The organism is Ammoniphilus oxalaticus (genome assembly GCF_003609605.1).
Lineage (GTDB): Bacteria > Bacillota > Bacilli > Aneurinibacillales > RAOX-1 > Ammoniphilus > Ammoniphilus oxalaticus.
In genome coordinates, this window is the sequence record NZ_MCHY01000007.1 from 1 (window position 1) to 230,686 (window position 230,686).

Consider the following 230,686-nt stretch of genomic DNA (forward strand, 5'->3'; position numbering starts at 1 on the left):
GGCTATTCCGATCTGTTTAAAAATCGTTTTTTTGCAATCATTAAGCGTGAAGCCAAGGTGGTTAGGAAGCAATGAAAGTCAGTCGTTGATAGGATTCGACGATAAAATAAAATAGAAGGCATATTGACCTTCGAGTTATTATTTATTTTCGAAGTTGAGGGGGGCTTTATGAAAGTTAAACCGCAATACATCATAGATTCGAAACAACGCTGTAAGGCCTTTGGACTTAATCCCGATACACCGCCTCAATTCACAACGTTTCTGTCTGATGAGGAACTAGAGATGAAGAAGCGACAATACGAGGAAATATTGACCGTAATTAAGGGGTTTATTCATAAATTGCTTGGTTTTGTTGAGGGATTTCCTTTGCTAATTCTGATTACAGATGAGAAAGGGTATATCCTAGAAATGGCTGGGGACGAGGCCATAAAGACGATTGTGAATCAGTCGGGCATCAAAGTGAGTTTGGGCTTCGTTGAACACGAAGCAGGTACGAATAGCATTAATCTGGCGCTTGATTTACTGCAGCCAATTGGAATTATCGGGAAGGAACACTATTACAATTTTCTTGATAAGAGCGCCTGCTATACGGTCCCATTTCAATACTTGGACGACGGTCAAGTGCTTGGTACGATCACGATTATGACGTCAGTTGAACAGCATAATCCGTTTTTGTTGCCGCTGCTTTCAACGGTCGTTGATTCGATTGAACGGGAATTGTTATTGAAAAAGAAGAATCACAAGTTACATGTGCTCAATCAAGTGGTGATCGATACAACGAGAAACGGCATCATCATCACGGACAAAAATGGGATTGTCACGGAATTTAATAATTATGCTGAACAAATGACGGGTGATTTAAAACAAGATGTACTTCATACGCTGTATTCTCAATTTAAATATAGAGAGATCATCAAGCAAGTCATTTCTTCGGAAAAGGAATTTTCAGATCTTGAGTTTATTTTCGAACGACCGAATGGTGAAGCTGTCATTTGTTCTGCAGAGGCGTTTCCAATTCGCGACGAGGATCAATTGTTACTTGGTGGATTTATCCAGTTTAGGGATATTACCGAGCGTACGAAGGCAGAGAAAAAAATTAATTACCTGGCATTTCATGACGAGCTTACCGCATTGCCAAATCGCCGTTTTTTTCAACAATATTTGGAGGAAACGTTAATTTGTTCAGCGAGTAGTCGATCGAAGTTTGCTGTCATGTTTCTAGATCTGGATCGATTTAAAGTCATAAATGATAATCTTGGGCATCGCCGTGGTGATATTGTCTTGACGAAAGTGGCGCGCCGAATTAAAAGGGTTGTTTCTAAGGATGATATGGTCGCGCGCTTAGGCGGCGATGAGTTTACGATTTTGATACAAAAAATGAACGGAATGTCGGAGGCGAATGAAATTGCCGAACAGTTGTTAAAGGTGTTTGAGAGCCCTTTTCAATTGGACGGATATGACCTATTTGTCACGGCTAGCATCGGCATTGCTATTTATCCTGATCATGGGATAAATGCGGAAACACTGATGCGGCATGCCGATATTGCGATGTATCGAGCGAAAGAACAAGGCAAAAACAACTATGTCGTGTACAAGTCGATTAAAAGTGAAGGCTTGAATCAACTGACGTTGGAAAATTCGTTGCGTAAAGCGCTGCAAAATAATGAGTTCGAACTTCACTATCAACCGCAGATGAACATAAAGACAGGACAGATTTTCGGGGCGGAAGCTTTACTGCGTTGGAATCATCCGAAAATCGGTTACATTCCTCCTAATGTTTTTATCCCTGTGGCCGAAGAATTAGGATTGATTGTATCGATCGGGGAATGGGTAGTGGAAGAAGCTTGTCGGGAACTCGCAAAGTGGAGGCAATCGCTTCCAGAATTACGCGTAGCAGTTAATCTTTCAGCCCGTCAATTTTTGAAACAAAACTTGGTAGCTAGGATTTATGAAATTATGCAAAAAACGAATACGCCAGCCCATTGTTTGGAGCTGGAGATTACAGAGTCGATGACGATGGATGTGGAACATGCTAGTGAAATTATCGGTCAGCTCAAATCGCTTGGCGTAAAAGTGAGCATTGATGATTTTGGGACAGGTTATTCGAACCTATATTATTTGAAGAAATTTAGTGTCGACAGTTTAAAAATCGATCAATCTTTTATTCGCGATATCGTCGTTGATGATAATGACGCGGATATTGTCGCCACGATTATCGCGATGGCTGACAGGTTGGGGATCGGCGTCATTGCCGAAGGGGTAGAAACGGAAGAGCAATTAAACTTTTTAATTCAACATGGCTGTGACTCCGCGCAAGGTTATTTCTTTTATCGTCCGTTACCCGCCGAAGAGTTTAGGGCGGTATTAAGGTAGACAGACAAATCGAAGGGGATAAAATGATGAAAAAAAGAGTGTATACAATTCTTGTTGAACATTTCAAACAATGGGGAATTACGCACGTGTTTGGTATACCAGGGAAGTCCATCTCGCCAGTCATGCTGGAACTCGAGTCATTTGAAATAGAATACGTACTGGGACGCCATGAATCGGGTTGCGGGTTTGAAGCCGCTGGTTACGCGTTAGGAAAAAATACGCTTGGCGTTGTACTTGGAACGTCGGGTCCGGGTGGAACGAACCTGCTAACAGCGGCCGCGCAAGCAATGGAATTTAATCTTCCAGTGTTATTTATCACGGGGCACCCTTCGGCTGTTGATACTGGCAAAGCGATGAGTCAAGAATCGAGCCCGTTTGGCGCCGATCTGGTTAAGATGTTCGAACCCGTTACACGGTTTAGTGGGCGAGTCGAGCGGGCAGAGTCGTTTCGCTTGTTTCTGCAACATGCAATTGAACAGGCTTGGACAGGCGAGCGGGGGCCCGTGCATCTATGCATCCCGTTCGATGTTTTAATGGAAGAGGTTGAACCATTCCATCTTTCAATGCCGCAAGTTTCCCCACTTGTTTGTTCAGACTATGGTCAGGCTATTTCGTTACTTGATCAGGCAACAAATCCGATCCTGTTCATCGGTAAAGGTGGTGTTATTGCGGAAGCCTTTGATGAAATCCAACTTATGGCGGAACACTGGAAAATCCCTGTTGTCACCACACCCGGTGGTAAAGGGGCGTTTCCAACGCAGCATCCGTTATATCTTGGCGGGTTCGGATTGGGCGGAAGTAAAATAGCTATTGATTATATGCGTTCAGGCGTTGATTTAATGATTGTGATCGGCAGCAAATTGTGTGATATGCAACTTTCCGGGTTTGGGGCCGACATGGTGCCTCAGCAAGTGTTGCAGTTTGAACATGAGATCACATTTACAGGAAAATCGATCTTAACTCCGACAGAAATTATTCTTGGTGATCTAAAAGCAAACCTTCGTGGATTACTAAAAAAAGCGAACGCTTCCTTAGGGGATTACGAGCGATTGACTGCTCCCCCATTTCATCTTAATGATTCTGAATCAGATAACACAAAGCTATCTGCAAAGCGGGTGATGAAATTGTTGCGATCGATGTTGCCAACGGATGCCATCCTTTTTGGCGATGCGGGCAGCCATTCTTTTTATGCTGTTGAACATTTTGACATTCTTGAGCCTGGAACTTTCTATTTGGATGAAGTGTTCATTGCGATGGGAGCAGCGATCGGTTATTCAATTGGAGCTAAGCTTGCCTTGCCTGATCGTGATGTCGTTTGTATTACGGGCGATGGCTGCCTAATGCTGCAAGGGACAGAAATTTCAACGGCGGTTAATCATGAGATTGCAACGGTATTTTTTGTTTTGAACAATGGACGGTTGGATATGGTTGAAAAAGGGATGTCCTACAATACAGGCCGATCCGTCGGAGCGGTGTACAAGAGTCCATTGCATGTGACCCAATTCGCGGAATCAATGGGGGCTGAGGCGTATCGTTGCGAAACGGAAGCTGAGTTGGCAGCGGCGCTTCATCGGTCGATTGGGCGAACCGAAGGCGGTCCAATTGTGATTGAGGTGATCGTGGATCCCGAGGAAATTCCGCCAATTTTAACAAGATTGTTAAGTTTAGACTAGGTTGGTTGATGGGACTGCTTGTAAAAGAGGGGGGGCGGGACAGATTGGAAAAGCGGAAGGCGGATTGGGTGATCAAAAGTCAGGCGATTTTCACGGGCGATGGTTCGGAACCGATCAGCGGTTGCATCGCAATTCGGGGCGATCGTATTTTAGCGGTTGGCGATGAGCGGCAAATGGAAGGTTATCTCGGTCCAAACACGAAACAGATCGATGCGGGCGATCGGCTTGTTTTACCCGGGTTTCACGATTTTCATCTTCATCTATGGATAGGTAGCCTGGCTCACCATTACGCCGATTTGTCCACGTGTTATTCGGAGGAGGCCACCGTTCAAAAAATAGCCGAATTTGCGGAAGAGCGTCCCGATGATCCTTGGGTGCTTGGCTTTGGCTGGCATCATATTAATTGGCCCGATCAGCAGCTGCCCACACGTCACTCCCTCGATCAACAAATTTCGGATCGCCCCGTTTTTTTGTTGAATGAAGAATTACATAGCGCTTGGTTGAATACAAAAGCATTGGAAATGGTCGGCATTGACCGAGCGACTAAGGACCCTTCTTTTGGACGCATTGAACGGGATGAAAAGGGGGAGCCAACGGGATTTTTGTATGAAACGGCGGTCGTTTTGGCGTTGGAGGCGTTAGATGTTCCGATTGAGAAAAAAGATGAACTCATGTGCGGTTTTCTGCAACAGGCGGCTTCGCTTGGGATTACATCAGTCAGTGATATGTTGCCATTGCCCGGTTTTGAAGCGGGGGATCCTGCTTGGTATGCGCAGTATGAAGCGCGAGGCGAGTTGACGGCGCGTATTCATTTTTTGATTGCGCTCGATGGCGACTGGGGGCGGGCCGAGCGGATGAGGGAGCAATACCAGTCGGATAAACTGCAATTTTCAGGGTTGAAACAATTTGTCGATGGCGTCCCGCTCACTTATACGGGTTACTTGTTGGAGCCGTATACGGATTCGCCTGGTGAGGTGGGGGCCACGTTATTTGAACGGGAAACGTATGAAAAATGGATAGTGGAGGCGGATCGAAGAGGTTTTCGGGCGCGGTTGCATGCGTGTGGAGATGGGGCTGTGCGACTTGCTTTAGATTGTTTTGAAAAAGCGCGCAAGGTGAATGGACCGCGGGATGCGCGTCATTGCATTGAGCATATCGAAGTGATTGATCCTGCAGATCTTGGGCGATTTGCAGATCTGGGCGTGATCGCTTCGATGCAGCCTGAGCATATGACAGCGGGCTCAGTGGATACTCATGCGTATGTTGATCGGCTGGGTCCAGAACGCATTCGCTACACGTGGCCAATCGGGAGTTTGCAAAAAAGCGGCGCTCAGTTAATCTTTAGCAGCGATTACCCAGTTGTGGAATTGAACCCTTTGGTCGGAATTTATCGCGCCGTTACCCGTCGGCAATATGATGGAAGACCCGTGGACGGTTGGCATCCGCAAGAGCGGATCACCCTTGCGGATGCGCTCACCTATTATACAAAGGCGCCTGCCTATGGTGTATTTCGTGAGCATGAGTTAGGCACGCTGGAACCCGGCAAAAAAGCGGACATCATCATCTTGGACCGCAATTTGTTCAGCGCTGAAATGGATGAGCTGCTAGAAACGAAAGTGGAGTTGACGATGATGGACGGTAAGGTCGTGTATAGGCGCGAGGGGTTGTGATTGGCTGTGGAGTCGGGGGTGGCGGTCGCATTGAAATAGCAGGAGAAACTCCGCTTAAATCTGGCTCGCCTCGCGAATCTCCCGGATCTTCTCCGTTTTTGGGAGTGTCTCATTGAAATAGCAGGCGAAACTCCGCTTAATTTTCGCAAGGCCTCCCGCTCATATGTCCGCCGATGATTACAGCTGCTTCAAAAATGGACTGCGAAATCTTTCGGTTAGTTGGTAGGAGTGGATTCTGCGAGCGTTGCGGGATGTAGGAGAAAGTAGCCCTTTTTCAACGAGGTCTTTGAGGATTTTTCGGACGGGTTTGTCGGATAGGCCAAGCCTTGCTTGAACTTCTTTGTTCGTTATTGATTTACCTTTACTCAAAGCTAAGCGGACGACTTCTTTTTCATGAATGGAAAGGGGGGTGTTGTCGATTGCTTGTCCCAACAAACGTCCGATCACTAACTGGGACGTTTGTTGACATTGTCGAGGTTCGTTTTGAACTTGATCCACTGAAAAACGGATGATGTGCCAACCGTCGATTACGAGGTGGTTTTGACGTGTCAATTGATCGGAAAATTGCCAGCGGCTAATGTCTTTTGCGTGGGGACCGTACCCATCGATTTCAAAACAAATTTTAAAGTTGGGTCGAATATAAGCAAAGTCTATGTATCGTTTGCCATCCTTAAAATCATACACTTCATATTCTGGATGTAGATGTTGAAACTGTTGAAATAATGGCCACCATACATTCATTAAAAATAGTTTCTCAGCATAGCCGAGACCATCTTCCAACCGTTGCCTGCATTCCCCTTTTCTCAATCGGATATGTTTCTTTAAAAATAGGCTATACGCTTCATCAAAAAGCATGAAATTCACCTCCTTTCTCTTTATCATACCAACAATTCCTCATGGGGCCTACCATTAAATGAACTTGTTTTATATAATCGATTCACAGTTTGATTGCCGACCAATCACGTCTTTCCGTCAAACGTAAAAGGAGTCGATCTCCCAGAAAATTGGAATTGACACGCTCGCACGAATGATCAACCAGCCCAAGCCGCTGCCGATGTCAGCAATTTTTCGCCGGATTGTAATTGCAATTTGCTTAACACGTGATCGATCTTTTTTAACTGCGCTTGGTGGAGCGTGTCGCTCGGATGTTTAAAATAGGCGCAAGAGTAGCTCATGCTTTCATCTAACCATAGCGAATAAAAATCGTTGCCCAAATCGTAATGATGCTGCGCATCTTTTTTGTTTTTTGTGATGGAAGAAACCTTGGAAACCGCAATGCCGTTTTTGCCCAAATCGTTGAAGCGTATGCAGAAGCAATCGCAATCTCCTCGATTGTTCCATCGATTTGAATGAGTCAATTCGTATAAGTCTCTCAAAAAATGAGCGAAGTTTTCTTTATAAACTTGGTTATTGGAAATCTTTCTTTAAATTTTATTGACAGTTGAGGCTCTCCTTCGCCAATTTTTTGCGATGTTCCATCCCAATATTTCACAGGAAAAGGTCGTTCTGGTTGCAAACCCTGAAAAAAATTTTGCAGCAAATATTTTTGTGTAATACTTACCTCTCATCGATCATCTGAATGTTGCTGTCCATGCAGATCCAAACGGTTGCCTTTGTTGCTGAGAAAACAGGGATACAATTTTATCCAACAACTCAGTTTGTAGTCAAATTTATTGCTCACCGATTGCACTACATTGAATTTTTGAATCACCCCTTAATAGGGGACTAATCGATTGTTATCGAAGTTTTTCGCGTGTTTTGGAGGCCGACTAATCACGTGATAAAATTATAAAATAGCTTATGTATCACAAACTATTGGTATGGCGTAATCGGTTGGGGAGTATGTGTCAAAGCGAGTTGTGTCTACTCATTTTGAATGATTATAGTATGATAGTTGTTAATTGATAGTTTCCGTATAAAGGGAGATGAAAAGATGCTAGAAAAAGTGATCGAACAAATAAATGAACGGAATGCCGAGGCGATGCGTCAAGCGGAGCAGCATTTGGACCAGTTAACGAAACCGCCTGGTAGTTTAGGAAAGCTAGAGTTGCTGACGATTCAGTTAGCGGGGATTACGGGAGATAATCAGACTACTTTTTCAGATAAACGGATCGTGTTGATGGCGGCCGATCATGGGGTTGCAAAAGAAGGGGTTTCCGCGTTTCCGCAAGAAGTGACCGAACAGATGGTTTATAACTTTTTGCGGGGTGGAGCCGCGATTAACGTGATCGCAAAACAGACAGGCGCTCAGGTTGTCTGCGTCGATATTGGCGTGGCGGCCGATTTCGGGGATACGGCTGGATTGGTTCATAAAAAAGTGGCGTACGGTTCGAACAATATGCGGCGTGAGCCCGCTCTTAGCCGTGAACAGGCGCGGCAAGCGTTGCTCGTTGGAATAGAGCTTGCTTTCGAGCTGATTGCGGACGGGGCCGATTTATTGGCGACAGGTGAAATGGGAATCGCTAACACAACGACGAGTTCCGCGGTGCTCGTGGCCTTAACGGGAGCGCCAGTTATGGAGACGGTCGGACAGGGGACAGGCGTGACGACTGAAGGGATTGCTCATAAGGCGCGTGTTATTGAGGAAAGTATCGCTTTACATCAACCGAACCCGCAAGATGTTTACGATACGTTACATAAAGTAGGCGGGCTCGAGTTGTGTGGATTGGCTGGCCTAATTCTTGGGGCAGCGTCCAAATCGGTTCCGATTGTGATCGACGGTTTCATCTCCACAGTGGCGGCCTTGTGCGCTGCTCGGATTTGTCCAAACACTAAACAGTACATGATTGCCTCGCATCGTTCGGCGGAACCAGGTCATGATTTAGCTTTGTCAGAACTCGGATTGAGCCCAATTATCGACGGACAGATGAGATTGGGTGAAGGGACGGGGGCCGCCTTGTTGTTTCCGATGATCGATTCCATCCAGGCGATTATGCGTGAAATGGCGACGTTCGCGAGCGCCGGCGTGTCGGGTAAGGAAGCAACCAGCGATGGATAAAGGGCGTGGTTAGTTGTTTAAGCGAAAACGGATCTATCAGCTATATATGAAAGAAGTGAACTTTATTGTGAAAGGGATGAGGCGATAAAAATGGGGGATGTGCTAGAACAATTCGGTCATGGCGGTGATTTGGTGACGGCCGCGGAAAAGTCGGGGTTGGATCCGACGCAAATTCTCGATTTTAGCGCCAACATCAATCCGCAAGGTCCACCGCCGTCTGTGATGGAAGTGATTGAGCTTCGTTCGATCGTTCATTATCCTGATCCGGACCAGCGTAACTTTCGATCGGCTTTGGCGGCCCAACTCGGTATCGGAATGGACAAACTGTTGATCGGAAACGGAGCGGCCGAATGTATGGCGTTGGCGATGCTAGCCTTTGCGCCGCAACGGGTCGGGGTCGTCTATCCTTGTTTTTCCGAATATACGCAACTAGCCGAACAGTTTGAGGCGACGGAAATTCGCGGCGTGTATGGGCGTGAAGAACTCGGTTTTCAACCGGACTTGAAGGAGCTAGGACAATTGATTCATTGGGCGGACCTCGTGTTTATCGGGCATCCGAACAACCCGACGGGGACGGTGTACTGTCTCGCGGAGTTGAAGGCGTTGGCCGAGCAAGCGGCGCAAGACGAGACCTATTTGATCATTGATGAAGCTTTTCTCGATTTTTTGCCCGAGAGTGAGCAGGAGACGTTGCTGGATCAGTTGGATCGTTATCCGACGACCGTGATCATTCGTTCGCTCACAAAAATGTACGCGATTCCCGGATTGCGCTTAGGTTATGCGGTGGCCGCTTCGGAACTGATTGTTAGGATGAAAGGAAAACAGGTCACGTGGAGTGTAAACACGCTCGCTTTAGCCGCGGGGAAACATTGTTTGGCGGAGCAGACGTATGTGGCGCGAACGAGAAGTTTGGTCGGTGAACAGCGAGAACGATTGAAAACAGAGATCAAACAGCGATTGGGCTGGCAAATTTGGTCGGGGCGGGCCAACTTTTTGCTCGTTCGGCTGCCTGCCCCCCTAACGGCGCTTGAATTACAAACGTGGTTGCTCGAACGGGGGATTTTGATTCGCAATTGCGCGATGTATCCCGGGCTTGGCGCGGGTGATTTTCGGATTGCGGTGTTAGATCAAGATAAAAACGAACGGTTGTTAGCGGCGCTTAGTGATTTTCAGGCGCAAAGGGGGGAGAAAGAATGAGCTTAATTTTGGTCACAGGCGGAGTGCGGTCAGGTAAAAGTGAATTTGCGGAAGAGTTGGCGCGTCAACAGGGCGGTCAGGTGCTCTATCAGGCGACGGGGCTTGCCTCTGATCAAGAGATGGAAAGTCGGATCGCATTACACCGCGATCGACGTCCCGCGGGCTGGGGATTGCTGGAAAGTCCATTGGAATTGCCGCTCGCCGCTTATGCGGGTTACGACACCGTACTGATCGACTGTTTGTCCGCGTGGATTAGCAATCATCTCTTTTTCGCGGAGGATGAAAACTATGGAGAGGTGGAATCGGCTGTGCTTGACCGCTTGCGGGAGTGGATCGACCGTGTCATCGCGGGAACGCAGACAGTGATAGTGGTATCCTCGGAAGTCGGGATGGGCGGGGTGGCGATGTCGCCGTTGGGTCGCTCTTTTCAAGATGTGTTGGGTATCGCTAATCAGATGATCGCGTTGCAAGCGGACGAAGTGCACGCGGTTTTGTCGGGCATACCATTGAGGTTGAAGTAGCCGTGGTCGGTCCCTTTTTGCAGGCGTTGGCCTTTTTAACGCGGTTGCCCGTTCCGCATCGTTCCCTCTCTGAACGTGATTGGCAACGCAGTCCTGCTTACTATCCGCTTGTCGGTGTCGTGATCGGCTTATTGTTGTGGGCGGCGGGCGCAGGCTTCCTGTTACTATTTTCGGATTGGCTGGCGGCTGTGTTGGTACTCGTGTTTTGGGTGTTTCTGACAGGCGGTTTGCATTTGGATGGGTGGATGGATGTCGCTGACGGATTGGGCAGCCATCGATCACCCGAACAAATGCGCGAAATCATGAAAGATAGTCGGGTCGGAGCGATGGGCGTGTTAGCGGCTGTCCTGTTGTTTCTTGTAAAGTGGGTCAGTATCCGTGAACTGATTGGTGCTCATGCTCCTGTTTGGTTGCTGTTTTCCCCGTGGATTGCGCGCTTGGTGTTGTTGGCCGCGCTCCGTTTTTGGCCTTATACGTCTGTGGGTGGATTGGGTGAAGGACTTGTTAAAGGGAATCATCTTGGCAAAGCTTTCGTGGCGCATCTCCTTTTTGTAGGCGTGTTTGTGTCGTTGTGGGCAAAAAGCGGGGGCTTGCTGGTAGCGCTCGGTTTGGCTGTCGTGGCGGGCATCGGATGGGTTAGCTGGATTTGTCGAAAGTTAGAGGGGATGACAGGTGACAGTTATGGAGCAACGGTCGAATGGACGGAAACGGCCGTTCTTTTGCTTATTTTAGCAATGGAGAGATGGATATGAAATGGATTTGGGTTCGGCATGGGGAAACAGAGATGAATCGACAAGGGCGCTATTTGGGCCATTTGGACCCGCCTTTGAATGAACATGGACGCCAACAGGCGCGTAATTTGCGCGCGATCGTTCAACAATGGCAACCGACAAAAGTATACAGTAGCGATCTGCTGCGTTGCGTTCAAACTGCCGAGATTGTCGGGAGCCCGCTTCGGGTTGAAACTTCAACGGCTTTGCGGGAACTCAATTTTGGGACATGGGACGGGCGTCGATATGACGAGCTGATGCAAACGGATGGCCCCACGCTGACCGCCTGGATTGATGACCCGTTTACGTTGGCTCCACCTGGCGGTGAAACCTTGCTCAAGTTGGGGAAGCGTGTTGACGACTGGGTTGCTGGGATGTTGGCCGCATCGCGTTCGGATGATGTTGCGCTCGTTGTCACTCATGGGGGGCCGCTTCGTTGGCTGCTCAGTCATTGGTTGTACGGTGATGCGCGGCGCTTTTGGGAGGCGCCGGGTGTTGCGCATGGGGGAGGGGTGATCATTCGATGGGATGGCCAACGGTGGGGACAGCCGCAAATGCTGGAGGAGGGTTAACATTTGCGCTTGGCGGACTAATTGCCGCCTTTGTGATCGATTGGTATGTTGGCGATCCGCGCCGCTTGCCGCACCCTGTCGTCGGAATCGGGAAAATGATCGTAGCGGTGGAAAAAGGGTTACGGGCGTTGGTGACAAGTCCGAGGATGCTGAAATGGGCGGGCGTTGGGTTGGTCGTTGTCATTGTCGGCGGTTCTTACGCGCTCGTGTGGGGCTTGCTGTGGGCTGCGGCGTATTTTGGACATCAGTTGTTCGCCTGGCTCGTTGCCGTTTGGCTGATCTCCACGACGATGGCGACGAAGGGATTGTCGGATGGGGGAATGGACATTTATCGGAAATTAGCGGCGGGGGATTTAGTGTCTTCCCGCGCGGCGTTGGCGATGGTCGTGGGTCGGGATACCGATCGCTTAGATGAAGCGGAGATCTCGCGCGGGGCGGTGGAAACGGTCGCGGAAAATATTGTCGACGCGATCATATCACCGTTGTTTTACGCGGCCCTTGGCGGGGCTCCGTTGGCCATGGCTTACCGGGCGGTCAACACACTCGATTCGATGGTCGGTTACAAAAATGAGCGCTACGAGCATTTTGGTTGGGCTGCGGCCCGCTTTGATGATCTAGCCAATTATGTCCCTGCGCGTTTAACGGGGATGTTGTTGGTGGCCGTTTGTTATGCGTTTGGCTGGAACGGACAGGCTTGTTTGCGCGTGATGCGTCGGGATGCGGGGTTACATCCAAGTCCAAATAGCGGGATTACCGAAGCGGGCGTGGCGGGGGCGTTGGGAATCGCGCTCGGGGGAACGAATTTTTATCAAGGGATTCCTTCGCAACGAGCCAAAATGGGAGATCCCTTGCGCCCGATCAAGGCGGAGGACATCCTAAAGACGGTTCGGATTATGAAGCTTGTGGCGCTTGCGGGGCTCGTGATGTGTGTGTTGCTCGCTTTGATCGTTCATCTAGTTGTTTGATGATTCGGTATGGTAGGGCTCCTAAGGATGTAACGAGAGGAGGAGACTTAAAAAGATGGGACAACCTTTTATTAGCGGTAAGCGGGAGCAATTATATCAATCTGCCTCCCTTAGAGAAGTCCGCCTGATGTTAAAAGAGGATCATATTTTAATTGAATGGGACCGCGCGATGACAGCGGTTAGCAGTGGGTTGTGGGGCGGTGGCTGGCATGATGGGGTTCGTCGCATCGTCAATTGGCGTGTGCCGCTTGACTTCGCTTGCGCGGATCCGATCGCCCTGATGGAGCAACAGTTGCGGGCCTGGGGCTATGGGAGCGAGCAAGTCATTGGCCTGCAAACTGCGGCGGATCTACATGCTGCGTCTGTAATCGAGGAAACGGGCGATTGTTTTAGGTTGCTCTGCTGCACCACGGCGGGAATCGGAAATGCCGCCCGAGCAGGTCGGCCGCGTCAAACGTATTCCGCCTATTCTTGCGGAACGATCAATACGGCGCTGATGGTCAAGGGACGGTTGACCCCGGCGGCGATGATCAATGCGTTGTTGACCGCAACAGAGGCAAAAGCGGTCGCTCTGCAGGACCTTGGCATCCGTGATGAAAACGGGGAAATCGCCTCGGGAACAACGACCGACTCCATTGCGCTGGTGGTCAGCCAACAAGGCTACGAGGAAACGCACCAGTTTGCGGGCACGGCGACTTCGATTGGCCACGCAATCGCTCGCTCCGTTTATCAGTCAGTTGTGGAAGCGATTGGGGAGTAGTGAGGGTGGAGCGAGCGCGCGATTTTGGGTGAGGGGAGCGCGTCACGACGTGCTTTCGCGTTTCACCGCCCGCTCTGGGTCTTCATCGCCGCTATGATGACGCGCTTTCGCGTTTCACGGCCTGCTCTGGGTCTTCATCGTCGTTATGATGACGCGCTTTCGCGTTTCACCGCCCGCTCTGGGTCTTCATCGTCGTTATGATGACGCGTTTTCGCGTTCCTTCGCCTGCTTCCTGTCTTCATCAGCGCTATGACGACGCGCTTTATCATTTCACCGCCTGCTCTGGGTTTTCATCGTCGTTATGATGACGCGTTTTCGCGTTCCTTCGTCTGCTTCCTGTCTTCATCAGCGCTATGACGACGCGCTTTATCGTTTCACCGCCTGCTCTGGGTCTTCATCGCCGCTATGATGACGCGCTTTCGCGTTTCACGGCCTGCTCTGGGTCTTCATCGTCGCTATGATGACGCGTTTTCGCGTTCCTTCGTCTGCTTCCTGTCTTCATCAGCGCGTCACGACGTGCTTTCGCGTTTCACCGCCCGCTCTGGGTCTTCATCGCCGCTATGATGACGCGCTTTCGCGTTTCACGGCCTGCTCTGGGTCTTCATCGTCGTTATGACGACGTGCCTTGGCGTTCCCTCGCCCACTCTAGGTCTTCATCGTCGTTATGATGACGCGCTTTCGCGTTTCACCGCCCGCTCTGGGTCTTCATCGTCGTTATGATGACGCGTTTTCGCGTTCCTTCGCCTGCTTCCTGTCTTCATCAGCGCTATGACGACGCGCTTTATCATTTCACCGCCTGCTCTGGGTCTTCATCGTCGTTATGATGACGTGCCTTGGTGTTCCCTCGCCCACTCTGGGTCTTCATCGTCGTATTCTTTTATCGAGCGTCACACCATCTCGGACTCAATCGCCTTCGCCCCTTTTGCCCAACATTTAATTTATTCATAGTAGGTCCACTGTCGGACGCCGACTTTCATAAAATTTTGCGACAGAACGCGCCGAATGGTTCGTTTCGACTCGATCACTTTACACCAATCATGAATGCGGTTCGTTGAAATTTTTTGCTCAGGAAAAAGTAGCTGGAATTCTTTCACGCAGCGTAGGATGGCGGCATCAATGGGCTCAATGTGTCCACACCGCAGACAAATGGCGTCGTTTCGATCCATCACAACACCGAGTGTCAAGCATTGCGGACAAGAAATACCTTTGTTCAGTTGATCAAATTCATAAGTGGGTAGTCGCTGGTAAGGGGATTCTGTCAGATGCAGTTGCGCTAATCGGCTCGCTAGTTGACGATGGCTATCGGTGAGTTTCGAAGGTAGACGGTCCAGTCTCCTAAAAAAAGAATTTAGCTGAGTGGGAAGAATAAACGGTTTGTTGCGAGGCGCTTGGTACAGGGTGAATTCGGGGTTAATGAATACGACAAGAGTTGTGAGCGGAATCCGACAACCTAAATCCTTCAATAAACGTCGCAACAGGGACTCGCTTCGCCCGAGCTGGAGGAGGGGGTCGGCGAGTTCGGAATGGGGTGTTCTGTACCATTTCTCGTGTTCATAATAAAAATCCCCTGAAAAGTTTTTTACCTCAATTAAATAGAGCGCATCGGACAAGAGAATCAAAGAGTCAATTTGGAAGACGGAGTTGTTGTAGGGGAGCAGTAAATCATTTAAAATGAAGCATTCGTTCTGCAGCAGGGCGGCTCGGGCGTCAAATAGACATTCTCCTTCGTACCCTTTTGCCATGTTTGCGAGGTGTTGCTTGTCCTGTTCGGATAAATTCATGCGGGTGTCGAGCGCTTTCAGGAGCGATAGTTCGGATGGTTTTGTTCGAGGTTTATACAGCATCATTGCTTTCCTCCTTATCGTTTAATCATTCGCTATACATAACAGTGTGACGCTTTTATTGTAGCGCGTCCCCTGGCCGAAAGGGGATAACCGCTAAAGATTACCCCCTCTTTTTTATAACAAATCTCGCAACGCTTGTTCAACCGTCTTATATTGAAACGAAAATCCGTGTTCTAATGCTTTTTGAGGCGTAACCTTTTGTCCCTTTAAGATTAAATCCGACATCTCTCCGAGCAACCCTTTACAGGCAAAAGAAGGCAAGGGGAGCCAATGGGGGCGGCGGGTTACTGCCGCAATCGCGCTTCCTAATTCATTCATCGTACATGAGGTAGGCGACGTGAAATTAACAGGTCCAGAGAGCTGTTCTTCTCTCAAGCAAAAATTTAACAAGTCGATCGCATCTTGCAAATGGATCCAAGAGACCCACTGTTCGCCGTTGCCGATCGGACCGCCTGCAAATAACCGATATGGCAAAGCCATCCGCGATAATGCGCCGCCGTCGCGACCGAGTACAACACCAAAGCGGGTTTTCACTAATCGAGTTGTTCCCGCAGCCAATACTTTTTCGGCCTCAGCTTCCCAAGCAGCCGTTACATTTCCAAGAAAATCATTGTGCTTCATGACCGACGGATCGCGCTCTGTGAATGTCTTCTCTAATGAGTGTCCATAAAATCCGATCGCAGAGCCATTGATCAACGTTGGCGTTTGCAATTGACCATTCAAAATCTGCTGAACAATTTGCCGTGTCGTGTTGACGCGGCTTTCGAGTATGCTCGCTTTTGCTTTCGCCGTCCAGCGTTGGTTGATCGTTTCACCCGCCAAATTGATGACGCCATCGACCTTTAGTTCTTCTTGCAAGGGCCATGCCTGAACGGCAACCGACTCACTGAGTTCTTGAAAGTCAACCTTTGCGGGTTGTCGCGTAAATAAAACGACCTTGCCCCCGTTTTGGACCCACTGTTCGATCCAGGCCGAACCGATAAAGCCTGTCCCGCCAAAAATAGCAATTTTCATGGACGTTATCCTCCTATTGACTCATCATCCAAATTGTACCACATCCTTCTTTCCTTGCGGTAAATAGTCCATATGTCGGACTTGCGCGATATGCTATAATTGAACTATTCTATTAAAAAGTATGATCTAAAAGTTTACATAGTGGGGACTGTAAGAGTCTATTAGCCGTGATTTGGACTCGTGGAACCTTTTCTTAACTGAGGATAGGTGTGTTGAAAGGGATTGTGATGGCTGAGGCCTTATTCCCGTAGCATCTGAAATTTTAATTTTTTATCGTAAATGAGGGAAGCAAAGATGAGTGAATTACCGCCGCTACAACCAGAACATGAGAAACTGAATAGTAAACGCGCAATTGAAATGACTTTAACAACATTAAAGTACTCCCTCTTGCTTTTGCTTACGGGACTAATGTTAGGCGCTGGGGCAGCAATCGGTTTTGTTGCCTCCCTTGTTAAGGAGCAGCCTGCGCTTTCTTATCGGGAAATTCAGGACAAGATTTTCTCGCAAGCCCAAACAAGTTTTGCTTACTTTAATGAAGGACAGCAAATTGGCCAGTTAAGGACGGAGGAAGATCGTAGATTGGTAAGTGTATTCGACGTTTCTCCCCGTCTTATTCAAGCGATTGTCGCTACAGAAGACCGCCTTTTCTATGAGCATTACGGGGTAAACATCAATGGCTTGTTCCGCGCGGGTTACGAATCAATAGGAGGTAGTTCCGTTCAAACAGGCGGAAGCTCACTGACCCAACAACTCGTAAAGCAGACGATTTTGACCCCGGAAGTAAACTTAGAGCGAAAAGCAAGAGAGATTTTTTTGGCGCTTCGTTTGGAAAGAATGTTTTCAAAAGACCAAATAATTGAAGCTTATATGAATAAAATGTACTTTGGAAAGAACGCGAACGGATCTAATATTTACGGTGTACAAGCGGCGGCGAAAGGGATTTTTGGGGTCGATGTGAAGGACTTGAATCTGCCTCAATCCGCTTATATCGCCGGGATGCTGCAGGCCCCATCCCGCTTCGTGCCATTTAATCCTGATGGATTGCAAAGGGGCAAGGATCGCCAACGAATTGTATTGGATCGAATGTTGGAGGTGGGTTATATTACGCCAGCTGAATATCGGGAGGCATTGGCCTATGATATTAAAGCGCATTTGCGAGAGGCTGATGAAGTGCGCGCTTACAGTAAGTACCCGCATTTGATGATGACAATTGAGTATCAGGCGGCCAAAGTATTGCTCGACCAAGATATTCGGGATAATCCAGAGCTGAGCGAAAGAAAGATTTCCGAGGAAGAATATAGGGAACTGGTCGAATTCAAACGGAAAGAAGTGCTGAGTAAAGGGTACCATGTCTACACGACAATCGATAAACAAACATATGAAATGATGAACGCGATTGCGGACAACGATAACAATTTTGCTAGGCCGCGCTCGTATACGTTACCAAATGGCAAAAGAGTGGAGAACGCGATTGAACAAGTTGGAGCGACTTTGCTAGATAATAAAACAGGAGCGGTGCTTGGATTTATTGGTGGTCGCGATTTTCAAAATTCGCAATACAATCACACCGCGATTCCGAGACAACCGGGTTCAACGATGAAGCCGATTGCCGCTTACGCGCCCGCATTTGAACTCGGGTTGTTGCAACCCGGCTTCGTGATCGATGATTCGCCATTGGCTTTAGACAATGGTCCTGGGAATCCGCCTTTTTATCCATCAAACTACGATAATCGTTTCCGTGGACCGGTTACAACACGGATTGCTTTACAACATTCGTACAACATTCCCGCGATAAAGGCGTATTTAGAAGTGGGAACAGAGCGGGCGCTCGATTATGTGCAAAAGATGGGGATTACAACGATCGTTACTCCAAAAGAAAATCCACGTCGAAATGATTACCAATCCAAAACGTTGCCGATCGGCGGACTAACAGAAGGGGTAACCGTTGAAGAATTGACTAACGCTTTTTCGGTATTTGCGAACGACGGCGTTTTGCAAAAGAGTTTTATGATTTCCAAAATTACAGATTCTACTGGCAGTCCGATTTTTGAACATCGAGTCATGCCGCGGCGCGTGTACTCAGAACAAACAGCCTACTTGATGACTGATATGATGCGCAGTGTCGTGCAAAGTGGTACAGCGACGTCGCTTAAATCATACATTGGCGGGCGTCCCGTTGCTGGGAAAACGGGGACGACGAATCGTGATGTTGACTCCTGGTTTGTTGGCTATACGCCTGATGTGTCGCTTGGGGTCTGGATTGGTTATGATGAACGTTATCCGCTACCTAATTCACGTCCACCTCGTTCGATCCAAATTTGGGGCAAGATTATGCGTGATCTTGGCAATCTTTATCCTGATCGCTATCCGCGTAACGCGAATTTTAGCGCTCCAAGCGGGATTGTGCGCAAAGAGATTTGCGCAAAATCGGGTAAATTAGCTTCAGAAGTGTGTAGACAGGAAGGGTCAGCGCTCACGGAGATCTTTAACGCCTCCTATGCGCCAACGGAAGTCGATCGCACCCCGCCCGTCATTCGAGAAGATGTTAATGATGATGATGAGCGGCTAGAAGAAGAGCGCGAACGCGAGGAAGATCGTGAGCAAGAAGAAGGTCGCGAACAAACAGAAGAGCGCGAACGTGAGGCAGAAAAAGAAAAACGAGATAGAGAAAAGGAAGAACGAAAACAGCAAAAAGAAGAAGAGAAGCAGGAAAGAGAACGGGCTGAATCCAACCCGCCGATCGAGAGGGACGGTGAATAACAACGAACAAAGAAAAAAGGCATCAGTTAAATGAAGAGCAACTTGAATTGATCGCGGCTTTATTAGAGGACAAAGCAGCAAGGATAAACAGGAATCCAAATTTTGGATTGAGATTGATCCGGAAAAGTCTCACGGGCAGCATTTGTCCAAATTGACGAAAGACGAATTAAATGTGATTCGAAAAGAACTAAATATAAAAGGCATAAGCCAACTTCCTAAACAACAACTGATTGAGGAACTTGTTCGTCAAGCGCCAGACCATTTTCAAACAACAATTCAGTTATTTGACCAGCCTCGATATGCATTGCTTCAACGCCTAGCAAGAGAGGGGTATACATCCGATTTTGATTATGAATTTGAACAAATTGTTTATCTAAGAAAATTTGGCTTGGTGTTTACTGGACGATATCAGGGACAAAATGTGTTTGTTATGCCTAATGAAATAAGGGAGGCTTTTAATCGGATAGACGAGCCTCCGTTACAGGCTACCGTGAAGAAAAATACGGAACTCACTCGCTTGACGCATGGTCTACTTTTTTACTATGGGATATTGTCGATGGAGGAATTGATGAATCTGGCGCAACAATATGTAGCTGAAAAAATCGATATAGAACACTATATTGAGTTGCTTCACGATCTTTCCCTCTTTTATGAAGAATATGATATCGGAAACCGATTTCAGGTAATGCACTATCGCGTGATGGACCCCATGTGGATTCAAGACGAACTGGATTTAAGAGAAACGCTCGATTTTTACCCTTTTACAAAAGAACAACTGTTGCGGGCGGGCGAACTCGATTATAAGGACCGCACACCTCAATACCGAAAATTTAAAGACTTTTTAATGAAAAAGTGTAGGCTCCCTGTGGTAGAAGCAGAAATGTTGATTGATGATCTCTATGATGGCATTCAAAATGGGGATGATTGGATGAACCAAGTCGGTTATCTTCAAAATGAATTAGGACTGGATCGTATGGAGCAAATTCAAGAAGTGGGAGATCTGTTAGTTGCCTATAGTAATCATACAAGGCAGTGGGTACTCAAGGGATATAGCCCGGCAGAACTAGCGCGCAAAGAACAAAAGTCATTGCGTACTACGTCCCGAAATTCAGAAGGAACCGTGATCGATTTTACCACGAAGAAAAAAGTAGGTAGAAATGATCCTTGTGCTTGCGGTAGCGCCGAGAAATTTAAAAGATGTTGCGGTAAATAACGATGAACGAAAACCCTAAGCTTTGAAATCAGGCAAAGCTTAGGGTTTTTTTGTTGTTCTATTTTTAAAAGGGGCCTATAAACCCAAAGACAAACGGGCAATGAATGAATCGGACGGGAGTCACACAGGTAGGTGTTTGCGCGTATATTGTGCTAAGTCAATGTAAGGCGGGAGGAATGGAAGATGAAAGATGCGTGTGTTCATTGCGGGGAGGATTTATCGGTGATCGAGAAAAGTCGCAGCGAATGTTTTGAATGTCGGGATAAAATATCGCTAACCGCTTCGGAAGAGGATCGAGGCGCATCTTGAGCGAAGGAAAAACAAAAAAGGTTGTCAGAAGCTAAAATTCTGAACAACCTCCATTTTTGTTTTACTGTAAAAAACTACTGATCCTTCGCGTAGCGCTCATCTGGGACTTTGCTTAAGACAGCAAACAGACTTGCAGGTTCGTCACCTGTATTTGTAAAGGCAAAAGCTTCATGCCCCTCCGTAAAAACGACATCATCTTTCTTAAGTGTATGCTCGACTTCATCCACTGTCAGCGTGCCCGCTCCTTGTAAAACGGTTACATAAAGATCGGAACCCGGATGTGTATGCGTCGGCACCCCTTGTCCCGGCATAAAGTTAAGCACAAAAGCCGTGCTGTCGTCTGTTTTATGGATAACCCGCTTCGTAAAACGCTCCTCATTAAAATCTTGGAAAGAAGTCAGATTTTCTTTTTTCATGGTAAAACCTCCCTTAAAGTTGTTCGATATTAGCATGTTTCTAACGCCTGCAATCTATCCCTATCATATATGGAATAATGACCGAAGACAGTGGGATTTATCACAAAATTTAACAAAGGTAGTGAAGTAGGGCTTTAAGATACGCAAAACTGTTGTTAAGGTACGTAATGGAAACTTTCCTATTCAACTAGTGAATGAGATTCCATTACGTGTATAATTGGAAAGTGATGGATTGTAATTTGGTTAAGCAAGACGTGAGGTTGATGAGTGAACGTAATTTTCCATGGACATCAATCTAGACAGTAAAAAACAAAGGGGAAAGGTACCATGAGTTTTATCGCGCATATTCGAGCAAGTGACGGTCAGAAGCAGACAGTAGAAGAACATCTATTGGAAGTAAAGCGTTTGGCGGAAATCTCTGGAGAAAAATTTGGAGCCAAACACCTAGCAGGTTTGGCGGGATTGTTGCATGATTTTGGGAAATGCACGCATCAATTTAAGGAATATATTTTAGAGGCGTTTAACAATCCTGAGGCGCCGCCCAAGCGAGGTAGTGTAGACCATTCAACCGCTGGTGGTAAACTGTTGTACGAGCTTTATCATAATCGAACGGACAACCCTTACTTGATTATCCTTGCTGAAATCGTGGGGAACGTGATTATTTCTCATCACTCCTATTTGCAAGATTTTTTGGCGCCTACTTTAGAGTCACCTTATTTAAGGCGTGTTCGCGATAAGGAGTTGGATGATTTTCATCGCGCTCAGCAATACTTTTTTGAGTATGTAATGAATCGAAATGATTTTGATGTCTATGTCTCTGAAGCGGCAATGGAATTAGAGAATTTTTTGCAAGAAACGCCGCCTGAAAATCATGCTGAGCAACTTATGTTTTTAACGAAGTTTATCTTTAGCGCATTGATAGATGCGGATCGAACGGATGCTCGATTGTTTGAGGAGAATACACTGTATAATTCAAAAAACAATGGTTTATTGTTCAAAACCTATTATGAAAGATTAATGGGTAAGCTAAATTCCTTTAAAAATGAATCTCTCGCGAGTCATCCCATTAATATCCTTCGCTCCGAGATGTCAGAACAGTGTGAACGATTTGCAATAAAACCATCAGGAATCTACACGTTATCGATCCCGACAGGTGGAGGTAAAACGCTTGCTAGTTTAAGGTATGCTCTTAAACATTCACTAGAATATAGTAAGGACAGAATTGTGTTTGTTGTTCCTTTTACGACAATCATTGAACAAAATGCCGCGGAAGCTCGTAAAGTGTTACAAGATGAAATGAATATTTTGGAGCATCACTCAAACGTGATTGACGATGGAGTTGATGACGAAGCACAAGATGGCATCGTTAACATGCGACAAAAGTGGAAATTAGCGAAGGACACTTGGGACGCCCCGATTATCTTTACGACGATGGTCCAATTTTTAAACGCATTTTACGCTAAAGGAAGTCGCAATATTCGCCGCCTACATAATCTTAGCAATTCAGTGATTATTTTTGATGAAGTTCAAAAAGTTCCTGTCAAATGCGTATCTTTGTTTAATCAGGCTTTAAATTATTTAAAATATTCCACAGATTCGAGCATTGTTCTTTGCACGGCGACCCAACCGGCTTTGGATTTTGTCGAGCATAAGCTGAAAATCGGATCCGACGCAGAAATGATCGATCAACTAAACGAAGTGATTGAGGCTTTTAAAAGGGTTGAAATCATTGATAAAGCAACGAATGGACCGATCAACAATGAGCAACTTGTCGATTTTATCGGGCAATTAATGGGAGGAATACAAAGTATTCTCGTCATTTTAAATACCAAATCGGTAGTAAAGGATTTATACCAGAAGCTAATTGCGCAAGGAACGGACTATGAAATATTCCATCTAAGTACTTCGATGTGCGCCGCGCATCGAAATGACATTTTTAAAAAAATAAGAGATTGTCTTGGCAACAATCAAAAAATCATATGCATCAGTACGCAACTTATAGAGGCTGGGGTAGATGTCAGCTTTGATAGTGTTATTCGTTCCCTTGCTGGATTGGATTCAATTGCCCAGGCCGCTGGTCGATGCAATAGGCATGGAGAAAAAGAGATCGGAACCGTCTATGTGATTGACCATGAACAAGAAAGACTGGATCGGTTAGAAGAGATAAAAAAGGGGAAGGAAGTTGCCAAAAAAATCCTTGTTGATCTTAAGCGTCATCCTAGCGTATATGGGGGTCACCTGTTATCTAGGGAGGCAATGGAAAGATATTTTCAGGAATATTACACGGATATGGAAACAAATTTAAATTACTTTATCCCTAAGCTAGAAAAGGAAATGATTGAGTTGCTCACCTCTCATCGGCGCGGGAACAGCAGCCTCGCTAAGGCTTATCAAAGTAAACATGGTAGCCTTCCGCCATTGTATTTAATCAATAGTTACTACTCAGCAGCGGAACATTTTGAAGTCATTGATGATATGACTACAGCTGTGTTAGTTCCCTACAAAGAAGGTGAGGAGCTTATTGCTGCGTTAAATAGTTATGCCGGCTCATTTGAAGATGTAACAAAGTTCTTAAGAAAAGCCCAGCAGTATTCAATCAATTTATATAAACATGAGTTTGAATACTTAGCTCAAGATGGTGGGCTTGTTTCTTTTTTGGATGGCCAAATCTTCGCTTTGACAGAAGGGGCGTATCATGGGGAATTTGGGTTCAATCTCGAAAACGACAGTGAATTTGGCTTTCAATATTTTTAGAAAGGCAAAAAACCAGGGATTCTTTTCATCCTTGGTTTTTTTAATTCTTTTTAAAAAATCATATACTATATTTTTCAACCCGCACTTTTATAAGCGACATGTCATTATAGCATATAGTGTAGGATTATGGTGTAATTCATATATTATATTATTTATATTGCCAAAGAACCAGGAGTAATGTACCATTTAATCTAGAGATGTAATAATATTCAAAAAAAGGAGGTGTTCTCATGAGGAATTCGATTCAATTTGAAGTATATGGGAGTTACGCTTTATTTACAGATCCATTAACAAAGCTTGGTGGGGAAAAGATGTCCTACCAAATACCTACATACGAGGCTTTGAAAGGAATTACAGAATCGATTTACTGGAAGCCAACGCTTTTAATTATCGTTGATAAAGTTCGCGTGATGAACCCGATTCGTATGGAGTCAAAAGGTATGCGTCCAATTGAGTATGGTGGTCGGGGCGGAAACACGTTGGCTCATTACACGTATTTAAGAGATGTTAAATATCAAGTTCAGGCCCATTTTATTTTTAATCCGCATCGTCCAGATCTCGCTTTTGATCGTAATGAGCATAAGCACCATAATATTATGAAACGTTCGTTAAAGGTCGGCGGTCGCAGAGATATTTTCCTAGGGGCTAGAGAGTGTCAGGCTTATGTCGAACCTTGCTTGTTCGGCTCAGGTGAGGGGTATTATGATGATTACGATGGTGAAATCCATTTTGGAACGATGATGCACGGCATTAATTATCCAGACGAAACGGGCAGAAATGAAATGGAAGCCCGTCTATGGCAGCCAAGCATGAAGAATGGTGTAATCGAGTTTGTTCGACCTGATCAATGTGCTCACGTTCGCAAAATTACCGACATGGAGCCGAGACATTTTGATGAGACGAATATGACCTCTGCAGAACAATTATGGCGGGAGCTTGAAGAGGAGTGGGATCGATGAGTTGGCTACTCCACCTATATGAAACTTATGAATCCAATCAGGATCAAGTAGGCGTCATTGAAAAAAAGAGAAACGGACAAGAATATACGCTTTTGCCCATTTCCCACACAACTCAAAACGCCCATATCGATGTGAACATTACAGAGGATGGGCAATTTCACTCTGCAACAGTCATCGCTAAGAGTGATGCCAGCACGTTGATTCCGTGCACGGAAGATGCCGCGAATCGAGCCGGTTCGAAGGTCGCTCCCTACCCATTACATGATAAATTGAGTTACGTAGCGGGGGATTATATCGCGTATGGCGGAAACGTGAAAAATAAAGAACATTTCGCGGAGTACCTGAAACAGTTGGAGAAATGGACAAATTCACCGTATGCAATGGATGTAGTGAAGAGCATTTACCGCTATGTAAGTAAAAGATCTTTGATACAAGACTTGGTTAATGAAAAAATACTTGTTGTTGATGATGACGGACAGCTACTAAGTAAATGGAACAAAGATTATGAGGATCGTTATGGAGAACGACCTGCTATTTTTTCGGCGCTAACTGGGGATCAAGAAGGCGCTTTTGTACGTTTTAACGTCCGATCGCCCGACAAGATTTTAACGGATATATGGAAATGCGCAGAAATGTATCAATCTTTTATTCGCTACTATCAGGCAAAGCTAGGGAATGAGAATGAGGATGTCTGTTACGTAACAGGGAAGAGATTGCCGAGCACCGATAAGCATACGAATAAGATCAGGCATGCCGCAGATAAGGCCAAGTTAATTTCCGCGAATGATTCCAGTGGTTTTACATACCGAGGTCGGTTCTCGGAGAGTAATGAGGTCGCTAATGTCAGCTATGAAGTTTCGCAGAAAGCTCACAATGCTTTAAAATGGCTGATTAACCGTCAAGCAAAGATCGTTGATGGTCGCGTATTTCTCGTTTGGGGAAATGAACAACTCGATCTTCCCGATCTCGTTGAAGATAGCTTCGACTTATTTGGAAGCGTGTCAACTGAATCAAAGACTGAGCGCTCGCCAAACACGTTAAAGGAGTTTGCCCGAGAGATCGAAAAGTCGATCGACGGGTTGCGAGGGGATTTATCAACGACGCATTCCAGTGTATATATTTTGATCCTTGATTCAGCGACAACTGGTCGAATGGCTGTTCTGTACTATCGGTATATGGATAAAGATCTTTACTTGGACCGATTAAAGGCGTGGCATACAACATGTGTGTGGCGTCATCGCCATCGAAAAAATAGTGAGGGTAAGATGGTGTCCTATATCGGTTCACCGTCCACAAAGGATGTTGCTTTCGCTGCTTATGGACCTCTTGCAAGCGACAAGATCGTGAAAGGGCTCATGGAACGTTTAGTTCCTTGCATTGTAGATGGGCGGTCGTTGCCGTTGGATATAGTGAGAAGCGCTGTTCAGCGGGCTTCGAATCCCGTGTCGATGGACCGATGGGAATGGGAGAAAACATTAAGTGTTACCTGCGCCCTTATAAACAAAATCTTAAGCGACCAAAAGGGGGAGTATGATATGGCCTTAGATACAGAGAACAATGATCGCGATTATTTATTTGGACGACTGCTAGCCGTTGCCGATGTGTTAGAAAGACGCGCTTTGGGCCCAAGTGAAACCCGTTCTACGAATGCGATTCGTTATATGAATTCTTTTTCACGACATCCGGAGAGAACATGGAAGACGATTCAGGAAGGTTTGCAGCCATACCAAGCACGTCTAGGAACGAAAGCTCGTTATTTATCCGGATTAATCGATGAAATCGCGTCTCGAATAGAGATTACGGATTTTAATAACCAACCTTTGTCAGGAAAATACTTGTTAGGATTTTATAGTCAACGACATGAACTGTATCAAAAAAGAGAAACAGATCGGGGCGTAAAAGAAAACGAAGCGCGAGGGGGAAATTAAAATGTCTACATTAGACCAAAAAATCGATTTTGCAGTCGTCTTATCGGTTACAAAAGCAAACCCGAATGGGGATCCACTTAATGGAAATCGTCCGCGTCAAAATTATGACGGTCATGGCGAAATATCAGATGTTGCGATTAAAAGAAAAATTCGAAACCGTTTGCTAGATATGGGGGAATCTATTTTTGTGCAGTCCGATGATAGAAAAGTAGACGAGTTTGATAGTTTGCGATCTCGTGCGGATGCACACCCGGAACTGGCTAAGGCCAGTAAAGGAAAGAATAAATCAAGCGATGAATATGCTCGCCTGGCTTGTCAAGAGTGGATCGATGTGCGCAGTTTCGGCCAAGTATTCGCGTTTCGGGGAGCGGGTAGTGGTGGTGGGGTATCCGTCGGGGTCAGAGGGCCCGTGTCAATCCATACGGCGGTAAGCGTGGATCCGATCCAGATTACGAGCATGCAAATCACGAAAAGCGTCAATTCCGAACCAAACGAAAAAAGGGGATCGGACACGATGGGGATGAAACACCGTGTTGATTTTGGAGTTTATATTTTTTATGGCAGCATCAATACACAATTAGCGGAAAAAACAGGATTCACAAAGGAAGATGCATTAAAAATCAAAGAATCTCTCATTTCTTTATTTGAAAACGATGCTTCTTCTGCCAGACCTGAAGGCAGCATGGAAGTACATAAGGTCTACTGGTGGGAACATGCGTCAAAACTAGGACAATATTCGTCCGCCAAAGTTCATCGGCTATTAGATATCAAAAAACGGACAGAGGAACCAAAGTCGCTTAATGATTATGCGATAGAGCTATATGAACTGGAAGGATTAACCACCGAGGTTTTGGATGGGCGCTAATAATGAAGAAAACTATCTGATGTTGTCAGGCATCCAACATTATCAGTTTTGTAAACGTCAATGGGCGTTAATTCATATTGAACAGCAGTGGGCGGAAAATGTGAAAACATTGGAAGGACAATTTTTACACCAAAAAGCGGATCAGCCCTTTATAAAAGAAAAGAGGGGAAACAAGTTAATTGTACGAGCGATGCCAATTCAGTCTAACGAGCTCCGAATATCTGGTGTTTGCGATGTGGTTGAATTCATTAAAGATGATCAAGGCGTTGAGCTACATGGTCATGAAGGGAGGTATGTCGCGCATCCTGTTGAATATAAGCGCGGCAAACCGAAAACAAACGATGCCGATTTGTTACAATTGACCGCTCAAGCCATGTGTTTAGAAGAGATGTTGCTATGCGATGTAACACACGGCTTCATGTATTATCATGAAATAAAACGTCGACTCGAGGTGGCGATTACGGACTCGTATAGAAATAAGGTTCAATCCATAGTTTCGGAAATGCATGACTATTATGCGCGTAATCATACTCCAAAAGTAAAAATAGGATCATTCTGTCGTAACTGCTCCCTTCAACATATTTGTTTACCTAAATTAATGAATAAGGAATCCGTTGAAAGTTTTATTGGAAGGAAAATCAGGGAGTGAAAAAACTTTTAAATACACTATACGTCACCCAGCCTGATGTTTATTTAGCTCTGGATGGAGGAAATGTTGTTCTTTTGAAGGATGAAGAAAGACTTGGTCGACTGCCTTTGCATAATTTAGAATCGATTATAAGCTTTGGATATACGGGAGCAAGTCCGGCATTAATGGGGTATTGCGCGGATCACAACATCTCCATTGTGTTCTTGACGATGAATGGGAGATTCTTAGCTAGAGTTGTTGGAGAAAGTCGGGGCAATGTAGTGCTGAGAAAGAAGCAATATCGGTTGTCAGACAATGAAAATTCGTCTGCAAAAGTGGCTCGAAATTTCATAATGGGTAAAGTGTATAATCAGAAGTGGATGATCGAGAGAATGACCAGAGAACATCCACTTCGAATCGATGTGGAGCAATTTAAAAAGATCTCCCAACATTTATCTGCTTTGATGGTCGACATTCACGCTTGTGAAGATTTAGAACGGTTACGAGGGCTAGAAGGACAAGCTGCGATTAGCTACAACCGTTTATTTAATCAAATGATCTTGCAGCAAAAAGAAGATTTCTATTTTCATCATCGCTCCCGTAGACCGCCGATGGACAACGTAAACACGATGCTGTCGTTTGCGTATACGTTGTTGGCGAATGATACGGCTGCTGCGTTAGAAACAGTTGGACTGGATGCTTATGTCGGCTTTCTACATCGGGACCGTCCAGGAAGAGCGTCATTGGCTTTAGATGTCATGGAAGAGCTACGCGGAATTTTTGCAGACAGGTTTGTATTAAGTCTCATTAATCGGAGAGTGATCGGTCCATTAGATTTTTATAAAAAGGAAAACGGAGCCGTCCTGATGACAGATGAGGCAAGGAAAAAGTTCTTAGAAGCCTGGCAAAATAGAAAACAAGAAAAAATAACACACCCCTTTCTAGGAGAAAGGATGTCGTGGGGCCTTGCGCCACATGCGCAGGCATTATTATTAGCCCGCTATTTACGAGGCGACCTTGACCAATACCCGCCATTCCTATGGAAGTAGGTGAAAGTAATTGCTAATCTTGATCACGTATGACGTTTCAACAGTGGATAAAGCAGGGAGAAGAAGACTTCGTCACGTGGCAAAGGCTTGCCAAAAATATGGACAGCGGGTGCAAAACTCTGTTTTTGAGTGTATAGTAGATGCAACGCAATTCACAAAATTAAAGATGGAGCTTGTTAATTTGATTGATATGGAGGTAGACAGTCTTAGGTTTTATAGACTGGGTAACAATCACAAGAGTAAAGTAGAACATTTTGGTGTGAAGGAATCGATGGATCTAGAAGGGCCTTTAATCTTTTAACCCTCGGTGCGGATAGTAAGTGAACATAAATTACCTAGGACATCCGCACCTAGGATATTGTCGATAATTATCGAATGTGACATTTAATTTAACTGAGTTCTTTATTCGAATAAAGAAAATAGTGATTTTTGAGTAAAAAAATCTTAATTTGCTCACTTTTAGTCAAAAATCGCTGTCGCACCCTTCGTGGGTGCGTGGATTGAAATTCGCTGTACGAAGGAATCAAATGTGCATCGCTCAAAGTCGCACCCTTCGTGGGTGCGTGGATTGAAATTCCGCTCCACATCTATTTAAAGTAACGAGGTTATAGTCGCACCCTTCGTGGGTGCGTGGATTGAAATTTGTGCTAGGATGAATATGGCCGACATAAACAGTGTCGCACCCTTCGTGGGTGCGTGGATTGAAATGGGTCATTTTGAAAATCTTCAACATAATGACCCCGGTCGCACCCTTCGTGGGTGCGTGGATTGAAATGCCTGTTGGTGACGAGCCTATCGTTACTACGAACGTCGCACCCTTCGTGGGTGCGTGGATTGAAATTCTACGCAATCAGCGACGGTCAGCTTGCGGCCGGGTCGCACCCTTCGTGGGTGCGTGGATTGAAATCGTCCTTTTCAATAGCGGCATTTATCCACAAAACGTCGCACCCTTCGTGGGTGCGTGGATTGAAATACTAGGAAATCTAAGTCTTTATTTATCTCGCGAGAAGTCGCACCCTTCGTGGGTGCGTGGATTGAAATATCTGTGGGATCTATAATCACATTGCTTGGGACTGGTCGCACCCTTCGTGGGTGCGTGGATTGAAATGGCTATACAGAACAATGACCTCAATGTTTATGTAGCGTCGCACCCTTCGTGGGTGCGTGGATTGAAATGGTTTACAGGTGGCTAACAAAAGACGTTAAGGAGGTCGCACCCTTCGTGGGTGCGTGGATTGAAATTACCAACAGATTTGGAAAGAGAGTTACGAGTTGTGTCGCACCCTTCGTGGGTGCGTGGATTGAAATAATTTTTTAGGAGGTTTGTTATCTACATCAGACAGTCGCACCCTTCGTGGGTGCGTGGATTGAAATCTTTTTCGTTGTACCTGAACGATGGAACTTGTTTGTCGCACCCTTCGTGGGTGCGTGGATTGAAATAATAGTCCCGCACTCTGTGTAGTCCAAGAAAAAAAGTCGCACCCTTCGTGGGTGCGTGGATTGAAATTCACTGGTTAACCCCTCAACAAACTGGATAATGCGTCGCACCCTTCGTGGGTGCGTGGATTGAAATTCTTGTTGTAACAACACCATCACGGCGACGGAAAGTCGCACCCTTCGTGGGTGCGTGGATTGAAATTTTGGTGACACTTAACTCATGTCGATCGACTGACGTCGCACCCTTCGTGGGTGCGTGGATTGAAATTTATAACACAACCATCTACAACGAGCGTGGCATATATGTCGCACCCTTCGTGGGTGCGTGGATTGAAATAGCGCAACCCGCAACTGAATACGACAAGTTGCAGATTCAGTCGCACCCTTCGTGGGTGCGTGGATTGAAATAAGAAGTTGAGGCGATTGTTGAGGAGGAGGCTTAAGTCGCACCCTTCGTGGGTGCGTGGATTGAAATTTCTGGTGTAGCCCCCTCAACCCACTCTCCCCCGTCGCACCCTTCGTGGGTGCGTGGATTGAAATGACTATCTTTGGTATGTTCGAGTTACCTTGAAAAGTCGCACCCTTCGTGGGTGCGTGGATTGAAATCGTTGTGTAATGAGTGCCACTCAATCATACATAACGTCGCACCCTTCGTGGGTGCGTGGATTGAAATAAGTCATAAAAGTCCACGCGATGCCCCTCGGATAGTCGCACCCTTCGTGGGTGCGTGGATTGAAATATGACCAATAGGGCATCGTTTAGGTCACTCATATAGTCGCACCCTTCGTGGGTGCGTGGATTGAAATCCTCTAAAATCCCATCAACCGTCTTTTGTGTGCGGTCGCACCCTTCGTGGGTGCGTGGATTGAAATTTTGAAGTCTCCCATTGTCTAACAAGGATATTTAAAAGTCGCACCCTTCGTGGGTGCGTGGATTGAAATCTGTGTGTCTGTCGCAATGTAATCATCACCCGACAGTCGCACCCTTCGTGGGTGCGTGGATTGAAATATGCTTACGATGGTATTAGGACTGACACCCAACAGGTCGCACCCTTCGTGGGTGCGTGGATTGAAATAACTAACCACGTTTTTATAGATCCGTTAGAGCTAGTCGCACCCTTCGTGGGTGCGTGGATTGAAATATCAACTAGCACATCATCAGTTAACCCTCGCTTAGTCGCACCCTTCGTGGGTGCGTGGATTGAAATGCATCTGGGGCAATCCATTACCTCACCCCCGTACGTCGCACCCTTCGTGGGTGCGTGGATTGAAATACATCGTCCATGACCGTTTGGTTTTAAATGTATAGTCGCACCCTTCGTGGGTGCGTGGATTGAAATTGTCCAGTGGGCATATAGGTGATTTCGGGCATAGAGTCGCACCCTTCGTGGGTGCGTGGATTGAAATTGTTCCAATCCGAATAATTTATAGCGCAACGCCGTCGCACCCTTCGTGGGTGCGTGGATTGAAATTCGAAGTAAGCGGCGTTAAAGACTACGAAGAACTGGTCGCACCCTTCGTGGGTGCGTGGATTGAAATCGTCAGGCCCTCGCAATCCAACATAAAAGCACGAGTCGCACCCTTCGTGGGTGCGTGGATTGAAATATTGTTCTGAGTTCAAGTACAAAAGAGAGGTTACGTCGCACCCTTCGTGGGTGCGTGGATTGAAATTTTAATTGGTCAACACCTTGTACATTTAGATTAAGTCGCACCCTTCGTGGGTGCGTGGATTGAAATTTTAATTTCGGTAACCCTGTGGCTTGTGATTACTGTCGCACCCTTCGTGGGTGCGTGGATTGAAATATTCGACTGACTCCCCTCTCCCCTCCTCCCCGTTGTCGCACCCTTCGTGGGTGCGTGGATTGAAATATTTTATGCCTCCTCAAATCGTCTAACTCCGCTTGTCGCACCCTTCGTGGGTGCGTGGATTGAAATAAAATTGTTCGTCCACCTTAGATCCTGTTAATTCTTGTCGCACCCTTCGTGGGTGCGTGGATTGAAATGATTTATCTAATGTTGAATATCCACCAATCGCAGAGTCGCACCCTTCGTGGGTGCGTGGATTGAAATAATTTGGCTTGTGCTGTATCAATCCCGACTAGGCGTCGCACCCTTCGTGGGTGCGTGGATTGAAATGATCCTGACAACGTTTTAATGCAAGATGCTAAAACGTCGCACCCTTCGTGGGTGCGTGGATTGAAATAGATTCACCTGTGACGAGTCCTAATGTTCTTTCAGTCGCACCCTTCGTGGGTGCGTGGATTGAAATTTTAATTTCGGTAACCCTGTGGCTTGTGATTACTGTCGCACCCTTCGTGGGTGCGTGGATTGAAATCCCCTTGTGCTAATTGCATCCGTTTATTTTGAGCAGTCGCACCCTTCGTGGGTGCGTGGATTGAAATTTTAATCCAAACCGCAGAAGGCGCACTTAATGAAAGTCGCACCCTTCGTGGGTGCGTGGATTGAAATAATTGGTAAAGTATCATGAGAACTATATCCGGTAGTCGCACCCTTCGTGGGTGCGTGGATTGAAATAAGCATCAGTGATGCTACTACTGTAAACAATACGGTCGCACCCTTCGTGGGTGCGTGGATTGAAATAATATAAAAAGAACAATGTCGTAGCCTATAATGGATGTCGCACCCTTCGTGGGTGCGTGGATTGAAATATGCTGTCCCCGTTTATCCGCATCATGAATATGTCGTCGCACCCTTCGTGGGTGCGTGGATTGAAATAACCTCTTTGGGTCTGAGTATCTTTGTAGAATTATGTCGCACCCTTCGTGGGTGCGTGGATTGAAATCTGAGGGGGCCAAGTTTACCGACACAATTTACACAGTCGCACCCTTCGTGGGTGCGTGGATTGAAATTAAAGAAACGCCAGCGGGGGCACAAAGCAAGGTGGGTCGCACCCTTCGTGGGTGCGTGGATTGAATTGTAAAAATGGGTCAATTCAAGTGCGACAATTGAGATTATTATAAATATAAACAATATGACCACCATAGCTTAGATGAACGCCCTTGGACTTTGATTTTTCGTGTGAATTATGACTTACCTTGTCATATCCAAGGGTGTGTGGATTGAGGTTCTTGTTATTTCTCTTCTGTTCATCTTTCAGAGTTGAATCCCACCCTCCATCCGTCCCCAGAATACCCTCTTGAAAACAAGAAAAAAGCTGACCCATGACGAGGAGTTACACCCGCAAACTACGATTTGAGCGGGGAAAACACCTGGATGGATCAGCTTTTTTTAGGCCTTTTTGACAACTTTTGATTTTAGTTTCATTTGACCAAAACCGTCGACTCTGCAATCGATGTCGTGGCCGTCTCGGCTGCCGTCAACTAAGCGGATATCATTTACTTTGGTTCCAATTTTGATTACGTTCGAGCTGCCTTTTACTTTAAGGTCTCGAATCACGGTAACAGAATCCCCGTCTTGTAGAATCGTGCCGTGGGCATCTCTAATAACAGGTCCATCTTGCGTTGCTTCGCTTTCCGCCGCATCTGGATTCCATTCGTGCGCGCATTCAGGACAGATGAACAGATCTCGGTCTTCATAGGTGTATTGTGAATTGCAATTTGGGCAATCCGGTAAATTTGCCATCGTTTTTATCCCTCCTAATCTTCTATATACTGCCATACTTTTCAATGATTGACAAGCTAGTCTCTTGGCTAGAGTGGAGATATGACTGAGTAAAGACTAGTCTGATGAGAATCTAGCAGATGGCCATAGATTCGAATAGATCAAGGCGCCAGGCATGAAGCGCGTTAAGACTGAATAGACTGGAGATGGTCTTACACTTTTGGCTCAGTTCGGACTCAAGACCTGCTTCATTCGAAGCAGGATAGGGCTTCAGCCTATTTTTTTATGATTCATAATCCAACACGTTTTGACGGGCTCTGCCAATATAATTCCGATGAAGCGGGAGGGTTCGACACACACCTCCAGCATATTTGGGCAACTGTCGATTGCTATCGCAATTTTGAGTATTTTTTCTCTCCAGTTTACCTTATTTTTCCGTTATGATAAAAACAGATTCAGAAACTTTTAAGTCGTGGAGTTGAAATGATTGAACCCATTATTGCAGAAAATTCTGGGACTTAGAGATCAAGGTTTGACCCATCAGGAAATTGCTGATGAATTACAGATAACCATTGGAAGGGTGCGCTACCAATTGTACAGAAAAAGTCAACCAGAAACGAATGTAGAATTAAACGAGAAGTCGAAGGAGCAGATGATCCAGCTGCATGACGCTGAAGTTCATCCTAATTATGGGGAAGACCAGCTTGTTCTTTTACCGCAAGGCCCAGCAAGCCTATATGCTTATTGGGAGATTACGGACGATCGAAAAAAATTAGTAGAGGAACACTTTAGTTGTTCCTGGGGCGTTTTGCCAAAAGTGCTGCGTGTTTATGATGTGACCGATGTGTATTTTAATGGGAATAACGCGCATTACTATAAAGATGTTCAAATCCATGATTTGGCTAATAACTGGTTTGTAAACGAACTTGGATCGCGGCGAAATTATTGTCTTGATTATGGAACGTTGACCTTGGATGGTCGTTACTTTACGATTTTACGCTCAGATCCCGTCCAATTGCCAGCTTCGGAAATTCAACCGTGGAGGGAACATGCGACGTGGAGAAGACCAGCAGAGTCAATAGAACCCGAGTGGCTGCGAGATTTTACAGGATACACGCTTCACGGGGGAGCAGATAGGAGAAAACTATGGTAGAAAAAGGTTACTTAGCGCTCGTTTTACATGCTCACTTGCCGTATATTCGGCATCCTGAGAGTGAACAATATATTGAAGAAAAATGGTTATTTGAAGCGATTACGGAGACATACCTTCCGCTTCTACAAGTGTTTGAGGGATTGCATGAAGATCAGGTTCCGTTTCGTCTGACGATGTCGTTAACCCCGACGTTGTTATCGATGCTGTCGGATCCTCTTTTGCAAGGACGGTACAGCGCCTACATCGAAAACTTAATTCAATTGGCCAAAAAGGAAATCAAACGGACGGCTGACAACGAAGATCTTAATGATTTGGCTAGCATGTACTATAAGAAGTTTCTTCATATGCAAGATAGTTTTGAGACAATCTATCAGCGAAATGTGATTAATGGATTTAGGAGAATGCAAGATTTAGGCTATTTGGAACTGATTACATGTTCTGCGACCCATGCCTTTTTACCTTATGTCAAAACGGAAATGGCGTTGCGGGCTCAAATTGAAAATGCGGTGAAAGTTCATTATCAGCATTTGGGGCGGGCCCCGAGGGGAATCTGGCTTCCTGAATGCGGCTATAAAGCTGAATTGGATCCGATCTTAAAAGAATTTGGATTGGAATACTTTTTTACTGAAACGGATGGTTTAATGCATGCCGATCCTAAACCGACATATGATGTATATGCCCCTGTTGTTACTCCAACAGGGATTGCGGCCTTCGCTAGGGACGCGGAATCGTCGAAACAAGTATGGAGCTCGATGGAAGGGTATCCAGGTGATTTCGATTACCGCGAATACTATCGGGATATTGGCTACGACCTTGATTATGACTACATAAAGCCACACTTGCATAAAAGCGGGGTTCGCCTCAACACTGGCATTAAATATCATCGGATTACAGGCAATGCCCATCAAAAAGAGCTGTATCACCCGGATTGGGCTCGGGATACTGCGGCGCGTCACGCAGGTAATTTCATGTTTAATCGAGAACAGCAAATTGAATTTGCAAGTTCGTATATGAATCGCAAACCGATTATTGTCGCTAGTTACGACGCGGAATTGTTTGGGCATTGGTGGTACGAAGGACCGATGTGGTTGGACTTTTTATGCCGCAAAATTCATTACGATCAAAACACGATCAAACTTAAAGCGCCGATCGATTATTTGGAAGAATATCCGGAAAACGAAGTGGCCGCTTTGAGCATGTCAAGCTGGGGACGCGGCGGATACGGCGAGGTGTGGTTAGGTCAAAACAATGAATGGATCTATCGACATTTGCACCAAGCGGAACATAGGATGATCGAGTTGGCAAATCGGTTTCCGAACCCAACTGACTTAGAAAAGCGCGCTTTAAATCAAGCGGTCCGGGAATTATTATTGGCTCAAAGTAGTGATTGGGCGTTCATTATGGATGCGCAAACGATGGTTGAGTATGCGATCAAGCGCACAAAGAATCATATTGGACGTTTCAAGGAGATTTATGATGCCCTTATACATCAACGCATTAATGCAGCATGGCTCACCGAATTAGAGCGGCGCAATGCGATTTTCCCAGCCGTTGATTACAAAACGTTTACTTCTCGACAGGCGCCATCGGCGCCAGCCCCGCATGCACCTTCAAAGCTAAAAGTTCTCGTGTTGTCATGGGAATTTCCGCCGATGATGGTCGGAGGATTGTCGCGACACGTGTTTGATTTGACGCGCAAAATGGTTGAATTGGGTTTTGAAATTCATGTGCTCACGAGCCATGTCGATGGATATCCCGCATATGAACAAAACCAAGGGGTTCATGTGCATCGAATTCAAACGTTTCAATCGAATGAGATTGATTTTATGGGATGGATCTTCCAACTGAACCTAGCCATGATTGATTACGGTAAGCAATTGATTAATAACTACGGTCCATTCGATTTGATTCACGCGCACGATTGGCTTGTGAGTCAAAGCGCCAAAACGCTCAAACATCAGTTTCAATTGCCGCTAGTGTCAACGATTCATGCGACTGAACATGGGCGTAATCAGGGGATTCATACAGACATTCAACGAAAGATCCATCACTTGGAATGGCAATTAACGTATGAGTCGTACCGTGTGATTGGATGTAGTCCATACATGGAGCGAGAAATTTGCGACGTGTTCCAGCTTCCAGCGGATAAGTTGGACATTATCCCGAACGGTGTTGACCCCGGATTAACGCGAATCGAGCATTCGGATCCGTCCATTCGCGCTCATTTTGCCTTACCGCATGAGAAAATTGTGTTCTTCGTTGGACGGATCGTCCGTGAAAAAGGGGTCCAAATCCTGCTAGACTGCGTACCTAACATTTTACGGGCGTGTCCTGACGCGAAATTTGTGATTGGCGGGAAAGGTCCGATGTTAGAAGAGTTGAAGTGGAAAGCAATCGAAATGGGCATTCAAGACAAAGTAATGTTCACCGGATTTATTTCGGACGAAACGCGCAATCAGCTGTTACACTGGGCTTCAGCTACGGTGTTTCCAAGCCTATATGAGCCATTTGGAATCGTCGCTTTGGAAGCGATGGCCGCGGGCGCCCCAGTGATTGTGTCCGATGTCGGGGGAATGGCCGATATTGTGGAACACGGCGTCGATGGTTTAAAGGTTTATCCGGGTGACCATGCGTCATTGACGACTCAAATCATTGCTTGTCTGCAAGATGAACAGAAGGCGCAAGAAATGAAAGAAAATGCGCTTAATAAAGTGGAGCAATACTATTTGTGGGAGCGGATTGCTGAGCAAACAGTAAGTGTTTATTTTAACGTATTGAAAGAGGCGCAGCGCCCGTTGCTGGAAAGTTATGTAGAAGCAGCGGCCGCAAGATCTTAAAACTAAACGGGGGGATCATCTGAATGAAAGCAATTATCTTAGCTGGTGGAAAAGGAACGAGATTAAGACCGCTTACCACGCACTTGCCTAAACCTATGGTTCCTTTGTTAAATAGACCTTGCATGGAATATAGCATTATGTTACTGAGGAAACACGGAATTACGGACATAGGGGTAACCGTTCAGTACTTAGGTGACGAAATCAAGGACTATTTTGGTGACGGGTCAAAATGGGGCGTGAACATTCATTATTTTGATGAAAACGAACCATTGGGGACAGCAGGTGGTGTAAAAAATGCGGAATCGTTCCTTGATGAGCGCTTTCTGGTGATCAGCGGGGATGCGTTAACGGATTTTAACCTTACACAAGCGATTGAATTTCATGAGCAAAACGAAGCGATGGTCACGATGCTAATGAAAGAAGTGGATGATCCAACGCAATACGGCGTGATCGAGACGGACACGTCAGGACGAATTACGCGCTTTTTAGAGAAACCAACATGGAATCAAGTGTTTAGTCATACGGTCAATACGGGAATTTATATTTTGGAACCAGCGATTTTTTCCTATTATGAGCGTAATCAAAAGTTTGACTTTAGTAAGGATTTGTTCCCAATGTTGCTCGCTGCAAACGAGCGGTTATACGGGATTAACTTAGACGGCTATTGGTCAGATATCGGAAGTTTAAGTGTTTACCGTGAGACTCAATTTGATATGCTTGATGGAAAAGTGGAAGTCGAGTTGTTAGCAAAAGAAATCGCGCCTGGCATTTTTGTGGAAAATGAGGTGTCGATTGAGGATAGCGCAAACTTGGAAGGACCGATTTATATCGGAACCAATTCGGTCATCTCCAGTCAAGTGAAATTAGGCAGCTATACGATCATCGGCTCGCACAATTGGCTGCAACGCGGCGTTAGTGTGCGGGAAACGATTTTATGGAATCATAATATTATTGGTAGACACGCTGAAGTAGCGGGAAGCACGATCAACCACCTATGCCGCATTGGCGAAAGAACGCTGATTGATTCGGGCGCGATCATTGGTAATGAATGTTCTGTTCATGCTAAAACGCATATTGAATCAAATACGGTCATTTCCCCACAAGAAAGAGTAGGTGGGCGGGTCTTCTCCTTGGCCGCTTTATAAAAGAGCCTAAGTTTTTAGGTCGTTTATTGACCAAACACAGATTTTGAGCATATACCTTATAAAGGAGAACTTTTCAGTTTCTCTTTTATAAGGTTTTTTCTTGTTTGCAGGAATCTGCTCTTTATCGCGCGCTATCATTCAATAGGGGTGATCAACCGTGTTACAAAAGAGTTACGATGTGTTGGAACAAATTCGTCTGCCTCACGGGTTGTATATCGCTAGTCCTTCACCTGATTACCGTTATGTATGGCTTCGCGACTGTTTCTATATTTCACTTCCTTTTTTGGATAAGCCGACCACTCATTATGAGCAAGCTTACCATCGAATGTTTGATTTATTTCGAGAATACGAATGGAAATTGGATATACACGCCAGACAAAAGCCTGTTAATGATTGGGAGTATATACATGCGAGGTATACCGCAGATGACATTAAAGAAATCCATGATCAGTCATGGGGACATATTCAGTATGACATGATCGGGGCGTTTCTATTCGGACTTGCAGCAGGGATGAAACGAAATAAGAAGATGTTTCGCGATATGAAAGATGTGGAAATTACGCAAAAAATCGTCCACTATTTACAAACGGCTGAATATTGGCAAGATCCGGACCATGGGATGTGGGAAGAGTGGAGAGAAGTTCACACTTCTTCCGTAGGGGCTTGTGTTGCGGGACTACATGCGATTCGACCGTATGTTGATGTTCCCGAATCTTTGATCGAATTAGGGATTGAGCAGCTTTTTGGGCTACTTCCGCGTGAAAGCGTTGACAAAAGGGCAGATCTTGCTCAATTAAGCTTAATCTATCCGTATCAGTTGCTTGACGGAGCGTTAGCTGATCATGTCGTCAGTCAAGTCGAAAGATGGTTGGTTCGCGATCGCGGCGTGATGCGATATGAAGGGGATAGTTATTACAGTACGTTGGAAGCCCAATTTGGACGAAGTCACCCACTTTCATTTTACTATGGGACTGAAGCGGAGTGGACGTTTGGTTTCCCTTGGTTAGCCTTATGTCATTTGCAGTTAGGTAACCGTAAACAAGCGGAATTCTATCTGCGCAAAACAGAGCAGGTGATGGTAAAGCCGGGTATTTTACCCGAGTTATACTTTAGCAAAACGGACATCCCTAACCCGAATACACCGCTTGGTTGGAGTTGCGCCATGTACATTCTGGCAAAAGAAGCTCTGATGAAGCTAAAATAAACATTTGAATCGCCAAGGTTGGCGCAGTGGACCGAAGTAGGTCTGCTGCGCTTGTTTTTGTTCGCGTCCTGATAGGGGGGCGGATCCTCTCATATAATGATATTTCTCTTATCACTTTATTTGGAAAAGTAATTCACCTTTAAAAGGGAATACTCTTTAATGAGGTGGGGATGGACAGGATGCAGATCGAATGGGTAATACAATGGGTTTTTCTATTGGCGTCGGTTGGGCTGTTCTTATATTGGCTTTATCGCCCGCCATTTCGGGATTGGCTTCTCGTATATTTTTGTACAGCTTCATTTAGTGATTTAATAGCAGTTATGCTTGTAGATCAAAAATGGTTTAGTTTTCCCGTTCGTTTTTGGGCGAAAAACTTTAAGAGTAGTGTGTTGTTTGAGTTTTTGGTGTTACCGCTCGTTATGGTCTTTTTTCATAAAATAACGGCGAACGCGAAATTCAGTAAAAAGCTCCTTTACGCAACAATCGCTAGTATCGTGTTGTCCGCAATCGAATGGAATCTCGCAACCTATACCGATCTAATTGAATATCATCATTGGAATATTTTGTACACGTTTGTGTCGGTCATCTTGTTTTTGCTTGCGATTCGTTATCTTGTTGCCTTCTTTCGTTTTAGCGCGCAAGGAGGAATAAGAAGGTCCATTCACATCCATAATAATACTCAATTCATGGACAAGGAGGATGCTAACATGAATATACTTCGACATATTATTCGGTTTGCCGTATCAGCGCTCGTCCTCTTAATTGTTGGTTGGTTAGTTCCGGGCTTTACGCTAGCTGGGTATTGGACGGCGTTTGTTGCAGCTGTCATTATTGCTTTGATTGGATGGGGATTAGAGGCAATGATGGGCCCGCGGGTTTCTCCTTATAGTAGGGGATTTGTCGGCTTTATTGTGAGCGCGATCGTGATTTATGTTACCCAGTTTTTCATTTCTGGTTTTCGTGTCACCATTTTAGGGGCGTTGTTGGCTGCTATTGTGATTGGCGTTGTGGACTGGTTTGCTCCAGCAAAACCGCGTTTAGCCGATCCAGATCATCACCTATAAAAATCACTTTTATAAGCGCAAGCTCTGCTAGGTCAGAGCTTGCCTTTTGTTTATGTCAAATCAACGAACAACGGATGAACATCTATTGTAAGTTCCATATAGAATAGGTAAAATGAGGGTAGTTAGGAAAGGAGATATTACCATGGAGGCTAAATACTGCAGAGAATCTAGAATTGTCAGAACAAGCCACGTGTTTCCCCCTGATACGAATACGCTAGGCACCCTTTTTGGCGGGAAGCTGATGGCTTATATCGATGATGTTGGGTCACTTTCCGCTACGCGTCATAGTCATCATACTGTTGTTACCGCATCGACGGATTCGGTCGATTTTTTGAAACCGATTCGGTTAGAAGATTCCGTGACAGTTGAGTCCTACGTTGTTTCTACAGGGAAAACATCCATGGAAGTATTTGTGAAAGTGATTGCTGAAAACCTTTTCACAGGCGAACGCAGGATCGCTGCTACTTCATTTTTAACGTTCGTCGCAGTTGATGAAAATAGAAAGCCGATTCCGGTTCCACCTGTCATCCCCGAAACGGATGAAGAAGTAAAATTACACCAACTTGCTCCGCAACGGGCAAAACATCGGAGAACCCGTCGAGAAGAAAGCAAGGAATTTGCTGCCTTCTTGTCTACAGATGAATATAGCGCTCAAAAGTGTCAAGTCTGCAAAAATAATCTGTCTAACGATCAGGAGGAGGCGTAGCGCTTCCTTTTTTTCTTTGCTGAAACATGTCATAATAGGGGATAATAGACACAATGGGGCAGATGATGGTAGGTGTTGAATTATTATTAAAAGAAAGCTGAAGCTTTATTTGTTGCGATTATTTCGTTTAAGAAGTTCCACGCATAAAATTGCGCTCGGAATCTCGATTGGTTTTTTGCCTAATTGGGTTCCCTCCTTTGGACTCGGTCCATTTTTATCGGTCTTGTTAGCGAAGCTGTTTCGGGCCAATGCGTCAGCAGCTTTGATCGGTGGGGTATCGGGGACCTTTATGTGGCCCTTTTTATTTTATTTGAATTATCGGGTAGGGGCATGGGCATTGCGAGAGAAAAGTGAAGTCAGTGATTTGGAGGATGTTCCATATCAACATCTGGATACGCCGAATGATGTTGGGAATTTAAACTCACTCGGGGTTCAGTTTGTTACGGGCATGGTTATTAACGGTCTCGTTTTCGCGATCCTATTTTACATTTTATTTTTTGTCGTTTTCAAAAAGTACCGCCTACCTTTATTAGCAATTGTGAGAAAAATGTAAGCAGACAGAAAGCTCTTGTTTCTACTGAAATTAGAGCTTATTTTTATTTGCTTTGCTATAATGTATCGTACGTACGTTCGATTAAGAGGTGTTGAATAATGAATGAGGTAATTGGCTTGGATAGAGAGGCAATTAGAGCCATATTTGATGAGCGTTTCTATCTTCGCGGGCGCGTATACTATAAAAACAAACAGGTCGAACAGTTGGAAACGCAAACAGGTGACTACTTTCGCGCGATTGTAATCGGCTCGAAACGCTACGAAGTCTTGGTTGATTTGAGGGAACGAGGCTATATTAGCGCCGAATGTTCCTGTCCAGCCTTTGACTCCTATGGCCAGTGTAAACACATTGTCGCCACGATGTTTCAAATCGTGGATTACATAAACGGGCGTGACAACCAACGACAATACGATACGATGTCGGCGATCATTGATTCTTTTTCAGAAAAAAGAGGATCATCTTCGATTGCTGTTGATCATTATGGGCCGTTCGGAGACAAAGAAACGTTACAGGTTGAATATATTTTGAAAACAGAATGGACAGGCATTGCAGATATTTTAAAACTTGAATTAAAGGTAGGTCCAAAGCGGACGTATGTCGTTAAGGAGATCAATCAATTTTTGCAAGCCGTTGATCATCAATATTCGCATTATTTTACCGATCGCTTTTCTTATCTACCTGAAAAGTATGTTTTTTCGGCGGAGGATGCTCAGGTGATCCATTTGTTGCTGCAACTTTTTGAGCAAAATCGCCTGTACAATGAAACGGGTCCGAATCGTTACGCCGGCGTCAGTCACTCGCAGCGGGCGTTGATGATTCCGCCGATGTTCGCCAATACTGTGTTTCGAGCGTTACAAGGGAGAAACTGGTATTTTAATGATCAGCGTCACGTCGAGTTTGCGCCGTACGAAGCGGATCGCCAATTGCCGCTTTCGTTTCATTTGGATAAGGGCAACCACAATGACTTTCAGTTTCAATTTTCCGAGTTTCTCACGATGGATTTCAATCCAAAGTACGGTTGGCTTATTCATGATTCAAAAATTTATGAGTTAAGCGCTGAAGAAAATGAGTTAGCTAAGCAGCTCATGCGCTTTGCCCGCTTTTCGGATCATGGCTCATTGCCGGTCGCGAGCGAACAAGTCGGCTCTTTTATTACGAATGTGCTGCCGTCGCTCAAACAACTGGGCGAATTAAAAATGAGCGAAGAAATATCCGATCAAATTGTCGATCCGGAGCTCGTTACAAAAATATGGTTAGCGGGGGATGCCCAACGCCTCGATTTTCGCGTTGAGTTTCATTATGATTCAATCGTTGTTGATCCATTTCAAGCAGAGACGGAACCGAAGGGCTTGCCTGACGGAGCGATTTTGATGCGGGATGCGGAACAGGAGCAAGCGTTGCTGCGGTTATTTGTCGGTTTGGAGAAAGATGAAGAAAACGGAAATCCATTTATGGAGGGCGAAGAACCGATTTTTGATTTCCTCTATACTGTTATTCCCGAAGCGCAACAGCTTGGGCAAGTGTATCTGACCGATTCGGTTAAAGCGCTCATTCTCCCCCAAGAACAGACCGCCCACACGCGGATCGACCTCGATTCAGATGGCGGGTTGTTAGAAGTTAGTTTTGATATGGATGGCATTGAACGGGATGAAGTGAGTAAGCTGTTGCGGTCGGTTGTAGAAAAAAGGAAATATCACCGTCTATCGAATGGGGCCTTTGTTCCGTTGCAAGATGAAGCGTATCAAACGATTCGAGACGTCATCACCGAGTTCCATTTAACGAAAAAACAGCTCGATCAAGAGGTGATTAACCTACCTTTGTCACGTGGGTTGCAGGTGGATCAGTTATTCGCGGGGAAGGAACAAGCGACGAAATTCAGCAAACGATTCCGACGGTTTATGCAGGACTTAAAAAATCCAGAAATGATTGACTTTGACGTTCCAGAAACGTTGCAAGCGACGTTGCGCGACTATCAAGAAGTCGGCTTTGCTTGGTTTAAAACGATCGCTCATTACCGACTTGGCGGAATTTTAGCGGACGACATGGGACTTGGAAAAACGTTGCAGGCGATTGCCTATCTGTTGTCGGAACAAGCGGACAGAAAACATCCTGCCCTGATCGTCGTTCCCGCTTCGCTTGTCTACAATTGGAAACGCGAATTTGAAAAATTTGCTCCAACTTTAAATGTAGCCGTAGCCTATGGTTTGCCTGAAGAGCGATTGACGATCCTTCGTGAGCAACAGGCGGATGTATTGATCACTTCTTACCCGTTGTTAAGACAGGATATCGAGATTTATCAAGAGATGAAATTTGATTCGTTTATTCTCGACGAAGCCCAAGCGATCAAAAATCATCTGACAAAAACAGCCCAAGCGGTTAAAGAGGTGCAAGCGACAAAGCGATTTGCGTTGAGTGGCACGCCGATTGAAAATTCATTGGATGAATTGTGGTCCATTTTTGACGCTGTGTTACCTGGTTTTTTCCCGAGCCAAAAACAATTTCGCGCGATCGACCGTGAAAAGCTGGGCCGACTCGTTCGTCCGTTTGTGTTGCGGCGGTTAAAGAGGGACGTGTTAAAAGAGTTGCCAGAAAAGATTGAGACGACGCGCTACTCGGAATTGAGTAAACAACAAAAACAGCTTTATGTCGGCTATTTGCAACGCATTCAACAGGAGACAAGAGAGGCGATTGCCGCGGACGGCTTTGATAAAAGTCGGATGAAAATTTTGGCGGGTCTCACACGCTTACGTCAGTTGTGCTGTCACCCATCGCTTTTCCTAGAAGATTATAAAGGGGAGTCCGGTAAATTCGAGCAATTGTTGGAGATTGTCGAAAATGCTTTGGAAAATAAGCGAAGGATTCTCATTTTCTCACAATTTACAAGTATGTTGCGTCTAATTGATCAACAGTTAGAAAAAGCGAACATCGCTCGTTTTTATCTCGATGGACAAACCCCGTCGAAACAAAGAGTGGAAATGACCGAACGATTTAATGAAGGGGAAAGTTCTTTGTTCCTGATTTCCCTCAAAGCGGGGGGGACGGGACTTAATTTGACGGGAGCGGATACGGTGATCTTGTATGACCTTTGGTGGAATCCGGCCGTCGAGGAACAAGCCGCTGGTCGAGCCCATCGGATGGGTCAGAAAAACAGTGTGCAAGTGATGCGCTTGATCGCCTCGGGAACGATCGAGGAAAAAATTTACGAGTTGCAACAAAGCAAAAAAGAATTAATCGAGCAAGTGCTTGGTTCGAGTGATACAGGGGTTTCCAGTTTATCCGAGCAAGAAGTGCTTGAGATATTAGGGATTGAAGCCTAAATTTGCTAGGGATGGGGAAAACGCACAAACGCTGGGTTTGATTTCTTCATAAGTTGTTTTTGGAGGTGCAGCAAATGAAGAAAAGAGCAATAGTTCAACAAACTCGTCCCCGTCTTACGCTTTGGAGCGATGCCAATTTTTCTGGAAACAGCTTGCGTTTTCGCGGAGATCTTGGGGTTCGAAATCTGATCACGTTTGGCTTCAATGACGTATTGTCTAGTTTGCAATTAGAAGGCGGCCCACAGAACACACTTGTCTTATTCGAAGATGTAAACTATCAAGGACGCCGTAAAGTGTACAGAGGTCCAGTTAATGTGAGCTTTTTAAGCGATTTTAATGATGTAGCTTCCTCTTTTATCATCTCGCGTCGCCGTTTGTCCAACGACGAAATTCGGAGAATCCAACGTCGTGGACGCGCGCCTGGTAATTTTGCGGAAATATTGAAGCGTACAAAAATGAAGAAGATGACAAAGTCATTCAGGCCAAAAAAGAGAAAATAGTGGAAGAGATATGTTGTGGGGGGAAGAAGCGACTTGTTCAAATCGCTTCTTCTTTCTTTTTTAAGCGGCGTTTCTATGGCATAATAAAATACAGTCGATAGGATAGCTACGGGAGATAGAGTAAAAGAACGAAAGGGGAGCGCAGGCATGTTACTTTCTAGAAATCAGAAGGAATTGATTTTATCCGTACTGAGAAAAGAGCGACGCAGACTACTTTCTACATACAAAGGACCTTTACTCGAAAAAACGATTAACGATTTAGAGCAATCCTTACGAAATGAAGCAATCAACGATCCCGAGGACCGCTGGTTGGACTGAACAGGTGGGAATGAGGGTGACGGTTGGAGGGAGCAGGCGGGTGGTCCGAGTCAGCTCCTTTTGTAACCGCCCCCGTGATGCTCGCGCTATATAAATGGATGCTTAATTGGAACGGATGAAAGCTCGCCTACTGGAGGTCGCAGCCTTCTCGGTCGTTCATTACACCTGGTTATGATGAAACCGCTGTTCATGACCAAATATCGGCCTGATTCCGCACGAACCGGTTGTGAATTCTTCAGCCCAATAATCCGCCTCCATGGTTCGATGCCCTCCGCGGTCTACCACCCCATCTTCGTCTAATCGCTGCGACCCACGTCTACGCAATCCTAAATCTTTAAGTCCCTCGCTTTTACTTCAATTCCAGCCCATTCCTCGTAGCATTTGATCACGGAGCACATGTCTTCTTGCGCAAATCCTTTTGTCATTGCTATTTGCAGCATTTCTTTTACGGTGGCCAGCACGGGTGTTGGAATTGCCAATTCATTCGCAAAGGAGGTGGCGAGTCCTAAATCTTTGAGCATCAATTCTGTTTTAAAATGAGGGCGGAAATCGCGGTTAACAACTTTCGGTCCTTTCGTGTCGACCATCCCGCTACGGCCACCGCCGCCACTGACCATTTCTAAAAATAGGGCGGGATCGACGCCCGCTTTGCTGACCATTGTTAGTGCTTCCGTCATCGCTAACAAATGAATAGCGGCCATTGTATTGTTACCCAGTTTTGCTTGCGAGCCCGCGCCTTGAGCGCCCATATGGTAAGCGTGTTTGCCCATTGCTTGAAACAACGGTAAACAACGTTCAAACACTTCAGCCCTCCCGCCGACCATAAACGTAAGGATCCCCTCGGTCGCCTGGGGCTTGCTGCCTGTCACAGGCGCATCAAGGAAATCGATTTCCTTTTTAGCCAATTCTTCTGCCATCCGCAAACTCGTTTGTGGGGCAACTGTGCTACTATCGACGACGGTTAGGCCCGCTTCCGCTGCGCTAAGCACTCCCTTTTCCCCGAGAATGACTTCTTCCACGGCATCATCAGCCGCTAACATCGTAAACAAAATTTCGCAATTTTCCGCGACCTCCGCTGGGGAGTCAACGATTTTAACATTGGCTTGGCCAACAAAATCCCGCGTTCGTTCAGCTGTCCGATTATAAACAACGAGCGAATAGCCCGCTTTTTGTAGATTACGAGCCATGGGCATTCCCATTGTTCCTAATCCGACAAAACCAATCTTTTCCATACTCCTTTTCCTCCCTTTAAAAATCACTATGCTCCATTATACAGGATGCCACTTTTAATTTAAAAACATCGTTTGTTATCGTGACTGGATTTTCGGTAAAATGAAACTATGTAAAAAAAGGAGGCGTAGCGGAATGAGCAATAGCTGGACGGTCAAAGGGCTAACCATTTATAGTGAAACATCGATCATCAACAACGGAACAATTCGCATCCGCGATGGGAAAATTGAAGAGGTCAGCCACTCGGACCAACAATCCACGACAGAGATGAATGGTAACCAAACGTTGATTTTTCCTGCTGGCTACCACTTGGTTCCAGGCTTCATTGACATTCATATTCACGGGACGGCAGGGGCGGATACGATGGATGGAACTAAACAGGCGCTGACTGCAATCGCCTCTGCGCTGCCGAAAGAGGGGACGACCAGCTTTTTGGCTACGACGATGACGCAGCAATCGGCCCTCATTGAAGTCGCCCTACAAAACGTATCCAGCTACATGGCGCAGGCTCTTCCGATAGACAAAGGAAACCAGGCGGCGGAACTACTAGGCGTTCACCTCGAAGGTCCTTTTATCAACGAGAAGCGCGCTGGGGCTCAGCCGATCGAGCATATCCTTGAACCCAACCTCGCCTTATTTCAAAAATGGCAACGGCTAGCGAATAACCAGATTAAATTGGTCACGCTCGCGCCTGAAAAAGAGGAGGGTCTGGCGTTTGTTCGCCATCTCACGCAAACAGGTGTTGTCGTCTCCATAGGCCATTCAGACGCTACATATGAACAGACGGTGATGGCGATTGAAGCGGGGCTCTCGCAAGCGACCCACCTTTATAACGGAATGCGGGGGTTGCATCATCGGGAACCTGGGGTTGTTGGGGCAGCGATGCTGCATCCCGAGCTCATATCTGAACTGATCGTAGATGGTATCCATAGTGATCCAAGGATGGTCCAGCTTGCCTACAGAAACAAGGGCAAAGAGGGGCTGATCTTGATCACAGACGCGATGGAAGCAAAAGGACTGCGGAGCGGACGTTACCAATTGGGTGGGCAAGCTGTGTTTGTGGACCAACAGAAAGGGGAAGCGCGGTTACAAGATGGCGCGTTGGCGGGTAGTATTTTAAAAATGGACGATGCGATTCGGAACATGATCGCTTTTACGGGATGTTCATTGGCTGACGTCATTACAATGGTCGCGGAAAATCCAGCGAAACAGCTCGGTGTGTTTGATCGAAAAGGGAGTATTTGCGCAGGCAAAGAGGCGGACCTTGTGGTCCTCGATGAAAATTATGAATTAGTGATGACATTTTGCCGCGGTCATATTGCTTACGAGGCGGAAAAATAAATGATAAAAAACCCCCTTCGACAGGGCTGCTAGAGCCTGAGCAAGGGGGGGGCGCGCATTATTATCGTTGGGCGGTGAAAAACGGTTTCAGGCGCTCCGCAATGATGTCCTGATCGTTATCGACCACTTCTTGGAATTTGGGCTGATCGAATAACCGTTCAATTTGGCCAGGGAATGACTGCTCGATTTCGCAGCGTTCAATCGACTCATTAAATTTGGCCGGATGCGCTGTCGATAAAGTTACACACACTTCATCTGCTGGGCTGCATGCTTCGTAAGCAGCCACACCACAAGCGGTATGCGGGTCAAGTAAATAATCGTTTTCCTCATGGTAGGATCGAATCGTTTGTAAACATTCTTCGCCGACAACTCCATGCGCGGCAAACATGGCTTGCACCTTTTGCAGCGCCTGTTCATCGACCGTAATGTGACCTTCTTTGTTAAACTGATTCATGAGAGAAGCGATCCGCTCCGCGTCTTCATCCAGTAAATAATAGAGGTAGCGCTCGAAGTTACTCGCAACTTGAATGTCCATCGAAGGGCTGTATGTGCTATGGAATTGTCCAGGCTTGTACACCCCATCTTTGATGAAACGCTCTAAAATGTTGTTTTCGTTCGTTGCCAAGATCAGCTTGTTGATCGGCAGTCCCATTTTTTTCGCTAAGAAACCGGCAAAAATGTCGCCGAAATTTCCAGTTGGAACGCTAAAATTAACCTTGCGCTCGCCAATCTCATTTTTAATTTGGAAGTACGCGTAAAAATAGTACACGGTTTGGGCTAAAATTCGAGCAAAGTTAATTGAGTTGATCGCTCGTAAGTGATAGTCGTTTTTAAACGTTGTATCCGCGAATAAATCTTTAATGATTCGTTGGCAATCATCGAATGTCCCTTTTACCGATAAATTCAACACATTCTCATCGCGAACCGTCGTCATTTGCAATTCTTGCACTTCACTCACTTTTTGATGCGGGTGTAAGATACAAATCCGAATGCCCTCTTTACCGCGAACGCCTTCGATCGCCGAAGCTCCTGTATCGCCGGAAGTTGCCCCTAAAATATGAATGATTTCATTTTGCTTTTTAGAAATGTAGGCATAAAGATTACCTAAAAACTGTAAAGCGATATCTTTAAAAGCAAATGTCGGTCCGTGGAACAATTCTAGAATAAACAGGTTGTCCTTTAGCTTGCGAACAGGCGTCACCTGTGGATCGCGGAATGTCGCATAGCTTTCTTGAATCAATTGCTTGAGGTCCTCCGCAGGAATGTCGTTCCCGATATATAGGGAAAAGATCTCATAGGCTAAATCTTGATATGACAGCTGCTCTAGCTCTTGCAAGCGGGCAGGGGACAGCTGCGGAATCTCGTTCGGGATTAATAAACCGCCGTCATCGGCGAGACCCATTAATACGGCGTCCAAAAATCCAATTTTCTCTACTTGTCCTCTTGTACTGATAAATTCCATTGTATTCTCCTTAAACGTAAAATGATGTCCAATTATGTTCTTATTATAACGGATTACCGTCGATTATGGAGTCAGAAAAAAAAGAAATTTGTCTGTTCGTCAGTGGTTTCCAGTATTTGGCATGGAGTGAACGAACGTCGCGATCGTCAAAGGCGCGCGACTTTGCTAAAATGATAACATAAACAAAGAAGAAAGAAGGGAAATGAGACGATGGATCACGTCATTCAAATTGAGCAAATGTCCTATCGAATCAAGGGTAAATCGATACTGAAAGAGATCGATTGGACCGCGCGTCAGGGTGAGCATTGGGCGATTTTGGGATTGAACGGCTCGGGCAAAACGACATTATTGAATATTATCAATGGATACATCTGGCCAAGCGCGGGTTCGGTGTCGGTGTTGGGACGGCCTTTTGGAACGATCGATTTACGGGAATTGCGAACGGCGATCGGCTGGGTAAGTTCATCGCTGCAAGGGAAGCTTTATCCAAGCGATAGAGCGGAATACATTGTTGTGAGCGGAAAATATGCGACGATCGGGCTTTATGAAGATCCGAGTGAGACCGATTGGGAGCTGGCGGAGTCATTAATGGAACAGCTTGGTTGCGCGCATCTAAAAGGGAGAACCTACCAGACTTGTTCGCAAGGGGAGCAGCAAAAACTGTTAATCGCGAGAGCGTTAATGGCTCAACCGAAGTTGTTAATCTTGGACGAGCCTTGCAGCGGATTGGATTTGTTTGCCCGTGAACAATTGTTAGAAGCGATTGAAACGCTGGCCCAAAGTGAAGGAGCCCCGACTTTGCTGTACGTGACACATCATACCGAGGAAATCTTGCCGATTTTTCAGCATGCCTTGTTATTGCGTAGAGGGGAAGTGTTTTGCCAAGGAAAAGTGGACGAAGTGTTAAACAGCTCCCTATTGAGTGACTTTTTTGAAAGGGCAGTCGAGGTCGTTGAGCGAGAGGAGCGCTACTGGTTGTTGCCGGCAAAAGGCGATGCGATCGAAACTTAATGCATCCGTCTTTTTCAGTAAGCAGGCGCCAGCGGTCTTCCCTTACCATGGCTTGCCCAACCAATGAGGGAGAGCCTTGTACCACTCTCCCGCTTTCTTATTTCAATACATCGTGGTCAACGTATCTTTCGCCATTCAATTCACTAATTATATTGATCGCTACTTTGCCTCCATGCCCCGCGGTAATGATCGTGTGCAAGCTTTCTCCTGCTACCGCGCCCGCGGCCCAGATGCCGGGGATGTTCGTTTTTCCGTCTGAGGCAACATCCAAAACCGTTTTAACGCGCGGTTCTGTACCTGGCTTTGTATTCAATCCGACTTTTTCCGCAAGATCCGTTGTCAGACCGGTCGCAACGATGACATGCTTTGCTTCATAGTTGCCTGATTCTGCTTCAACTTTGAATCCCACATCTTGTTTTACGATGTTTTGAACGGTACTGTTGATAAATTTAGCGTCAAATTTACTTGCTTGTTGCTTCCCTATTTCAATTAAATCGGGACCTGAAATTTCCATTACACCAAAATGATTTTCCAGCCATGCTCGTTTGGTGATACTTTTGTCATTGTCGAGGACAAGTGTCTTTTTGCCCGCTTTTGCCGTGAATAACGCTGCGCTTGCGCCTGCCGGGCCCGCGCCAATGATGACGACATCGTACATCAAAAACCCCTCTTTTCTATGTTATTCGAAAGGGAACGATGCAAAAGTCCCCTTATTCATGTTAGACTACCCGAAAAAGGGATTTTAACCCTCGCAAAGGAGTGGGAGAGTGTGGCTAAAATAGTAAAAACGAATGCAATGAGGATTTTGGACAAGCAGCAGATCAGCTATGAGGTCCTCACTTATGACAGCAAAGATGGTAAAATCGATGGCGTTTCCGTGGCCCAAAAAATTGAACGCGATCCGCAACTTGTGTATAAAACGCTCGTCGTTCAAGGAGCCAGCAAAACGCCGTATGTCTGTGTGATTCCTGTTGAGCGGGAACTGGACCTGAAGAAAGCGGCAAAGGCATGCGCGGAGAAAAAAGTAGAATTGCTCCCTGTCAAACAAATTCAAGCTTATACCGGCTACGTTCGCGGTGGCTGTTCACCGCTTGGCATGAAAAAGTCGTATACGACATTTATCGATGAAAGCGCCGCTTTATTGTCCTCCATCGTTGTTAGCGCGGGAAAAGTTGGTTTACAAATGGAATTGGGAGTGGCCGAATTGAAAGCGCTCGCCGCTGCCAAGTTAGTGGATCTAAAAAAATAGAGAGTGTGGAGCGTCGCGGCCGCGCTTCAGCCACGATGCTCACCGCTATCCATTCAAATAGGAATTCAGACTTTGTAACGTCTTTTCGATTCGTTGCGCTTCTTGATCAAACATTTGCTTGGCTTCGGGGTTGTCCGTATCCAAGGTATAAATCATCAAATCTGCCCGCGTTTTTTCCAATGTCGCTTTTAGCATCGCTTTTTGATTCGGTTGAGTGACTTTCTTCTGATCGTCGTAAAGATCGATATAGACGTTTCCATTTGATTCCAACTGGGCTGCAAACACATCCGAGTACGTTTTCGCGCCTTGCTTAATAATTTCTCCTAATAGCCATTCTTTCGTAACCCCGATCTCATCTAAAGTTGATTCCATCACTTCACCATCAAAAATGACTAACCTTGGATCTTCCATTTTCTCCGTGGGGATGTCAAGGATTCTCGGGGTAACGGCTTCAGCTTCTGATTTTTTCATGACGCTTAATTGACCATTTGTTTCTAAAATAGCAAATTCAACGTCTGCCAATTTAAACGCATTGTTTTGCCGCAAAAGCGACATTAATTTATCAAGGGGTATTTGCTCCTTCACTAAATTCTTCTCTAGAATTTGCCCGTCTTCGATTAAGATTGTCGGACTCCCGTCTGTCATCATTCGGAAAAAGTATGATTTTAACTCGACAACACTAATTAGGATCGGAATTAATCCCCAAACCGCGAGTCCGACTAAGCCGTTGGCCAGCATAATGTTTTGGTCCACTGACATTGAAGCGGCAATGGAACCGATCGTAATCCCGACAACATAGTCAAAGAAAGTTAATTGGGAAAGTTGTTTTTTTCCCATCAGCCTTGTTAATAAAAGAAGCGCGAAAAAGGAGAGTAGCGAACGAATAAAGATCATCATCAATTCTGGCAATGTTCTACATCCTTTTCTTTAGTAATAATCTTATTATTGGGCAAAATAAGGGATAACAATCAGGAAATATAAGCAAAGGAGGGCCTGGCCTTATGCGGGTGTTGATGTTAACTCTTGCTATCTTTGCCGCGCCGATGGTCTTGTTTCAATCACAAGCGCAAGCGAAGCATGAAACTATTTTTGAACAGTTCGAACAGTTGGCCCAGAACGTGGAGCGGGAGTATTGGAACAGGGCTGCTCAGGATCGGCAAAAAGTGAGCGTGTGGTATAAAAAAAATAAGTGGAAATTACAATGGTTGGGGGATGAAGCGGAGTATGAACAGATTTATACTGATCTAGATCAACTAAAAAGCGCCATCGAGGAACAAGATAAGCTACAAGCGAAGATGTTGATTTCTAGTATAAGAGCAACACTGCGTCAAATCTATAACTTTTAAGGAGGTGAGCGCAGATGACTGTTGCGGCTAAACTGCAACAAACGATTGGGGCCCTCACAGGCGCGCAGGCTTCAGTAGAAATGATGGCTTTGCAATCGAAGGATCCCGTCGCCAAAGAAAAATATTTAGAAGCGGCACTCGAGTTGAATCGGACGCTCTATTCCTTGAATCAACGCTTAGCAGATATTGAAAAAGAGGAGCCGCAGTATCGTTAACAAAGATAAAAGGCGCAAACTGCGCCTTTCGTATGGTTGGATGAAATTAATGGAACACAGAATGTCGGAGGTAATAATAAAAGCCAACTAAAGCAGCGGTTACGACCAGGAGCAGAATCCAATAAGTTGAGTTGGACTTGGCAATTCGAAACAAATTTGTTTTCAATTTGTTCATTTGAAGCGCCTCCTTTACACTTGTTCCTTCTTGTTAAGCTCTTACTTCGCTTTCAAACTTACCTTTGTGGGAACCATCGCAAAACGGTTTTTTAGAGGAAAGCCCGCAGCGACAAAGGTAGACCTTTTCTTTTGTTTCTAATTTGTTTCCTTCGCCATCAAGTAGGGTGATGCCTGTTGCGAGCAATGGTCCATTATCTTGCGCTTGAATGTCAGCCATGTTTAATCACCTCCACCCCCATCATTGCCGAAATAGCAGGTAAACATAACTCGCATTTTGAACGCCTTGAAGTCACTTCGGTAAAAATGGTAAGATTTACACAAATAGCGGTTTTTGTATTATCCGCTTTAAAAACGATAGAGGGGATGAAATTGAAGTGGATACAGTGATGATTATTGAATATGGAATGGGTATTGATTTGCATGGACAAGATGTAACGAGAGCGGCGGTGCGCGCGGTAAAAAATGCGATTCATCATAACTCATTGCCGGGGCTTCGTAAGTTAGTTCCAGACCAAGATGTCAACAACATGAAAGTGAACGTTCGACTTGCTGTTCCAGCAGATAAAGACAAATTGGATCTTGAACAAGTGAGAGCGGTATTTCCGTATGGCCAAATCACGTTCGATATCTCGGATGGAGGCATGCTCGCGTCTAGCGGCATTATTTTGGAAGACAAAGGCGATAAGAACGATTTGGCGTATGTCGTCGTTGCTTCGATTGAAGTCGGATTTTAATTCGATTGAACTTGGCTACATAATGGACAAGCAGGGAAAGGTGGGCGCGGTCGGCGTAAAATGCGGCGGATTGTTACGGCTGCTGTAGAGGTCTTTAATCCCGTTACAGCGACGACGATTACGCGTGCTCCTCGGTAACGGTCAGAACTCCCGTTGCAGATGTAGATGTGGCGATATGTAGTATGGTTGTGTGCTGTAGAGGTCCCAAGTCCCGTTACAGTGCTGACGATCACGCGTTTTCCCCTGTAACAGTCAGAACTCCCTTTACAAGGCAAGCGGCGCCAATCGTTCGGCCATCGGTCTAAAATATCCAGCCCTTCGTCCAGCCACCTTAGGGGGGGCCTATCCAATCCAAATAGAAAACAGGCTCCGTGTTCAGCGAAGCCTGTTTTTAAATTTGCGGCAACTACTCTCCGTTATTTTTGCGGGAAAGCTTCGTTAACAGCGCGCTCGATTCGATCTAGTCCGTCGACTAAAATTGAGCGAGGGCAGGCGATGTTCATCCGTAAAAACCCGGCGCCATCAGTACCGAATGCTGTTCCTTGATTGAGTCCTACTTTTGCCTTTTTACACATAAATGCATGCAGTTCGCTCGAATCTAATCCTAATTTTCGGCAATCTAACCAGACGAGATATGTGCCCTCGGGTTGAATCACTTCAATTTGCGGGATTCGTTTGGCGAACGTGTCCAGTAACAACTGCAAGTTCTCTTCTACGTACTCCATCAACGAGATAAGCCACGATTCCCCATGACGAAAAGCGGCCTCTACCGCGCTAACTCCAAAAAAACTTTCCGATTCTAAATTTAAGTTATATAACATTTCATCATATTTTGCTCGTAAGGCGTCATTGGCGATAATTACAAAGGAGCTTTTCAATCCTGCCACGTTAAACGTTTTTGATGGGGCATAACAAGTGACTGTTTGCTGCAGCAATGCCTCAGAAAGCGGAGCGAATGGCTGATGAACATGGCCCGAAAATAATAAGTCCGCGTGTATTTCGTCTGACACGACGATGACCCCATATTGAACGCATAAAGCGCCTAAACGCTCCAGTTCTGCCTTTGTCCACACTCGTCCGACAGGGTTGTGCGGGCTGCATAACAGCATCATTTTCACGCCTGCTTTAAATTGCTGTTCCAACTGCGCAAAGTCGATCGTGTAGCGCCCATTCTCCAACTGTAATTCATTCGTTACTAATTCACGTTTGTTTCGCTTTACGACTTGAAAGAATGGGGGGTAGACTGGCGTTTGAATTAACACCTTGTCCCCTGGTTCTGTGAGCGTGGAAACAAGAATACTAAGCGCCGTCACAATTCCTGGACTCGAGGTGATCCATTCTTTTTGAATCGTCCAACCTTGTCGGCGCTCCACCCAATCGATCAGGGCTTGAAAATACGAATCGGGTTTCAGTGTGTAGCCGTAAATACCATGGTCAATGCGCTCTCGTAGCGCCTGGATTACTTCAGGTGGAGCGGGGAAGTCCATGTCGGCAATCCACATCGGCAGCGCGTCCTTATCTCCAAACAATTTTTCGGTTTGATCCCACTTATTGGAGAAAGTATTGTGGCGATCGATAATTTGATCAAAGTTGTAGCTCATCTTGCGTTCCGCCTTTCGAATTCGTTATGTATTTATCCTCATTACTTTACACTGTACCAGAAAAAACGCAATTGAAAAAGATCAATACCACCTTTTCAACTAGGAATTTAAGGGTTACTTTCTTTAGAATACTACTATTCTGACTTTTGGTCCATAATAAGAAATAGTAACGGGGAGGGGAGCCCATTTATTTATGATCTTTTTCCTGGGTTTATTTATCTTATCGTGGATCTGGTTCTTGTTATTTGCGGATAAAAGTAAATTTCGGCTGTTTTACCCAAGTGTGCTTTTAGCGATGTATCTCGCGTGCGCAGTGGATTTTTTCGCGCACCATTACGAGTTGTGGAATTATCCGGCTCCGACGAATCAACAGACGTTTTGGTATCATCTCATGCAACAATTCGGCATTTATCCAATCACAGTTTATTTTTTCTTACAGTGGTTGCCGCGGCGTCAAACATGGAACATGATCGCCGTCTACATTTTTGCTTGGTCCATGTTTGCGTTCATGATTGAATGGCTTGCGATTACATATGGGTTTATGGAGCATTTAAGTTGGTGGAATTTGAGGTGTTCCTATCTTGCCGATTGGATTTTATTTATCATTTTTTACCGCCACCATCAGTGGAGAGCGAATCCTCCAAGATAAAAGGAGAAATCTAGAGAAAAAAGAGATGAATTACTGAAAAAAGATGAAAAGTAAACTTCTTTGAACTTATACTATCTATTTATCTCAGAAAACGACTGAAAATGGTCTGTTTAGTTCAAATTCGCTCCAATTCGACATCGTTACTGCTTTGCTGAAATAATATTTTTAGCATAAAATAATAAGATAGTTGTATAGCGATAAGAAGGAGGTGTACTATTTGCTTTAGTAGGCTAGGGCAAATAGACCTAATTGGACCCTGAGTCAATTTTATATATTCTGCTTGTGCTCTTCCTCGTTTTTTTGAATGGCTTCTTTGTCGCCGCTGAGTTTGCGATGGTTAAAGTAAGAAGTTCGCGTTTGGAAGCATTAGTCTTGGAAGGGAATACGAAAGCGAAATATGCTCAACAACTGACGCGTGATCTAGATGCGTATTTATCTGCTTGTCAACTTGGGATTACGCTTGCTTCACTCGGATTGGGTTGGGTGGGGGAACCGCTTGTCACCAAAATGTTAGATCCGATTTTTCGAAGTTTCGGGTTATCGGGCGTGGTTGTTCAAACGGTTTCTTTCGCGATCGCTTTCTCCACAATTACGTGTCTTCATATCGTTTTAGGGGAGCTTGCTCCGAAATCGTTGGCGATTCAGAAGTCGGAAGACGTAACAATGTGGACCGCTCCTTTGTTGATCGGTTTTCATAAGTTGATGTTTCCGTTTATTTGGTTGCTGAACGGAACGGCCAATTGGCTCCTGCGCCTGATTGGCATTCATCCAGCGACGGAACACGAAGCGGCGCATACAGAAGAAGAGATTCGTATTTTAATGGAAGAAAGCCACAAAAGTGGATATATTGACAAAACTGAGCTCGCGTTTGTAGACAATATTTTTGATTTCTCTGAACAAAACGCAAGGGGAATTATGATTCCGCGCACAGACATGGTCTGTTTATACGCTCATTCTTCTTTTGAAGAAAACCTCCAAATTACATTAGACGAACAAATGACACGTTACCCGTTTTGTGATCCGGATAAAGATCATATCGTAGGGTTTGTTCATATAAAAGATATGTTTGCGGCAGTTACGAATCAAAGAGATATCGATATGAAGTCGATTTTACGTGAAGTGATCACAGTGCCCGAATCGATGCAAATTAGCCACATATTGAAGTTAATGCAAAAGAAGCGGACGCAGTTGGCTATCGTAATTGATGAGTACGGAGGGACAGCAGGTCTGTTGACGATTGAGGACATCATTGAGGAAATTGTTGGTGAAATCCAAGATGAGTTTGATCAAGAGCGGTTACCGTTTGAAGAGAAAGATGGCGATGTGATTTCTGTTGATGGCCGCGTGCTGCTTGATGAAGTAAACGACTTCTTCGGTTTAAAAATCGATAGTCACGATGTGAATACGTTGGGAGGATGGATGTATGCCAAAGTTGAAGTCCCGCCGAAAGTAAATCAACGTATCGAGTTTAACGGATATGAATTTATTATAACGGAAATTGAAAATTTAAGAATCAACCGTGTTTCGATTAAAAAAATACAGGAGGGTATCCTCTCCACGTCAGGCTAGTTATTTTAGCGAATGAAACCCTCACATTATAAGTGAGGGTTTTCTTCTGCTTCTGGTTTCGCATCGACATCAAGGGGGATCAGCGGTTTTTTCGCTACTTTTACTTTTGTAATCCGTTTGTCGTTTGCTTCTTCAATTGAAAATAGGTGATCTTGGAATTCAATTACTTGGCTTGGTTGCTGTTGTCCATTCGGTAGATCACCGATTTGTCCAATTAAAAAACCGCTTAACGTATCATAATTGTCTGTTGGGAAATCAACCTCAATCATTTTTTCGACGTCATGCAGGTTGAGCATGCCATTCATTAAGTACGTATCTGTCCCAATTTCAACAACCTCAAATTCCTCGTCATCGTGTTCATCAAATATATTACCGACGATTTCTTCCACCAAATCTTCAAAGGTGACCAGCCCGGCCGTGCCGCCATATTCATCGATGACGATCGCCATATGAACTTTTCTACATTTTAAATCTTCCATCAATTCATCAGCGACCCGCGATGCGGGAACAAAATATGGCTTGCGTAAAATGGCGTTTAGTTGAATGTTTTCCGCGTCTTGCTGCCCAATGTAGCGCAACAAATCTTTGGCGTGAATGATTCCAACTATATTGTCAATGTGACCATCGTACACAGGATACCGCGTATATTTCTCGGCAAGGATGATCGGGACCACCTCTTTTAATGTTGAATCGAGCGGGAAAGCGACCATATTCGTTCGATGTGTCATAATTTCTTCTACGGTAATATTGTCAAAATCAAAGATGTTGTTAATCATCATTTTTTCCGTATCCTGAATGGCGCCGCGTTCTTCGCCAACATCGACCATCATCCGAATTTCTTCCTCCGTCACATGATCGTCGTTGGCATTTGGATCGACGCCAAACAAACGAACAAGCATATTCGTGGAGACGGTTAGCAGCTTCACAAAAGGTGATGTAAGCGAAGATAATAAAGTCAACGGTCTAACGACAACTTTAGCGATCGGCTCTGGTTTTTGCATCGCAAGTCGTTTTGGCACCAACTCCCCAATGACTAACGTAAAATAGGAGAGAATCAAGGTGATGATGATCAATGAAAGGGCGGCAAGCCAATGTTCGGGGATGGGCGCCCCGTGACGATGCAAAAATTGGGCGAGCCGTCCTGAAAATCGTTCCGCGGCAAAGGCGCTTGCGAAAAAGCCTGCGAACGTCAGTCCAATTTGGATCGTCGCTAAGAAACGACTCGGTTCGTTTAGTAGTTTGTAGAGCGCCATTGCGTTTTTATCGCCAGACTCCGCCATCACCTTCACTTTATTATCGTTAAGAGAAATTAAAGCGATTTCGGAAGCGGCAAAAAAAGCGTTAATTATGATCAATAAGGCAAGGATCATCACTTCAATATACAAATCGATTACTCCCTCCTAAAACCAAAAAGGGTTTAAGCGGATAGATGAACGTTTTCAACCAACCTCTTACGATCTTTAGTATTCTCCATTTGATCGTATTTCATAAAACGATCCTTGTTTATTCGTTGTCATCGCGTTCAAATTCTGCGAGGGCGCGCATCGCCAGCAACCGATCGACGGCATCTTCCATTGGTGGATTATGCAGCCCCGCCCGCGCGTCACGGTACCATCTCTCTAAAGGAAGATCACGCGACAAGCTGGCTCCGCCGACGATCCGCATCGCGTTGTCGATGATTCGTAACGTATGGTCGATCATGACTTTTTTGGCCAATCCGAGTTCAGGTTGCAGCCGTGTTCGATGCTCTGGGTCGCGATCCCATCGGTCGGCTACCGAATAGAGTAAGGTTCTGGAGATCATCAAATCTTGTTCGATTTGCGCGATCCGCTGCTGAATATGGGGTAACTTAGAAATCGTCGTCTGTAAACTGTTCGGTTGATATTTGGAAGCGTATTTTAGAGCAAAATCACGGGCTGCATAGGCAATTCCCGCATAGCAAGCGGGGATATGCAACAACCATCCGTTGCCATCGCTGCTCCACGTCGGGGAAGTGGGAACATAGGCGTCATCTGGCACAAATACGTTGTCGAGAATCACGTCGTGGCTAGCGGTTGCTCGCATCCCGAGCGTGTTCCAAGTTGGATCAATCTCGATTCCCGCTTGCTTTTTTACATAAAAGTGCCCGATTTGTTCGCTTTCTTCGACAAAGGCGGTAACTACGAATCGGTCTAAGATCGGGATTAGTGTGCTGTATGTTTTTCGACCCGATAAAAGCCAACCGCTTGTCGTTCGTCGCGCAATCGTTTCAGGACGACCGCCGCGTGTCGGACTGCCTGTGTTGCGTTCACTGGAAAAATGATTGATCATCGCCCCTTGTTCAACCACATCGCGACACAATTGCTCAAATAGGGGGTGTGGCCAAACATTTATATGGCGGTAATGATGGATCAGCCCAAGATGCCAGCCGACGGCTAAAGCGGTCGAACCGTCGCCGCGCGCCAATCGCTCTTGGACTAATACCAGTTGATACAAAGAAAGTTCATCGCCGCCATAGCAACGTGGCGTTGTTAATTTTAAGTAACCCGCCTCGCGTAACTCTTTAAAATTTTGGAATGGGAAGGAAGTTTCTTCCGACAAATCATAACCCGCTGCGCGCTCGTAGAAGCGTTCCGCTAAGGAATCCGCAAGCGTAACGAGCTTTTCTTCCGTTTGATTGCGGACAAAATAATCAATGTTCATTGCTGTTGACATGCTCGTCCTCCGATTTTTACTTGAAATAGTTGATTAAAAATGCGCTATTAGTATACCACAAATGGAAAATTACCATTGGTTGATAATGGAAGGACGTGCTATAATAAACGTGGGCTCGTCAAGGAGGGATGATCATGCGTAAAAATCGATTAGGTTCATCGGATCTGTTCGTGAGTGAGATCGGTATGGGCTGTATGTCGCTCGGCGTTGAGGTAGAGCATGGGATACGAATGATCCACCAGGCGTTAGCGAGCGGCATTAATTTTTTGGACACGGCTGATTTATACGATTATGGTCGAAATGAAGAAATTGTTGGTAAGGCGATTAAAGGAAGACGAGATGAAGTGATCTTGGCTACGAAAGTGGGCAATCGCTGGAATGAACAACAAGATGGGTGGCGTTGGGACCCATCGAAAGCATACATAAAAGAAGCGGTGAAACAGAGTTTACGTCGACTTTCTACTGATTACATCGATCTATATCAACTACATGGGGGAACAATCGATGACCCGTTTGAGGAAACGATTGAGGCATTTGAGGAATTAAAGCAAGAAGGCTTGATTCGAGCCTACGGCATTTCTTCGCTTCGTCCAAACGTGATCCGTTCATTTGTCGCGCAGGCTAATATCGTCAGTGTGATGCTGCCATATAGCATTCTAGATCGACGTCCTGAAGAAGAATTGTTAGCTTTGTTGGAAAGGCATGAGATCAGTGTGATTGCTAGAGGTCCGTTAGCGAAGGGATATTTATCGGAACGGGTTTTGCAAGAGGCGGACGGAACAGGTTTTTTGGATTATACATATGAAGAAATACGTCAGCTGATTACGCGGATGAAGGGCTTGTCAAATAACGAGCGAAGCCTTTCACAACTTGCTTTGCGCTACCCATTGGGACACGGGGCTGTAGCTACCGTGATTCCGGGCGCTAGCCAGCCGACTCAATTAGCGTCCAACGCGGCAGCGGCTCAACTTTGTTTATCTGACGATGAACGAGTGAAATTGCAAACATGGTCAAAACGAAACCGCTATCAACACCATCGAGGGTAACTGCAAATCAACAAGCAAACGATGCGGCAGCGCAATGATAAAAAAGGAGTTGAAGCATTCGATCGATGTTGACAATAAAAGAAATTGCAGAGATGGCTAAAGTTTCACGAACAACGGTTTCACGTGTCATCAATAATTCAGGGTATGTCAGCGAAGAAGTGCGTAAACGTGTACTAGAAGTGATCGACAAGACGGGGTACGTCCCCAGTTTACAGGCGAAGTCGCTACGAACAGGGCGGACAAAGGTGATCGGTGTCATCTTCCCTAAAACAACGATGGAAACAGTGGGATCGATCGTCGATGGGATGGATGAGGTTTTTCGAATTCACGGCTTTCAGATTTTATTGACTAGCGCCAATTTCGAAAATGAGACAGAATTGGGCTACTTACGCCTGTTAAAAAGCAGACAAGTGGATGGAATCATCGTTTTAGCCCCAAACGAAAATATGGCCTTAACCGAGAAAATGCAACGAATGAAGATGCCGTTTGTCGTGATTGGACTAGATATCGAAGACATTACGAGGGTCATTCACGCAGAACGTCGAGCGGCGCAAGCGATGACTGAGCTGCTCATTAGTCAAGGCAATCGAAATATCGCCTTTGTTGGAACAGAGCAAGCGGATTATCCGACGAGCGGGATGCGCCGAAAAGGCTTCATGGATGCGATGCAAGCGCATCAGCTACCAATTTTATGGATGAAACAGGCAGAGCCTACGGTTGCGGCTGGGTATCGGGTCGCGCAAGAGATGTTCTCGTTAGAGGCGGCGCCTGACGCTGTTTTGTGCGCAACAGATCGATTGGCAATTGGCGTCATGCGACGCAGCAAGGAAATCGGTTTAAAAATTCCTGAGCAGATCGCGATCGCGGGGATGGGCGCGGAGGAACTTTCAAAATATGTCGAGCCCGCTTTAACGACGGTCGAATTCCGACATACGCAAGCAGGGAAAGAAGCGGCGTTGCTGCTTTTAGAGCAAATAAAAGGAAGAAAAAATAGTCATAAAAGGGTGGAGTTGAATTATAGACTAATTGTTCGGGATAGTGTATAGTTTTCCTGGAATCGATTACATATGCCGTAGAATCGATTGCCGATGGACCTGAGATGGGTCGGAATTGAGATTCGATATTAAAGGGGGAGTAAGGCCCATGGACCCGATGGGATAAGCGAAAAGTATGGATTTTAAAAAAACTTCGCGATGTATCGAAAGTTATGTTATGATCGTGATCGAATTTAAATAGGATGTAACTGTATACACATAGAAATCAAGAGGAGGGTCCTTCCTCCGTATGATTCAATCGAATGCATGGGAGCGGCAAGGATCATCGGTGGGGAGCGCCACTTTGCTGTTTGTAACAAGGGGGAGAAAGAAATGAGGATCATTCGTGTAAAAGACGATCAAGAAATGAGTCAAAAAGCGGCGGAGATGGTCATTGCCAAAATGCGGAAAAACCCAAGTTTAACACTTGGTTTAGCAACAGGGGAAACGCCGATTGGTACGTATCGCCTAATGATTGAAGATCATCAACGAAACGGCGCTTCGTATCAACAAGCCACAACTTTTAATCTGGATGAATATGTTGGGCTGCCAGGCGAGAATGACCAAAGCTACCGTTATTTTATGAACAAATATTTATTGGATCATATTGATATTAAGAAAGAGCGCACCCATATCCCAGACGGCAATGCAGCTGATGTTCAACAAGAGTGCGTGACTTACGAGCGGTTAATCGCTGAACACGGTGGGATTGACCTGCAAATTGTCGGCATTGGGCGCAACGGTCACATCGGATTTAATGAACCCGGTACGCCGTTTGACACGAAAACTCATATCATTGAGTTAACGCCATCGACACGGGAAGCGAACGCTAAGTTTTTTGGTCGAATAGAAGATGTGCCGACGCATGCGATCACGATGGGGATCGCGACGATCTACGCAAGCAAAGAGATCATTATGCTCATTACGGGTGAGAGTAAAAGAGAGGCTTTGAACAATTTAATTCATCGTGATATCAATGAAGCGTTTCCAGCCTCAGCTTTAAAACGGCACCCTAACTTCATAATCATCGCCGATGAAGCTGCGTTAGGTGAAAATTAAAGATAATGACAGCTTTGCGCTGCAGATGCAGAGAACCTCAATGGAACTAAGATCATTGGGGTTTTTTCATATGTTTATGTCTGAAACGATTCGATCGTCTCGCAGCTAAAATAGGAATCGAAGAGCCATCAACGAAAGGATGCCGACCAGCACGGCCCCGAGCAAGCTGCGCGTGAGAATGGCCACAATAAAAGTTGGAAGAGCAGCCCATAACTCCATATTTTGTGAAATGGGGGTGAACTGTCCGTCGTTTAGCAGCAATTCTTGTCCGACTAACGCGGCCATGACAGAAATCGGCACGTATTTTAACCATCGCATTCCCCACTCTGGGATTTGGATGCGACTTAACACAACGAGCGGAAGCGCTCTCGGGATAAAGGTGACGAGCGCAGCCCCCAGAATGATGAACAATATTTCTCCTCTTACTTCCACTTTTCCACCACCATTCCAAATGTTGAAGCGATTACTGTCGCTAAGATCACGCCAGCGTTTCCTGATAATTGCATTGTAAGGAACACAACGAGGACAACGGCCCAGCAAGCGACAAAGATGTCCGTTTTTATGTTGGCTCTGCTCACCATCTGCAGCACGAGTAAGCCGATGAACATCGCGGGTAACGCAAAGTCCAAGCCGAATTTTTCCGGTTGCGTAATCCATTGTCCGAGGAATGCGCCGCACAAATTGGCGATGATCCAGTTGAGGTAGGCGGTCAGATTCAGCCCATGCATCCACTTTTCGCTAATCTTTTTCTTTTTGGCGTTTTCACTTATGGCCACTCCGAATGTTTCATCAGTGACAAGCGCGCCAATTAACGTATTTTTTAATGGGGTTAAGTGACGAAAGAAAGGGGACAAGGCGGCGCTGAGCAGTAAATGGCGTAAATTGATAAAGAAAATCGTGAGTGTAATGGCGCCGAAGGAGCCGTGAGCAGCAATCATGCCCGTCATAATAAATTGAGCTGAACCGGCATAGACGAGCGCGCTCATCAATACGATTTCAATCGCGCTTAGGCCGGATGTGACACCTAATACACCCGCGGCAAAACCGATACTCCAATATCCCAGCAAGGTTGGGACGCAGTCTTTTACCCCCTGCAGAAACGTTTCTTCTTCGTGGTTCTCCTCTTCGCTGTATAATTCGACTTGTTCTTGCATGATCGTGTCTCTCCATTTCGCTAGTCTGTCAATTAAGTCTTCGTGTAACGATGCAATTCAGTGTATAATATATAATACAGGGGGGTTGGCCAAACGTCTACAAAACATCTTTAATCTTAAGGAAGGGCCAACTCTAATAAATCGAATGGAGGCATCATAGATGAGTCGTTATCCAGATGATAGCTATGCATTACATACAGACCTCTATCAAATTAATATGGCGGAAACGTATTGGGAGGATGGGGTCCACGAGAAGAAGGCCGTGTTCGACCTTTATTTTCGTCGCTTGCCATTTGGGAACGGATACGCAATTTTTGCCGGCTTGGAGCGAATTATCGAATATTTACAATCCTTTCGCTTCAGTGAAAGCGATATCGAATATTTACGTGATTTAGGGTACCGCGAGGATTTTTTGAGTTACTTGAAAACGATTCGTTTTACAGGGAATGTTCGTTCTGTGCAAGAAGGTGAATTGGTGTTCGCTGAAACGCCGATCATGCGTGTGGAAGCGAATTTAGCCGAGGCTCAGTTAATTGAGACCGCACTTTTAAATATTGTTAATTACCAGACGTTGATCGCGACAAAAGCATCAAGGGTAAAACAAGTTATTGGAGACGGAACGGCATTGGAGTTCGGGACACGTCGCGCGCATGAATTTGATGCGGCATTATGGGGAACGAGAGCCGCTTATATTGCCGGATTTGCGGGAACGAGTAACGTGCGGGCCGGTAAAAAATTTGGCATTCCTGTTGCGGGGACACACGCGCATTCGATGGTTCAAGCTTATCAAGACGACTATAAGGCATTTAAGAAGTATGCGCGTCGTCATCGTGACTGCATCTTTTTAGTCGATACGTACGATACATTAAAATCAGGAGTTCCGAATGCGATTCGCGTCGCTAAAGAGTTGGGCGATCAAATTAATTTTGTCGGAATCCGTTTGGACAGTGGAGACTTAGCCTTCTTAGCGAAAGAAGCGCGGAAAATGTTGGATGAAGCAGGCTTCCCGGACGCGAAAATTGTCGCTTCCAATGATCTCGATGAATACACGATTTCGAGTTTGAAAGCGCAAGATGCTCCGATTGACAGTTGGGGAATCGGAACGAAATTGATTACCGGTTATGACCAACCTGCTCTCGGCGCTGTTTACAAAATATCTGCGATTGAAGACAAACAAGGCGAGATGGTCGATACGATTAAGATTTCTTCTAATCCTGAGAAGACGACCACACCCGGTATTAAGAACGTCTTCCGTATCATTAATAAAGAAACAAAGCGCTCTGAGGGGGACTATATTGCTCTCCACGGAGAAGAACCGCAAAAAGAAGACCGGTTGCACATGTTCCATCCCGTTCATACGTATTTGAGTAAACATGTTACCAACTTTGAAGCGATCGAATTGCAACGGGACATCTTCAAAGATGGAGAACTAATTTATACGTTGCCGAAATTAGATGAGATTCGAGTATTTGTTCAAGATAATCTGAATGTGTTGTGGGACGAATACAAACGGACGAACAATCCACATCAATATCCGGTCGATTTAAGCAAAGCATGTTGGGAAAATAAACGAGATTATATTGAAAAAGCGTTAAGATTGGCAAGAAAAGAGAAGTAAGCTTATGCTTCTATTCTTCTTTTGAAAGAAAAGGACCTAAAAAGGTCCTTTTCTTATTTAAAATTTTGGCAACTGATCGAGGTTGTTTTCTTTAATCCCATCGGGTTCAGAACGAAGGATATCGCGGCCATATCTTTGAAACACATCGATGCGAGCTAATTGCCCGGCTTTAGCTTCGGCAAGAGCGGTAGGGTAATCGAGTTCCCGACCTGTCGCTGTTTTAAACGCAATTAAATCTCCGTCCTCATTTTTTCGAACAGCTACAATTTCATCTCGTCCGAGCGCAATGTCGCTTTGTTGTTGAGCCGATTTTTGCTCGGCTTCATCGCGGTATTGTTTGTAGGCTTGTTCAAAACGATCCATCAAAACCACCTCCGTTTATTTAGTGTTGGCTCGAAGGATTGATTTTTATGCTTATTTATTATGTAAACGATCCCGACCGGCGCCGAGCATAGGTCGGGATCCCATTCCATTTTATTGTTGATCGTAATCCCACATTGGGTGACCAAACCCGCCTGTAATCGATATGATCCCCTCATCGTCCAGTTCATCTTCATAGGCGTCATGCACAGGACTTTGAGCAATTCCGATAAAATTACCTTCCAAATCAGCCATTAGGAATTCTTCTACCGCTTCCGTAAAGCCAATCGGTTCATCGGATTCGAGAAACATTTCGTTATAGTCCGTTTTCTTTTGATCAAAAAAGTCAGATGGCGTATCTGATGAGCCATAGCGAGCGACATCTTGCCACGCATCCTCCGCGTCATACATTGTTGTATCCTGTTCATCAAAATCAAATTGGCCAAAAGGCGGGTCCAGGACTTCCTCTTCTATGGGCCGATCTTGTGAAACTGTCTTGTTTGGCGAATGCTCCATACATCGCGTCGCTGTCGGCAAAGCTTGCAGCCTTTCATAGGGGATCGCTTTGGAACAAATCTCACAACTTCCATACGCGCCTTGCTCAATTGCGTTTAAAGCAGCTTGGACGTCTTGTAAGTGTTCCTCGGCGTGTTCATTAAGGGCAATGTCTTTTTGCCTTTCGAACAACTCCGAACCATGATCGGCTGGATGGTTATCGTAGCTAGATAATTCACCAAGCGATTCCTTAATCATCGCCTTGTCTAGATCATAATGATTGTTTTCCTCCATACGTTCCCGCAAATCCTGCTCTTCACGCAACAACTCGGTTCGTAAACTGGATAATTGTTCGGGAGAAAGCATGTTATTTTCCCCTTTCCTAAGATCGGGACTACAGTCATTAGTTTGCTTAAATCGCGTTATATCATAATCGGAGATTGCTGGGTACAAATCTTACAAAAATTAGGGAGAAGATTGTTGGAATAAAGCGGACGACCCTTTAATAATGTAATCAATAGACTTAGGTGCCCGATTATCTTACAGAAAGATGTGGTAATAACGATGTTGATTGTCCAATTAGCGATTATTTTAATCGCGTCTAAAATTGCGGGGGATATCAGTGTTCGTTTGAACCAGCCGTCCGTGCTCGGAAAGTTGTTGGTTGGTATTCTGTTAGGTCCGACGGTGTTAGGACTTATTGAAAATACCCAAATTTTGCATGAAATCAGTCAATTAGGTGTTATTTTATTGATGTTTATTGCCGGGCTTGAGACGAGTTTGGGCCAATTCAGACAGACGGGTAAAGCGGCTGTCTATGTTGGATTAGCGGGGATAATTGCCCCGGTTGCGCTCGGTTTCGCGATGGGTGAACTGCTAGGCTTAAGCGGCGGAGAGGCGCTCTTTATTGGACTATTGTTGGCTGCGACAAGCGTGAGTATTTCGGTGCAAGCATTACGCGAACTTGGCATGTTACAGTCGAAAGAAGGGACAACCATTCTAGGCGCCGCAGTGATTGATGATGTTGTTGTGATTGTATTGTTAGCTTTCTTAATGAGTACGATCGGTGGCGATGTTGCGCTCGCGCCCGTCTTGCTGAGGATCGTCGCATTCTTTTTCATTGTTACAATCTTATCGTTTTGCGTTCCATTTTTTGTGAAAAGGTTTTCGCGCTTGCGCGTGACCGAGGCCACACTCACAGCCGGTGTGATCGTCTGCTTCCTGTTCGCAGCTTTAGCGGAATATTCCGGGGTGGCGGCTATTATTGGGGCGTATGTCGCGGGTATTGCGATTAATGTGACGCGATATGGTCGAGAACTCACTAAAAAGGTGGAAACGATCAGCTACTCGCTATTTGTGCCCGTCTTCTTTGCCTCGATCGGTTTATCCGTCGATTTTTCGGGCATCGGGGAGTACTTCTACATCATTGTGTTATTTTCAGCTCTCGCGATTGTTTCTAAGTTAGTGGGTGGAGCCCTTGGAGCTAAAGCGGCTGGATTTACGTGGGGTCAATCAATGGGAATTGGTTCAGCGATGGTCTCGCGTGGAGAGGTAGCGTTAATCATTGCCGGGATTGGCTTACAGGCGGGGTTTTTAAACGAAACATTGTTTTCTGTGATGATTATTGTCGTGTTGGTCACGACGCTTGTCACACCGCCGCTGATGAAGTGGTTCTTTGCTCGGAACCAGACAAGTTAAAATGAAGAAACATAAAGGGTGGTATCACAAACTGGATGCCGCCCTTTATGTGTTTAAGGAATCACCTTTAAAATTTCACTAACCTCTTTACGAGGCAGCTTGCGTGGCTGTTCCTCGGGATATCCTAAAGCGATGACCATATTGATCTGCTTAAATGGCTCGATATTCAAATAAGCTCTTAATTGTTCCTCCGCAGCCAATACGGGTCCTGTCATCGGGCAGGTGCCCAGTCCCATTGCATGGGCGGCTAGCATCAAATTTTGAATCGCTAGGCAGCTGCTTTTGATGCCCTCCTCATTCCAAACATCATCTCCGACAAATCCAATCGGGTCAAAAATTCGGTCCCTAAATTTTGATTCATAAGGTGTAGCCAAACAGACGATTAGGGCCGGCGCGTTTTCAAAAGCAGTAGCATACGGTCCAAATGAGCGGACAAGTAGGCGCGCTTCTCGCTCTAAGCCACGTTTTTTTGATTCATCGGCAAAGGCGTGTAATCGGGTCCAGGTCATATCTGAAATTTCTTTGATCATGTCCTCATTAAGTACGGCGATAAATTCCCATGTTTGGGAATTGGTGTCGCTAGGGGCATATCGAGCGCAATCAATCAATTCTTCGACAATTTCAACACTTACCTTTTGATCTGAAAAATTTCGAACGCTTCTTCTTCCGTGGATGATTTCTTTAAATTGTTGATAGTCCATTCTCTCACCTTCTTCTGCAATCTAAACGTAATCATAACAAATTGGTAGATTTTTTAAAAGAAGGTAATATTTTTTTTGTTTATTGACAAAATAGGGAAAGACCAACCAGATTGGGAGGGGCTTACTTATGGGAAGGCGCAGTTCAAAGAAAAAAGAGATTGTCAACCAGTTGCAATTTCAGTTTGTGGAGCAATTTAAGGCTGTGCCAATCAGCGGGCGACTGAAGGAAAATCTCGCTCAAGTTCAAGCCTTCGCAACGGATAATTCGGATTATGTGATTCGAGAATTTCGCCTAAAGGACAGCGTGGCTGCTTTTGTGTTTTATGTTGATGGCCTTGTATCAGGAGAACAAGTCGATTTTGCGCTGAAGGAAATGATGTTGTTAGAAGGCGGCTTTTCACAGTTAAATTCACTGGAGTCGCGTGTGGTCGCCGTTTCTCAAATGGGACAGGCCCATCAATTTGCGGACGTCTTACTAGGGGTACTGAGCGGAGATACCGCTTTATTTGTGGAAGGCAATCAAAAAGCTTCTTTGTTAGGACTGCGCGGGCCGCAGATGCGTTCGGTTAGCGAACCGGAGTTAGAGACGGCTGTGCGTGGACCACGTGAAGGTTTTATCGAAAATATACGAATTAATACGTCGTTATTGCGGCGGAAGTTGAAGACTCCCTTTCTCAAGATGAAGCCGATGATTGTCGGCAAGCAAAGCAATACAGATGTCATTATTACGTACATGGAAGGTGTTGTTGATCCCGCGTTGGTGGAGGAAGTGACGAAGCGAATCGAGAAAATTGATATTGATGCGGTCTTCGAATCAGGCTATATAGAGGAATTTATTCAAGACAATGCCCACTCTCCCTTTCCCCAATTGCAATATACAGAACGTCCGGACACGTTAGCCGCTTCGTTATTAGAAGGACGCGTTGGAATTATGGTTGATGGAACTCCAATGGTTTTGATAGCCCCGATTACATTTTGGACGTTATTGCAGGCGAATGAAGATTACTACGAACGTTTTAAACTTGGAACATTGATCCGTTGGATGCGATACGTCTTTTTTTTAATGGGGCTGCTCGGTTCTTCTATTTACATTGCGGTCACAACGTATCACCAGGCATTGTTGCCTACCTCATTATTGCTCAGCGTTGCCGCAAGTCGGGAGCAAGTTCCCTTTCCCGCGGTAATTGAAGCGTTTATATTGGAAATTTCTTTCGAAGCGTTGCGCGAGGCGGGAGTCCGTTTACCAAAAGCGGTCGGGCAAGCCGTTTCTATTCTGGGCGGGCTTGTCGTTGGACAGGCTGCGGTTGAAGCGGGGATCGTCTCAGCCGCGATGGTGATCGTCGTCGCGGGCGCGGGGATCGCTTCGTTTACAATTCCGCGTTACAATATGACAATTTCGATTCGTTTGCTACGCTTTATATTTATGATTCTTGCGTCTTTGTTTGGCATTTATGGCATTTTAGTCGGTTTGATTATTTTGATCGGGCATCTAGCTAATTTACGTTCGTTTGGGGTCCCCTATCTGTCGCCGATCAGTCCGCTTTCGACGCCTGACTTAAAAGATGTGTTGTGGAGGGCTCCTTGGTGGATGCAAAAAGAGCGGCCTTCTTTTATGTCCTTGCGCGATACGCAACGGATGGGCGATGAATTGGTCGATGAAATTAAGCGCGATGGAGGGCAAACCGGCAAAGATATTGACCATGATGAACCAAAGAAAGGGGAATAAATGAGAATGAGACTAGGGCTATGTCGATTGCCGATCTGCTTATTCGTTTGTTCCTTGCTGTTAACAGGGTGCTGGGATCGGGTTGAAGTAAATGATATTGCGGTCGTCGTAGCGACGGGAGTTGATTTAGAAGAGGATGGACTTTACCGCATTAGCGTCCAGCTCCCGCTCGTAACAGGCAACGGCGGGGAATCTTCGTTCTATGTGGATTCAGAGCGGGGACGAACGATTCGCGAAGCGATTGGTAAAATGCAACGTCGCATGGCTCGTCAATTGATATTTTCGCATCGCCGCATCCTCGTGGTAGGAGAAGATGTCGCTAAAGATGGGATTTATGAATTTTTCGATGAACTTGCTCGGTTGCCAGACAATCGTTTGACCGTGAGGATGGTAATCGCAGAAGGGAAAGCGATGGATATGCTGCAAGCCAATCCAAACTTTGAACCGTTTTCCTCGGAAGCGATGCGTGAGATTACGAAGTTACCGTTTGTTATTCCGATTAATCTGCAAGATATTGCCCATGCCTTAAATATTGGAGCTGATCCGATCACGCCTTATCTGGGTCGAGTTGAGACGGAACCAGACAGCGGCAATCAAGAAGTCGAATTTATAGGTTATGCCCAATTTAAAAAAGATCGCATGGTTGACGTATTTAAAAATGAGGCGGCAAATGGGGCCCATTGGTTCGCTGTTAACTTTATGCCCTATACAATTACCTTTGACATCAAAGAAGCGGGTAAGAGCGAAGCAATCACAGTCAAAATATACGAGGCGCATCGGAGAATTCGATCCCGAATGAATGATCGAGGTGAAATGGAAATTCAGCTCAAAGTGAATCTACGCGGCGCGGTGCAAGAAAGTCATTTAACAGCAGATCTCCGATTTCCATCGAATCGCGAGAAGTTGGATGAAAAATTTCTTAGTGAAGTTCGCGAACAAATCGAAGCGTTCATTGATCAAGCGAAGCGCCAAAAAACAGATTCAGGGGAGTGGGGATTTTTAATTAACCAACGCTATCCAAAAGAGTGGCAAGATCGGTATGCGCAAGATTGGCATACAAAACTAGAGGAGCTCAAGTTTGACATTCAAATTAAAGGTGAGATCGACCGTCTGGGTCAAATCTCCGAAAATATAGCAAAGGAGCGCTGATGACGATGTTGACAGCAACCTTTGGACTCGTGTGCGCGGGACTTGGCTTGGCTTGGTTCACAGATGCGGGGCTTCGTCAGGAAGCGAAGCCATCGGAACAACGAACGGTAGTAGTCTTGTTAAGCCTCACGTTCCTGCTTGCAGCAGTAAGGAAATTAGACTTATTTAATTTCATGCTTTCCGATTGGATGTATCAATGGCTGATTCCCTGGATGCAAGGGTATTTAACAGGGGGGAGTTAAATTGAGCGCGATACAACAGATCAACCATCGACAGATGAGCTGGCTCACGGCTAGTTTAATTTTGACGGGTTCTTTAATTGGACTGCCAAATATGATTATGAACGTATCGCAAATGGACGCATTGTTTTCTCAGTTCATGCCGCTTTTATACGGGCTGTTCATCTGTCTTATTATGTACGAGTTAGCGAAACAATTTCCAGATAAGCACTTGTTTGAGATTACGTTTATTGTAGCTGGCAAGTGGGTCGGCGGGTTTATTAACGGAACCGTTCTGATCTTTATGTTCATCAGGCTTTCCGCTGAAATGCATGCGATTACGGGGTTTATTAACACAACATTGTTAACGCGAACCCCACCCGAAATCATTGCCTTTGTGTTTACGATCATTCTCATTTACTATGGGCGAACGAGTGTTGAGGTGATCGCCCGCGTAACCGACTTCTTTTTCCCTGTCTTAATTCTTGGAATCCTGCTTGTCTTTGTTGCGACGATCAATGAGTTTTATCTTAGTCGAGTTGGTCCCTTTTTATCAGAAGGGATCTCACCTGTTTTGAAAGGTAATATCATTTCTTTAACCTCTTACGGCGAAATTTATATTATGGGCGCTTTCTTGCATATGATTCCGAAAGCGAAGGTGTTAATAACGTCGATCCGTCATGGCGTATTGCTCGCGGCGCTTGGGTTTAGTTTGGTAATTTTGTTAAGCATCGGTGTGCTAGGATCGGTTATTTCCGGGCGGATGATGTACCCGCCTTATATGGTTGTGGAACAGATTCACATCACAGATTTTCTAGATCGTGTCGAAATTTTCTTTTTTAGTATTTGGTTTCCCGCCTTGGCGATTAAAGTCGTCATCATTTTCTTGGCGATTTTGATGGTGTTATCTAGCTTTTTGGGTACGCGCGAATATAAATTATACAGTATGCCAGTTGGGCTCTTTGTTTTTGTTGCTTCTTTCTTTACATTCCAAAGTCCAATCGGTGTGCTTGATTTCAAGTCCTATGCATTCCCGTTGCTCATCCCGACGATTCAACTTCCGGTCTATTTAGTCGTGCTTGGTCTTGCCAAGTGGCGGAAGCGGCAACAGCAGCAACGGCAAAAAATATCGGATACTGTAAATATTCCAAAGCGTATTGTCCGTTGGGGCATTTGGGCCCACGTTTTCTTATTGGCGTGTTTTGCATCGATTGTAACAGGTTTGCTTCTAGGGAGCGCTAACGGATACATCGGACGAGCGGCAACCGCGCTGTACATGATTTTTTTGTTTGGATCTTATTATTGTTCGAGAACCCAACTAAACAAGTTAAATCAATTTACGCTAGAACAAGAACAGGAAGGATGAATGAGAAATGGAGTATGGCCCATGGACAGCGGTAGGTCAATCGAAACAAAGAATTGATGTGGTTGAAAAAGCAGCGGGGACGGTTCGGTATGTCAGTGACTTCGTCGTCCCAGGCATGTTATACGCAAAATTAGCAACAAGTAAACAGGCTCACGCTCAAATCGTGTCAATTAACACAACAGAGGCCTGGAAAATACCCGGTGTGCGCGCGATTGTGACAGGTGACACATTCCCTTATCATATCGGTCCTATTTTGGCGGATAGACCGCCGCTTGCCTTCGATAAAGTTCGTTACTTTGGGGAACCATTGGCGATTGTTGTCGCCGATCATGAACATCAAGCGAAGCTAGCGGCAAGTAAAATTAAAGTTGAATACGAGCCATTGCCTGTCGTTAATTCGGTCCGACAAGCATTTGAAACCGGAGCGCCGCTTGTTCATGAAAATGCGGGTCAATATATGAAGTTAATTAGTAATGTTTACCCGATCTCAGGAACGAACATAGGTAGCCATGTAAAAATTCGAAAAGGTGATTTTGAGACCGCATGGGCTGAATGCCAAACGACGATTGAGGCGACTTACTCTTTTAATTTATCGGATCATGCCGCTTTGGAAACGCGCGGCGCTCGAGTAGAAATCACTCCTGCCGGAAAAGTCGTTGTCCATTCTTGCACGCAATCTCCGTTTACGATTAAAAAGGTATTGAATCAATTTTTTAATATTGAGGTTGGAAATGTGATCGTTCACGGGACGATGGTAGGCGGGGCTTTTGGCGGAAAGGGAACGGTGCAATTGGAACCGCTCGCTTATCTGGCTTCAAAAGCGGTCGGCGGTAAACTCGTAAAATTGGATTATGAACGTGAAGAGGATATGATCACGGCCCCGGGTCACATCGGCTTGGAAGCGACGATTAAGCTCGGCGTCGATGAAACTGGGAAGTTGCTTGCGGGTCAGTATACGTTCTTGATTGACTCTGGCGCTTATACCGATCAAGCGGCGGGAATTGCGCGGGCTGCGGCGCTCGATTGCACGGGGCCCTATCATGTGCCGCATGTATGGTGTGATTCGTATTGCATGTATACGAACCATCCTTTCGCGACTTCGTTCCGCGGCTATGCTCATCCTGAACTCACTTTCGCGGTGGAACGGACGATCGATCAACTGGCTGTAAAGTTAAAGATAGACCCAACAGAGTTACGGAAGTTGAATCTAATAAAACCCGCGCATACTTCACCGACGCAAGCGGTGATTACAGCGAACAATATTGGCGATGTCGCGAAGTGTCTTGATCGAGCTAAAGAACTGATTCTTTGGGATGAAGGGCAGCGGATTGAGGTGGGGAACAACAAGGTGCGGGCAAAGGGAATTTGTACCTTTTGGAAAACATCGACGACCGCAACCAACGCCCAGGCAGGAGCAGTGCTTACTTTTGAAGCGGATGGAAGCGTTAATTTAAACTGCGCTGCGATTGAACTCGGTCAAGGAACGAAAACAGCGCTCGCTCAAATTTTAGCTGAAAAATTGAAAATGAAGATGGACAAAATTCACGTCACAATGGAACTTAATACACAATATGATCCGCATCAATGGCGTACAGTGGCCAGTAGTAGCACGTTTCTAGCGGGAAGAGCGGTTTTAGCTGCGGCAGAGGATGCCATTAAACAGCTTAGACGAACCGCGTCAATTGCGATGCAATGTTCGGAAGAGGATTTAGAGGTCGGCGGAGGTCGTGTATATCTAAAGCCAAATCCCGAATATGGAATCGATATCAAGGAGCTTGCTTTAGGTTATAAATTTCCAAACGGTCACGCTGTGGAAGGACAAATCATTGGTCGCGGACGTTACATTCAGCGTCACTTAACACCAATGGACCAAGAAACTGGTTTTGGTAAGCCGGGGCCATGGTGGTCGGTAGGGGCCCAGGCCGTTGAAGTAGAATGGGATGAGCGAGATTATACGTATAAAATATTGAAAGCGGTTACGGTGTTGGATGCGGGCAAGATCATCAATCCGGCAACGGCGACTCAGCAAATGCGTGGGGGCATGTACTTGGGATTGAGCTTTGCGAGTAGCGAATCTTTTGTGTTTGATGACAAAGGGATTACGCAAAATCCTGATTTAAGAACGTATAAAATGCTTCGGTTTGGAGAACAACCTGATGAATACTTGGTTGATTTCATCGAAACGCCGAGCGTTGATGGACCATATGGGGCTCGCGGAATTGGTGAATATGGGGTGATTGGAATGCCGGCCTCGTTAGCGAACAGCCTGTCTAAAGCAGCGGAAGTCGAATTGAACCATCTTCCGCTAATCCCAGAACTAATATGGCGAACAAAAAAGGAGAGTGGCCAATGATTGCGTTTGATTTTGCCTATTATAGACCCGAATCGATCGAACAGGCGGTGCAGACGTTTCAGAATTATCATGAGCGAGGGAAAGAAGTCGTTTACTATAACGGGGGCACGGAATTTATTACGTTTGCTCGAAAAAATAAAATCAAGGCCGACGTGATCGTTGACCTGAAAGGTATCTCTGCTTGTCATGTAATGGGGCAACAAGGAGATCAATTGACGTTTGGCTCCTCGATTCCATTGAATCAGCTTGTGGAATCGAATCATTTTCCATTGTTAGCGAAGACGGCTCAAAAAATTGCTGATCACACGTCACGCAATAAAATCACGCTAGGCGGCAACCTCAACAGCCGATTGATGTATCGGGAAGCGATTTTGCCGTTATTGTTAGCGGAGGCTCAACTGAAAGTGGCGGGAAGAGAAGGGGAAGTGGATCTACCGATCCAGGAAGTTTTCGATCAAAAACTGAACTTGAATCCGTGTCAATTTATTATTCAAGCAAGCGTCGATCGATCATTCGCTAAACTCCCTTTTGTAAGTATCAAGAGAACGATGCGTTCTAAGGTGGATTATCCGTTGGTCTCTGTCGCTGCAGTCGTCAAACAGAAAAAGATCCGCGCGGCATTCAGTGGGATTTGCGCTTATCCTTTCCGTTGCTCAAAAATTGAGGACATCCTTAACGACTCGGCCCAATCGGTTGAGCAAAAAATTGAGCAGACGATTATGAAGCTGCCGACCCCGATTGTAGACGATTTGCGGGGCTCATCGGATTATCGCGCGTTTGTGTTTAAACATGTGTTGACAGATATGTTGGAAACATTGGAGTGGGCTAAAAAATGAGGGCGCATGACACAGCTAAATCAGTCGTTCAGTTTCACGTAAATGGGGAAACGCATGAAGCGGTGATCCGCTCAGCCGATACGCTACTACATACGTTACGTGTTCAGCTAGGCTTAACTGGGGCTAAAAAAAGTTGCGAAAATGGCGATTGCGGCGCTTGTACCGTATTAGTTAATGACCAACCGATGCACGCTTGCCTATCTTTGGCGATCGAGACGATTGGTCAACCGATTAAGACGATAGAAGGGTTGATGGGTTCCCCGATTCAAGAGACGTTTGTTGATCATTGGGCAATTCAGTGCGGATATTGCACACCTGGTTTCATAGTAAACTGTCACGCCCTGGCTGAGCAACACCCACAAGCGGATGATAATACAATTGAGGATTGGATGCAATCGAACCTCTGTCGTTGCACGGGGTATCAAGAGATTAAAGAGGCGGTAAAAGCGGTTTTAAATCAAAAAAATCAATCTTAATAATAGAGGGTGTCCGTAATAAGGTCAGACTTTGCCGACCTTATCATGGACACCTTCTTTTCAATTTATCCTTTCTTAAAGCTGTTGTTGCCTTGATTTAAACTTTCAACTAAGCTCAGCGTTTGCGCGGCTTGTTCAATCTGTTGTTGGACCTGCTCCAATTGCTGTTGTTGAGCGGTTGTGGTTTGGGTTACGGCGAATCCTTGCAATTGAGACAGTTGCTGTGTCGCCTGCCCGATCTGTTGTTGGGCTTGCTGCAACGTTTGTTGACCGCTGCTGATAGTTGCTTGCTGCAGGGTTTGTTGGGCTTGAAGTAATGTTTGTAGCGCATGTTGTTTTTGTTGCTCGAACTGCTGTAATTGCATCTGTTGTTGCGTATCATTCTCAGCTTGTGTCGATGCTTTCGATTGTTTAGTCTGTTTCGACATATAATCGCCTCCCAATGATATAACGAGCCCCGTTATTTTTCCCGTTTCACGACCATTTATCATCGTTAAGAAATTCAGTAATTGTAAAGTTGTACTAAAGCAAGGTTACAGTCCATAAAAATGGAAGGAATTATTAATTTCTTTTGCGTTGGAGAGTAGGAGGGGAGAGCGCTGACTTGCGCGCGGATTTATGGGATCATTTTAGCCAATGGGAAATCGAGACGGATGGGAGTAAATAAACTGTGGCTACCTTATCGGGGTAAGCCGATCATTGAGGCCGTGATAGCAAAAGCTAAAGAAGCAAATTTGCAGGGCGTGTACGTTGTGATTTCGGAAGTGGATCATGCTTTAAATCGTCTGGTGAAGCGATACGGTTGTCAGGCCGTCACCCTTAATTGTTCTAGGAAAGGAATTGGATACAGCCTAGCGTCAGCGATCCGACGGTTGCCTATGCAGGCTCAAGCGGCGATGGTGTTGCTCGCTGATCAACCGCAAATACATGTTCAAGATATGAGCGGTATTAAACAGCAGTTTAAAACGTGGCGCATGCGGATCACTGAAGATGAGCCTTGTATTATCCAGACTCGCTATCGTAGGGGGGAAGAGGGGCACCCAACGCTTTTTTCAAGTCACTTTTTTAGCGAATTAGCCATGTTAAAAGGGGATATAGGGGCAAAAAAACTGATCGGACAATACTCATGTCATGTTCAACTACATATTAGCAATCACCTTTATCCTCCCGACGTCGATACAACAACCGATTACCTGCGCCTTATCACTGATATAGGAGGGATGAAGCCGTGACAGATATGACCATTACGCTACAAACTGTAAAAGAAAATCCACATCAGACTTTTGCTTTAGTGACAATCATCGGTGTTATCGGCTCCGCATATCGTCGCGAAGGAGCTAAAATGTTAATCAGTGGAGATGGCCAGTTGTATGGGATGGTTTCTAGTGGTTGTTTGGAAGAAGACCTGCGCGCTCACGCTGAAGATACGTTGAAATCGAATCAGACGAAAATCGTTATGTATGATTTGCGACATGAAGATGATTTATCGTGGGGCCGCGGAATCGGTTGCAACGGTTCGATTAAAACGCTAGTCGAACCGATTAAGTGGGACGCAAGCTGGACGCAAGTCGATCAATGGTTACAACAGGGGAAATCAGTCGTTTCCATAACGCCGCTCCATGGGGATATGGCCCGACCGCGGGTGTTTTGGACGGATGAGGAACAGCTCTGTTTGGGAGACATAGACGGATCATTGCTGGCTTTAAAGCCTGAAACCGAAACGTTGATCGAGCGCGGCATCAAACTTGACTTATTAGGTGATGTTTTATTTGAGGTGTATCATCCTAAAGATCCTCTTTATATTTTTGGGGCGGGTGTGGACGTCGAACCGCTTGTTTGCTTACTTTCCTCTTTACATTTTGAGATCACATTGATTGATCCGAGGGAAAATCGTTGTAATGTGACCCATTTCCCTAAGGCAAATCGACATGTTGTTCAACATCCCGTCACCTTCCTGGATGAATATTCGTTGTCCGAACGGAGTTATGTTATTGTGATGACTCATTCCTTCGAATGGGATCAACAGATTATCCAACGTTTATTTCATGTTCCGTTGGGGTATGTTGGAGTATTAGGACCGAGACAAAGAACAACGCGATTGTTGAGCGGAAAATTAATACCGAGTTGGTTACACACCCCGATTGGCTTGCCGCTGCAAGCGGAAGGAGCCGAAGAAATCAGTGTGAGCATCGCCGCCGAATTATTGAAGATAAGAAATCATAGACGGAAAAGCAGATCGGGGCGTAGCTCCTCTGTTTAGCAAAAATGGGCAAGCTGCCCGCTAATGTCACTCGCCGCCACTTAAGCATACTTTCCTAACGAACATATTATGGCAACGATTTGGTTATTCTACAGCTAAGATGTAGCATAGGGGTGAGTGACAATCGGAAAATACCTTATTCCCGTGTTAATCGGGATTGCGTTTGGTTATATTGCTCGTACCGCTTTATTGCGCACGGATTTTCGCCAGTATCCCACTTATCCGCAGGGGAGAATCATCCACCTTTCGTTTGGCTTTATAGCCGCTTTTATTGGGGCGGTCGCTGTTCCTTCTTTATTGGAATCGGATTGGACCGCGGTTACCTTTTTAGGACTGGCCGCTACCCAATTTCGGGAAGTGCGGAAAATGGAAAGAGATACATTGGAAAAGATTGATGAACAGGAATTAGTGAAGCGAGGCACCCCTTTTATTGAAGGGATGGCCCAAGCGTTTGAAAGTCGTAACTACTTGGTTATGTTTACAGCGATAGTCGCCACTTTGTTTTCTGTTTTCAATGCTTGGCTTGGTGTGGTTAGCGGATTCGTGATGTTGGTTGTTGTTAAATTATTGAACAATGCTTCAAAATCTCTGGCTGATGTCGCTGAAATTAAAGAGGGTCAAATCCGCTTTGAAGGTCCAACAATGTTTGTCGATGACATTTTGATTAAAAATGTGGGATTGGCTTCGACCCGGAAAACGATTGAAGAGAAAGCGGTCGGTATTATCGTCATCCCGAAAAGCGAGGATGCGATTGTCACCTTGTCGCACCCGGGGCAACGGCAAGCAATGATTCATCACATTTGTAATATTTTGGGGGCGTATATCGACACAGGCGAAGCTGATTTTGTGCCGCTTTCAAAACGTGATTTAGATGATGGACGGATTGGTATCTTTGTGATGCCGCGTGAACGGGAATTTAAGCAAGTGTATGCTGTGTTGAAAAAGGTTCCAATCTTAGATAGCGCGATTCGCTTGCCGAGTGAGGCGCATAAAGGAAAGGGGTCGTAAACGAATGGCGGAACATCAAACAGGGATCGTCGCGGTTGTTACGACAGATATGCAAAAAGCGCAAAGCGGAGGTTCCCCCGTATTTTTCGCGAATAATCCCACGGAGTTAGAGATGATCAGCGCTTCATTAAGCAATATTTTAGATGCGGCTGCGCATGAAATAACGTCCGAACTTATGATTATCGTTAGACATTAAATAATTTAACTTGAAAAGCGCGCCAACGGTAAAAAGCCCGTTGGCTTTTCGTGTTTCTTGATCGAATCTTAACAATCGAATGTTACAATTGTATCAATTAAAAAGCAAAACATGTGGGAGGAAAAAGGATGTTAACCAAAGGCAAGTCGATCCTCGTCGTGGAGGATGATCATAAAATTCGTGAGCTTGTCCGCATTTACTTAGAAAAGGAAGGCTATGAAGTATATGAAGCGAGTGATGGGGAAGAGGCGATTGATCTATTTAAAAGCGTGGATCCTTGCTTTGTCATTTTAGATTTAATGTTGCCGAACATGTCGGGAGAGGAAGTGTGCCAGAAAATTCGCGGGGAATTTAAAGCCCAAGCGCCGATTATTATGTTAACTGCAAAGGTAGCGGAGGTTGATCGAATCAAAGGATTGAAAATGGGCGCGGACGATTACGTGACCAAACCGTTTAGTCCCGCCGAATTGATTGCCAGGGTAGAGTCAGTGCTTAGGAGAACGGGGCATCGATGCGGAAAAATTACATACCGTGGGTTAACGGTTAAACCGATCCGAGGCGAGGCGCATTTTCGGGGTGAATCTCTGTTGCTCACTCAACATGAATTTAAGCTACTTTACTTTTTAATGCGGCATCCAAACCATATTTTATCGCGGGAACAAATGATCGATGAACTGTACCCTCAACAGGAAAAGATCGTATCGGAGCGAACAATTGATGTTCACGTCGCGAATTTGCGAGAAAAGTTAACGAAATTTGAACAACAAGAATGGATTGAAACGGTTCGTGGAATGGGGTATCGCTTTGTCGCCTATTAAAACTCGATCTTGGATGCGTAGTATTTTATGGAAGTTGATCGTGATTAATGGCTTGGTCATTGGGATTGCGATTTGGCTTGCGGGTGTCTCTGTCAAAGATTATGCCTGTCTGTTAGTCAACCAGTATCCCTTTGTTAGTCAGCAACAAAGCGCCCATTTTAATGAAACGATGCAACAGTATTTGTTTAAAGCGAGTTTGATCGCAGTGTTGATCGCCGCCTTCATTCACTATTTTTTTGTAAAAAAGCTGTTGACTCCACTGCAAAAATTAAGTGAAGCCACTCAGCAACTAGCAACAGGGCAGTATCCATTAGCATTGCCTGTCTCCTCACATGATGAGGTAGGGCAACTAACCGCAGATTTTAACTATTTGAGCGCCAAACTTAAACAAACCGAACAGTTACGCCAAAAGATGGTGACGGACATCGCCCATGAATTACGCACGCCGCTCACGAACATTAACGGTTATCTGGAAGCGTTGGGCGCGGGGGTGATGGAGGGGAATAAGACATTATATCAATCATTGCATGAAGAATCGCAGCGGATGACACGGCTCGTGGATCAACTGCATCAATTAAATGTGTGGGAATCGCGCTGTTTAACAGAAAATAGAACCGCTCTTGTTTCTCTTAAAGAACTATTGGATGACTGTTTAGCTAGTTTCTCCTTGGCCTTTGAAAATCAGGGGATGACTGCGCGTTCCGAGATGACCGAATGTCGGCTGATCGTGGACCCTGATGGAATAAAACAGGTTATCAGTAATTTACTGAAGAACGCGCTGCAATACGACCAAGCAGGGTGGGTGAAAATCGTTGGAAAAAAAGAACAGGCCTTTTATCGTATTATGATAACGAACGAGGGCGTCCCCATTCCGCAAGCAGAGGCTGAATTACTATTTGATCGATTTTATCGATTAGATCCTTCGCGTAGCCGCGATTCAGGAGGAGCTGGACTGGGCCTTGCTATCGTGAAAGAAATTATCGATCAACATCAAGGAGAAGTTGGGTTGCTGACGAATGGAAAAGAACATACTTTTTGGTTTACTTTACCGCTTAATTAATTTGATTTTGTTCGTAAATGACCGAAACACCCAAAGAGTGAAATGTTTCTTCTTTGTAATGCCCTTGCGGGCACATTCGCGCGCATGAAAAAGGGGTGTACTCGCACGTTAAAGGTTGTTCACAGTGTGGGCAGCGTTGACTGAAAAGTTTTTTAAGAATCGTTAACATAGGATCCCCTCCATCGTGTCATATCTATCTTAGTATCGGGATAAATTTTAAGAAATATGCCGCAGCTGATCTTTGTTCTACTGTATGTCGATAACAGGTAGAGGGGCGCTGAAGGACGCGCCTAATAAAATAAATTTTTTTCTTGGTCAAATCTTAACAATTGAGGGATATGCTGTTCATAGTAAAGGGGATGAGCAAGATGTACGAGGCGATCCGTTTGGGGCCTTTCGTCATCAAATTACATTTGGTTGCGCTCTTTGGAGCGGGGGTCATCGGTTATTGGTTTATGAAACGTTTCATAAACCAAACAATGAGCAAACAACAGGCGCAGCTTCATTTAACGCCGATCGGAAACGCTGTTTTTTACAGCTTTATCATTTGGAAGTTTAGCTATTTTATCTTCCATCCGTTCGCTGTCATAAACTATCCGCCGACGCTACTCTATTTTTCGGGTGGTTACAAAGGGTGGATTTTGGCGGTAATGATTGCGTTCTTCTATCTACGCTATCAGGCGAAAAAGCGAGAGGTTTCCGATTACCTCTATTTTCAGTGGGTCGGTCTTTGGTTTACGGCGGCAAATGGTAGCTATCACCTGTTCTATCTCCTCATGGAACAAACGAATGTGTTGTTCGGGCTTGGTCAAATCGGCTTTTCAGCTATCATGTACCTTACTTTTTATAAAGGGATTAGCGATCGTATTTTTCAAGGATGGATTTGGTTTGGGATCGGACAAATCGCGCTTTATTTTTTAATAGGAGGGAAATTGAGCGTTTTAATTGGCTTATCTCCCAAGCAAACCATCTATTTTTTCGTTAGTTTACTCGGTTTTGTAGCTCTTGCCTTACAAAAACAGCGGGTTTCTGCAGTCGAATCGTAAAGGAGGTTGAATCCTAGTGAGCAATATTTCTCTGTTCTTTGCTTTTACAGCAGGTTTGTTTTCATTTTTTTCCCCGTGTATCTTCCCATTAATCCCAGCTTATGTCGCTAATTTGACGGGCTCGCAAATTGAAGGAGGAAAAGTGATCGTCTCTAGACGAGTGCTTATGATCCGCTCGCTCTATTTCATCCTTGGTTTTAGCGCTATTTTCATGCTGATGGGGGCGTCTGCGAGCGCTTTAGGACAACTATTTGCCGCGTATCGCGATCTATTGGCAAAAATAAGCGGTTTTTTAATCATTGTGTTTGGGATGCAAATGGCGGGTTTGCTTACGCTTCGCTTTTTGATGATGGAGAAACGATTTCAGGTTAATTCGGATCGAAAGAAAAACAATTGGACTTCGTTTGCGCTTGGCCTCGCCTTTGGAACAGGTTGGACGCCATGCGTTGGATTGGCTTTGTCGTCAATTCTATTGCTGGCTGGTTCATCAGACACGTTATATAACGGCTTGTTTTTATTGACGATCTATTCACTTGGCCTTGGTTTGCCCTTTTTAATGATTTCTTGGCTTGTCACGTATTCGCTTGGCGTTGTGCGGAAAGTAAACCAGTGGTTACCACGCTTATCGATTGTCAACGGCTGGATTTTAATTGCGATGGGATTCCTGTTATTTACAGGTCAATTGCAAAAACTTAGCGCATGGTTAGCGACATTTACACCATTTGTTTACTAGGAGGAATATCAGATGAATAAGAATATGATTGCCATCCTCGCGTTGCTTGGCCTTGTAGCTTGGGGCATTTTTGATATGGGAAAAAGCAACAGCGGGTCTGAAGAATTAAGCGTTCAGGAAGAGAGCCAAGCGCCGATTGGACTTGCCCAAGGGTATCTTGCGCCTGATTTTGAATTGGAAACGATCGATGGGAACAAAGTGAAACTATCAGATTATCGCGGTAAAAAAGTGCTGCTCAACATGTGGGCGAGCTGGTGTCCGCCATGTCGCGCTGAAATACCGGACATGCAACAATTTTATGAGCAGAATGTGGACCAAAATGTAGTTGTTTTAGGTGTGAATTTAACATCAGCGGAAAGGCAACCCGAAAGAATTCCACGTTTTATTGAAGAATTCGGGATGACTTTTCCAATCGTTCTTGATGAACAAAGCAATGTCTCTGATCGGTATCAGGTTTCTTCCATCCCCACGAGCTTTATTCTTGACTCGCAAGGCGTAATCCAACAAAAAATCGTTGGACCGATGGACCGCGAAATGATGGAACAATTAATGTTTAGCATTGATTAAATAAAAGGGAAAGTGAAATTAATTCGCTTTCCTCTTCTTAACCTTTAAATTCTTCTTTTGTTTTTCAGAAAAATATGCTTTAATAAGAATAGGTGCCTCTCCTTTTCGTATAGGAATGTGTACAATTTGACGGAAATAATGTTTCAACGTATAATAAGGTACTTTAAAATACAAATTAGTTAGTCATCATTTTGTTGGCTTATTTTTGTGGTTATAAAACCTATGTAGACGGGCATGTAACCGCTTACGGAAATTTAAGGAAATTTAAGATTCCAACAAAACACTTCACCTAATCGTAATCAAAAGCGGTTGGGAAGCGCTGTGCGACATGGTATAATCAGGGTATGAGTTTATGAGGACGAATTGTGGAGGGGAGATATTATGGCAGACAACATGGCGGATATCGACACGCATAATGAGATTATTGAGTATAAATTCTCAAGTATACTAGCGGAATTACCAGGAATTAATCAAGAAGCTAAAGATAATATGATGAAGGAATTTTCATCTCTTAGCATGTACTATAAGAACACATTGTTAGATCAACTTGAAAAGTTTGAATCTACGAGAGCGAAGTTTATTGATAGCTTCTTATTTGATAGTAATCAAATGGATATGGAGCAAATTGAGCAAGAACACTGGGGAAGCCTAGGTGAGGTGCTTAAGGCGAAAGCAGACGCGCGCGCAACAGCGGTTAAAACAGCTAACGCAGTGCGAGCAGCCGAGAAGCAGAAAGAACAAGTTGTCACACCTCCGAAATTCAGTAAAAAGATAGAAAAGAAAAATTACGCGTCGATGCAAAATCTTGACGATTTAATTGGACTTGAAAAAGTCAAGGTGAAGATCAGGGAGTTAGTTGCTTTAACGGAGATGTCTAAATATCGTCAACAATACAACTTAAAACCCCAAACACAAGCGCTTCATATGATTTTTAAAGGAAATCCAGGAACAGGTAAGACGACGGTCGCTCGTTTATTAGGACAAATTTTACATGAAATCGGCGTATTAAGTAAAGGTCATGTTATCGAACTGGATCGTTCCCATCTTGTGTCCCGTTACCAAGGGGATATTGAGCAACGAATCGTCCAATACGCGGAAGAAGCTAAAGGCGGCATCTTGTTTATTGATGAAGTGTACAGCTTACATCAACCAGGTGATCATAATGACCAAGGAAAACAAGGGATTGAAGTGTTGCTTAAAGTTATTGAGGATAAGCGTGATGATTTCATTTGTATCGGAGCGGGTTATGTCGATCGAGTGAATCAATTCCTAGGTAGTAACCCAGGTCTGTTGTCACGTTTCCCGATTCACATTGATTTCGATGATTATTCAAATGAAGAGTTGCATGACATTGCGATTAGCATGTTTGAGGAACGGGATTATAAGATTGATGACTCTTTCACAGACCAATTTATGGAATGTCTAGAGGAAGAAAGAAAGAAAGACAACTTTGCGAACGGCCGAATCGTTAGAAATATTGTGGAAGCTGCAATCCGTGAACAGTCGTTGCGTCTGTTTGATATGGATCGAGAGATCACAGAAAAAGAATTGATCGAAATTTGCGGAACAGATTTCAAATACGAACCTGTCGTTTTAGAAAGTGAAAATAAAAAGACATCGAAGGATGAATCAAAAGCCAAAGCTGACGAAGGTGAATCGGTCGAGCAAGCGAAAGAAACCGAAACTGCAAATGCTTAGTAATCGTTAATAGGATCAATTTAAAAGACTGTTCCGTTGATATCGAGCGGAACAGTCTTCGTTGATTTGATAGAAGTCAGAATATAGGCTAGCGTTCAGCAAATCGTTTGTGCAAGTTGGGATTTTGTCTATCCCAAATAACATTAAAGTCTTTGTAGAGTCCTTTGTATTCTAGGATCTCGTTCTTTTTTGAGTATAGATAAAGTGAGTCCTGCTCCCCATCAATCACAACTCCATTGTCTTCATTAAGTTTTTCAATTAGAAAAGCCATCCCTTTGCTAGGGAAAACGACGTACTCACCTTGACAATCTGTATTATCTTCATATAAATTTAATTCACTTTCTTGTTTTTCCAAAACATGAAACGCTCGGTTCGAAGAATCATGGAAAAGTTGAATGACTATCTTTTTACCTGAATCAGATTGATAAACAATCGGTTCACCTTGTTTTAACATGCAACCATCCTTTCTCTATCGTAATCATATAAGCGATATTAGTTCGAACGGTATGTAGATTTAACGCTTTTGCATTATACTTAAAATATATCATACGATTTATTGTTTATCAATCTACTCAAAGCTAGATTTAAGTAGAAATTGTGAAGGACATCACAAAGATAAAGGAATTTCAAATAATATGTTGAATAAAACCATTGTTATCGGAGCTGGAATTCTCGGCGCTTCAACCGCATATCATTTAAGTAAACTTGGAGCTGGACAAGTAATTATTGTTGATCGGCAAGATGAAGGACAAGCTACCGATGCGGCGGCAGGTATTATTTGTCCTTGGATCTCGCAGCGCAGAAATCAAGCTTGGTACGAATTAGCCAAAAATGGGGCAAAATATTACCCGCATTTGATCGCTGAATTGGAACAAGTCGGGCAAGGGGAGACAGGTTACGCCTCAGTTGGAGCGCTTCGTCTGCATACAGAAAGGGAGAAAATTATTCAAATTGAACAACGGGCCTTAACCAGAAAGGAAAGCGCGCCTGAAATGGGAAGTCTAACCGTGTTAAATCCAGCAGAAACATCTCAATTATTTCCGATATTGGATCACGGGTACCATTCATTGCAAGTTTCTGGAGCGGCTCGAATCGATGGACGCGCTTTGCGAGAAGCTTTACTCCATGCTGCGAAACAGAACGGCGCTTCATTTATAAAAGGGGATGCGCATTTACGTTGGGATCATCTTACTGGAGGTTCAGGTAAAAAACGAATTATCGGTGTAAAAGTGAATGGCCATTCGATTGACGCTTCGCAAGTCATTGTTTGCGCGGGCGCGTGGGCTCGCTCTATTTTTCAACCGTTAGGAATTGATCTGCGTGTTCAATTCCAAAAAGCGCAAATTGTTCACCTCCACCTGCCGAATTATCAAACGAAACGGTGGCCGGTGATTATGCCTCCGGGTAATCAATATTTATTGTCTTTTAAAGGTGGTCGAGTTGTTGTTGGAACTACCTATGAAGAAACGACTGATCATTCTGATACGCGGGCGACGGCCGGCGGGATTCATGAGATCCTAACGAAAGCAATTGAGATAGCTCCAGGATTAATGTCAAGCGCTTATCTTGAAACGCGTGTTGGATTTAGACCGTACACACCTGGTTTTTTACCGATTATTGGGTCTATACCTGGTTGGGATGGCGTATTGTTAGCAAATGGGTTAGGCGCATCAGGTCTAACAGTCGGTCCTTACCTCGGTTTTGAATTAGCGAAACTCGCATTAGGTCTTAATATCGATATAGATTTAAAATTATATGATATAAAAGGGGCGTTAGGTTGACGCGAAAAGGCGTAAGTTCACGTATAATTAGTATTGGGAGGTGACTTTTGTGTCAAGTAGAAAACACTTCACCCTTGCAGAAGCGCGGCGGGTTCTCCCCATTGTTACAGAGGAACTTATTCGCTTACAAAAGTTACAAAAAGAATTTCATCAAAAATTGCTTCTGTTACGCACCTTGAACGCAGATGAACGTTTTAAATTAGAATGTAATTTAGAGTTTTTAAATATTCAAGCGAAACTTCACGCTCGCAACATTACATCCCAAGGGGCGTTGTTAAAAGATGTCGACCTTGGTTTAGTGGATTTTCCATCATCGTTGGATGGAGAAGAAATTTTACTTTGTTGGAAACTAGGGGAGAAGGATATTGAATACTATCATGGTCTTCAAGAAGGTTTTCGCGGTCGAAAGAAAATTAAACCGGATTAGATCTTTTTGCTCAGATGGGAAAGTGAAAACCAATCGCTCAGTTCGAAAGTTGGACTTAAGCGATTGGTTTTTTCTTTTTGAATAAATCCGCGCTAATATAAACGCCGAGCACAACAAATAAACCACCAATTCCAAGATAAATATGCAGTGGTTCTTTCAGCAACCACACAGATAATAATTAAGCGGAGAGTGGCATGAAGTTAATAAAAATAGAAGCTTTTGCTGCGCCGAGTTCACGTATCCCTTGGTAATACATAATGAAGCTAACGACACTGACCAAAACGGCAGTGTCTAAAACTGAAATCCAAGCCACCCAAGTTGCTTGTTGAAACTCTTGCCAATTAAAGGTGACTATTGCGGCCGGAATGAGAAAAAATGTACCAAATAAACAAGCATATGTAGTCGATACGACAGGCGAAAATTTTTTGAGCACAACTTTTCCTACGACGCTATATGTTGCCCAGCAGACAACTGCGCCTAATAAAATAGCGTCGATCGGTTCGAAACGAAGAGCGATGAGATCGTTGATACTGCCCTTTGCAATAATGATGACAACGCCGATTGTTGCAACAATTGAACCAAGTATATGAGAACGGGTAATTGTCTCTTTTAAAAATAGTCCAGCAAAAATTGAAATTAAGATCGGATTCCAGGCAATGACTAAAGCGCTTTTAATAATTGGCGCTTTCTGAGTGGCGATGAAAAAAAAGACATTGTAAAGCGAACATCCGGATAAACCGAGAATTGCAAACAGCGCCCAGTCATTCCGTGTGATGGAAGGTGGATTTGGTTCTTTCCATTTCATATATGGGTAGAGTAGGAGGGATGCCCCAAAAAAGCGTAAAAAAGCAACCATATAAGGATGCCAAACTTCTGTTGCGAATTTCCCAGCAATAAATGCGGTCCCCCAACATGCGGTTGCAAACCCAAGCATTAAATACAATTTCCAATTTGACTGTGACATATCAGGTCCACCTTCTTTGATCTAGTTGAACGATTATACCATAGATGCAACAGGGGAGGGGAGGGAACAGCCAGATGTCAATATTAGTAAGTAATCCTAAAGAAAAAATAACGAATTTCGCAGAATTCTAAAGAAATAAAAAAATAGATCATTAGGGAAATGACCATCTGTATGCTAGCCAAACATAACAATAGATGCCTACTTGAATGGTACTAAATAATTGCATATGTAAATATATAAATAGTTAATAATCAGTAAGTAAGGGGTTGCGCTTGTGGACTGATAAGAGTTTTAGTCAGAATTAGGAATTAGTGGTAAAACACTTGGAATTAAGTTATAATATAGATACCTATTATTCTATGTAAAGGTGGTAGCGATGAAGGGTAATTTTTCTTTTAAAATAGACGAAAACTTTCCATTACCGATCAATGTCCAATTACAAGAACAAATTAAATGGTTAATAGCAATGAGTGTGATTATGCCAGGTGATTTTTTACCTCCTACGAATTTTTTAGCCGAGCAGTTGCAATTAAACCGAAACACGATCAATCGAGTCTATACACAGCTTCGAGATGAAGGTCTTGTTTCCTTACAAAAGGGACGGGGGACTCAGGTGACGGATTCTGAAGAAACGCGTCAATTAATTGCGAATAGGCAGCCTTTATTCCCAAAAATTCAAGGGGTTCTAGAAAAAACAACCGAGCAAGGGCTGGCTTTAAGAGATTTACTAATTCCGACCTTTGCGTATTTACAACTCTTTCAAACAGATGTAGACTTATCCACAGCGGAGTTTTGTTTAGTTGTTTCCAGAGAGGATGACTACTATTTCTATGAATCAGAGATTATTCGATACGCAGGCGGCAAAGTTCACACGATCTTTATAGAGGATTTGAGAAACGATGTTAATCTAAATATAGAAGAAATATTTAGAACGATGAAGTGTCTGATTACAACGTGGCAATATATGCGGGAGCTCGAACTATTACCAACTACTGTGAACAAACAGATGTTAGCAATCGGATTTATTGCTGAGTTGTCTATGTTAATAGACATATCTAAGCTTAATTTAGGGAGCAAAGTTGCTTTTATAAGTCCAGTAGGCTCGGGGGCGCAGTGGATGGCAGATCAAGCGCGTGGCGCTGGCATCTCACATATAGAAATTATTCCAATAGGAATGGATTCGTTAAATGAATTGCTCTATACGATCGAAAAAGTAGACAAAATCTACACATCTTCAGTTATTTACAAACAAATTCATAAATTGGCTCCTGATAAAACATATGTATTTGGCATGCAGTTGGAGCAAAGTAGTCAAACTTTACTCAGTGAACTCGGCCGACGAACAAAGGAGGGATCTATATAACTAGGCCATCAACGACACTCGCCAGACGCATTATACCTAAATGACTATACATCTAATCATGCACTGAAATGGAGTGATACAATTGATTAATCAGGAACGATTGTGGCATAGAATTATGGCCTTAAGTAAGATCGGACGTCAACCATCAGGCGGAATTACACGTCTATCTTTTTCGACTGAGGAACGTCAAGCAAAAGACTTAATAATCTCTTATATGAAAGAAGCGGGTCTTTCTGTTCGTGAGGATGCTGTTGGTAATTTAATCGGAAAAAAAACAGGCAAAAATCCAGAAGCTCCGATCGTGTTAACAGGTTCTCACGTAGACTCTGTTTATAACGGCGGGAATTTTGATGGGCCATTAGGCGTGATCGCCGCTGTTGAGGCGTTGCAAACGATGGCTGAACAAGAAATCGTACTAGAACATTCGATTGAAGTTGTGGCCTTCACAGATGAAGAAGGAGCGCGATTTAGTTTTGGGATGATGGGGAGTCGTGGGATGGCTGGTACGCTTAAAATTGAAGATTTGCATAACAATACAGATGTTGATGGGATTACGATTGCGGAGGCGATGGGCAAAGCCGGGTTTAATCCGGATAAAATCGGTCAAGCAGTTCGTCATAAAGATGAACTTAAAGCATATGTTGAGCTACATATTGAGCAAGGAAAATTGTTGGAAAATGCTGACCTATCTGTTGGTGTTGTGACAGGGATCGCGGGCCCCTTATGGAAGAAATTCATCATCGAGGGTGAAGCAGGGCATGCGGGCACAACCCCGATGACGCTCCGGCATGACGCATTAACGGCAGCCGCTCAAATCATTCAAATCATTGAAACGGAAGCAGCTCAAACAGGATCAACGGTTGGCACTGTCGGTCAATTGCAACTTACTCCTGGGGGTATCAATATTATTCCGGGACGCGTTGAATTCACATTAGACCTGCGTGATATTGATGAAACTGTTCGTGATCGAGTTGAACAAGCGATTACAAGCAAATCACATCAAATTTGCGAGGAGCGCCAACTGACGCTAACGATTGAAGAATTCCAACGGATCCCCCCAGTAGCTTGTTCGCCAATTGTGCAGGATGCCGCTAAAAAAGCTTGTGAAAAACTAGGTTTTGGTATTCTAACATTGCCGAGCGGCGCGGGGCATGATGGTATGCAATTGGCTGAACTATGTGACATTGGCATGATCTTTGCTCGTTCTAAAGATGGCATTAGCCATACGCCAGCTGAGTGGAGTTCTAAAGAGGATTGCGCCAATGCGACCAATGTGCTTTACCATACGTTGATTCAGCTAGCCGAGTAATATTGGAAAAAAAGATCGTTTTGCGCGCGTGCGCGAAATGGTCTTTTTTACATTTGTTCAATATTTGTTCACATTTGTTGTGATTGATCTCACCGTCTCTTATTCCGTTACCTACTATTATGATGTTAATAAACATTGAAAGGCGGAATATTAAAATGTTAGATGCAAAAACGATTGAAATTATTAAATCCACGGTTCCTGTCTTGGAAGTACATGGGCAAGCAATCACAACCCGCTTTTATGAGTTGCTATTTACTTCCCATCCAGAATTATTACATATTTTTAACCACGCTAATCAGAAGCAAGGCAGACAGCAAGCAGCCTTGGCAAACGCTGTGTATGCGGCAGCGGCCCACATTGATCAACTGGAAACGATTGTCCCTGTTGTCAAACAAATTGCTCATAAACACCGGAGTTTAGGGGTCAAGGCTGAACACTATCCGATTGTTGGCGAGAATCTCTTACAAGCGATTAAAGATGTACTCGGGGACGCGGCAACCGATGAAATTATTGGCGCTTGGGGAACAGCCTATGGTGTAATCGCAGATGTGTTCATTTCAGTTGAAGCGGGAATGTATACGGAAGCGGAGGAACAAGCGGGCGGCTGGGCTGATTTTCGCTCATTTAGAGTGACCAACAAAGTAAAAGAAAGTGAAGTAATCACTTCCTTTTATCTAAAACCGATTGACGGAGGCGCGCTTCCGAGTTTCGAACCGGGTCAGTACGTGAGCGTAAAAGTTCAACCGATAGGAGAAGAATATACACATATTCGTCAATATAGCCTATCTGAAGCTCCTGGGAAAGACTATTTCCGACTTTCCGTTAGAAGAGAAGATGCAAAAGACGATCAGCCGCAAGGGATTGTGTCCACGTATCTGCACAACCATATTGAAGAAGGGGATCAATTGCAATTGAGCGCCCCCGCTGGCGATTTTTTCCTTGATACAACCAAGAAGACACCCGTTGTACTGTTAAGCGCAGGGGTTGGATTGACTCCATTAGTAAGCATGTTAAATACGCTGGTCGATTATCCAGACCGTCAGGTTATTTTTATTCATTCGACCCAAAGTGGAAACTACCATGCGATGAAGGAACATGTTCAAAACGTTGTGTTAGAAAACAACCACATTCGTTCCTTCTTTTGCTATCAAAACCCTACCCAAGCCGACCGCGTTACGAATCAGTTCGACAAAGAAGGTTATATCGATTTAGGGTGGCTGCAATCTGTTTTACCATCCAATCAAGCAGACTTTTACTTCTGCGGGCCTGTTTCCTTTATGAAAGGGATTTACAGCGCGCTTAAAGAGTGGGGCGTACCAACTGAAAATATCCACTTTGAATTTTTTGGTCCTGCAGCAGATTTAGAGGAATTGGTCGCGACCAATTAATAAACAACGAAAAAGCGCCTATTTTATGTAAGGCGCTTTTTTATATGTTAAATAAAGACCGTTTGAAAGGGGATACCTTCCAGAACAGGTTCATGATATGATACGAACGTAGTATTTTGAAAAGTTACAGAGGGAAGGGGTTTAGCCAGATGAATTTAAAAGGGAAGACCGCATTAGTCACAGGGGGCGGAACAGGAATTGGGAAAGCAACCGCGTTAAATTTAGCAAAGTTAGGCGCTAACATTGTAATTAACTACTCTCGTTCAGCTAAGGATGCGGAGGAAACGCTAAAAGAAGTCGAGGCGCTCGGCGTCAAGGGCACTATTTTTCAAGCGGATGTATCCAATGATGCGGATGTTCAAAAAATGGTGAAACACACCGTCAACACTTTTGGCAGCGTCGATATTCTGATCAATAATGCGGGGACAACAAAATTTGTTGAGTTTCACGATTTGGACGGATTGCAGAGCGAAGATTTTGACCAAATGTTTGGCGTCAATGCAAAAGGGATCTTTTTTACGACACGCGCCTGCGCTCACGAGTTGAAGCGGAACAAAGGAAGCGTCGTCAATGTGGCTTCGATCGCCGGATTATACGCAGGCGGTAGTTCGATCGCTTATTGCGCTTCTAAAGCGGCAGCGATCAGTATTACGAAGACATTAGCGAAAACGTTAGCTCCAGAAGTGAGGGTCAATGCTGTCGCCCCTGGCATTGTTATGACGCGTTGGGTTGAAGGAAAAGAAGATCACATCCGTCGCTTAGCCGAAGATACGCCACTTGGCCGCTGCGCCACGCCTGAAGATGTAGCGGAAGTGATCGTGTCGTTAGTCGCTCAAGCCGGCTTTGTAACTGGACAAGTTGTTGTGATTGATGGGGGAGCGAATCTTTAAAACAGGGACAAAACTGTCCCTCTTTTCGATTCATTTACAGCTGACCCAAAACTAACCTTTGCTTATCGGAGCGGAACATACTATAATCATAATTGTTACAAGGAAATCACAACATATTTCCAACAAAAAACTATTTACTTTGTACAAGCTAATGTGGTATATTATTACTTGTGATTGTTTACGCGCTCGTAGCTCAGTTGGATAGAGCAACGGCCTTCGAAGCCGTGTGTCGGGAGTTCGAGTCTCTCCGGGCGCGCCATTTATATTTTTGTGTTACGGCGATCGTGGCGAAGGGGTTAACGCACCGGATTGTGGCTCCGGCACTCGTGGGTTCAAATCCCATCGGTCGCCCCATTTTATACAACTAGTCCCAGTAGCTCAGCTGGATAGAGCAACGGCCTTCGAAGCCGTGTGCCGGGAGTTCGAATCTCTCCTGGGGCGCCATTTTATCTTATATCCTTCACTATAGAGAGGTGTCCGAGCTGGCCGAAGGAGCACGATTGGAAATCGTGTATACGTGTGAGCGTATCGAGGGTTCAAATCCCTTCCTCTCTGCCATTTACTTTTGGAGGCGTACCCAAGAGGCTGAAGGGGGCTGACTCGAAATCAGCTAGGCGTCGCAAGGCGCGCGGGGGTTCAAATCCTCTCGCCTCCGCCATACATACGATTAAAATCTCAAGGCTTTCTCACGTGATCGATACACGGTAGGAAGCCTTTTATCATTTTTGGGAAAGGATATCGATGAAACAACGTTTGTTTTTACCGTTTATTTTATTCCTAATTGCTTTAGTAGGATGCGTTGCTGATCCACCCCAAATTTTAATCCTTAAGGGCGGAGCGCAATCGTAACTTTAGGGTTAACCGAAGGGCGCCATCAAATTGAAGACGGGAATGAGGAACAAGGAATCGACAAAAAAATTACGCTCATGCCAAACGAAGAGATAGAGCTTCAACGTTTATTGCACGTCACCTCATTTAATCTTAATGAACTAGGTTACTTCGAGTCTAATGTAGTCGCTGAGAAGAATGAAACGCTTAATGAGAAGAAATATGGAGCGAGCGAGCATAGCAGGTTGAATCTAACTTGGAGCTACGATGAGCTTCAAAAACATGTCAAGCACGCTAAAATTGAAGTGAAATGGGTACAAAATGAGGAAACATACAAGGAAACAATCATTGCAAGATTTAATAATTAAATAGGGGGGAGGTTCCTTTTGAAAAGACTTAGAAATTTAGGATTCGTCATGTTGGTTATGTATTGTGTCGCTTGTTCCAATCAAACGGGACAAACCACAGTCGAAAAAGAGATTAGACCATTAAAAGAAAATCAGAGTGGTCTCGTGAACTCTCTGTTATTACAGGGTGAGGGCGAACATTGGGAAGTTACCTATGATCTTCGCGATGAAACATTAGTGGATCCAAAAACGATCGAAAGCAATCTGCATGCTGATTTAGCTCTAACCTCTAAGGAAATGAAGATTGACCAGATGGAGGCAATTCATTTCTCCTTAAAAATGAAGGATGGAAGCGTGGAAAAGGGATCAATATACCCCCAACAATCTGGACTACAAATAAAAGAGCGAGATGGGCAACTCAATTTAAAAAACCTATTGACAAATGACATTCCACACCCTATGTCACGAATTGTTTCGGTAACGATTGAATGGGACGGACAAATGGAAACATTTGATATCGTTCCTCCAAAAAGTATTGAGATAAAGATGGATAGGAGAGGGGACTAAGCGCCGTCAGATCATTGACTGTGCGCCATCACTCTAGATCGATCCGCATGTTAGTGGACATTCGACAACTAAGCTATGGAATCAGATCGGGGGGGGCCTCCTCCTCTTGAAATGGCAAATATTACATATGTAATAGACGTATTGACCTATAGAGAGCGAGTCGAGCTCCGTTTGGGTTACGACGCCGTCCACCCTTCTCGGATTCGCTCATTCATCGACGGCGCGCAAGCCTCTTTGCACTCTCCATCCCATCTAGCTTTCTTCATTTGTCTCCCGCGACTCTAATTTTTTAATCGTGTCCTGATCCCCGCCCACGACGGCTATCGTTTTTGACAAAAAATTGTCTGTATCCCTGATCGTTCATCCTCTTCATAAAAAAGAATCTTCCATCCAGCAAATTCATTTAATAATTCTTGTGTTTCTAACTTGAATTGACTAGGGATCTTCTCGTTTTTTTCCTCATCCGACTGATAGAATGTTTCCATAAAAAAATAGCCGCCTTTTTTAATCAGTGTTTTGACGATTGGGAAAAGGGCGCGGTCTAAGTATTTTGTAATGACGATGAGATCAACAGGTTGTAGCGAATGAAGCTCGTCCAAATTTGTTATATCCGCGACGGCGGCTGTGATCGGAAGATTCTCCTTACTCGCTTGTTCTTTTAAAAAATCAATGGCCACTTCCGAAATGTCGATAGCTTGCACCTCATAGTTTTGACGAGCGAGAAACAGGCTGTTTTTGCCAAGCCCACAGGCCAGATCAAGCGCAGTTCCTCCGCGCAAATAATCAGATTGTTTTTCTAAGCGGGGAGTGGGCGTTAATTCGGATTCGCGTTGAAGTTGATCTGTGTACTTTTGATTCCATCTATCTTTTCTTTCCATTCCTACCGCCAACTTTCCTTCTGTATACTTCATTCATATTCTACCATAGAACATCAACCATCTATCACGTCGACCAATGATTCCAACATAAATCGACAACAATTCCCATTCCGCTACCGACTGTCAACAATGCTGGGCAAACGATTGGTGGTTTTAAATGGATATTCTTGGTGTGAGAAGCCGCTGAACCCAGCATTAACGAAATGTGTCATTGCGGATAGTCCGAGCGCGGAAGAGATCGTTAAAACAAATAGGATTAAGCCAGTCGTTGTAGAACCTGAGGCACTTATTGATGTTGAATTTGACAAAAAGTATAATGGTTCTTTGCGCTCATTTGAGATCACTAGTTATCATACACAAGAGGAAAAAGGAATCTTAATCTACAACATCCATACTGAATGGGCAGCGGAACAAGGATGATAACGCTATTTCTTTTTGATTGAGATAAAATTAGGATTCCAATTTTCGGTTGCGAAGCGAGCGCTATCTCGACAAGAATTCATTTTTATGAAAGGCGCTCGACAACAAATGTGTTAAACAGCCAAATTTCCCTTTTTTTCCTAAGGAAGATTCAGTATAATAGGAGTGATTTAATACCTATGTTAGGGGGTTAAGGATGAACTACTTCATGTAAAATGAAAACGTTTTATAAAGGAGATATCATGAAATTAACGGTACAAAAAAAATTGATGGGGAGTTTTTTTATCGTCATCTTACTGCTGGTCGTTACGAGTACAATCTCGATTTTAAGAATGTCGGGAATGGGTGAGGAAATAACAAAGACAACGACTGACTGGATGCCGAGCGTTGTTCTAACGGGCGCTCTTAAGGCGAGTACAACGGATGTGGAGCGGTTGGTTTTGAGAACCACCTTAGAGCCAGATCCGAAGGAAAAAGAACGTCTGACTGGTGATTTGTATGAAGCGATAGATATAGTAAATGAGCAATTAGTCAAATTCGAGTCGATTACGATGAATGCGCAAGAACGAGAATATTATTCGAATATTGTCGCTAATTGGGGAAATTTCACAAGCGATGTTCCGTCGATCGTTGAATTGGTAAAAAACAATCAATTGGATCAAGCGCTCGTCATCTTTAATCAGATTCATCCTTTCTACCTAAGTATTGAGGAAACGCTGAATCACGCAGTCGATTATTATGAAGATGGGGAAAGGCAATCAAGCGCGCTATCGCTACAACTGTATCAATCTGGGAAATTATTTGTAATCATATTCTCGGGCATTGCTGTAGTGGTAGGCATTATTCTTTCTTTCTTAGCATCACGGAGTATTTATATCCCAATACAGTTACTAACTGAACAGGTAGATGAAATCTCGAGTGGGAACCTGACTGTCCCTAAACTGAGTATAAAAAATAGGGATGAGATCGGCACCCTGGCCACATCATTTAATCAGATGACAGAAAATTTACATAATTTAATTCACCAGGTTGGGATGACGACTCAACAAGTGGCGGCAGCGGCCGAAGAATTGACAGCGAGCGCGGAACAAACTGGGCAAGCGACAGAAAACATTACGATTGCCTTCCAAGAGATTTCCACTGGATCAGATAGACAAGTTTCTACGACAAGTGAAGCAAATACGGTGCTTACCGATATTTCTAATGGGATGGATCGTGTTCTTCAATCGATTCAGCTTGTCACAGATTCATCGGCTACAGCAAATGATAAAGCGACAATTGGGGCTAAGACGGTTTCAGAAACGATGGAACAGATGAACCTCGTGCAACAAACGGTTGGTGAAACCGCTCAAGTGATTCATACGCTTGGTAATAAATCGGATGAAATTGGTAAAATTGTAGAAGTAATTACCCAAATTGCAAACCAGACCAATTTACTCGCGTTAAATGCTGCGATTGAAGCAGCGCGGGCGGGAGAGCATGGGCGAGGATTTGCGGTTGTTGCCGATGAGGTAAAGAAGCTGGCGGAACAATCAGGAGAGGCAGCTGGCGAGATCAGCGAATTGATCAATGAAATTCAAGCGGAATCAATGAAAGCGGTTAAATCAATGGATCAGGGCACGAAAGTTGTGCAAGATGGGATTTCGCATGTGTTTGAAACAGGCAGCGCCTTTGATGAAATCGTAAATGCCATTGAGATAATTCTCGCGCAGTCTAAAGAGGTGGATCAAATTGTAGTCCAAGTCGATGATCTCTCCCATGAAATGGTGTCAGCGATGGAAGAGGTGACCGGGATTTCCCAACAGTCTTCAAGTAATACGCAAAATGTTGCAGCCGCTGCGGAAGAACAGAATGCTTCAATGGAGGAGATTAAATCATCAGCTACTTCACTTAGTCACATGGCTGAGGAGTTGGCGAGTTTGATAACCAAGTTTAAAGTATAGTCCACGACTGAAAAAGAAAAATAAAAAGAACAGTAATCGGAATTTAAGCCGGGCTGTTCTTTTTATTTTATGAATGCGATTAACATTGTACTGCGAAATGTCTTTTTGAGGAATGCTCTGTCTCTTTTGTAACATCCTCAATAATTTCGCCTCTTTTTAGAAACAAAATTCGATCGCCAAGTTTTTCCGCTTCTTGCTTGTCATGCGTTACAATAATAAACGGGATCTGCCAAATTTGATGCAATCTGAGCAACTCATCTTGACACTCGACACGCGTTTTTTCATCTAAAGCAGATAGGGGTTCGTCCAGCAGTAAAATAGAAGGTTCTGTTGCAAGCGCGCGCGCTAGCGCGACGCGTTGTTTTTCCCCTCCTGAAATCTGGCGGGGATATTTTTTTAGGAGATGTTCAATGCCTAATACATCGAGGATTTGATTAATCAAATTAACTTGCCTAGAATCCTTTTTCCTAACCCCGTAATGAATGTTTTTCTCCACCGACATATGCGGAAATAGGGCGTAATCTTGAAACAAGTAACCGATATTTCGTTGTTGTGTCGGTAGAGGGGGCTGGTGATCATGAAAGAAAATTTGCTCATTCAATCGAATTTCGCCAGTATCTGGCTTTTCAAGACCCGCGATACAATTGAGGATCGTTGTTTTCCCTGAACCGGAAGGGCCAAACAACACAACAATTTCATTATTCATCGTCCAACCTGTTTCAAGCGTAAAATGAGATAGCTTCTTTTTAATATAAACCTCTAACATACGCGATGGCCCTCCTCTTAATTGTTTTCCGCATATTTCCGTATTCTACTTTTCGTCCACCAATTTAACCACGTAATCGTACTGAATCCCAAAGCGACGATTATAATCACCCAAAAAGAAGCTTTCTCCATATGTCCACCTTCGACCGCAAAGTAAATCGCTACAGGAATCGTATCAGTTTTTCCTGGAATATAGCCGGCCAACATTAAGGTGGCTCCAAACTCGCCCAATGCTCTTGCGAAGGAGAGCACGAATCCTGATAGTAGGCCTGGCCAGGCGAGCGGAAAAGCAACGGTCCAAAATACGCGCCACTCTGAGGCGCCCATCGTGCGCGCCGCATTTTCTAATTTTATATCTAAATTTTCGAAAGAAGCAACCGCGCTTTGATACATGAGTGGGAAAGAAACGACAATGGAGGCGATGACAGCTCCAACCCAAGTAAAGACGATTTGATAGTCAAACCAGACAAGCAGCCACTTACCGATTAGTCCGTTCTTTCCAAATAAAATAAGTAAACCAAAGCCGACGACCGTCGGGGGCAACACAAGGGGAAGCAAGAAAAACGATTCTAGCATACTTTTTCCAAAAAATGTCCTGCGAGCCAACATGCGCGCAATAAATACTCCGCTAATAAACACAACGATAACAGAGATGCCCGCCACTTTTAACGATAATAACAGCGGTGTGTAGTCAATATTATCTGGGATCATCTTTTTTCGCATCTCCTCTTCATTTTGAAACTTTTATGTATGGGTCCAATAGGTTGATTTAACGGAACGGGTTTAGACGTTCCGTTAAATCGTCTAATCAATTTGATTAAATCTATAGTAAAAGGGGATTTACCTCGATTTATTTAAATCCGTATTTATTCAATACTTCTTTTCCTGCATCGCTTGTCAGATAGTCCAAAAATGCTTTTGCCAGTTCATCGTGGGATGTGTCCGCAAGTACCGCGCCAGGGTAAACGATGGGCGCATGCCATTCAGGATTCGATTCAGCAATGATAGTTACTTTGTCAGAGATGGAAGCGTCACTGGAGTAAACGACGCCGAGTTCCGCGTTTCCAGACTCAACATATGTAAGTACTTGACGCACATCGGACGCTAAAACGAGCTTGTCCTGCATCGGTTCCCATAAGTTCAAATGTTCAAATACTTCTTTTGTATAACGACCCGCAGGCACACTTTCAGGTTCGCCGATTGCAAAATCGCCAATCATAGCGGGATCAATTTCTTCAAAAGAACTGAGGTTCGACGGATTTTCCTTGTTTGTGATTAATACTAACACATTGTTTGTGAAATCGACACGTGTGTCCTTATCGATCAAACCTTGCTCTTCTAATCGATCCATATCCTTTTTACTTGCAGATAAAAACACGTCAGATGGCGCCCCTTGTTCAATCTGTGTCGCTAACTTTCCTGAACTTCCAGGGTTAATCGTTAACGTTGAACCAGGATGCTCACTCTCAAACACAGATTTGATCTCATTTAAAGCATCGGTCAAACTAGCTGCGGCGGAAATCATTAATTCGATGTTTTCAGCCGGAGCATCGGCGCCATCATTTCCTGCATCAGTTGATTGACCGCCGGAGCAACCGATCGGTACAAGCAACAAACCGAGTAATAGAAAATAAAGACTAAACTTTCTAAACATGATAACCTCCTTAAATTAGTATGGAATATAACTAGACATAACTAATTATAACTAGATCCATCTAATTGTAAAGTGTTTATTTTACGAAAAGTATTGTGAAGTATCGTAAAAAAGGGGACAATAGATGAAGCGTTAATTTTATGGAGGCTACTAAATGACTGAACATATTTCATATACGACAGAAGAGCTTGCCCAAATTTTAAAAGTATCTAAATTAACGGTCTATGATTTAATCAAAAAGGGAGAGTTGCCCTCCTATCGGGTTGGCAGACAGATGCGCGTAGATGCGCGTGATTTAGAAGCCTATATCGAAGCGGCCAAAACAGTTAAAAAAATTAAGACGGTTGGGCCATCGGTTACCACAGCTGCAGCCCCTACTTCGCAACCTACAAGGCAAGGCGTTCCATCTACCGCGAGACAGTTGATTATAAGTGGACAAGATATAAGTTTAGATATTCTAGCCAATCATCTGGAAAAGCAAAGCGGTTCGTTTCGCCCGTTGCGTTCTTATGTTGGCAGTCTGAATAGTTTAATAGCGATGTATTTAGGCGAGGCGGACATTGTGAGTACACATCTATTTGATGGGGATACAGGGGAATACAACGTTCCCTACGTAAAACGAATTCTTGTAGGTCACTCTTACACCGTTGTCAATTTGTTGTCGCGGTGGGCTGGTTTTTATGTAAAGCAAGGGAATCCTAAGAACATTCAGACATGGTCAGATTTGACAAAAGCGAATGCGCGGATCGTCAATCGTGAAAAGGGATCTGGGGTTCGAATTCTTTTGGATGAAAAATTGCGGATAGAGGGAATTTCTCCCGATCGGATTAAAGGATATGATATGGAAGAAACAAATCACGTTGGTGTGGCGACGCGAATCGCGAACGATCATGCGGATGTCGGAATTGGAATTGAGAAAACGGCGCAAATGGTTGGCATTGATTTTATTCCAATGATCGAAGAACGTTATGATTTGGTTATCTTAAAAACAGCAGAAAATCAACCGTTTATTCGCGCATTATTGGAAGTAATTCGTTCCGACGCTTTTCAGCAGGAAATTAACGCGCTTGGCGGCTACAACTTATCGCAAACTGGAAAAATCATCTACGAAACGTAAAGAGCCACTAGGAAGTGGCCTTTTTACTTGATTTAATAAATTGTTAATCTTTTATTTAGATCGATTCAAGAGCCGTTCATTATAATCAAGTTAGAGTAAGAGAGCCATTACAGCTTCTCAAGAGGAAAATATAAAAAAGAAGGAGCATTAAGATGAAACGTAGCAAAAAAAGAATGACAGCGCTCGCATTTACGGTCGGAGCCAGTTTGTTTATTTCCACGGCCTTTGCCGATGCGTTGCTCGGGTCCGGCTATGATCGACTGAAAACTTCCGTGAAAACGACGGCGGCGCAAATGGAAGAGGGTATGGACAACTATACGGTGGAGATGTTGGTATCGATCAAAGACAACGATCGAACGCTCGTTCAAATGTCGAATGTGATGAAAGAGGACCAAACGAAGCGGATGACCGAAAACGAATCTGTTACACAATATGGTAGCGGAAAGAGCGAGAGCCATTATATTTACAGCGATGTAAAACAAAGTATTTCGAAACATGGTTCCGAGAACAAATATTATGTCACTGATTATTCCGATGATCCAGAGCGGGAAATGTATCACATGTTCGACAACCCTTTTAAACAACAAGGGGCTCAAGAAATGGAGAAGATTATTGACGCGATGATTGGCAATTTAAAAGAACATGTCCAAGCTGAAGAGCGCGCGGAAGGCGGTAAATTGTACTCGGGTAGTTTATCTGCCACACAAGTGCCTGCGATCGTTAACGCTGTGTCTTCGTTTGGTGTGAAGCAATTTATACGCGATCAAAACCGTCATGGCGGGCCTGATATGAAAGTAGAAGAAATCGAGAGTGATATCTTCGTTAAAAAGGTGACAGGAACCGCGATTGAAAACAAGGCGGGTTTATTGGAACACCTGACGGGTGAAATCATATTGTCTGGAAAAGACAAAAATGGAGCGCAGCGCGAATTTTCCTTGCAAGTTGTGTTTAATTTATCGCAAATCGGAAGCACAAAGATTGCCGCGCCGAATTTAGCCGGGTCGGATGTTGAAACGGTCAGTAGTTACAATGGATTAAGCGCAAAGCATATTGGTACTTATAAAAATAACATCGTGATCGAAAAGGACGGGCAAATCGTGAAGATTGGTGAAAGATCGTTGCAAATTTCGAAAATAGAAGATAAAAACGTATCTGGAACCTATAAAGAAACGATCAAACCTGGTTTTGAAGCTGACTACGATGATCCTTATGAGTTTAGTTTCCAATATAAACATTCAGGTTCCATGCCGCTATTTACGTACACAACACCAACAGGAAAACAAGAGAATGGACAAATTCATATTAGCAGTGGGAAGCTCTATTTAGATCTAGGCGTAGAAAAAATGGATGAGCATTCCTACCGTTCCAACCAACGACAAAACTACGATCAGGAATTTAATCGCGTATTTGAAGAGTAATAAAACAACAGGCCCTCAGGTGATCATTCGCTTGAGGGCAAATCATGTAACAAAGAGAAAGGGGAGAGGTAGAGTTGGAATCGGATGTGAAAGCATTGGAGATTGTCGGATTGACGAAGATGTACAAAAACGGACGGGGAATTCAGGATTTGAACCTTTCTGTTGATCCAGGTGATGTATTTGGCTTCCTGGGACCAAACGGAGCGGGTAAAACGACCGCGATGAAAATGATGACGGGTTTAATCAAACCCGATCAAGGCGATGTGAAAATTTTCGGAACGAGTATTCTTGAAGATTATGTGGGGGCGATGCAACATGTTGGCTGCATGATCGAGACAGCAGAATCTTTCCCCTATTTGACGGCCTATGATAATTTGAAGCTGTTTGCAAATTTTTATCCGAACGTCGATCCGCAAAGAATCGATGAATGTTTGCAGCTGACAGGATTAATCCAGTATAAACAAGAAAAGGCGAGAGGGTTCTCGCTTGGTATGAAACAACGATTAGGGATTGCCGCCGCGATTTTATCGAAACCGAAATTGTTGATTTTAGATGAGCCGTTAAATGGGCTCGATGTTGAGGGTATGTTGGACATGAGAAAACTAATTAAGCGGCTGGCTGAAGAGGAAGGGACGACTTTTTTCATTTCTAGCCACTTGATTCACGATGTCGAGTTGACGTGTACGCGAATTGGTGTTGTTTATAGCGGACAGCTAATCAATATTGATTATACAAAAAACATCCTCGCGAACTATGCTTCATTAGAAAATTATTTTGTGAGCGAGGTGGACAGAAATGCCCGGGTTTAAAGCCGCCTTTTTAATTGAACTTGTCAAACTATCGAAAAAGAAGAAAATTATCGCGGCTGCGATCTTATCCATTCTTGCTGTCACCGTCGGTCAAGTTGCGGTCACGGTTATTAAACATGGCTTTGGTTTGCGCATTGTCGGCAGCGCTGAATTTCCTTTAGTGGTCTTATCCATTCTGATTTATACAATTTTACCTCTGTTTTCAACGTTTGTGGCGATTGACATGTTTAATGGCGAGTTTGCTTCGAACACGATGAAAATCTCATTAACGCGACCGGTTTCCCGATTTGGGGTCTTTAGCGCTAAAGTTTCAACACTCGCTTTGTTTATTCTTGCCAATCTTTTGTTTGTGATGATTATATCGGTTATTGCAGGATTACTGTTCAATCCATCAACAGCAGATTTGCTTGGTTTGACACGGGTCCTCTTTGCTTATCTGTCATCGTTTTTACCTGTTTTTATATTTTCTTTACTCGTTGTGTTTTTATCGAATTTACTGCGCGGCGGTTTGGCCGTTTTTTTCCTTTCTATTATTGTGTTCATTTTGTTTAACGCGCTCGGCATCGTTTTCGCCTCGTATTCCAGCTTTTTTATTACGAGTATGTTTGATTGGTATTCGCTGTGGATTTCGGAAACGATCAATGGTTTTAAAATTTTTAGACAGATTTTAATCATGTTGGGAAGTGGTATAATGTTTTTTACAGCAGGTTTCTATCTCTTTGATCGCAAAGAGATATAGAAAGGTAGTTTCTCTATGCAATTAACGAAGCGATTCTTTACGATGAATGTTTTGGCGGTGTTGATCTCTGTTGTGGCCACGGCACTGGCTGTGATAGTGTTTATTGCGGTATATACACGGGCGGTTGGTCCTGAAGCCATCGGGGGACAAGATCTGAAACGAATTTTGGAAGTTCGAGCGGAGCTTGCCAAATTAAAAAATGCCGCTTCAGGGCTTGAGTTTGAACAACTGTTAGAGCCGCAGCTGCAACACGAGTTGTCTGAACAAGTCAGAAATTCAGAGATCGATACCGTGATTTTTGAAAATCGGAAGTTAGTGTTTGCGAGCGGAAAATTCAATTCAATTGATCTGGAAAAAGCCTTGTTGTTATCAGACCACGCTTCTGAGTTCGAGACGATTGAAGTAGGTTCTAAAACGCGACTATTTGCTCGAACCGACTATGCGTTACCATCAGGCGATAAAGGAACCGCGCTGTTCCTAGCACCAGTCCAATTGGAAACAAAATTCTACCTTTATGTCGGTATTTTCACTGTTAGTTTCTTTTTACTCACCTTTTTTATCACTAATTTCATCGTTTCCTATCGTTTCGCCCGTGGATTTATTGGGCCTGTCGCTCGATTAAAAGATGCCGCCGTCAACATGAGTGAAGGAGACTTAAGCGGTGGGATTGCCGAGGAGGGCGAAGGTGAGGTCAGGGAATTATGCCGCTCACTGGAATCGATGAGAATTAGATTAAAAGAGTCGCTCTATCTACAGGAAAAATACGATGACAACAGGCGTTTTTTAATCTCTAGTATTTCACATGATCTAAAGACCCCCGTCACATCGATCCTTGGTTATATTGAGGGGATTATGGACGGCGTTGCTTCGACGCCAGAGAAAAGGAATGAATACTTGGCAACGGTTTGTTCAAAAGCGATGCTCGTCAATGCAATGATCGATGATTTGTTGCTGTATTCTAAATTGGATATGAATCAACTTCCATACCATTTTGAACAAACTGATCTTGCCGCTTATTTTGATGATTGCGTTGCCGATCATCGTTACGAATTCGAACAAGCGGGGCTTCGTTTGACGCTGGCCAATAAGTTGCAACAGCCGCTTACCATTCGAATAGATCGCGAAAGAATGAAGCGCGTTATTCAAAACATTTTAGACAATGCGAGGCGATACGCGGATCAAGAATGTGGAAAAGTGGAAATTAAGTTGCGAGAAACGAGGACTTCAGCAATTATTGAGATTAAAGACAATGGAAAAGGGATTCCTGAACAAGACTTGCCGCACATATTCGAGCGATTTTATCGGGCTGATTCCTCACGGCAAGGGGACGCCGGCAGTGGTTTAGGATTGGCGATCGCCAAACAAATTGTGGAAGGTCATGAGGGCAAGATTTGGGTGACGAGTCAAGCGGGGGAAGGAACGCGGATGTTAATTTCGTTGAAAAAGTGATAGTAAGGGTCGGGGATACGTATGAAAAAGATCTTAATCGTAGAAGATGATCATAGCATCGCTCAACTTCAAAAGGATTACCTGGAATTAAGCGGGTATGCTGTGACGCTAGCCCATACAGGTATAGAAGGGTTACAGATCATCAACGATGAATCGTTTCAACTTGTCATTTTGGATATCATGTTGCCGGAAGTCGATGGTTTTGAATTGTTGCAAACCATTCGCGCTAAAGAGGATATACCCGTTTTGCTCGTATCTGCTAGAGCTGAAGAGATTTATAAGATCAAAGGCTTTGGGCTTGGAGCCGATGATTATATTACGAAACCGTTCAGCTCAGGAGAGCTAGTCGCTCGCGCGCAGGCTCACATAAATAAATTTGAAAGAATGAAACAACGATTCGGAGGCAGACAAGATGGCGAGGGAATCTCGATAAGGGGCTTAGAAATTCAAAAAGAAGCGCGTAAAGTTCTCTTGAATGGGGAAGAAGTAACGATGGCGCATAAAGAGTTCGACGTGCTCTTTTTTTTGATCCAAAACGCGAATCGCGTGTATAGTAAGGAAGAACTTTTTGAACGAATTTGGGGGATGGATGCGTTAGGGGATGCCTCTACCGTGACCGTGCATATTGCGCGCATTCGTGAAAAGATAGAAGAGAACCCATCGAAGCCACAATATATTCGGACGATTTGGGGAGCAGGGTATAAATTTATCGTGTAAAATGAAGAGGGAGGACCTTTTGCTAAAAGGGACTTCCATTTTTTATTTCTATGAAGAGAGAAGGATCATCTATGAGAAATCAGGCAACGCGATCCATTTCGGATGTTCAAAAGACAGCCGGTTGGATGATGATCGCGGGAATTATTTTTATCGCCATGAATTTACGCTCTCCCTTAACCTCTGTGGGACCTTTAATTGGTTTTATAAAGCAGGACTTGGGCATCTCCAATACATTAGCAGGTATGATTACGACGTTACCACTGCTCGCGTTTGCCTTCTTTTCCCCGTTTGTGCCTCGCTTAAGTCAAAAATACGGCCTTGAGCGGATTATTTTCGTATCGACGTTTTTTTTGACGCTTGGCATTGTCCTGCGTTCCTTGTCAGGGATTACGGCGCTTTACGTTGGAACGGTAATCCTAGGGTTGGCGATCTCAGTTTCAAATGTGCTGTTACCAAGTCTCATTAAACGGGAATTTTCGGGAAAAATTGGTATGATGACAGGTGTCTACTCGATTTCGATGAATGTGCTTGGAGCGATTGCATCGGGTTTAAGCGTTCCTCTGGCGATTGGCGTCGGCCTCGGTTGGCGTGGAGCGTTAAGTGTGTGGGGGATGTTGAGTTTTGTTGCCTTATTCGTTTGGGGGGCTCCTCTTTTTTTTCGGAACCGAACACGCCGACAAAAGACAGGGCAAGCGGCGATTCATTCTGAGATTGATAAATCGAATGTGAATGTGTGGCGATCCAGATTAGCTTGGCAAGTAACGTTTTTTATGGGGCTGCAATCGATGGTTTTTTACATCCTGATCGCTTGGTTACCTGAGATTTTGAAAGTACGTGGGCTGAGCCCGGATCAATCTGGTTGGTTGTTGTCGCTAATGCAGTTATTTTTATTGCCATTTACGTTCATCGTTCCTATTGTCGCTGGAAGGATGGTCAATCAGCGGTTGCTCGTCATGATTAGCTTCGTATTGACTTTGAGCGGAACACTGGGCATTATGCTTGGGAGTATGCGGGTCACGGTTATCTCCATTCTCATTTTAGGGGTCGGGGCTGGTTTCTCATTTAGTTTAGCGATGATGTTTTTTGGATTGCGGGCCCGAAATGCGCAACAATCGGCTGAACTTTCAGGAATGGCTCAAGCGTTCGGCTACTTGTTAGCCGCGTCAGGTCCCGCTCTGTTTGGCTATGCTCGCGATGTAACAAACAGTTGGACAGCCCCTCTTATGATTTTAGTTGTTGCCTCGATCTTGCTTTTTATATTTGGGATGGGGGCGGGAAGAAATCGATATATAGACGATGTTTGAACGAAAAGTGCGCTTTATAATTTACAATAAAGCGTATTTTTTTCTCTTTTTCTACATTTTACGCTTGAAGGTCAGAGATAGTCAGTGTATAATAGAATCCATAAGGTCAAAGATGGTCAAGGACAAGGTTGAATGATCTGTTAAACGAGCCCGTTTTGTTACTTCTTGTACAGTCATTCAAGCTTGCTTGACGGAAAAGAAACTGCGCTGTCTGAAGACCTGTGAATTGATAGCGAAGTAAGATTGTAATTTATTTTTAAAAATAACAAATAACCAAGGAGGTCAGCAAATATGAAATGTCAACGATGTCAACAACGTGAAGCTCAAATTTATTTAAATGTTCAACTTAACCACCAACAACAAAAACTCCACATTTGCCAAACATGCTACGTTCAACTTCGGAATCAAGCGGGAGCTGGCCTAGGAAAAAATTCTCTCTCCAGCATGAATGATTTGTTTAAATCATTTGGATTATCTCCAATGAACATGAAGGGCAACTCTTCCGTCGCTGCGCCGAGCGCGTCTGTTGAACAAGCGGGGGGAATCTTAGATGAGCTTGGTAACAATCTAACCGATCGAGCAAAGGCAGGGCTGATAGACCCTGTAATCGGTCGCGAAGAGGAAATTGAGCGTGTGATTGAAGTTTTAAATCGACGCAATAAAAACAATCCCGTCCTTATCGGTGAGCCAGGGGTTGGGAAAACTGCGATTGCAGAAGGACTAGCCCTGCAAATTGTAGAAGGGAATGTTCCATCTAAATTAATTGGCAAGATCGTTTATACACTGGATGTTGCCTCGCTTGTGGCCGGAACAGGAATTCGTGGTCAGTTTGAAGAAAAAATGAAAGAAGTCATTAACGAACTGCAAGCGCGCCAAGATGTGATCCTGTTTATCGATGAACTTCATCTATTGGTTGGAGCCGGTAAAGCGGAAGGTTCGATGGATGCAGGCAATATTTTAAAGCCGGCATTAGCGCGGGGTGAATTGCAGGTCGTCGGAGCGACAACCCTTGACGAATATCGTCAGATTGAAAAAGATGGGGCTCTGGAGCGTCGTTTCCAACCTGTCATTGTGAGTGAACCAACAATTGATGAAACAGTAGAGATTTTGAAAGGACTCCGTTCGAGATATGAGGATTACCACCAGGTGTCATACTCGGATGATGTGTTGCGGGCTTGCGTTGAATTGTCTGATCGATACATTCAGGATCGTTTTTTGCCAGACAAGGCGATTGATCTCGTCGATGAAGCAGGTTCTAAATTAAATTTACAGGTAGTAAAGCCAAATAGTGATGAAACACGAATTAAGCTTAATGCTGTAATAAAAGAGAAGGAAGCGGCGATCGAACAAGAAGATTTCGAAAAAGCGGCTCGTTTACGTGACGAAGAGACCCGGCTGTTGGATAATTTAAATCAAACCGATGTAGAGACGCCGAAAGCAGCTGTTCAAATCGAACATATTCAGGACTTAATTGAACGAAAAACTGGGATTCCTGTTAAAAAACTGCAACAAGATGAACAATCTAAAATGAAAAATCTTGCTGAATCTCTAGGTGGGAAGGTAATTGGTCAAATGGAGGCGGTTGATCATGTGGCGAGAGCTATCCGTCGCAGTCGGGCAGGTTTTAAACCAAAGCATCGCCCAATCGCATCCTTCCTTTTCATCGGACCGACTGGGGTGGGTAAAACCGAATTAAGTAAATCATTGGCGGTAGAACTATTCGGCTCGAAGGATGCGATGATTCGATTAGATATGAGCGAATATATGGAGAAGCATTCTGTCTCTAAATTAATCGGTTCGCCTCCTGGTTATATTGGACATGAGGAAGCTGGACAGCTGACCGAGCAAGTGCGTCGTAATCCCTACAGCATCATCTTATTAGATGAGATTGAAAAAGCCCATCCTGATGTACAAAATATGTTTTTGCAAATCTTAGATGATGGTCGTCTGACAGACAGTCAAGGCAGAACGGTTAATTTTAAAGAAACCGTAATTATTGCGACGAGTAACGCAGGTTCAAGCGAGAGACAAGTAACGGTCGGCTTTGGAGCGGATGAAGAACAAAATCAAACATTCATTTCTAGCCTAGATCGTTACTTTAGACCCGAATTTTTAAACCGCTTTGATGGAATTATTCGTTTCCGTCACCTTGATCAAGAAGACCTTGTGGAGATCGTTGATATCATGCTTAAAGAAGTCATGGCTAATATGAAGCAACAAAACATTGCATGTCAGATTACGCAACGGGCAAAAGAGAAATTAGCCGAGCTTGGCTACGATCCTCGATTCGGAGCTCGTCCATTGCGTCGAGCGATTCAACAACACATTGAAGACAGCGTGACCGATCTAATACTTGATCAAGACAATGTTCAATCAATTGAAATCGATGTTATCAATGATCAGCTACAAGTAAAAAAAATAGAATAGTTAGTGTAACGAGCAGATGAGTAAAAACTCATCTGCTTTTTTAAAAGGGAAATTAACGGTCATTGGGACCCAGACACAAATTGTTAATGGCCCCTATATTCTGTAGAATGATGGTGTGGTCTCAGCTGAAGAAAGGAGATTTTCGTTGGGCGATCAGCCCCTAATATTGACCTACGCGATAAAATATGGTATTAAATATACAGGGGTTAGCGCTCGAGTATCTAGAGTGCTAACAATATACATAAACTGAAAGGAGTACATAAGATGACTGTGAAACAACAATTTCAAGCAGAATCAAAACGATTGTTAGAAATGATGATTCACTCGATCTACTCGAACAAGGAGATATTTTTGCGGGAATTAATTTCCAATGCGAGTGACGCGATTGATAAAATCTACTATAGAGCATTGACCGATGATTCGCTCATGTTTAATAAAGATGACTATTTTATTCGAATTGAAGCGGATCAAGCAAACAAAACATTGAAAATTACCGATACTGGGATTGGGATGACCAAGGAAGAGTTGGAAAACAATCTTGGTGTGATCGCAAAAAGTGGCTCGCGCGCATTTAAAAGTGAAAATGAGTTAAAAGATGGCTACGATATAATCGGTCAATTTGGGGTTGGGTTTTATTCCGCATTCATGGTTGCCGATGAAGTGACGGTGATCAGTAAAGCGTTGGGAGCAGAGACCGCCTATAAATGGCACTCCGATGGAGCGGATGGATTTACAATTGAACCGGCTGAAAAAGCGGAAGTCGGCACGGAAATTACATTAAAAATCAAAGAAAATACGGAAGACGAGCAGTACGAGGAATATCTCGATGAATATCGGGTGCAATCGATCATTAAAAAATACTCTGATTTCATACGTTACCCGATTAAAATGGATGTAACAACCAGTCGATTAAAAGAAGGCACTGAAGATGAGTTTGAAGAGGTTACTGAAGAGCAGATCATTAACAGTATGGTTCCGATCTGGCGCAAAAATAGAAACGAACTGACCGATGAGGATTATGAAAATTTTTACACGGAAAAACACTACGGGTTTGATAAGCCTTTAGCGCATGCGCACATTAGCGTGGATGGGGCGATCCGCTATAATGCGATTCTTTATATTCCTGAGAAAATGCCATTTGACTTTTACACGAAGGAATATGAAAAAGGTTTGGAACTGTATTCTAGCGGTGTCTTAATTATGGACAAATGCGCGGAATTGCTTCCAGACTACTATAGTTTTGTAAAAGGGATGGTCGACTCTGAGGATTTATCTCTGAACATTTCGCGTGAAATATTGCAACAAGATCGTCAATTAAAAGCAATCGCGCGTAATATTGAAACGAGAATTACGAACGTATTGAAGAGCTTGTTAAAGGATGATCGCGAGAAATATGAAACATTCTTTGAAGCATTCGGTAGACAGCTTAAATTTGGCATTTACAATGAATATGGCGCAAACAAAGATAAGTTGCAAGATTTACTTTTGTTCCATTCCTCCAACGAGAAGAAATTGGTTTCTCTTGATGAATACGTTGAGCGGATGCCGGATGAGCAAAAATATATTTACTATGCATCAGGCGATTCCATAGATCGAATTGAAAAAATGCCTCAAACAGAACTCGTTGCCGATAAAGGGTACGAAATCTTCTATTTCACCGATGAAATCGATGAATTTACGATTCGTATGCTAATGAACTATAAAGAAAAAGAGTTCCGATCAGTATCAAGCGGCGATCTCGGAATTGAGACGGATGACACAGACCAAACAGAGACAGATGATCAGGAAAATAAAGAGTTGTTTGAATCAATGAAAGAGATCTTAGCAAGCAAAGTGAAAGATGTTCGTCTTTCGAAACGACTGCGTAGTCATCCTGTCTGCATAGCGACAGAAGGGGAGATGTCGATTGAGATGGAAAAGATCCTAAATTCATTGCCGAATAACCAACAAGTCCAAGCCGACAAAATTTTAGAAATCAATCCAAACCATGAAGTTTTCGCGGCGTTGAAAACAGCCTATGAAAATGATCAAGATAAATTTAATTTATATACAAACGTGTTGTACAATCAGGCGCTATTAATTGAAGGGCTGCCTGTGGAAGACCCTCTTGAATTTACGAACAACATTTGCAAAATTATGGTTTAAATTGAAAAGTCATTCCTTCTGTCTTAGAGGGATGGCTTTTTTAATTGACAATAATTATCAATTAGGCTATCCTTCTAATTATGATAATGATAACTATTATCACTTGTAGCGCATAAGATTTAGAAGGAGTTGATGCAGCATGTCGTCACAGAATTTATTCACGTTTCGCGTTTATGATGAAATGATTCATCGGAAAATTTCATTTCGGGTTGCTAATTTACAACAAGATACCCAAAGACTTCATCTTTGGCATCAACAAAGTCATCTGATTCCATTTTGGGGACAAAATTTCTGCTTTTTAAAATATAGACAACATTTCCAAATGCTACTTGCAGACCTTCATCGCGCGTTATGGATCGGCTACTTAGACAATGAAGCGATGAGTTATTGGGAAACGTATTGCGCCCAAGTGGATCTTATAGGTGAACATTATGAAGTGGAGTCGGGGGATCGAGGGATCCGGGTTTTGTTCGGACCGCAAAAATTTTTAGGAAAGGGATATGCTCTTCCGTTGTTAAGGGCGATGATTGCTTTTCAATTCCACCGTCACTCGAGCGCAAATAAGATCGTGACAGAGCCAGATATTCGAAATGAAAGGGAGATTCAACTTTTTGAACAATGTGGATTTGAACCGCAACAAGAAATCGTGTTACCAGGTAAACGAGCTCTCTTGATGTTCTGTCGACGCGATTCATTTTTCTATAGGTGGAGGGGGATCGACTATCTTCAAGACCTTTTCAAGCATGAACAGCAGGTATGATTGTATCGTTAGCTTTCATTCCTTAACTGAACAGGTTATTACGTTATAACTAATGGGAAATTTGACAAAAGCTGCTCTTTGTCAAAGAATCAATTCTAATCATATGGTAACCTTCTGCCAATAATAAAAAAGTCCGAGAGAAGGTTTTCAACGCAACCAAATAGGTTAAACCTTTCCCCTCGGACCATTTGTGCCAACAAGCGCCGTTACATATCGTAAAAGATGAAGACCTCAGTCACGGACCTATTATAATAACGGAGCCCTAGCTACAATTTTCTAGTTCATTTTTAAAACATTAAAAAGCAAAAAACGTGGATACATCAAAAAAGAACGAGCAGACCCTACTTTGTTAAGTAGTCCTCTTAATCTTTTCTTTTTATTGAAGGAGATAGGACAACTTGTCCAATCGGAGCAGAGATAATCTCGCCATCTTTCATGACGGTATGTCCGCGCACAATCGTAGCGACAGGATAACCTTTGATTTCCATGCCATGATAACCACTGTTCTTTGATTTACTGTGTAATTTTTGGCGGTCGATGACGCCCGTTTTGTTCATATCAACGATGGTGAAGTCGGCGTCAGTGCCAATGACAAACGACCCTTTTTGCGGATAAATTCCGTACTGCTTCGCCGGGTTTTCGGAACATAAGGCAACGATCTGCTGTAATGTTAATCGACCTTCAGAGACAGCGTTAAGTAGAAGAGGGATGATCGTTTCCACGCCAGCCATTCCCGCAGGGATTGACCACAAGTCACCTGTTTTCTCTTCAATTGTATGTGGGGCATGGTCCGAACAAACAATGGTTAATACCCCGTCTTGCAGTCCTTGCCAAATACGTTCTTGGTCCGCGCGGTATTTAATGGGAGGGTAAATTTTCATCATCGGGCCGATCCGTTCGTAATCCTCATTGGTCAGGAATAAATATTGAGGACATGTTTCCGCGGTGATTGGCAATCCTTGTTGTTGCGCCTGTTCGATCAAATCAACCGAATCTCCCGCGCTAACATGTAATATATGTAATCTGGCCCCTGTTGCTTCAGCAAAGGAAATTCCCGTGGCCACCGTTACTTTCTCCGCCAACGGAGGTCTACCTTCTAGAAACGCATCATAGTCGGTTCGCCCGCTATTGGCCACATTTTCAGTGAGCGACTGCATTAAATCATTATTCTCCGCATGAATTGCAAACACTTTGCCTGTTTTAGCAACTTCATCAAAGATCATATACACTTGTCCATCATGTAGGGGAGGGATGACGTCAGGCATACCTGGCGTGTAATTGTATTCTAACTGATAGGTCTTACTGTTAATGGCATAGCCCCAAAAAAACTTAAAACCAATCACGCCCGCTTCATTTAGTCCCTGCAATTCCTTATTATTCAGATCCCCTAAACAAATGGCCCATAACCCAAAGTCAACATGGGCTTTCGGCGTTAAGTTGTCGACTTGGGCGTGGAAGCTTTCAGCGCTGTTAATGGTGCGCTGCGTATTCGGCATATCAAATACGGTCGTAATCCCGCCGGCCGCTGCTGCCTGTGTGGAAGTAAAGAAATCTTCTTTGTGCGTCGGACCTGGATCGCGAGAGTGAATATGGGTATCCATTAGTCCTGGGAGGACGTAATATCCCGTTGCATCTATTTCTTCATTGGCGCCACCTTCCAATAGTTCTTGCGAAATCGCCGCTATTTTTCCATCTTTAATGTAAATATTAGCAGTAAATTCGCTTTGTGAAGTAACAAGCGTTCCGCCTCGTATAATCTGATCCCATTTCATTTGAAATCCGCCTTTCTCACCAATTCCAATCATTGTTTTTTGTTCCTCTTATTATACAACAATCCAACTTGTTCCGCTTCAGCTAAAAGAGGGAAGGCTCCTGTGAACCTTCCCTCCGTTAATTATTCTTTATCCTTCACGGTGGATGCTTTGAATGACGGAATTATCATGTTGTCGGCTGGTTCGCCATCATCCAATACGAGTTGATCATCTTCTTCGAAGAAGGAGAAGAGTTGATTTGTCATCAGTTCCAAATCCAAATTTTGCAACGCGAACCCCATCTGACCAGATAGTTCTTCGATTGATTTCTGCATCGATATATGATGCTCAATTGCCAATGAACACCATTCCTCAATCGTGATTCCCATCTCCAAAGCTAATGCTTCTAATTCAAATTTTGATTGTTTATTTAATTCTATTGTCACTTTCATTGTACTCATCTGAATACCTCCTCATTTAGCTCATGATCAGTTTATTCTGGGCGGGTTAGTCCTGTTAATAAATTGTTTCCGTTATAAGAATTGAGCAGAAGAAACCTATCAACGAAGACAATTTCAAGATTAAAAAAGCTGAGCGCTGTCGAATGGTGGAAGGAGTTAGTTAATCGACTGTTTAAATTATTTTCAAATTCGACAAAATGAGGCAGTGAATAAAACGCTTCATATTTTTTGAAATGATAAATTCCTAATGGAACGAGTGAAGAGAAGGAAAAGCTTGATTTTATAAGATGGAATCTGATAGACCCGTTGGAGTAGAGTTGGTTGATGAAGCTGGAAATCCTCCAGTTTATAGGTGTTCTAGCGTTGTTTTCAATAAAAAAGTCGAAATAAGGCACGAGTTAGTTAATCGACTAATTAAAAATAACAAACTTTCGACATACCGTTTATGGGTTGAATTATACCGAGTGTACCTGTATGATAATACCTAGGATACCGATGCCTAGATATTCGATGTATAGGAGGGAAAAGATGAAAATTAATAAAGAGCTCCTGAAAGGAAGTACGGTGATTCTGATTTTAACCCTTTTAAATGAGCGACCAATGTATGGTTATGAGATGATTAAAGAGATCGAAAAAAGTTCGGGTGGGATTTTTTCATTTAAAGAAGGAACGCTGTATCCAATCTTACACGGGTTGGAGACGGACCAGTATGCCGAATCGTTTTGGAGTGAACAAGAAGGGACCCGCAGAAGAAAATACTATCGGATTACAGATAAAGGGAAACGACAACTCAAAGAAAAGAAACAGGAATGGGTGACATTTCGAACAGCGCTAGATCATGTCATTGGAGGTGGTCATGCGTGAGTTACTCGGATCCGAAATTGACTCATTACATCCAAGACGTTTGTAACCAAATAAAATGCAAAGAAGTTCATGCTGAGATACAAGAGGAATTGCGAAGTCATATTGATGAAATGGTCGATGATCTCATTGAAGAAGGAATGCCCCAAGCGAAAGCGATCGATAAAGCGATTGAGCAAATGGGTGATGCGAGCCTGATTGGCAAGCAATTTCACCAAAGATACAAACCGAGAATGGACTGGTCTTTATTAGGGATGGCGCTCGCTTTGATCGGGGTTGGATTGCTGGTAATGTACTCAATCGAGCATAGTCAATCGAGCGGGATTCATCAAACTTCGTTAGTTTTAAACAAAGCAGTTGCGGCCGCTATTGGGATCGGTATCGCAGCATGTATATTCTTTTTTGATTATCGAAAGCTGCAGAAATATTCCTATTACCTTTATTTTGGTTCACTTTTCATTCTTTTTCTATCCTTCGTTTTTAGAGGAGGCTATATTAATGGAGTACCGAGGTGGGATATCGGTATTGCAAAAATAAACGCAATACATTTGAGCCCTTATTTATTCGTCATTGCATTATCTGGAATTTTGGTCCAATGGGATTGGGGAAAGCTGGACTCTGTTTTTAAGATATTACTACTCATGTTTACGCCCTCGATCATCTACTTATCTACAAGGGATCTTAATTCTTTGTTTCTTTGGACTGCTTGTTCTTTAATTGTTTTCTTTGCATCTTTAGCCACTCGAAAACAGAAGTGTATAGTAGTATCATCCCTCATTGTAGGATTGGGATTAATTGTTGCTTATATTGTTGCAGAGCAATCTTATCCTAGCAAAGATCCATCAAACTGGATTTACATTCAAATTAAAGAAGCGTTTTCATCTGCGGGGTGGTGGGGACACGGGCTTACTTCCGCCCATGAACAATTACCTTATGCCCATACGGATTTTACTTTTACATATTTTGTTTACGCATTTGGTTGGGTGGGCGGAATTTTGCTTTGCGGATTGGTGACTCTATTTTTGTTAAGAATGGTTCGCATTACTAAGCAAGTTCGTGATCCGTTTGGTCAAATCTTGACTAAGGGATTGATTGTGATTTTCGTCGTAAAATTTATGCGCACAATTTTAATGTCACTTGGATTGTTGCCTGAATTCGGGAATGGTCTGCCATTCATTAGCCACGGCGGTACCGAATTTTTATTGCAAATGATGGCGGTGGGGTTGATTTTGAGCATTTATCGCAGAAAAGATTGGGTTTTAGCTGATTGAAATAGCCGATATTTTATACATTTTGTAGGGAATCGGCTCTTCATGTTTACATTGTAGCCCTCTTTCCATTAGTGAATTTCCTAAAAATAGATAATAATCATCTTACAAGCGCACAATAGGATAAATCTTAGCTACAGAATGAATGGAGGATTACATGATTAAAAAAGTGGGACTTCTCTTTTTGGTCATTCCTATTGTTGTATTTAATTTAACTATGACAGCTTTTTCAGAAGATATTCCTAGTCAGGACATTGAAAAGCCTTCGGTAAATGGCGATTCTGAAGTCGATGAGATTCGTAAAAAAATGAACTTTAAAACATTTACACCTCAACTTGAGTCTAAATGGCTATCCAATGTTAAGGTGGAAAGTCGAAACATTGATGAAATTCCGGATACTTTTATCCTCACCTATCAGGATCACCAGCAATCAGAACTGTTACACATCCGTCAAAGAGAAGCGCCTGAAAGTATGAGCTACATTCAAGATCAGGGGGAAATAGTTAATATAAGTGGAAACGATGGACGCTTGTTATCGGACGGAAAGTTCTACTGGTTGCAATGGATTCAAGACGGTACTTTATTGTACATGTACAGCGAACGATTGACAAAAGACGACATGTTAAATACCGCCCGTTCGATGCAGTAACGCGCATCTGAAGTCGGCCTCTTCATATAGAGGTCGATTTTTTTGATTCAACAACGTAATAAATCCGCTAAAATTCGACTTTAGCAATACTTATGAAATAAACATTGATCTGCCTAGTTGAAACAATGTTAATCGATCTTTATAACATTGTAAGGTAATTGCGAAAAATTCCTGAAATAAAATGGATTTAATCCGCTTACAATGCAGAATTTTCAAAAAACGGTTGACAGATGTTTCTGTGCGCTTTACATTGGATATAGACAACGAGTTCCTAAACATACTAAAAATTGTAAAAAGGAGGAAGATATTCTAGTTGGTTTTGGTTAAAGCGATTGAGCCAAATCGCCGTGGTGTTAGAGAACTTTAGGGATACGAATACAAAAATTGGGAGGGGTCAAATCATGTTAACACTTGATAAGAAAAATCTAAAAGCAGCGATTGGTAAGGATACAAAATTACATTATCTACCGGCTAATCCAGCAACCGTACACTGGGGATACTTCTCAAAAGATTTACCACCTGTTTTAGAAATCAACTCAGGCGACCTCGTTTACGCGGAAACGATTACGCACCATGCGGGTTATGCTCCTGATCTTTTGTTAGATGATGTGAGCAGAGAGATTTACGAATCAATTCCATATGAGGATAGAAATCCGGGTTCACACTTGTTAACAGGGCCTATTTACGTGAAAGACGCTAAACCAGGCGATACGTTACAAGTTGAAATTTTGAAATTAAAACCGAGAATGCCGTACGGTTCCAACGTACTAGCGCCGTGGGGATACTTATTTAAAGAATTTAATGAGGAAACGCGTGTCGTGATCTATGAACTAGATGAAGAAGAGCAATGGCTCACAGCAAAATTTGCTTACGATTACCCAGGGGCCTATACAGTGCGCGGGAAAATTATCGAGCCAGATACGGTTGAGCGTGTGCCTGCGTTAGAAAACATGCAAATTCCAGCCCGCCCACATATCGGTACACTCGGTGTTTGTCCAGCGGAAGAGGGCAAAATTAGCACGGTTCCTCCAGGTTTGCACGGCGGTAATGTGGACAACTGGCGGATTGCGGAAGGAACAACGATGTACTATCCGGTATTCAATGATGGCGCTCTATTATCGATCGGAGACTGTCACTTGGCGCAAGGGGATAGTGAAATCGGCGGAACTGCGGTAGAGGCTTCGATGGACTGCTTAATTCGCGTGACATTGCGCAAAGATTTCAGCGCGAAATCTCCTGTTTTGGAAACGGCTTCAACATGGGTGGCGCACGGGTTTGATGTAGATTTGAACGTGGCCATGCGTAATGCTTCTAACGAAATGCTAAACTTTGTTCAAAATTACTATGGTCTATCCCGTTTTGACGCGTATTCGTTCATGAGTGTTGCGGCTGACTTCGGGGTGACACAAGTGGTTGACCACAAGTTAGGGGTCCATGTTACGATCCCAAAACAAGCTTTAAAACCAACTAGAAGATCTTAGTTAACCAACTAACTCTGATGATATAAAGAACCCCTCCTGTTACGATCTCCGAAAGGAGGGGTTCTTACACATTACAAACTTGACACAATGGCGAGAGAGTCGTCTGCCTATTATTTTCAGAAAGTTATAAAGAGTGGGAATATTAAATGTGGGTAAGGGAAATGAGGAGGAGTTTATGGGTATTGATATGACGCAAGTCGGTCTTCCGGATTTGTCGATCCTCACATGGGGACTGGCTGCTCTCCCGGTTATTGTTGTACTGACGTTAATGATGGGTTTCAAAATGAGCGGCGCTCGCGCCGGTGTGATTGCTTGGTTGGTGGCGTTAGCGGTTGCGTACTTTACGTTTGGCGGTGGAATTGAAGTTGTTGCAAGTGGCACAGCGAAAGGGCTTTGGACGACCATCTTTGTCCTGTTTATCATTTGGTCTTCGATGTATATGTATAACATTGTTGACTTAACGGGCAGTTTCAAAGTGATTGCCGCCACGTTTACAAAATTAACAAACGGAAATAAAATGTTGCAATTGTTGATTTTGGGATGGGCCTTCCCCACGTTTGTTCAAGGAGTATGTGGATTCGGTGTTCCGGTTGCGGTTGCGACGCCGTTGTTGATTGGTCTTGGCTTTAGCCCGATTACAGCGGTGGTAACGACCTTGCTCGGACACTCCTGGGGAATCACGTTTGGTTCGCTTGGAGCATCTTACTCGGTTTTACTATCTTTAAGTCCGGTTGAAGCGGCTCCGATGGCGTTTTGGGGCTCGATCTTTATCGCTTTCGGCGGTGTGATTACAGGATTCTGTATTTTACACAACTATGGTAAAGGCGCGGCGCTTCGAGAAGGAACAGTAGCTGTTCTTTTCTTATCCATTGTAATGGGACTTGCGCTGATTGCCACTTGTTTCGTTTCACCAAACGTTGGTTGTTTTGTTGCGGGAGGCGTCGGGTTGATCGCGGGAAGCTTTGTCTTGCCGAAATTTAAAGCCTACCGTCCTGCAGCGGATGCTCCGCCATTGAAAGAGGACCCCGAAGTTGCGGGGAAGTCTTTTATAGACGCATTCTCGGCTTATATCATTTTGATTGTCGTCGTGTTTGCTGTTTACTTAATCGCCCCAGTCAAAACATTTTTGGATCAGTTTCAGTTGGGTCTCCCGTTTATGGAAACAGTTACCTCCTTTGGTTACGCTCAAGAGGCGGCGGCTAAATACTCCGCTCTTAAAATTTTAACAACACCAGGCACCTTGATCGTCGTCTCTTGTATTCTTGCTGCTGCATACTACAAATCAAAGGGTTTCCTACCGCAAGGGGCATTTAAAACAGCCTGGGAAAGAACATTGAATCAGTCTTTGGGAGCAACAGCTACGATCATTTCGATGACGATGATGGCCGTATTGATGACGGCAAGCGGGTTGACCACATATTTAGCTTACGGAATTGCCGTAGCAACGGGCTCGCTGTTTCCATTGTTATCTCCGTTCATTGGTATTTTGGGAGGATTCGTGACAAGCTCGGGGACGTCTTCCAACATCTTATTTACCGGATTGCAATATGAGGTGGCAACGATCTTGAGCATCTCAGCAACGATTATTTTAGCTGCTCAGACAACGGGCTCATCGCTTTCTAACTCGTTTTCTCCAGGTAATGCGGCCTTAGGAGCTGGTGTTTCTGGCTTGTCGGGTCAAGAAGGCGAAATATTAAAAGTAACGCTCGTCTATAACATTGTACAGGGCTTACTCGTTGGTATTCTCGCGTTTGCTCTGATCGGACTCGGAATGGGTCTCTAGGGCAGATGGCTTGCGCTTTCAATTGTTGCAGCATACAGTTGGAAGCGCAAGTTTTTTTGCATGAGAATTGATAGGTTAGGAAATTTCTTTTTATGAAAAGGGGGCTTAGAGGAGCCTCTTTTTGCGATGGTTGGGTCAAACAGTCACGGGTAAAATCGCCCTGCACCTTTTTTGCTCACTAGGATTTAACATAGATAAACAATATATCAGTAGAGATACACTTTTCCCTCGTGTCCAGTTGACGGTCCCTGATGCCGATTCAAAACTCAGGAAATCCTTTAATAAAGTCACGAAAAGCGCCACTATTCTCACGAACTCCCGCGCTAAACTCACGAAAATCTCACTTATTCTCATCTTCCGGTAATGATTACAAACAAGTTGCTAGTATGTTACAATGGGGTCCAAATAATCTAGAATCTGTGGTACCTGCAGTAAGGAGCTAGAATGATGTTTTTACGCGAAATTGAGTTATTAAAGGATAGAATTGAAGATGCTCATTCCTATCCCTTCACGATTCCAACCATCCAAACGTTAACTTCCATTGTGTTGGCGGAGCCTGTCTCGTTTTTCATCGGGGAAAATGGGACTGGAAAGTCGACTTTGCTTGAGGCGATCGCGTATCAATGCGAATTTAATACTGCTGGCGGCGGGGTCAATAATACCTATGAGGTTAATTCCACTGAATCTTCGCTAGGAAACTATCTCCGTCTTTCTTGGTTACCTAAGATAAAACAAGGTTTTTTCCTTAGGGCGGAAAGCTATTTTCAATTTGCTTCCCATCTAGATCAACTTGCGGAAGAAGACCCTACATTTCAATATCACGGTTACGGCGGAAAATCATTGCATGAACAGTCTCACGGAGAATCCTTTTTAAGTTTGTTTTTGAATCGATTTGGTTCACGAGGAATCTACCTATTAGATGAACCCGAAGCCGCGTTATCTCCTGCGAGACAACTCGCTTTCTTAAGATTAATTCATCAGCTTGTACAAACGAGGAAGGCGCAATTCATCATTGCCACCCATTCACCGATTCTACTTGGTTATCCGAACGCTCATATTTTTAGTTTCGACGAACAAGCGATTGAAAAGATTGAATACGAGGATACAGACCATTATCGGATTACAAAAGGTTTTCTAAATGGAAGGGAGCGGTACCTGCAGGAACTGTTTCGTGCCGATTATGATGAATAACCAAATAGACTAATTAGAATGGGGGTAATGCAAATTGATAAGAAGTATCTGGATAGTTAGCGCCGTCTTTTTATTGCTTGTAGGTTGTCAGGATCAGGGGCAAGGTCCAGGGGATCTCAATCCCATAAAACAAAGCGGCCCCCAAGCGGAAATCGACGGTGTTGAAATGAAGCTTGAATTAGATAAAGCGACGTATGCGGAAGATGAAATGGTTGTGGCTGTTGTGACGATAACGAATCATAATGACGAATCGCAGCCGATCACGTTGATCGTTGACGATGGCCTGGCATGGGAAAGTTATGCGCTTGCCCAGCACCAAGCAGAAAAATGGTTTGGGAATTTTCAAGCTGTAGATAAGATAGAGGGAAAGCAAGGGGGGGGTTCCGATAATACACGGGTGTATACGTTGGAACCGAACGAGATCCTTGAACAACATTTTGAGTGGGACCAGCGAGTGACCGACTTTGTGATTGATTATGAATCTGATTTAAGGCAACAACAGATCCCGGGTCCGACAGGAAAATATGACATTAAAGCTCTAGTCATGATTGGTGATGTTACCGCTATTCCAGGCGGTAACGTAGATGAGATGACACAACAATTCGACGCGCTGCCGCAGCTTGCGGTTCAGTCATCGGTTGAAATCTTGGGCGATCGAAAAGTGATGGGTTCAGAACAGGCTAAAGCGTTAGTGTTAGCTGATAAAAAAGCAGGCGAGTGGTACCGCGCTCATTCTTATGAAGAACTTGTCTGGAAAAGACGCGGTGACTGGTATCAGAAAGATGTAGACGGTAGCGATGTGAAAATTACGAAAGAGATGGCCGAACAACTAAAAGGTCTGGCGCCCCGTCTCGCAGGGGGGAAACGGACGGATGATACGTTGACATTGGAATACGGAGCGACACTTGGCGATGCGCCCCACAGTATGATTGTCGAAATCGATACCGTCAAAAATAACGTAGCCGCCGTCACTTTTAAAGAGTGATTGGGAAAGGCAGCCCGACGCAGGGATGCCTTTTTTTAGTTTATATTAAGCGGAATCGGACCATGTATCATCTTTAAATTTGGCGCAAAATTAGGTATGATAAGGCATTATGTTGGCTTATTTAGGGAGGGTAATAGGATGAGAAAGTGGATGATGTTTGTTATGGCGGGTGTGATTGCTTTGTCTGTAACAGGATGCCAGGAAAAAGGACCCAGCAATGAACCACAAGGGGAACGGCTAATGCTAGATAAGGAATACACGAATTCATTTGATAGCTATAAGCTAGATTTACCGCAGGACTGGGCTCGTGTGGAAATTTTGGAAGATGAAGAGGAGCGGACAACCGTTTTTATTTTTCCTTCAGAAGATCCAACAAAACAACAAGCGTTGATGACAATCATCGGTATGAGCGCTGCGGAATGGGATGCGATTAAAGCAGAAGGGAAGCCATCATTGACGCAGTTTAAAGAAATTAAGGAACATGAAGGCAGCTACTACATTCTCTTGACCCCATTGGATCAGGTATTAGAGGGCGAAGAATTAGAGCGATACGAACAAATGGTGAAGCAAGTCCCTGTCATCGTGGCCGGGATGCATTTTTAACGCGCGTGTATTCAAGATTGTGTTCAAAATAGACGCGAAATCCCTTTTGTACTTTATACAAAGTCAAAAAGACCTTATAATAGGAAGTGACGAAAGTAAATTTTGGAGGGGATTAAGCATATGTCGTTACGTCCGCATATAGAAGAAGCGATTCGCAACATGCCAACGGCTCAACCGGAAAAGCCGGAGGAAATGTTATTATCTCGTAAGGTGGAGCATGATGTGCTCACACCAGTAGAAGAGCGTCCAGCTGTTCATAAAATGGAAGATTTTACAGTTCCAGGACCGGCAGGGGATATTCCGATCCGCGTCTATTCCCCAGAAGGGGAAGGACCGTTTCCGATCCTTATGTTCTTCCATGGCGGCGGATTCGTCTTGCAAAGTATTGAAACGCATGATGAATTGTGCCGTTACTTAACATTAAATACAGGCTGTAAAGTCGTTTCGGTTCAATATCGTTTGGCTCCTGAAAATCCGTTTCCAGCAGCTCCCGAGGATTGTTACGCGGCCACAAAATGGGCAGCGGAAAACGCGGATAAAATCGATGGAGACGTATCCAATTTATTTGTTACAGGCGATAGCTCTGGCGGAAACTTAGCAGCGGTCGTTTGTTTAATGGCCAAAGACAGAGGTGGTCCGAAAATCGCCAAGCAAGTGTTGATCTATCCGATCACCGATTACCATACGAAAGACGAGACATCTCGCTATCCATCATATGAAGAAAATGCGCTTGGTTACGGTTTGTCCAACATTAAGATGAGTCATTACTGGGCTCTTTATGTGAAAGATCGCAAAGATGGCGAACATCCTTACGCGTCGCCGATTCGCGCGGAGGATTTAAGCGGCTTGCCGCCGGCGCTCGTGATTAGCATCGAAAAAGATGTGCTGCGGGACGAAGGCGAGGCCTACGGAAAGCGATTAGAAGAAGCAGGTGTTCCCGTTACGTTTGAAAGAGTGCAGGGTACGATTCATGGCTTCCTAAAAGCGTTCCCGAAAGCGGAGGAAAGTGTAGAAACGTTTGAATTGATTAATGCTTATTTAAAAGAATAGGTTTTGATTCCTTGCGGGGCTGTCGATGAAGACAGTCCCGTTTTTAATATCTTTGTTCCTTATGTAAACCAAGGAATTTTTACTATAATAAATTAAATTTTAATCATACATATCGAGCCTGATTTCATTGTAATTGAAATCAGGCTCATTATTTAGTTGCGATCTATTTCGTTGGGACAATAGGTCTCATTTTACGCAGTGGCTCCTCTCTTTCGCGCTTATGTGCTTATATTAAAAATAAGGTTATGTTATAATTTGATTTACTTTCATAGAAAGGAGGAAAGCTAGGTGGATCAATTTTCAGTATTGCTCACGTTTGGCGTCGGCGCTCTTGCTTTTTGCGCCCCTTGAGTGCTTTCCATGATGCCCGCTTTGTTCGGTTATTTAAGCGGGGAAGCAGCCAGTTCGGTTGCGGATGGAAAAACATTGCGACAAAGATTTTGGAAAAATGCTTTATTTTTTATCCTGGGCTTTATCGTCGTGATGATGACACTCGGGGCGATCGCTTCCTTTATTGGCGAATCCGTGCGATCGATTGTGCAGTGGGTACAGGTTGTAGCTGGATTCATCTTGATCTTATTAGGGTTTTACCAGATGAAGATCTTGCGATTTAAGCTTCCAAACCAACTAGTTAAGCTTGAAACAGCGGCAACGGGTTCAGTGGGCTCGGTTAAACCTGGGTACGTTCGTTCTTTTGTAGCGGGCATGGTAATCGCGCCTGGGTGGGGTCCGATCTTTTTAGGAACCGTTTTACTCGTGATTACGGTCAACGGTAATTTTCTAAGCAATTTGGCCCTCATGTTTGCTTATTGTTTAGGTTTCGCCCTTATGTTTTTGCTCTCATTCCTGTTTTTTGAGCCGCTGCGACTTTTGACTCAAAAATTGGGCGACAAAATGAGACGGGTTGAACAAGCAGGCGGAGCCTTGATGATGTCGATTGGTGTCCTCATGGTCGTTGGTAAGTTGAATTGGATTACCGATTTAGGAAAATGGAAAATTAGCGTGGCCATTAAAGGATTGCTTGGAATGAACTAAGCGAGGTGAAGTATCTTGTATCAAGTGGCTAGGGTGTATGACGCCGGTCCAACAGGATGCGGTGAATTGATCATGAATTTGTTTATGACGATGAAAAAGATGGAGTCGCAACAGATCATTGAAGTGATCTCATATGATCTGGGCGCGCGAGAAGATATCCCCGCCTGGTGCCGACTACAAGGTCATACGTTATTAGACCGTAAAGACGAAGGCGGCATCCATCACTATTATATTCAAAAAAAATAAAACATAACTGGAGGAAAAGAAGATGTCAAAATTAGCAGTGAGTATTACAAGCGCAAAAAATGATTCGGATAAAGCGACAGTAGGTTTTGTTGTCGCCAACGCCGCGGTCGCGTCTGGTCAGGAAACGGTTGTATTTCTTAATGTGGAAGGATCGTATTTAGCGTCGAAAGGGTATGCTGATGAAATCCATGAAGAAGGTTTTGCGCCATTGAAACAATTAATGGATCAATTTATAGAAGCTGGCGGGACAGTTTGGGTGTGCAGCCCTTGCTACAATAAGCGTGATTTAACCGAGGAGCAACTAATTGCTGGGGCGACGATTGTCGGCGGAGCAAGGTTAGTGGAATTTTTATCGCAAGGCGCCGCTTGTATTACATACTAGGAGGCATAAAAAACAATGGACTTTCCAAACCCACAGGCGATCTGTGATGGCGGAGACCTGGACTGCGGTTCAGGTCTTCTGCTCATCATTAAAAATAGTATCGATCCATTGCAAGTTGGAAACGTGTTAGAAGTGCGAAGTAGAGATAAAACGGTTGCGGATGATTTGCCGATCTGGTGTCGGATGGTCAAGCATGATTTTATCGGCGCGCGACCGAATGAACTGGATGTGAGCTATTTCATTCGTAAAGGTGGGGAGGAGGACGATTTACAACAAGATTTAGAAGCGGCCCGAGGCTATCAGTGGGCGGTTCGTGTTCGCGGTGAGGCGGGCGCGACAGCGCAAATTTATAGCCGCAATCATTCGTTTCGATCGGGTCAACCCGCTGATTTCAGCGCGCAAGTCGATCAACCCAGCAGCGTTGATTATTTATTGGCTGCGCTCGGCTCTTGTTTGACGGTCGGGTTTCAACTTAACTGTTCCCGCCAAAACCTAATCATAGATGCGGTCGAATGCAGTTTGCGCGGAAGACTAGACAATGTGCTCTATCATTTGCAACTGGAAGATACGGGCACACCTGCCTTTTCTAAGATAACCGGAACGTTTTATGTCAGTTCGCCTGAAGAGGAAGACAAATTAGAAGAAGTTTGGCAACGCGTAATTGAACGTTCGCCGATCTACCAAACATTATGTAAACAGGTAGAGTTGAAAATTAATTTATCGGTTGTATTTTAATGAATGATAGGGAGGATGATGTTGATGTCATTGCCATTATTTCCAACCACAGTCGTCGGAAGTTGGCCACGGACGAGAGAAGTGCTTGTTGGCCTAAGAGAAAAAAGAGCGGGGCGGATAACGGACGAAGAGTTTCAAAAAATCGCTGACCAAGCGACGCTTGATTGTTTGCGAGCTCAAGAGGAAGTTGGTTTAGATATTGTGTCCGATGGGGAGCAACGGCGCGATAATTTTATCTCTTTTGTCGCGGAAAAACTAGACAACGTGAAGATGTTAACCGTTTCCGAATTACTCGACTATGTTGAAGATAAAGCCGGCTTCGAAGAGATTCTTGGGGCGTTAGATGTGCCCGCATATTCGCTTTCCAACCCAGCCGCCGTCGGTAAAATTAAAAGAAAAACGTCACTTGCGCTGGATGAATATGAATTTTTGCGCCAACACACTGACCGTCCTATTAAAATCGCTTTACCAGGTCCGTACCTTTTAACGCGGTCAATGTGGGTGGAAGGGTTATCTGCGGCGACGTATCCTACGAAAGAGTCATTAGCGGAAGATGTCGTTCGGATTTTACGAGAAGAGCTAGAGGATTTGATTAAGGCAGGCGTCTTCTTTATTCAACTAGATGAACCAGTCTTGACTGAACTTGTTTTTACACAGAAGAACGCGAATCGGACATTTATGTGCGGCGCTCTGACAGCGAAAGCGGACAAAGAGGAGGAGCTTCGTTTTGCGACAGATCTGATTAATCAAGTAGTCGATGATATGCGTGGACGAGGAACGCTAATTGGCGTTCATATTTGTCGCGGCAACTGGAGCACTCAGGAGGACGTTCTTTTACGCGGGCCTTATTCGCCGCTGATTCCATACTTGGAGCAAATGGATGTTGACCAATTCATTCTTGAATATGCGACGCCGCGCGCGGGGGAACTTGATGTGATCAAGAGCCTCGAAGGGAAGCAGCTAGGTCTAGGTATTGTCAATCCTCGAACAGAGGAGATTGAGTCTATTGAACAACTCGTAGAGCGGGGAAGAGAGGCGGCTAATTTTTTAGCGCCTGAGCATATTTTTCTCAATCCTGACTGCGGTTTTGGGACATTTGCCCAGCGACCGATGAACTCAATCGAGAACGCTAAACAGAAACTAAAGGTGATGGTTGAGGCCGCCAAACGATTGAGACAACAAATAGATTGAGGCAACCTTCTATTCGATGCTATCATATGGTTAAATCATATGAAAAAGAGTGATACGATAATGAAAGTCATTTTTTTAGATTTTGATGGAGTAATGATTACAGGGAATGTCATCGGTCAAGGGAAATTTGATTCCGAATGTGTGCGCAATCTTCAAGAAATCTTGAAGCAAACGAACGCTAAAATCGTTGTTAGTTCGACGTATCGACAGATGGGTTTGACAATGTTACGCGATCTATTTACGAGAAATGGAATTCCGTCAGATGTTTTGATCGGCGTTACTCCAATTACGCGCGGTCCACGCGGCGAGGAAATTCAACAGTATTTGGAAGAGGCGGAGCTTGATCCAGCGACACAGATCGAAAAGTTTGTGATCATTGATGATTACGATAACATGGGGAAGGTTCGCCCTTATTTAGTGCAGACGAATCGAGACACAGGGTTAGACGAAACTGCTCGCGATCGAGCGATTGAAATGTTGTCCTCTTAATTATTTCGGTCAAAAAAATTAAATAGACATGAACTAGGTTAAGCGTACAATCAAAAGGCATGCTTGCGGCATCTTCTATAAGTAGAAGGGAGGTGCCGCATATGCATTGTCAACATTGCAGACGCCGTCGCCACCGCAGCGTTTATAAAAACATTAGCTGTGTCATAAGAGACGGAAATCGTTACTTTGCAATCCTTGTCGACGATAAATTGTTTCGTAGAGATGAAGTTGTTATTAAGCGAATTTCAAAAGAGCGATACGAAGCGTACCGACACCGTGGGGTTCCGCGCTGTCGAATCGTTTAATCTCTGGCAAGTAAAGAGCCACCGTTTGATTGCGCGGTGGCTTCTTTAGTGTGACTAAACTTGACAAGAATCGGCTCTTCTACCATACTATTTTAAGATATGGATAATTTTTCTCAGAAAATGAAGTGGGGAGTGACAAAATATGAGTAAGACCTATACTAAAATTTTGGTGGCTGTAGATGAATCTGATGCCTCAGAAGTTGCGTTTAATCGAGCGATTCGTCTTGCCAGGGAAAATGAAGCGAAATTAATCATTTGTCATGTGATAGATGATCGTCCATTTGGAAAGGTCGATGCAACTTATCAAAAACAACTTTATGAACAGTTGGAACAAGACGCGCAAGACTTATTAGATGGTTTTGAGACGAAAGCCAAAGGAAGCAGTTTAACAAATGTTGAAACATTTGTCGCGTTTGGATCAGCTAAAGCTAAAATCGTCAATGAAATTATTCCGGAGCGTAAAGTTGATTTAGTTGTCTGCGGCGCAACGGGATTCAGTGGCTTACCGCGATATATCATCGGGAGTGTGGCTGAACATATTGTTCGCTATGCAAAATGCGACGTGCTTGTTGCTCGTTCCGACGACAACATCTAGCGCCTATATAACAATGGTAAAAAAGACGTCACGTTAGGTAGTAGACGTCTTTTTATTTGATAAATTGTGGGGTCATGCGGTTCAAATAGGATGCCATCTCTAAACCGCTTTGTAGCGAACCGGGTCGACCGATATGTTGTTCTAATAAGGAATCGTAGATAATAAATGTATTCGATTGTTTCAAATCAGGCATAATAACAAATCGGTTTCGTGGTTGTGTTTTCGTCACGTGATCACTCCTCTAAATGAAAGTGTGTTATACAGTCAAGTTTAAGCAGGGAGAATGAAAATTATTCCTTTATTTTCCTTTGTTTGCGCTATAATCAAATGTAATCAAATAGATAAAGGATGGTAATTGATATGAATTGGAAAGAATTAACGGATCTTGAACAATGGAACGAAGCGTTGGGAGCATCGAATCAACAACCTCTGTTTGTGTTTAAACATAGCACAACATGTCCAATTAGCTCAGAGGCTCTGCAACAATTTGAAAAATACTTAAAGGAAGAGCCCCGATCCGATGTTAACTACGTTTTTGTGAAAGTAATTGAGACAAGGCCCGTTTCAAATCGGATCACGGATGATACCCAGGTAAAACACGAGTCACCGCAAGCAATTCTGATCGAAAACAAGCAAGCGGTATGGCATGCGTCACATTGGAAAATTACGAGCAAGGCGATTCATGAAGCGATGCAAACGGATGAATCTTAAGGGTCAAAAGATGAGGCCGCTTCAAACTTCTATAGCGAACAATTAAAGATCCCGATTGAACAATGGCGCCCGAAAAGACAAAGAAGAAGGGGACGAAAGAAATTCAAACGACCGAGCTGGTCGTTTTTTGTTTTGATTTTATATGATTAAAATAGGGTTACAAAATGCAAGTTTTGTTACGTTATATATAAGAAAGAAGGCATCGAATGCAGATACCTTCCTTTTATCATATTATCATATCATGTGTCTTTGACGCGAAGCAATCGCAAGCCATTTAACGTGACGAGAATCGTCGCTCCCATATCTGAGAAAATGGCTAACCACAACGTTAACCAACCAGGAATGACAAGTAACAACGCAATTAATTTAATCCCGATTGCGAATGAAATATTTTGTTTTATGATGCTCATTGTCTTGCGGCTCAAACCTACTGCAAACGGCAATTTCTGAATATCATCCGCCATCAGCGCAATATCGGCTGTTTCGAGAGCTGTATCGGCGCCGATGCCGCCCATCGCGATTCCAACCGTGGACGCGGCTAAAGCTGGCGCATCATTGACGCCATCTCCAACCATCGCGACCCGCTTACCGTCATCGCGTAGTTTCTTAATAAACGCAAGTTTGTCTTGCGGTAACAATTCCGCTTTTGTTTCCTGAATCCCTACGGAATTGGCGATTGTTTTCGCTGCGGCCTGATTGTCTCCTGTTAGCATTAAAGTCTGTTTTATGCCTAAATGATGCAATCGTTTAATTACGCCTGCAGCGCCCGAACGGATTTGATCGCCGACAGCAATCAGCAATTGAAGACGTTTGTCTGTTCCCAACAACATCACAGTGTAACCTTGCTCTTGCAGATATTTCACTTGTTGCTTTATATCATCCGTTAATTCAACTTCTAATTCTCCGAAAAGTTTTGGGCTGCCTAAATAATACCATTCATTATTTATTTTTCCTTTGATTCCTCTCCCTGTTAAAGAGGTAAACTGGTCAACCTGCAGCTCGCTATAATCGACGCTCTCCTCTTCCGCCCTTTTTATAATGGAAGCGGCAAGTGGATGCGCCGATCCTTTTTCCAAAGCAGCTGCGATTTTAAGCGCTTCGGCTTGATCCACATCGTATGCGATCAATTCTGCCACTTGAGGAACGCCATACGTTAACGTACCCGTTTTATCAAATGCAATCGCTGAAATTCGTCCGAGCTCTTCCAAATGAACGCCGCCTTTAATCAATATTCCATTGCGGGCGGCATTGCCAACTGCAGTTACGATTGAAACGGGTGTAGAAATAATTAAGGCGCACGGACAACCGACGACTAACACGGCTAGCCCCTCATAAATCCACTTATTCCAATCCGCTCCAAAAAGAAGCGGCGGAACGATGATAACACAAAGAGACAAGAGCATAATCAAAGGTGTATAATATTTCGCAAAACGATCGACGAATGCTTGCGTTGGGGCCCGTTCCGCTTGCGCTTCCTCAACCAAATGAATAATTTTCGCAAGCGTCGTATCCTCCGAGCGTTTGGTTACGGTTACTTCAAGCAGCCCTTCTTCATTTAACGTGCCCGCATAAACAGAATCACCAAGCCCTTTTTCAACGGGGATCGGCTCACCTGTAATTGGCGCTTGGTTAACTGTCGAGAATCCTTTCTGAACAATGCCATCCATCGCTATTTTTTGGCCTGGTTTAACGATCATTTGGTCACCGATCACGATTTCTTCTACTGAAATAAGCAGTTCTTTGTCACCGCGTCTTACCCATGTTTCTTTTGGCGCAATATCGATGAGCGATCGAATGGATTGGCGGGCGCGATCCATGGAGTATCTTTCAAGGGCTTCGCTGATCGCAAACAACAACACAACTGTTGCCGCTTCCCCCCACTCCCCGATGATTCCCGCTCCGATTACAGCGACAGTCATTAAGGTTCGCATATCAAAATCAAAACGGACCAATTGTTGTAAGCCAGCCCTAAACAAGCGATGCCCGCCAATGATCATGGAACTGGCATAAAACAGGACCGGAACTACTGCGTGCGTTGAACCATACTTACCGATGAACCAGCCGAGTATGAGCAGGAGTGTGGAGATAAGGACAGGGATATTTTGTTTCTTTTTCCACTGTGGACCGCGCTTAGCTTCTAGCTGCTGGCCCTCGGGTATCACGGTTATGTTTTCGAAAGCTCCCGCTTGTTCTAACTGCTCAACTGTCGCTACTCCATATAAGGTCAATTTGGCCGCTCCAAAATTAACGATGGCGTCCTGTACCGTCGTGATCGCCTTAACATTCTTCTCGAACCGAGAAGCGCATCCTGCTCATGTAAAGCCATGAATCCGATAGACGGATTTTTGTAAACTTCGCGCTTGACTCATTACCTTCACTTCCTTCCTGTTCCCACGGCTTCAATCGTGTAAGATGTGATGAACCATCTGCTTTAGGATTGTGATCACATGTTCATCGTCGTATGTATAGTAGAAAGTTTGGCCTTCCCTACGGTTCTTAACCAAACGCAACTGTCGTAGATAAGACAACTGATGAGAGACGGCAGATTGAGATAATTTTAAGACACTGGAAATATGTCCAACTGAACACTCTTGTTGTGATAACAAGTGTAGTATTCTTACGCGAGTTGGATCAGCGAGCGCTTTAAAAGTGCGCGCGACATCTTCAATCGTTTGATCGGATAAAAAATCGTATTTTTCTTCTTCCATATTTTCCACCTTTGCTATTTAATATATGAGCATGTGTTCATATATGGTACTATGTTGCTTTGAAAATGGCAAGCTTTAAGAGACGAAGCCTCTACTCCAACATCCATATTCTGGATTAACTGCGGCGTAATATACTTTTTATAAAAGAGAAAGGACGCTTCTTTCGTCAACTTATTGAACATGGGTCATAGTCGGCAACAAAAAAAAGACAGCATTTGTTGCCGCCGTCTTTTTTTTGTTGCCTTTATTTTTAGTTTGAAAAGAATTCTTCGTATAACGCTTGAACCGCTCGTTTTTCGTCGACGCCTTTTACACCAAACATCATACTGACTTCAGATGAGCCTTGATTAATCATTTCAATATTAACTCCAGCTTGGGCTAAAGCGTTGGCGGCTCTAGCTGTCGTGCCGACATTGTGCCGCATCCCTTCGCCGACGATCATGACCATCGTTAAGTTCCGTTCTACAACGACGTTATCAGCGCCAAGTTCTTTATAAATGCGCTCAACAATCTTCTCTTCGGTTTCAGGGTCTAATTGATTCTGATGGAAAATAACCGAAATATCGTCAATCCCTGATGGTGTATGTTCATATGAAATGTTGTCATCTTCTAAAATCTGAAGTAGTCGACGACCGAAACCAATCTCTCTGTTCATTAAATATTTACTGACATACAGGCTGCAAAATCCGTTGTCACTGGCAATACCTACGACTGGCCCATTTGTGTACGAACGGACGTGCACAATTTTCGTCCCTGTCGCAGTCGGATTGTTCGTATTTTTAATTTGCACTGGTATTTGCGCGCGAAACGCGGGAATCAATGCCTCGTCATGAAATACAGCAAATCCCGCATACGATAGTTCACGCATTTCTCGGTACGTTAACTCTGCGATTTCTTTTGGATTTTCTACGATGTTTGGATTGACCGAAAAGACAGAATCCACATCTGTAAAGTTTTCATACACTTCGGCTTGAACGCCTGCCGCTAAGATCGAGCCAGAAATATCAGAACCACCTCTTGAAAAAGTGACAATTTGACCGTCTTGCGAGTAGCCAAAAAAGCCAGGAAAAACGAGCACGCCTGTTCGATCACGTAACAACCGCAAACGATCATACGATTCAGGCAGCACTTGGGCATTGCCTGGCTCATCGCTTACAATTAAACCCGCCTCTTTTGGACTGACATAGTGGGCTTCTAATCCTTCACTATTAAAGTAGTGAGCAATTAGCTTTGCGTTATTGTCTTCCCCGCTTGCTTTGACCGCGTCCATAAAACGATTGGGATTGCTTCGATCACCGTGCAGAATTTCTAATAGATCCATTGAAATTCGGTCAATAATATCCATTGTTAAGTTTAAATATTTTGCAATTTCAGTATATCTTGAAATAACAGCTTCGAACTGTTCTTTGCCTTCACCATGTTTTAGAAACTGTTCCGCGCAAGCGATCAGTAAATCTGTGACCTTCGTGTCATCTTGATCTCGCTTACCTGGCGCGGAAACGACGACAAACTTACGCAACGGATCCGCTTTAATAATTTGAAATACTTTCTGTATTTGTTCTCCAGATGCGAGTGAAGTCCCGCCAAATTTCGCTACCTTCATCTCTCTTCCCCCATAGCCCTATCATTTTACTACCGATATAAATTAGCCAACAACCCAAACATACACCAAGCAAAGCGATGCGAACCAATGCTTTGAATAAATTCTATTATCGCTCGATTCCGTGTAGGATGCAATCCCTTTCTTCACCCAAATTGATTACAAACAAGTAATCCATCATAATAAGCGTAAGATTAGCTTTCGGAGGGGTTTGAATGGAGCCAATTCCTGATCATTTAAGAGAAAATCTCGATATTTTGTTTGTTGGTTTTAATCCAAGCATTCGTTCCAGTGAAACAGGACATCACTATGCCAATCCGAATAATCGTTTCTGGACTATTTTGTATCAAGCTGGTTTAACCGATCGAAAATATTCGGCGCAAGAGGATGGACAATTGCTATCGCTTGGTTACGGCTTAACCAATATCGTTGCTAGGCCAACCAAAACAGCCGCGGAAATTAGTAATGAGGAGTATGAACAAGGAAGAAAGATTTTAGTTAAAAAGCTTAAACTTTATTGGCCACGTGTCGTTTGTTTTGTCGGTAAAGGGGTTTATCAACAATATAGCAGGAAAAGACAAGTAAACTGGGGTGTTCAAGGAGATCCGGTGATTCAAGGGATAGACGAGTTTGTCGCTCCGTCCTCAAGCGGCTTAGTTCGAATGAAATTGAACGAGATTGTTGGCATCTATAAACAAATTCATGCGTTATTATAAATAATGAAAGGAGCGATGAACGATGCGGGGTTATATTGATGCTCATCTTCACCTTGACCAATACCCACCCGCCCAGTTGGCGGCGCTAGTTGATCAGTGGCAACATGCCGGGATTGCTGGCGTCATGGCGGTCTCAAGCGACTTGGCATCCGCCTATCGGACCCTGGAGTTGCGGGAGAAATATCCAACCTTTGTGTTTATTGCCCTTGGGATTCATCCAGAACAACCACTCCCTTGCGAGCGAGATCAACAAGAATTATTTTCTTTGCTTCGAGGTGAACGAAACGTGATTTCCGCTATTGGCGAAGTTGGCTTGCCTCATTATATTTATCAGGAACAAACGATGAGCGCTCCGCCCGCATTTGCTGACGCTTTAAAATTACTTGAACAATTTTGTTTACTCTCCAATGAACTTGACTTGCCTATGCTGCTGCATGCTGTTCACGAACGCGCGCAGGTCGCTTTCGATCTATTGCAGAAATATAACATTGCTCGGGCTCACTTTCATTGGCTCAAGGCTCCCGCTGCTACCGTAGATCAATTGTTGCGAGCGGGTTACTTTATCTCTGTCACCCCTGAAGTGTGTTACCGTGAACGCGATCAACAATTGTTGGCAAGGGTTCCATTGAATCAGCTATTGATAGAAACGGATGGTCCTTGGCCGTTCCAAGGACCTTTTGAAGGGCAATCTACAACTCCTTTATTTTTGAAAGAGGTCGCCAATCATGTCGCTCATCAAAAGGGAATCCCGCTTGAAACCGTCATCAACACAACCGCCCAAAACGTTCTAAACTTAATCGGCCCTTGTCGAGTTGGAGGGATCGGATGAATCACGCTGTCATCTTATTCGATGGAGTATGCTCCTTTTGTAATGGATCTGTCCAATTTATATTAAACCGGGACGATGCGGATCGTTTTCGTTTTTGTTCGTTGCAATCTGCTGCGGGGCAAGCGTTATTAGCTCATTACCAGCTTCCGAACGATCTTCAATCATTGGCGGTAATTGACGCGGGAAAGGTATATCTACAGTCTGACGCTGTTTTGCGCATTTGTAAGCAATTAGGTGGCGCCTGGAAGCTTTTGTATGTTTTTAGGGGCATACCAAAATGGGCGCGCGATCCAGTTTATCGGATGGTTGCAAACAATCGGTATCGTTGGTTCGGAAAACAAGAAACATGTATGATCCCCTCCCCTGAGGTTCGGGCTAAATTTCTAGATCTAGACTAAATTGGGACTTTCGCTCACCGATTCGCGGACTGTTCAATATGCTGTTATCGTACGAAGTAACGATTCTAAATGAGGTGAACGTATGGCAGTTGTGAAGGCGCGGGCCGAAGAAATAGACCTCTTAGCAAGACTGCTGCGAGCGGAAGCGGAAGGCGAAGGGGAAATGGGCATGCTACTCGTTGGTAATGTCGGGATCAACCGAGTTAGGGTCTCATGTTCGGATTTTGAGGGGATTCGCACGATCCAACAAATGATTTTTCAAAGTCCTGGCGGATTTGAGGCGGTTCAAAAACCTTACTTTTATCAAAAGGCAAGGGAGCGTGACAAACAGATCGCGCAAAGGGTCATTAATGGCGAACGTTTTTGGCCGGGAAAATTTAGCTTGTGGTATTTTCGACCGACAGGAAATTGTCCGCCGCAATGGTGGAATCAACCGTTCATAGGTCAATATAAAGCGCATTGCTTCTATGAACCAACGGGCGCAACATGCGCCGATATTTATAACACATATTAAAGTTCTAGCAATGTGACCTGGAAAAAGCGAATTGCTCTTTCCAGGTCATTTTTACTTCTGCTGTTTCCTCAGTTCGTCTAAAGTGTAAAACGTGCCGCGCCAGTACATGCCCCCCCTGTTTAAGGTAAGCAAACAGGAGCGGATTGTAACAAATAGGAACAATAGAATGAGCAGTGGTATGACGATTACCTCTATCGCTCGTTCCCCGCTCATTTGATACGTATAACGCGTATAGAGAATTAAAATCAACCCGATCGTCACGCCATAGGCAAGTAGTGTCCATCCTGTAGCAAACCAAATCGCAATAAAAGGAAGAAAATAGAAGATCAATTTCCCTAAGATGGCCCCAATTAAAAGCGGAATGGAATAGCGAAGGCCTGCAAACATATTTTTCTCTAATCCAACGATTGCGTCCCGTAAACTGGGGTACCATTCCACTTCCAGCAATTGTTTACCAACCAAGAAGCGTTGTTTTAAACCTGCCTGCTTCACTTTCGCGCCTAACTGTAAATCGTCATCTGGACGCATCGCAATCGCCTCATGCTTACCGATCTGTTCATAAGCATTTCTTGACAATAGATTAAAGGCTCCGATCCCATAACCCGATTTTCGTTGGCGATCATTGTTCGGAAGCCAGGGCCATTTAACCATCGATAAAGAAAACATAAAATAATGTACAAAGCCGCGTAGCCAAAAACCCCGCGCTTTCATGAACGGGGCCAGTGTCAAATGATCAAGTTGATGATCAAGCGTATAGCTAATCGCTGAACGAATCGTATCGGGATGAAATCGCGCGTCGGCATCGGTGAATAAGAGATAATCGCCTCTCGCTTGCTTATAGCCTGTCTGTAAAGCATTATTTTTGCCTAGCCAGCCGTTTGGAAGATGATCAATGTGAATGATCTTTATAGCCATTCCACTTGTTGCTTGCGCCGCGGTTTGCTCGGCGATGAGCCCCGTTTGATCCGTTGAACGATCATTGACGACTATCAATTCCATCTTTCCATACTGTTGAGCCAACAAACGCTTCATCGTTTGAGCAATCGACGGCGCTTCATCTTTAGCGGCAATAATTACGGAAACAAACGGTTCATCACGCAGCGCGCGATAAACAATTGGTAAGCGCGGTAGGCGTTTTAGTCCAAACCAATGAATTAAAAAATTACAGACCCAAACGACAAAGATGATCGTGGCTAACAACTGAAAAAACGATGTCAACAACATCTGCTCCTTTATCGATACCGACTTTTAGAATTTTTTTGTTTAATTTTGGACAAGACCTCTTCTTTTTCGAGATGTGTTAGGATACCTAGATTGTAACCAATTTTGGCAAAACCCTTTAGTCGGGTAATCATGCGATTTTTCATTGAACTCACTACCCCTTTCTGAAAAAATGTTTCCCTTAACCAAATTATATGCGCTTGCGCAACAAGGAGTCAAAAAAACCGCCTCAATATAGGCGGTCATTTGCAAGAACACACTGAAGCATAGTCAAATTTACTTTAGATTTAATAATGTTTTGTCGTTAACTCGTCTAAACTTTTAAACTCATACCCCTGTTTACGGGCTTCATCAATGATCTTTCCGAGCGCATCCGCATTATCTTTAGAAATGGAGTGCAATAAAATGACAGCTCCTGGGTGTAATTGGGAAGTTACTTTATCGAAGGCATGCTGCCAACCCTTGATGGACTTTACATCCCAATCCATATAGGCAATCGACCAGAACACATTCGTGTAACCCAATTCTTTACTTACTGCTAAAGTGCGTTCATTGAAAATACCCCGCGGTGTTCTTAAAAACTTCATTTCCTTTTGTCCCGCGCTCTCAAGAACAGCATCGCGCACGGAATTAAGCTCATTTTCCATCTTTTCGTTAGAAACTGTAGTAATGTCCGGGTGATTCCATGAATGGTTGCCAATAATATGTCCCTCTTTTACCATTCGCTGTAACAATTCAGGTTCCTGCTTAATATAATGACCTGTTACGAAAAAGGTTGCGGGCGCTTTCTTTTCCTTAAGCGTATCTAATATTTGTGGGGTAAAACCATTCTCGTATCCATTGTCAAAAGTAAGATACAACTCTTTCTTGCTTGTATCTCCAAGGAAGATCGCTTCATGTTTTTCCAAAATTTCTTTAAATCCCTCTTGATCGATCGAGGCGACTTCGCCATTTTTCGACTTTTTAAATCCAAAATGAAATGGCTTGTCCGAATATGCGGACCCGAAAGCAAGCGGTTGCAATACAAGTAAACAGAGGATTGCTAACATAGAGGCGCGGAAGAGATGTCTGCTCATCAAAAAATGCTCACTCCTTCTTTTGTTCTTGATTCTCCTCTATTTACTGTTCCACCCCGCGTGAAAGATATGTAAATCAGTTATGGGAATAGATCCCATTCATTTATAAGTTGCGAAGGTAAATCTTTTCCATATGATGGTGTGGTCCTTTTCGCAAAATCATTTTAGCTCGACCGCGTGTCGGCAAGATATTACGATACAAATTTACTTCATTGATCTCTTTCCAAACTTGCGATGCCTTCTCAATCGCTTCTTCCTCCGAAATATTAGCATAGACGCGAAAATACGAGTCGGGGTCACGGAATGCGGTATCGCGCAATAATAGGAATCGTTCGATATACCAACGCTTAATATTTTCTTGATCGGCGTCGACGTAAATGGAGAAATCAAAGAAATCGCTGACAAATACGCGATCACTTCGATTTGTTTGCAACACGTTCAGCCCTTCGAAAATGAGGATGTCCGGGTTATCAACGACTTCAAATTGATCCGGCAAAATATCATACTCCAAGTGAGAGTAGATTGGCGCTTTAACAGCGGGTTTCCCTGCTTTTACGTCCGAAATAAATTGCAGCAGTTTCCGTCTATCATAACTTTCAGGGAATCCTTTTCGATTCATAATCCCTTTCTTCTCCAAAATTTCATTCGGATATAGAAATCCGTCGGTCGTTACAAGGCTTACATTTGGACGGTTGGAAAGTCGAGATAGGAGTGTTTGCAACAAGCGAGCTGTAGTGCTTTTACCGACCGCCACACTTCCAGCAATTCCAATGATATAGGGAGATTTTTTGGCGCGACTGCCTAAATATTGATTATTTTGCTGTTGTAGCTCTTGGTAAGCGTTAACATATAGGTGAAGCAGACGAGTCAAAGGGATATAAATGTCCTCAACCTCTTGGATGGAGATTTTTTCATTTACCCCTTTTAGTCGTTGCAGCTCCGCTTCAGATAAAGGAACATAGGTTTCATCTAACAATGAAGCCCAATCATCTCTATTAAATTCTATAAATGGTAAGTAATAGTTCATCATGATCTTCTCCAAGGTAGTAGATTAATGGTAAACCCCTTTATTTTTCGCGAAAAAATGTTCGTTTTTTCACAAGCGGAGCTTTATCGCTTCATCATTTCTTCATGTAAATGTTGGTACATCAATGCTTCTGATTCTGCGATGCGACGGCCGACATCAAGCATCGTCCGCAAATCTTGCGGTTCAGTAAATTGCTCCAAAATATCCTTGCAAAGCTGGTAGTGATGTGGTTCGTGTTCGTCGGCATGCACGTCCCAAAATAAAACGTTAATTTCACGTTTACGGTTATAATTTGGATGTTTAAATCCTTTCCCAATCTGCCCCATCACATCGCCTGCGAACAACTCAGAACCGAGCCCGACTGCGGCCATTGCTTCTAACGGCGAAGCCATTCGGAAAAAATCAATGAATGTTTGTATCGCTGTTTCAACCGCGGGCGAGATTGGTTCATCGCGCGGAATTCCGTGTTCATCTGTTTTAATGCTCGGATCGACGGTTAGCATAAACGTAAGATAAAGTTTTTCGTGGGCTTTTCCGGGAATGCCTTTGCCCGCCTCATCCCACAGATTTTCCGCTAAAGGAACCCACCATGTATCAATTGGCGCCATCGCGGAAATCGCTGCGCCTAACACTCTTGGAAAATGGCGACTATAATAACTGTATTGAATCGTAAAATAACGTAACTGCGCCTCGGTATAATCCCCATTCACTAATGTTTGTAAAAAATCAGCTTGAAAAAACGCTTCTTGTACAAGCCGATCCATTTCCTGTTCAACTTGTTGATAGTTTTCGAGTAAGATCCCGTTGGACAAATTTATCACCTCAACAACAATCTATATATACTGTCTCCTATTATAATACGAAGCTTAGGAAAGTAAAATGGATTCGGAAAAAATAAAAAACTGGCTTCATGTAGGAAGCCAGTTTTAAACCTTTTTATCGCCATTCAATGGCTGGTTTGGAAATGATTTTGCTGTTCGCGGGAACACTTTGAATTAACCAAACGTTCCCTCCAATCACGGAACCTTCTCCGATGACCGTATTCCCGCCAAGGATCGTCGCCCCAGAATAAATCGTGACATGATCCTCAATGGTCGGATGACGCTTCGTTCCGCGCACAAGATTCCCAACCTCATCTGTTTTAAAGCTGAGGGCGCCGAGTGTAACCCCTTGATATACTTTTACATGGTTACCAATCTCGCAGGTCTCGCCAATAACTACGCCCGTACCATGATCAATAAAGAAGTGACTTCCGATTGTAGCCCCTGGATGAATATCAATTCCTGTTAGGTTGTGAGCATGTTCTGTCATGATCCGGGGAATTAAACGAACACCTAACGTATGCAACTCATGCGCTAGACGATGGGACATGATTGCGTAAATGCCTGGATATGACAAGATAATTTCTTCATAGCTTCCTGTGGCGGGATCCCCATCATAAGCCGCTTGCACATCATGAGCCAACATGTGTCTAATCGTTGGCAATTTTTCAATCAATTGACTAGCAATTTTAAATGACTCCTTGAATCGCTTACAGCAATGCGCATCATTTTTTTTCGTTTCTGGATCGTTTGAGGCGCAACATTCATGATCCTCGCTATCATGGATTTGTCTGGCCAATGTCCAATGAATACTGCCGAGATGCTCCATTAAAGTAGTCGGATTATAGACGAACTCTTGGGGACCAAAATGACCCGGAAATAACACTTGTTGAAAATCATCCATCAATTGCACAATTGTTTCTCGATTAACCGAACTTGGAGACGTTTTGATCGGATTATTTTGAAATTCCTGTTGTAAACGTCGGACAACTTGTGGAAGTTGGGTAATCATACTTTCAAGGTATTGCACGTTCTACCATCTCCTTCTCCGCATACGACTGGCGTCGAAAAATGCTGTCTTTCTATCTATGCGCCTTTGGGATTTCAGGTTCTCTTGTAGCCTGTATCCGCCAAGGCTTTAACTAAATTCAAGTCAAACAGAGCGTCCTGCTTGAATCCAATTAATATCATTTGTTAAAACCATCTAATGTCATCTAGTATACTAGATTTTCTCTATTTACACCAATGTAAACTTTTTTAAAAATAGAAAGAGCATGGGAATACGTGGATTTAGGAAAGGGAGTATATAGGCGGGATAAAAGAGATGCGCCTCCAGACAATGCCTGAAGGCAAAGCAGGACGTAATTTAGGACTTGTCCAACCTGGTGAAATATTCTTTGATTAAACTTGAAACAAGGTTTTCTAAATTTTCTTCGGATTCTACTTTTTTTATGAAATCTTCTAGGTTTACAGGAAGAATATGTTGTTGATCTTTAAACATCTATAACAACCCCTTTTTCAAAAAAGCCTGTGTATTGTTTGCGCTTTCATTATACTAAAAATGGGTTGAACAGTGGATACTTTCGACAAAACTAGTGTCCAATCGCTGTTTTTTTATTGCGTTTCTGATCGTTTAACGACTTGATTCTACGCCAATCTTCTTTTGCTTCCTCTTTTGCCAAACTTGCTCAATTACCTCAGAGCAAACGAGACCGAGCGTGATCGCCCCTGATAGCATGAAAGCTTTTGCCGCCAAAGTGAGCGCTAGCCCATACTCATTCTCTACAAAATTTCGGGTGGCGTGATAAGCGAGCCCGCCTGGAACGAGTGGAATGATTCCCATTACACTGAAAATGATACTCGGTTTTTTGTAGCGACGGGCCATGATTTGGCTCAAAATCGCAACGACAAACGCGCCAGCTAACGTCGCCACGACGGCGTCCACGTCTGCTTGGGCCAGGGAAAAATAAACGATCCACCCCGTCATTCCGACAAAACCGCATTTTATAATAGAAACCCGCGGCGCTTGAAAAATGATCCCAAATCCGGCTGATGCGCAAAAACTCGTCAGCAATTGTTGTAAAATAATGATCCCATCCACTTCATGCTTGCTCCTTTTTATAAAAATGAAAACACTACCGCTACGCCCGTCCCGATTGCAAATGCAGTTAGAAATGCTTCTGCTCCTTTCGATAACCCCGCTATTAAGTGACCCGCTAATAGATCACGCACTGCGTTGGTGATTAACAATCCAGGCACAAGCGGCATGACCGCTCCAATGATGATCTTATCTAGCTGGTGGCCCAGTCCTAAGTAAACAAGCCCAAGGGCAGCGGCGCCAATCAACAGAGCAGCAAAAAATTCCGCAAAGAATCTAATTTCTACAATTCGATGAAAGAAAATGACAGCGGAAAAGCCGAGCCCGCCTGTGAATAGCGCGGGAAGAAAATCAATCCACTGTCCTTTGAACATAATGACAAAACAGCCGCTAGCAATCGCGGCCGCAGCAATCTGAGCGCTAATTGAATAAGTATCGCCGCTTCGTTCAATCTCCCGCAGTTGTTGATAGATGTCCTCCAATAAGAACTCTCCTGTAGCCATTTGCCTAGAAAGCTGATTAACCATCGTGACTTTTTCTAAATTCGTAAATCGATCTTTTATTCGAATTAACTTAGTTGGTTCAATTCCTTCCATGGAAAAAATAATTCCAGTTGGCGTCACAAAACTGTGCGATTGTTCAAAGCCCGCGGCTGCTGCCATGCGGACCATTGTATCTTCAACACGATAAGTTTCGGCTCCATTTTGTAGCATAATTTTCCCGGCTAATAAACAAACATCGAGGGGCAAACAAGATTTATCCTGTATTCTTTCCATTTAACTCCATCCTGTACTCTTATCTATAGTAAAATACCTCTAAAGACCAATCGTCCTTAGAGGTATTTTATACTATTCTTTCCCAACTATGACAGCATCTTGGGTTTGTTCAGGCGTCAGTTCAAGTCCTAATAATTCAGCAGTTTGTTCATGAATATACAATTGAACACCTTCGGGGAAAACGACAGGAATATCGCCGACTTTTTTGCCATTCAATATTTCAACCGCGATTTGCCCTGCTTTGTATCCCATGTCATACTGCTCAAAACCGTAAGCGGCAAATGCGCCACGCTTCACAGAGTCTACGTCTCCGGCAAAGAAAGGAATTTGATGCTCGTTCGCTAGCTTAATAACAGACTCTAACGCGCTGGCTACGGTATTGTCTTGAAAATAAGCGAATGCATCGACTTGTCCAATGAGTGATTCCGCGGCTTGTTGAACTTCGGAGCTCCTAGAAGCGGAAGCTTTGACTGCCTCAAGTCCGAGCTCTTGCATATGTTTTTCAACAACGGCAAATGTTTGAACGGAATTTTGTTCACCGGAATTATAGAGCACCCCTACCTTTTTTGCATTCGGATAGAAATCTTTAATCGCCTTTACTGCATGGTAAAAGTTATCTGGGTCCATGTCAGAAACACCCGTTACATTTCCGCCTGGTTTATCATAATCCGTCACCAAATTGGCATCCATTGGATCCGTCACAGCTGAGAAAACAACCGGAATGTCGGTTCCTTCCGCTGCCTTTACTGCGGATAAAGCGCTCGGCGTAGAAATAGCGAGTATTAAGTCGTTCTTGTCGCCGACCAACTTCTGCCCGATTGAGATGCTATTGTTCATATCATCTTGGGCGTTTTGATAATCGATTAGAAGATTCTTTTTATTTTCATAACCGGCGTCTTTCAAAGCGGCTATGAAACCTCTCCTATTTTCATCCAAAGATGGATGCTCGACAATCTGTGTAATTCCAATTTTGACCATCTCGGACTTGCCTGTTTCGTCCTCTGTTTGTGTTTCATTTGAACTACAACCCGTTAGTAATAATAATGCTGCGCATGATGCTGCAAAAAACTTTCTCATCTCAAATGTTCCTCCTCGTCTCTTCTCTCTCAACTCAATTGCATTTCACAATTATGATAGGAATTATATCCTAGTTATCTTAATTGATCAACTACTTTTAACGTAGGTCAGACGGCGGGTTCAGTTCCGCCCAATCCGCATAATTGCCGCTGCCCGCGCAGTCGAAGCATTCACCGACGGGATAGTATACGAATTCTGAAAGACCAATCGGATAATCGATCCCTCTTCCCGCGCATGTGGGACATTTGCCTTGCTCCCGCATGCGGGCCATCCGTTTTTCCTCTCGATCCCGACTCCACTGCATGATCCCATTTAATAGATCCATCTATTTCCACCTCTTGCTTTTTGTTCTTAGCATGTAGAAATAGGAGGAAAATATGCATGGTCAAGGGGAAGCCGTTGCTTTCCTTCCTTTATCTGGGCGAAGCCGAAGGAAACGACCTGCCAAAGAAGCTAACACTTGTTGGAAAACCATCGCTAACACAACGGGAATCGATACTTCATATGGAAAATAGGCGATGGCGATGACGGCGCCTGTTGTAATATTCCTCATCCCCCCGCAAAATGTAAGCGTCACAATCTCCTCCCGCTTCCAGTTCAATAGTTTGCCGATTAGACGACTACATAGATAGCCGATGAACGCAATCGCCCCAACGGCAGCGGCAATGATCAACAACTTCTTGTTTATCGGAAAAATATAGGGAGCAATTGCAGAGCTATTGACCATTACCACAAAGTTCAAGCCGACTTTTGTGAAAGGAGCAAGAACGGGACCGACTTTTTGGGGGATCGCGCCAATACTCACTTCATTAAGTAACATGCCGAATAAGGAGGGCAAGCCAATCATAAACAATAGCCCTTTCATCATCTCAAGGCTATTAATCATTACTAATTTTCCGACGAATAGGGAAAGAAGATAAGGAACAAGCAGAGGGGCTAGCAACGTATCGATTAAAATGATCGTCAATGCTAACACCTGATTTCCTTTATAAATAGAAACCCATATAAAACTAGTCACCCCTGTGGGAATAATCATCCCCAGAATGAGTCCTGTCATCGTTAGCGGATCGTCGGCAAACAGTAATTTTCCGGTCCCCCATGCAACGAGCGGCATCCATAGGTGCAAGATAAAAAATGTGACTAGAATAGGCCACGGATGAGCGATTACCCGTCCGAAGCTTTTTAAATCAGAGTTCATTCCCCCTGAAAATGTCATGATGGCAAATACCCACGGGATCAAAAATGGCAAAGATGTAAAGTAGTCGCTGAAAAGGATCCCGATTACGACGCTGAGCGGGGTGAATATCGGCATTCCCTTCTCCAATACGTGATTTATTTTTACAAACAATCTCTTTTCTCCTCGAACGCTAAATTTGTTTGATTGTACCACATTTCAACCATGGACATTTAATGTCCATGGTTGAAATAAAAGTCCCAATGCTGTAAAATAAGTTTTAATTCAAATTTAAGTGGGGGGAATCCGAATGTATTATAATACCGATGACCAGTTTGAGGTTGAATATTTTGACAAAGAGGATTACGAAGAGGCTCGGCGTAAGGATTCAGCTAAACTCCACCGAGCCACGATCCAAATGATGGAGAAGCGTTACAGCTGTTCTTACCCGGAGTTCATTATGCAAGCGAAGTCTCCAGAGCAAAGATCCGCTTTGCAACAATGGTCATTAGCGATCCGCTATTTGGCCAGATACGATGAAAAATTATATGTTTAATCCTTCGATATGAGAACGACATGTTACATTTCATTCATATAATAAAAGGCTGTAAGCGCGGTGATGATACTCACTGGTTTACAGCCTTTCTTTTATCTTTTTTCCTCGAGTATATCGCCGCTTATTGCGTCAACAATAACAGCGAACATATCATTTGATGGCTGCTCCGATTGAACAAGTGTCGATTCGACCTCTATAATCCATACGGATCGCTCTCGATCTTGATAACGGTCTGCTAACGAGGAGCGAATGATCTCATAGTCGCGTCCATGCTGTTGTCTATTTAGGTAGGATATGACGCGTTGGTGAGCCTCATCTTCACTGATCAAGTCGACGGCGTTAAAAGAAAGTTTAGAAATCGATTTGCCCCATGTCGTCACTTTCACGAGGACATCAAACTGTCCTCTTTTGTTTTCGATCTCCATTCCTTCTCCTTCAGGAACATAATAGCGTTCAATGCCGTAGATCGCGCGAATAGAGCGGATCGCGGACGGATCCTCTTGTTTGTCCCGCCAATCCCTTAGAACGTAATCCACCCTTCCTTTCATCATATGTTCGTCCGCCGCAAGTTTCGGTTTTTCAAGATGCGCAGAAACTACGCGATCATAGTTCCCTTCTCGTTTCAACACCGTATAGACTGTAGCTCCTTTTTTCGGCGCGGCGCCTTCAGGGAAAAGGCGGATATCAAGTTCACTCATTTCATAATTTAAGATCACATAATCTCCATAGAAAACGTCGCGCGGATCGACAGGCGCTGTTTTAAGTCTAATTTCATCCCCTGTTTTCGAAATGAAAAGCTGGGCGCCTACGATCAACAACAGTACAAGAACTTGAATACCTATCACTAAGAAGATCTTATTTTTGTTTGTTTTCGCCATCTCATTCGCCCCCTCTGACTAGCCAGCGATTTCGTCTGCGCAAAATCCAATGAATCATGAATAACAATGCCCCGCCAAATAAGAAGAAAATGGATTTATCAAGAAAAGCCCAAGCTAATTGAAAATATCCGACGACACTGCTGATGAGGAACATGATTACACCGAGATTTGCTTTCCAAGCATGTCGCTCTTCGTCTCCAATGTAGATTAAGAACGATGCGTATACAAACATGCTGATTAAATAAATGAACCCTCCAAACGAAAGATAGAACAAAGGAAGGAACAAAAGGATTGGCGTCCATTTCCACACATCTCGCTTAATCTTCCATCCAGCTAACAGTAACAATAAGAAATAAACAATCGCAAATGTAATCGGGTTTGGAAAGAACTCCTCATATTCGTAACTAAAATCATGTAGAAAGACCATAAATACAGCAAATCCAAAACCGAATACAATCGGTCCGACATGAAAGCCATGCGCAACAGGGCGTTCGCCTAACCATAGTCCGAACGCGTACAAGATGAACGGAATCAGACTAACCCAAGCCCAAGGCAGTTGTTGTTCAATGAGTAAAAACAGCATTTGTAGGCCTAGCAGGTTGACCAAGATGAAACCAAACGAAACCTTTTTCCCTTTGAAGGCGTAATACCCTAACCCTACTATGGTAATGGCAAACAACAGGTAACTCATCTGACCAAAGGAGGTCATTGCATACACTTGCCCCGCGAATATCAAGGCGCTTGCTAAATAAAAAAAGAAGGAGCGACGGAGTAAATACAGCAATCCAACCGCGGCTAACGACCATAAGACAAACAGACGCGCGTCATAAGCGATTAAATGATACATCTGTCCAATTAGGATCATACTTCCCCCAAACGTGATGACGCCAAGTCCTAATAAGCCTTGCCCAACCCATTGATGACCCTTGTTGTAGAAGGAAAATCCAAATGAATAAAAACCAGTCATTGTGACTATCAAGATCATCAATCTGACTAGATGAGATAATCCAGCCCAATTGGAGGCGACGAATGTCAGTAAACTAAGTCCAATCAGAATGGAAGCCAACACGGGCAATAGTTGCATTCGCCGTTGATGCGGCGGATATAGATTAATAATTTCCTCGAATTGTTCGGACGTTATGATTTGTTGATTGACCCAGTTCGGGCCCTCTTGTTCAAGCCATTTTCTATTCATGGTATCCCCTCTTTTCATACCCTTTGACATTTAACTCTTTCCTTATAATCTATTGTACGAATTTCCCAGTGGTTTCAAAAGTACCAATATTTTATAGTACCCTTCTTTCGGGATAAATTGACCGAATGGGCAATTTTGACTATGATAAGTTAATGTTTTAATTAAGGAAGTGAGGGGGGCAAGGTAAGTTGGACAAATATCAGCGCAATATCTTGCTGGCGTTATTGATCGCAACTTTTTTATCGGCGATTGAAGTCACCATTGTCAGTACGGCGATGCCCGTCATCGTAAACCAATTGGGAGGTCTCGAACTAATTAGTTGGGTGTTTGCGATCTACCTGTTAACATCTGCAATTACAACCCCGATCTTTGGAAAACTATCTGACCTTTATGGACGAAAGGTGATCTTTATGGTCGGGACCACTATATTTTTGGTTGGGTCGATTCTATGTGGTTTTTCACAAACGATGACCCAATTAATTTGGTTTCGCGCGCTGCAAGGGTTGGGCGCAGGCGCCTTGATGCCTGTCACCTTTACGATCGTCGGCGATATTTTCAATTTTGAACAACGCGCGAAAGCGCAAGGGTTAATTAGCTCCATGTGGGGGATTGCCGGTGTTTTCGGACCGCTTGTCGGTGGTTTCTTTGTCGATTATTTATCATGGCATTGGATCTTTTTCATCAACATTCCGTTTGGAATCTTATCGATGTGGATGATCGGGGCGTTCCTAAAGGAAGACATCGTGAAAAAGAAGCAAAAAATTGATTATGGCGGAGCGATCACTTTTATGGTAGGAATGACGGCCCTTTTGTACGCGTTGCTGTCTGGCGGGAACGAATGGGATTGGAACTCGCTTCCTATTTATAGTTTGTTCATCGTAGCTGTGTTCTTTCTAATCCTATTTACGTGGATTCAATTAAAACACCCAGATCCGCTTATCCCGTTTAAACTGTTTAAGATTAGAGATCTGGCTGTTTCTAACTTAATTAGCTTTTTGACATCGGGGATATTGATTGGATTAACGGCCTATATGCCATTGTGGGTGCAAGGAGTACTTTCGCTTGGCGCAACAGCATCTGGCCTAACCTTGACCCCTATGTCTATTGCCTGGCCATTGGGCGCCGTATTGTGCGGTAGAATCTTGGTTCGGTTTGGGGCTCGAAAGATGTCTCTATACGGTCTCTTGTTTATTTTAATCGGTACTGCGCCTCTTATGATCATCGGAATGAGCACGCCTAATCTGATATTGGTAGTGACGATGTTGATCGTTGGTTTTGGCTTTGGAATCGCGTTCACCGTCTTCACCGTCGTTGTTCAGTCTTCTGTCGAGTGGGAGTTACGCGGAGCGGCAGCATCTTCCAACACTTTTTTGCGGATACTCGGTCAGACACTTGGGATTGCGGTATTGGGAACAATTTTAAATCAACATATTGCTGGTTATTCAGAAGGACAAGTTCCCGCGGATGTTTTGGCGACGGGTATTCACATGATTTTTATTAGTTTAGCGGCGCTTGCGCTTGTTAGTTTGATTGCTGGTTTTTGGATTCCAAAACAGCAAGCCAACGAGGAAGACGCGCAAGTATCGTAAAAAAAAGCTGACACAGAACGCGACAAACCAACATTTTTGGGTCTGAAACGTTTAGGTCAGCTTATTTACTTACTTATTTAAGCGGGCTACCACCTGCAATGAAGCGATAGTCCCAATGTCTGGCAATCGTATCGACTCGTACCCCGCCAGAATCTTTTGAATACGTGTGAAGCACTTTTCCATCCCCCATATAGATACCATTGTGTCCAATCGATGAACGATTTTTTTCATAAAGGTCTTTGCTTGTCCCGCGATACGGCATGAAAAACATAATATCCCCGACCTTCAAATCACGCCAATCCGTCTTAAATGAGACACCATTCTTTACCATGTTTTGATATTGCGATGTCGCCCCACCGCGTCCAATATCGATTCCTGTCGCATCTAAATAAGCTTGACGCGTAAAAGCGGAACAATCAAATGTCTTTGTGCTGCTTCGACTTGAGCCATATTCATACGGGGTTCCTAAATACTTCTTCCCCGCCTTGATGACTGCTTCACGCTGCTGTGATGCGGATGGCTCTTGTTTTGGCGGCTTGACTTCCTCAGCCGCATAGCGTCGCAATCCAACAAAGTTGTTTTGAACGATTCGATCATTAATCGAGAACACTTTTACACTGCCATAAGGTTTGTAGGCGATCGCGATTTGGTTGTTGCCAAGATAGACTCCCGCGGCAAATAAATCTTTTGAACTGTTTCCAAAAAAGGCGATATCACCTGATTTGATTTGTGAGGTTGAAACGGATTTTCCTTGTTGATAAAGAGTTGAAAGACTGCTTGATGATTTAATACCCGAATCTTTTAGTGTGTAGAAAATAAAATCGCCCGCTGTATAGTTGGTTAGTGAATAGCCTATGTACTTTTGCGCTGATTTGGCGATCGGTTGAGAAGCGGCTGCCGCCTGCGCGGGACTTAACGAGGAAAAAGCAAGCAATCCTGCCAGTGTTAAACTTAAAACAGTGATTTTCTTCATCTTATTCATTCCCCCAATTTCTTGTTTACTTAAACTTTGGCATGTTTGGAATTAGTTCCCTGCCAAATTAAATCTACCAGAGGGAAAATAAGGAGTCTAGCGGTAAAATATGATAGATTACCCAGAAAATGTAACAATATATTTTTGTAAGTAAAAAAGAAGGGATTAGCCGATTAAGGCTCTCCCTTCCTCATGTAACAGATGTTAAATTACAAAATCTACGCCGATACTATCTAGTCTGCCAACTTCTTTAATATAAGCTGCAACTGCGCCATGTTCGGCGCTCGCTTCATACGTTTCCAACGCGTTCTGATCCGAAAAACGAACATTTAAAATGAGCTGATATTCTTGATTTCGCTTGGAAACATTACGTCCTGCATGAATTTCAGCAATACCCGGCAACTGGCTTTCCAATGCTTTAAAACGAGTAATGACTTCCTGATACTGTTCTTCTGTTGTTTTATCTGAAAATTTTAATAGAACAACCCGATTAATCACAGGATCCCTCTCCTTCTTTTATGTCTCATGGTATGCGCTCCATTTTACCTGAATTTCATAAGACAAGAAAGAGAGCAAGAGGTTAGTATGATTTATTAGTCATCATCGTCATCGTCATCATCATTTGCATATTTTTCTTTATACTTTACTTTGCGATCCGCTTTGTTTTCGATCTCAAGCTCGACTTCTCTTCCATTGCTGAATTCAATTTCCACTTCCAATTCCCTGAATCCATGTTCAAGTTGAAACGCGGCAATGACTCTCTCTGCTAACTCTTGTTTATCCATCTGTGGGTTGATGCCCAATTTTTTAATGAATGCTTCTACTTCCGCTGCGTTACGATAGCCGTTCTTTTTAGCTTTTTGTTTGCCTTTTACTTCCCATTTGCTCTCGACTTCCCCATCTTTGTTTTTATACTTTAGCTGATATTTGTGGCCAGGCTGAACCTTTAGTTCGATTTCTAATTCTCGTATTGAAGCGAGGTCCGTTTGGGAATCAGCCGCGCGGCGTATCGGAATCTCCTTTACGATGGGTTTTTCCACTTGTTCTTCCGCTTGTTTCGTGACAGGCTCAGTCGTTACAGCTTTAACCGCAACGGTATTTGGAGTTGAATCAGCATTCTCTCTGTGAGAAGCCGCGACGACATAACGAACTTTTTGGTCTGAGTTCAGTAAAACTTTTAGATCATCATCCATCAATAGAGCGGATAATTGGGTCTTCTGATTATCCCGATAAATGATTGTGTCCGCGTCAACCGTAAATTCTCGACTATTTTTCCCATCGTATATGGTTAGCTGCCGATTATTTTCATCCAGCGCCGTTAATGTTCCAACGACTTCGGAACTAGATGATGCGAATGACAACCATGTGAAAGATACGATTAGGGTAAAGACGACGCCAATAGACATGTAAGCCATTTTTTGCTTCAAAGTAAAATCTCCCTCCTTTAGGTCTCTTATAACATACGTATCCATTCCATGATTTACTAGGGTCGGAAGATCAATAAAATAATAAAAAAGAGCAAACTCAGATGAGAGTTGCTCTTTTGAACTTATTCGTTGTCTTTGTGGTATTTTTTATGTTCCCACTTCGGAATGAAACCGTTTTGTTCTAATTTTTCGTATTTCTTATCTAACATGGCATCTATTTTCTCTCCCTTGTCTTTGGAGAAGACACCGAATTCTACATATTTAGCTACAACTTTCTTATGTTGCTCGATCATCTTTTTATGCAGTTTTGCAAGCTCTTGTTGTTGTTGCTCTGTTAATTGAACAGTTTCGTTCACTCCGCTCTCTTCTGCTTGAATCAAGGCCCCGCCACCGAAACTGAGTGATCCGGTGAAAAAGGCCATTGCTAAAACAAAACGCCCCAATTTTGACATACGTTGTCGCTCCTTTTTTTAATAATAATGGACTTCCATCCTAGTTTTGCTTCTTTTGCTTTATTTATGTATCACGTTAAACAAATTAAGTAAGCCTACCGCGTAAGCAAAAAAGGATTGCCTGCGCGGCAATCCAAACTCCATCTTTATGTAAATTAAATGAATTAGGCAATAAACGTTTTGTCTTGTTCAATGATCGGCTTCATTCGCTTCATCTTCACAGCAATATAAGCGGCGATAACTGCTTTCATAAAGTCACCGGGAAGATAGGCAACATTAGATAAAAAAGCCGCTCTTATGTCCATTTCTGTCACAAAACTTAACACAGGACTTCCAATCGCGTAAACGAGGATGATCCCGCCGCACACATTAATCAAAATAGCTTTCAAAAACGTCAGGTTATTCCAAAAACGTTCGGTAAAGAATCCAATCATCAAAGCGGATAGAGGAAAACTCCATAAATAACCAGCTGTAGGAGCGACAAAAGCGGAAAGACCTCCGCGTCCTCCAGAAAGAACCGGCGCGCCGACAGCAACAATCGCTAAAAAGACAAGCATACTGCCCGCGCCGCGCTTCGCTCCTAATAAGCCGCCTGCCAGCATGACTCCAAGTGTTTGAGCCGTGATCGGCACAGTCGGATTAAGCGGGTTAGGAACCGACGGGGCAAAACCTAAGGCGCAGACGATCGACGTAAGCATCGCCATATAAACCATATCTTTTGTATTTATTGCGTCCTCCTCCTTTGTCAACTACGATTTATAATAGGTTAACATTGTGCAAGATCGGGCGCAACATAAAAGTTTGAATCTAAGACCATCTTCCGCTACATTTAATGGAGGAATAAAGGAGGCATCCACACGATGACAAAAAAACTGACAGAGATTCCATTTTCCGTACTGGACCTCGTCCCGATTGGCCAGGGAAGTTCGGCGCAAGAGGCGCTTCATAATAGCTTAGAGCTTGCCCAGCATGCAGAGCAATTGGGCTTTCACCGTTACTGGATCGCGGAGCACCACAATATGCCGGGTATTGCGAGTTCAGCAACTTCCGTTGTAATCGGCCATATTGCGGCTGGAACATCAACGATTCGCGTCGGAGCCGGCGGCATTATGCTTCCTAACCACGCTCCTTTAGTGATTGCTGAACAATTCGGCACATTGGAGTCACTGTTTCCCGGACGGATTGATCTCGGCTTAGGGAGGGCTCCAGGTTCGGATCAAACAACGGCGCGAGCTTTGCGTCGCGATCGACATGGCGGTCTTGATTTTCCGCATCAATTAGCGGAGTTGCGCGGTTATTTCGACCCGTCATTGGCAACAGAACAAAATCAGGTGAGAGCGATTCCCGGCGAAGGACTGTCCATTCCAATTTATTTGCTCGGTTCAAGCGATTTTAGCGCCCGTCTAGCCGGACAGTTAGGTCTGCCGTTTGCTTTCGCAAGTCATTTTTCACCTGACTTTACAGCGCCGGCCATCCAGCTGTATCGCCAAAGTTTTCAACCATCCGCTATATTAAATGAACCGTATTGTATGGTAGCAGTTAATGTGATTGTCGCTGAATCCGATGATGAAGCGCAACGACTCTCTACTTCCATGCAACAGTCCTTTCTTCATTTAATCCGCAATCAACCGGCTCAGTTACAGCCGCCTGTCGAAGACATTAGCGCCTTATGGTTGCCGCATGAAAAGCAAGCAATTGAACGACAACTGGCTGGTTCAATTATCGGCAGTTCCGAAACGGTTGAAAAAAACCTCGGCGCATTTATCGATTTAACGGATGCTGACGAAATCATCGCAAACGCGATGATCTATGATCATCAAGCCCGTTTGAGCAGTTATCAGCTACTTGCTGAACTTGTTCAGGCATAATTGGTAAAGATGTGAAGGAAAAAGAGGGATTTTATTCGACATTGAAGAAATAGTAGTGTAGCAGGGACAGGGATCGGGTGATTTATTGAATTTAATTACGCCTCAACACGCGCATTTGCGTCAAATGATTTTAACTAGGGTTCGACCGATTCAGATGAATTCCGAGTAACAGCGCATTTTCCCTGCCACACCGAAAGGCTCTTCCGCTGAATTTAGTTAAAGGAGTTGTCATTATTGACACATAATCATAGCGATTTTATATTCTCCCTCGATATCGGCACGCGCGCGATTGTCGGTATGATTTTACAACAGACGGGCGACTCGCTGACGATTGTCGATTATGAGTCGATTGAACACCGTGAACGTTCGATGCTGGACGGACAAATTCATCATGTGTCAGAAGTGGCTGAAAGTATTGCCTGTGTCAGGGATCGGCTGGTTGAACGAAACAATCCGTTAAAATATGTATCGGTCGCGGCAGCGGGTAGAACGTTAATCACAACGACAGCATCGTTTGAGCATGCGATTGCGGGGTATCCGCTGCTAAATCAAAATGATACGCTCAGTCTAGAATTATCCGCAATTCAGGAAGCCCAAAAGCAAATAGCGGATAAACATTCCGATTCGGGTTTTCGCGATTATTATTGCGTGGGATACAGTGTTATCAATTATTATTTGGACGGCGAAATCATCGGTAATTTGATCGACCAACGCGGTCAGTCAGCAAAGGTTGAAATCATCGCCACCTTTTTGCCCCGACTCGTTGTCGACTCATTAATGACCGCCTTACAAAAAGCGGATTTGCAGATGAAAACATTAACTTTAGAACCAATTGCCGCGATTAATGCGCTTGTCCCCGCTTCTATGCGCAAGTTAAATATCGCATTGATTGATATTGGCGCGGGCACTTCAGATATTGCGATTACGGCCGATGGAACAATTGTCGCCTACGGCATGGTTGCGGTGGCAGGCGATGAAATTACGGAGGCGCTAAGTCAAGCGTACTTGCTTGACTTCAACGAAGCAGAACAGCTAAAGCGCGTATTGGCTGTTCAATCTGAGGTTCGATATACCGATATCCTTGGTATGGAACATGTTGCCTTTGCGGCAGAAATTATTGAACAACTTAATGAAGTGATCGAGCAACTAGCTGAACAAATTACGCACAAAATTTTAGAATTAAATGAACAAGCGCCGCAAGCAGTGATGTTAATTGGAGGCGGTAGCCTGACCCCTACCTTACCCGAAAGTATTGCAAAAAAATTGCAACTCCCAACTAGTCGTGTCGCTGTTCGTGGAGCTGATGCTATCAAGGGATTAAAGGTAGATGAACAGTTAAAAGGGCCTGAGTTTGTTACCCCGATTGGAATTGCTGTCGCTGCTCAACGCCATCCGATCAAATATGTAACCGTTCGACTAAATGATGAAGAAGTACGTATTTTTGATTTAAAGAAAATTACAGTCGGTGATGTGTTGTTGCATGCGGGCTGGGATTTGCGAACAGTGAAGCCACGTCCAGGTCTCGCTTTGTCCGTTGTCATCAATGGCGATGTAAAATTCATTCCTGGAAAGCTGGGCAAACCACCGCTGATTCTCATAAATGGGCAGGTTGGGCGGTTGAATTCGATTGTTTACGACCAAGATAATTTGCGGATTGAAGCGGGCGCGGATGGCCAAGCTCCGCAAGTGATTGTCAAGGATCTGATTGCAGAGTTTGGCGCAATGACGATCCATCTCGACGATGAAGTCTACCCGCTCCAGCCAATGGTGTTGAAAAATGGCAAGCGATGTCAACCAACCGATCAAGTAAACGACCGAGATGCATTCGATATTCGCTGGCCGCAAACGGTTGCGGACGTTTTAAAGCAAACAGGATATGGCGATCAGGTCCGTTCAATCAATTGTGAGCTGAAGATCAATGGCCAAACGAAACGTGTAAAAGAGCATGATACGGGATGGCGACTGAATGATGAACCAGCTTCGCCGCAGCAATCGATTCGCGAAGGGGATCACCTGACATTTGTTCAGGAAACTGGCTCCAAACAGCCAACCGTTAGAACTTTGATTACCCCAGAAATCGCTCATCTTGCGCAGATTTCGGTGACATTTAACGGACAACCGCTCTCGATCCCTTTACATAGGGTGACTGTCTTACTCAACGGGATTAGCGCTGATTGGGACCAACCGCTGCAGAATGGCGACATCGTCGAATTGGAAATAGCCAAACACCCTACTCGCCCAGTCTACCACGATGTGTTTGCGTATACGATAGCTGACATTACAAAACCAGATGGGGCGATCCATATGAAAACACTAGTCAATGGAAAAGCAGCTGATTTTCAAACCGCTTTACATGATGGGGACGAGATTGAACTACGCTGGGATATAAAAAGAGACGAAACAATCTAGGTATAGGTTTGTCTTGCCAAAAAAGAAAAATAAGATTGATGGGTATATGTAGATTTGAGGTGCGCCCATTTGGATGGATTAAGTGAATTATTGATTAATATTTTAATTATTGTGTCATCTATTTTGGTTTATTTTCATTTTTCATCAGATGAGAAGTATGCAAGACTTAGGTTCGCCGTTTTGGCAACGATGACGATACTGTTATGTATGTCTTTTCCGTTCAGTTTCATAGCTGGATATAAATACGATCTGCGAACAATTCCACTTGTGATTGGAATTTTATACGGGGGCTGGCAGACAAGCGCGCTTGTCTGTCTCGTCATGTTCTTATACCGTTTTTACTTAGGCGGTCCAGGATTTTTGCTGACCGTCTACTCTTTTCCAGCTGTCATTCTTTTGGCCTTTGTGTTTAAGGGTCATTTTAATCAAGGCGGTCGTTTGTTAAAAATCATGTTGGCCTCCGGGTTCGCTTTTTTATGGGCATTTATTTGCTCGATGATTTCCTTTTTTGGTTCAAATCCTTTACCATTCACTTTGGAGAACACTTTGTTCTATGCTGGTTTTTGTTTATTGCATGTGTTAGCGATGTGGATCGCCATCTTTTTAATCGAAAGCTTGGATGAGGTTCGTACGATGCGACAGGAAATGCAGCGAGCCGAAACGTTAAATGCGTTGAGTGAATTGGCTGCTTCGGTTGCGCATGAGATTCGCAATCCGATGACCGTAGTCAGAGGGTTTATGCAGCTATTGAATGAACGGCATAAGGATGAGACGGAACGAAAATATTTAAAGATGATGATCGGTGAACTCGATCATGCGGAATCGATTATTAACAATTTTCTATCGCTCTCAAAACCACAGACAGAAATTATGGAACACATAGATGCCGCCGAACAAATCACCCATGTAGTAAGTGTGATTTCTTCCTATGCAACTTTGAACGGAGTGGAAATAAAACTAAGCATGGATGATGCCCCTCTATCCATTAAAGCAAATCAAGCCAAACTGGGCCAAGTTCTATTAAATCTTATCAAAAACGGAATTGAAGCGATGCCTGACGGGGGAACCATTGAAATCATCGGTTCTGTTCAAGATAGCCATGTTTGGATCGAAGTGGTAGATCAAGGGATCGGCATGACAGAGAAAGAATTAAGTCGGCTCGGCTCCCCATTTTATTCAACGAAAAAGCAAGGAACAGGGATTGGATTATTAACGAGTTATCGGATCATTCACATGATGAAGGGTAATATTCAAGTTTATAGTGAAAAAGGAAAGGGAACGCAATTTATTGTGCAACTGCCTCTTTTCTCCAGGCAAGCTCAAAAGGAAAGCGCCGCCCATTGTTAACGTACGTAATACTGAGCGGCGCGATCAATTTGAGCTTTTTTAAATTGTGTCAACAGTGTTTTTAGAATTTGATCGCGGCTTTTTTCGCCTCATCTATTGCCTTTGCTTTGATTTCCTCTGCTTGATCCGGCAGCTGAGCCATTCCTTCCACGATCACCGATTCAATTGAAGGAACGCCTAAAAAAGTTAAGATACTGCGAATAAAGCGGTCACCCATTTCTAGTTCGCTCATAGGAGGTTCAACATAGATCCCGCCACGCGCTTGAATATGAATGGCCTTTTTACCCGTTAATAAACCAACAGAGCCTTGATCCGTATATTTAAACGTCTTGCCTGCTACACAGATGGCATCAATGTAGTCTTTGACGACAGATGGAAAACTTAAATTCCACAATGGTGTAACAAATACATACTTATCCATCGATATAAATTGATCGACGATTTCATTGAGTCTTCCGACCTTTCTTGTTTCCTCGTCGGTAAGTTCACTGAAATCTACGCCTTGTTGGAGTTTTCCCCAAGCGCTGAACACATCATGATCTAATTTGGGAAACTCTTCCTCAAAAAGGTTGAGGGTAATGATCTCGTCCGTCGGGTTTTCCTGTTGATAAGTCTCAAGAAAGGCTTGGCCTACGCTAAGACAATAAGAGTGTTCAACTGATTTCGGATTTGCTGTGATGTAAAGTACTTTTGCCATGATTTCTCCCCCTTAGTTTGTATTACCTTCATTTAAGGCTACTAGATTTTTTTTAAAAAAACAACCGATTTGTGAGTTTAAACATGCGCCCAACCTCTAACACCACACTCCATATCAAAAGATAGTTCTTTTGTCTAGTCCTTTTTCACGACAAACTGCATATCATTTAGTAAGCTCGAAAGATTGGAGGTGAAGAAAAATGACTTTCGCTCTTTCAGGGTTAATGCTGTATACGATGTGGGCAATCTTTGGACTAATGTTTATCGATTTTCTGGTTGGCTTCTTTCGCTCTCTATCATCCAACTCCTTCCCGCTCAATCTATTCCTAGGAACTCTACAAGACATTCTACAATATGTTTTCCCGCTACTTCTTATCGCAGTCTTGATGAGCCTAGATCCAACAGGTTGGGTCATGCTAATTGCCTATTATGTCGGCGGGCTTGCTGTGATTTGGAAGTATCTGTCCTCCATTAAAAACAGGTTTTAATTCAATTTGACGGAAGCTGTCCCGAGGGGCAGCTTCTTTTCCTTCGTTTAAGGGGACTAGCTCACTACGCGCGGGGACTTCTTAAGAAAGTCTTAAGATTATTCCTTCCTTCTTTTTAAGAAACGAGCGATACAATGTTCTTAGAAAGAAATGCTATACTCTGGAAAGGAGGGTTGCAAACATGAGTGATTACACAATCCTAGTTGTAGACGATGAAAAAGAAATACGGGACGCGATCCAGATTTACTTGAAAAATGAAGGCATGACCGTGTTAAAAGCAAAAGACGGATTTGAGGCGCTAGATATTTTGGACCAGCAGCGCGTCCATTTAGTCATATTAGATATTATGATGCCCCGACTTGATGGAATTTCAGTCACATTTAAGATAAGAGAAGAAAAAAACATCCCAATCATTATGCTTAGCGCTAAAAGCGAAGACACGGATAAAATATTGGGGCTTCAGGTCGGCGCCGATGACTACTTAACCAAGCCGTTTAATCCGTTGGAATTGATCGCTCGGGTCAAATCACAGTTGAGAAGATATGTGAAGCTTGGCACGTATGAAGGCGCTGAAACGATCATTGAATTAAACGGATTGACCTTGGATGAAGCGTCCAAAGAAGTGACAGCGCATGGAGAAGTTGTGCGACTAACGCCACTTGAATATAAAATTGTTGAATTATTGATGAAACATGCGGGAAGGGTCTTTTCAATTGATGAAATTTATGAACGGGTATGGCGAGAGCCGAGCTACAATCCTGCAAATACGGTTGCTGTTCATATTCGAAAAATCCGCGAAAAAATTGAAATCGATCCGAAAAATCCGAGATATTTAAAGGTGGTTTGGGGAATTGGATACAAAATGGAAAAATAATTGGGCGCGGGTGATTGTATGGCTGTTACTTTTCTCTCATGGGGTTCATGGCGTGATGACAACGATCACGCAAGGTCCTGATTATATCGGGAAGAATTATTTTGGAACTCATTCGTTTCAATTTGAGCTGAATAGATATATCGACGATTTACTTGTATTCGAATTAAATTACATCCCGATTGAGGAAGCAAAAAAACAAATTACAGTCACATCGGAGGAAATTGAAGAGCATCGTCTTCGTTATGGAGAATTGCCTGATCAAGTTCAAAATATAAAAGACCAGTATGAAGATAAAATTAATCAAGCAATCGCAAATAACAATCAACAAAATGCCGACGCATATACTGCGGAACGAGATCGGAAAATCGAAGACATTACAGAAAACTTCCGAAATGATGAGCATGTTCTGGCCAAAGTCGCGAAGGAAAAGGAGGCGGAAATCGATGAGATTTATAAGGGATTGGATCGAGGGCGAACAGGATTTAAACAACATTATCGCTATTTTGTGTACCGTATAACAGACAAAGAAACAGGACAAGTATACAGTAATCTTTCAGCGAAAGATCGGGAACAAAAGATTAGAGACGGCCAAATGGCTTATCTAAGGGACTATTCACTTGGTAATTCTCAGTCGGTTCAAGAAAGCCATCACAGAACGGGTGGGATTAGTTACTCAGGCGATATTCCTGTAGATCACCCCTACAAGCTTCCGATTGAGACATCTCCAAGAAATTTTGAAGGCCAAATTGGAGTTACGAATGCAATCAAAACATCGTCTGATTACGCAGCGTTTCAATCCCAACAACGCCTCTTTTATGTGTATGCGATTAGCGGAGTGGTTTCCTTGCTCATCAGTCTATTTGTGGTGAATCGATGGCAGATTATAGAGCGTATTGCTCCACGGACAGGACAAGCGACTTTTAATCGAGTTCCACTTGATTTCGCCGCTGGAATTACCGCCATTGCCTTGTTCATCGCGTTTAACCGACTGGACACCGTTCGTTTCATTCGTGTGGAATCTGTAAGCAGAGCCATTAGATTTTTGTTTTATAACAGTTTATGGACAGGTCTGGCTATTGCGCTATTGATCTATCTGTATCGCCGTTTGAAAGAAGGATCAGACCCGCAGGCCGATTTTCGCGGCAGCATGACCGCGCGAATTTGGCAAACAGCGCAAGAGTCCTTTCTAATCCGAAGTACAGGGGTACAGATTTTTCTGATCTTGTTGTTTGCTCTAGGGCTTGGTCCCGGCGCAATCATCGTTTATTTGTTTAATTCTAGCTTCTTATTTGTTTTGTATTGCGGCATCGCTTTACTAATTGGGTTGCCCCTGCTCTATCTTATCTTAAGACAAGCGGGTTATTTCAATAAGATTGCGCTTTATTTGGAAAATATCGTTCAAGGGTACGCAGTCCCTGATTTAACAATAAAAGGTCAATCGAAATTAGCCAAAATAGCCGAAAATGTGAATCGATTAAAGCAAGGCGTTAAGGTGTCCCAACAAGAGCAAGCAAAAAGCGAACGATTAAAAACAGAATTAATCACCAATGTGAGCCATGACTTGCGGACGCCGTTAACATCGGTGATCACTTATACGGAATTGTTAAAACAACCCAACCTATCAGATGAAGAACGCGCATCGTATGTAGGGATCATTGATCAAAAATCTAAGCGGTTAAAGGTGTTGATTGATGACCTGTTTGAAGCGTCAAAAATGGCGAGTGGAAGTGTAGAGTTAACGAAACAAAAAGTCGATCTTGTGCAATTGTTACAGCAGGCTTTAGCCGAATATGATGAACAGATCAAAACTTCAGGCTTACAATTTCGGATTACAACACCAGAAACACCCGTCTACGCGCTAGTCGATGGACAAAAGGTGTGGCGCGCGTTTGATAATTTGATCTACAACATCTTAAAATACAGTTTGGAACATACTCGCGTCTATATTTCAGTTCAAGCCGACGGTTCCATTGCCCGCATTATTTTTAGAAATATTGCTAAATATGAGCTGGGTGAAAATGTAGACGAATTGTTTGAACGATTTAAACGTGGCGATACGTCACGGCAAACAGAAGGCTCAGGATTAGGACTAGCAATCGCTAAATCGATCATTGATCTTCATGATGGTTCGCTAGACATTGAAGTGGATGGCGACCTGTTCAAAGTGACGATTTCTTTACAAAGCGCCTAAAAATGAAGAGCCCTGATCTACGGCCTCAGCTGGTCGTTTATCAGGGCTCTTGTTGTTATTCTTGCCACTTCATGTCACCGATACACGGTTCACAAACATAGAGGTGGTATGAATTTTCTAAGTGATCTGCTTGCTCCTCATCAGGAGGGCTTTCGAGTTGGCCGCAAACTTCACAAATTTTACTCACTACACTTCCTCCCTATCCAATGCATAGCCTTGGTCAATGACTGCTTGTTCAATATCTATTGCGGAAGCCGCAGCGTCATTATAGGATACTTTCGCCTCCGCTTGCGGCAAGTTGATTTCCACTTGGCGAACGCCCCATACATCTAGCAGAGCGCCTTTTATGAGTTCAACGTCTTTTTGCTCATGCATCCCTTGAATCGATAGCTTCTTTATTTTCATCAAAAAAGCCTCCTCGGAATTAAGATTAGTGAACAGAAGGAGGGCCTTTACGCAAACCTTCGCCCATTCCTTTCATGAATTCAAGCGCTGTATATAACGTAGAATTCACATCTGAGTCCCGCAAGTTTTTGGTTAAGCCCCATAGACCGCTAGGTTTTCCTTCGTCTGTTGGGTCGCTTGTTGTTTTCTGTAAGCCATGCGCGACCCCATTTAAGATGCGGCTTAATTGTTCCGGTTCAATTTGACCTATAAATCTTGCTAAGCTCGTCACGTTTTTAACCGAGTGATAGACAGACTGTTGGTTTAATTGCTGGAGGGCCAGCATGCTAACTTCCTCCCGCGTCTTCAATACCCCTTGTAAAATGTCCAATAGTCCAGCTTCATGCGCTTCCTTGAGGATGTCTAAAAAAACGATTAACGCATCCTTACTTTCCGCGACAGCCCCAAGCACCTCTTGGATATCTTGACTTTGCGCTTCCGCTGGATCTATCTGCTCCCTCTCGATGTTACGGATGGCTTTGGCCATGTTGTTCGCCTCCATTTTCTAACCATTCTGGGATCGGCGTGAAGTCTGCCCGTTTCCATTTGTCTTCCACTTTGATGCCGATTTGAGGGACACGGTTACCAAAACGATGATTCACATCAGGCAAAGGTGGTTCTCCTTGCGCTTCGAGCACGACCATTTTCACGTTCATTTCCTTGTAATTTGGCGTATGGGTAATCCGATCATGATAGCTACTCGTCAAACGGTTCACCATGTCTTCATCCGTTGTTGAGTTCATCGTTAGATATAGCTCATTCCCTTTTACTGTATCTGTTACATGAGCTCTCACTTCGACCTCTCCATATGGGGAAGTCAACTGAACTAAAGCTCCATCGTCAATCCCTCGTTGTTCAGCTAATTCCGGCGAAACCTCTAGCCACGGCTGAGATACTTTGTGAACAATCCCCGGCACACGGTACGTTAAATTCCCTTCATGGAAATGTTCAAGCAACCTTCCGTTGTTTAAGTGCAGATCATAATCTTCTCCAGGATCAAATGGCGGCGTCCAATCGACTGGGAACAAGCGGGCTTTGCCATCTGGAAAAGCAAATTTATCGGTGTAAAGCAGTTCAGTGTCTGTTCCATCGGCTTGAACTGGCCATAGTTGCGAGTTGAACCCTTCCAAACGTTCGTAGCTAACCCCCGCAAAAACAGGCGCCAACCGCGCGGCTTCGGCCATAATTTCGCTTGGATGCGTATAATTCCAATTGGCTCCGAGTTTGTTAGCGAGCAGTTGGAAAATTTCCCAATCGGGTTTCGACTCGCCCATCGGTTCTAACACACGGTAAAACCGTTGAATGCGTCGCTCCGTGTTCGTAAAGGTTCCCTCTTTTTCCAAACTCGGCGCGGCTGGCAACACAACATCCGCAAACTGAGCGGTTCTTGAAAAAAAGATGTCCTGGACAACAAAAAAGTCTAGTTTTTCAAACGCAGAGTCAACATGGTTGCTATTCGAGTCGACAATGGCCATTTCTTCTCCGAACAAATACATCGCTTTGAGCTTGCCTTTATGAATCATCTCGACCATTTGATGGTTGTTCAATCCAGGCTTAGCGGGTAGCTCAACACCCCAAGCATGCCCGTATTTTTTCCGAACTTGCGCGTCTTCCACGGGCTCATATCCAGGCATCCAAGCAGGCATCGTGCCGAAATCGCAAGCGCCTTGAACGTTATTATGGCCACGCAGCGGATAAGCTCCAGCCCCTGGTTTACCGTAATTGCCCGTAACGAGCAACAAATTAGATATAGCTGTGCTCGTATCCGTCGCCCCGAGGTGTTGGGTAACCCCCATCCCCCATAAAATACAGACACCTTCTGCTTCGTGTACCATTTTAGCCAGTTGGATCAAGGTCTGTTGCTCAATTCCTGTCGTTTCTTCAGCGTATTCCAGCGTAAACTTTTCTAAAGATGCAACGTATTCTTCATATCCATTGACACGTTCTTCAATAAACGATTGCGCCCCCCACCCTTGATCAATGATATATTTGGTAATCGCATTCAATAACACCAAGTCTGTCGATGGTTTAGGGTGAATAAACAAATCCGCTCGTTCTGCAAGTTCATTCTTCCTTAAATCAACAACCGCTAATTTTTGCCCATGTAATTTATGAGCCCGTTTAATCCGAGTTGCCAACACGGGATGGGATTCCGCGGGATTCGCTCCAATCACGAGCACGAGACCAGCGGAGTAAATATCTTGAATCGTTCCAGAGTCCCCTCCGATTCCGACAGTTCGAATTAGACCAGCGGTAGCTGGGGACTGACAATATCGTGAACAGTTGTCCACATTATTTGTACCCATCACTGCGCGGGCCAACTTTTGAAACAAATAGTTCTCTTCATTCGTACACTTCGATGAGGCAATGTATCCGATGGAATCAGAACCCTCTCGTTCCTTGATTTCTGTTAACTTAGAGGCGATTAAATCAAGCGCCTCATCCCAGCTCGCCTCGACAAAGCGGTCTCCTTTTCGGATCAATGGCTTTGTTAACCGCTCCTCGCTGTTGACAAAATCCCAGCCAAATTTCCCTTTAATGCAAGTGGAAATTCCGTTGGCAGGCGCCTCCTGTTGCGGCTCGACTTTTAGTATTTTCCGATCTTTTGTCCAGATTTCAAAACTACAGCCAACCCCGCAATACGTACAGACTGTTTTTGTCCGCTTGATCCGAGCTTTTCTCATCGCTGCTTCCATCTCAGATATCACAAAGATTTCTTTGTAACCTGGCTCGATTTCTTTCGTGAGATCGATCATCGGCTCAAGCGCTTGTTTCGGTATCCCTGTCAAATAACCGGCCTCACCGAGCATTGATTTTTCCATTAGAGCATTACAAGGACATACAGTGACACAATGCCCACACGATACGCAGGAGGATTCATCGATCGACACATCGTTATCCCAAATGACGCGGGGATGTTCGCGGTTCCAATCGATCGTTAATGTTTCGTTGACTTGTAAATCTTGACAAGCCTCCACACATAAACCACATAAAATACATTGATCTGGTTCGTAACGATAGAATGGATGGGTATTGTCGGGAGGATACGGTTTCGGTTTAAATTCATACTGCTGATGCTCAATTTCGAAATATTCCGCTGTATTATGGACGGTACAATTTCCATTGTTGTTATCGCACACTGTGCAGTACAGTTCATGGCGCGTTAAAATGCGTTCCATTCCTTCACGTTGAGCCGCCTTCGCCTTGTCTGAAATAGAGCTGATTTCCATGCCCGGTTTAGCTTCAGTCGCGCACGAGCGAACCAGTTCCCCGTTTATTTCAACATAACATGTATCACACGACTGGATTGCTCCCAATTGATCATGAAAACAAATACTTGGGATGTACAAGTCTTGTTCTCTTGCCGCCTCTAAAACCTTTTGACCCGGCTTTGCAAACAAATCTTGGTTATTGATCCGAATCGAAAATTGCTCCTGTCTCGATCCCATTAAATCCAACTCCCTTCAACTTACCTGTACCTTATTTTGGTTCAGAGTTGGTATTTATATGTAAAAATTTTCAATTTAATTGAATAATAGGATGAGGATCGAGGGTGGTAAGCGAAAAGGGCAAAGGCGCGCAGAAAACCGAACTGAATGAGCACTGAAATTCCCGCTATTTTCACTAGAACACTTCTTAAGGTTTGATCAACAAGTTTCTCAATAAAAAACTAATGAAATAATGGATGGAACCGACAATTAGCAATACGAAAAAACCTTCCGCAATCCGCAAATAGACAGTTAACCACGCGCTGTATAAAATGGTGTACAAAAGGAGCAACAGAACCGCCGTAAATATCGCTAAAATAATTCTTTCCTTTCTTCCTTTGTAAAAGAGAGCCCCCGCTGAACTAATTGAACCCAAAAGGATCGCTTCCCCGGACAAGAATCGCAAACTGTTAAGAGAATTAGTCATCTCATCCTCTATCGGTAAATTAGCGTTACAAATCGATAATGCGACGATGAATGAAAGCAACAGATAAGCCCCAAATAAGTATTTCTTCAAATTTAAATATCTCTCCCTTGTAATGTAACAGCCGCGCAGAGGAACTCCGCGCGGCTGTTAACATTTTCCTCTATTTACGATTTATTATTTGGATCGATCTGACAGCCTGTCTCATCACACGCGTCGCCAGAATGCTCATCATCGTTATTGACGATTGAAAGCGGCTGGCTTTCTTGCCATGCTTTGTCTAACGTTTTTAAAAAGAATTCGCTTGGATGGGCTCCAGAAATCCCATATTTCCGATCTATTACATAAAAAGGGACAGCGCGGACCCCCAACTCCTGAGCTTCTCGTTGTTCAGTTCGAACTTGTTCACTATACGCGGTACCATCTAGCATCGCGGCGATTTGCTTTGTGTCCAGTCCAACCTCTTCGCCAAGCTCCAAGAGTGTTTCTCGATCGCTCAGCCGTTTTCCTTCAATAAAGTAAGCGGAAAACAAACGCTCAACCATTTGCGGTTGCTTGCCTGACGCGGTCGCTAATAGCGTTAACCGATGGGCATCAAACGTATTAGCGGGAATCATCTTGTCAAACTGAAAATCAAGTCCTTCAGCTTGCGCTTGTTGGTTCATATCGGCGTACGTTTTTTTCGCCTGTTCCCGACTCATCCCATATTTCGTCGCTAGGTTATCATAAGCATCCATTGTCGCATCTTTTGGTTTTTCTGGGTCTAATTCAAAACTTTTGTAAGTAATTTTAACATGTTCGCTATGAGCAAACTCTTTTAACGCGGCCTCCAGCCGACGAGCGCCAATATAGCAAAACGGTCACATGTAATCAGACCAAATTTCAATCTTCATTCCGACACCTCCATCTTTCATCTATTCTAACTTAGTTTACCAAAGCCATTCAACTCTATGGCGCCGACCGCGTCAGACTATGTACATCGTATGAATTTGCTCCTCACTCGCGGCTATATCCGTTCAAACAATCCTAGTTCTCTAATTTGTTTGCCGTCGAGTCGGGCTAATTGATTTAGAAATTCAATTTGGAAACTCCCTGGTCCTTCTGCGCCTTTCAGGCGCGCGGCCGTTTCGGCGGCTATACCATAACTTACAAGCGCCGCGATGGACGCAATTAATAAATTGGATTCAACCGCGGCGAACGCGCCGATTACAGCGGTTACTAAGCAGCCGGTACCCGTCACCTTTGTCAGTAAAGCATTCCCATTTTTTACAGCATAGGTAACTTTTCCATCGCTAATAATGTCCGTTTCACCGGTAATGACGACAACTGTCTTCAGCGCTACTGCAGCTTTTTTGGCTAAATCGACGATATCTCCATCGCCCTCTCCAGCGTCAACCCCTTTAATCGCCCACTCCTGTCCAACGACATTAGCGACCTCAGCGGCATTTCCTCTAAGGATGGAAACGCGGGTATCTCGAACGATTTTTCGAGCAGTATTTGTTCGATAAGGAGTTGCGCCCGCGCCGACGGGATCAAATAATAACGGAACACCCGCGCTATTCGCAGCTTGCCCCGCTAGTAACATCGCCTCTACTTCTGTTTCATTTAATGTGCCGATATTTAAAACGACAGCCCCTGCGATGCGCGCCATGTCGGCGACCTCTTGTTTCGCGTAGGCCATCACAGGTGAGGCGCCTAAAGCTAATAAACCGTTTGCAGTAAAATTTGTGACGACGACATTAGTCATGCTGTGCACAAGTGGATTATGGTTACGAATTCGTTCTAATAGTTCAGCAATCTTATCGTTTTGCATCGGTACCAATCCCCTTTATATATAGTTTACAGCCTATTCCTATTTTACTGCTACAGCATTTCGCTTGTCTAATGTATTAAAAAAGACCCGCCGCTTTGCAACGGTCAGGTCAGGTCTGGCTAACTTGTCATCGAGCATTAACCCCAGTTTATATAGTCAATTTCAGTCTCGTGATCAAGTATAAAAACTAACAACTCTTCATAATCCTGAAACTGCTGTTCCAGCGCGTCTTCGTTTCGCATATACACCGTGGCAATCCGTTCTTGGCTCATCGTCTTATTCACCCCTTTATTAGAATGCGTCGACCGTTAGTTACTTATCCGAACCTATTTTTCCTATCGGATTTCTGCTACAATTTGGTTACTAACATTAAAAAAGGACGTGTTAATAATGGACAATATTTATCTCGATTATAATGCGAGCACTCCAATTGACCAGGAAGTAGCCGAGGCGATGCAACCTTATCTGAGCGATTTTTTTGGCAATCCTTCAAGCAGCCATTGGGCGTCGAAACAAGCGGGATCTGCTATTCAACAAGCCCGAGCCCAAGTCGCTTCTTTATTAGGTTGCAGCTCTGATGAAATTATTTTCACTAGCGGCGGCAGCGAAGCGAATAATCACGCTCTGAAAGGAGTCTTTTATGCCCTGCAAGCGAAAGGAAAACATATCATTACGAGCAAGATCGAACATCCTGCGATCCTTGCCCCTTGTCATTTTCTTGAGAAATTGGGAGCCGAAGTAACGTATGTTGGCGTTGATGAATTTGGACAAGTGTCTGTCGAGGAAGTGAAGCGAGCGATTCGCGAAGATACAATTCTGATCTCGATTATGCACGCGAACAATGAGGTGGGAACGCTGCAACCGATTGAAAAAATCTCCCATATCGCAAAAGAGCGTGGCATTTTGTTGCATACAGACGCGGCGCAATCCGTTGGAAAAGTTCCAACTCGCGTGGATGAACTTGGCGTGGATCTGCTAACGATTGCCGGTCATAAAATGTATGCTCCGAAAGGGGTTGGCGCCCTTTACATTCGCCAAGGGACTCCAATCGAGAGCTTTATCCATGGAGCGGGACATGAAAATGGCCGTCGAGCCGGCACGGAAAATGTGATGTTTATCGTCGGCTTAGGTAAAGCGTCCGCTCTCGCTGAACAAAACCTTGAGAATCAAGGCGAAGGCCAGCTAAGGGATCACTTTGAACAGGCTTTGAAAAAGCATTTTGGAGAACGAGTAGTCATTAATGGGCATCCGACAGAACGCTTGCCAAACACAGCGAGTATAAGTTTTGTAGAACAAATAGGACAAGATATTTTGAAAAAGCTACCCGAAGTTGCTGCCTCAACAGGAGCCGCCTGTGACTCGGGACAAGTCCAACTATCTTCGGTCCTAAAAGAGATGAAGGTGGAGCCTAGGGTTGGAATGGGAACGATCCGTTTCAGCCTTGGACGATATACGACATTAGAGCAAATTGAACATGTCGTTGAATCCTTAGTAAACACTATATAAAAATAGAAAAGGCGAGCCGCTCAATAACGGTTTGCCTTTTCCATTTCATTTCCCTTCCAATATTTCCTAGGCAAGCGCAGGATTCAACAATTTACTTACAAATTCAACAAGAATCTGTATTTCTATTGTTTTTTCTACATAAATCAATTACATTTAAATTACGGTAAACGCGTGTTTTTAGCGTACCATCATCCTTAGCTGAATGGAAGGAGGCTACTATGACTGAACATCTTTTAATCATATTTCCTCACCCCGATGATGAAGCATTTAGTTGCGCGGGAATGGTCCGCTCCTATACGGAACGGGGAGTCCCAACGACTTATATTTGTTTGACATTAGGTGAAATGGGTCGCAATATGGGCAATCCTATTTTCGCCAATCGAGAGACGCTACCTTTGATTCGTAAGAAAGAATTAGAACAAGCTTGTGAGGCGATGGGTGTTAACGATCTGCGATTATGGGGGATGCGAGATAAAACGATTGAATTTGAAGTAGAGCTTGCTGATCAGCTTTATGACGCGCTGTTAGCGATAAAACCAACCAAAGTCATTAGTTTCTATCCAGGTTTCAGCGTCCATCCTGATCATGATGCCTGCGCGGAGGCCGTTGTCAAAGCCATCCGAAAATTAGAACCTACGCAAAGGCCCATCTTTTATGGTGTCGCTTTTGCCGCAGACTCAATAGAAAAATTAGGTCGACCGTCTTTCATTGTTGACGTTTCTCGATATCGAGACGTGAAGATGGCTGTTTTAGAAGCCCACGCGTCACAAAGCGAAGGAATGCTCAATCGTGTAACGAAATACAAAGAACCAGCCCTATTGAAACGACTAGAGGAAGAATGGTTCTGGGGTATAGATTTTAGCAAGTAAATCAAATCATATGCTAAAAAAGGACTGTCTGGTACGTTCTACTCAAGAGCGTACCAGACAGTCCTTTTCGGTTATGTAAACCGCGCGCCCATGTCCGAGTAGAATCAACCGAATATTCCAGAAGAAAGTTCACTCAGATCAAGCTGCCTCGCAGCGCGCAACAATTTTCACTTAGGGCTGCTTTCTTCCGAACCTGACCCGATTCATGAATTGTTGCCGCGCGAGACTTGATCGTCATCGGCGCTTTCATCCGTTTTCCTCACTTGATTCACCCTCGCATAGGAGTTCAATCCCGCTGGACGGATTGCGGGTTACAGGGCACCGTCAGCTCCCCATCTAGCGCGGTTTATAACGTAAACAGTTTGTTTTGTGGATTAACCTTACTATAACATGCAAGAGCATAGATAACATTAGTAGATGTCATCCACATTTTCCAAATCATCACCGTATTCAGCAATGATTGGTAACCACACCGTGAAAGTTGTCCCCTTGCCAAGTTCACTATGAACCGAGATCTTTCCATGATGCAACTTAACCAATTGCTGGACAATCGATAACCCAAGCCCAGTCCCTTTATTTGCTTTTGAACGGACGCGATCCCCTTTAAAGAAACGCTCCCAGATTCTTTCCAAATCACCCGTTTCAATGCCTATCCCCGTATCTTTGATGTTAATTTTCAAATACTGTTCTTCACGGAGCACGAGCGCTTGCACATGACCTTTGGATGTGAATTTCACAGCATTCTGCAACAGGTTTTTAAATATTTGGGCGACGCGATCTCGATCGGCATACACCATTGGTAACCCTGCCTCAGCTGTAATCTCTAGTTGCGTTTCCTTCGCATCGGCTTCAGGCTGAAATGCAAACATTAGTTTTTCCAATAAATCAACAATATCAACAGGAGTTTTAAACAAGGTGATATCTTTATTTTCAAGTTTAATTAAGTCCATTAGATCTTCGACTAAACGATTAAGGTGCATCGTTTCTTGATACATCACTTGATAATAATGTTGGCGCGTTTCTTCCTCGCGAATAAGTCCATCCTGAAGCGCCTCCAAGAAACCTTGAATCGCTGTCAATGGTGTGCGTAGGTCATGTGAAATATTAGCTAAAAAGTCATTGCGAATCTTTTCTTCCCTTTTTAAATTCATTTCATCTTTTTCTACTTTTTCAGCTAATCGATTGACTGTTTTCGCCAAATCTGCCAACTCAGCAGGATTGTCAATTTCCAAGCGTTGGTGATAATTACCTTGTTCAATTTCCATCGCGGTGCGTTCAATATAGTGCAACGGTCTTGTAATCGACCACGATAAGTAAGAAACAATGGCAGTTGATAAAATGACTCCAAAAAGGATCGCCCAAAGAATCGTTTCGCGAATAAACACAAACGTTTGATTCAAACCCTCAACCGGGGCATGCAGCACAATTCCGCCGTAGATGTTCTTTTTTGCGCCCCAGGGTACAACCACTGAGATCATCGGCTTATTGAGGCCTTCGAAATGCAACTCTGACAAAACATCTTGTCCTTTTAAAGCTCGATCTACGATCCGCGGGGCAACTGATTTTCCGATAAACACTTCATCTTTCATTGAAGTTGCGATAATCTGCCCTTCTTTATCGAATACCCAAATCCGCGTATCAAAGGATTGATCGAGAAGCGCCAACATTTCGATCGTTTTTTCATCAATATTTTCGTGTCGTTGAATCGTCGCATTAACCCTTTTGGCCTTACGCACAAGTTCTTCTTGGGTTTGCGTATACATATAATCTTTTGTTAACCATGAAATAGAAAACCCGACAACTCCAAGTCCAATGAGGAGTGTCACCAAAAAACTGATCAGGATCCGCCTAAATAAAGTTTTGTTGAACCATTTCAATCTGATTCAACCTCAAACTTATATCCGACCCCCCACATCGTCCGAATAAAATCGGTCTTCAGACCAGACAGGTGTTTCCGAATTTTTTTAATATGGACATCAATCGTTCGAACATCGCCAAAGAAATCATAGCCCCAAATTTGCTCTAGCAACTGTTCCCTCGAAAAAACGTGACCGGGGGATTTCGCCAAGCAAACGAGTAAATCAAATTCTTTGGGTCGAAAAGATAGTTTTTCTCCATTTGCAATCACTTCTCGACGTGAAATATCAATCGTTAATTCATCAAATCCGAGCACCTTTACACCATCATCCGTCTCAGGTTTCGTTTCTTTGACTTGCATTCTACGAAAGATAGCCTTCATCCGAGCGACGAGCTCTCGGGGACTGAACGGTTTACTCATATAGTCATCGGCGCCCAATTCGAGACCGAGAATTCGATCAATCTCCTCGTCCTTCGCAGTTAACATGATTATCGGCACATCTGAGTTTTTGCGAATTTCTCGACAAACATCAAATCCATCAAGCCCAGGCATCATCACATCTAAGATGATTAAATCTAGTTCATGGCTTGTCGCTAATTCAAGCGCTGTTTTTCCATTATCCGCTTCAAGCAAATCGATCTGTTGTTGCTCAAAATACAGGCGAATAATCTCACGAACATTTGGATCGTCATCAGCGAGCAATACCTTGCTAGTTACCACTGATAGCAGCCTCCTCACTCATGAAAAATGTTACTAGATTATTATACCATACGTTACTAGATTTGCTTTGAAGCGGTGTTAAAAAACCAAAAAAGACTTCCGCAGAAGTCCCCTAGAAAAGTCGTTCATGTTTTTTGAACCAGTCGTTTAGATTTTTATAGCACTTTATAGTGTGAAGGAGGGTACCTGAGGTTTCATTGGCGGGACGGGTCATATAAATGTTAACCGATTGTTCTGGGTCTCTGAATTTTAATAACCACTTTGTCTTTTTCTCTGTACGATATAGGAGTTCTAATTGTTCAGCTTTTAATTGTTGTAATTCCATGCTATGTTCACCATCCTTTTCATTCTCCTCCCTCAACCACATCTAAAAATTTGTCTATCTAGATGAAAACGCCCATCCCGCAAGGGACGGGCGTTTAAGTATGTTATTATTGCTCTTCTTCTTCAGTATCCGCGTCAGCATCTGTTTCCGCGTCATCAGCGTCAGCGTCTGTCTCAGCATCTGCATCTTCAGCGTCCTCTTCGTCAATTCCATCGCCTGTTGTTGGAACACTGTCATTCTCATCTGTTTCTACATCATCTAGGCCAGTTACATCTTCGATTTGCTCATCATCTGTTGGCTCCTCAGTTGTTCCTCCTGATGAACATGCCGCTAAACTTAAAGCTAATACAGACGCTAAACCTAACTTATATAATTTTTTCATTTTCGATAAATCCCCTTTCAACAACTTTGTTTGTTGCCTTCAATTATCATAATAGGTTAGAATTGTAAACGCGCTGTATCCAAAGCTTGACCTTTCTGTGATCTTTTTATGATCTTTTTATGACCATCTCCAGTTTGTTGTCGAAATTTGTCGGAATGGGTGAATCTAAGCTGAATATATAAAAACTGGCCTGTAAGTGTCTTTGCAACGACTCCAGGCCAGTTCCTTTTTTTTCACTTATATATTTAATTGTTTCAGGACAGCTTGAGCTAGCGCTTCAATGTATAACGGATCCGTATTTAATGATTTTGTTCGCACAAATTGCATATTCAACTCTTCCGCAACTTGTTTACACTCGATATCGAGATCATACAAAATTTCGAGGTGATCACTTACAAACCCGGTCGCGCAAATAATCAAATTGTCCGTTCCCGCCTCTTTTAGCTCTCGCATCCGATCCAAAATATCTGGACCAAGCCAAGGCACATTCGTTTGCGCGGCGCTTTGCCAGCCTGTTTCCCAATTTTCAAGTTGCAATTGTTCAGCAATCGCTTCCGCTGTTTCTCTCAATTGGTCTACATATGGATCGTTCATCTCCACAATCTTTTCTGGCAGACTGTGGGCCGTGAAAACAACTTTTACAGCTTGACGATCATCAAATGATTGGAAAGCTTCTTCCACTCTTTCAACAAGGGCTTGGATATATGTAGGCTCTAAATGATACTGATTGACAGACGTAAGTTCCACGCTATGTTTCTGAGCGGCTTCACTTGCTGTTTTATTGTACCCACCAACGCTCATTACGGAATAATGTGGCGCTAACACAATCGAAACCGCTTTTTTAATTCCGTCTTTAGCCATCTCTTCTACAGCGGTCTCAATAAACGGCGGCGCGTGTCTCATTCCCATGTAGGCCTTAAACTCATACTCCTCTGACGTTTCATTCAACTTTGCTTCTAGGTGTTCGACTTGGCCCCTTGTAATTACTTTTAAAGGTGAAATTCCACCAATGGCATTGTAGCGATCCAAAAGATCTTGCAGTTGTTCTGGGCTTGGCGGTCTTCCCCTGCGGATATGTGTATAATAGGCTTCCACATCATCAAGGCTTGGCGGCGTGCCGTAAGCCATCACGAGTAAGCCGATCGTTTGCTTTGACATCCCTCGTTCGACTTCCCTTCTTATCTGTTTTTGATCACAGACGCGCTGTATTCATGGATAAATTCAGTTAATCTTCTTAACATGTCTCCAGGAACCTCAGGGAAAATCCCATGACCGAGATTAAATACAAAACCAGGTTTTTCAAGCCCTTGGTCAATGATTTGTTTCGCTTTTTCTTCTAGAACAGGCCATGGAGCCAACAATGTTCCTGGATCGAGATTTCCTTGAATAGCAAATTTCTCTCCGACGCGCTTACGTCCTTCGGGAATGGTCACACGCCAATCTAAGCCGATTACCTCTGTGTCATATTCACTCCATAATGGCAGTAATTCGCCTGAAGCAACGCCAAAATATATTTTCGGCGCTGGTAAATCTTTTAATTCAGTGAAGATGCGTTGCATCGTTGGATAAACATACTTGGTATAGTCTTGCGCGGATAATGCTCCAACCCAACTATCGAAAATTTGAACCGCTTTTGCTCCCGCGTCTACTTGGGCTCTTAAATACGTAATAATCATGTCAGCTAGCTTGTCCATGAGGCTCGTCCAAACTTCTGGATGACTATACATCAACTGTTTTGTGCGGATGTAGTTACGCGAAGGTCCGCCTTCAACGATGTAGCTAGCCAATGTGAACGGCGCGCCTGTAAAGCCGATCAGCGGCACTTTCAGTTCTCGAGCCAAAATTTTAATCGTTTCTAGGACGTAAGGCAAATCTTCCTCGGGTTCAAGGGCGCGTAAACTCGCAATATCTTCCGCCGTTCGATAAGGCGTTTCGAGTACGGGTCCTCTATTTTCAATAATATCGTATTTGACGCCCATCGGCCCTAGCGGGACCATAATGTCTGAGAATAAAATGGCTGCGTCTACACCTAGCTGCTGCACTGGCAAAATCGTCACTTCAGCGCACAACTCAGGTATTTTACAAATTTCCAATAAGGAATATTTTTTTCTAATCTCACGATATTCCGATTGATATCGTCCTGCTTGACGCATATACCAAACTGGCGTATGGTCAACTTCTTGTTTTAAACACGCTTTTAAAAAAGTATCGTTAAAAGTCATTGAAAAATCCTCATTTCTATCATTTTAAGATCTTCTCAATATATTATGAATGTTTTACAAACATTTAACAAGGTGATTGATGTTATCATCTGTGACACCTTTTCAACAATAATCACATTATCAACGTTTTTTAATGAATATGTAAAGACGACCATAAGGTCGCCTTATCAATCTTCCATATTATACCGTATATTTCCCCGTTCTCGTATCATAAGGTCCCGGATGCGGTACAACGGGCGCCTCTATCTTTTCTGGCGTATCCGCTGTGCGTGTTTCGTGTAAACGCGTCGCGCCCGCTGATCGGGTTCCTATATCGCGTAGTTGAGGATCGAGTTGTTTAGCCTTTTTCTTGTTGTCCATCTGGTGATCATCCCTCTCGCTTTTTTGATCAAAATCATACAGAATGATCTTGATCTTCTTTATCCTGCGCGTATAGGCTTAAAATAAATCTGTTAATTATTATCGATATCCAAAAATATCCAAAACAAGCGTAATCAGGTATAATAGGTTGTGGGGGTGTGTTCGAGTGAAATTTAAATTTGAATATAATGAAAAGATTGAATTAGAGAAGCCGCTCATCCTCGTTCCTATGGAACGATGGAATCAGCGGGAGATAGATGAGTATTATGGAAAAGCGCGCAAGATCAGCGCCCAAATCCCATCAAGAATTCGGCAATTAGATGAACAGTACATGGAAAAATATGAATCATTGCAGCTAAATCCGGATGATTTTTTTGAAATCATGGAAGAGCTGAATGGAATATCTAGTAAAATTAGCGAATTGAATGCGCTTTATTTAAAAATTGAAGGAAAGCATTTACAGTCAGACAAAAAATAATGAAATCAGGCTAATCTCATTTCGGTTGCGAAACAAGATTAGCCTGATCCGAAGTCACTCTATATCGTCAAAATCATGCGGGCTCAGGATTGTGGCGCTTAAATAATCGTCCGGATCATCTCCAGAGAAACACAGGTTACAAACTCCCCCATATAAGATCGCTGAGGTCCCGCAGCATGAACACCTTTCCATGGTGACTCCTCCCTTTCCTATCCTGGTCTTTAGTATATGGAGGCCCTGCCGGTTACATGTCTGGTAAAAAAGGAGAATTCGCCGGCGCTTTAACCGATCACAATATTGACAAGTCGTCCAGGCACGGCAATACACTTTCGTACTTGTTTGCCCGCAAGCGCAGCTTGAACAGAATCAAGGGCCAGCGCTTGTTCCTTCATACTTTCCTGATCCGCGTCAGCAGCAAGCATCATCCGTTCTTTGATTTTTCCGTTGACTTGGACGACTATTTCTACTTCTTTTTCAACGGTCAACTCTTCGTTATACTCAGGCCAAGGCTCATAAGCCAGTGTTTCCGCATGTCCCAATCGATACCACAACTCTTCCGCAACATGCGGAGCAAATGGAGAGAGGAGTTTCACAAACGCTTCCATCGCGGACTTTGGTAACACAGTTTCCCGATTGGCCTCATTAACAAACACCATCAGCGCGCTAATCGCTGTGTTAAAACGAAGACCATCAATATCATGCGTCACTGTTTTAATTGTTTTGTGAAGCGTTTGCTGGAACGAAGCAGAACCTTCTCCATCTTGGATCTTTACGTTAAGTTGTTGGTTATCTTGAATAAACAAACGCCAAACACGATTGATAAATCGATATGACCCTTCCACTCCTTGGTCATTCCACGGTTTTGAAGCTTCCAACGGACCCATAAACATTTCATATATGCGTAACGTATCCGCTCCGTATGCCTCTACAATATCGTCTGGATTGACAACGTTTCCACGCGATTTACTCATCTTCTCATTATTTTTACCAAGGATCATCCCTTGGTTCACTAACTTTTGAAATGGTTCTTTCGTTTCGACGATGCCAAGATCATACAACACTTTATGCCAAAACCGGGCGTAAAGAAGATGCAAAACAGCGTGCTCTGCGCCACCGATGTATAGGTCAACAGGTAACCAGGCCTGTTGTTTCTCTTTTGAACAAAGTTCCTGATCATTCTTTGGATCGATAAAACGCAAATAATACCAGCAACTTCCCGCCCATTGCGGCATCGTGTTCGTTTCGCGCTTGGCCTTCATCCCTGTTTCAGGATCAATCGTGTTCACCCACTCTTCGATATTCGCTAGCGGGGATTCACCTGTCCCAGAAGGTCGGATGGCATCCGTTTCCGGCAGGGTTAACGGCAGCTGATCCTCAGGCACCGGCTTCATCGTTCCATCTTCAAGATGCAAGATTGGAATCGGTTCTCCCCAATAACGTTGGCGACTAAACAACCAATCACGCAAACGGTAAGTTACCTTTTTCTTCCCTTTATTATTTTCCTCTAACCAAGTGATCATCTTCGTAATTGCTTCCTGATTGGTTAAGCCATTCAGAAACTCGGAATTTACATGCGGACCGTCCCCGATATAAGGCCCTTCTTCCAAGTTGCCTCCCGAAACAACTTCAACAATCGGCAAATTAAACTGAGTGGCAAACTCCCAGTCTCGTTGATCATGCCCCGGCACAGCCATAATCGCGCCCGTCCCATAGCTAATCAACACATAATCCGCGACCCAAACGGGAACTTTTGCCCCATTTACAGGATTGATTGCGTAAGCTCCTGTGAAAACGCCTGACTTGTCTTTCGCTAAATCCGTTCGCTCCAGGTCTGTTTTATGGGCCGCAGAATCTACATAAGCCTGCACTGCCTGCTTTTGCTCCGCAGTCGTAATCACATCAACTAGTTTATGTTCTGGAGCGATGACACAGTAAGTGGCCCCGAACAACGTGTCAGGCCTCGTTGTAAATACGTCTAGTTTTTGATCGGGATGACCGTCAATTAAAAATGAAAGTTCAGCACCTTCCGATTTGCCGATCCAATTGCGTTGCATGTCTTTGATGCTTTCGGACCAATCTAAATCCTCCAGATCATCCAATAGGCGATCCGCGTAAGCTGTAATCCGCAGCACCCATTGTCTCATCGGTTTCCGAATAACGGGATGTCCGCCGCGTTCGCTTTTGCCGTCGATCACTTCCTCATTAGCGAGCACGGTTCCTAAAGCGGGACACCAATTGACAGGAACTTCATCAACATAGGCGAGGCCCTTCTTATAAAGTTGGATAAAGATCCATTGCGTCCATTTATAATAGTCTGGATCTGTAGTGGAGAATTCACGATCCCAGTCATAAGAAAAGCCTAGCGACTTAATTTGACGTCTAAAATTGTCTATATTTATTTTCGTAATTTCCCGCGGGTGTTCCCCCGTATCTAAAGCGTGCTGCTCCGCAGGCAGTCCAAACGCGTCCCAGCCCATCGGATGCAGAACCTGGTAGCCGCGCATTCTTTTGTATCTCGAAATAATATCTGTTGCCGTATATCCTTCGGGATGACCAACATGCAGCCCTGACCCCGATGGATAAGGAAACATATCTAACGCGTAAAATTTTGGCTTATGTTCGTCTTCCACCAATTTAAACGTTTTATTATCTTCCCAATAACGTTGCCATTTTTGTTCTATTTTCTGATGGTCATAGGTGGTCGTAACTTTTTCACTCGAGCTCATCTTTAAACCTCCAACTTTTTTTAACATTTTATACTATCAATAGCTTTATTAAGCAGTTTAAATCACTGGATATCATTTTAAAAAACGCGTCTTAAGTAAGACCACAAGCTTGTCCAATAACCGAAAATAGAGCCCCCCATCCATAGCTTTCGCTAGGGACGAGAGGCTCTGTTTATCGCTCCCGCGGTACCACCCTAATTAGTACAGTGTACTCACTCAAACAGTCCTTAACGCGGAAAACGGCAGACTCAGAATCATTAAAAATGGATGGATCATCTGCGGCTCTGAGGTAAGTTCCACGCCTTTCGGATTGACTCGCACCATCCGTCAACTCTCTGAACCTGATCGGAACCGTGTACTAGTCCTCTTCTACGCCTTTGCAAAATATAGTTCAAACGAATAGTTTCATTTTATGATTCAGATCAAAGGATGTCAATATCCTTTCAGAAGATATTCTATTTATCGCCATATTTATCATTCATTAAACATCAAAAATTCCGTATAACGCGCTTGTAACCTTGCCCGTCCACTTTTATGCTATAATAAACACCGATAGATTTGAAACGTGAGGAGCGCGTCGGAAGGTTCCAAGAAATTCCATAAAAAGTTTGACTAGAAGTATTGAGAAAGCGGTGATTATGATATGTCATCTATTTTTGGTTCATTTATTGTATTTTGGATGTTTGGACTCGCCTTTATTATGATGATTGGCGGTTTCTTTATGTTTCGAAAGTTTTTAAAATCAATGCCGAAACAAGACGGAAAATCGGAGTTGGATTGGCAAGACTACTATATAGATCAGACGCGCGCGCTTTGGTCAGAAGAAGGATTGCAATTGCTGAATGAGCTCGTGCATCCTGTTCCAGAACTGTTTAGGGATGTGGCGCGAAGGACGATTGCCGCAAAGATCGGAAAATTAGCGATTGAGGAAAATGCTGAATCAATTGATCAAAATCTTATTATTAAAGGTTATATTATAGCGACCCCTGCTCGAGATCATCGATTCTTAGTGAAAACGTTGAAAGAAAAACAAATTGACTTCTCACCGTTCAGAGAACATCTGAAGATAAAGGTATAATTCACTTGCATTTAACATGAAAAAAAGGCGGGATTAGCTTTGAAATCCTGCCTTTTCTTTTTTTAACTTTTTGTTTCCATTCCAAGGTTCCGATAAGGAGGTGGATACGTAAGCCAGCCCTTTTCCATTAGCAGCTGCTTAAGTGTAACTGAAAATCCGGCTTTCTGCACAATTGCCTTTACAAATAAGGTTGCTACATCTTGCCTGACGGCTTCGGTAAGTCCCCTACCACAAAAGTTAATCGCCCAGACAAGGTTAAACATAACTAGATTTGCTACTTCTTCATCTGTCATTTTTCCACCAGCTGGAACGCTCATTTTTAATTGCGGTTTTTCCACTGGCTTTTTAGGCAGCTCTACCCCTTCGCTTAATAATAAATTTTCAATATCGATAATGATCGGTTTATGATACCCTTCGATCAGTTCAAGCATCTTCCTTCGTAATTGGGGATTTTCAACTGTATTCAAAGCGACAAGTTCACTATTCATAAAGTTTTCAGTCGCGGTCAAAAATGTCCACAAATTCATGACTTCCCCGATGTGAAGGGGCATCTCATTTTCTAGCTTATTCCCTTTAAATAAATCAGTTACTAATTCAATGACGTTCACAACGATAACCCTCCTTTAAGGATATTATGTCCAAAGAATGGGGAGTAAACGCCCTTTTTAAAAAGAAAAAAGACCTCCAATCCGAATCGGATGGAAGTCTCTTTTATTAGTCGTCGCTGCGCGTAAACAGCCAAATATATTCAAGTAAGTGCAACACAGAAATTAAGGCTGCGGCGACATACGTTAAGGCTGCGGCTCCAAGCACTTTATTCACGCCTCGCTCCTCATTGTTGCGGATAAAGCCCATTTGAATCATCATATCCTTGGCCCGACTGCTCGCGTTGAATTCAACAGGTAGCGTCACCAGTTGGAAAGCGACTGCGGCGCTGAACAAAATGATACCAAGCAGTAACAAGCCGGACAGTTTCATTAAGAAACCACCGATGACCAACCAGGGAGCGATCCCTGAGGAAAAGTTAACGACTGGAAACATGCGGTGCCTTGCCACTAACATCGGATAATTGACTTTATCCTGCACAGCATGCCCGACCTCATGACAAGCAACGCTTAGCGATGAAATCGAATCGCCCCCATAAACAGGTTCAGAAAGACGCACTGCTTTTGCAATCGGATCGTAATGGTCGGTTAAGGAACCTGGAACCGCTTGCACCGGGATATGCGACAAGCCGTTGGCATCTAGCATTTTACGCGCTGCTTCCGCTCCTGTTAGGCCAGACGAGGCTGGCACATCCGCATACTTTTTGAACGATCCTTTCACCCGAAACTGGGCCCAAAGAGAGAGTCCAAAAGCCGCTAAAATTAAAATCGAAAATGGTGTCCAAAACACGGTTGATCGCAACCTCCTTTTTAATTTTATCTATATAGTGAGGAAGTGAACCTTCCACAACAATCCATCATGTAGTTCTTATTATAAAAACAATGACTACTCTACGTCAAACAAGCAGCCATCTTTCTATCCTTATTACTTATTACGGACAACGATACCAAAAAGTTTCATGACTGATCATAACTTTTTTAAAAAAAGTTGGGCTAGGCGAGTCACCATTTTTCTCCGCCCAAATATGATGTAGTGATGAGAGGCAATGATTCGCCTCGCTTGTTTTGCAAATGAAGGAGTGACAAAAAAGTGAAAGACTTAAATCAAGAATTTACACCAGAAAGCAGGCAGTACGTTCCTTATCCTCAAAATCCATATGGCGGCGGCATGATGTACCCGGGATACAACCCAGCAGTTCAAACACAAGTACCTTTCTTTCCTCCGCAGCCAAGCGGCGCCACGATTCCAACTCCACCCACTATGCCGCCAATGCCTGGGATGATGATGCCAGGGATGGGTAGTCCCGGTCAAGCGCCAGGAATGCTACCGATTGAACAATCCTACATTGAGAATCTGCTTCGTTTAAACCGTGGTAAAATAGGAACCTTTTACTTCACCTTTGAAAATAATAATGAGTGGAACGCAAAGGTGATCACAGGCAGGGTTGAAGCAGCCGGACGCGATCATATTATCATTAGCGATCCCGAAACGGGTGAACGCTACATGATGTTAATGGTGAATTTTGACTATGCGACGTTCAATGAGCGACTCAACTATGAATATCCATTCGGAGCGGCTCCCGGGCAACCGATCGCCCCTAGATAATCCATAAAAAAAGCATGGACAAATTTGTTCATGCTTTTTTCTTTTATTTATGCAGTCGCGTTTGCTAACCAGCCGATAATGCGGTGATTGATTTGTTCCTCGGACAAGTCAGGAAAAAGCCGTTCCTCATGGACGAGATCGTAGAAGCGCTCTAATGGTTCCCTGCTATCCTCTTTTTTCTTCTTCCGATCTTGTAGGTCTGTCCACACTTCATGGACGCTTTCGATCGGTTGTAGGTCGCGTTTTTTAAAGAAATGGGCGAGTCTTTCTACATCATCTAAATATTGAGGACCAAAGCGTTCTTCCACTTGATCCTTCAATAGAGCAATTTCCGCTTCATACATCGGCCTTGTTTTATTTTTCTCTTTTCCAATCCATGGTGTCTCTAAAATAATGGGCTTGTCCTTTGCGACTTCATGGCGAACAATATGTTGAAGCGCATCATAGCCAATCAACCCTGAACCTAAAGGCGCATGACGGTCTTTAGCTGCTCCACGGAAATTTTTACTATCATTGATATGAAACACAGCAAGACGGTCAAGGCCGATGATCCGATCGAACTCCTCCATCACACCGTCAAAATCGTTGACGATATCGTAACCAGCATCATGTGTATGACACGTATCAAAACAAACCGCTAATTTATCGTTGTAGTTGACCTTTTCAATAATAGCGGCAATTTCTTCGAATTTCCGACCAATTTCCGTCCCTTTGCCCGCCATCGTTTCAAGGGCGATATGGACGCGCTGATCTTTTTCTAACACTTCATTTAAACCTTCAGCAATGCGGGCGATCCCATACTCAGGATCCTTGTCCGTATAAGCTCCAGGATGAAGCACAATATTTTTCACACCCATATAATCTGTCCGACTGATTTCTTGTCGTAAGAAATTGACGGCTAGCTCAAACGTATTTTCTTTATAAGAGGCAAGATTGATAATATAAGGGGCATGAACAACAATGTCCACAATTCCATGCTGTTCCATCAGTTGTCTTCCTTCATCAATATGCAACTCTTCCATTGGTCGGCGTCTCGTGTTTTGCGGGGCGCCTGTATACACCATAAATGAGGTGGAGCCGTATGAGATCGCTTCTTCAGTCGCATTCAATAATCCCGTTTTCGAAAATGAGACATGGGATCCTAATTTCATCATATTCACTCCTCTTTCCATCCATCTATTCATTGTACCAAACAATGTAATAGGAGGATAGAGATGAATATGCGATTCATTGTCTTAAAACCCGGGTAAGTCAGCTAAATTTTGTCCTTGTTCATATTGTCCATATTCATCGATCAACCAGGTCCCATCCGCTTTTAAAGAAGTTATCGAATTTATTTGATCATTTTCCACCAAGGCGATCGCCTCTGAAAGTGTGATGACGGTATCGCGATCTGTCAAAAAATGCGTGATGTTCCCTTCTGCGTCTTTACGAACAGCAACGAGTTTATAGTTCATGACCCATCCTCCTTTGTAGGATTATGCCCCCGCTCGTATGTGATTAATCATTGTGCCCAGTGGCAGAAAAGAGAAATTTAACAAAAAAAAAGCAGGCGACAAAGTTACTGTTTGTCGCCTGCTCATAAACTTTTATACATAAGGGATTGGATCGACCAAGCCAGCTTCCGCGAAACCTTTCAGACGCAATTCGCAACTATCGCATGTTCCGCACGCCTTGTCCCCGCCGCGATAACAAGAAGTTGTTAGCTCATACGGAACCGCTAACTCCATTCCTAAGCGAATGGTATCTTCTTTAGACAAATGACTAAGCGGAGCTTCAATTTGTAACATGCCTTGCTCGGCTCCCAGCTTCGTCGCCAACCGAATCGTCTCGGACATCGAAGCGATAAACTCGGGGCGACAATCGGGATAACCGCTATAATCAACTGAACTAACCCCAATAAAAATCTTCTCAGCTCCAACCGTTTCCGCATAAGCAGTAGCTAACGATAAGAAAATGAGATTGCGAGCGGGCACATATGTAACAGGCACCTCATCATCACCCGCGTAATCTGGCACCTCGATCGAAGGATCGGTCAAGGCGCTTCCGCCAAGCTGATTCAAGAAATCAAGTTTGACGACCCTGTGTTCTGCGACTTGATAATGCTGCGCAATCCGTTTCGCATGTACAATTTCATGCTGGTGCTTCTGCCCATAGTCAAACGTAAGTGGATAGAGCTCATACCCTACTTGTTGAGCAACACCCATACATGTCGCGCTGTCTAGGCCACCGCTTAAAATGATCACTGCTTTTTTTTTCATTTCAATCAGACTCCTTTTTGCTCAGGATGCCAAATGTATTTGTGTGTTTGCAAGCTTAATTTTGCTCGTTTATAAGGAGACGCCAAAATCATTTCAACTAACGCGGCTGGGGCAAGCTGTTCCCAAACGGGACTAAATAATAACTGTCCCTGTTCGTAATAACTCTCAATAACCTCGACAGCTTCTTTAAATTCTCGCTCGTCACCGATTACAAATTTAATTTCGTCTTGGCCTGATAACAAAGGGAAATTTTCCCAAACCATTGCTTCCTTTTCACCGCTTGAGCGTAGTTTTACATCCATAATGAACCGAACTTTTTCTCTAACGTCGGTGTTGGTTGCGCGTAACGCGCAAAAAGGGGTCAGATCGATCGCCCCGTTTGTTTCAATATGAATTTCTTCAATGACGGGTTGCTCCGCTAACGCTTGAATTAATGCCGCTGATTTATCCCCGTGCATCAGTGGCTCTCCCCCTGTTAGACAGATGGAAGGATTCTCAAGTTGAACAACTTGTTCAACAATTTCTTCAATCGTCGCGTAAAATTCGGGCTGATGCGGGGCGTAACTGTACGTTGTATCACACCATTTGCAACGCAAGTTACAGTTGTACAAACGAACAAATGTGGTGGGGAAACCGGCTTTTAACCCCTCCCCCTCAACCGTTTGAAATATCTCTACCATCGGTAACACGCGGGACTGCTTGGTCATTATTCTTCCATCCATTCCCGCTTTAAGTAAGCGCGACTCGTCGGTGTTTCATACAAGGTCAGTTCTTCAAGCCGCAGTTCGGGAATATTTAGCTTTGTTATTTCGTCCTGCAGTTGTTCCCAAATCCAGACGATCATATTTTCAGCAGTCGTATTCATCGGCGGCAACACATCATTTAAGTAGCGATGGTCTAAATGAGCGTCAATTCGCTCTTTAAAAATCCGTTTAATTTCGGCAAAATCGACTACAATCCCAATTTCGTCGACTCGTCCGCTAAGATGAATCACGAGACGATATGTGTGACCATGTAAGCTTTTACACTTGCCCTCGTAGGCGTGCAGATGGTGGGCGGCATCAAATGTAAACTCCCGGATCACTCCTACCCGCTTTCGATGATACCGAAGTTGGTCTAATTGAATGTCTTCGCCCAATGTTTGTAGCGTTGTTGGAATTTGATAAGGTTTCATCTTTATGCCCTCCTTGGAGAAAAAATAATAAACTCCCAGAACGAACGTCGGGAGTTAGGGCTCAGTATAATTTTCTCTCCCTAGTTTTTTTGTTTGAGTGGCGGGAATTTCGAACACTCATTTTAGCAGTATAGCAGCTAGCGGACTTTCTGTCTATCGAAAGCCTATTCATCAGCGAGTTAATCCATCTTGTTACCTGTGATACTTTCGTCGAAAGTCAATCATGAATTGGCTGAATGCCTGGCATGCTTCATAAGAAACGGCATTATACGTGGATACACGAACACCACCGGCTAGACGGTGACCCGCGATGCCGATAAACCCTGCTTGCTCAGCTTCTAAGAGGAAGGTTTTTTGAGTTTGCTCATACTCAATATTAAAAGTTATATTCATCTGGGAACGACTGTTCGGCTCAGCCCTCCCCTGGAAAAATCCCTCACTTTGATCGATCGCATCATAAATGAGCGCTGTTTTCTGCTCGTTTCGCTTCGCCATTTCATGCGCGCCACCTTGATCTTTAACCCATTGCAGCACTTCACCTAGCATATAGACTGCAAAAGTCGGCGGTGTGTTAAAGAGTGAATTGTGTTCGGCATATGTACGATAACTGAGCATGGACGGAATGTTCGAATTCGCCTGTTGAAGTAAATCTTTTCGAATGATCACGACGGTTACCCCGGATGGACCTAAGTTTTTCTGGGCCCCCGCATAAATCAGACCAAACTGGCTGATATCCAGCGGTTGTGATAAAATATCACTTGACATATCCGCAATTAATGGGACGTTTCCAGTTTGCGGGAACTCCTTCCACTGTGTCCCATAGATCGTGTTATTCGATGTTATATGTAAATATTCATCGGAAGCGCGATAATTTAGCTGATCGGGCGCAGGCACTCTGCTGTAGCTCCCTTTTCGGGCGCATGAAGCGTAATTGACATCGCCTAGTAATTGAGCCTCTACGTAAGCTCGTTCAGCCCATTGCCCAGTCAAAGCGTAAGATGCGGTCTTGCCCGGCTGTAAAAAATTCATAGGAATCATGGTAAATTGTAAGCTCGCTCCCCCTTGAATAAACAGCGTTTCGTAATCGTCGGGAATTGCCAACAGCTCTTTTAACAACGCTTTTGCGTTTTCTAGAATCGATTCAAACGGCGCGCTGCGGTGGCTCATTTCGATTACTGACATCCCCATACCTTTGAAATTCACGAATTCCTCCTGAACTTTTTGCAGGACAGGAAGCGGTAACGTTGACGGCCCCGCGTTAAAGTTGTAAACGCGACCCTGAGATTGTTGTTGCATCGCGCTCTCTCCTTCCTATTTATCTACTCATCTGAACAACAACGGTTATCTTTCATCTTACCATTGAAGGTCAATCAATAAAAGTTTTAACAGCGCGCAGACATCTCCGTTGAATAAAAGAAGTTAGAATAACAAGCTTGTCAAACTCTATTCAAAAACATGAGCTTTTAAAGGGAAAAGTTCGAATAAAACTCAAAATTAGGCTTGATTTAGCGCTCCAAAACGGTGTCGAATCGTGTATAATCTAACTGAATTCAGTTAGCCTTCGGTGAATATTGTAAAACTTTAATTACAGGAACGCTTGGAATGTCTGAAGTATTTTACGCTAAGACACAATATAGATATTACAAAATGTGAAGGAGCGAACTATGGCTGGATTGATTCGCACGACCATTGGAGAATTACTGGACCAAACGGCGCAACGCTATCCTGATCATGAGGCCGTGGTCTATATGGAACGGGACCTCCGTTATTCTTATCGCGCATTTCAAGCGATATGCAATCAAGTAGCAAAGGGATTCCTAAGCATAGGCATTGAAAAAGGCGATCCAATTGCAATTTGGGCGACGAATGTCCCTGAATGGGTCATTACTCAATTTGCCTCAGCAAAAATCGGGGCAACACTCGTTACCGTAAATACAAACTATCGCGCGGATGAACTAGAGTACCTACTAAAGCATTCGGAAGCAAAGACACTGGTCTTAATCGACGGCTTAGTTGGGGATAATTATATAGAAATTTTGTATGGAATTTGTCCAGAATTACACTCGAGCGCACCGGGGCATTTAGCGGCGAAGCGGTTACCTCATTTAAAAAATGTCATCTATATCGGAGAGCAATACACGCCCGGTATGTTTAATTGGAATGACATCGTCCCGAAGGGTGAACTGATCTCCGATCAACAACTTGCGTATCGACAGGCGTCGCTTGATCCGCTCGATGTCATTAACATGCAATATACATCGGGAACGACAGGCTTTCCTAAAGGCGTGATGCTGACTCATTACAGCATTATCAATAACGCGATTAAAGTTGCGGATTGTCAGAAAATTACGCCCGATGATCGAATTTGTATCCCCGTTCCTTTCTTTCATTGCTTCGGGTGTGTGATGGGCGCGCTTGCTTGTGTTGCGACTGGGGCCACGATGGTGCCGCTCATTTCTTTTCGTCCACAGCGTGTGTTAGAAGCTGTTCAAACAGAAAAGTGCACAGCGTTATATGGCGTGCCGACAATGTTTATTGCCGAACTGAATCACCCGCGATTCCGTGAGTATGATTTGTCTAGCTTACGAACAGGTATTATGGCGGGTTCGCCTTGCCCCATTGAAGTGATGCGCAGAGTAGTCAATGATATGGGGATTCGAGATATTACGATCGCTTATGGATTAACCGAGGCCTCCCCCGTCGTTACGCAAACCCGAATTGAAGACAGTATTGAGCGCAGAGTTTCGACGGTGGGACGAGCCCATGAACATGTTGAGATCAAAATCATTGATCCGGATACGGACGAAACACTGCCACCTGGAGAGCAGGGCGAACTGTGCACGAGAGGTTATCATGTCATGGCTGGATATTATAATATGTCTGAACAAACCGCTGCAGCGGTCGACCATGAGGGGTGGTTACGCACAGGAGATCTAGCAACTATGGATGAAGCGGGCTATATAAAAATTACAGGCCGTTTAAAGGATATGATAATTCGTGGCGGCGAAAATATTTATCCGAGAGAAATTGAAGAATTCCTTCATTCTCATCCAAAGGTTTTGGACGCGCAAGTAACAGGAGTGCCTGATGCGCGATACGGTGAACAAGTTGCCGCTTTTATTAAACTGAAAGAAAATGAAACGCTAACTGCGGATGAGATTAAAAGATATTGCCGTGGTAAAATCGCAAACTATAAAATTCCGCAGTACGTTACCTTCGTTACCGAATATCCGATGACCGCTTCCGGCAAAGTTCAAAAGTTCAAATTAAAGTTGCCGATCCCGCAGGGGTTAGGTTTATAATACGTTAAAAAGGTCCTGATGAAATAATCAGGACCTTTTTAACTTGGGATCTATTATGAAGTTGTCCTAATGCCATTGATCAGAACCGTTGCAACCTAAAATTGGCCGCGAAACGGTCCTAATCCGATATCCGACACCACGCTTGCATCAAGATCACTCTTTCACTGAAACTTAGCCAATGATCATTCTTTCTTTTGGATAATGATAGCCTAATCTTTTATCCCTTTTTAATAAAATTAGAAACGGGATTACCCCAACCCGACCGACAAACATTAAGAAAATCAGAATCGATTGACCTAAATGACTTAATTCAGATGTAATCCCCATCGAAATGCCCGTTGTTCCAAATGCAGAACAAACCTCAAATAGTAAAGGTAATAACGGAAAAGGTTCAAACACCAGTAAGCTGATCGTAGCTGTTGAAACGAGACTTACACCAACGAAAAAGACAACAAAAGCTTTCCGAATATCCTCCTGATGCAGTTCTCTTCTAAACACAAACACTTCGGAACGCCCACGCATAAAAGCCACTACTGTCAGGATTAGCACGATAAACGTGGTTGTGCGTATTCCACCGCCGACACTGCTCGGCGAAGCGCCAATAAACATCAAGATGCTTAAAAGGAACAAAGTTGGTTCACTAAAGCCATTAATATCTACTGTGGATACGCCACAGCTTCGGGCGGTAACGGAGTGGAATAATGAGTGAACGATTGCCGCATGCCACGGTTCACCCGCCAAAAAAGCATTCTTTTCAAATAAGAAAAATAAAACAGCGCCAACAACGGTTAATCCAAAAAAGGTGGATGTTGTTAATTTTGTATAGAGCGAAAAACGAAATCGCCCCTCCCGATGTCGTTGTCCAAGGTAAGCCCGAACCTCCATTAATACTGGAAAACCTACCGCGCCTAAAATAATTAAAGTCATATGAACCGTTTGTACGAAATAATCAGTTGAAAAACGGTAGAGCGAATCCCCAAAAATATCAAAACCAGAGTTTGTAAAGGCGCTCACAGAAGAGAAGAAGCCGTAGAAGAAAGCCTCCTGCCATGTCGTTAAATACCCTTGAAATAAAAAATAACCGCCTAAAATAACCGTCCCCGTCGCTTCAATCATGATCGTCATAATGAGCACCGCTTGAATCAGTGAAACGAGCCCAGATAACGTCGGTCGATTCTGGTCGATGGCGATCCACTGTCGCCCAGATAATCCAACACGCCTACCGAGTAAAATCCATAAAAAAGTCCCGATTGACATGATCCCAATTCCCCCGATTTGAAATATCAGGGCGAGCATTAATCGTCCGAACGAATTAAAGGTGTCCGCTGTATTAACGACGGTTAGCCCTGTCACGCTTATCGCGCTGACTGCGGTAAAAAGGGCGTCCATAAACGTTAATTGGGCGTCTGGTTTATGTAAATAAGGAATCGATAACACACCCGTTGAAATAACAACAGAGGTGAAATAAAAAAGAACAATGATTTGTACGGCGCTAAATCTTCTTCTCTTTTTAAACGGTAACAATGTTTTTTTCTCCCTTTATTAGATCGCATACCAAGTCTTAGTATACATTAGTTGTAATCAATCATACTAGCTCTATTCACCATTCCTAACAGAAAATCATCTATCATGAAACCCAATTTTTCTTTTTTAAAAGCGTAGTTTAGTATTCGAAGTTCGCCGTTAAATAGGTATAATAGATTAATAATACATCGATCATTTTTCAAAGGAGAACGACGAAAATGAATAAGCGACACGAGGAGATCGAACGGGAAGAATTTCTGCGCGTCAAACGGCGCTTCCCCCAGGCGCGGCTTAAAGCGGACTATAACCGTGAAATTATTGACATCGGCGTTGAAATCCCTACACAAGAAGGAGTCTGGATTTTACTGAAAGGAGAACAAACGAACGATTGCTATGAGCTCATTTCCCCCGGTTTCGCCTGGTTTGAACGACTTGAAACGCTTGATGATGTCGCTCGGACGCTCTACTCTTGTCGAGAATCGTCATGAATTGACGAGCGAAATCAATCGAAATTTATCACAATATCCATTACTATAGACTAGTATGCTTTATCGTTATCTAGGTATAGGAAGAAGGCGTTAATGTGATCATAGATGTTAAGTTGGAAAAAGAAATTGAAAAACTCAAGGGAGAACTGAGGAAGCTCGCTATTATTCACAAATACAATTTTCAACATCCCGAGGTTGTTGCGCTTAGCCAACAACTGGACAAGCTAATCACATATGTTATGAGAAAAGGAAACGAGTCTTATTAACATAACATTCTGAAACGAAAAATCACCATCCCTAATGAAATGGTGATTTCGACAAGGACTTTTTTAGTCGACGCAGTAAGATAACATAGCTATAACCATACGTAATCAAGAGACCGACAATCAACATCACGACTGCCGCTTTCCACCCTTGTTGTACTCCTAGCGCAATAGATCCAAGCAACGTCTGGAGAAATAAGAATGAGTAAATCGTCCGACAAAATGAGGTCAACTTCTCCCGATCTGTAACAGGATAGATGGCGTCCCAAAAGTAGGCTTGAAGTCTTTTCCAACTCCCGGAAAGTTGAACTCCATTAAGCAGTAAAAACATAATAAAGAGAAAACTGGATAGCGGCAGATGGTTAACAAAATACATGCAAAGTAAAGCGATCACAAGTAAGCGCAAATAAAGCGTAAAGATGTTTTGGTAACGCGCTAAAGATCGTAAATATAAGAAGGTGTAAGCAGATTCCGAAGTAAGCGATATTTTTTCCAATAAAAAGATAAGCCACTTCCTCTTTTTGACGCGCTCAGGTAAATGCGGAACATCCATAAACCAGCCCGCAAATTGATAAAATTGCAGCAATTGCCTCTGTTCAATTTCGACAAGGTCGATCCAATCCCACGACATTCGCTTGGCTATCGAGTAATAATACAAAATCGCAAGCGTCCAGACGACGCCCCAAACGACAAATGAGAAGGAATATGCCTTAAACAGCATCGCTAGAAAAAGAATATTGAGCGCCCAGCGACCCGCGGTATGAACAACCTTCATACCTTCTTGACGTAAACGCCGCTCTTGAAACCCGGCATAAAGATTAAATCCAGCAAGTAAGGCGATGATCCCGTAAGTCACATAAAATACGCCGCGATCTGCGCTAATCATTCCCGAATATAGTGGGGAAAGAACTATCATGAGCGTAAATAAAACAAAAGCTTGAATAACAAAACTGTAAAACCACGATAATCGAAAATATTGTTTGTCCATTTTATCCTCTAGCGGGAGCAAATAAATCGCGTCTGGCTCGGATAAAAAGGTTCGAATTCGACTAAAATTCAGTTGTAAAGAAAAAAGGAGCGCAAAGATCCAGCCGACATAAGCGGTATAAGAGGCCGCTGACCATTCCGTCAAAATATATTGGTACAGGAAAGCCAACATAATTAACAGCATAATCGGCAGGTAGATATAACCGCTTAAAATAATGCGGAGATATTGCGCCGCATCTTTCCAAAAAGCTGATGCTCGACTTTTCCATAATTGTCTCAAATTAACTTTCATGTCGGTCAACCTCAGTTACGGTCATAAAAATTTCATCCAAACTCGCCTCGGCCAAGCCTGTCTGTTTTCTCCAATCGGATAAAGTTCCCTGTAGCAGGATTCTTCCCTCATGCAGCAAGATAAAACGATCACAAAAGTGTTCAACGGTCGCTAAAATGTGCGTCGACATGAAAATCCCCGCGCCTCTTTGTTTTTCCATTTTTAACTGTTCAAGCAAAGCGTGAATTGCTTGCGGATCCAATCCGACGAAAGGCTCATCTATAATATACATTGCAGGTTGCGCCAATAACGCATTCATAATCATCACTTTTTGTTTCATACCTTTGGAAAAACGTTCTGGCAGCCAGTCTTTCATTTTTTTCATATTAAATTGTTCCATCAACTCCGTCGCGCGTTGATTCAACTCGGCGCGATCCAACTGATAAGATAAGGCCATAAACTCCATATGCTCCCACAATGTTAACTGTTCATAAAGCAACGGCGTTTCTGGAACATAACTTAACGCTGTATGGTACCGTTCTTTAGAAGTCCGTCTTGTCTGCCCCTTAATGAGGATTTCGCCTTGAATTGGTTCTAATAAACCTAGAATGTGTTTAATCGTCGTGCTTTTACCCGCGCCATTTAGACCGACTAATCCGACCACCTCCCCAGGAGCCACATGAAAAGTAAGCTCGTGAAGGATCGGATGGCGACGTGAATAGCCGCCGATCAAATCAGATACTTGCAGTATATTTTCGTAACTATCCATAAATAGGACCCATCCTTTTTAATTCCTTTGTTTTATCAACGCCACGGTCCACCTCTGCGAAACGAGATTCTTCCATTTTGCATGGTTTTCCACAGCCAGCCCTTAAGGTAGATTTTAATCGGACCCCGTATCATGGGAATTAAACATAAAATACCAAGCGTGTCTGTAAAGAAACCAGGTGAAAGTAACAACAGTCCACCCGTAAAAATAATAAGTCCATCCAATAATGCTTCGCCCGGTAATTGACCTTGTCTCATCTGTCTTTGCGCTGAATAAAACACTTGTAACCCTTGTTTTCTTGCCAACCAACCACCTACGACCCCGGTTAGAATAATGGTAAGCAAAGTGGGTAGCCACCCGAATGCTTTACCAGCAGTAATCAGCAACCAAATTTCGATCGTTGGAACAATCAACAACAGGGCAATGATGATTCGCAGCATGGCGTCCCCTCCCTATTACTATTTAATGAATGTTTAAAGATAGTCCCATCTTAACAAGATTATGAACTTAACACAATTACGGCCTAACAACAATTTTCATTGAGAAACCTTCTTTTGCTAACTTTCAATTAGTAAGATTACTTATTTTCGAAAAGCGGATTATCCATACACACGAAAGGAGCTTAGTTAACAGGCTATTGTAATTGCGGGAAAATTCCGAGATATCAATTGACGTTTATTACCATTTAGCTTATTCTGGAAAAAGGAGGGGGTTATCCGATGAGTCCCTTGATGAGTCAGTTTGTGAAGTTTATTATTGTAGCGGAAGTGTGCTTTGCTATTTCAATTTCTCTGATAACTCCGTTCTTGCCTAGACTAATGGAAAAATATGAGTCCAAAAAGAATATGATTAATCCCTGATTAAAAAACGCTTACAACTGCATGTCGTCCCTCTTTTACATGGAAAAGAAGTAAAAAAGACCGCTACAGAGCGGTCTTTTAAATTGTTTAACTATATTGCGGTCTCATTTTTCCGCGTTTGTTGACAAACTGATCTGCTCCTAAAGCGGCAATAGCCCCATCCGCAGCTGAGATAACCGCCTGTTTAATCGGAGTTCTACGCGCGTCACCGCCAGCATACACACCATCGACGCTTGATTTTAAGAACTCATCGACAACGATGTATCCTTCTTCATCGCGTTCCACTTGATCTTTAATAAAGTCAGTACCTGGTTTAAGTCCGGCAAGATATAAGAATACCCCGTCAACATCCCATGTCTGCTCTTGTCGTTGATCATCCTGAACAACAATACGCTCGACTTTCTTTTCCCCTTGAATTTCTCGGAGGCGATGTCGATAGAAAACCTTAATGTTATCAGCTTCCTCGATCCCCGACAGGTCGACTTCACCTTTGAATTTGTTTGTGGGCACAAGTAAGCGCACTTCCTTACTAAACTTAGCCAGCGCTTCCGCTTCGTGGACCGCTTCATCTGTATCTCCGACAACTGCGACAACTCGATCTTGGAAAAAGGCGGCGTCACAAGTTGAACAGTAACTTACACCCCGACCCGTAAACTCCTCTTCGCCCGTAATTTTAGAGCCCGGCGCAATAGCCCCGACAGCTATAAATACACTCTTAGCTTTGATTGTTCCCTCGGGAAGTTCTAATTTTTTGATCTCGCTGTCGGAAAAATCAACACTTAGCACGTTTGAACGCACAAATGTTGTTCCAAAATCTTTGGCCTGTTGCTGCATTTCCAACAGTAATTCTAATCCTGTCAGTTCGCCTCGAACTCCAGGATAGTTCGCGATTTTGTGCGTAATCGCAAGCGTCCCAGAAGTTGGCGCTTTATCGATCACTAATGTTTTTAACCTGCCACGCGCAGCGTAAATAGCGGCTGAAGCTCCTGCTGGTCCTCCGCCAATCGTGACGAAATCATACACTTCGTCCAAAACAGTTTGATCCACTGAAGAAAATATCTCTTCTTCAGTTGATTTCGTTGTCGTTTCCGCTTTTGGCTCGTCCGTAATTCCTAAATAAGCCTTCATTTTATTAGGACGATAGCCAATAAAGGCTTCACCATCAATATACGTAACAGGCGTTGAAAACATGCCTTGTTCGTGTAGATCTTCAAAAAAATCAGGGTTTTCAGTTACATTACGCTCTTCGTATTCGATCCCCCATGTGTTAAGTTCTGTTTTAATTTTTTCACAATAAGGGCATCCCGTACTCGAATAAACGATTGCTCTTGCCATATATCAACCACTCCTTTTAGGCCCATAATCTAATTAGTAATTACTATTAGTTTAAAATAGTTCCATTTAAAAATCAAGCCTTTTTTACATCCGAGTATCCCTCATTAAATTATGATTAGGCATTGTTTCTTGTATTTATTTTACCCAATCTACAAAACCTATGAGCAAATCAACTCGAGGTGAAAAGATGAGCAGCCTTCTTTATACAGTATTAACCATTGCCGCGCTCCTACTCTTAGTCGTTGGGTTAATTACGTCGATTCGTTTAGTTAAACAACAGAAGGGTGAACAAGATCATGGGGTTAGTCCAACTGTTAAAGCGAATCCGCGAACCCTTAACCCTGTATTTCTGAGTTATATTTTTGTCTTTACCATCGTTGTGATGATTATTTGGTTCTTTAGACTTTATTATAAATATCCATTTTAAGGAGGAATTACATGGAAAAGAATAAATACTATGTCACCGTTCAAACTGGCGAGATTCTACGGGATCACGCGCAAAGTTATCAATTTGAAATCGAAGCCGATGACCAACAAAGGCGAGTTTTGGAAGAATTGTTCGAATACGCTCATGAACGAGAGATGGATACCGTTCTTCCTGCAATGACCCCTGTGGTAGGAGAACACGACAAACCAGAAAGTCGAGCGTATGATGCTGCCCTAAAACAGATCTACGTAAAATTACATGAATTAGGCACAGCGGAAACTCGTCAACACATTGAAACGATGAATATTCTATAACAATGCGTCCATAAAGCCTCTTTAGCTATTGTAACAAAAAGACTGGAACGATTTGTTACTAAAATGGAAAACTTTATAGAGAAACAAGAATAGTCCCACCTATTCGGGGGGACTATTCTTGTTATTCGTCTACATCTAACTCATACGTTTCTAGAAATTTTGTATTAAAATTCCCTTCGACAAATGCGGGATGCTCTAAAAGTTTGAGGTGGAAAGGAATCGTTGTTTTCACGCCTTCAATCACGAATTCGTCCAACGCCCGTCTCATCCGTCGCAAGGCTTCATCACGATCACGACCCCAGACGATTAGTTTTGCGACCATCGAATCGTAGAAAGGGGGTATTTGATAACCTGGATAAACGGCGCTATCAACGCGAACACCATAACCGCCTGGAGGCAAGTAGCTTTCCACTTTACCGGGTGAAGGCATAAAATTTTTAGCTGGGTTTTCCGCATTGATACGACACTCAATCGCCCATCCGTCTAAGTGAATATCGTCCTGTGTAAATGAAAGCGGTTCACCTGCCGCAACAGAAATTTGCTCCTTGATCAGATCAACTCCCGTGATCATCTCGGTCACAGGGTGCTCGACTTGAATGCGTGTATTCATTTCCATAAAGTAAAACTGGCCATGTTTATCAAGCAAAAATTCGACGGTTCCCGCGCCTTGGTAGCGAACCGCTTTTGCGGCCGCAACCGCTGCATTGCCCATCTCTTCTCGTAACGTTGGATCCAATGCTGGTGATGGCGCTTCCTCAACCAATTTTTGATGCCGTCGTTGGATCGAACAATCCCGCTCGCCTAAATGAACAACCTGCCCATGTTTGTCGGCCATAATTTGAATTTCAATGTGGCGCGGTTCTTCTAAATATTTTTCCAAGTAAACACCCGGATTACCAAAGGCGGTCTCAGCCTCTTTTTGAGATTGACGAATCGCCTTAATTAAGGCGTCTTGATTTGTCGCTACACGCATGCCGCGACCACCGCCGCCCGCAGTCGCCTTTACGATAACGGGATAGCCGATTTCATCCGCAATCTTAACCGCATCATCAACATGATCGATCAACCCGTCTGTGCCAGGCACAGTTGGAACACCAGCGGCTCGCATCGTATCTTTGGCGACTGCTTTATCACCCATTTTCGTAATGGCTTCCACATCCGGTCCGATAAACGTCATATTACACGCGGAGCATAATTCCGCAAAATTTGCATTTTCCGCCAAAAATCCATAACCTGGATGAATTGCGTCCGCATCGACATGAGATGCGACACTGATTAGGTTCGTCATATTTAAATAGCTATCTTTAGACGCTGTCGGACCAATGCAATACGCTTCATTCGCAAGCTTAACGTGGTAAGCCTCTTTGTCAGCTTCCGAATAGACGGCGACCGTTTGGATGCCCATCTCTTGACACGCTCGTATGATCCGAACCGCGATTTCTCCCCGATTTGCAATTAACACCTTATTAAACATCGTTCTTCCTCCTTGGGTCCTGATCATGGACGATGAACAAAGGTTGTCCATAGTCAATGAATTGCCCGTCCTCAACTAATATATCGATGATTTCCCCGTTTACATTGGAATGAATATCATGCGTAAGTGTCAAGCTTTCCACATGGCACCGACATACGACCTGGCCCTTTTTAATTTGATCGCCAAGTTTTACAGACGAACGAAACACACCGACCCAATTAGACGCGATTTCAATGATCGGCAGGTCCATTGGTGGCGTTAACGCCACTTCCCGCAGATCCTCGACCTCATCGATTGCTCCATTGGAAACGGCCGCCTGATCGGATGCCGTTTCCAATATAGCAGTTGCGGGGAGCGGTTGTAAAGCAACCGTTTGTTCCCCTTGCGCCCCTTTTTTCAACAGGATACATATATTTTCGTCTCGTAGTTCGATCTCGTCAATCGATGATTGATCGACTAGTTTAATCAGTTCTGCTACTTCTGCTATGTTGACCATACACGAAACTCCTTTTTCTATAATGGCATATTCCCGTGCTTTTTCCCAGGACGCCATTCCATCTTATTATTTAGCATATCTAACGCATGAGCTAACTTAATCCGTGTTTCCCTCGGATCGATGACCTCATCAACCATGCCATGGGCCGCGGCAACATACGGATTTGCAAATTGCTCGCGGTAGGCAGATATTTTCTCCGCGCGCGTCACATCCGGATGTTCGCTCTTCGCAATCTCTTTCGAAAAAATAATAGATGCAGCCCCAATTGGACCCATCACCGCAATCTCCGCGCTTGGCCAAGCGTAAACGAGATCCGCTCCGATTGATTTTGAATTAAGGGCAACATACGCCCCGCCGTACGCTTTTCTTAAAATGACGGTAATTTTCGGAACAGTTGCTTCGGAATAAGCGTATAAAATTTTTGCGCCATGGCGAATAATCCCTCCATGTTCTTGCTTTACTCCTGGAAAAAAACCAGTTACATCCTCAAAAGTTATTAACGGAATATTAAAACAGTCACAAAAACGGATGAATCGGGATAACTTATCCGAAGAATTAATGTCCAAGCCACCGGCTAGCACGCGCGGTTGATTGGCAATCAAGCCGACACTTCGCCCTCGGATTCTACCAAAACCGATTACGATATTTTTGGCAAAATCTGATTGTACCTCCATAAAGCGAGCATCGTCCAAAACTTGGTAAATAACATCTCTTATATCATACACTTTGGTTGCTTCAACGGGAACTACTTTTGCTAAATCTTCTCGCCAATCCTCTTCTTGCTCTGCAACAGGTTTCAACGGCGGTCGTTCCTTATGATTTTGCGGAAGATAACGAATCAGCTCACGCGCCTTAATTAGGACCTCTTGCTCTGTTTTCCCCGTAAAATGAGCATTGCCGCTAATGCTAGCATGCACTTGAGCCCCGCCTAATCGTTCAGCTGATATTTTTTCGCCTGTCACTGTTTCAATCACACGCGGTCCCGTAATAAACATTTGACTTGTTTCCTCCACCATGAACACAAAATCAGTCAGGGCGGGTGAATAAACCGCGCCGCCGGCGCATGGTCCCATAATAACAGAAATCTGGGGAATAACACCAGAATAGATTGCATTTCGATAGAAGATATGTCCGTATCCATCTAATGAGACAACACCTTCTTGGATCCTGGCGCCGCCAGAATCATTTAATCCAATAATCGGAGCTCCATTTTGCGCGGCAAGATCCATGATCCGCGTAATCTTTTTGGCGTGCATTTCCCCCAGCGCCCCGCCAAACACAGTGAAGTCTTGGGCGAATACGTAAACAAGCCTGTCATCTATCTTTCCGTATCCTGTCACGACCCCTTCGCCAGGCGCCTCGATTTGATCCATGCCAAAATTCGTCTCGCGATGTTTCATGAAAGCATTTAGCTCCACAAAGCTGTTCGCGTCGAGTAGCAAGCGCAACCGCTCTCTCGCCGTTAATTTTCCACGCTCATGTTGCGCGGCGATACGCTGCTCGCCTCCACCTTGTTCAACCTTTTTCTGTCGCTTCCTTAGCTCATCAATTTTATCATGCATACTCATAGCGCGCCTCCTTTTACTTCTCCTCAACGTCCCGTTTATCCCGATGCGACGATAGAAAAAGATCAAGTAACTCGGAAACAGCCTGCCTCACGGGTAACGAGCCGCTACCGACAGCGGCTTCGATTGCGGGCCATGCCTCCTGAACTTTTCGGTTGGCGTAAAAACGGGCTTGCAGTTCCTCTTTGATTGTCGTTTGCATCCAGTCAATGGCTTGATCCGCTCGACGCCGCTCAAATGTCCCTGTTCGCAGCGTCTCCCGTTTGAAATCACGGATGACATCCCATAGTTCTCGAATTCCCTCGTTACAAAGCGAAGACCCCGTATACGCTTTTGTTTGCCATCCTGTTGTCGCGGGTTGGATCAAGTGAAGCCATTGATTAAAAGCAACTTGCAACTGGCGCGCGGCTTGTCGATTTTTTCCGTCAGCCTTATGAATTAAAATGGCGTCCGCGAGCTCGATCACCCCTTTTTTTATCCCTTGCAACTCGTCCCCCGCATCGATCATTTGCAGCAGCAGGAAGAAATCAACCATGGCCCGAACGGCTGTCTCACTTTGCCCAACACCGACCGTCTCCACGATGATCACATCATAGCCAGCAGCTTCGCAGACGAGCATCGCCTCCCTTGTTTTACGCGCAACACCTCCGAGCGCTCCCTTTGACGGCGAAGGCCGAATAAATGCTTGTGGATGACGAGCTAATTTTTCCATGCGTGTTTTATCTCCAAGAATACTCCCTTTTGCGCGCGGACTGCTCGGATCAATCGACAAGGCAGCGATTTTGAAACCACACCCGCACAAATACGTTCCGAGCGTTTCAATCAATGTACTCTTTCCCGCGCCCGGGGGCCCTGTCACACCAATTCGAATGGATTTCCCTGTATATGGCAACAATTGACGCAACACGTCTTGAGCCAGCAGGACATCAGCTGGACTACCGCTTTCAATCAACGTGATCGTTTGGGCAAGCATCGTTCGATTTTGTTGCAACACACCTTTGACAAATTCATCGCTCGTCCTGGATGGCATTCTCTTTTTTCGGAATAAAGGAGGCGTTTGATTTTGATTTTCATTTTTCATTTGATCCGCCTCTAATCTGCATCTTCTAGTCGTTTAACGATTTCCCGTAACACCTGTTGAGCCGCGACAGGGATGACAGTGCCAGGCCCAAAGATGGCAACCGCCCCTTGTTCTCGTAAATAGTCATAGTCCTTCGGCGGGATCACACCGCCAATCACGATTGCAATATCCCCGCGACTTTGTCTTTTTAGCTCTTCCACGAGTTGCGGCACCAAAGTTTTATGCCCGCCAGCCAATGAACTGACACCAATCACGTGGACATCATTTTCAACGGCCTGCTTTGCTGTTTCAGACGGCGTTTGAAACAACGGTCCGATATCAACATCAAAACCAAGGTCAGCAAATGCGGTGGCGATCACTTTTGCGCCGCGATCATGCCCGTCTTGCCCCATTTTTGCAATCAAAATTCGGGGGCGTCGTCCTTCAACTTGTTCGAACTCATCGGTCATTTGACGTGTGAGACGCACTGCCTCTTGGTCGGCATACTCAGCTTGATAGACGCCGCTTATGGCGCGAATCGGCGCTTGGTGGCGCCCAACCACTTTCTCATAAGCAGCTGAAATTTCCCCCAAAGTGGCGCGCGCTCGCGCCGCTTCGATCGCTAATTCCAGCAAATTTCCTCCTTCACTACGCGCGGCTTGTGTGATGGCTGTTAAGGTCTCCCTCACTTTTGCTTCGTTCCGATTCGCCTTTAATTCCTTCAGGCGACGGAGTTGCCGTTCTCGCGCGGCCGCATTATCAATTTCTAAAATTTCAAGTGGTTCCTCCTCTTCCAAACGATAAATATTGACGCCGACAATCTTTTCTTTACCCGAATCAATCTGAGCTTGTCGGCGCGCGGCGGCTTCTTCGATCCTCATTTTTGGCAGTCCGCTTTCAATCGCTTTCGCCATCCCTCCTAACTCTTCAATTTCACAAATATGTTGCCAAGCTCGTTCCATCAATTGCGCGGTCAACGCTTCGACGTAATAAGAGCCACCCCACGGATCGACCACTTGACAGATGCCTGTTTCCTCTTGCAAATACAACTGTGTGTTACGGGCAATGCGAGCTGAAAAATCGGTTGGCAATGCAATCGCTTCGTCTAACGCATTCGTATGCAATGATTGTGTGTGGCCCATTGCCGCCGCCATCGCTTCGATACACGTGCGAGTCACATTATTAAACGGATCTTGCGCCGTCAAACTCCAACCCGATGTTTGGCAATGAGCCCGCAATGCCATTGAACGCTCATTTTTAGGTTGGAAACTTTTCATTAACTTGGCCCACAACACCCGCGCCGCGCGCAATTTAGAAACCTCCATAAAATGGTTCATACCAATCGCCCAAAAGAATGACAAACGCGGAGCAAAGGCGTCGACATCCAAGCCTGCTGCAAGTCCCGTTCGCACATATTCCAACCCATTCGCTAACGTATAACCTAATTCAAGATCAGCTGTCGCTCCCGCCTCCTGCATGTGATAACCAGAAATACTAATACTATTGAACTTTGGCATGCGCTTTGCAGTATAGGAAAAAATGTCGGCAACGATCCGCATGGAAGCCGATGGGGGGTAAATATACGTGTTGCGTACCATATATTCCTTCAAAATATCGTTTTGAATCGTGCCGCTCAGTTCAGACGGGGACACGCCTTGCTCCTGCGCAACGACAATATAAAACGCAAGAACGGGCAGCGCCGCTCCATTCATTGTCATCGATACCGACATCTGATCAAGCGGGATTCCCTCAAATAAGATTTTCATATCTAAGATTGAATCGATCGCAACACCCGTTTTCCCCACATCGCCAACCACCCGCGGATGATCGGAATCATAACCGCGATGTGTAGCTAGATCGAATGCGATAGATAGTCCTCTTTGCCCCGCCGCCAAATTGCGTCGATAAAAAGCATTGCTCTCTTCCGCCGTTGAAAACCCGGCATACTGACGGAGCGTCCATGGTCTCAACGCATACATGGTCGGATAAGGGCCGCGTAAAAAGGGAGGAATCCCTGACAAATACCCAAGGTGAGGGGTTTGAGATTTATTCAAGTCATCTTTTGTATAAAATGATTGAAGCTCAATTTGTTCAGCCGTTTGCCACGGCTGTTTCACCGCTTGTGACGACTTTCTGTTCCGCTTCTTCGATTGGTTGCGATAGGATATTTTTGTGAAATCCGGAAATTCCTTCATGATCTGATCCCCTTCTTTCGCTGCAATTGCATGAGCAGCTCTATATTGTTCATCTGATCATGGATAAAATCATCGATCCCAGCTTGACGAAAGCGTTCGAGGTCCTCTTTAGCGGGCAAACCCGCCATTAATAAACATAAATCGGGATTTCTACTTTTGAGATGCCTTGCTAAATGAGCAATTTGTAGTGGTTCAATCTTCGGGGCAGCGCAAATCACAACGATTTTGTTGAGGTTGGGGTGAATCGTGTTCATTGCTTGTTCCACCGTTGAGAAGTTCTCGCTCGAAACGGCTTCAAATCCGCCAATACCCAAAAATTGTTCGCTAAAAACAGCAAGTCGCTGATGTTTAGCCTGTACGCCGAGTTTAAGTAAAAGCGCTCTTGGCCAGGATCCGGTTTTTTCTCGATAATGAGCAGCGGCTAACCGCAAGTTTTCAAAAGAGGCTGTTGGGCGTTCTGGCCGAATTGGCTGGATCGTTAGTTCAGGCGGAGCAATATCAATCACTTCGTAGCATTCGTAGAGTGTCAAACCGTTTAACGTCGCCTCAAGCATTAAATTCAACCAAGCCGTCGGCTTTCGTTTGATCTGCTGTTTTAGTTTATTGAACTGGTTTGAGAGAGCATCCGACTGCTTACTTGACTTATATGTAGTAGTGGTGTGATCATTGCGAGGAATTTCATTGAGGTTCGGGTACACATTAACGCCAATCCAATGATCGATGCTAGTCACTGCATTACGTTTTCGATCTTCCGCCATTTTCGCAATTTCTTGTTGGGGAAAGCGCTGTAATAATGCCTTTTGCATGCCGCCTAATTGCTCCACTTGTTGAAAAAGTTGCCAGGCTCGTTGCGCCATCGTATCGGTTAGCGATTCAATGTACCATGATCCGCCAGCCGGGTCGATCACTTTCGATCCATGGGCTTCATGATCTAAGATCAATTGCGTATTACGGGCAATTCGTTGGGCCTGCTTATCTTGCGGATCCGTTGCTTCGTTAAAAGAGCAAACGTGAAGGCTATTGGCTCCCCCGATAATCGCTGCATAAGCCTCGGTCGTCGCCCTTAAAATGTTAACGTGGGGATCGAGCAACGTTTTGGTTTGAAATGAGGTTTGGGCGTGTAATACCATGCGCTGTGATGTGGGCGTCCCGCCAAACACCTCGATAATTCTCGCCCAAAGCAGACGAGCGGCTCGTAATTTTGCAATTTCAGTAAAAAAGGAAGAACCGATAGAGATGGAAAATTGAATCTGGCTGGCAATTGGATCGATCGTTAAGCCGCGTTTGAGCAAGGCCCGAATATAGTCAACGGCTGTCGCGAGCATGAAAGCCAGTTCTTGAATTGCGTTTGCGCCGCCATCATGATAAGGGGTTGATTGAATACAAATCGTTTTCAACGCAGGCGCATGGGTCTGTGTCCATCGAATCGTCTCAGCCATTTGATCAAAGGCTCGTCGCGTTGAGATCGGTAAGGTACCTCTACGTACCCATTCACTAAATGGATCTGCTCCAATACAACCTTGTACGATACTGAAATCTTTCCTCTGTTTTTTTGCTAATGCGGCTAAAAAACAAATCGTGGGAAAACTAACGGCTCCAGCTTGAACAAAAATGGGAACTTGTTCCCACTTGATCTTTTCCAGCGCTGTTTCCAAATCTACAAGATTAGACACATTTAATCCTTTTTGCGAAACCGTCTCGGCTAATTGATGGGGGCAAGCCCATTGCATGCGCAGCGTTGTTTGCCCCTGTTTGAAAGCATCCGCTGCGATTGCGGCAAATCGTTGAGGATCCGACTCGGCTAGCTGTTGACTCACTTCCCAACGATTTTCAAGGGAAGCACTTCTCATTAATCTCTCTCTATCTGTTAACGCTTCCCCATCCGTTTTTGAATAAATTGTTTTCAATTCAATTTGCTCGTACGTCTTAAAAGTCAGGCTATTACTTGATTTTCCTTTTAATGATTTTTCTACTGCTTTAAGCCAGTCTTTATAGTCAGGGATTGGAAATTCATCCAAGGTCAATCGTTTCTGACGACCCGCTTGCTCTTCTTTTCTAACCATGGCTAATCCCCTTTCTAGGTCGGCCCGTCATTGACACTACCCCAAAGATACGATTATCACTATCTTATTGGATCTTTGAATGGAACATTCCAAAAAGAAAGCAGGCCAAGAAAACGAGTTGTTCTCCTGGCCTGCTATTGTATAAGATTATGACTGACTTAATCCATTTGCCAACACATCTAAATTGTAATTCAAATATTTCATATACGTATCGACCTCGTCACCTGGCTTTCCAATCTCATCGGAGTAGATCGGCTTCTCATAAATCGGAACACCGGATTCTTTAGAAACGGTCTCCATTGGACGCTTATCTACGTTAGATTCAACAAACAAAATCGGCACTTGATTTTCATGCAAGAAAGAAACTAGTGATTTTATCTGTTGTGGTGAGCCGTTTTCCTCTGTATCGATCGCCCAGATATATCCTTCTTCTAAGTCATAACGATCTGCTAAGTATTGAAACGCGCGCTCGCTTGTTACAAGAAAACGTTTTTCTTTCGGAATCGCGCCTAACTTTTCTGCGTATTGCTCCTCAACTTCTTTTAAACGCTCAATATACTCATTTCCACGTTGCTGATACTTCTCTTTATTGTCAGTATCCACTTGCATGAATGCGTCACGCATCGCTTCAGCCATCAAAATGCCAACATGCGGATCAAGAAACGCGTGCGGATTAATTTCTTCTTCCTGTCCATCTTCACTGCTAATGTACATTGGTTCTACTTTCTCGGTCAGACTAAACACATTCTCTTCCTTTTGTCCAACGGCTTCGATCGTTTTGAAAAACCAACCGTCTTTTCCGCCCTCAAGATTCAATCCATTATAAAAAAGAATGTCAGCGTCTGTCACTCTCTTATTATCTTCTGGCAGCGGTTCATATTCATGCGGATCCGTTCCAGTTGGCACTAGATTGTACACGTCAACTTCATCGCCGCCAATTTCACGGGCGAGATCCGCAATAATTGTAAAAGAGGTGACTACTTTTAATTTCTCTCCCTTTTCTATTTGTCCGAGCTCGTCATCCCCAGTTGACGGTGGAGTTGTCGCGCCATTTCCACATGCGGTAAATAATAAGATTGACATGCACGCAAGCAGTGTCATTTGAAACCATTTCTTCATCAAAAAAACTTCCTTTCCCCATTTCATAATCCCTACATTATGAATTTGTAATTGATTTATGTTTATTTGCTCTAAGTTTTCGCCAAAACAATCCTTGTTTTGGTGAAAACACAAAGGCTAACAAAAAAATAGTCGTTGTCACCAAAGCGATGACAGGTCCTGATGGCAAATTATAAATAAAGCTGAAGTAGATCCCGGTAATGGATGAGATCGCCCCAAAAACGGCCGCCAAAAGAATCATCAATGAAAGACGATTTGTTAACAGATAAGCCGTCGATGCAGGTGTAATCAACATAGAAACAACTAAAATGACGCCAACTGTTTGCAATGACGCGACAGTGACCAAAGTTAACAACACCATAATTAAATAGTGAATCAGTCTCGTTTTCAGTCCATAGGCTGCCGCCATCGTTTCATCGAAACTAGAGACAAGCAATTCTTTATAAAACAGAATAACTGTCAGAATCACGATGCCGCCGACAACAAGTGTTAACCACATATCGGTCGGTCTAACTGCCAAGACGTTTCCAAATAATATTTTGGTAAGATCCGTTGCGCTTTGAGCCATTGTGATTAAAATAATTCCTAAAGCAAAAGCCGCTGAAAAAACTATTCCAATAGAAGAGTCAATTTTTATACGGCTGTTTTGGCTAATTAAACTAATCCCAAGTGAACTAAGCACACCAATGACGACCGCGCCGTAAAAATAATTGATGCCCAGCATATATGAAATCGCGATACCTGGCAGAACTGCGTGCGAAATTGCATCACCCATTAACGCCATCCCGCGCAAAACGATAAAGCTTCCGATTACGCCACAAATGATTCCAACGATAATCGATGTGATCATGGCGCGCTGCAGAAATTCGTATGTCATTAAATCGGAAATAAACTCCATTACATTCCGCCCCCAAAACTTTCTACCAAAGGAAACGACGCAGCATACGCTTTTTGCATTAAGCCAGGTTGGAATACCTGTTTTACAGGACCCGCTCCCACCAGCTCCTTATTAATTAAAATGATTTCATCAAAGTAATTTTCCACTTTGGTTAGGTCGTGATGAACAACAAAGATTGTTCTTCCTTCATCGCGTAATTTTTTTAAAATATTGATAATCACTTCTTCACTGGCGACATCTACACCGACAAATGGTTCGTCTAAAAAGAAAAATTCTGCTTTCTGGGCAAGCGCTCGCGCTAAAAATACGCGTTGTTGCTGACCGCCCGACAGTTCACCAATTTGTTTATTTGCAAAACCTTCCATGCCCACTTGTTTCAAACATTCCATCGCCCACTCTTTCTGCGCTTTTTTAGGAAAACGGAACAGACCTAGCTTAGGATAAGTGCCGATGAGCGCTGTATCCTTGACAAGAATCGGAAAATCCCAATCAATATTGCTCCGTTGCGGTACGTAAGCAATATTTTTCCGCATCGCTCTAATTGGTTTGTTGCCGATCTGAACTTCTCCCCTATCTTTTGGAATCAGCCCTAACACCGCTTTCATCAACGTTGATTTACCAGCTCCATTCGGACCGATAATGCCGACCAACGTCCCCTCTGCTGTAGAAAAACTGACATCGTGAATGACTTCATTGCCATAGTACGATACATGCAAATGGCGCACAGATACCGCTTTTCCCATCGTTGTTCACCTCTACTTCCATTCTTTCAATCGGACTTTCTATTTCTCCCTAAATTTCATTTTTTGGAAAGGGATGTTTGAGTTGGTAAAGAGATTTGCCTGTGGGCAACTTTTAGATTATAGTAACTACTTTTATTCCATTTGTAAACACCTTTCCGCTAAAATTATCCTAGGCTACGATTTAACTTAATTTAGCTACATTTATTTAAAGTCTTTGGCAGATTACAGTATTCCAAGAGCTCTCTCCTTCAGAGCAGGTCAAGAATCTGATTGTTTATAGCCAAGACGAAATAGGTACAAATTAATCTCCTGATGTAAAGGTACTCGATTTATCGTTGACATGTGACTATTATCCTTTGTCAAAATGAAAATATTTATCATACAGCTTGTTTGAACGTAGTTTGCCCTCAGACAAATATGTTTCCCTAGTGCAACTTCCGTTCATCATAACCAATCTTTTCAAATTTGTAAACACTTTTTTGGTGTTTGTCTAGAAAAAAAATTCAGCCAAAGGTTACGGCTCCGCGTCCGTTTTATCCTTTGGCTGAATTAAATCAAATAATGTTTTTTATTTAGACAACTAAATTAATAGATTAAACAAGTCTTGATTTTTATTTATCTCAATACACTGAATACCATGCGCCTCCATCCGGTCCATCAAAGGTTGATAATCACGCGGGTTCTTTAGTTCAACCCCGACGAGGGCAGGTCCGTTGTCCTTATTATTCTTTTTTGTATATTCAAAACGTGTAATATCATCGTTCGGCCCGAGTACTTTATCTAAAAACTCGCGAAGCGCTCCCGCTCGTTGCGGAAAATTAACCATAAAGTAGTGTTTTAATCCTTCATAAATTAAGGAACGCTCTTTGATCTCCTGCATCCGATCAATATCGTTGTTTCCACCGCTAATAATGCAAACAACCGTTTTCCCTTTAATTTGTTCCCGATAAAAATGAAGCGCCGCAATCGACAAAGCCCCGGCAGGTTCCGCGATGATCGCATTTTCATTATAAAGTTCCAAAATCGTCGTGCACACTTTTCCCTCCGGAACCACAACGATATCGTCCGTTATTTCTTTGCAAATTTCCATCGTCAGATGGCCAACTTGTTTCACAGCCGCGCCATCAACGAATTTGTCAATGTCTTGCAATGTCACAATATCTTGTTGTTTAAGCGATTGACTCATTGAAGGAGCGCCAGCTGGCTCAACACCGATAATTTTGGTGGAAGGACTGACTCCTTTTATGTAAGTCCCGACCCCAGACAACAGTCCACCGCCACCAATTGCCGCGAAAACATAATCGACAGGTTCTTCTTCAATTTCACTCATAATTTCCATCCCTACCGTTCCTTGCCCGGCAATGACATGTGGATCGTCAAAAGGATGGATAAATGTCATCTGCTGTTCTTCACAGTACCTCATTGCTTCCGCAAAGGAATCGTCGAAAGTATCTCCAACTAAAATCACTTCGACAAACTTTCCTCCAAACAAATTGACTTGCGAAACTTTTTGTCTCGGCGTTGTCGTTGGCATAAAAATTTTCCCATGAAGCCCCATTTGCTGACAAGAAAAAGCAACGCCTTGCGCGTGGTTGCCGGCGCTCGCGCAAACGACGCCTCGCGCGCGTTCCTCTTCTGATAGGCTGCGAATCTTGTTGTAAGCCCCCCTGATTTTAAAGGAACGAACCACTTGTAAATCTTCACGCTTTAAATATACTTGACAGTTAAAACGATCCGACAAAATCTGATTTTTCTGTAACGGCGTCTTGAAGACAACCTCTTTCAGCATATGGTTAGCAACAATGATGTCTTCCATGCTCATTTTTCTCATTCTCCTTCTATCCCGCTTACGTTCAATAGTTAAGGCGCGCGAGGCCTTAGTTTTTTGTATCTGGTCTGGCAGAAGACCTTCCCGCATCCGAAAAAATTATGAATACTATTTATTCTACCTTAAATGCCTTTCCTGACAAGGGGAAAATAAAAATTGGCAGATAAAACTTGTTATAACGAAGCAGATTTATCCAATTTGATTATCACAAGGGCAACTGAAAAGGGTAGTTCGCCGAAGATAGACTAGTGTGGATTTGACCCAGAGGAATTGTACTAAAAGTAATGGACAGAAAGCCAAGGCGTCGATAGGGTCCCCCCCCCCCCCGACACCTTAGATAGTTTAAACGGTTTGCGCTTGATTCTTTAGCAACTGATGGATTGATTCAGAAGACTTTCTGCGTTCTCTACGCACCCAACGAGCATCATAGGCCATTCCGAATTTGGTTGAAAATGAATAGTAGAGCCCAATCGCCCGATAGTACGTTTCTAGCGCTGTTAAGTTGTATCTACGGAGTTTCGGTTTCGGCAAATAGGAACGACTCTGCTTTAGACAATCCAAATAATCAAACCATTGTCGAAGCAAATCGGCTTCTTTATAGTTAAATGGAATCGTTATCGCTTTATATAGTGCTTCATGCGGCAAAATAGCTTCGTACTCTGCGGCTAATTCGAGCAAAGCTAATTCCTCAGAGATATCCGCCTTGCGAAAATGAGCCACCTTCACTTCATATTGTGTCCATGCTTTCAATCGTTCTAGCAAGGACCCAAACGGTAATTGTAAAATAGTAAAGTCATGCGGCGCGATATAAGCAAACGCCAAGTCCCGCTCCTTGACCGCTAATTTCCGCTTCATCTTATCGAGCTCCGTAACCGCATTTACATAACCGCGATCAAAGCTTCCTTTTCGTCCAGCTCGACCCGCAATTTGTTTAACCTCTTGTGATGTTAAAGGACGGATCTCTGTCCCGTCAAATTTTTCCGTTTCCAAAAAAACGACGCGTTGAATTGGTAAATTGAGACCCATCCCAATGGCATCTGTTGAAACGACAACTTCCGTTTCCCCGCTTAAAAATAGATCAACTTGCTTCCGTCTCGTCTCTGGCGGGAGATTTCCATAGACTACGCTTGAAGATATGTGACGTTTTGCCAGCGATTGAGCGACACGCAATACTTCTTTTCGTGAAAAGACAATCAACGCATCACCCGCTTTTACGTCTTCAGGGAATGTAAAAGAAGATTCCTCGACAAGCAACGGGGTATGGCGATGATGCCGTTGGATATAAACTTCGTCGGCGCAGTCAGCAATTAACTTCTGTAGCAATACGACCGCCTCGGGAGCGCAGCAAATGTGAATTTCTTTGGCGCGAATCCCAAGTATCGCGCGACTCCAAGCATAACCACGACTCGGGTCCGCGATCATTTGTCCCTCATCGATCACAGCCACATCGAACACGGTCGCATAATCTGCTTTTTCAATCGTGCAGGCAACATGTCGAGCCCCTGGACTAAATTGAGCTTCCTCTCCTGTCAACAGATCACAAGGTACGCCATCCTGTTTTAGACGCTCATAGACTTCAAGCGCTAACAAACGCAGCGGCGACAAATAAATACCGTTTTCTGCCTCCTTTAATCTTTGCAATGACTCATACGTCTTACCTGAATTTGTCGGACCCGTGTGAAGAATGAAAACGCGTCGCATTTGGCGCGCCAACGGGTATTCATCGCGTGGATGGGATGGAATTTTTTCAGTTAATAATTTTTGAAACAGGTCGTTCAAAACGCCAACCGCTTGAATCGTTTGCAAAATGCCATGTCGGTAATAATAGCCTGGGTCTTCCGCAAATACATCTTCAAACTGAAATTTTGTCTCATACTCTTCGTTGATCGATTGCAGGATAATTTCCGAGATTCGCTTCATTTTCTCTTTTAATCGATCACTTATCGCTTCTGCCTTTTGATACAGCGGGTCTGTTGTTCCGACTGATCTATAAATTTGATGCATCCAAGTTGAAACAGTCTGAATCGTGACAATCAGGACGCCCTCTTGTTTCGTCGCTCGCGCGGCAGAAAGGGTCATTAACGGTTCTTCGGAGGATGCAAGTTGGCTTTCAATCTGTTCGAGCTGTTTTGAAAGGTGAGCTAAAGACATAACACAACGCTCCTCTATCTACACACGGTTTGTTTTGGCCTACATGGAAAAGTTCTTCTTTCTTCTATTTCGGGATCTTTGTCTTTCTGGAGCTGTTTGATGCAGTTCTTTTTCGAATTTCGTCTCAGGGATCACAGGCGGCACGTGAATAGGATGACCATGCTCATCTATCGCAACCATCGTAATGAACGATGTCGCGGTCAGTTTTTTCTCGCCTGTCAACAATTCCTCCGAAATAACGCGGGAAAATAATTCGATCGCGCTGCGGCCCGTCCACGTCACAAAGGCCTCGACTGTGATCGCCTGTCCCTTTTTCACTGGGCAAAGAAAATCCACAGAATCAAACGATGCCGTCACCACAGCATTTTGTGAGTGCTTCATGGCGGCAATCCCAGCCACTTCATCGATATAAGCTAATATTTTCCCGCCAAAAATACAATCGTAATGGTTTGTATCCGGGGGCAACACAAGGGAAGTGCGTATCGTTCTGGAATAACTAGTAGGACGCGCATTCATTGAATCTCACTCTCTCCTTACCTCATGATACTTTAAAGATAAATCATATTGTATAGAAAGGAAAGGATATTACAGATGTTCTCTAAGAATACATAATAAATTAACGGAATTCCAAATATAGAAGTGATCGATATCGCTTTTAAAAAGGAGATTACCATAGATGAAACACCAAAAACAATTGCTCTTTCTCGTCCTCACCATCGTTTCTTTTGGCTGCTTTGTAACGGTAACAGCGGAAACAAACATCGCTTCCCTTCAACTCGATTTAACCCCTGTTCCATCCAGTTCTGAGTTAATCCAAGAAGCTGATTTGATTGCGCGGGGACGTCCAAGGCCTTCTGAGCAACAAATTCCAACAAATCAAAAGGTTGGAGCCTTTACAATCGTCCATGAATTGCAGAGGATCGATGTGAGAAAGGTCTTAAAAGGATCAACCGTCTCGAGCGTAACCGTCATTATTCCTGGGCTTCAGCCCCTGCCAGAAACGAGCAATCCTTTAAACAACAAGTATCCGGGGGCGCTCGCGCAGGAAAATTACTTTTTCTTTTTGAAAAAGATACCCGATACAAGTTTCTATACGATTATCGGCGGATGGCAAGGTGTTTATCCCCTTTTTGAAGGAAAAACAATTGCTTTGCGCGGACTCGGTTTTCAAAATCTTGGCGGGCTTACCGTAGAACAGTTTAAGCGGAAAATAAAGGGATGAGAACCATCCGCCCGACTCACTTGCGCGGATTTTCTTCCCTCGCGCAACCCCAATAAAACACAAAAACAGGCGCAAAGAAAACCAAGTCGGTTTCTCCACGCCTACTCTTTTTAAGCGCGTGTCGGCCTACGCTGTTACACGCGCTTTGTATAAATAATCCGCAATTTCTTTTAGCTTGCAGTAGATCGCATTCAAGATCGAAGATGGAATCAACTCAACATCATTCATAAATACTTTGCCAAGTTTGACGTATTGACTCTGTGAATCGAGTTGTATAGGGATATGGATTCGGTACTCAGTTTGTGTTGAAGCGTCTTGCAGTTTAGCTTGATAAATGGGATAGTCTTCCGAACCCGATTTCCTAAAGCCATGGGCCGTTAATAGATGATGAACACTTGCGAACGGAATCTTGCGCCGCGGTAAGACCTTGTTATAAGCCATCTCTTCGCCTCCTGAGTTGTTTAAAGATGACCCCTACCCTATCTTCTCTGTTTATTTCATCGTTTCTTTATAAAAGCTATGTACTCCTCCCTCCGCGATTCATTAATCACTACTATATGTTATTTTTTGAATATTGTAAATATTTAATTTAGACTTTCATGAACATATCTAAAAGTGACAATTGAGCGACGGAAGAATTTAGGTTATGATAAGAATAAATTCATCTTAAAGAATGGGGAGAAGAGTAATGGAGAAAACGCTAATCTTTGGGCACAAGAACCCAGACAGCGATTCGATTTGTTCAGCCCTTGTGTATGCTGACCTAAAAACGAAACTAGGAGATAAAGTGGAGCCGATCCGATTGGGCGGCGTAAATAAAGAAACAGAGTTTGTCTTAAACCACTTTGAAGTCGAAGCTCCGCGATTAGTAGAAAAAGTCGCGACGGAAGCAAGGAATGTCATCTTAGTTGATCATAACGAACGCCAACAGAGCGCGGATGACATTGATCAAGTGCGTATTCTTGAAGTGATTGATCATCACCGCATCGCCAATTTTGAAACGAGCGATCCACTATACTACCGAGCTGAACCGGTTGGATGCACAGCAACGATTTTAAATAAAATGTATAAAGAACACGGTGTTGAAATCGAGCCGAAGATTGCGGGACTTGCTTTATCTGCGATTATTTCTGACACACTATTATTTAAATCGCCTACTTGCACAGAACAAGATGTCGCGGCCGCTAAAGAATTGGCTGCGATCGCTGGCGTAGACGCCCAAAGCTATGGCTTGGAAATGTTGAAAGCGGGCGCCGACCTGAGCGATAAAACCGTTGACGAACTCGTATCGCTTGACGCCAAAGAATTCCAAATGGGCAATTATAAAGTAGAGATCGCGCAAGTCAATGCGGTCGATACAAATGACATCATGTCTAAAAAGGCTGAATTAGAGGCCGCTGTCTCGCGTGTGATTGAAGAGAAAAATCTGGACTTATTCTTACTGATTGTCACAGATATTTTAAACAATGATTCTGTCGGTATGGCTCTAGGTAACCAATCGGCTGCAGTGGAAAAAGCTTACCAAGTAAAGCTAGAAGATAATACCGCGTTGCTAAAAGGCGTTGTTTCCCGTAAAAAGCAAGTTGTGCCGCCATTAACTGACACACTTACAAAATAATAACAATTTAAGTTGTCTTGATTAAAGCATAGAGAGGGCTCACATTTGAATAGTGATGACCCTCTCTTCTTTTTTCTCGGACGACATCTCTTTTTAACAAAGAAAAAAACCCGGACCTGTTGTCTGGGTTAAATGCATTTATGTTTTTCCAGTTTTTTTATCCATGTCCGGATCGTTTTCGCGTGAGCGCCTAGATCTCTCACCATTTCATCGATATGAGGCCGTTTAAAATCCCTTTCCTTTAAATAAAGCCAACAACGATATTCCTTTACCCCGAGCTTCATTATTATTTCAGAACTTGTTAATGTTGGTTTCACATCTAATCCCCATCCATATATTGTCTTCTTTTACTATTATAATACAATATTAGGAATTTTTCATCATTTTAATAAAATATTGCCACCTCTACTCGAATGAAAAAATGGTTTTAGCCGCGATCCAACTCACGCCGCCACACTCTGTTACGATCATCAGAGCTTGTGTCCGCCGATCAATCTGCTTAATGAGTCCGCTCGTTGTCTGCTTTCTTTTGTTTTGCCAATAGCTAATCGTTACAATCCGCCTTTGTTCCAAAGCCCAGGCTGCTTGCTCTGCTAACTCAGCTAGTTCTTCCGCGCTCTTAACAGGCGGATTAACATCACGAGCGCTCTCCTCTAACTGTTGTAGGAGCCCACGATGTTCAGCCAGCATCATCGACGTCCATTTAATATTCCCTCGATCTTTAATCAGTTCATCTCGATTCGCCAATCCCACCCTCTCCTTATATAGGAACATACGTTTGCATTATATCGCAACAAGAAAGCATTAGGCAAGTTTACGGGGCGAGCAAGGTCCTTTATAATGAAGCAGATGGATGATAGAAACACGCCGCTTTAGCGGCTGATCTCCCGATAAAAGCAGGTGACAAATTGAGTAAATTTATTTTATTTTCTCTTCTTTGGTGGATTACGGGGAGTCCCTTTCTCTCTATTTTATTACTGCTTGTCATTTTTTACTTCTTAGATCGACGTTATGTTAGATTATTTCCGAGTATTGCAAGACCGATCCAAATGGCAAGCAGAGCTGCTAAATTAAGACAAGAACTAAGTCTGAATCCCCACCACACTGGAAACAAACAAGAATTAGCTAGGATCTTTATCGAGAGGAAACGGTACGATCAAGCGCTGCCTTTTGTGGAAGAAGTGTCGAAAAAAATACCAGACTCTTCTGAAGCGCTTTATGAATGGGGACTTTGCCTTTTAAAAACGGGCGACATGGAAAGAGGCGAGCAGCTCATCTTAGAGGCCTTAACGCGGGAGCCATCACTTCGATACGGGGAACCTTATCTGGAACTGGGAGAAATATTCAGCGTTCGCGATGCCCAAAAAGGATTAGACTACTTAGAAAAGATCCCTGCGATTAATTCCTCGTCCGCGGAAACGCACTATCGTTTAGGAAAGCTATACAACCAGTTAGGTCGCCGCGCAGACGCTCAAACCGCCTTTAAAGACGCTTGCATGATCTACAGCAGCTTACCACGATATTTACGACGGAAACAAAGAAGATGGGCGCTCCTCGCCCGCCTTAAAGGAGGCAAATAACTGAGGGGTGGCCTTTCCTCCCCCTCAAGTAATATTTTGCGAGGAAAGGTTCTCCTTCATAACATTAAAATGAGTTCAAAAGGATGATGAAATTGTTCAGCAATGCGCGCCGTATATTACAACAATATTTTGGTTTTTCTACCTTTCGACCGGGACAAGAAGCGATGATTAAACACGTTTTAAACGGACAAAACGCATTGGCGTTAATGCCGACGGGCGGCGGAAAATCACTCTGTTACCAAATACCCGGACTAATTATGGACGGAACAGCGCTCATTATCTCGCCGCTCATTTCTCTCATGAAAGATCAAGTAGATGCCTTAAACGCATTAGAAATATCCGCAACGTATATCAATAGTTCTCTTTCCCACGCCGAACAGCGAGAACGACTGGACAACTTACAAGCTGGGTTGTATCGGTTTTTATATATTGCTCCAGAGCGGTTTGAATCACGCGAATTTATGGATGTGATTCGTTCCATTCCGCTTTCCCTGATCGCCTTTGATGAGGCTCATTGCATTTCACAATGGGGACATGACTTTCGACCAAGCTATCGTTCGATAACATCAACTCTTCAGCAAATCCCGAATCTTCCAGTCACGATTGCCCTGACAGCCACGGCAACCGATGCTGTTATACGGGATATTCAACAAATTTTGTCGATTACCCCGGAAGATACCGTTAACACAGGATTTGCTCGAGAAAACCTCCACTTTCAAGTTTTAAAAGGGATCGATAAAACTGATTTTATCTTGCAATACATACAGTCCCACGAAAAAGAGTCGGGAATCATTTACTGCCCAACACGCAAAGTAACAGATCGAATTTATCAATTGCTTGATGAACGAGGCCTGAAAGCGGCGCGGTATCATGCTGGGATGAGCGAGGTCGCTCGCCAACAAGCCCAGTCGGACTTCATTCAGGATGAGGCCACAATCATGGTCGCAACCAATGCGTTTGGGATGGGCATTGATAAATCAAACGTCCGTTATGTAATTCACTATGCCCTGCCGATGAATCTTGAATCGTATTATCAGGAAGCCGGAAGAGCGGGACGAGACGGCGAACCGAGTCAGTGCTATCTGTTATTCGCCGCCCAAGATATTCAACTCCAACGCTTTCTGATCGAGCGCTCTTTTATGGATGAGCAAAACAAAGAACGAGAGTATGAGAAATTACAAGCAATGGCGAATTACGGGCATACTGATCGCTGTTTGCAGCAATATATCCTAGCTTATTTTGGGGAAGATGTCGAGGAACTCCGCTGCGGGCGTTGCAGTAATTGCAATGACGAGGGTGAAAAGGAAGACCGCACACGCGAGGCCCAAATGATTCTTTCCTGTGTGAAGCGGATGGGGGAACGTTATGGGGCGACGATTACCGCTCAAGTATTAAAAGGATCCAAAAACAAACGGGTGTTAGAGCTCGGGTTTGATCGCCTCTCAACGTACAACTTGCTTCCTCACTACACAGAGAAAACGATTGTTAATTGGATCCACTACCTTTTAGCTGACGGATATTTGTATATCCAAGATCCTAAATATTTAAATCTGGCTTTAACGCCGAAAGCCAATGATGTGTTAAAAGGCGAAGCTTTGGTTTGGATTCGTCAGCAAGCGGAAGAAAGTCAAGCAACGCGGGAATTCGATGACGAGTTGTTTGATCATCTAAGAGCGTTGCGCAAACAAATAGCCGATGAACAACTGTTGCCCCCCTACCTCATCTTTTCGGATGCAACGCTGCGCGATATGTGTCGGTTTATCCCTGAAACCACACAGCAAATGCTAGGCATTAAAGGGGTTGGTGAAAAGAAGCTCGAACAGTATGGAAATACTTTTATGAAAGCAATCGAAACTTATGTTGCGAAATATGGTAAACCGAACAGAGCGGAAACGCGAAGCGCGACCCGAATAAAAGACAGGGAAAATCCAAGCCATTTGGTTACGTACCAATTATTTGAAGAAGGTCGTTCCCTTGAGGAAATTGCCGCAGAACGCGAGTTAACCGAGCAAACGATCGAAAATCATTTATTTCAAGCTTACCGAGATGGACACCCACTCGATTGGTCGCTTTTCTTTACCGAAGATACAGAACAATTAATTTTACAAAAACATAGTGAACTTACTGAGAAAAGGCTAAGACCGCTCAAAGAAGCTTTGCCGGACGAGTTAGATTATACTACGATAAAAGCTGCGCTTGTTAAAAATGGTCACATGTAAACGCAGAAAACGGGGCATCCTATTCTGAACTAACTACGTAAAATCTGTTAAGAGGATGTGAACGTTTTGAAAATATGGTCTATGAAAAAGATGGAAAAGTTAGAGGAGAGTTTGCTAAACGGCGCTGAAGCATTAGAAATGGATGCTGAGCGGGCTGAGCGCTATTTAATGGTGGATCTATATTCAGGAACTCCACTTTTCCAAACCGAGCGAGAGTCATCTAATTAACATTTAAGGAAAATGGCGAGTCCCCTAACAAAGGGGGCTTTCTTTATGGGAGTTTTCGACAATATGTCGATATCCCTACTAATATCTACAATTTTCTTATCAAATATGTTATAATTAAATAATAATGCCTAAGGGGGTGTAGTTATGTATAAGGTAGGAGACAAGATTTTCTATCCCATGCACGGCGCAGGGGTTATTGAATCGATGGAAGAGAAGGAGATCCTCGGTGAAAAACAACTCTACTTTATCATTAAGTTTCCTTACAGAGAAATGCAAATTATGATCCCTAAAGAAAAAATATCTAATCTAAACATTCGGCCGCTCGTTGAACCTTCCATCATTGATGATGTTTTCAACCAATTTCATGAGGGAGAAACTGAAACGATCGCCAATCCGAACCATAGATACCGCAATAATATGAATAAGCTGAAGAGCGGAGATATTTATGAAGGGTCGCAAGTGATCCGAGATTTAACCCGCATGAGTAGAGAAAGAACTTTAGGCACAGATGACAGAGCTATGCTTGATCAGGCCCAACAATTACTGATTAGTGAAGTCAGCCTCGTTAACAACATTGAACAAGAGGATGCTTCAGAACTGCTAACTAAAGTCATCGAAGAGTAAAAAAGGAGGCTCCGTTCCTCCTTTCATCTTCACTATAAAAAAGAAAAGTTATTGCCCGACGGCTATGATATACTTGAACAACAATGAATATTTTAGGTCGATAATTCACATGTTATAAGGGGAGTATCACTTAATGAAATTGATACCCGTTATAATATGTGAATTTTTTATTTAATGCCGCATATTATAATAATTTTTTTGGAGGTATTATGCAATGCAAACAACAGGAACAGTAAAGTGGTTTAATGCAGAAAAAGGGTTTGGCTTCATCGAAGTAGAAGGCGGCAGTGACGTATTTGTGCACTTTAGCGCAATTGAAGGCGATGGTTTTAAATCTCTAGACGAAGGACAACGCGTGCAATTCAGCGTCGTTCAAGGAGATCGTGGACCTCAAGCTGAAAATGTAGTTAAATTATAACTGCAAACAGCAAAGAAGAAGACGCCAGGCGCGCCTTCTTCTTTCTCCATTATACAGGCATCATCCAGACGCCTACTGGTCTTCTATTCATATGCTTCTTAACACCGTTTTAACGTAATCTTCTAATTGCGCTAAGGAAGAAAATCCTTTAAAACTTTCTGCGTCTCGCTCGATTCCCATCTTTGCGTGAACGAACACAGAGCCTTCTAATCTGAAACCAAACTTTTCAATCAAATGCAATTCCTCATCTAAGAATATCAAAACGATCTTTCCTTTCAATCCCCTAGCTGTCTAAACCAACTACTTCCAAAATAAAACCTTCTCGTTCTGTAACAGATACACGGTGTTCTTTGATCTTTTGCCAGCCTTTATCTTCTTGAATTAAAAGTAGAATTTGTTCATCCTCAATGATAGATTCGTTGCCATCCTGGTGTTCACAGGCAATCCACCACGAACGAACTTCATCGCCAACGCCCGTGCTGGACTCTAATATTGCGTCCCGCAAATTAAATTGCGGGTATTGTGAACGAAGATGGGCTAATACTAACGCTTCTAACTGCTCATGATTAAAGCGAATCCGAACACTCACGTTCATTCCTCTTTTCTCGTTATGTAACCTATGCTCATAAAGAGGGCTTCGCAGCCCCCTTTCCCCTTTAATGAGGTTTGTCCTTTAATTTATCATCACCGTAATCTTTCAATACGTTCCCTTCTTCGTCAACGATTTTGAGTGAATTCAAGTTTGCCCTTAAGGAGTTACGCATCGCTTGAATATACTCCTGTCTCAACGCCGCCTGTTCTTCCTTTTCTTGGTCATTCAATCCGATTGTTTTCGCTTTGCGAGCCAACACATTGATCCGCTCGATCTTCTCGGGAGTCACCAAATGAATCGTCCCCTCTCTAAAAAGATGTCGAATTATTATATCATATTCCCTAGAGCACAGTCTAATTCACATCGATTCTTTCGAACTTATGTTTGTATAATTTACCTATGCTTGTTATAATAGTTTTAGATAATTAACGTTTAATTTGTATACATAATCTAGCTAGCTATATATATAAGAATTCAGAGGGGGTGGATGAATTGAAGCTTTCCACGCGACAACACGCAATCCTAAATTTTATTAAAAATGAAGTGAAAGAAAAAGGGTATCCTCCATCCGTCCGAGAGATAGGACAAGCTGTCGGTTTAGCGTCCAGCTCGACGGTGCATGGACATTTATCACGCTTAGAAAAAAAAGGCCTAATTCGCCGCGATCCAACGAAACCGCGAGCGATTGAAATATTAAATGAACAAGATCTTGCTCAACCAGACGAATCGGTTTCCTCCGTAAAAATTCCCGTGCTCGGGAAGGTCACCGCTGGAGAACCCATTTTAGCGGTTGAAAATATCGAAGAATATTTTGTGCTACCGGAACATATGGTTGGCAGCGATACGGTGTATATGCTGCGTGTGCAGGGAAGAAGTATGATCGACGCCGGGATTTTTGACGGTGATTACGTGATCGTTAGACAGCAATCCGTCGCAAATAACAGCGATATTGTTGTTGCTATGACAGAAGAAGAAGAAGCGACTGTGAAACGTTTTTTTAAGGAAAAAAATCATTTTCGTTTGCAACCGGAGAATGAGGCGATGGAGCCTATCTTGCTGCCGCATGTGACGATCTTAGGAAAAGTCATCGGTGTCTACCGATCTATTCATTAAATTAAGGTATAAAAAGCAAGCCAGGAACCCCGAGTCGTGATTCACGCTTGCTTTTATTATTTTTTCTATCCTTCGATTAGATAGCGATAAAAAACCAAATCATCATCGCCAACTGCAAAATCACCTTCGCTAGGCCCCCGCCTAAAAATGCGGCAAGCGTTCCCATGGCAATCTTGGCGGATAGGCCTAGATCTTTATTTTGAATCCATTCAACGAGGAACACAGCAATAATCGGACCTAAAATAAAACCAATCGGACCAGCAAATAAGAAGGGACCGATCACCATTCCCGCAATCGAGGCTACGACTCCCCACTTACTCCCGCCATATTTCTTCACAAAGACAAGATTAGCCAACAAATCAGCCACGAAGATCAACACGGTCAAGACTCCCATTCCCCACCAGAATGATGCGGACAAGCCTTCGCCAGGCAAAGCAAGGCCAAACTGATACAATAAGAATCCAATCCATACGAGTAAAGCTCCAGGGATGATCGGCACAAACACGCCGATCAAGCTGCCGATAAAACACAATGCAATGAGTGTCCAAAAGACCCAGGTCATGTTCGGGTCACCTCTTCCCCATCTATTTCTACTATTTCTTAATATGTTATACGAAACACGCTCAAAAAGGAATCACTTGTTTAAAAAAAGTCCAGTGTGACGCTACTTGCGTCCCGCTGGACTTTCTTTGTTTACTCTTGATTTTGAATCTCAACCTTCGCTCCATCAGACAGAAGCGTTTGACCCTTTACAACAATCGTATCCCCAGATTGAACACCAGAAATAATTTCAATTTCACTGCTTGTTTCATGGCCTGTTGCCACTTCAATTTTTTCAACTATATTTTCTTCCGTCACTTTATAAACCCAACGTGTTCCTTGCTCATCGAACACCGCTTTACGTGGCGCGACAATACTCTTACGCTGCTTGTCCGCTGTATTGAAGAGAATATCGACAATCATGTCTGCTTTCCACTGATGATCACCATTTGGAACGGAAATTTCCATCGGAAACGCCTTTAATTGTTCATCCATTACAGGAGAAATCGTTGTCACGGAAGCTTCCAATGTTTTTGATAAAGCTGGTATTTCAATCGTAACAGGATCTCCAACATTGGCCGTTGTTACCTCACTCTCAGAAAGGTGAGCTTTTACAATAATCGGATTGATATCCACGATCGTAACGACCGGGCCCTGCGGACCAACCATTTCACCCGCAGCGCCGTTAACAGCAGAAACAATTCCGCTAATTGGAGCTTTTACTGTTGCATTAGCTAGTTGTTCACGAGCATTTTCAAGACCGCTTAACGCTTGAGCAGCAGAAGCGCGGGCAACATCAACCGCGCTTTTTGCTTGCGCGAACCCAACTGAATTTTTTGCGTTTTCATAAGATGCTTTTGTATTTTCGAGCGCTGTAACAGCATTGTCTAACGCCAATTTCGCATTTTTTAAACTGGATTGAGCATTTTCCCATTCAACCGTAGAAATTGCGCCTGCTTCATACAGCTGCTTCATGCGCGTTGCGTTTGCTTGCGCGTCATCATATGCTTGTTGCGCTTGTTCAATCCCATTTTGGGATTGCTTCAAACTTTGTTCTAGTTGCGTTACATTACTTTGCGCTTGATCAAGACCTTGTTCCGAACTATTTTCCGCCTGTCTTACATTAGCTAAGGCGACTTGATAAGAAGCTTCTGCCTGTTTGACTGCGTTTTGTAAATCTACTTGATCTAATGTAAACAACGTATCGCCCTGGCTAACAACTTGTCCTACTTTTACATGCACTTTGCTCAATTTTCCGTTTACTTTAGGAGATAGATGAGCCGTCGTGTTCGGCTCAAATTTCCCAGCGATACCCCCTTGGTCACGGATAAGACCTTCCACTGCTTGTTCTACTTGCACAGGCACCGTTTCTTCGTCTTCAACTGAAGTGTTTGCTTCTTTGCTGGAACATCCTGCAACCGCTAAGCTAAGCGCCAGGATCGATAAGACCCACTTACCTCTTTTTATCACGTCACGATTCCTCCTCATTTATGCCTGTATGTGATCGGCTTGAACGTCTTTATTTTTTCTTCGATTTTTGCGATTGCGACGTTTGATCCCTATATCGTCAAACCAAGCATATACGACAGGAATCAAAACCAATGTAATCAAAGTGGAGAAACTCAATCCAAAAGCGACAACAATCGCCATTGGCGCCTGCGCTTCGCTTCCTTCTCCTCCCCCAAACGCTAACGGTAAAATCGCTAAGATGGTAGCGAGCGTCGTCATGAGAATGGGACGAAGTCGGATCGGACCCGCTTGTAAGATTGCTTCTCTTGTTTCTAATCCATCTTTTTTCAAGTGATTCACAAAGTCGATAAGGATAATCGCATTGTTTACAACGATCCCGATCAACAGAATATACCCGATGATCGCCATAACACTCATGGAATGTCC

229 protein-coding genes, 5 tRNA genes, 1 other RNA gene, 1 pseudogene, 1 CRISPR repeat array and 1 other annotated feature (1 of these 238 cut by a window edge) are annotated in these 230,686 nt (G+C 43.9%); of the genes and pseudogenes, 134 read left to right on the forward strand and 102 right to left on the reverse strand.

Annotated features, from left to right (window positions below; genetic code table 11):
- Window positions 1–168 precede the first annotated feature (168 nt).
- The 3 genes from BEP19_RS04955 to BEP19_RS04965 are packed head-to-tail and all read left to right on the forward strand — an operon-like array spanning window position 169 to window position 5,716.
- Window positions 169–2,373, forward strand: coding sequence for an EAL domain-containing protein (locus tag BEP19_RS04955; RefSeq protein ID WP_120188750.1), 2,205 nt, complete (start codon window positions 169–171; stop codon window positions 2,371–2,373).
- 23 nt (window positions 2,374–2,396) lie between these two features.
- Complete coding sequence (locus BEP19_RS04960; RefSeq protein ID WP_342767389.1) at window positions 2,397–4,046, forward strand: thiamine pyrophosphate-binding protein; 1,650 nt, start codon at window positions 2,397–2,399, stop codon at window positions 4,044–4,046.
- A gap of 44 nt (window positions 4,047–4,090) precedes the next feature.
- Complete coding sequence (locus BEP19_RS04965) at window positions 4,091–5,716, forward strand: amidohydrolase (protein ID WP_120188752.1); 1,626 nt, start codon at window positions 4,091–4,093, stop codon at window positions 5,714–5,716.
- 177 nt (window positions 5,717–5,893) lie between these two features.
- Here BEP19_RS04965 and BEP19_RS04970 read toward each other — a convergent pair whose 3' ends face one another.
- The 3 genes from BEP19_RS04970 to BEP19_RS18315 all read right to left on the reverse strand — a co-directional run bounded on the left by BEP19_RS04970 (window position 5,894) and on the right by BEP19_RS18315 (window position 7,256).
- Window positions 5,894–6,571: a winged helix-turn-helix transcriptional regulator gene (locus BEP19_RS04970; protein WP_120188753.1), complete on the reverse strand. Its 678-nt coding sequence runs from the start codon at window positions 6,569–6,571 to the stop codon at window positions 5,894–5,896.
- A gap of 176 nt (window positions 6,572–6,747) precedes the next feature.
- Window positions 6,748–7,074: a class I SAM-dependent methyltransferase gene (locus tag BEP19_RS04975; RefSeq protein ID WP_211329318.1), complete on the reverse strand. Its 327-nt coding sequence runs from the start codon at window positions 7,072–7,074 to the stop codon at window positions 6,748–6,750.
- A gap of 14 nt (window positions 7,075–7,088) precedes the next feature.
- Window positions 7,089–7,256: a DUF7884 domain-containing protein gene (locus tag BEP19_RS18315; protein ID WP_483963291.1), complete on the reverse strand. Its 168-nt coding sequence runs from the start codon at window positions 7,254–7,256 to the stop codon at window positions 7,089–7,091.
- Between the two features lie 393 nt (window positions 7,257–7,649).
- Between BEP19_RS18315 and cobT the strand changes: the two genes are divergently transcribed.
- From cobT to BEP19_RS05010, 7 genes are all read left to right on the forward strand, one after another.
- Window positions 7,650–8,714 (forward strand): nicotinate-nucleotide--dimethylbenzimidazole phosphoribosyltransferase, encoded by a 1,065-nt coding sequence (gene cobT, locus BEP19_RS04980; protein ID WP_120188755.1) that lies wholly within the window; start codon window positions 7,650–7,652, stop codon window positions 8,712–8,714.
- Window positions 8,715–8,804: 90 nt separating this feature from the next.
- A complete protein-coding gene (gene cobD, locus BEP19_RS04985; RefSeq protein ID WP_120188756.1) occupies window positions 8,805–9,911 on the forward strand; it encodes a threonine-phosphate decarboxylase CobD in 1,107 nt (368 codons plus the stop codon).
- Window positions 9,908–10,432 (forward strand): bifunctional adenosylcobinamide kinase/adenosylcobinamide-phosphate guanylyltransferase, encoded by a 525-nt coding sequence (gene cobU, locus BEP19_RS04990; RefSeq protein ID WP_120188757.1) that lies wholly within the window; start codon window positions 9,908–9,910, stop codon window positions 10,430–10,432. Before cobD ends, cobU begins: the two co-directional genes overlap by 4 nt.
- A gap of 2 nt (window positions 10,433–10,434) precedes the next feature.
- Window positions 10,435–11,184, forward strand: coding sequence for an adenosylcobinamide-GDP ribazoletransferase (cobS, locus tag BEP19_RS04995; RefSeq protein ID WP_170145269.1), 750 nt, complete (start codon window positions 10,435–10,437; stop codon window positions 11,182–11,184).
- On the forward strand, window positions 11,181–11,774 hold the full coding sequence (locus tag BEP19_RS05000) for a histidine phosphatase family protein (protein WP_170145270.1): 594 nt from the start codon (window positions 11,181–11,183) through the stop codon (window positions 11,772–11,774). Before cobS ends, BEP19_RS05000 begins: the two co-directional genes overlap by 4 nt.
- Entirely contained in the window at window positions 11,726–12,739 is a 1,014-nt protein-coding gene (gene cbiB, locus BEP19_RS05005; protein WP_120188760.1) for an adenosylcobinamide-phosphate synthase CbiB, read from the forward strand. The genes BEP19_RS05000 and cbiB overlap by 49 nt, the downstream gene beginning before the upstream one ends.
- Window positions 12,740–12,794: 55 nt before the next feature.
- Window positions 12,795–13,499 carry an adenosylcobinamide amidohydrolase gene (locus tag BEP19_RS05010; protein WP_120188761.1) on the forward strand — a complete coding sequence of 235 codons (705 nt, stop codon included), beginning with the start codon at window positions 12,795–12,797 and terminating at the stop codon, window positions 13,497–13,499.
- Between the two features lie 938 nt (window positions 13,500–14,437).
- On the opposite strand, the gene BEP19_RS05015 is transcribed toward BEP19_RS05010, so the two are convergent.
- Window positions 14,438–15,346, reverse strand: a complete 909-nt coding sequence (locus tag BEP19_RS05015; protein ID WP_245983372.1) for a nuclease-related domain-containing protein — start codon at window positions 15,344–15,346, stop codon at window positions 14,438–14,440.
- Window positions 15,347–15,457: 111 nt separating this feature from the next.
- Window positions 15,458–16,357: a TIGR01777 family oxidoreductase gene (locus tag BEP19_RS05020; protein WP_120188762.1), complete on the reverse strand. Its 900-nt coding sequence runs from the start codon at window positions 16,355–16,357 to the stop codon at window positions 15,458–15,460.
- A gap of 294 nt (window positions 16,358–16,651) precedes the next feature.
- On the opposite strand from BEP19_RS05020, the gene BEP19_RS05025 reads away from it, so the two are divergent.
- The 3 genes from BEP19_RS05025 (at window position 16,652) to BEP19_RS18120 (ending at window position 20,639) form a co-directional block, all read left to right on the forward strand.
- Window positions 16,652–19,117, forward strand: coding sequence for a transglycosylase domain-containing protein (locus BEP19_RS05025; RefSeq protein ID WP_170145271.1), 2,466 nt, complete (start codon window positions 16,652–16,654; stop codon window positions 19,115–19,117).
- Between the two features lie 142 nt (window positions 19,118–19,259).
- A complete protein-coding gene (locus BEP19_RS05030) occupies window positions 19,260–20,330 on the forward strand; it encodes an SEC-C metal-binding domain-containing protein (RefSeq protein WP_147393770.1) in 1,071 nt (356 codons plus the stop codon).
- A 183-nt stretch (window positions 20,331–20,513) separates the two neighbouring features.
- Complete coding sequence (locus BEP19_RS18120) at window positions 20,514–20,639, forward strand: hypothetical protein (RefSeq protein ID WP_281269270.1); 126 nt, start codon at window positions 20,514–20,516, stop codon at window positions 20,637–20,639.
- A gap of 74 nt (window positions 20,640–20,713) precedes the next feature.
- Here the strand turns inward: BEP19_RS18120 and BEP19_RS05035 are convergent, their stop codons facing one another.
- Window positions 20,714–21,055, reverse strand: a complete 342-nt coding sequence (locus BEP19_RS05035; RefSeq protein ID WP_120188765.1) for a cupin domain-containing protein — start codon at window positions 21,053–21,055, stop codon at window positions 20,714–20,716.
- Window positions 21,056–21,382: 327 nt separating this feature from the next.
- On the opposite strand from BEP19_RS05035, the gene cas3 reads away from it, so the two are divergent.
- The 7 genes from cas3 (at window position 21,383) to cas2 (ending at window position 29,539) form a co-directional block, all read left to right on the forward strand.
- On the forward strand, window positions 21,383–23,809 hold the full coding sequence (gene cas3, locus BEP19_RS05040) for a CRISPR-associated helicase Cas3' (protein ID WP_120188766.1): 2,427 nt from the start codon (window positions 21,383–21,385) through the stop codon (window positions 23,807–23,809).
- 230 nt (window positions 23,810–24,039) lie between these two features.
- The gene (gene cas5c, locus BEP19_RS05045) at window positions 24,040–24,768 is read left to right on the forward strand and encodes a type I-C CRISPR-associated protein Cas5c (RefSeq protein WP_120188767.1); all 729 of its coding nucleotides are present in this window, start codon (window positions 24,040–24,042) and stop codon (window positions 24,766–24,768) included.
- The gene (cas8c, locus tag BEP19_RS05050; protein ID WP_120188768.1) at window positions 24,765–26,696 is read left to right on the forward strand and encodes a type I-C CRISPR-associated protein Cas8c/Csd1; all 1,932 of its coding nucleotides are present in this window, start codon (window positions 24,765–24,767) and stop codon (window positions 26,694–26,696) included. The genes cas5c and cas8c overlap by 4 nt, the downstream gene beginning before the upstream one ends.
- 1 nt (window position 26,697) lies before the next feature.
- Window positions 26,698–27,561 carry a type I-C CRISPR-associated protein Cas7/Csd2 gene (gene cas7c / locus BEP19_RS05055; protein WP_120188769.1) on the forward strand — a complete coding sequence of 288 codons (864 nt, stop codon included), beginning with the start codon at window positions 26,698–26,700 and terminating at the stop codon, window positions 27,559–27,561.
- Complete coding sequence (gene cas4, locus BEP19_RS05060) at window positions 27,551–28,210, forward strand: CRISPR-associated protein Cas4 (RefSeq protein WP_120188770.1); 660 nt, start codon at window positions 27,551–27,553, stop codon at window positions 28,208–28,210. The genes cas7c and cas4 overlap by 11 nt, the downstream gene beginning before the upstream one ends.
- Window positions 28,207–29,238 carry a type I-C CRISPR-associated endonuclease Cas1c gene (gene cas1c, locus BEP19_RS05065; RefSeq protein WP_120188771.1) on the forward strand — a complete coding sequence of 344 codons (1,032 nt, stop codon included), beginning with the start codon at window positions 28,207–28,209 and terminating at the stop codon, window positions 29,236–29,238. Before cas4 ends, cas1c begins: the two co-directional genes overlap by 4 nt.
- 10 nt (window positions 29,239–29,248) lie before the next feature.
- Window positions 29,249–29,539, forward strand: a complete 291-nt coding sequence (gene cas2 / locus BEP19_RS05070) for a CRISPR-associated endonuclease Cas2 (RefSeq protein ID WP_120188772.1) — start codon at window positions 29,249–29,251, stop codon at window positions 29,537–29,539.
- A gap of 174 nt (window positions 29,540–29,713) precedes the next feature.
- A CRISPR array of direct repeats spans window positions 29,714–33,611; the repeat unit is 32 nt; unit sequence GTCGCACCCTTCGTGGGTGCGTGGATTGAAAT.
- Window positions 33,612–33,923: 312 nt separating this feature from the next.
- On the opposite strand, the gene BEP19_RS05080 is transcribed toward cas2, so the two are convergent.
- The gene (locus BEP19_RS05080; RefSeq protein WP_120188774.1) at window positions 33,924–34,277 is read right to left on the reverse strand and encodes a zinc ribbon domain-containing protein YjdM; all 354 of its coding nucleotides are present in this window, start codon (window positions 34,275–34,277) and stop codon (window positions 33,924–33,926) included.
- A 466-nt stretch (window positions 34,278–34,743) separates the two neighbouring features.
- Here BEP19_RS05080 and BEP19_RS05085 point away from each other — a divergent pair, with 466 nt between their 5' ends.
- From BEP19_RS05085 to BEP19_RS17570, 11 genes and pseudogenes are all read left to right on the forward strand, one after another.
- On the forward strand, window positions 34,744–35,409 hold the full coding sequence (locus tag BEP19_RS05085) for a DUF4912 domain-containing protein (protein WP_120188775.1): 666 nt from the start codon (window positions 34,744–34,746) through the stop codon (window positions 35,407–35,409).
- The gene (locus BEP19_RS05090) at window positions 35,403–38,246 is read left to right on the forward strand and encodes a 1,4-alpha-glucan branching protein domain-containing protein (RefSeq protein ID WP_120188776.1); all 2,844 of its coding nucleotides are present in this window, start codon (window positions 35,403–35,405) and stop codon (window positions 38,244–38,246) included. The genes BEP19_RS05085 and BEP19_RS05090 overlap by 7 nt, the downstream gene beginning before the upstream one ends.
- A 23-nt stretch (window positions 38,247–38,269) precedes the next feature.
- On the forward strand, window positions 38,270–39,391 hold the full coding sequence (locus tag BEP19_RS05095; protein ID WP_120188777.1) for a nucleotidyltransferase family protein: 1,122 nt from the start codon (window positions 38,270–38,272) through the stop codon (window positions 39,389–39,391).
- Between the two features lie 157 nt (window positions 39,392–39,548).
- The gene (locus tag BEP19_RS05100; protein WP_120188778.1) at window positions 39,549–40,595 is read left to right on the forward strand and encodes a glycoside hydrolase family 15 protein; all 1,047 of its coding nucleotides are present in this window, start codon (window positions 39,549–39,551) and stop codon (window positions 40,593–40,595) included.
- Window positions 40,596–40,774: 179 nt separating this feature from the next.
- A pseudogene (locus tag BEP19_RS18125) lies at window positions 40,775–41,179 on the forward strand (CBO0543 family protein); the annotation flags it as partial.
- A gap of 123 nt (window positions 41,180–41,302) precedes the next feature.
- Window positions 41,303–41,659: a phage holin family protein gene (locus BEP19_RS05105; protein ID WP_120188967.1), complete on the forward strand. Its 357-nt coding sequence runs from the start codon at window positions 41,303–41,305 to the stop codon at window positions 41,657–41,659.
- A gap of 142 nt (window positions 41,660–41,801) precedes the next feature.
- The gene (locus tag BEP19_RS05110; RefSeq protein ID WP_120188779.1) at window positions 41,802–42,365 is read left to right on the forward strand and encodes an acyl-CoA thioesterase; all 564 of its coding nucleotides are present in this window, start codon (window positions 41,802–41,804) and stop codon (window positions 42,363–42,365) included.
- Window positions 42,366–42,462: 97 nt separating this feature from the next.
- The gene (locus BEP19_RS05115; RefSeq protein ID WP_281269276.1) at window positions 42,463–42,918 is read left to right on the forward strand and encodes a DUF2062 domain-containing protein; all 456 of its coding nucleotides are present in this window, start codon (window positions 42,463–42,465) and stop codon (window positions 42,916–42,918) included.
- A gap of 98 nt (window positions 42,919–43,016) precedes the next feature.
- A complete protein-coding gene (locus tag BEP19_RS05120) occupies window positions 43,017–46,235 on the forward strand; it encodes a DEAD/DEAH box helicase (RefSeq protein ID WP_120188781.1) in 3,219 nt (1,072 codons plus the stop codon).
- 74 nt (window positions 46,236–46,309) lie between these two features.
- Window positions 46,310–46,735, forward strand: coding sequence for a beta/gamma crystallin family protein (locus tag BEP19_RS05125; protein WP_120188782.1), 426 nt, complete (start codon window positions 46,310–46,312; stop codon window positions 46,733–46,735).
- A 147-nt stretch (window positions 46,736–46,882) separates the two neighbouring features.
- On the forward strand, window positions 46,883–47,053 hold the full coding sequence (locus BEP19_RS17570; RefSeq protein WP_170145272.1) for a hypothetical protein: 171 nt from the start codon (window positions 46,883–46,885) through the stop codon (window positions 47,051–47,053).
- 326 nt (window positions 47,054–47,379) lie between these two features.
- Here the strand turns inward: BEP19_RS17570 and BEP19_RS05130 are convergent, their stop codons facing one another.
- Window positions 47,380–48,312, reverse strand: coding sequence for an NAD(P)-dependent oxidoreductase (locus BEP19_RS05130; RefSeq protein WP_342767390.1), 933 nt, complete (start codon window positions 48,310–48,312; stop codon window positions 47,380–47,382).
- A 106-nt stretch (window positions 48,313–48,418) separates the two neighbouring features.
- Here BEP19_RS05130 and nagA point away from each other — a divergent pair, with 106 nt between their 5' ends.
- A complete protein-coding gene (gene nagA / locus BEP19_RS05135; RefSeq protein WP_120188784.1) occupies window positions 48,419–49,624 on the forward strand; it encodes an N-acetylglucosamine-6-phosphate deacetylase in 1,206 nt (401 codons plus the stop codon).
- A gap of 61 nt (window positions 49,625–49,685) precedes the next feature.
- Here the strand turns inward: nagA and thrC are convergent, their stop codons facing one another.
- Complete coding sequence (thrC, locus tag BEP19_RS05140) at window positions 49,686–51,086, reverse strand: threonine synthase (RefSeq protein ID WP_120188785.1); 1,401 nt, start codon at window positions 51,084–51,086, stop codon at window positions 49,686–49,688.
- Between the two features lie 210 nt (window positions 51,087–51,296).
- On the opposite strand from thrC, the gene BEP19_RS05145 reads away from it, so the two are divergent.
- Window positions 51,297–52,097 carry an ABC transporter ATP-binding protein gene (locus tag BEP19_RS05145; protein ID WP_120188786.1) on the forward strand — a complete coding sequence of 267 codons (801 nt, stop codon included), beginning with the start codon at window positions 51,297–51,299 and terminating at the stop codon, window positions 52,095–52,097.
- A 97-nt stretch (window positions 52,098–52,194) separates the two neighbouring features.
- On the opposite strand, the gene BEP19_RS05150 is transcribed toward BEP19_RS05145, so the two are convergent.
- Complete coding sequence (locus tag BEP19_RS05150) at window positions 52,195–52,755, reverse strand: FAD-dependent oxidoreductase (RefSeq protein ID WP_120188787.1); 561 nt, start codon at window positions 52,753–52,755, stop codon at window positions 52,195–52,197.
- 138 nt (window positions 52,756–52,893) lie between these two features.
- Between BEP19_RS05150 and ybaK the strand changes: the two genes are divergently transcribed.
- A complete protein-coding gene (ybaK, locus tag BEP19_RS05155; protein WP_425452726.1) occupies window positions 52,894–53,346 on the forward strand; it encodes a Cys-tRNA(Pro) deacylase in 453 nt (150 codons plus the stop codon).
- Window positions 53,347–53,391: 45 nt separating this feature from the next.
- On the opposite strand, the gene BEP19_RS05160 is transcribed toward ybaK, so the two are convergent.
- A complete protein-coding gene (locus tag BEP19_RS05160; RefSeq protein WP_120188789.1) occupies window positions 53,392–54,255 on the reverse strand; it encodes a DUF421 domain-containing protein in 864 nt (287 codons plus the stop codon).
- Window positions 54,256–54,347: 92 nt separating this feature from the next.
- Between BEP19_RS05160 and BEP19_RS05165 the strand changes: the two genes are divergently transcribed.
- Together BEP19_RS05165 and BEP19_RS05170 are read left to right on the forward strand one after the other, a co-directional pair.
- Complete coding sequence (locus BEP19_RS05165; protein ID WP_120188790.1) at window positions 54,348–54,692, forward strand: DUF4363 family protein; 345 nt, start codon at window positions 54,348–54,350, stop codon at window positions 54,690–54,692.
- A 14-nt stretch (window positions 54,693–54,706) separates the two neighbouring features.
- Window positions 54,707–54,907, forward strand: a complete 201-nt coding sequence (locus BEP19_RS05170) for a DUF1657 domain-containing protein (protein WP_120188791.1) — start codon at window positions 54,707–54,709, stop codon at window positions 54,905–54,907.
- 46 nt (window positions 54,908–54,953) lie between these two features.
- Here BEP19_RS05170 and BEP19_RS18130 read toward each other — a convergent pair whose 3' ends face one another.
- Both BEP19_RS18130 and BEP19_RS05175 read right to left on the reverse strand, forming a co-directional pair.
- Window positions 54,954–55,082 (reverse strand): hypothetical protein, encoded by a 129-nt coding sequence (locus BEP19_RS18130; protein ID WP_281269271.1) that lies wholly within the window; start codon window positions 55,080–55,082, stop codon window positions 54,954–54,956.
- A gap of 33 nt (window positions 55,083–55,115) precedes the next feature.
- Window positions 55,116–55,301, reverse strand: a complete 186-nt coding sequence (locus BEP19_RS05175; protein ID WP_120188792.1) for a CDGSH iron-sulfur domain-containing protein — start codon at window positions 55,299–55,301, stop codon at window positions 55,116–55,118.
- A gap of 157 nt (window positions 55,302–55,458) precedes the next feature.
- Between BEP19_RS05175 and BEP19_RS05180 the strand changes: the two genes are divergently transcribed.
- Window positions 55,459–55,818 (forward strand): Lin0512 family protein, encoded by a 360-nt coding sequence (locus tag BEP19_RS05180; RefSeq protein WP_120188793.1) that lies wholly within the window; start codon window positions 55,459–55,461, stop codon window positions 55,816–55,818.
- A gap of 416 nt (window positions 55,819–56,234) precedes the next feature.
- Here BEP19_RS05180 and BEP19_RS05185 read toward each other — a convergent pair whose 3' ends face one another.
- Window positions 56,235–57,419, reverse strand: a complete 1,185-nt coding sequence (locus tag BEP19_RS05185; protein ID WP_120188794.1) for a MalY/PatB family protein — start codon at window positions 57,417–57,419, stop codon at window positions 56,235–56,237.
- 193 nt (window positions 57,420–57,612) lie between these two features.
- On the opposite strand from BEP19_RS05185, the gene BEP19_RS05190 reads away from it, so the two are divergent.
- Window positions 57,613–58,068, forward strand: a complete 456-nt coding sequence (locus BEP19_RS05190) for a CBO0543 family protein (RefSeq protein WP_120188795.1) — start codon at window positions 57,613–57,615, stop codon at window positions 58,066–58,068.
- Between the two features lie 249 nt (window positions 58,069–58,317).
- Window positions 58,318–59,637, forward strand: coding sequence for a hemolysin family protein (locus BEP19_RS05195; RefSeq protein WP_120188796.1), 1,320 nt, complete (start codon window positions 58,318–58,320; stop codon window positions 59,635–59,637).
- Between the two features lie 26 nt (window positions 59,638–59,663).
- Here BEP19_RS05195 and BEP19_RS05200 read toward each other — a convergent pair whose 3' ends face one another.
- Window positions 59,664–61,022: a hemolysin family protein gene (locus BEP19_RS05200; RefSeq protein WP_120188797.1), complete on the reverse strand. Its 1,359-nt coding sequence runs from the start codon at window positions 61,020–61,022 to the stop codon at window positions 59,664–59,666.
- A 118-nt stretch (window positions 61,023–61,140) separates the two neighbouring features.
- The gene (locus BEP19_RS05205) at window positions 61,141–62,331 is read right to left on the reverse strand and encodes an acyl-CoA dehydrogenase family protein (protein ID WP_120188798.1); all 1,191 of its coding nucleotides are present in this window, start codon (window positions 62,329–62,331) and stop codon (window positions 61,141–61,143) included.
- A gap of 134 nt (window positions 62,332–62,465) precedes the next feature.
- On the opposite strand from BEP19_RS05205, the gene BEP19_RS05210 reads away from it, so the two are divergent.
- From BEP19_RS05210 to nagB, 3 genes are all read left to right on the forward strand, one after another.
- Entirely contained in the window at window positions 62,466–63,377 is a 912-nt protein-coding gene (locus tag BEP19_RS05210; RefSeq protein ID WP_120188799.1) for an aldo/keto reductase, read from the forward strand.
- A 65-nt stretch (window positions 63,378–63,442) separates the two neighbouring features.
- Window positions 63,443–64,423, forward strand: coding sequence for a LacI family DNA-binding transcriptional regulator (locus tag BEP19_RS05215; protein WP_120188800.1), 981 nt, complete (start codon window positions 63,443–63,445; stop codon window positions 64,421–64,423).
- Window positions 64,424–64,744: 321 nt separating this feature from the next.
- Entirely contained in the window at window positions 64,745–65,470 is a 726-nt protein-coding gene (nagB, locus tag BEP19_RS05220; protein ID WP_120188968.1) for a glucosamine-6-phosphate deaminase, read from the forward strand.
- Between the two features lie 105 nt (window positions 65,471–65,575).
- Here nagB and BEP19_RS05225 read toward each other — a convergent pair whose 3' ends face one another.
- Both BEP19_RS05225 and BEP19_RS05230 read right to left on the reverse strand, forming a co-directional pair.
- Window positions 65,576–65,902 (reverse strand): AzlD domain-containing protein, encoded by a 327-nt coding sequence (locus tag BEP19_RS05225; protein WP_120188801.1) that lies wholly within the window; start codon window positions 65,900–65,902, stop codon window positions 65,576–65,578.
- On the reverse strand, window positions 65,893–66,624 hold the full coding sequence (locus BEP19_RS05230) for an AzlC family ABC transporter permease (RefSeq protein ID WP_120188802.1): 732 nt from the start codon (window positions 66,622–66,624) through the stop codon (window positions 65,893–65,895). The genes BEP19_RS05225 and BEP19_RS05230 overlap by 10 nt, the downstream gene beginning before the upstream one ends.
- Before the next feature lie 160 nt (window positions 66,625–66,784).
- Between BEP19_RS05230 and BEP19_RS05235 the strand changes: the two genes are divergently transcribed.
- Complete coding sequence (locus tag BEP19_RS05235; RefSeq protein WP_120188803.1) at window positions 66,785–68,242, forward strand: nicotinate phosphoribosyltransferase; 1,458 nt, start codon at window positions 66,785–66,787, stop codon at window positions 68,240–68,242.
- A 57-nt stretch (window positions 68,243–68,299) separates the two neighbouring features.
- Here the strand turns inward: BEP19_RS05235 and BEP19_RS05240 are convergent, their stop codons facing one another.
- Window positions 68,300–68,605 (reverse strand): DUF3892 domain-containing protein, encoded by a 306-nt coding sequence (locus BEP19_RS05240; RefSeq protein WP_120188804.1) that lies wholly within the window; start codon window positions 68,603–68,605, stop codon window positions 68,300–68,302.
- Window positions 68,606–68,716: 111 nt separating this feature from the next.
- Window positions 68,717–69,463 (reverse strand): TraR/DksA C4-type zinc finger protein, encoded by a 747-nt coding sequence (locus tag BEP19_RS05245; protein ID WP_120188805.1) that lies wholly within the window; start codon window positions 69,461–69,463, stop codon window positions 68,717–68,719.
- A gap of 198 nt (window positions 69,464–69,661) precedes the next feature.
- On the opposite strand from BEP19_RS05245, the gene BEP19_RS05250 reads away from it, so the two are divergent.
- Window positions 69,662–70,795: a cation:proton antiporter gene (locus tag BEP19_RS05250; protein WP_120188806.1), complete on the forward strand. Its 1,134-nt coding sequence runs from the start codon at window positions 69,662–69,664 to the stop codon at window positions 70,793–70,795.
- 53 nt (window positions 70,796–70,848) lie between these two features.
- On the opposite strand, the gene BEP19_RS05255 is transcribed toward BEP19_RS05250, so the two are convergent.
- Window positions 70,849–71,496, reverse strand: a complete 648-nt coding sequence (locus BEP19_RS05255; RefSeq protein WP_120188807.1) for a nitroreductase family protein — start codon at window positions 71,494–71,496, stop codon at window positions 70,849–70,851.
- Between the two features lie 127 nt (window positions 71,497–71,623).
- Here BEP19_RS05255 and BEP19_RS05260 point away from each other — a divergent pair, with 127 nt between their 5' ends.
- The 7 genes from BEP19_RS05260 to BEP19_RS05290 are packed head-to-tail and all read left to right on the forward strand — an operon-like array spanning window position 71,624 to window position 79,620.
- Window positions 71,624–73,222: a spore germination protein gene (locus tag BEP19_RS05260; RefSeq protein ID WP_120188808.1), complete on the forward strand. Its 1,599-nt coding sequence runs from the start codon at window positions 71,624–71,626 to the stop codon at window positions 73,220–73,222.
- 6 nt (window positions 73,223–73,228) lie between these two features.
- Window positions 73,229–74,371 (forward strand): Ger(x)C family spore germination protein, encoded by a 1,143-nt coding sequence (locus BEP19_RS05265; protein WP_170145273.1) that lies wholly within the window; start codon window positions 73,229–73,231, stop codon window positions 74,369–74,371.
- Window positions 74,372–74,376: 5 nt separating this feature from the next.
- A complete protein-coding gene (locus BEP19_RS05270; RefSeq protein ID WP_147393771.1) occupies window positions 74,377–74,613 on the forward strand; it encodes a hypothetical protein in 237 nt (78 codons plus the stop codon).
- A gap of 1 nt (window position 74,614) precedes the next feature.
- Window positions 74,615–75,955 (forward strand): GerAB/ArcD/ProY family transporter, encoded by a 1,341-nt coding sequence (locus BEP19_RS05275; RefSeq protein ID WP_120188811.1) that lies wholly within the window; start codon window positions 74,615–74,617, stop codon window positions 75,953–75,955.
- A 7-nt stretch (window positions 75,956–75,962) separates the two neighbouring features.
- The gene (locus BEP19_RS05280; RefSeq protein ID WP_120188812.1) at window positions 75,963–78,308 is read left to right on the forward strand and encodes a xanthine dehydrogenase family protein molybdopterin-binding subunit; all 2,346 of its coding nucleotides are present in this window, start codon (window positions 75,963–75,965) and stop codon (window positions 78,306–78,308) included.
- Window positions 78,305–79,144: an FAD binding domain-containing protein gene (locus tag BEP19_RS05285; RefSeq protein ID WP_120188813.1), complete on the forward strand. Its 840-nt coding sequence runs from the start codon at window positions 78,305–78,307 to the stop codon at window positions 79,142–79,144. The genes BEP19_RS05280 and BEP19_RS05285 overlap by 4 nt, the downstream gene beginning before the upstream one ends.
- Window positions 79,141–79,620: a (2Fe-2S)-binding protein gene (locus BEP19_RS05290; protein WP_120188814.1), complete on the forward strand. Its 480-nt coding sequence runs from the start codon at window positions 79,141–79,143 to the stop codon at window positions 79,618–79,620. Before BEP19_RS05285 ends, BEP19_RS05290 begins: the two co-directional genes overlap by 4 nt.
- Before the next feature lie 65 nt (window positions 79,621–79,685).
- On the opposite strand, the gene BEP19_RS05295 is transcribed toward BEP19_RS05290, so the two are convergent.
- Complete coding sequence (locus tag BEP19_RS05295; protein ID WP_211329320.1) at window positions 79,686–80,048, reverse strand: hypothetical protein; 363 nt, start codon at window positions 80,046–80,048, stop codon at window positions 79,686–79,688.
- A gap of 198 nt (window positions 80,049–80,246) precedes the next feature.
- Between BEP19_RS05295 and BEP19_RS05300 the strand changes: the two genes are divergently transcribed.
- The 10 genes from BEP19_RS05300 to BEP19_RS05345 all read left to right on the forward strand — a co-directional run bounded on the left by BEP19_RS05300 (window position 80,247) and on the right by BEP19_RS05345 (window position 89,006).
- Complete coding sequence (locus tag BEP19_RS05300) at window positions 80,247–80,852, forward strand: nucleotidyltransferase family protein (RefSeq protein ID WP_281269278.1); 606 nt, start codon at window positions 80,247–80,249, stop codon at window positions 80,850–80,852.
- Between the two features lie 5 nt (window positions 80,853–80,857).
- Complete coding sequence (locus BEP19_RS05305) at window positions 80,858–81,880, forward strand: XdhC family protein (RefSeq protein ID WP_245983395.1); 1,023 nt, start codon at window positions 80,858–80,860, stop codon at window positions 81,878–81,880.
- Window positions 81,881–81,997: 117 nt separating this feature from the next.
- Entirely contained in the window at window positions 81,998–82,888 is an 891-nt protein-coding gene (locus BEP19_RS05310) for a YIEGIA family protein (protein ID WP_342767391.1), read from the forward strand.
- Between the two features lie 4 nt (window positions 82,889–82,892).
- Window positions 82,893–83,084, forward strand: a complete 192-nt coding sequence (locus BEP19_RS05315; protein ID WP_120188817.1) for a capping complex subunit for YIEGIA — start codon at window positions 82,893–82,895, stop codon at window positions 83,082–83,084.
- A gap of 128 nt (window positions 83,085–83,212) precedes the next feature.
- A complete protein-coding gene (locus tag BEP19_RS05320; protein WP_120188818.1) occupies window positions 83,213–83,902 on the forward strand; it encodes a response regulator transcription factor in 690 nt (229 codons plus the stop codon).
- Window positions 83,889–84,962 (forward strand): sensor histidine kinase, encoded by a 1,074-nt coding sequence (locus tag BEP19_RS05325; RefSeq protein WP_245983376.1) that lies wholly within the window; start codon window positions 83,889–83,891, stop codon window positions 84,960–84,962. Before BEP19_RS05320 ends, BEP19_RS05325 begins: the two co-directional genes overlap by 14 nt.
- A 368-nt stretch (window positions 84,963–85,330) precedes the next feature.
- Window positions 85,331–86,008, forward strand: coding sequence for a hypothetical protein (locus tag BEP19_RS05330; RefSeq protein ID WP_120188820.1), 678 nt, complete (start codon window positions 85,331–85,333; stop codon window positions 86,006–86,008).
- 16 nt (window positions 86,009–86,024) lie between these two features.
- Window positions 86,025–86,741, forward strand: a complete 717-nt coding sequence (locus BEP19_RS05335; RefSeq protein WP_120188821.1) for a cytochrome c biogenesis CcdA family protein — start codon at window positions 86,025–86,027, stop codon at window positions 86,739–86,741.
- A 12-nt stretch (window positions 86,742–86,753) separates the two neighbouring features.
- Window positions 86,754–87,308, forward strand: coding sequence for a peroxiredoxin family protein (locus tag BEP19_RS05340; protein ID WP_120188822.1), 555 nt, complete (start codon window positions 86,754–86,756; stop codon window positions 87,306–87,308).
- 381 nt (window positions 87,309–87,689) lie between these two features.
- Entirely contained in the window at window positions 87,690–89,006 is a 1,317-nt protein-coding gene (locus BEP19_RS05345) for an AAA family ATPase (protein WP_120188823.1), read from the forward strand.
- A gap of 88 nt (window positions 89,007–89,094) precedes the next feature.
- Here BEP19_RS05345 and BEP19_RS05350 read toward each other — a convergent pair whose 3' ends face one another.
- Window positions 89,095–89,460 carry a hypothetical protein gene (locus tag BEP19_RS05350; RefSeq protein ID WP_120188824.1) on the reverse strand — a complete coding sequence of 122 codons (366 nt, stop codon included), beginning with the start codon at window positions 89,458–89,460 and terminating at the stop codon, window positions 89,095–89,097.
- A gap of 184 nt (window positions 89,461–89,644) precedes the next feature.
- Here BEP19_RS05350 and BEP19_RS05355 point away from each other — a divergent pair, with 184 nt between their 5' ends.
- Both BEP19_RS05355 and BEP19_RS05360 read left to right on the forward strand, forming a co-directional pair.
- Window positions 89,645–90,787, forward strand: coding sequence for an NAD(P)/FAD-dependent oxidoreductase (locus tag BEP19_RS05355; protein ID WP_120188971.1), 1,143 nt, complete (start codon window positions 89,645–89,647; stop codon window positions 90,785–90,787).
- 49 nt (window positions 90,788–90,836) lie between these two features.
- Window positions 90,837–91,214 (forward strand): DUF2203 domain-containing protein, encoded by a 378-nt coding sequence (locus BEP19_RS05360; RefSeq protein WP_170145274.1) that lies wholly within the window; start codon window positions 90,837–90,839, stop codon window positions 91,212–91,214.
- Between the two features lie 178 nt (window positions 91,215–91,392).
- Here BEP19_RS05360 and BEP19_RS05365 read toward each other — a convergent pair whose 3' ends face one another.
- Window positions 91,393–92,178, reverse strand: a complete 786-nt coding sequence (locus BEP19_RS05365) for a DMT family transporter (protein ID WP_245983378.1) — start codon at window positions 92,176–92,178, stop codon at window positions 91,393–91,395.
- 376 nt (window positions 92,179–92,554) lie between these two features.
- Here BEP19_RS05365 and BEP19_RS05370 point away from each other — a divergent pair, with 376 nt between their 5' ends.
- The 11 genes from BEP19_RS05370 to BEP19_RS05420 all read left to right on the forward strand — a co-directional run bounded on the left by BEP19_RS05370 (window position 92,555) and on the right by BEP19_RS05420 (window position 98,870).
- Entirely contained in the window at window positions 92,555–93,541 is a 987-nt protein-coding gene (locus BEP19_RS05370; RefSeq protein ID WP_120188826.1) for a GntR family transcriptional regulator, read from the forward strand.
- 82 nt (window positions 93,542–93,623) lie between these two features.
- The gene (locus BEP19_RS05375; RefSeq protein ID WP_120188827.1) at window positions 93,624–94,850 is read left to right on the forward strand and encodes a Zn-dependent hydrolase; all 1,227 of its coding nucleotides are present in this window, start codon (window positions 93,624–93,626) and stop codon (window positions 94,848–94,850) included.
- Between the two features lie 155 nt (window positions 94,851–95,005).
- Window positions 95,006–96,238, forward strand: a complete 1,233-nt coding sequence (gene hmpA / locus BEP19_RS05380; protein ID WP_120188828.1) for an NO-inducible flavohemoprotein — start codon at window positions 95,006–95,008, stop codon at window positions 96,236–96,238.
- Window positions 96,239–96,387: 149 nt separating this feature from the next.
- Window positions 96,388–97,128: an SDR family NAD(P)-dependent oxidoreductase gene (locus BEP19_RS05385; protein WP_120188829.1), complete on the forward strand. Its 741-nt coding sequence runs from the start codon at window positions 96,388–96,390 to the stop codon at window positions 97,126–97,128.
- Between the two features lie 182 nt (window positions 97,129–97,310).
- Window positions 97,311–97,387 (forward strand) — tRNA-Arg (locus tag BEP19_RS05390).
- 19 nt (window positions 97,388–97,406) lie between these two features.
- Window positions 97,407–97,482 (forward strand) — tRNA-His (locus BEP19_RS05395).
- A 13-nt stretch (window positions 97,483–97,495) separates the two neighbouring features.
- Window positions 97,496–97,572: transfer RNA gene (locus BEP19_RS05400), tRNA-Arg, on the forward strand.
- A 23-nt stretch (window positions 97,573–97,595) separates the two neighbouring features.
- Window positions 97,596–97,686, forward strand: a tRNA-Ser gene (locus BEP19_RS05405).
- Window positions 97,687–97,695: 9 nt separating this feature from the next.
- Window positions 97,696–97,786: transfer RNA gene (locus BEP19_RS05410), tRNA-Ser, on the forward strand.
- 268 nt (window positions 97,787–98,054) lie between these two features.
- Window positions 98,055–98,324, forward strand: coding sequence for a hypothetical protein (locus tag BEP19_RS05415; RefSeq protein WP_120188830.1), 270 nt, complete (start codon window positions 98,055–98,057; stop codon window positions 98,322–98,324).
- A gap of 18 nt (window positions 98,325–98,342) precedes the next feature.
- Window positions 98,343–98,870, forward strand: coding sequence for a hypothetical protein (locus BEP19_RS05420; RefSeq protein WP_120188831.1), 528 nt, complete (start codon window positions 98,343–98,345; stop codon window positions 98,868–98,870).
- A gap of 320 nt (window positions 98,871–99,190) precedes the next feature.
- On the opposite strand, the gene BEP19_RS05425 is transcribed toward BEP19_RS05420, so the two are convergent.
- The gene (locus BEP19_RS05425; protein WP_120188832.1) at window positions 99,191–99,781 is read right to left on the reverse strand and encodes a methyltransferase domain-containing protein; all 591 of its coding nucleotides are present in this window, start codon (window positions 99,779–99,781) and stop codon (window positions 99,191–99,193) included.
- A gap of 114 nt (window positions 99,782–99,895) precedes the next feature.
- Between BEP19_RS05425 and BEP19_RS05430 the strand changes: the two genes are divergently transcribed.
- Both BEP19_RS05430 and BEP19_RS05435 read left to right on the forward strand, forming a co-directional pair.
- The gene (locus BEP19_RS05430) at window positions 99,896–100,168 is read left to right on the forward strand and encodes a hypothetical protein (RefSeq protein WP_147393772.1); all 273 of its coding nucleotides are present in this window, start codon (window positions 99,896–99,898) and stop codon (window positions 100,166–100,168) included.
- A 242-nt stretch (window positions 100,169–100,410) separates the two neighbouring features.
- Complete coding sequence (locus tag BEP19_RS05435; RefSeq protein ID WP_170145275.1) at window positions 100,411–102,111, forward strand: methyl-accepting chemotaxis protein; 1,701 nt, start codon at window positions 100,411–100,413, stop codon at window positions 102,109–102,111.
- 79 nt (window positions 102,112–102,190) lie between these two features.
- Here the strand turns inward: BEP19_RS05435 and BEP19_RS05440 are convergent, their stop codons facing one another.
- The 3 genes from BEP19_RS05440 to modA form a co-directional block, all read right to left on the reverse strand.
- Entirely contained in the window at window positions 102,191–102,877 is a 687-nt protein-coding gene (locus BEP19_RS05440) for an ATP-binding cassette domain-containing protein (RefSeq protein ID WP_120188835.1), read from the reverse strand.
- A 17-nt stretch (window positions 102,878–102,894) separates the two neighbouring features.
- Window positions 102,895–103,587, reverse strand: a complete 693-nt coding sequence (modB, locus tag BEP19_RS05445; protein ID WP_120188836.1) for a molybdate ABC transporter permease subunit — start codon at window positions 103,585–103,587, stop codon at window positions 102,895–102,897.
- 139 nt (window positions 103,588–103,726) lie between these two features.
- A complete protein-coding gene (gene modA, locus BEP19_RS05450) occupies window positions 103,727–104,530 on the reverse strand; it encodes a molybdate ABC transporter substrate-binding protein (protein WP_120188837.1) in 804 nt (267 codons plus the stop codon).
- Between the two features lie 154 nt (window positions 104,531–104,684).
- Here modA and BEP19_RS05455 point away from each other — a divergent pair, with 154 nt between their 5' ends.
- From BEP19_RS05455 to BEP19_RS05500, 10 genes are all read left to right on the forward strand, one after another.
- Window positions 104,685–105,647, forward strand: a complete 963-nt coding sequence (locus BEP19_RS05455) for a helix-turn-helix transcriptional regulator (RefSeq protein WP_120188838.1) — start codon at window positions 104,685–104,687, stop codon at window positions 105,645–105,647.
- Window positions 105,648–105,799: 152 nt separating this feature from the next.
- A complete protein-coding gene (locus BEP19_RS05460) occupies window positions 105,800–107,065 on the forward strand; it encodes a hypothetical protein (protein WP_120188839.1) in 1,266 nt (421 codons plus the stop codon).
- Window positions 107,066–107,139: 74 nt separating this feature from the next.
- A complete protein-coding gene (locus BEP19_RS05465) occupies window positions 107,140–107,874 on the forward strand; it encodes an ABC transporter ATP-binding protein (RefSeq protein ID WP_245983380.1) in 735 nt (244 codons plus the stop codon).
- A complete protein-coding gene (locus BEP19_RS05470) occupies window positions 107,861–108,613 on the forward strand; it encodes an ABC transporter permease (protein ID WP_120188840.1) in 753 nt (250 codons plus the stop codon). The genes BEP19_RS05465 and BEP19_RS05470 overlap by 14 nt, the downstream gene beginning before the upstream one ends.
- Window positions 108,614–108,628: 15 nt before the next feature.
- Window positions 108,629–110,062, forward strand: a complete 1,434-nt coding sequence (locus tag BEP19_RS05475; RefSeq protein WP_120188841.1) for a sensor histidine kinase — start codon at window positions 108,629–108,631, stop codon at window positions 110,060–110,062.
- A gap of 21 nt (window positions 110,063–110,083) precedes the next feature.
- On the forward strand, window positions 110,084–110,779 hold the full coding sequence (locus BEP19_RS05480) for a response regulator transcription factor (RefSeq protein ID WP_120188842.1): 696 nt from the start codon (window positions 110,084–110,086) through the stop codon (window positions 110,777–110,779).
- Between the two features lie 71 nt (window positions 110,780–110,850).
- The gene (locus tag BEP19_RS05485; RefSeq protein WP_120188843.1) at window positions 110,851–112,083 is read left to right on the forward strand and encodes a CynX/NimT family MFS transporter; all 1,233 of its coding nucleotides are present in this window, start codon (window positions 110,851–110,853) and stop codon (window positions 112,081–112,083) included.
- A 291-nt stretch (window positions 112,084–112,374) separates the two neighbouring features.
- The gene (locus tag BEP19_RS05490) at window positions 112,375–114,510 is read left to right on the forward strand and encodes an ATP-dependent Clp protease ATP-binding subunit (RefSeq protein WP_120188844.1); all 2,136 of its coding nucleotides are present in this window, start codon (window positions 112,375–112,377) and stop codon (window positions 114,508–114,510) included.
- Window positions 114,511–114,774: 264 nt separating this feature from the next.
- Window positions 114,775–116,655, forward strand: coding sequence for a molecular chaperone HtpG (htpG, locus tag BEP19_RS05495; protein ID WP_120188845.1), 1,881 nt, complete (start codon window positions 114,775–114,777; stop codon window positions 116,653–116,655).
- Between the two features lie 139 nt (window positions 116,656–116,794).
- A complete protein-coding gene (locus tag BEP19_RS05500) occupies window positions 116,795–117,415 on the forward strand; it encodes a GNAT family N-acetyltransferase (RefSeq protein WP_120188846.1) in 621 nt (206 codons plus the stop codon).
- 362 nt (window positions 117,416–117,777) lie between these two features.
- Here BEP19_RS05500 and allB read toward each other — a convergent pair whose 3' ends face one another.
- Window positions 117,778–119,220, reverse strand: coding sequence for an allantoinase AllB (gene allB, locus BEP19_RS05505; protein WP_245983381.1), 1,443 nt, complete (start codon window positions 119,218–119,220; stop codon window positions 117,778–117,780).
- An 89-nt stretch (window positions 119,221–119,309) separates the two neighbouring features.
- On the reverse strand, window positions 119,310–119,627 hold the full coding sequence (locus BEP19_RS05510; protein ID WP_120188847.1) for a hypothetical protein: 318 nt from the start codon (window positions 119,625–119,627) through the stop codon (window positions 119,310–119,312).
- 528 nt (window positions 119,628–120,155) lie between these two features.
- Between BEP19_RS05510 and BEP19_RS05515 the strand changes: the two genes are divergently transcribed.
- From BEP19_RS05515 to BEP19_RS05595, 17 genes are all read left to right on the forward strand, one after another.
- On the forward strand, window positions 120,156–120,491 hold the full coding sequence (locus tag BEP19_RS05515; RefSeq protein WP_120188974.1) for a PadR family transcriptional regulator: 336 nt from the start codon (window positions 120,156–120,158) through the stop codon (window positions 120,489–120,491).
- On the forward strand, window positions 120,488–121,759 hold the full coding sequence (locus BEP19_RS05520; protein WP_170145276.1) for an FtsW/RodA/SpoVE family cell cycle protein: 1,272 nt from the start codon (window positions 120,488–120,490) through the stop codon (window positions 121,757–121,759). The genes BEP19_RS05515 and BEP19_RS05520 overlap by 4 nt, the downstream gene beginning before the upstream one ends.
- A gap of 154 nt (window positions 121,760–121,913) precedes the next feature.
- Window positions 121,914–122,405 (forward strand): DUF4367 domain-containing protein, encoded by a 492-nt coding sequence (locus BEP19_RS05525; RefSeq protein WP_170145277.1) that lies wholly within the window; start codon window positions 121,914–121,916, stop codon window positions 122,403–122,405.
- A gap of 401 nt (window positions 122,406–122,806) precedes the next feature.
- The gene (locus BEP19_RS05530) at window positions 122,807–123,886 is read left to right on the forward strand and encodes an acetamidase/formamidase family protein (RefSeq protein WP_120188975.1); all 1,080 of its coding nucleotides are present in this window, start codon (window positions 122,807–122,809) and stop codon (window positions 123,884–123,886) included.
- A gap of 175 nt (window positions 123,887–124,061) precedes the next feature.
- The gene (locus BEP19_RS05535) at window positions 124,062–125,669 is read left to right on the forward strand and encodes an L-lactate permease (RefSeq protein ID WP_120188850.1); all 1,608 of its coding nucleotides are present in this window, start codon (window positions 124,062–124,064) and stop codon (window positions 125,667–125,669) included.
- Between the two features lie 447 nt (window positions 125,670–126,116).
- The gene (locus tag BEP19_RS05545; protein WP_120188852.1) at window positions 126,117–126,860 is read left to right on the forward strand and encodes an AAA family ATPase; all 744 of its coding nucleotides are present in this window, start codon (window positions 126,117–126,119) and stop codon (window positions 126,858–126,860) included.
- A 34-nt stretch (window positions 126,861–126,894) separates the two neighbouring features.
- Window positions 126,895–127,845: a hypothetical protein gene (locus BEP19_RS05550; protein WP_120188853.1), complete on the forward strand. Its 951-nt coding sequence runs from the start codon at window positions 126,895–126,897 to the stop codon at window positions 127,843–127,845.
- 138 nt (window positions 127,846–127,983) lie between these two features.
- On the forward strand, window positions 127,984–128,448 hold the full coding sequence (locus BEP19_RS05555) for a hypothetical protein (RefSeq protein WP_120188854.1): 465 nt from the start codon (window positions 127,984–127,986) through the stop codon (window positions 128,446–128,448).
- A 120-nt stretch (window positions 128,449–128,568) separates the two neighbouring features.
- Complete coding sequence (locus BEP19_RS05560; protein ID WP_120188855.1) at window positions 128,569–129,498, forward strand: alpha/beta hydrolase; 930 nt, start codon at window positions 128,569–128,571, stop codon at window positions 129,496–129,498.
- A gap of 360 nt (window positions 129,499–129,858) precedes the next feature.
- Window positions 129,859–130,533, forward strand: coding sequence for a cytochrome c biogenesis CcdA family protein (locus BEP19_RS05565; RefSeq protein WP_120188856.1), 675 nt, complete (start codon window positions 129,859–129,861; stop codon window positions 130,531–130,533).
- Between the two features lie 24 nt (window positions 130,534–130,557).
- Window positions 130,558–130,779, forward strand: a complete 222-nt coding sequence (locus BEP19_RS05570) for a sulfurtransferase TusA family protein (RefSeq protein ID WP_245983397.1) — start codon at window positions 130,558–130,560, stop codon at window positions 130,777–130,779.
- 22 nt (window positions 130,780–130,801) lie between these two features.
- Window positions 130,802–131,161, forward strand: a complete 360-nt coding sequence (locus BEP19_RS05575; protein ID WP_120188857.1) for a DsrE family protein — start codon at window positions 130,802–130,804, stop codon at window positions 131,159–131,161.
- A 15-nt stretch (window positions 131,162–131,176) separates the two neighbouring features.
- A complete protein-coding gene (locus BEP19_RS05580) occupies window positions 131,177–131,896 on the forward strand; it encodes a sulfurtransferase TusA family protein (protein ID WP_120188858.1) in 720 nt (239 codons plus the stop codon).
- Between the two features lie 24 nt (window positions 131,897–131,920).
- Entirely contained in the window at window positions 131,921–133,087 is a 1,167-nt protein-coding gene (locus BEP19_RS05585) for a cobalamin-independent methionine synthase II family protein (RefSeq protein ID WP_120188859.1), read from the forward strand.
- Between the two features lie 60 nt (window positions 133,088–133,147).
- Window positions 133,148–133,576, forward strand: coding sequence for an HAD domain-containing protein (locus BEP19_RS05590; RefSeq protein ID WP_120188860.1), 429 nt, complete (start codon window positions 133,148–133,150; stop codon window positions 133,574–133,576).
- A 101-nt stretch (window positions 133,577–133,677) separates the two neighbouring features.
- A complete protein-coding gene (locus BEP19_RS17375) occupies window positions 133,678–133,881 on the forward strand; it encodes a hypothetical protein (RefSeq protein WP_147393773.1) in 204 nt (67 codons plus the stop codon).
- 142 nt (window positions 133,882–134,023) lie between these two features.
- Window positions 134,024–134,476: a universal stress protein gene (locus BEP19_RS05595; RefSeq protein WP_120188861.1), complete on the forward strand. Its 453-nt coding sequence runs from the start codon at window positions 134,024–134,026 to the stop codon at window positions 134,474–134,476.
- A 52-nt stretch (window positions 134,477–134,528) separates the two neighbouring features.
- Here the strand turns inward: BEP19_RS05595 and BEP19_RS17575 are convergent, their stop codons facing one another.
- Window positions 134,529–134,705, reverse strand: coding sequence for a hypothetical protein (locus BEP19_RS17575; RefSeq protein WP_170145278.1), 177 nt, complete (start codon window positions 134,703–134,705; stop codon window positions 134,529–134,531).
- Window positions 134,706–134,836: 131 nt separating this feature from the next.
- Here BEP19_RS17575 and ytxJ point away from each other — a divergent pair, with 131 nt between their 5' ends.
- Window positions 134,837–135,187: a bacillithiol system redox-active protein YtxJ gene (gene ytxJ / locus BEP19_RS05600; RefSeq protein ID WP_120188862.1), complete on the forward strand. Its 351-nt coding sequence runs from the start codon at window positions 134,837–134,839 to the stop codon at window positions 135,185–135,187.
- Between the two features lie 239 nt (window positions 135,188–135,426).
- On the opposite strand, the gene BEP19_RS05605 is transcribed toward ytxJ, so the two are convergent.
- From BEP19_RS05605 to BEP19_RS05615, 3 genes are all read right to left on the reverse strand, one after another.
- Window positions 135,427–137,556, reverse strand: coding sequence for a heavy metal translocating P-type ATPase (locus tag BEP19_RS05605; protein WP_120188863.1), 2,130 nt, complete (start codon window positions 137,554–137,556; stop codon window positions 135,427–135,429).
- A gap of 30 nt (window positions 137,557–137,586) precedes the next feature.
- Window positions 137,587–137,895 (reverse strand): ArsR/SmtB family transcription factor, encoded by a 309-nt coding sequence (locus BEP19_RS05610; protein WP_120188864.1) that lies wholly within the window; start codon window positions 137,893–137,895, stop codon window positions 137,587–137,589.
- 250 nt (window positions 137,896–138,145) lie between these two features.
- The gene (locus BEP19_RS05615) at window positions 138,146–139,498 is read right to left on the reverse strand and encodes an aspartate kinase (protein ID WP_120188865.1); all 1,353 of its coding nucleotides are present in this window, start codon (window positions 139,496–139,498) and stop codon (window positions 138,146–138,148) included.
- A gap of 212 nt (window positions 139,499–139,710) precedes the next feature.
- Here BEP19_RS05615 and BEP19_RS05620 point away from each other — a divergent pair, with 212 nt between their 5' ends.
- The 4 genes from BEP19_RS05620 (at window position 139,711) to BEP19_RS05635 (ending at window position 141,952) form a co-directional block, all read left to right on the forward strand.
- Window positions 139,711–140,211, forward strand: coding sequence for a mismatch-specific DNA-glycosylase (locus BEP19_RS05620; protein ID WP_120188866.1), 501 nt, complete (start codon window positions 139,711–139,713; stop codon window positions 140,209–140,211).
- A gap of 22 nt (window positions 140,212–140,233) precedes the next feature.
- A complete protein-coding gene (locus BEP19_RS05625; protein WP_120188867.1) occupies window positions 140,234–141,040 on the forward strand; it encodes a TatD family hydrolase in 807 nt (268 codons plus the stop codon).
- Window positions 141,037–141,438, forward strand: a complete 402-nt coding sequence (locus BEP19_RS05630; RefSeq protein ID WP_120188868.1) for a thiol-disulfide oxidoreductase DCC family protein — start codon at window positions 141,037–141,039, stop codon at window positions 141,436–141,438. The genes BEP19_RS05625 and BEP19_RS05630 overlap by 4 nt, the downstream gene beginning before the upstream one ends.
- Before the next feature lie 82 nt (window positions 141,439–141,520).
- Entirely contained in the window at window positions 141,521–141,952 is a 432-nt protein-coding gene (locus BEP19_RS05635) for a cell wall hydrolase (protein ID WP_120188869.1), read from the forward strand.
- 51 nt (window positions 141,953–142,003) lie between these two features.
- On the opposite strand, the gene BEP19_RS05640 is transcribed toward BEP19_RS05635, so the two are convergent.
- The 11 genes from BEP19_RS05640 to BEP19_RS05685 form a co-directional block, all read right to left on the reverse strand.
- Window positions 142,004–143,170, reverse strand: a complete 1,167-nt coding sequence (locus tag BEP19_RS05640; protein WP_170145279.1) for a glycosyltransferase family 2 protein — start codon at window positions 143,168–143,170, stop codon at window positions 142,004–142,006.
- Between the two features lie 290 nt (window positions 143,171–143,460).
- Window positions 143,461–144,249 carry a delta-lactam-biosynthetic de-N-acetylase gene (gene pdaA, locus BEP19_RS05645; protein ID WP_120188871.1) on the reverse strand — a complete coding sequence of 263 codons (789 nt, stop codon included), beginning with the start codon at window positions 144,247–144,249 and terminating at the stop codon, window positions 143,461–143,463.
- 103 nt (window positions 144,250–144,352) lie between these two features.
- A complete protein-coding gene (coaA, locus tag BEP19_RS05650; protein ID WP_120188872.1) occupies window positions 144,353–145,276 on the reverse strand; it encodes a type I pantothenate kinase in 924 nt (307 codons plus the stop codon).
- Between the two features lie 83 nt (window positions 145,277–145,359).
- Window positions 145,360–146,088 (reverse strand): iron-containing redox enzyme family protein, encoded by a 729-nt coding sequence (locus tag BEP19_RS05655; protein ID WP_245983383.1) that lies wholly within the window; start codon window positions 146,086–146,088, stop codon window positions 145,360–145,362.
- Between the two features lie 124 nt (window positions 146,089–146,212).
- Window positions 146,213–147,127 carry a serine O-acetyltransferase EpsC gene (gene epsC, locus BEP19_RS05660; protein WP_211329321.1) on the reverse strand — a complete coding sequence of 305 codons (915 nt, stop codon included), beginning with the start codon at window positions 147,125–147,127 and terminating at the stop codon, window positions 146,213–146,215.
- A 336-nt stretch (window positions 147,128–147,463) separates the two neighbouring features.
- The gene (locus BEP19_RS18135) at window positions 147,464–147,598 is read right to left on the reverse strand and encodes a hypothetical protein (RefSeq protein ID WP_281269272.1); all 135 of its coding nucleotides are present in this window, start codon (window positions 147,596–147,598) and stop codon (window positions 147,464–147,466) included.
- Window positions 147,599–147,730: 132 nt separating this feature from the next.
- Window positions 147,731–148,189, reverse strand: coding sequence for a threonine/serine exporter family protein (locus BEP19_RS05665; protein ID WP_120188979.1), 459 nt, complete (start codon window positions 148,187–148,189; stop codon window positions 147,731–147,733).
- A gap of 26 nt (window positions 148,190–148,215) precedes the next feature.
- Entirely contained in the window at window positions 148,216–148,971 is a 756-nt protein-coding gene (locus BEP19_RS05670) for a threonine/serine exporter family protein (RefSeq protein ID WP_120188873.1), read from the reverse strand.
- A gap of 72 nt (window positions 148,972–149,043) precedes the next feature.
- Complete coding sequence (locus BEP19_RS05675) at window positions 149,044–150,048, reverse strand: ABC transporter substrate-binding protein (protein WP_120188874.1); 1,005 nt, start codon at window positions 150,046–150,048, stop codon at window positions 149,044–149,046.
- Window positions 150,049–150,145: 97 nt separating this feature from the next.
- Window positions 150,146–150,373 (reverse strand): methionine aminopeptidase, encoded by a 228-nt coding sequence (locus BEP19_RS05680; RefSeq protein ID WP_120188875.1) that lies wholly within the window; start codon window positions 150,371–150,373, stop codon window positions 150,146–150,148.
- A gap of 60 nt (window positions 150,374–150,433) precedes the next feature.
- Window positions 150,434–151,396 (reverse strand): bile acid:sodium symporter family protein, encoded by a 963-nt coding sequence (locus tag BEP19_RS05685; protein WP_120188876.1) that lies wholly within the window; start codon window positions 151,394–151,396, stop codon window positions 150,434–150,436.
- A gap of 136 nt (window positions 151,397–151,532) precedes the next feature.
- Between BEP19_RS05685 and BEP19_RS05690 the strand changes: the two genes are divergently transcribed.
- Window positions 151,533–151,778 (forward strand): hypothetical protein, encoded by a 246-nt coding sequence (locus BEP19_RS05690; RefSeq protein WP_120188877.1) that lies wholly within the window; start codon window positions 151,533–151,535, stop codon window positions 151,776–151,778.
- 92 nt (window positions 151,779–151,870) lie between these two features.
- On the opposite strand, the gene BEP19_RS05695 is transcribed toward BEP19_RS05690, so the two are convergent.
- Both BEP19_RS05695 and BEP19_RS05700 read right to left on the reverse strand, forming a co-directional pair.
- Window positions 151,871–152,656 carry a GDYXXLXY domain-containing protein gene (locus tag BEP19_RS05695; RefSeq protein WP_120188878.1) on the reverse strand — a complete coding sequence of 262 codons (786 nt, stop codon included), beginning with the start codon at window positions 152,654–152,656 and terminating at the stop codon, window positions 151,871–151,873.
- 1 nt (window position 152,657) lies between these two features.
- Entirely contained in the window at window positions 152,658–153,851 is a 1,194-nt protein-coding gene (locus tag BEP19_RS05700) for a DUF2157 domain-containing protein (RefSeq protein WP_170145280.1), read from the reverse strand.
- Between the two features lie 188 nt (window positions 153,852–154,039).
- On the opposite strand from BEP19_RS05700, the gene BEP19_RS05705 reads away from it, so the two are divergent.
- Complete coding sequence (locus BEP19_RS05705) at window positions 154,040–155,440, forward strand: MDR family MFS transporter (protein ID WP_120188880.1); 1,401 nt, start codon at window positions 154,040–154,042, stop codon at window positions 155,438–155,440.
- A gap of 73 nt (window positions 155,441–155,513) precedes the next feature.
- Here BEP19_RS05705 and BEP19_RS17940 read toward each other — a convergent pair whose 3' ends face one another.
- The 5 genes from BEP19_RS17940 to BEP19_RS05730 all read right to left on the reverse strand — a co-directional run bounded on the left by BEP19_RS17940 (window position 155,514) and on the right by BEP19_RS05730 (window position 158,996).
- Complete coding sequence (locus BEP19_RS17940) at window positions 155,514–156,413, reverse strand: NlpC/P60 family protein (protein WP_245983387.1); 900 nt, start codon at window positions 156,411–156,413, stop codon at window positions 155,514–155,516.
- Between the two features lie 204 nt (window positions 156,414–156,617).
- Window positions 156,618–156,911 (reverse strand): Dabb family protein, encoded by a 294-nt coding sequence (locus BEP19_RS05715; RefSeq protein WP_120188881.1) that lies wholly within the window; start codon window positions 156,909–156,911, stop codon window positions 156,618–156,620.
- Window positions 156,912–157,006: 95 nt separating this feature from the next.
- Window positions 157,007–157,840 (reverse strand): YusW family protein, encoded by an 834-nt coding sequence (locus tag BEP19_RS05720; protein ID WP_170145281.1) that lies wholly within the window; start codon window positions 157,838–157,840, stop codon window positions 157,007–157,009.
- 122 nt (window positions 157,841–157,962) lie between these two features.
- Entirely contained in the window at window positions 157,963–158,292 is a 330-nt protein-coding gene (locus BEP19_RS05725) for a DUF2680 domain-containing protein (RefSeq protein ID WP_120188883.1), read from the reverse strand.
- Window positions 158,293–158,456: 164 nt separating this feature from the next.
- Window positions 158,457–158,996 (reverse strand): biotin transporter BioY, encoded by a 540-nt coding sequence (locus BEP19_RS05730; RefSeq protein WP_245983389.1) that lies wholly within the window; start codon window positions 158,994–158,996, stop codon window positions 158,457–158,459.
- Between the two features lie 156 nt (window positions 158,997–159,152).
- Here BEP19_RS05730 and BEP19_RS05735 point away from each other — a divergent pair, with 156 nt between their 5' ends.
- The 3 genes from BEP19_RS05735 to BEP19_RS05745 all read left to right on the forward strand — a co-directional run bounded on the left by BEP19_RS05735 (window position 159,153) and on the right by BEP19_RS05745 (window position 163,916).
- Complete coding sequence (locus BEP19_RS05735; RefSeq protein WP_120188884.1) at window positions 159,153–160,160, forward strand: LLM class flavin-dependent oxidoreductase; 1,008 nt, start codon at window positions 159,153–159,155, stop codon at window positions 160,158–160,160.
- Between the two features lie 234 nt (window positions 160,161–160,394).
- The gene (locus tag BEP19_RS05740; RefSeq protein ID WP_120188885.1) at window positions 160,395–162,569 is read left to right on the forward strand and encodes a cell division FtsA domain-containing protein; all 2,175 of its coding nucleotides are present in this window, start codon (window positions 160,395–160,397) and stop codon (window positions 162,567–162,569) included.
- Between the two features lie 69 nt (window positions 162,570–162,638).
- A complete protein-coding gene (locus tag BEP19_RS05745; protein ID WP_120188886.1) occupies window positions 162,639–163,916 on the forward strand; it encodes an ATP-binding protein in 1,278 nt (425 codons plus the stop codon).
- A 61-nt stretch (window positions 163,917–163,977) separates the two neighbouring features.
- On the opposite strand, the gene BEP19_RS05750 is transcribed toward BEP19_RS05745, so the two are convergent.
- Complete coding sequence (locus tag BEP19_RS05750) at window positions 163,978–164,613, reverse strand: FMN-dependent NADH-azoreductase (protein ID WP_120188887.1); 636 nt, start codon at window positions 164,611–164,613, stop codon at window positions 163,978–163,980.
- A 199-nt stretch (window positions 164,614–164,812) separates the two neighbouring features.
- Here BEP19_RS05750 and BEP19_RS05755 point away from each other — a divergent pair, with 199 nt between their 5' ends.
- The 3 genes from BEP19_RS05755 to BEP19_RS05765 all read left to right on the forward strand — a co-directional run bounded on the left by BEP19_RS05755 (window position 164,813) and on the right by BEP19_RS05765 (window position 168,165).
- The gene (locus BEP19_RS05755; protein WP_120188888.1) at window positions 164,813–165,100 is read left to right on the forward strand and encodes a hypothetical protein; all 288 of its coding nucleotides are present in this window, start codon (window positions 164,813–164,815) and stop codon (window positions 165,098–165,100) included.
- 181 nt (window positions 165,101–165,281) lie between these two features.
- Window positions 165,282–165,974, forward strand: coding sequence for a response regulator transcription factor (locus BEP19_RS05760; protein ID WP_120188889.1), 693 nt, complete (start codon window positions 165,282–165,284; stop codon window positions 165,972–165,974).
- A complete protein-coding gene (locus tag BEP19_RS05765) occupies window positions 165,952–168,165 on the forward strand; it encodes a histidine kinase dimerization/phospho-acceptor domain-containing protein (protein ID WP_120188890.1) in 2,214 nt (737 codons plus the stop codon). Before BEP19_RS05760 ends, BEP19_RS05765 begins: the two co-directional genes overlap by 23 nt.
- Window positions 168,166–168,220: 55 nt before the next feature.
- Here BEP19_RS05765 and BEP19_RS18140 read toward each other — a convergent pair whose 3' ends face one another.
- From BEP19_RS18140 to BEP19_RS18145, 8 genes are all read right to left on the reverse strand, one after another.
- Entirely contained in the window at window positions 168,221–168,352 is a 132-nt protein-coding gene (locus BEP19_RS18140; RefSeq protein WP_281269273.1) for a hypothetical protein, read from the reverse strand.
- Window positions 168,352–168,570 carry a heavy-metal-associated domain-containing protein gene (locus BEP19_RS05770; protein WP_120188891.1) on the reverse strand — a complete coding sequence of 73 codons (219 nt, stop codon included), beginning with the start codon at window positions 168,568–168,570 and terminating at the stop codon, window positions 168,352–168,354. The genes BEP19_RS18140 and BEP19_RS05770 overlap by 1 nt, the downstream gene beginning before the upstream one ends.
- Window positions 168,571–168,595: 25 nt before the next feature.
- Entirely contained in the window at window positions 168,596–169,096 is a 501-nt protein-coding gene (locus BEP19_RS05775) for a helical membrane plugin domain-containing protein (protein WP_170145282.1), read from the reverse strand.
- On the reverse strand, window positions 169,077–172,058 hold the full coding sequence (gene fdhF / locus BEP19_RS05780; protein ID WP_120188893.1) for a formate dehydrogenase subunit alpha: 2,982 nt from the start codon (window positions 172,056–172,058) through the stop codon (window positions 169,077–169,079). The genes BEP19_RS05775 and fdhF overlap by 20 nt, the downstream gene beginning before the upstream one ends.
- A 187-nt stretch (window positions 172,059–172,245) precedes the next feature.
- Window positions 172,246–172,614, reverse strand: a complete 369-nt coding sequence (locus BEP19_RS05785; protein WP_120188894.1) for a hypothetical protein — start codon at window positions 172,612–172,614, stop codon at window positions 172,246–172,248.
- 74 nt (window positions 172,615–172,688) lie between these two features.
- Complete coding sequence (locus BEP19_RS05790) at window positions 172,689–173,369, reverse strand: DsbA family oxidoreductase (RefSeq protein WP_281269280.1); 681 nt, start codon at window positions 173,367–173,369, stop codon at window positions 172,689–172,691.
- 158 nt (window positions 173,370–173,527) lie between these two features.
- A complete protein-coding gene (thiM, locus tag BEP19_RS05795; RefSeq protein WP_120188896.1) occupies window positions 173,528–174,334 on the reverse strand; it encodes a hydroxyethylthiazole kinase in 807 nt (268 codons plus the stop codon).
- Between the two features lie 137 nt (window positions 174,335–174,471).
- Window positions 174,472–174,606, reverse strand: a complete 135-nt coding sequence (locus tag BEP19_RS18145; protein WP_281269274.1) for a hypothetical protein — start codon at window positions 174,604–174,606, stop codon at window positions 174,472–174,474.
- A gap of 118 nt (window positions 174,607–174,724) precedes the next feature.
- On the opposite strand from BEP19_RS18145, the gene BEP19_RS05800 reads away from it, so the two are divergent.
- Complete coding sequence (locus BEP19_RS05800; RefSeq protein WP_120188897.1) at window positions 174,725–175,840, forward strand: cysteine desulfurase family protein; 1,116 nt, start codon at window positions 174,725–174,727, stop codon at window positions 175,838–175,840.
- A 218-nt stretch (window positions 175,841–176,058) separates the two neighbouring features.
- Window positions 176,059–176,709: a bacillithiol biosynthesis deacetylase BshB2 gene (bshB2, locus tag BEP19_RS05805; RefSeq protein WP_120188898.1), complete on the forward strand. Its 651-nt coding sequence runs from the start codon at window positions 176,059–176,061 to the stop codon at window positions 176,707–176,709.
- A gap of 80 nt (window positions 176,710–176,789) precedes the next feature.
- On the opposite strand, the gene ffs is transcribed toward bshB2, so the two are convergent.
- The 7 genes from ffs to BEP19_RS05845 form a co-directional block, all read right to left on the reverse strand.
- An RNA gene (gene ffs, locus BEP19_RS05810) (signal recognition particle sRNA large type) lies at window positions 176,790–177,054 on the reverse strand.
- Between the two features lie 65 nt (window positions 177,055–177,119).
- On the reverse strand, window positions 177,120–178,586 hold the full coding sequence (locus tag BEP19_RS05815) for a sensor histidine kinase (RefSeq protein ID WP_120188899.1): 1,467 nt from the start codon (window positions 178,584–178,586) through the stop codon (window positions 177,120–177,122).
- Window positions 178,583–179,287 carry a response regulator transcription factor gene (locus BEP19_RS05820; RefSeq protein WP_120188900.1) on the reverse strand — a complete coding sequence of 235 codons (705 nt, stop codon included), beginning with the start codon at window positions 179,285–179,287 and terminating at the stop codon, window positions 178,583–178,585. Before BEP19_RS05820 ends, BEP19_RS05815 begins: the two co-directional genes overlap by 4 nt.
- A 431-nt stretch (window positions 179,288–179,718) precedes the next feature.
- Complete coding sequence (locus BEP19_RS05830; RefSeq protein ID WP_120188902.1) at window positions 179,719–179,994, reverse strand: hypothetical protein; 276 nt, start codon at window positions 179,992–179,994, stop codon at window positions 179,719–179,721.
- 237 nt (window positions 179,995–180,231) lie between these two features.
- Window positions 180,232–181,152 carry a ferrochelatase gene (hemH, locus tag BEP19_RS05835; protein ID WP_120188903.1) on the reverse strand — a complete coding sequence of 307 codons (921 nt, stop codon included), beginning with the start codon at window positions 181,150–181,152 and terminating at the stop codon, window positions 180,232–180,234.
- Window positions 181,153–181,172: 20 nt separating this feature from the next.
- On the reverse strand, window positions 181,173–182,216 hold the full coding sequence (hemE, locus tag BEP19_RS05840; RefSeq protein WP_120188904.1) for a uroporphyrinogen decarboxylase: 1,044 nt from the start codon (window positions 182,214–182,216) through the stop codon (window positions 181,173–181,175).
- A gap of 180 nt (window positions 182,217–182,396) precedes the next feature.
- Window positions 182,397–182,576, reverse strand: a complete 180-nt coding sequence (locus tag BEP19_RS05845) for a hypothetical protein (RefSeq protein WP_120188905.1) — start codon at window positions 182,574–182,576, stop codon at window positions 182,397–182,399.
- Window positions 182,577–182,742: 166 nt separating this feature from the next.
- On the opposite strand from BEP19_RS05845, the gene BEP19_RS05850 reads away from it, so the two are divergent.
- Window positions 182,743–183,054, forward strand: coding sequence for a hypothetical protein (locus BEP19_RS05850; protein WP_120188906.1), 312 nt, complete (start codon window positions 182,743–182,745; stop codon window positions 183,052–183,054).
- Window positions 183,055–183,335: 281 nt separating this feature from the next.
- On the opposite strand, the gene leuS is transcribed toward BEP19_RS05850, so the two are convergent.
- Window positions 183,336–185,780, reverse strand: a complete 2,445-nt coding sequence (gene leuS / locus BEP19_RS05855) for a leucine--tRNA ligase (RefSeq protein WP_120188907.1) — start codon at window positions 185,778–185,780, stop codon at window positions 183,336–183,338.
- A gap of 151 nt (window positions 185,781–185,931) precedes the next feature.
- Window positions 185,932–186,161, reverse strand: a binding site (T-box leader).
- A gap of 262 nt (window positions 186,162–186,423) precedes the next feature.
- On the opposite strand from leuS, the gene BEP19_RS05860 reads away from it, so the two are divergent.
- Window positions 186,424–186,858, forward strand: a complete 435-nt coding sequence (locus BEP19_RS05860) for a DUF2621 family protein (RefSeq protein WP_120188908.1) — start codon at window positions 186,424–186,426, stop codon at window positions 186,856–186,858.
- Between the two features lie 62 nt (window positions 186,859–186,920).
- Here BEP19_RS05860 and BEP19_RS05865 read toward each other — a convergent pair whose 3' ends face one another.
- Together BEP19_RS05865 and BEP19_RS05870 are read right to left on the reverse strand one after the other, a co-directional pair.
- Window positions 186,921–187,466 carry a DUF3231 family protein gene (locus BEP19_RS05865; protein ID WP_120188909.1) on the reverse strand — a complete coding sequence of 182 codons (546 nt, stop codon included), beginning with the start codon at window positions 187,464–187,466 and terminating at the stop codon, window positions 186,921–186,923.
- Window positions 187,467–187,572: 106 nt separating this feature from the next.
- On the reverse strand, window positions 187,573–188,253 hold the full coding sequence (locus BEP19_RS05870; protein ID WP_120188910.1) for a zinc metallopeptidase: 681 nt from the start codon (window positions 188,251–188,253) through the stop codon (window positions 187,573–187,575).
- Window positions 188,254–188,553: 300 nt separating this feature from the next.
- On the opposite strand from BEP19_RS05870, the gene gerQ reads away from it, so the two are divergent.
- Window positions 188,554–189,069, forward strand: a complete 516-nt coding sequence (gene gerQ, locus BEP19_RS05875) for a spore coat protein GerQ (protein WP_245983390.1) — start codon at window positions 188,554–188,556, stop codon at window positions 189,067–189,069.
- 47 nt (window positions 189,070–189,116) lie between these two features.
- Here gerQ and BEP19_RS05880 read toward each other — a convergent pair whose 3' ends face one another.
- The 6 genes from BEP19_RS05880 to serC form a co-directional block, all read right to left on the reverse strand.
- Complete coding sequence (locus BEP19_RS05880; protein WP_120188911.1) at window positions 189,117–190,223, reverse strand: deoxyribonuclease IV; 1,107 nt, start codon at window positions 190,221–190,223, stop codon at window positions 189,117–189,119.
- An 81-nt stretch (window positions 190,224–190,304) separates the two neighbouring features.
- Window positions 190,305–190,526 (reverse strand): DUF3892 domain-containing protein, encoded by a 222-nt coding sequence (locus BEP19_RS05885; RefSeq protein WP_120188912.1) that lies wholly within the window; start codon window positions 190,524–190,526, stop codon window positions 190,305–190,307.
- A 132-nt stretch (window positions 190,527–190,658) separates the two neighbouring features.
- A complete protein-coding gene (gene queC, locus BEP19_RS05890) occupies window positions 190,659–191,330 on the reverse strand; it encodes a 7-cyano-7-deazaguanine synthase QueC (RefSeq protein ID WP_120188913.1) in 672 nt (223 codons plus the stop codon).
- Between the two features lie 5 nt (window positions 191,331–191,335).
- Window positions 191,336–192,037 (reverse strand): 7-carboxy-7-deazaguanine synthase QueE, encoded by a 702-nt coding sequence (locus BEP19_RS05895; RefSeq protein WP_120188914.1) that lies wholly within the window; start codon window positions 192,035–192,037, stop codon window positions 191,336–191,338.
- On the reverse strand, window positions 192,037–192,504 hold the full coding sequence (queD, locus tag BEP19_RS05900) for a 6-carboxytetrahydropterin synthase QueD (protein WP_120188915.1): 468 nt from the start codon (window positions 192,502–192,504) through the stop codon (window positions 192,037–192,039). Before queD ends, BEP19_RS05895 begins: the two co-directional genes overlap by 1 nt.
- A gap of 192 nt (window positions 192,505–192,696) precedes the next feature.
- On the reverse strand, window positions 192,697–193,800 hold the full coding sequence (gene serC / locus BEP19_RS05905) for a 3-phosphoserine/phosphohydroxythreonine transaminase (protein ID WP_120188916.1): 1,104 nt from the start codon (window positions 193,798–193,800) through the stop codon (window positions 192,697–192,699).
- A gap of 368 nt (window positions 193,801–194,168) precedes the next feature.
- Here serC and BEP19_RS05910 point away from each other — a divergent pair, with 368 nt between their 5' ends.
- The gene (locus BEP19_RS05910) at window positions 194,169–195,806 is read left to right on the forward strand and encodes an AMP-binding protein (protein ID WP_120188917.1); all 1,638 of its coding nucleotides are present in this window, start codon (window positions 194,169–194,171) and stop codon (window positions 195,804–195,806) included.
- Window positions 195,807–195,977: 171 nt separating this feature from the next.
- On the opposite strand, the gene BEP19_RS05915 is transcribed toward BEP19_RS05910, so the two are convergent.
- Window positions 195,978–197,330, reverse strand: coding sequence for a TrkH family potassium uptake protein (locus tag BEP19_RS05915; protein ID WP_120188918.1), 1,353 nt, complete (start codon window positions 197,328–197,330; stop codon window positions 195,978–195,980).
- 218 nt (window positions 197,331–197,548) lie between these two features.
- On the opposite strand from BEP19_RS05915, the gene BEP19_RS05920 reads away from it, so the two are divergent.
- Window positions 197,549–197,818, forward strand: coding sequence for a hypothetical protein (locus BEP19_RS05920; protein WP_120188919.1), 270 nt, complete (start codon window positions 197,549–197,551; stop codon window positions 197,816–197,818).
- 98 nt (window positions 197,819–197,916) lie between these two features.
- Complete coding sequence (locus tag BEP19_RS05925) at window positions 197,917–198,084, forward strand: aspartyl-phosphate phosphatase Spo0E family protein (RefSeq protein ID WP_120188983.1); 168 nt, start codon at window positions 197,917–197,919, stop codon at window positions 198,082–198,084.
- A 31-nt stretch (window positions 198,085–198,115) separates the two neighbouring features.
- Here BEP19_RS05925 and BEP19_RS05930 read toward each other — a convergent pair whose 3' ends face one another.
- From BEP19_RS05930 to BEP19_RS05945, 4 genes are all read right to left on the reverse strand, one after another.
- The gene (locus BEP19_RS05930; RefSeq protein WP_120188920.1) at window positions 198,116–199,360 is read right to left on the reverse strand and encodes an ABC transporter permease; all 1,245 of its coding nucleotides are present in this window, start codon (window positions 199,358–199,360) and stop codon (window positions 198,116–198,118) included.
- A complete protein-coding gene (locus tag BEP19_RS05935) occupies window positions 199,350–200,108 on the reverse strand; it encodes an ABC transporter ATP-binding protein (RefSeq protein ID WP_120188921.1) in 759 nt (252 codons plus the stop codon). Before BEP19_RS05935 ends, BEP19_RS05930 begins: the two co-directional genes overlap by 11 nt.
- 35 nt (window positions 200,109–200,143) lie before the next feature.
- Window positions 200,144–200,548 carry an FxsA family protein gene (locus tag BEP19_RS05940; protein WP_120188922.1) on the reverse strand — a complete coding sequence of 135 codons (405 nt, stop codon included), beginning with the start codon at window positions 200,546–200,548 and terminating at the stop codon, window positions 200,144–200,146.
- Between the two features lie 507 nt (window positions 200,549–201,055).
- Window positions 201,056–202,303: an FAD-dependent oxidoreductase gene (locus BEP19_RS05945; RefSeq protein ID WP_120188923.1), complete on the reverse strand. Its 1,248-nt coding sequence runs from the start codon at window positions 202,301–202,303 to the stop codon at window positions 201,056–201,058.
- A 187-nt stretch (window positions 202,304–202,490) separates the two neighbouring features.
- Between BEP19_RS05945 and BEP19_RS05950 the strand changes: the two genes are divergently transcribed.
- Together BEP19_RS05950 and BEP19_RS05955 are read left to right on the forward strand one after the other, a co-directional pair.
- Window positions 202,491–202,730, forward strand: coding sequence for a hypothetical protein (locus tag BEP19_RS05950; protein ID WP_120188924.1), 240 nt, complete (start codon window positions 202,491–202,493; stop codon window positions 202,728–202,730).
- Window positions 202,731–202,741: 11 nt separating this feature from the next.
- A complete protein-coding gene (locus BEP19_RS05955; RefSeq protein WP_120188925.1) occupies window positions 202,742–203,044 on the forward strand; it encodes a hypothetical protein in 303 nt (100 codons plus the stop codon).
- Between the two features lie 121 nt (window positions 203,045–203,165).
- On the opposite strand, the gene accC is transcribed toward BEP19_RS05955, so the two are convergent.
- From accC to BEP19_RS06015, 12 genes are all read right to left on the reverse strand, one after another.
- On the reverse strand, window positions 203,166–204,518 hold the full coding sequence (accC, locus tag BEP19_RS05960) for an acetyl-CoA carboxylase biotin carboxylase subunit (RefSeq protein ID WP_120188926.1): 1,353 nt from the start codon (window positions 204,516–204,518) through the stop codon (window positions 203,166–203,168).
- Window positions 204,511–205,014: a biotin/lipoyl-containing protein gene (locus BEP19_RS05965; RefSeq protein ID WP_170145283.1), complete on the reverse strand. Its 504-nt coding sequence runs from the start codon at window positions 205,012–205,014 to the stop codon at window positions 204,511–204,513. The genes accC and BEP19_RS05965 overlap by 8 nt, the downstream gene beginning before the upstream one ends.
- Window positions 205,015–205,031: 17 nt before the next feature.
- Window positions 205,032–206,582 carry an acyl-CoA carboxylase subunit beta gene (locus BEP19_RS05970; RefSeq protein ID WP_120188928.1) on the reverse strand — a complete coding sequence of 517 codons (1,551 nt, stop codon included), beginning with the start codon at window positions 206,580–206,582 and terminating at the stop codon, window positions 205,032–205,034.
- 13 nt (window positions 206,583–206,595) lie between these two features.
- On the reverse strand, window positions 206,596–207,660 hold the full coding sequence (gene meaB / locus BEP19_RS05975) for a methylmalonyl Co-A mutase-associated GTPase MeaB (RefSeq protein WP_120188929.1): 1,065 nt from the start codon (window positions 207,658–207,660) through the stop codon (window positions 206,596–206,598).
- 11 nt (window positions 207,661–207,671) lie between these two features.
- Window positions 207,672–209,834, reverse strand: a complete 2,163-nt coding sequence (gene scpA / locus BEP19_RS05980) for a methylmalonyl-CoA mutase (RefSeq protein ID WP_120188930.1) — start codon at window positions 209,832–209,834, stop codon at window positions 207,672–207,674.
- Window positions 209,831–211,897 carry a methylmalonyl-CoA mutase family protein gene (locus BEP19_RS05985; protein WP_120188931.1) on the reverse strand — a complete coding sequence of 689 codons (2,067 nt, stop codon included), beginning with the start codon at window positions 211,895–211,897 and terminating at the stop codon, window positions 209,831–209,833. Before BEP19_RS05985 ends, scpA begins: the two co-directional genes overlap by 4 nt.
- A gap of 147 nt (window positions 211,898–212,044) precedes the next feature.
- Entirely contained in the window at window positions 212,045–213,016 is a 972-nt protein-coding gene (locus tag BEP19_RS05990) for a metal ABC transporter solute-binding protein, Zn/Mn family (protein WP_120188932.1), read from the reverse strand.
- A 37-nt stretch (window positions 213,017–213,053) separates the two neighbouring features.
- Window positions 213,054–213,914: a metal ABC transporter permease gene (locus BEP19_RS05995; RefSeq protein WP_120188933.1), complete on the reverse strand. Its 861-nt coding sequence runs from the start codon at window positions 213,912–213,914 to the stop codon at window positions 213,054–213,056.
- Window positions 213,914–214,657 carry a metal ABC transporter ATP-binding protein gene (locus tag BEP19_RS06000; RefSeq protein ID WP_120188934.1) on the reverse strand — a complete coding sequence of 248 codons (744 nt, stop codon included), beginning with the start codon at window positions 214,655–214,657 and terminating at the stop codon, window positions 213,914–213,916. Before BEP19_RS06000 ends, BEP19_RS05995 begins: the two co-directional genes overlap by 1 nt.
- A 580-nt stretch (window positions 214,658–215,237) precedes the next feature.
- Window positions 215,238–216,488 carry a threonine ammonia-lyase IlvA gene (gene ilvA, locus BEP19_RS06005; RefSeq protein WP_120188935.1) on the reverse strand — a complete coding sequence of 417 codons (1,251 nt, stop codon included), beginning with the start codon at window positions 216,486–216,488 and terminating at the stop codon, window positions 215,238–215,240.
- Window positions 216,489–216,827: 339 nt separating this feature from the next.
- On the reverse strand, window positions 216,828–218,636 hold the full coding sequence (locus BEP19_RS06010) for a helicase-related protein (RefSeq protein WP_120188936.1): 1,809 nt from the start codon (window positions 218,634–218,636) through the stop codon (window positions 216,828–216,830).
- Between the two features lie 39 nt (window positions 218,637–218,675).
- Complete coding sequence (locus tag BEP19_RS06015) at window positions 218,676–219,152, reverse strand: acyl-CoA thioesterase (protein WP_120188937.1); 477 nt, start codon at window positions 219,150–219,152, stop codon at window positions 218,676–218,678.
- A 160-nt stretch (window positions 219,153–219,312) separates the two neighbouring features.
- Here BEP19_RS06015 and BEP19_RS06020 point away from each other — a divergent pair, with 160 nt between their 5' ends.
- Entirely contained in the window at window positions 219,313–219,858 is a 546-nt protein-coding gene (locus tag BEP19_RS06020) for a hypothetical protein (protein ID WP_120188938.1), read from the forward strand.
- 126 nt (window positions 219,859–219,984) lie between these two features.
- Here the strand turns inward: BEP19_RS06020 and BEP19_RS06025 are convergent, their stop codons facing one another.
- Entirely contained in the window at window positions 219,985–220,299 is a 315-nt protein-coding gene (locus BEP19_RS06025) for a hypothetical protein (RefSeq protein ID WP_120188939.1), read from the reverse strand.
- A gap of 247 nt (window positions 220,300–220,546) precedes the next feature.
- Here BEP19_RS06025 and BEP19_RS06030 point away from each other — a divergent pair, with 247 nt between their 5' ends.
- Window positions 220,547–221,476, forward strand: coding sequence for a manganese-dependent inorganic pyrophosphatase (locus BEP19_RS06030; RefSeq protein WP_120188940.1), 930 nt, complete (start codon window positions 220,547–220,549; stop codon window positions 221,474–221,476).
- 405 nt (window positions 221,477–221,881) lie between these two features.
- Here BEP19_RS06030 and BEP19_RS06040 read toward each other — a convergent pair whose 3' ends face one another.
- Entirely contained in the window at window positions 221,882–222,223 is a 342-nt protein-coding gene (locus BEP19_RS06040) for a YolD-like family protein (protein ID WP_170145284.1), read from the reverse strand.
- Between the two features lie 161 nt (window positions 222,224–222,384).
- Here BEP19_RS06040 and BEP19_RS06045 point away from each other — a divergent pair, with 161 nt between their 5' ends.
- From BEP19_RS06045 to BEP19_RS06060, 5 genes are all read left to right on the forward strand, one after another.
- On the forward strand, window positions 222,385–223,056 hold the full coding sequence (locus tag BEP19_RS06045; protein ID WP_120188943.1) for a tetratricopeptide repeat protein: 672 nt from the start codon (window positions 222,385–222,387) through the stop codon (window positions 223,054–223,056).
- Window positions 223,057–223,139: 83 nt separating this feature from the next.
- A complete protein-coding gene (gene recQ, locus BEP19_RS06050) occupies window positions 223,140–225,275 on the forward strand; it encodes a DNA helicase RecQ (protein WP_245983393.1) in 2,136 nt (711 codons plus the stop codon).
- Window positions 225,276–225,341: 66 nt separating this feature from the next.
- Window positions 225,342–225,503 carry a hypothetical protein gene (locus BEP19_RS17580; protein ID WP_170145285.1) on the forward strand — a complete coding sequence of 54 codons (162 nt, stop codon included), beginning with the start codon at window positions 225,342–225,344 and terminating at the stop codon, window positions 225,501–225,503.
- Between the two features lie 144 nt (window positions 225,504–225,647).
- The gene (locus BEP19_RS06055) at window positions 225,648–226,127 is read left to right on the forward strand and encodes a CarD family transcriptional regulator (protein ID WP_120188944.1); all 480 of its coding nucleotides are present in this window, start codon (window positions 225,648–225,650) and stop codon (window positions 226,125–226,127) included.
- A 214-nt stretch (window positions 226,128–226,341) separates the two neighbouring features.
- Window positions 226,342–226,545 carry a cold-shock protein gene (locus BEP19_RS06060; RefSeq protein WP_120188945.1) on the forward strand — a complete coding sequence of 68 codons (204 nt, stop codon included), beginning with the start codon at window positions 226,342–226,344 and terminating at the stop codon, window positions 226,543–226,545.
- Between the two features lie 87 nt (window positions 226,546–226,632).
- Here BEP19_RS06060 and BEP19_RS06065 read toward each other — a convergent pair whose 3' ends face one another.
- The 3 genes from BEP19_RS06065 to BEP19_RS06075 all read right to left on the reverse strand — a co-directional run bounded on the left by BEP19_RS06065 (window position 226,633) and on the right by BEP19_RS06075 (window position 227,426).
- Complete coding sequence (locus BEP19_RS06065) at window positions 226,633–226,824, reverse strand: hypothetical protein (RefSeq protein ID WP_120188946.1); 192 nt, start codon at window positions 226,822–226,824, stop codon at window positions 226,633–226,635.
- A 4-nt stretch (window positions 226,825–226,828) separates the two neighbouring features.
- Entirely contained in the window at window positions 226,829–227,134 is a 306-nt protein-coding gene (locus BEP19_RS06070) for a hypothetical protein (RefSeq protein ID WP_120188947.1), read from the reverse strand.
- Between the two features lie 67 nt (window positions 227,135–227,201).
- Window positions 227,202–227,426, reverse strand: coding sequence for a DUF896 domain-containing protein (locus BEP19_RS06075; protein ID WP_120188985.1), 225 nt, complete (start codon window positions 227,424–227,426; stop codon window positions 227,202–227,204).
- A 203-nt stretch (window positions 227,427–227,629) separates the two neighbouring features.
- On the opposite strand from BEP19_RS06075, the gene lexA reads away from it, so the two are divergent.
- Entirely contained in the window at window positions 227,630–228,250 is a 621-nt protein-coding gene (lexA, locus tag BEP19_RS06080; protein WP_120188948.1) for a transcriptional repressor LexA, read from the forward strand.
- A gap of 76 nt (window positions 228,251–228,326) precedes the next feature.
- Here lexA and BEP19_RS06085 read toward each other — a convergent pair whose 3' ends face one another.
- The 3 genes from BEP19_RS06085 to BEP19_RS06095 all read right to left on the reverse strand — a co-directional run.
- Entirely contained in the window at window positions 228,327–228,812 is a 486-nt protein-coding gene (locus tag BEP19_RS06085; protein ID WP_120188949.1) for a DUF456 domain-containing protein, read from the reverse strand.
- A 131-nt stretch (window positions 228,813–228,943) separates the two neighbouring features.
- Window positions 228,944–230,260, reverse strand: a complete 1,317-nt coding sequence (locus tag BEP19_RS06090; protein WP_120188950.1) for an efflux RND transporter periplasmic adaptor subunit — start codon at window positions 230,258–230,260, stop codon at window positions 228,944–228,946.
- Window positions 230,261–230,278: 18 nt separating this feature from the next.
- Window positions 230,279–230,686 carry the 3' end of an efflux RND transporter permease subunit gene (locus tag BEP19_RS06095; protein ID WP_120188951.1) on the reverse strand. 2,724 nt of this gene lie beyond the right edge of the window, so the window shows 408 of its 3,132 coding nt (coding positions 2,725–3,132); its start codon lies off the right edge, out of view — the gene reads right to left on this strand; it ends in the stop codon at window positions 230,279–230,281.

Bases quoted from the DNA above. Each gene is read 5' to 3' on its own strand.
- BEP19_RS05970 (WP_120188928.1), bottom strand. From the start codon at position 206,582: ATGAGTATGCATGATAAAATTGATGAGCTAAGGAAGCGACAGAAAAAG.
- BEP19_RS05245 (WP_120188805.1), bottom strand. From the start codon at position 69,463: ATGCTTTCTCCCGAACAATTATCCAGTTTACGAACCGAGTTGTTGCGT.
- BEP19_RS05625 (WP_120188867.1), top strand. From the start codon at position 140,234: ATGCGGGGTTATATTGATGCTCATCTTCACCTTGACCAATACCCACCC.
- ybaK (WP_425452726.1), top strand. From the start codon at position 52,894: ATGAGGATTTTGGACAAGCAGCAGATCAGCTATGAGGTCCTCACTTAT.
- BEP19_RS05995 (WP_120188933.1), bottom strand. From the start codon at position 213,914: ATGGAGTTTATTTCCGATTTAATGACATACGAATTTCTGCAGCGCGCC.
- htpG (WP_120188845.1), top strand. From the start codon at position 114,775: ATGACTGTGAAACAACAATTTCAAGCAGAATCAAAACGATTGTTAGAA.
- BEP19_RS05205 (WP_120188798.1), bottom strand. From the start codon at position 62,331: ATGTCAACAGCAATGAACATTGATTATTTTGTCCGCAATCAAACGGAA.
- BEP19_RS06015 (WP_120188937.1), bottom strand. From the start codon at position 219,152: ATGAATGCGCGTCCTACTAGTTATTCCAGAACGATACGCACTTCCCTT.
- BEP19_RS05350 (WP_120188824.1), bottom strand. From the start codon at position 89,460: ATGTTAAAACAAGGTGAACCGATTGTTTATCAATCTGATTCAGGTAAA.
- BEP19_RS05620 (WP_120188866.1), top strand. From the start codon at position 139,711: ATGGAGCCAATTCCTGATCATTTAAGAGAAAATCTCGATATTTTGTTT.
- BEP19_RS05090 (WP_120188776.1), top strand. From the start codon at position 35,403: ATGGTAGAAAAAGGTTACTTAGCGCTCGTTTTACATGCTCACTTGCCG.
- meaB (WP_120188929.1), bottom strand. From the start codon at position 207,660: ATGAAAAATGAAAATCAAAATCAAACGCCTCCTTTATTCCGAAAAAAG.
- hemE (WP_120188904.1), bottom strand. From the start codon at position 182,216: ATGACTTTTAACGATACTTTTTTAAAAGCGTGTTTAAAACAAGAAGTT.
- BEP19_RS05670 (WP_120188873.1), bottom strand. From the start codon at position 148,971: ATGGAAAGAATACAGGATAAATCTTGTTTGCCCCTCGATGTTTGTTTA.
- BEP19_RS05435 (WP_170145275.1), top strand. From the start codon at position 100,411: ATGAAATTAACGGTACAAAAAAAATTGATGGGGAGTTTTTTTATCGTC.
- pdaA (WP_120188871.1), bottom strand. From the start codon at position 144,249: ATGAGCAGACATCTCTTCCGCGCCTCTATGTTAGCAATCCTCTGTTTA.
- BEP19_RS05935 (WP_120188921.1), bottom strand. From the start codon at position 200,108: ATGGATAGTTACGAAAATATACTGCAAGTATCTGATTTGATCGGCGGC.
- BEP19_RS05985 (WP_120188931.1), bottom strand. From the start codon at position 211,897: ATGGTTAGAAAAGAAGAGCAAGCGGGTCGTCAGAAACGATTGACCTTG.
- BEP19_RS18145 (WP_281269274.1), bottom strand. From the start codon at position 174,606: ATGAGCCAAGAACGGATTGCCACGGTGTATATGCGAAACGAAGACGCG.
- BEP19_RS04960 (WP_342767389.1), top strand. From the start codon at position 2,397: ATGATGAAAAAAAGAGTGTATACAATTCTTGTTGAACATTTCAAACAA.
- BEP19_RS05775 (WP_170145282.1), bottom strand. From the start codon at position 169,096: ATGGCCAAAGCCATCCGTAACATCGAGAGGGAGCAGATAGATCCAGCG.
- BEP19_RS05595 (WP_120188861.1), top strand. From the start codon at position 134,024: ATGAGTAAGACCTATACTAAAATTTTGGTGGCTGTAGATGAATCTGAT.
- BEP19_RS05120 (WP_120188781.1), top strand. From the start codon at position 43,017: ATGAATGAGGTAATTGGCTTGGATAGAGAGGCAATTAGAGCCATATTT.
- BEP19_RS06055 (WP_120188944.1), top strand. From the start codon at position 225,648: ATGTATAAGGTAGGAGACAAGATTTTCTATCCCATGCACGGCGCAGGG.
- BEP19_RS05800 (WP_120188897.1), top strand. From the start codon at position 174,725: ATGGACAATATTTATCTCGATTATAATGCGAGCACTCCAATTGACCAG.
- BEP19_RS05615 (WP_120188865.1), bottom strand. From the start codon at position 139,498: ATGAAGGTAGCGAAATTTGGCGGGACTTCACTCGCATCTGGAGAACAA.
- BEP19_RS05885 (WP_120188912.1), bottom strand. From the start codon at position 190,526: ATGAACTATAAACTCGTTGCTGTTCGTAAAGACGCAGAAGGGAACATC.
- BEP19_RS05330 (WP_120188820.1), top strand. From the start codon at position 85,331: ATGTACGAGGCGATCCGTTTGGGGCCTTTCGTCATCAAATTACATTTG.
- ytxJ (WP_120188862.1), top strand. From the start codon at position 134,837: ATGAATTGGAAAGAATTAACGGATCTTGAACAATGGAACGAAGCGTTG.
- BEP19_RS05565 (WP_120188856.1), top strand. From the start codon at position 129,859: ATGATGCCCGCTTTGTTCGGTTATTTAAGCGGGGAAGCAGCCAGTTCG.
- BEP19_RS05015 (WP_245983372.1), bottom strand. From the start codon at position 15,346: ATGATGCTGTATAAACCTCGAACAAAACCATCCGAACTATCGCTCCTG.
- BEP19_RS05370 (WP_120188826.1), top strand. From the start codon at position 92,555: ATGAAGGGTAATTTTTCTTTTAAAATAGACGAAAACTTTCCATTACCG.
- cas5c (WP_120188767.1), top strand. From the start codon at position 24,040: ATGAGGAATTCGATTCAATTTGAAGTATATGGGAGTTACGCTTTATTT.
- BEP19_RS05735 (WP_120188884.1), top strand. From the start codon at position 159,153: ATGACAAAAAAACTGACAGAGATTCCATTTTCCGTACTGGACCTCGTC.
- BEP19_RS04955 (WP_120188750.1), top strand. From the start codon at position 169: ATGAAAGTTAAACCGCAATACATCATAGATTCGAAACAACGCTGTAAG.
- bshB2 (WP_120188898.1), top strand. From the start codon at position 176,059: ATGACTGAACATCTTTTAATCATATTTCCTCACCCCGATGATGAAGCA.
- BEP19_RS05170 (WP_120188791.1), top strand. From the start codon at position 54,707: ATGACTGTTGCGGCTAAACTGCAACAAACGATTGGGGCCCTCACAGGC.
- BEP19_RS05585 (WP_120188859.1), top strand. From the start codon at position 131,921: ATGTCATTGCCATTATTTCCAACCACAGTCGTCGGAAGTTGGCCACGG.
- thrC (WP_120188785.1), bottom strand. From the start codon at position 51,086: ATGGAATTTATCAGTACAAGAGGACAAGTAGAGAAAATTGGATTTTTG.
- BEP19_RS05010 (WP_120188761.1), top strand. From the start codon at position 12,795: ATGGGACAACCTTTTATTAGCGGTAAGCGGGAGCAATTATATCAATCT.
- BEP19_RS05940 (WP_120188922.1), bottom strand. From the start codon at position 200,548: ATGCTGCGAATCATCATTGCCCTGTTGTTGATTGTTCCAACGATCGAA.
- BEP19_RS05630 (WP_120188868.1), top strand. From the start codon at position 141,037: ATGAATCACGCTGTCATCTTATTCGATGGAGTATGCTCCTTTTGTAAT.
- BEP19_RS05580 (WP_120188858.1), top strand. From the start codon at position 131,177: ATGGACTTTCCAAACCCACAGGCGATCTGTGATGGCGGAGACCTGGAC.
- BEP19_RS05175 (WP_120188792.1), bottom strand. From the start codon at position 55,301: ATGGCTGACATTCAAGCGCAAGATAATGGACCATTGCTCGCAACAGGC.
- hemH (WP_120188903.1), bottom strand. From the start codon at position 181,152: ATGTCAAAGCAAACGATCGGCTTACTCGTGATGGCTTACGGCACGCCG.
- BEP19_RS05535 (WP_120188850.1), top strand. From the start codon at position 124,062: ATGGGTATTGATATGACGCAAGTCGGTCTTCCGGATTTGTCGATCCTC.
- modA (WP_120188837.1), bottom strand. From the start codon at position 104,530: ATGTTTAGAAAGTTTAGTCTTTATTTTCTATTACTCGGTTTGTTGCTT.
- BEP19_RS05530 (WP_120188975.1), top strand. From the start codon at position 122,807: ATGTTAACACTTGATAAGAAAAATCTAAAAGCAGCGATTGGTAAGGAT.
- BEP19_RS05675 (WP_120188874.1), bottom strand. From the start codon at position 150,048: ATGAGAAAGTTTTTTGCAGCATCATGCGCAGCATTATTATTACTAACG.
- BEP19_RS05345 (WP_120188823.1), top strand. From the start codon at position 87,690: ATGGCAGACAACATGGCGGATATCGACACGCATAATGAGATTATTGAG.
- BEP19_RS04970 (WP_120188753.1), bottom strand. From the start codon at position 6,571: ATGCTTTTTGATGAAGCGTATAGCCTATTTTTAAAGAAACATATCCGA.
- cas8c (WP_120188768.1), top strand. From the start codon at position 24,765: ATGAGTTGGCTACTCCACCTATATGAAACTTATGAATCCAATCAGGAT.
- BEP19_RS05695 (WP_120188878.1), bottom strand. From the start codon at position 152,656: ATGGCGAAAACAAACAAAAATAAGATCTTCTTAGTGATAGGTATTCAA.
- BEP19_RS05105 (WP_120188967.1), top strand. From the start codon at position 41,303: ATGAATATACTTCGACATATTATTCGGTTTGCCGTATCAGCGCTCGTC.
- cobT (WP_120188755.1), top strand. From the start codon at position 7,650: ATGCTAGAAAAAGTGATCGAACAAATAAATGAACGGAATGCCGAGGCG.
- BEP19_RS05510 (WP_120188847.1), bottom strand. From the start codon at position 119,627: ATGAGTACAATGAAAGTGACAATAGAATTAAATAAACAATCAAAATTT.
- recQ (WP_245983393.1), top strand. From the start codon at position 223,140: ATGATGAAATTGTTCAGCAATGCGCGCCGTATATTACAACAATATTTT.
- BEP19_RS17940 (WP_245983387.1), bottom strand. From the start codon at position 156,413: ATGAAGAAAATCACTGTTTTAAGTTTAACACTGGCAGGATTGCTTGCT.
- BEP19_RS05545 (WP_120188852.1), top strand. From the start codon at position 126,117: ATGTTTTTACGCGAAATTGAGTTATTAAAGGATAGAATTGAAGATGCT.
- BEP19_RS05750 (WP_120188887.1), bottom strand. From the start codon at position 164,613: ATGGCAAAAGTACTTTACATCACAGCAAATCCGAAATCAGTTGAACAC.
- BEP19_RS05165 (WP_120188790.1), top strand. From the start codon at position 54,348: ATGCGGGTGTTGATGTTAACTCTTGCTATCTTTGCCGCGCCGATGGTC.
- BEP19_RS05700 (WP_170145280.1), bottom strand. From the start codon at position 153,851: ATGAATAGAAAATGGCTTGAACAAGAGGGCCCGAACTGGGTCAATCAA.
- BEP19_RS05635 (WP_120188869.1), top strand. From the start codon at position 141,521: ATGGCAGTTGTGAAGGCGCGGGCCGAAGAAATAGACCTCTTAGCAAGA.
- BEP19_RS05385 (WP_120188829.1), top strand. From the start codon at position 96,388: ATGAATTTAAAAGGGAAGACCGCATTAGTCACAGGGGGCGGAACAGGA.
- coaA (WP_120188872.1), bottom strand. From the start codon at position 145,276: ATGAACTATTACTTACCATTTATAGAATTTAATAGAGATGATTGGGCT.
- BEP19_RS05290 (WP_120188814.1), top strand. From the start codon at position 79,141: ATGAGGGCGCATGACACAGCTAAATCAGTCGTTCAGTTTCACGTAAAT.
- BEP19_RS05690 (WP_120188877.1), top strand. From the start codon at position 151,533: ATGTATTATAATACCGATGACCAGTTTGAGGTTGAATATTTTGACAAA.
- BEP19_RS05265 (WP_170145273.1), top strand. From the start codon at position 73,229: ATGAGACTAGGGCTATGTCGATTGCCGATCTGCTTATTCGTTTGTTCC.
- BEP19_RS05415 (WP_120188830.1), top strand. From the start codon at position 98,055: ATGCCAAACGAAGAGATAGAGCTTCAACGTTTATTGCACGTCACCTCA.
- BEP19_RS06060 (WP_120188945.1), top strand. From the start codon at position 226,342: ATGCAAACAACAGGAACAGTAAAGTGGTTTAATGCAGAAAAAGGGTTT.
- scpA (WP_120188930.1), bottom strand. From the start codon at position 209,834: ATGAAGGAATTTCCGGATTTCACAAAAATATCCTATCGCAACCAATCG.
- BEP19_RS05920 (WP_120188919.1), top strand. From the start codon at position 197,549: ATGAATAAGCGACACGAGGAGATCGAACGGGAAGAATTTCTGCGCGTC.
- BEP19_RS05590 (WP_120188860.1), top strand. From the start codon at position 133,148: ATGAAAGTCATTTTTTTAGATTTTGATGGAGTAATGATTACAGGGAAT.
- BEP19_RS06010 (WP_120188936.1), bottom strand. From the start codon at position 218,636: ATGTCTTTAGCTCACCTTTCAAAACAGCTCGAACAGATTGAAAGCCAA.
- BEP19_RS05950 (WP_120188924.1), top strand. From the start codon at position 202,491: ATGAGCAGCCTTCTTTATACAGTATTAACCATTGCCGCGCTCCTACTC.
- BEP19_RS05270 (WP_147393771.1), top strand. From the start codon at position 74,377: ATGTTGACAGCAACCTTTGGACTCGTGTGCGCGGGACTTGGCTTGGCT.
- modB (WP_120188836.1), bottom strand. From the start codon at position 103,587: ATGATCCCAGATAATATTGACTACACACCGCTGTTATTATCGTTAAAA.
- BEP19_RS05830 (WP_120188902.1), bottom strand. From the start codon at position 179,994: ATGAAAAAATTATATAAGTTAGGTTTAGCGTCTGTATTAGCTTTAAGT.
- ilvA (WP_120188935.1), bottom strand. From the start codon at position 216,488: ATGAGAAAAATGAGCATGGAAGACATCATTGTTGCTAACCATATGCTG.
- BEP19_RS05485 (WP_120188843.1), top strand. From the start codon at position 110,851: ATGAGAAATCAGGCAACGCGATCCATTTCGGATGTTCAAAAGACAGCC.
- BEP19_RS06000 (WP_120188934.1), bottom strand. From the start codon at position 214,657: ATGGGAAAAGCGGTATCTGTGCGCCATTTGCATGTATCGTACTATGGC.
- BEP19_RS05470 (WP_120188840.1), top strand. From the start codon at position 107,861: ATGCCCGGGTTTAAAGCCGCCTTTTTAATTGAACTTGTCAAACTATCG.
- BEP19_RS05730 (WP_245983389.1), bottom strand. From the start codon at position 158,996: ATGGCGATGCTTACGTCGATCGTCTGCGCCTTAGGTTTTGCCCCGTCG.
- BEP19_RS05965 (WP_170145283.1), bottom strand. From the start codon at position 205,014: ATGGTCAACATAGCAGAAGTAGCAGAACTGATTAAACTAGTCGATCAA.
- BEP19_RS05440 (WP_120188835.1), bottom strand. From the start codon at position 102,877: ATGTTAGAGGTTTATATTAAAAAGAAGCTATCTCATTTTACGCTTGAA.
- BEP19_RS05280 (WP_120188812.1), top strand. From the start codon at position 75,963: ATGGAGTATGGCCCATGGACAGCGGTAGGTCAATCGAAACAAAGAATT.
- BEP19_RS05895 (WP_120188914.1), bottom strand. From the start codon at position 192,037: ATGACCAAGCAGTCCCGCGTGTTACCGATGGTAGAGATATTTCAAACG.
- BEP19_RS05500 (WP_120188846.1), top strand. From the start codon at position 116,795: ATGTCGTCACAGAATTTATTCACGTTTCGCGTTTATGATGAAATGATT.
- accC (WP_120188926.1), bottom strand. From the start codon at position 204,518: ATGTTTAATAAGGTGTTAATTGCAAATCGGGGAGAAATCGCGGTTCGG.
- BEP19_RS05320 (WP_120188818.1), top strand. From the start codon at position 83,213: ATGTTAACCAAAGGCAAGTCGATCCTCGTCGTGGAGGATGATCATAAA.
- BEP19_RS05020 (WP_120188762.1), bottom strand. From the start codon at position 16,357: ATGAAAATTGCTATTTTTGGCGGGACAGGCTTTATCGGTTCGGCCTGG.
- BEP19_RS05760 (WP_120188889.1), top strand. From the start codon at position 165,282: ATGAGTGATTACACAATCCTAGTTGTAGACGATGAAAAAGAAATACGG.
- BEP19_RS05000 (WP_170145270.1), top strand. From the start codon at position 11,181: ATGAAATGGATTTGGGTTCGGCATGGGGAAACAGAGATGAATCGACAA.
- BEP19_RS05560 (WP_120188855.1), top strand. From the start codon at position 128,569: ATGTCGTTACGTCCGCATATAGAAGAAGCGATTCGCAACATGCCAACG.
- BEP19_RS05770 (WP_120188891.1), bottom strand. From the start codon at position 168,570: ATGAAAATAAAGAAGCTATCGATTCAAGGGATGCATGAGCAAAAAGAC.
- BEP19_RS05190 (WP_120188795.1), top strand. From the start codon at position 57,613: ATGATCTTTTTCCTGGGTTTATTTATCTTATCGTGGATCTGGTTCTTG.
- BEP19_RS05480 (WP_120188842.1), top strand. From the start codon at position 110,084: ATGAAAAAGATCTTAATCGTAGAAGATGATCATAGCATCGCTCAACTT.
- BEP19_RS05930 (WP_120188920.1), bottom strand. From the start codon at position 199,360: ATGAAAGTTAATTTGAGACAATTATGGAAAAGTCGAGCATCAGCTTTT.
- BEP19_RS05725 (WP_120188883.1), bottom strand. From the start codon at position 158,292: ATGTCAAAATTGGGGCGTTTTGTTTTAGCAATGGCCTTTTTCACCGGA.
- BEP19_RS05255 (WP_120188807.1), bottom strand. From the start codon at position 71,496: ATGGACTATCAACAATTTAAAGAAATCATCCACGGAAGAAGAAGCGTT.
- BEP19_RS05575 (WP_120188857.1), top strand. From the start codon at position 130,802: ATGTCAAAATTAGCAGTGAGTATTACAAGCGCAAAAAATGATTCGGAT.
- BEP19_RS05215 (WP_120188800.1), top strand. From the start codon at position 63,443: ATGTTGACAATAAAAGAAATTGCAGAGATGGCTAAAGTTTCACGAACA.
- BEP19_RS05185 (WP_120188794.1), bottom strand. From the start codon at position 57,419: ATGAGCTACAACTTTGATCAAATTATCGATCGCCACAATACTTTCTCC.
- BEP19_RS17570 (WP_170145272.1), top strand. From the start codon at position 46,883: ATGTTACTTTCTAGAAATCAGAAGGAATTGATTTTATCCGTACTGAGA.
- BEP19_RS05910 (WP_120188917.1), top strand. From the start codon at position 194,169: ATGGCTGGATTGATTCGCACGACCATTGGAGAATTACTGGACCAAACG.
- nagA (WP_120188784.1), top strand. From the start codon at position 48,419: ATGAGCAATAGCTGGACGGTCAAAGGGCTAACCATTTATAGTGAAACA.
- cas4 (WP_120188770.1), top strand. From the start codon at position 27,551: ATGGGCGCTAATAATGAAGAAAACTATCTGATGTTGTCAGGCATCCAA.
- BEP19_RS05340 (WP_120188822.1), top strand. From the start codon at position 86,754: ATGAATAAGAATATGATTGCCATCCTCGCGTTGCTTGGCCTTGTAGCT.
- serC (WP_120188916.1), bottom strand. From the start codon at position 193,800: ATGCAACAACAATCTCAGGGTCGCGTTTACAACTTTAACGCGGGGCCG.
- BEP19_RS05145 (WP_120188786.1), top strand. From the start codon at position 51,297: ATGGATCACGTCATTCAAATTGAGCAAATGTCCTATCGAATCAAGGGT.
- allB (WP_245983381.1), bottom strand. From the start codon at position 119,220: ATGATTGGAATTGGTGAGAAAGGCGGATTTCAAATGAAATGGGATCAG.
- BEP19_RS05110 (WP_120188779.1), top strand. From the start codon at position 41,802: ATGGAGGCTAAATACTGCAGAGAATCTAGAATTGTCAGAACAAGCCAC.
- BEP19_RS18130 (WP_281269271.1), bottom strand. From the start codon at position 55,082: ATGAACAAATTGAAAACAAATTTGTTTCGAATTGCCAAGTCCAACTCA.
- fdhF (WP_120188893.1), bottom strand. From the start codon at position 172,058: ATGGGATCGAGACAGGAGCAATTTTCGATTCGGATCAATAACCAAGAT.
- BEP19_RS05475 (WP_120188841.1), top strand. From the start codon at position 108,629: ATGCAATTAACGAAGCGATTCTTTACGATGAATGTTTTGGCGGTGTTG.
- queD (WP_120188915.1), bottom strand. From the start codon at position 192,504: ATGAAACCTTATCAAATTCCAACAACGCTACAAACATTGGGCGAAGAC.
- BEP19_RS18135 (WP_281269272.1), bottom strand. From the start codon at position 147,598: ATGTTTAAAGATCAACAACATATTCTTCCTGTAAACCTAGAAGATTTC.
- BEP19_RS05365 (WP_245983378.1), bottom strand. From the start codon at position 92,178: ATGTCACAGTCAAATTGGAAATTGTATTTAATGCTTGGGTTTGCAACC.
- BEP19_RS05260 (WP_120188808.1), top strand. From the start codon at position 71,624: ATGGGAAGGCGCAGTTCAAAGAAAAAAGAGATTGTCAACCAGTTGCAA.
- BEP19_RS05250 (WP_120188806.1), top strand. From the start codon at position 69,662: ATGTTGATTGTCCAATTAGCGATTATTTTAATCGCGTCTAAAATTGCG.
- BEP19_RS05515 (WP_120188974.1), top strand. From the start codon at position 120,156: ATGAAAATTAATAAAGAGCTCCTGAAAGGAAGTACGGTGATTCTGATT.
- BEP19_RS05080 (WP_120188774.1), bottom strand. From the start codon at position 34,277: ATGGCAAATTTACCGGATTGCCCAAATTGCAATTCACAATACACCTAT.
- BEP19_RS17375 (WP_147393773.1), top strand. From the start codon at position 133,678: ATGCATTGTCAACATTGCAGACGCCGTCGCCACCGCAGCGTTTATAAA.
- BEP19_RS05125 (WP_120188782.1), top strand. From the start codon at position 46,310: ATGAAGAAAAGAGCAATAGTTCAACAAACTCGTCCCCGTCTTACGCTT.
- nagB (WP_120188968.1), top strand. From the start codon at position 64,745: ATGAGGATCATTCGTGTAAAAGACGATCAAGAAATGAGTCAAAAAGCG.
- BEP19_RS05315 (WP_120188817.1), top strand. From the start codon at position 82,893: ATGGCGGAACATCAAACAGGGATCGTCGCGGTTGTTACGACAGATATG.
- BEP19_RS05035 (WP_120188765.1), bottom strand. From the start codon at position 21,055: ATGAAAAAAGAAAATCTGACTTCTTTCCAAGATTTTAATGAGGAGCGT.
- BEP19_RS05285 (WP_120188813.1), top strand. From the start codon at position 78,305: ATGATTGCGTTTGATTTTGCCTATTATAGACCCGAATCGATCGAACAG.
- BEP19_RS06030 (WP_120188940.1), top strand. From the start codon at position 220,547: ATGGAGAAAACGCTAATCTTTGGGCACAAGAACCCAGACAGCGATTCG.
- BEP19_RS05680 (WP_120188875.1), bottom strand. From the start codon at position 150,373: ATGGATCTATTAAATGGGATCATGCAGTGGAGTCGGGATCGAGAGGAA.
- BEP19_RS05305 (WP_245983395.1), top strand. From the start codon at position 80,858: ATGACCATTACGCTACAAACTGTAAAAGAAAATCCACATCAGACTTTT.
- BEP19_RS05235 (WP_120188803.1), top strand. From the start codon at position 66,785: ATGAGTCGTTATCCAGATGATAGCTATGCATTACATACAGACCTCTAT.
- BEP19_RS06085 (WP_120188949.1), bottom strand. From the start codon at position 228,812: ATGACCTGGGTCTTTTGGACACTCATTGCATTGTGTTTTATCGGCAGC.
- BEP19_RS05945 (WP_120188923.1), bottom strand. From the start codon at position 202,303: ATGGCAAGAGCAATCGTTTATTCGAGTACGGGATGCCCTTATTGTGAA.
- cas7c (WP_120188769.1), top strand. From the start codon at position 26,698: ATGTCTACATTAGACCAAAAAATCGATTTTGCAGTCGTCTTATCGGTT.
- BEP19_RS05210 (WP_120188799.1), top strand. From the start codon at position 62,466: ATGCGTAAAAATCGATTAGGTTCATCGGATCTGTTCGTGAGTGAGATC.
- BEP19_RS05460 (WP_120188839.1), top strand. From the start codon at position 105,800: ATGAAACGTAGCAAAAAAAGAATGACAGCGCTCGCATTTACGGTCGGA.
- BEP19_RS05860 (WP_120188908.1), top strand. From the start codon at position 186,424: ATGTCATCTATTTTTGGTTCATTTATTGTATTTTGGATGTTTGGACTC.
- cobD (WP_120188756.1), top strand. From the start codon at position 8,805: ATGGGGGATGTGCTAGAACAATTCGGTCATGGCGGTGATTTGGTGACG.
- BEP19_RS05295 (WP_211329320.1), bottom strand. From the start codon at position 80,048: ATGTCGAAACAGACTAAACAATCGAAAGCATCGACACAAGCTGAGAAT.
- BEP19_RS05455 (WP_120188838.1), top strand. From the start codon at position 104,685: ATGACTGAACATATTTCATATACGACAGAAGAGCTTGCCCAAATTTTA.
- BEP19_RS05095 (WP_120188777.1), top strand. From the start codon at position 38,270: ATGAAAGCAATTATCTTAGCTGGTGGAAAAGGAACGAGATTAAGACCG.
- thiM (WP_120188896.1), bottom strand. From the start codon at position 174,334: ATGCAAAACGATAAGATTGCTGAACTATTAGAACGAATTCGTAACCAT.
- BEP19_RS05025 (WP_170145271.1), top strand. From the start codon at position 16,652: ATGAGTGAATTACCGCCGCTACAACCAGAACATGAGAAACTGAATAGT.
- BEP19_RS18120 (WP_281269270.1), top strand. From the start codon at position 20,514: ATGAAAGATGCGTGTGTTCATTGCGGGGAGGATTTATCGGTGATCGAG.
- leuS (WP_120188907.1), bottom strand. From the start codon at position 185,780: ATGAGCTCGAGTGAAAAAGTTACGACCACCTATGACCATCAGAAAATA.
- BEP19_RS05230 (WP_120188802.1), bottom strand. From the start codon at position 66,624: ATGCAAGAACAAGTCGAATTATACAGCGAAGAGGAGAACCACGAAGAA.
- BEP19_RS05845 (WP_120188905.1), bottom strand. From the start codon at position 182,576: ATGGACAACAAGAAAAAGGCTAAACAACTCGATCCTCAACTACGCGAT.
- BEP19_RS05880 (WP_120188911.1), bottom strand. From the start codon at position 190,223: ATGATGAAATTAGGATCCCATGTCTCATTTTCGAAAACGGGATTATTG.
- BEP19_RS05490 (WP_120188844.1), top strand. From the start codon at position 112,375: ATGAAATGTCAACGATGTCAACAACGTGAAGCTCAAATTTATTTAAAT.
- BEP19_RS06020 (WP_120188938.1), top strand. From the start codon at position 219,313: ATGAAACACCAAAAACAATTGCTCTTTCTCGTCCTCACCATCGTTTCT.
- BEP19_RS05525 (WP_170145277.1), top strand. From the start codon at position 121,914: ATGATTAAAAAAGTGGGACTTCTCTTTTTGGTCATTCCTATTGTTGTA.
- BEP19_RS05610 (WP_120188864.1), bottom strand. From the start codon at position 137,895: ATGGAAGAAGAAAAATACGATTTTTTATCCGATCAAACGATTGAAGAT.
- BEP19_RS05555 (WP_120188854.1), top strand. From the start codon at position 127,984: ATGAGAAAGTGGATGATGTTTGTTATGGCGGGTGTGATTGCTTTGTCT.
- BEP19_RS05955 (WP_120188925.1), top strand. From the start codon at position 202,742: ATGGAAAAGAATAAATACTATGTCACCGTTCAAACTGGCGAGATTCTA.
- BEP19_RS06025 (WP_120188939.1), bottom strand. From the start codon at position 220,299: ATGGCTTATAACAAGGTCTTACCGCGGCGCAAGATTCCGTTCGCAAGT.
- queC (WP_120188913.1), bottom strand. From the start codon at position 191,330: ATGAAAAAAAAAGCAGTGATCATTTTAAGCGGTGGCCTAGACAGCGCG.
- cas3 (WP_120188766.1), top strand. From the start codon at position 21,383: ATGAGTTTTATCGCGCATATTCGAGCAAGTGACGGTCAGAAGCAGACA.
- BEP19_RS05240 (WP_120188804.1), bottom strand. From the start codon at position 68,605: ATGGATCGTTTTGAACAAGCCTACAAACAATACCGCGATGAAGCCGAG.
- cbiB (WP_120188760.1), top strand. From the start codon at position 11,726: ATGGGATGGCCAACGGTGGGGACAGCCGCAAATGCTGGAGGAGGGTTA.
- cobU (WP_120188757.1), top strand. From the start codon at position 9,908: ATGAGCTTAATTTTGGTCACAGGCGGAGTGCGGTCAGGTAAAAGTGAA.
- hmpA (WP_120188828.1), top strand. From the start codon at position 95,006: ATGTTAGATGCAAAAACGATTGAAATTATTAAATCCACGGTTCCTGTC.
- BEP19_RS05755 (WP_120188888.1), top strand. From the start codon at position 164,813: ATGACTTTCGCTCTTTCAGGGTTAATGCTGTATACGATGTGGGCAATC.
- BEP19_RS05990 (WP_120188932.1), bottom strand. From the start codon at position 213,016: ATGAAGAAATGGTTTCAAATGACACTGCTTGCGTGCATGTCAATCTTA.
- BEP19_RS05425 (WP_120188832.1), bottom strand. From the start codon at position 99,781: ATGAAGTATACAGAAGGAAAGTTGGCGGTAGGAATGGAAAGAAAAGAT.
- BEP19_RS05150 (WP_120188787.1), bottom strand. From the start codon at position 52,755: ATGTACGATGTCGTCATCATTGGCGCGGGCCCGGCAGGCGCAAGCGCA.